At 70.8% G+C, this 224,919-nt stretch carries 214 protein-coding genes, 1 tRNA gene, 5 pseudogenes and 1 riboswitch (2 of these 221 cut by a window edge); of the genes and pseudogenes, 92 read left to right on the forward strand and 128 right to left on the reverse strand.

Annotation, left to right across the window (positions count from 1 at the left end; translation table 11 throughout):
- From grpE to D1369_RS18975, 3 genes are all read right to left on the reverse strand, one after another.
- Positions 1–111: the 5' end (the start) of a nucleotide exchange factor GrpE gene (grpE, locus tag D1369_RS18965; RefSeq protein WP_007383536.1), read on the reverse strand. It extends 531 nt beyond the left edge of the window; the window shows 111 of its 642 coding nt (coding positions 1–111); it begins with the start codon at positions 109–111; its stop codon lies off the left edge, out of view.
- On the reverse strand, positions 108–1,952 hold the full coding sequence (gene dnaK / locus D1369_RS18970) for a molecular chaperone DnaK (RefSeq protein WP_037900881.1): 1,845 nt from the start codon (positions 1,950–1,952) through the stop codon (positions 108–110). Before dnaK ends, grpE begins: the two co-directional genes overlap by 4 nt.
- Before the next feature lie 94 nt (positions 1,953–2,046).
- A complete protein-coding gene (locus D1369_RS18975; protein ID WP_007383534.1) occupies positions 2,047–3,066 on the reverse strand; it encodes an MraY family glycosyltransferase in 1,020 nt (339 codons plus the stop codon).
- Positions 3,067–3,281: 215 nt separating this feature from the next.
- Between D1369_RS18975 and D1369_RS18980 the strand changes: the two genes are divergently transcribed.
- Positions 3,282–5,564 (forward strand): (Fe-S)-binding protein, encoded by a 2,283-nt coding sequence (locus D1369_RS18980; protein ID WP_037900876.1) that lies wholly within the window; start codon positions 3,282–3,284, stop codon positions 5,562–5,564.
- Positions 5,565–5,810: 246 nt separating this feature from the next.
- Here D1369_RS18980 and D1369_RS18985 read toward each other — a convergent pair whose 3' ends face one another.
- Positions 5,811–6,815, reverse strand: coding sequence for a helix-turn-helix transcriptional regulator (locus D1369_RS18985; protein ID WP_007383532.1), 1,005 nt, complete (start codon positions 6,813–6,815; stop codon positions 5,811–5,813).
- Positions 6,816–6,962: 147 nt separating this feature from the next.
- Between D1369_RS18985 and D1369_RS18990 the strand changes: the two genes are divergently transcribed.
- The 3 genes from D1369_RS18990 to D1369_RS19000 all read left to right on the forward strand — a co-directional run bounded on the left by D1369_RS18990 (position 6,963) and on the right by D1369_RS19000 (position 9,058).
- Positions 6,963–7,493: a peptidoglycan-binding protein gene (locus D1369_RS18990; RefSeq protein ID WP_007383531.1), complete on the forward strand. Its 531-nt coding sequence runs from the start codon at positions 6,963–6,965 to the stop codon at positions 7,491–7,493.
- 157 nt (positions 7,494–7,650) lie between these two features.
- Positions 7,651–8,601, forward strand: a complete 951-nt coding sequence (locus D1369_RS18995; protein WP_007383530.1) for a Yip1 family protein — start codon at positions 7,651–7,653, stop codon at positions 8,599–8,601.
- 49 nt (positions 8,602–8,650) lie between these two features.
- On the forward strand, positions 8,651–9,058 hold the full coding sequence (locus tag D1369_RS19000; protein WP_007383529.1) for an NUDIX domain-containing protein: 408 nt from the start codon (positions 8,651–8,653) through the stop codon (positions 9,056–9,058).
- Between the two features lie 33 nt (positions 9,059–9,091).
- On the opposite strand, the gene D1369_RS19005 is transcribed toward D1369_RS19000, so the two are convergent.
- Both D1369_RS19005 and dcd read right to left on the reverse strand, forming a co-directional pair.
- Positions 9,092–9,607 carry a phosphoribosyltransferase gene (locus D1369_RS19005; protein WP_007383528.1) on the reverse strand — a complete coding sequence of 172 codons (516 nt, stop codon included), beginning with the start codon at positions 9,605–9,607 and terminating at the stop codon, positions 9,092–9,094.
- Positions 9,604–10,179, reverse strand: a complete 576-nt coding sequence (gene dcd, locus D1369_RS19010; RefSeq protein ID WP_007383527.1) for a dCTP deaminase — start codon at positions 10,177–10,179, stop codon at positions 9,604–9,606. Before dcd ends, D1369_RS19005 begins: the two co-directional genes overlap by 4 nt.
- A 499-nt stretch (positions 10,180–10,678) precedes the next feature.
- Between dcd and D1369_RS19015 the strand changes: the two genes are divergently transcribed.
- A tRNA-Gly gene (locus D1369_RS19015) sits at positions 10,679–10,752 on the forward strand.
- 345 nt (positions 10,753–11,097) lie between these two features.
- Here D1369_RS19015 and D1369_RS19020 read toward each other — a convergent pair.
- The 5 genes from D1369_RS19020 to D1369_RS19050 all read right to left on the reverse strand — a co-directional run bounded on the left by D1369_RS19020 (position 11,098) and on the right by D1369_RS19050 (position 19,927).
- On the reverse strand, positions 11,098–12,732 hold the full coding sequence (locus D1369_RS19020) for a serine hydrolase (RefSeq protein WP_007383526.1): 1,635 nt from the start codon (positions 12,730–12,732) through the stop codon (positions 11,098–11,100).
- A gap of 347 nt (positions 12,733–13,079) precedes the next feature.
- Positions 13,080–14,672, reverse strand: a complete 1,593-nt coding sequence (locus tag D1369_RS19025; protein ID WP_007383525.1) for a peptide-N4-asparagine amidase — start codon at positions 14,670–14,672, stop codon at positions 13,080–13,082.
- A 543-nt stretch (positions 14,673–15,215) separates the two neighbouring features.
- Positions 15,216–18,272 (reverse strand): RICIN domain-containing protein, encoded by a 3,057-nt coding sequence (locus D1369_RS19035; protein WP_007383524.1) that lies wholly within the window; start codon positions 18,270–18,272, stop codon positions 15,216–15,218.
- A 901-nt stretch (positions 18,273–19,173) separates the two neighbouring features.
- On the reverse strand, positions 19,174–19,566 hold the full coding sequence (locus tag D1369_RS19045; protein ID WP_037900871.1) for an ANTAR domain-containing protein: 393 nt from the start codon (positions 19,564–19,566) through the stop codon (positions 19,174–19,176).
- Positions 19,567–19,648: 82 nt separating this feature from the next.
- Positions 19,649–19,927, reverse strand: coding sequence for a hypothetical protein (locus D1369_RS19050; RefSeq protein ID WP_007383522.1), 279 nt, complete (start codon positions 19,925–19,927; stop codon positions 19,649–19,651).
- Positions 19,928–20,734: 807 nt separating this feature from the next.
- Between D1369_RS19050 and D1369_RS19065 the strand changes: the two genes are divergently transcribed.
- Positions 20,735–21,631 (forward strand): DUF1206 domain-containing protein, encoded by an 897-nt coding sequence (locus D1369_RS19065; protein WP_007383519.1) that lies wholly within the window; start codon positions 20,735–20,737, stop codon positions 21,629–21,631.
- Here D1369_RS19065 and D1369_RS19070 read toward each other — a convergent pair.
- From D1369_RS19070 to D1369_RS19085, 4 genes are all read right to left on the reverse strand, one after another.
- Positions 21,544–22,260 (reverse strand): GAF and ANTAR domain-containing protein, encoded by a 717-nt coding sequence (locus D1369_RS19070; RefSeq protein WP_007383518.1) that lies wholly within the window; start codon positions 22,258–22,260, stop codon positions 21,544–21,546. The genes D1369_RS19065 and D1369_RS19070 overlap by 88 nt on opposite strands.
- Before the next feature lie 78 nt (positions 22,261–22,338).
- A complete protein-coding gene (locus D1369_RS19075; RefSeq protein WP_037900869.1) occupies positions 22,339–23,100 on the reverse strand; it encodes an ANTAR domain-containing protein in 762 nt (253 codons plus the stop codon).
- The gene (locus D1369_RS19080) at positions 23,097–23,792 is read right to left on the reverse strand and encodes a hypothetical protein (RefSeq protein ID WP_007383516.1); all 696 of its coding nucleotides are present in this window, start codon (positions 23,790–23,792) and stop codon (positions 23,097–23,099) included. The genes D1369_RS19075 and D1369_RS19080 overlap by 4 nt, the downstream gene beginning before the upstream one ends.
- Positions 23,782–24,207 (reverse strand): STAS domain-containing protein, encoded by a 426-nt coding sequence (locus D1369_RS19085; protein ID WP_007383515.1) that lies wholly within the window; start codon positions 24,205–24,207, stop codon positions 23,782–23,784. The genes D1369_RS19080 and D1369_RS19085 overlap by 11 nt, the downstream gene beginning before the upstream one ends.
- A 772-nt stretch (positions 24,208–24,979) precedes the next feature.
- Between D1369_RS19085 and D1369_RS43905 the strand changes: the two genes are divergently transcribed.
- Both D1369_RS43905 and D1369_RS19090 read left to right on the forward strand, forming a co-directional pair.
- Positions 24,980–25,591 (forward strand): hypothetical protein, encoded by a 612-nt coding sequence (locus D1369_RS43905; protein WP_037900866.1) that lies wholly within the window; start codon positions 24,980–24,982, stop codon positions 25,589–25,591.
- A complete protein-coding gene (locus D1369_RS19090; protein WP_050789735.1) occupies positions 25,540–27,294 on the forward strand; it encodes an FG-GAP-like repeat-containing protein in 1,755 nt (584 codons plus the stop codon). Before D1369_RS43905 ends, D1369_RS19090 begins: the two co-directional genes overlap by 52 nt.
- A gap of 126 nt (positions 27,295–27,420) precedes the next feature.
- Here D1369_RS19090 and D1369_RS19095 read toward each other — a convergent pair whose 3' ends face one another.
- The 4 genes from D1369_RS19095 to D1369_RS19110 all read right to left on the reverse strand — a co-directional run bounded on the left by D1369_RS19095 (position 27,421) and on the right by D1369_RS19110 (position 31,641).
- Positions 27,421–28,680: a hypothetical protein gene (locus tag D1369_RS19095; protein ID WP_240436084.1), complete on the reverse strand. Its 1,260-nt coding sequence runs from the start codon at positions 28,678–28,680 to the stop codon at positions 27,421–27,423.
- Positions 28,681–28,950: 270 nt separating this feature from the next.
- Positions 28,951–29,964: an FAD-dependent monooxygenase gene (locus D1369_RS19100; protein ID WP_007383511.1), complete on the reverse strand. Its 1,014-nt coding sequence runs from the start codon at positions 29,962–29,964 to the stop codon at positions 28,951–28,953.
- A complete protein-coding gene (locus tag D1369_RS19105; RefSeq protein ID WP_037900863.1) occupies positions 29,961–30,509 on the reverse strand; it encodes an isoprenylcysteine carboxyl methyltransferase family protein in 549 nt (182 codons plus the stop codon). Before D1369_RS19105 ends, D1369_RS19100 begins: the two co-directional genes overlap by 4 nt.
- Before the next feature lie 64 nt (positions 30,510–30,573).
- A complete protein-coding gene (locus D1369_RS19110; RefSeq protein WP_007383509.1) occupies positions 30,574–31,641 on the reverse strand; it encodes a 3-oxoacyl-[acyl-carrier-protein] synthase III C-terminal domain-containing protein in 1,068 nt (355 codons plus the stop codon).
- A gap of 149 nt (positions 31,642–31,790) precedes the next feature.
- Between D1369_RS19110 and D1369_RS19115 the strand changes: the two genes are divergently transcribed.
- A complete protein-coding gene (locus D1369_RS19115) occupies positions 31,791–32,660 on the forward strand; it encodes a UbiA family prenyltransferase (protein WP_118082531.1) in 870 nt (289 codons plus the stop codon).
- A gap of 189 nt (positions 32,661–32,849) precedes the next feature.
- Here the strand turns inward: D1369_RS19115 and D1369_RS43000 are convergent, their stop codons facing one another.
- The 6 genes from D1369_RS43000 to D1369_RS19140 all read right to left on the reverse strand — a co-directional run bounded on the left by D1369_RS43000 (position 32,850) and on the right by D1369_RS19140 (position 35,548).
- Positions 32,850–33,020 (reverse strand): hypothetical protein, encoded by a 171-nt coding sequence (locus tag D1369_RS43000; RefSeq protein ID WP_162951022.1) that lies wholly within the window; start codon positions 33,018–33,020, stop codon positions 32,850–32,852.
- 89 nt (positions 33,021–33,109) lie between these two features.
- The gene (gene amaP / locus D1369_RS19120) at positions 33,110–33,703 is read right to left on the reverse strand and encodes an alkaline shock response membrane anchor protein AmaP (protein WP_007383506.1); all 594 of its coding nucleotides are present in this window, start codon (positions 33,701–33,703) and stop codon (positions 33,110–33,112) included.
- Positions 33,704–33,713: 10 nt separating this feature from the next.
- Positions 33,714–34,409 (reverse strand): DUF6286 domain-containing protein, encoded by a 696-nt coding sequence (locus D1369_RS19125; RefSeq protein WP_007383505.1) that lies wholly within the window; start codon positions 34,407–34,409, stop codon positions 33,714–33,716.
- Positions 34,406–34,852, reverse strand: coding sequence for a hypothetical protein (locus D1369_RS19130; RefSeq protein ID WP_007383504.1), 447 nt, complete (start codon positions 34,850–34,852; stop codon positions 34,406–34,408). Before D1369_RS19130 ends, D1369_RS19125 begins: the two co-directional genes overlap by 4 nt.
- Positions 34,849–35,076, reverse strand: coding sequence for a hypothetical protein (locus D1369_RS19135; RefSeq protein WP_037900861.1), 228 nt, complete (start codon positions 35,074–35,076; stop codon positions 34,849–34,851). The genes D1369_RS19130 and D1369_RS19135 overlap by 4 nt, the downstream gene beginning before the upstream one ends.
- A gap of 37 nt (positions 35,077–35,113) precedes the next feature.
- The gene (locus D1369_RS19140) at positions 35,114–35,548 is read right to left on the reverse strand and encodes an Asp23/Gls24 family envelope stress response protein (RefSeq protein WP_037900858.1); all 435 of its coding nucleotides are present in this window, start codon (positions 35,546–35,548) and stop codon (positions 35,114–35,116) included.
- 122 nt (positions 35,549–35,670) lie between these two features.
- Here D1369_RS19140 and D1369_RS19145 point away from each other — a divergent pair, with 122 nt between their 5' ends.
- Both D1369_RS19145 and D1369_RS19150 read left to right on the forward strand, forming a co-directional pair.
- A complete protein-coding gene (locus tag D1369_RS19145) occupies positions 35,671–36,495 on the forward strand; it encodes a hypothetical protein (protein ID WP_050789734.1) in 825 nt (274 codons plus the stop codon).
- 8 nt (positions 36,496–36,503) lie between these two features.
- Positions 36,504–37,111: pseudogene (locus D1369_RS19150) on the forward strand (fatty acid desaturase); the annotation flags it as partial.
- A gap of 159 nt (positions 37,112–37,270) precedes the next feature.
- Here the strand turns inward: D1369_RS19150 and D1369_RS19155 are convergent.
- The 4 genes from D1369_RS19155 to D1369_RS19170 form a co-directional block, all read right to left on the reverse strand.
- Positions 37,271–38,317 (reverse strand): HTTM domain-containing protein, encoded by a 1,047-nt coding sequence (locus tag D1369_RS19155; protein WP_037903519.1) that lies wholly within the window; start codon positions 38,315–38,317, stop codon positions 37,271–37,273.
- Between the two features lie 73 nt (positions 38,318–38,390).
- Positions 38,391–38,930 (reverse strand): DUF5819 family protein, encoded by a 540-nt coding sequence (locus D1369_RS19160; RefSeq protein WP_342364922.1) that lies wholly within the window; start codon positions 38,928–38,930, stop codon positions 38,391–38,393.
- Between the two features lie 311 nt (positions 38,931–39,241).
- Positions 39,242–40,573, reverse strand: a complete 1,332-nt coding sequence (locus D1369_RS19165) for an ice-binding family protein (RefSeq protein ID WP_007383497.1) — start codon at positions 40,571–40,573, stop codon at positions 39,242–39,244.
- Positions 40,574–40,976: 403 nt separating this feature from the next.
- Entirely contained in the window at positions 40,977–42,011 is a 1,035-nt protein-coding gene (locus D1369_RS19170) for a saccharopine dehydrogenase NADP-binding domain-containing protein (protein ID WP_007383496.1), read from the reverse strand.
- Between the two features lie 110 nt (positions 42,012–42,121).
- Here D1369_RS19170 and D1369_RS19175 point away from each other — a divergent pair, with 110 nt between their 5' ends.
- Positions 42,122–43,108 carry a helix-turn-helix domain-containing protein gene (locus tag D1369_RS19175; protein ID WP_007383495.1) on the forward strand — a complete coding sequence of 329 codons (987 nt, stop codon included), beginning with the start codon at positions 42,122–42,124 and terminating at the stop codon, positions 43,106–43,108.
- Here D1369_RS19175 and D1369_RS19180 read toward each other — a convergent pair.
- From D1369_RS19180 to D1369_RS19215, 7 genes and pseudogenes are all read right to left on the reverse strand, one after another.
- Positions 43,083–43,712, reverse strand: coding sequence for a hypothetical protein (locus D1369_RS19180; RefSeq protein WP_007383494.1), 630 nt, complete (start codon positions 43,710–43,712; stop codon positions 43,083–43,085). The two genes, D1369_RS19175 and D1369_RS19180, sit on opposite strands and share 26 nt — an antisense overlap.
- A complete protein-coding gene (locus tag D1369_RS19185; RefSeq protein WP_007383493.1) occupies positions 43,709–44,413 on the reverse strand; it encodes a hypothetical protein in 705 nt (234 codons plus the stop codon). The genes D1369_RS19180 and D1369_RS19185 overlap by 4 nt, the downstream gene beginning before the upstream one ends.
- Positions 44,410–45,696 carry a putative T7SS-secreted protein gene (locus tag D1369_RS19190; RefSeq protein ID WP_007383492.1) on the reverse strand — a complete coding sequence of 429 codons (1,287 nt, stop codon included), beginning with the start codon at positions 45,694–45,696 and terminating at the stop codon, positions 44,410–44,412. The genes D1369_RS19185 and D1369_RS19190 overlap by 4 nt, the downstream gene beginning before the upstream one ends.
- 3 nt (positions 45,697–45,699) lie before the next feature.
- The gene (locus D1369_RS19195) at positions 45,700–46,023 is read right to left on the reverse strand and encodes a hypothetical protein (protein ID WP_007383491.1); all 324 of its coding nucleotides are present in this window, start codon (positions 46,021–46,023) and stop codon (positions 45,700–45,702) included.
- Positions 46,024–46,294: 271 nt separating this feature from the next.
- A pseudogene (locus tag D1369_RS43910) lies at positions 46,295–46,514 on the reverse strand (hypothetical protein); the annotation flags it as partial.
- 156 nt (positions 46,515–46,670) lie between these two features.
- Positions 46,671–47,963, reverse strand: a complete 1,293-nt coding sequence (locus D1369_RS19205) for an alpha/beta hydrolase-fold protein (protein ID WP_007383490.1) — start codon at positions 47,961–47,963, stop codon at positions 46,671–46,673.
- Between the two features lie 519 nt (positions 47,964–48,482).
- Complete coding sequence (locus D1369_RS19215; protein ID WP_007383487.1) at positions 48,483–48,863, reverse strand: hypothetical protein; 381 nt, start codon at positions 48,861–48,863, stop codon at positions 48,483–48,485.
- 609 nt (positions 48,864–49,472) lie between these two features.
- On the opposite strand from D1369_RS19215, the gene D1369_RS19220 reads away from it, so the two are divergent.
- Positions 49,473–49,823, forward strand: coding sequence for a helix-turn-helix domain-containing protein (locus D1369_RS19220; RefSeq protein ID WP_118082532.1), 351 nt, complete (start codon positions 49,473–49,475; stop codon positions 49,821–49,823).
- 21 nt (positions 49,824–49,844) lie between these two features.
- On the opposite strand, the gene D1369_RS19225 is transcribed toward D1369_RS19220, so the two are convergent.
- Together D1369_RS19225 and D1369_RS19230 are read right to left on the reverse strand one after the other, a co-directional pair.
- Positions 49,845–50,489, reverse strand: coding sequence for a response regulator transcription factor (locus D1369_RS19225; protein ID WP_118082533.1), 645 nt, complete (start codon positions 50,487–50,489; stop codon positions 49,845–49,847).
- The gene (locus D1369_RS19230; RefSeq protein WP_118082534.1) at positions 50,477–51,727 is read right to left on the reverse strand and encodes a sensor histidine kinase; all 1,251 of its coding nucleotides are present in this window, start codon (positions 51,725–51,727) and stop codon (positions 50,477–50,479) included. The genes D1369_RS19225 and D1369_RS19230 overlap by 13 nt, the downstream gene beginning before the upstream one ends.
- Before the next feature lie 133 nt (positions 51,728–51,860).
- Between D1369_RS19230 and D1369_RS19235 the strand changes: the two genes are divergently transcribed.
- The 11 genes from D1369_RS19235 (at position 51,861) to D1369_RS19285 (ending at position 61,002) form a co-directional block, all read left to right on the forward strand.
- A complete protein-coding gene (locus D1369_RS19235) occupies positions 51,861–52,418 on the forward strand; it encodes a hypothetical protein (RefSeq protein ID WP_205574478.1) in 558 nt (185 codons plus the stop codon).
- Between the two features lie 99 nt (positions 52,419–52,517).
- Entirely contained in the window at positions 52,518–54,173 is a 1,656-nt protein-coding gene (locus tag D1369_RS19240; RefSeq protein ID WP_118082535.1) for an FAD-dependent monooxygenase, read from the forward strand.
- A gap of 146 nt (positions 54,174–54,319) precedes the next feature.
- Complete coding sequence (locus D1369_RS19245) at positions 54,320–54,691, forward strand: hypothetical protein (RefSeq protein WP_118082536.1); 372 nt, start codon at positions 54,320–54,322, stop codon at positions 54,689–54,691.
- A gap of 202 nt (positions 54,692–54,893) precedes the next feature.
- Positions 54,894–55,511 carry a class F sortase gene (locus tag D1369_RS19250; protein ID WP_118082537.1) on the forward strand — a complete coding sequence of 206 codons (618 nt, stop codon included), beginning with the start codon at positions 54,894–54,896 and terminating at the stop codon, positions 55,509–55,511.
- 153 nt (positions 55,512–55,664) lie between these two features.
- Entirely contained in the window at positions 55,665–56,822 is a 1,158-nt protein-coding gene (locus tag D1369_RS19255; protein WP_118082538.1) for a SchA/CurD-like domain-containing protein, read from the forward strand.
- Between the two features lie 66 nt (positions 56,823–56,888).
- The gene (locus D1369_RS19260; RefSeq protein ID WP_118082539.1) at positions 56,889–57,341 is read left to right on the forward strand and encodes a cupin domain-containing protein; all 453 of its coding nucleotides are present in this window, start codon (positions 56,889–56,891) and stop codon (positions 57,339–57,341) included.
- Positions 57,338–58,606: a beta-ketoacyl-[acyl-carrier-protein] synthase family protein gene (locus tag D1369_RS19265; RefSeq protein WP_118082540.1), complete on the forward strand. Its 1,269-nt coding sequence runs from the start codon at positions 57,338–57,340 to the stop codon at positions 58,604–58,606. Before D1369_RS19260 ends, D1369_RS19265 begins: the two co-directional genes overlap by 4 nt.
- Positions 58,603–59,853 carry a ketosynthase chain-length factor gene (locus D1369_RS19270; RefSeq protein ID WP_118082541.1) on the forward strand — a complete coding sequence of 417 codons (1,251 nt, stop codon included), beginning with the start codon at positions 58,603–58,605 and terminating at the stop codon, positions 59,851–59,853. Before D1369_RS19265 ends, D1369_RS19270 begins: the two co-directional genes overlap by 4 nt.
- 57 nt (positions 59,854–59,910) lie before the next feature.
- A complete protein-coding gene (locus D1369_RS19275) occupies positions 59,911–60,168 on the forward strand; it encodes an acyl carrier protein (RefSeq protein ID WP_118082542.1) in 258 nt (85 codons plus the stop codon).
- Position 60,169: 1 nt separating this feature from the next.
- Complete coding sequence (locus D1369_RS19280) at positions 60,170–60,649, forward strand: SRPBCC family protein (RefSeq protein WP_118082543.1); 480 nt, start codon at positions 60,170–60,172, stop codon at positions 60,647–60,649.
- Between the two features lie 20 nt (positions 60,650–60,669).
- Complete coding sequence (locus D1369_RS19285) at positions 60,670–61,002, forward strand: TcmI family type II polyketide cyclase (protein WP_118083144.1); 333 nt, start codon at positions 60,670–60,672, stop codon at positions 61,000–61,002.
- Between the two features lie 48 nt (positions 61,003–61,050).
- On the opposite strand, the gene D1369_RS19290 is transcribed toward D1369_RS19285, so the two are convergent.
- The 4 genes from D1369_RS19290 to D1369_RS19305 all read right to left on the reverse strand — a co-directional run bounded on the left by D1369_RS19290 (position 61,051) and on the right by D1369_RS19305 (position 64,983).
- A complete protein-coding gene (locus tag D1369_RS19290) occupies positions 61,051–62,079 on the reverse strand; it encodes a methyltransferase (protein WP_118082544.1) in 1,029 nt (342 codons plus the stop codon).
- Between the two features lie 42 nt (positions 62,080–62,121).
- Positions 62,122–63,183: a right-handed parallel beta-helix repeat-containing protein gene (locus D1369_RS19295; RefSeq protein WP_162951023.1), complete on the reverse strand. Its 1,062-nt coding sequence runs from the start codon at positions 63,181–63,183 to the stop codon at positions 62,122–62,124.
- 98 nt (positions 63,184–63,281) lie between these two features.
- A complete protein-coding gene (locus D1369_RS19300) occupies positions 63,282–63,902 on the reverse strand; it encodes an SRPBCC family protein (protein WP_118082545.1) in 621 nt (206 codons plus the stop codon).
- Between the two features lie 46 nt (positions 63,903–63,948).
- Positions 63,949–64,983 (reverse strand): medium chain dehydrogenase/reductase family protein, encoded by a 1,035-nt coding sequence (locus tag D1369_RS19305; RefSeq protein ID WP_118082546.1) that lies wholly within the window; start codon positions 64,981–64,983, stop codon positions 63,949–63,951.
- 104 nt (positions 64,984–65,087) lie between these two features.
- Here D1369_RS19305 and D1369_RS19310 point away from each other — a divergent pair, with 104 nt between their 5' ends.
- From D1369_RS19310 to D1369_RS19330, 5 genes are all read left to right on the forward strand, one after another.
- Positions 65,088–65,756 carry a TetR/AcrR family transcriptional regulator gene (locus D1369_RS19310; RefSeq protein WP_118082547.1) on the forward strand — a complete coding sequence of 223 codons (669 nt, stop codon included), beginning with the start codon at positions 65,088–65,090 and terminating at the stop codon, positions 65,754–65,756.
- Between the two features lie 371 nt (positions 65,757–66,127).
- Positions 66,128–66,331 (forward strand): cold-shock protein, encoded by a 204-nt coding sequence (locus tag D1369_RS19315; protein ID WP_004986771.1) that lies wholly within the window; start codon positions 66,128–66,130, stop codon positions 66,329–66,331.
- A gap of 177 nt (positions 66,332–66,508) precedes the next feature.
- Positions 66,509–67,975, forward strand: coding sequence for a DEAD/DEAH box helicase (locus D1369_RS19320; protein ID WP_118082548.1), 1,467 nt, complete (start codon positions 66,509–66,511; stop codon positions 67,973–67,975).
- A 49-nt stretch (positions 67,976–68,024) separates the two neighbouring features.
- Positions 68,025–68,273 carry a CBS domain-containing protein gene (locus tag D1369_RS19325; RefSeq protein WP_118082549.1) on the forward strand — a complete coding sequence of 83 codons (249 nt, stop codon included), beginning with the start codon at positions 68,025–68,027 and terminating at the stop codon, positions 68,271–68,273.
- 408 nt (positions 68,274–68,681) lie between these two features.
- Positions 68,682–69,017, forward strand: coding sequence for a helix-turn-helix domain-containing protein (locus D1369_RS19330; protein WP_118082550.1), 336 nt, complete (start codon positions 68,682–68,684; stop codon positions 69,015–69,017).
- Positions 69,018–69,089: 72 nt separating this feature from the next.
- Here the strand turns inward: D1369_RS19330 and D1369_RS19335 are convergent, their stop codons facing one another.
- Complete coding sequence (locus D1369_RS19335; protein WP_007383485.1) at positions 69,090–69,824, reverse strand: DUF4232 domain-containing protein; 735 nt, start codon at positions 69,822–69,824, stop codon at positions 69,090–69,092.
- Positions 69,825–70,011: 187 nt separating this feature from the next.
- Between D1369_RS19335 and D1369_RS19340 the strand changes: the two genes are divergently transcribed.
- A complete protein-coding gene (locus D1369_RS19340; protein WP_007383484.1) occupies positions 70,012–71,352 on the forward strand; it encodes a helix-turn-helix transcriptional regulator in 1,341 nt (446 codons plus the stop codon).
- A gap of 19 nt (positions 71,353–71,371) precedes the next feature.
- On the opposite strand, the gene D1369_RS19345 is transcribed toward D1369_RS19340, so the two are convergent.
- Both D1369_RS19345 and D1369_RS19350 read right to left on the reverse strand, forming a co-directional pair.
- On the reverse strand, positions 71,372–72,691 hold the full coding sequence (locus tag D1369_RS19345) for a phosphatase PAP2 family protein (RefSeq protein WP_007383483.1): 1,320 nt from the start codon (positions 72,689–72,691) through the stop codon (positions 71,372–71,374).
- A 209-nt stretch (positions 72,692–72,900) separates the two neighbouring features.
- Entirely contained in the window at positions 72,901–73,737 is an 837-nt protein-coding gene (locus D1369_RS19350; protein ID WP_007383482.1) for a helix-turn-helix transcriptional regulator, read from the reverse strand.
- A gap of 112 nt (positions 73,738–73,849) precedes the next feature.
- Here D1369_RS19350 and D1369_RS19355 point away from each other — a divergent pair, with 112 nt between their 5' ends.
- The 6 genes from D1369_RS19355 (at position 73,850) to D1369_RS19380 (ending at position 80,952) form a co-directional block, all read left to right on the forward strand.
- Complete coding sequence (locus tag D1369_RS19355) at positions 73,850–74,446, forward strand: NAD(P)H-dependent oxidoreductase (RefSeq protein WP_037900854.1); 597 nt, start codon at positions 73,850–73,852, stop codon at positions 74,444–74,446.
- 495 nt (positions 74,447–74,941) lie between these two features.
- Complete coding sequence (locus tag D1369_RS19360) at positions 74,942–75,145, forward strand: cold-shock protein (RefSeq protein WP_007383480.1); 204 nt, start codon at positions 74,942–74,944, stop codon at positions 75,143–75,145.
- A 203-nt stretch (positions 75,146–75,348) separates the two neighbouring features.
- Complete coding sequence (locus tag D1369_RS19365; RefSeq protein ID WP_037900852.1) at positions 75,349–76,779, forward strand: DEAD/DEAH box helicase; 1,431 nt, start codon at positions 75,349–75,351, stop codon at positions 76,777–76,779.
- Between the two features lie 91 nt (positions 76,780–76,870).
- Entirely contained in the window at positions 76,871–77,173 is a 303-nt protein-coding gene (locus D1369_RS19370; protein WP_007383478.1) for an SCO5918 family protein, read from the forward strand.
- Between the two features lie 176 nt (positions 77,174–77,349).
- On the forward strand, positions 77,350–79,785 hold the full coding sequence (locus D1369_RS19375; RefSeq protein WP_050789731.1) for a SpoIIE family protein phosphatase: 2,436 nt from the start codon (positions 77,350–77,352) through the stop codon (positions 79,783–79,785).
- Positions 79,786–79,848: 63 nt separating this feature from the next.
- On the forward strand, positions 79,849–80,952 hold the full coding sequence (locus D1369_RS19380; protein ID WP_007383476.1) for a DUF3533 domain-containing protein: 1,104 nt from the start codon (positions 79,849–79,851) through the stop codon (positions 80,950–80,952).
- Between the two features lie 88 nt (positions 80,953–81,040).
- On the opposite strand, the gene D1369_RS19385 is transcribed toward D1369_RS19380, so the two are convergent.
- The 6 genes from D1369_RS19385 to D1369_RS19415 form a co-directional block, all read right to left on the reverse strand.
- The gene (locus tag D1369_RS19385; protein WP_037900850.1) at positions 81,041–82,270 is read right to left on the reverse strand and encodes an acyltransferase; all 1,230 of its coding nucleotides are present in this window, start codon (positions 82,268–82,270) and stop codon (positions 81,041–81,043) included.
- Positions 82,271–82,835: 565 nt separating this feature from the next.
- Positions 82,836–83,057: a hypothetical protein gene (locus tag D1369_RS19395; protein ID WP_007383474.1), complete on the reverse strand. Its 222-nt coding sequence runs from the start codon at positions 83,055–83,057 to the stop codon at positions 82,836–82,838.
- Positions 83,058–83,257: 200 nt separating this feature from the next.
- Positions 83,258–83,788, reverse strand: a complete 531-nt coding sequence (locus D1369_RS19400; protein ID WP_037900848.1) for a TerD family protein — start codon at positions 83,786–83,788, stop codon at positions 83,258–83,260.
- A 118-nt stretch (positions 83,789–83,906) separates the two neighbouring features.
- Positions 83,907–84,701 (reverse strand): inositol monophosphatase family protein, encoded by a 795-nt coding sequence (locus tag D1369_RS19405; RefSeq protein WP_162951024.1) that lies wholly within the window; start codon positions 84,699–84,701, stop codon positions 83,907–83,909.
- Between the two features lie 102 nt (positions 84,702–84,803).
- Positions 84,804–86,030, reverse strand: a complete 1,227-nt coding sequence (locus D1369_RS19410; RefSeq protein ID WP_118083146.1) for a sensor histidine kinase — start codon at positions 86,028–86,030, stop codon at positions 84,804–84,806.
- A gap of 524 nt (positions 86,031–86,554) precedes the next feature.
- Positions 86,555–88,759, reverse strand: a complete 2,205-nt coding sequence (locus D1369_RS19415; protein ID WP_037903513.1) for an MMPL family transporter — start codon at positions 88,757–88,759, stop codon at positions 86,555–86,557.
- Between the two features lie 238 nt (positions 88,760–88,997).
- Here D1369_RS19415 and D1369_RS19420 point away from each other — a divergent pair, with 238 nt between their 5' ends.
- Positions 88,998–90,614: an alpha/beta hydrolase gene (locus D1369_RS19420; RefSeq protein ID WP_050789730.1), complete on the forward strand. Its 1,617-nt coding sequence runs from the start codon at positions 88,998–89,000 to the stop codon at positions 90,612–90,614.
- Between the two features lie 52 nt (positions 90,615–90,666).
- Here the strand turns inward: D1369_RS19420 and D1369_RS19425 are convergent, their stop codons facing one another.
- Positions 90,667–91,161: a hypothetical protein gene (locus D1369_RS19425; protein ID WP_007383467.1), complete on the reverse strand. Its 495-nt coding sequence runs from the start codon at positions 91,159–91,161 to the stop codon at positions 90,667–90,669.
- Between the two features lie 278 nt (positions 91,162–91,439).
- Between D1369_RS19425 and D1369_RS19430 the strand changes: the two genes are divergently transcribed.
- Positions 91,440–94,274, forward strand: a complete 2,835-nt coding sequence (locus D1369_RS19430) for a transglycosylase SLT domain-containing protein (protein ID WP_037900842.1) — start codon at positions 91,440–91,442, stop codon at positions 94,272–94,274.
- Positions 94,275–94,668: 394 nt separating this feature from the next.
- Here the strand turns inward: D1369_RS19430 and D1369_RS19435 are convergent, their stop codons facing one another.
- Entirely contained in the window at positions 94,669–95,286 is a 618-nt protein-coding gene (locus D1369_RS19435) for a phosphoribosylanthranilate isomerase (RefSeq protein WP_007383465.1), read from the reverse strand.
- Positions 95,287–95,413: 127 nt separating this feature from the next.
- Here D1369_RS19435 and D1369_RS19440 point away from each other — a divergent pair, with 127 nt between their 5' ends.
- Positions 95,414–96,982 carry a CBM35 domain-containing protein gene (locus D1369_RS19440; protein ID WP_202477045.1) on the forward strand — a complete coding sequence of 523 codons (1,569 nt, stop codon included), beginning with the start codon at positions 95,414–95,416 and terminating at the stop codon, positions 96,980–96,982.
- A 54-nt stretch (positions 96,983–97,036) separates the two neighbouring features.
- On the opposite strand, the gene D1369_RS19445 is transcribed toward D1369_RS19440, so the two are convergent.
- From D1369_RS19445 to D1369_RS19455, 3 genes are read right to left on the reverse strand one after another with little or no spacing between them, the layout of a single operon-like run.
- Complete coding sequence (locus D1369_RS19445; RefSeq protein WP_037903511.1) at positions 97,037–97,357, reverse strand: antibiotic biosynthesis monooxygenase; 321 nt, start codon at positions 97,355–97,357, stop codon at positions 97,037–97,039.
- Between the two features lie 36 nt (positions 97,358–97,393).
- Positions 97,394–98,404, reverse strand: a complete 1,011-nt coding sequence (locus D1369_RS19450; RefSeq protein WP_007383462.1) for a CU044_5270 family protein — start codon at positions 98,402–98,404, stop codon at positions 97,394–97,396.
- Positions 98,401–99,030: an RNA polymerase sigma factor gene (locus tag D1369_RS19455; protein WP_037900839.1), complete on the reverse strand. Its 630-nt coding sequence runs from the start codon at positions 99,028–99,030 to the stop codon at positions 98,401–98,403. The genes D1369_RS19450 and D1369_RS19455 overlap by 4 nt, the downstream gene beginning before the upstream one ends.
- 71 nt (positions 99,031–99,101) lie before the next feature.
- Here D1369_RS19455 and D1369_RS19460 point away from each other — a divergent pair, with 71 nt between their 5' ends.
- A complete protein-coding gene (locus tag D1369_RS19460; protein WP_037900836.1) occupies positions 99,102–99,449 on the forward strand; it encodes a hypothetical protein in 348 nt (115 codons plus the stop codon).
- Positions 99,450–99,509: 60 nt separating this feature from the next.
- Here the strand turns inward: D1369_RS19460 and D1369_RS19465 are convergent, their stop codons facing one another.
- The 3 genes from D1369_RS19465 to D1369_RS19475 all read right to left on the reverse strand — a co-directional run bounded on the left by D1369_RS19465 (position 99,510) and on the right by D1369_RS19475 (position 102,471).
- Positions 99,510–100,412 (reverse strand): type II CAAX endopeptidase family protein, encoded by a 903-nt coding sequence (locus D1369_RS19465; protein WP_082319432.1) that lies wholly within the window; start codon positions 100,410–100,412, stop codon positions 99,510–99,512.
- A gap of 103 nt (positions 100,413–100,515) precedes the next feature.
- On the reverse strand, positions 100,516–101,175 hold the full coding sequence (locus tag D1369_RS19470) for a response regulator transcription factor (RefSeq protein ID WP_007383458.1): 660 nt from the start codon (positions 101,173–101,175) through the stop codon (positions 100,516–100,518).
- Between the two features lie 90 nt (positions 101,176–101,265).
- A complete protein-coding gene (locus D1369_RS19475; protein ID WP_037900833.1) occupies positions 101,266–102,471 on the reverse strand; it encodes a sensor histidine kinase in 1,206 nt (401 codons plus the stop codon).
- Between the two features lie 184 nt (positions 102,472–102,655).
- On the opposite strand from D1369_RS19475, the gene D1369_RS43005 reads away from it, so the two are divergent.
- Complete coding sequence (locus tag D1369_RS43005; RefSeq protein WP_162951025.1) at positions 102,656–102,814, forward strand: hypothetical protein; 159 nt, start codon at positions 102,656–102,658, stop codon at positions 102,812–102,814.
- A gap of 28 nt (positions 102,815–102,842) precedes the next feature.
- On the opposite strand, the gene D1369_RS19480 is transcribed toward D1369_RS43005, so the two are convergent.
- Entirely contained in the window at positions 102,843–103,916 is a 1,074-nt protein-coding gene (locus D1369_RS19480; RefSeq protein WP_106433511.1) for a substrate-binding domain-containing protein, read from the reverse strand.
- Positions 103,917–103,987: 71 nt separating this feature from the next.
- Entirely contained in the window at positions 103,988–104,698 is a 711-nt protein-coding gene (locus D1369_RS19485; protein ID WP_007383455.1) for a DUF4328 domain-containing protein, read from the reverse strand.
- Between the two features lie 331 nt (positions 104,699–105,029).
- Between D1369_RS19485 and D1369_RS19490 the strand changes: the two genes are divergently transcribed.
- On the forward strand, positions 105,030–105,401 hold the full coding sequence (locus tag D1369_RS19490) for a DUF6479 family protein (RefSeq protein WP_037900830.1): 372 nt from the start codon (positions 105,030–105,032) through the stop codon (positions 105,399–105,401).
- A gap of 29 nt (positions 105,402–105,430) precedes the next feature.
- Here the strand turns inward: D1369_RS19490 and D1369_RS19495 are convergent, their stop codons facing one another.
- Positions 105,431–105,898, reverse strand: coding sequence for a hypothetical protein (locus tag D1369_RS19495; RefSeq protein WP_007383453.1), 468 nt, complete (start codon positions 105,896–105,898; stop codon positions 105,431–105,433).
- A gap of 149 nt (positions 105,899–106,047) precedes the next feature.
- Here D1369_RS19495 and D1369_RS19500 point away from each other — a divergent pair, with 149 nt between their 5' ends.
- Positions 106,048–106,506: a hypothetical protein gene (locus D1369_RS19500; RefSeq protein WP_007383452.1), complete on the forward strand. Its 459-nt coding sequence runs from the start codon at positions 106,048–106,050 to the stop codon at positions 106,504–106,506.
- Between the two features lie 24 nt (positions 106,507–106,530).
- Here D1369_RS19500 and D1369_RS19505 read toward each other — a convergent pair whose 3' ends face one another.
- Positions 106,531–107,220 carry a DUF6445 family protein gene (locus D1369_RS19505; RefSeq protein WP_007383451.1) on the reverse strand — a complete coding sequence of 230 codons (690 nt, stop codon included), beginning with the start codon at positions 107,218–107,220 and terminating at the stop codon, positions 106,531–106,533.
- A gap of 251 nt (positions 107,221–107,471) precedes the next feature.
- Between D1369_RS19505 and D1369_RS19510 the strand changes: the two genes are divergently transcribed.
- A complete protein-coding gene (locus D1369_RS19510; protein ID WP_202477794.1) occupies positions 107,472–108,239 on the forward strand; it encodes a DUF4142 domain-containing protein in 768 nt (255 codons plus the stop codon).
- An 8-nt stretch (positions 108,240–108,247) separates the two neighbouring features.
- On the opposite strand, the gene D1369_RS19515 is transcribed toward D1369_RS19510, so the two are convergent.
- The gene (locus tag D1369_RS19515) at positions 108,248–109,921 is read right to left on the reverse strand and encodes an alpha-amylase family glycosyl hydrolase (protein ID WP_007383449.1); all 1,674 of its coding nucleotides are present in this window, start codon (positions 109,919–109,921) and stop codon (positions 108,248–108,250) included.
- Between the two features lie 281 nt (positions 109,922–110,202).
- Between D1369_RS19515 and D1369_RS19520 the strand changes: the two genes are divergently transcribed.
- Positions 110,203–111,138, forward strand: coding sequence for an LAETG motif-containing sortase-dependent surface protein (locus D1369_RS19520; protein ID WP_037900827.1), 936 nt, complete (start codon positions 110,203–110,205; stop codon positions 111,136–111,138).
- 64 nt (positions 111,139–111,202) lie between these two features.
- On the opposite strand, the gene D1369_RS19525 is transcribed toward D1369_RS19520, so the two are convergent.
- A complete protein-coding gene (locus D1369_RS19525; RefSeq protein ID WP_007383447.1) occupies positions 111,203–111,778 on the reverse strand; it encodes a dihydrofolate reductase family protein in 576 nt (191 codons plus the stop codon).
- A 117-nt stretch (positions 111,779–111,895) separates the two neighbouring features.
- Between D1369_RS19525 and D1369_RS19530 the strand changes: the two genes are divergently transcribed.
- Together D1369_RS19530 and D1369_RS19535 are read left to right on the forward strand one after the other, a co-directional pair.
- Positions 111,896–112,129 carry a hypothetical protein gene (locus D1369_RS19530; protein ID WP_037900825.1) on the forward strand — a complete coding sequence of 78 codons (234 nt, stop codon included), beginning with the start codon at positions 111,896–111,898 and terminating at the stop codon, positions 112,127–112,129.
- Positions 112,130–112,173: 44 nt separating this feature from the next.
- Positions 112,174–112,392: a hypothetical protein gene (locus tag D1369_RS19535; RefSeq protein ID WP_007383445.1), complete on the forward strand. Its 219-nt coding sequence runs from the start codon at positions 112,174–112,176 to the stop codon at positions 112,390–112,392.
- Positions 112,393–112,740: 348 nt separating this feature from the next.
- On the opposite strand, the gene D1369_RS19545 is transcribed toward D1369_RS19535, so the two are convergent.
- A complete protein-coding gene (locus D1369_RS19545; protein ID WP_037900822.1) occupies positions 112,741–113,088 on the reverse strand; it encodes a metalloregulator ArsR/SmtB family transcription factor in 348 nt (115 codons plus the stop codon).
- Positions 113,089–113,169: 81 nt separating this feature from the next.
- A riboswitch (cobalamin riboswitch) is annotated at positions 113,170–113,376 on the forward strand.
- Between the two features lie 28 nt (positions 113,377–113,404).
- Here D1369_RS19545 and D1369_RS19550 point away from each other — a divergent pair.
- Complete coding sequence (locus tag D1369_RS19550) at positions 113,405–114,499, forward strand: HoxN/HupN/NixA family nickel/cobalt transporter (protein ID WP_007383443.1); 1,095 nt, start codon at positions 113,405–113,407, stop codon at positions 114,497–114,499.
- 22 nt (positions 114,500–114,521) lie between these two features.
- Here the strand turns inward: D1369_RS19550 and D1369_RS19555 are convergent, their stop codons facing one another.
- From D1369_RS19555 to D1369_RS19570, 4 genes are all read right to left on the reverse strand, one after another.
- Positions 114,522–115,484, reverse strand: coding sequence for a nucleoside hydrolase (locus D1369_RS19555; protein WP_007383442.1), 963 nt, complete (start codon positions 115,482–115,484; stop codon positions 114,522–114,524).
- Between the two features lie 90 nt (positions 115,485–115,574).
- Complete coding sequence (thrS, locus tag D1369_RS19560; protein ID WP_037903503.1) at positions 115,575–116,807, reverse strand: threonine--tRNA ligase; 1,233 nt, start codon at positions 116,805–116,807, stop codon at positions 115,575–115,577.
- A 300-nt stretch (positions 116,808–117,107) separates the two neighbouring features.
- Entirely contained in the window at positions 117,108–117,299 is a 192-nt protein-coding gene (locus tag D1369_RS19565; RefSeq protein WP_007383440.1) for a DUF397 domain-containing protein, read from the reverse strand.
- A gap of 5 nt (positions 117,300–117,304) precedes the next feature.
- Positions 117,305–118,186 carry a helix-turn-helix transcriptional regulator gene (locus D1369_RS19570; protein WP_007383439.1) on the reverse strand — a complete coding sequence of 294 codons (882 nt, stop codon included), beginning with the start codon at positions 118,184–118,186 and terminating at the stop codon, positions 117,305–117,307.
- A 176-nt stretch (positions 118,187–118,362) separates the two neighbouring features.
- Here D1369_RS19570 and D1369_RS19575 point away from each other — a divergent pair, with 176 nt between their 5' ends.
- The 3 genes from D1369_RS19575 to D1369_RS19590 all read left to right on the forward strand — a co-directional run bounded on the left by D1369_RS19575 (position 118,363) and on the right by D1369_RS19590 (position 122,023).
- A complete protein-coding gene (locus tag D1369_RS19575; protein ID WP_037900820.1) occupies positions 118,363–118,800 on the forward strand; it encodes an ATP-binding protein in 438 nt (145 codons plus the stop codon).
- A 668-nt stretch (positions 118,801–119,468) separates the two neighbouring features.
- Positions 119,469–120,404, forward strand: a complete 936-nt coding sequence (locus tag D1369_RS19585) for an alpha/beta fold hydrolase (protein ID WP_237557649.1) — start codon at positions 119,469–119,471, stop codon at positions 120,402–120,404.
- A 158-nt stretch (positions 120,405–120,562) separates the two neighbouring features.
- Entirely contained in the window at positions 120,563–122,023 is a 1,461-nt protein-coding gene (locus D1369_RS19590) for an NF041680 family putative transposase (protein WP_007383435.1), read from the forward strand.
- Positions 122,024–122,070: 47 nt separating this feature from the next.
- On the opposite strand, the gene D1369_RS19595 is transcribed toward D1369_RS19590, so the two are convergent.
- Together D1369_RS19595 and D1369_RS19600 are read right to left on the reverse strand one after the other, a co-directional pair.
- Positions 122,071–122,475: a hypothetical protein gene (locus tag D1369_RS19595; RefSeq protein ID WP_007383434.1), complete on the reverse strand. Its 405-nt coding sequence runs from the start codon at positions 122,473–122,475 to the stop codon at positions 122,071–122,073.
- A gap of 51 nt (positions 122,476–122,526) precedes the next feature.
- Positions 122,527–122,847 (reverse strand): annotated as a pseudogene (locus D1369_RS19600) (transposase); the annotation flags it as partial.
- A 211-nt stretch (positions 122,848–123,058) separates the two neighbouring features.
- Between D1369_RS19600 and D1369_RS19605 the strand changes: the two are divergent.
- The gene (locus tag D1369_RS19605; protein ID WP_007383432.1) at positions 123,059–123,358 is read left to right on the forward strand and encodes a hypothetical protein; all 300 of its coding nucleotides are present in this window, start codon (positions 123,059–123,061) and stop codon (positions 123,356–123,358) included.
- A 227-nt stretch (positions 123,359–123,585) separates the two neighbouring features.
- On the opposite strand, the gene D1369_RS19610 is transcribed toward D1369_RS19605, so the two are convergent.
- The gene (locus D1369_RS19610) at positions 123,586–124,488 is read right to left on the reverse strand and encodes a DMT family transporter (RefSeq protein ID WP_050789901.1); all 903 of its coding nucleotides are present in this window, start codon (positions 124,486–124,488) and stop codon (positions 123,586–123,588) included.
- Positions 124,489–124,605: 117 nt separating this feature from the next.
- Here D1369_RS19610 and D1369_RS19615 point away from each other — a divergent pair, with 117 nt between their 5' ends.
- Together D1369_RS19615 and D1369_RS19620 are read left to right on the forward strand one after the other, a co-directional pair.
- A complete protein-coding gene (locus tag D1369_RS19615) occupies positions 124,606–125,145 on the forward strand; it encodes a TetR/AcrR family transcriptional regulator (RefSeq protein WP_037900818.1) in 540 nt (179 codons plus the stop codon).
- Between the two features lie 91 nt (positions 125,146–125,236).
- Complete coding sequence (locus D1369_RS19620) at positions 125,237–126,013, forward strand: hypothetical protein (RefSeq protein ID WP_037900817.1); 777 nt, start codon at positions 125,237–125,239, stop codon at positions 126,011–126,013.
- A 201-nt stretch (positions 126,014–126,214) separates the two neighbouring features.
- Here the strand turns inward: D1369_RS19620 and D1369_RS19625 are convergent, their stop codons facing one another.
- Positions 126,215–127,189, reverse strand: coding sequence for a GAF and ANTAR domain-containing protein (locus tag D1369_RS19625; protein ID WP_007383428.1), 975 nt, complete (start codon positions 127,187–127,189; stop codon positions 126,215–126,217).
- Positions 127,190–127,423: 234 nt separating this feature from the next.
- Entirely contained in the window at positions 127,424–128,770 is a 1,347-nt protein-coding gene (locus tag D1369_RS19630; RefSeq protein ID WP_007383427.1) for a helix-turn-helix transcriptional regulator, read from the reverse strand.
- A gap of 123 nt (positions 128,771–128,893) precedes the next feature.
- On the opposite strand from D1369_RS19630, the gene D1369_RS43010 reads away from it, so the two are divergent.
- The gene (locus D1369_RS43010; protein ID WP_007383426.1) at positions 128,894–129,067 is read left to right on the forward strand and encodes a hypothetical protein; all 174 of its coding nucleotides are present in this window, start codon (positions 128,894–128,896) and stop codon (positions 129,065–129,067) included.
- Positions 129,068–129,089: 22 nt separating this feature from the next.
- Here the strand turns inward: D1369_RS43010 and D1369_RS19635 are convergent, their stop codons facing one another.
- On the reverse strand, positions 129,090–129,653 hold the full coding sequence (locus D1369_RS19635; protein WP_037900814.1) for a TerB family tellurite resistance protein: 564 nt from the start codon (positions 129,651–129,653) through the stop codon (positions 129,090–129,092).
- Positions 129,654–129,811: 158 nt separating this feature from the next.
- Between D1369_RS19635 and D1369_RS19640 the strand changes: the two genes are divergently transcribed.
- Positions 129,812–131,050 (forward strand): amidohydrolase, encoded by a 1,239-nt coding sequence (locus tag D1369_RS19640; protein WP_007383424.1) that lies wholly within the window; start codon positions 129,812–129,814, stop codon positions 131,048–131,050.
- Here D1369_RS19640 and D1369_RS19645 read toward each other — a convergent pair.
- Positions 131,047–132,387 carry a hypothetical protein gene (locus D1369_RS19645; protein ID WP_007383423.1) on the reverse strand — a complete coding sequence of 447 codons (1,341 nt, stop codon included), beginning with the start codon at positions 132,385–132,387 and terminating at the stop codon, positions 131,047–131,049. The two genes, D1369_RS19640 and D1369_RS19645, sit on opposite strands and share 4 nt — an antisense overlap.
- Before the next feature lie 314 nt (positions 132,388–132,701).
- Here D1369_RS19645 and D1369_RS19650 point away from each other — a divergent pair, with 314 nt between their 5' ends.
- A complete protein-coding gene (locus D1369_RS19650; protein WP_007383422.1) occupies positions 132,702–133,130 on the forward strand; it encodes a hypothetical protein in 429 nt (142 codons plus the stop codon).
- A gap of 52 nt (positions 133,131–133,182) precedes the next feature.
- On the opposite strand, the gene D1369_RS19655 is transcribed toward D1369_RS19650, so the two are convergent.
- Positions 133,183–133,617, reverse strand: coding sequence for an SH3 domain-containing protein (locus tag D1369_RS19655; RefSeq protein WP_050789729.1), 435 nt, complete (start codon positions 133,615–133,617; stop codon positions 133,183–133,185).
- Positions 133,618–133,735: 118 nt separating this feature from the next.
- Here D1369_RS19655 and D1369_RS19660 point away from each other — a divergent pair, with 118 nt between their 5' ends.
- On the forward strand, positions 133,736–134,566 hold the full coding sequence (locus D1369_RS19660) for a hypothetical protein (protein ID WP_007383420.1): 831 nt from the start codon (positions 133,736–133,738) through the stop codon (positions 134,564–134,566).
- On the opposite strand, the gene D1369_RS19665 is transcribed toward D1369_RS19660, so the two are convergent.
- A complete protein-coding gene (locus D1369_RS19665; protein ID WP_007383419.1) occupies positions 134,475–135,803 on the reverse strand; it encodes a PLP-dependent aminotransferase family protein in 1,329 nt (442 codons plus the stop codon). The genes D1369_RS19660 and D1369_RS19665 overlap by 92 nt on opposite strands.
- A gap of 92 nt (positions 135,804–135,895) precedes the next feature.
- On the opposite strand from D1369_RS19665, the gene D1369_RS19670 reads away from it, so the two are divergent.
- From D1369_RS19670 to D1369_RS19690, 5 genes are all read left to right on the forward strand, one after another.
- Positions 135,896–136,642 (forward strand): alpha/beta hydrolase, encoded by a 747-nt coding sequence (locus tag D1369_RS19670; RefSeq protein WP_007383418.1) that lies wholly within the window; start codon positions 135,896–135,898, stop codon positions 136,640–136,642.
- A 10-nt stretch (positions 136,643–136,652) separates the two neighbouring features.
- Positions 136,653–137,600: an endonuclease/exonuclease/phosphatase family protein gene (locus D1369_RS19675; RefSeq protein ID WP_007383417.1), complete on the forward strand. Its 948-nt coding sequence runs from the start codon at positions 136,653–136,655 to the stop codon at positions 137,598–137,600.
- 443 nt (positions 137,601–138,043) lie between these two features.
- The gene (locus tag D1369_RS19680) at positions 138,044–139,576 is read left to right on the forward strand and encodes a VWA domain-containing protein (protein ID WP_037900810.1); all 1,533 of its coding nucleotides are present in this window, start codon (positions 138,044–138,046) and stop codon (positions 139,574–139,576) included.
- Between the two features lie 142 nt (positions 139,577–139,718).
- A complete protein-coding gene (gene metG / locus D1369_RS19685; RefSeq protein WP_007383415.1) occupies positions 139,719–141,434 on the forward strand; it encodes a methionine--tRNA ligase in 1,716 nt (571 codons plus the stop codon).
- Positions 141,435–141,511: 77 nt separating this feature from the next.
- Positions 141,512–141,988, forward strand: coding sequence for a hypothetical protein (locus D1369_RS19690; RefSeq protein WP_037900807.1), 477 nt, complete (start codon positions 141,512–141,514; stop codon positions 141,986–141,988).
- Between the two features lie 10 nt (positions 141,989–141,998).
- On the opposite strand, the gene D1369_RS19695 is transcribed toward D1369_RS19690, so the two are convergent.
- The 4 genes from D1369_RS19695 to aspS all read right to left on the reverse strand — a co-directional run bounded on the left by D1369_RS19695 (position 141,999) and on the right by aspS (position 146,975).
- Entirely contained in the window at positions 141,999–143,342 is a 1,344-nt protein-coding gene (locus D1369_RS19695) for a polysaccharide lyase family 1 protein (protein ID WP_037900805.1), read from the reverse strand.
- A gap of 85 nt (positions 143,343–143,427) precedes the next feature.
- Positions 143,428–143,991 carry a hypothetical protein gene (locus D1369_RS19700; protein WP_237557648.1) on the reverse strand — a complete coding sequence of 188 codons (564 nt, stop codon included), beginning with the start codon at positions 143,989–143,991 and terminating at the stop codon, positions 143,428–143,430.
- A gap of 199 nt (positions 143,992–144,190) precedes the next feature.
- A complete protein-coding gene (locus D1369_RS19705; RefSeq protein ID WP_037900803.1) occupies positions 144,191–145,093 on the reverse strand; it encodes an intradiol ring-cleavage dioxygenase in 903 nt (300 codons plus the stop codon).
- Positions 145,094–145,211: 118 nt separating this feature from the next.
- Positions 145,212–146,975, reverse strand: coding sequence for an aspartate--tRNA ligase (gene aspS / locus D1369_RS19710; protein ID WP_007383410.1), 1,764 nt, complete (start codon positions 146,973–146,975; stop codon positions 145,212–145,214).
- 144 nt (positions 146,976–147,119) lie between these two features.
- On the opposite strand from aspS, the gene D1369_RS19715 reads away from it, so the two are divergent.
- Both D1369_RS19715 and D1369_RS19720 read left to right on the forward strand, forming a co-directional pair.
- Entirely contained in the window at positions 147,120–149,264 is a 2,145-nt protein-coding gene (locus tag D1369_RS19715) for a SpoIIE family protein phosphatase (protein ID WP_007383409.1), read from the forward strand.
- A 145-nt stretch (positions 149,265–149,409) separates the two neighbouring features.
- On the forward strand, positions 149,410–150,141 hold the full coding sequence (locus tag D1369_RS19720) for a hypothetical protein (protein ID WP_007383408.1): 732 nt from the start codon (positions 149,410–149,412) through the stop codon (positions 150,139–150,141).
- A gap of 36 nt (positions 150,142–150,177) precedes the next feature.
- Here D1369_RS19720 and D1369_RS19725 read toward each other — a convergent pair whose 3' ends face one another.
- The gene (locus D1369_RS19725) at positions 150,178–151,149 is read right to left on the reverse strand and encodes a pirin family protein (RefSeq protein WP_007383407.1); all 972 of its coding nucleotides are present in this window, start codon (positions 151,147–151,149) and stop codon (positions 150,178–150,180) included.
- A gap of 120 nt (positions 151,150–151,269) precedes the next feature.
- Positions 151,270–152,760, reverse strand: a complete 1,491-nt coding sequence (locus D1369_RS19730) for an MFS transporter (protein WP_037900802.1) — start codon at positions 152,758–152,760, stop codon at positions 151,270–151,272.
- A 143-nt stretch (positions 152,761–152,903) separates the two neighbouring features.
- Here D1369_RS19730 and D1369_RS19735 point away from each other — a divergent pair, with 143 nt between their 5' ends.
- Positions 152,904–153,641 carry a TetR/AcrR family transcriptional regulator C-terminal domain-containing protein gene (locus tag D1369_RS19735; protein ID WP_007383405.1) on the forward strand — a complete coding sequence of 246 codons (738 nt, stop codon included), beginning with the start codon at positions 152,904–152,906 and terminating at the stop codon, positions 153,639–153,641.
- Between the two features lie 10 nt (positions 153,642–153,651).
- Here the strand turns inward: D1369_RS19735 and D1369_RS19740 are convergent, their stop codons facing one another.
- On the reverse strand, positions 153,652–154,128 hold the full coding sequence (locus D1369_RS19740; RefSeq protein ID WP_007383404.1) for an SseB family protein: 477 nt from the start codon (positions 154,126–154,128) through the stop codon (positions 153,652–153,654).
- 120 nt (positions 154,129–154,248) lie between these two features.
- Here D1369_RS19740 and D1369_RS19745 point away from each other — a divergent pair, with 120 nt between their 5' ends.
- The 5 genes and pseudogenes from D1369_RS19745 to D1369_RS19770 form a co-directional block, all read left to right on the forward strand.
- Complete coding sequence (locus D1369_RS19745) at positions 154,249–155,100, forward strand: intradiol ring-cleavage dioxygenase (protein WP_007383403.1); 852 nt, start codon at positions 154,249–154,251, stop codon at positions 155,098–155,100.
- A 129-nt stretch (positions 155,101–155,229) separates the two neighbouring features.
- On the forward strand, positions 155,230–157,056 hold the full coding sequence (locus D1369_RS19750; protein WP_007383402.1) for an acyl-CoA dehydrogenase: 1,827 nt from the start codon (positions 155,230–155,232) through the stop codon (positions 157,054–157,056).
- 281 nt (positions 157,057–157,337) lie between these two features.
- Entirely contained in the window at positions 157,338–158,633 is a 1,296-nt protein-coding gene (locus D1369_RS19755) for a M18 family aminopeptidase (RefSeq protein WP_007383401.1), read from the forward strand.
- A gap of 68 nt (positions 158,634–158,701) precedes the next feature.
- Positions 158,702–158,929 (forward strand): DUF6458 family protein, encoded by a 228-nt coding sequence (locus tag D1369_RS19760; RefSeq protein ID WP_007383400.1) that lies wholly within the window; start codon positions 158,702–158,704, stop codon positions 158,927–158,929.
- A 298-nt stretch (positions 158,930–159,227) separates the two neighbouring features.
- A pseudogene (locus D1369_RS19770) lies at positions 159,228–159,338 on the forward strand (glycosyltransferase family 2 protein); the annotation flags it as partial.
- A 161-nt stretch (positions 159,339–159,499) separates the two neighbouring features.
- On the opposite strand, the gene D1369_RS19775 reads toward D1369_RS19770, so the two are convergent.
- Positions 159,500–159,895: a cupin domain-containing protein gene (locus D1369_RS19775; protein WP_007383398.1), complete on the reverse strand. Its 396-nt coding sequence runs from the start codon at positions 159,893–159,895 to the stop codon at positions 159,500–159,502.
- A gap of 51 nt (positions 159,896–159,946) precedes the next feature.
- Here D1369_RS19775 and D1369_RS19780 point away from each other — a divergent pair, with 51 nt between their 5' ends.
- Positions 159,947–160,930 carry a helix-turn-helix domain-containing protein gene (locus D1369_RS19780; protein WP_007383397.1) on the forward strand — a complete coding sequence of 328 codons (984 nt, stop codon included), beginning with the start codon at positions 159,947–159,949 and terminating at the stop codon, positions 160,928–160,930.
- Complete coding sequence (locus tag D1369_RS19785) at positions 160,927–161,424, forward strand: LURP-one-related family protein (protein WP_007383396.1); 498 nt, start codon at positions 160,927–160,929, stop codon at positions 161,422–161,424. The genes D1369_RS19780 and D1369_RS19785 overlap by 4 nt, the downstream gene beginning before the upstream one ends.
- 15 nt (positions 161,425–161,439) lie before the next feature.
- Here the strand turns inward: D1369_RS19785 and D1369_RS19790 are convergent, their stop codons facing one another.
- Positions 161,440–162,213, reverse strand: a complete 774-nt coding sequence (locus tag D1369_RS19790; protein ID WP_007383395.1) for a carbon-nitrogen family hydrolase — start codon at positions 162,211–162,213, stop codon at positions 161,440–161,442.
- Between the two features lie 182 nt (positions 162,214–162,395).
- On the opposite strand from D1369_RS19790, the gene D1369_RS19795 reads away from it, so the two are divergent.
- Entirely contained in the window at positions 162,396–163,220 is an 825-nt protein-coding gene (locus tag D1369_RS19795; protein ID WP_007383394.1) for a maleylpyruvate isomerase family mycothiol-dependent enzyme, read from the forward strand.
- Between the two features lie 26 nt (positions 163,221–163,246).
- Here D1369_RS19795 and D1369_RS19800 read toward each other — a convergent pair whose 3' ends face one another.
- Together D1369_RS19800 and D1369_RS19805 are read right to left on the reverse strand one after the other, a co-directional pair.
- The gene (locus D1369_RS19800) at positions 163,247–164,494 is read right to left on the reverse strand and encodes an MFS transporter (protein WP_037900799.1); all 1,248 of its coding nucleotides are present in this window, start codon (positions 164,492–164,494) and stop codon (positions 163,247–163,249) included.
- A 62-nt stretch (positions 164,495–164,556) separates the two neighbouring features.
- Positions 164,557–165,207, reverse strand: coding sequence for a GntR family transcriptional regulator (locus D1369_RS19805; protein ID WP_007383392.1), 651 nt, complete (start codon positions 165,205–165,207; stop codon positions 164,557–164,559).
- A 251-nt stretch (positions 165,208–165,458) separates the two neighbouring features.
- Here D1369_RS19805 and D1369_RS19810 point away from each other — a divergent pair, with 251 nt between their 5' ends.
- Positions 165,459–166,325, forward strand: a complete 867-nt coding sequence (locus tag D1369_RS19810) for a D-alanyl-D-alanine carboxypeptidase (RefSeq protein WP_037903497.1) — start codon at positions 165,459–165,461, stop codon at positions 166,323–166,325.
- Between the two features lie 207 nt (positions 166,326–166,532).
- On the opposite strand, the gene D1369_RS19815 is transcribed toward D1369_RS19810, so the two are convergent.
- From D1369_RS19815 to pdhA (D1369_RS19825), 3 genes are read right to left on the reverse strand one after another with little or no spacing between them, the layout of a single operon-like run.
- Positions 166,533–167,945, reverse strand: coding sequence for a dihydrolipoamide acetyltransferase family protein (locus D1369_RS19815; RefSeq protein WP_037900797.1), 1,413 nt, complete (start codon positions 167,943–167,945; stop codon positions 166,533–166,535).
- 10 nt (positions 167,946–167,955) lie between these two features.
- Positions 167,956–168,933 carry an alpha-ketoacid dehydrogenase subunit beta gene (locus tag D1369_RS19820; RefSeq protein WP_007383389.1) on the reverse strand — a complete coding sequence of 326 codons (978 nt, stop codon included), beginning with the start codon at positions 168,931–168,933 and terminating at the stop codon, positions 167,956–167,958.
- A 2-nt stretch (positions 168,934–168,935) separates the two neighbouring features.
- Positions 168,936–170,084, reverse strand: a complete 1,149-nt coding sequence (gene pdhA / locus D1369_RS19825; RefSeq protein ID WP_037900795.1) for a pyruvate dehydrogenase (acetyl-transferring) E1 component subunit alpha — start codon at positions 170,082–170,084, stop codon at positions 168,936–168,938.
- 499 nt (positions 170,085–170,583) lie between these two features.
- Here pdhA (D1369_RS19825) and D1369_RS19830 point away from each other — a divergent pair, with 499 nt between their 5' ends.
- A complete protein-coding gene (locus D1369_RS19830) occupies positions 170,584–171,786 on the forward strand; it encodes a phosphotransferase (RefSeq protein WP_205574480.1) in 1,203 nt (400 codons plus the stop codon).
- A gap of 75 nt (positions 171,787–171,861) precedes the next feature.
- Here D1369_RS19830 and D1369_RS19835 read toward each other — a convergent pair whose 3' ends face one another.
- Positions 171,862–173,427 (reverse strand): protein kinase, encoded by a 1,566-nt coding sequence (locus tag D1369_RS19835; RefSeq protein WP_007383386.1) that lies wholly within the window; start codon positions 173,425–173,427, stop codon positions 171,862–171,864.
- Positions 173,428–173,802: 375 nt separating this feature from the next.
- Positions 173,803–174,345, reverse strand: a complete 543-nt coding sequence (locus D1369_RS19840; protein ID WP_007383385.1) for a bacterial proteasome activator family protein — start codon at positions 174,343–174,345, stop codon at positions 173,803–173,805.
- Between the two features lie 136 nt (positions 174,346–174,481).
- Here D1369_RS19840 and D1369_RS19845 point away from each other — a divergent pair, with 136 nt between their 5' ends.
- Positions 174,482–175,219 carry a hypothetical protein gene (locus D1369_RS19845; protein WP_007383384.1) on the forward strand — a complete coding sequence of 246 codons (738 nt, stop codon included), beginning with the start codon at positions 174,482–174,484 and terminating at the stop codon, positions 175,217–175,219.
- 41 nt (positions 175,220–175,260) lie between these two features.
- Here the strand turns inward: D1369_RS19845 and D1369_RS19850 are convergent, their stop codons facing one another.
- On the reverse strand, positions 175,261–176,241 hold the full coding sequence (locus tag D1369_RS19850; RefSeq protein ID WP_007383383.1) for an NAD(P)H-quinone oxidoreductase: 981 nt from the start codon (positions 176,239–176,241) through the stop codon (positions 175,261–175,263).
- A gap of 160 nt (positions 176,242–176,401) precedes the next feature.
- Here D1369_RS19850 and D1369_RS19855 point away from each other — a divergent pair, with 160 nt between their 5' ends.
- A complete protein-coding gene (locus D1369_RS19855; protein WP_007383382.1) occupies positions 176,402–177,400 on the forward strand; it encodes an ATP-binding cassette domain-containing protein in 999 nt (332 codons plus the stop codon).
- Complete coding sequence (locus D1369_RS19860) at positions 177,397–178,245, forward strand: ABC transporter permease (RefSeq protein ID WP_007383381.1); 849 nt, start codon at positions 177,397–177,399, stop codon at positions 178,243–178,245. The genes D1369_RS19855 and D1369_RS19860 overlap by 4 nt, the downstream gene beginning before the upstream one ends.
- A 24-nt stretch (positions 178,246–178,269) precedes the next feature.
- Here D1369_RS19860 and D1369_RS19865 read toward each other — a convergent pair whose 3' ends face one another.
- The 6 genes from D1369_RS19865 to pdhA (D1369_RS19890) form a co-directional block, all read right to left on the reverse strand.
- Complete coding sequence (locus D1369_RS19865; RefSeq protein ID WP_118083148.1) at positions 178,270–179,367, reverse strand: potassium channel family protein; 1,098 nt, start codon at positions 179,365–179,367, stop codon at positions 178,270–178,272.
- A complete protein-coding gene (locus tag D1369_RS19870) occupies positions 179,364–180,758 on the reverse strand; it encodes a molybdopterin molybdotransferase MoeA (RefSeq protein WP_118082552.1) in 1,395 nt (464 codons plus the stop codon). The genes D1369_RS19865 and D1369_RS19870 overlap by 4 nt, the downstream gene beginning before the upstream one ends.
- Complete coding sequence (locus D1369_RS19875) at positions 180,755–181,675, reverse strand: NTP transferase domain-containing protein (protein ID WP_118082553.1); 921 nt, start codon at positions 181,673–181,675, stop codon at positions 180,755–180,757. Before D1369_RS19875 ends, D1369_RS19870 begins: the two co-directional genes overlap by 4 nt.
- 160 nt (positions 181,676–181,835) lie before the next feature.
- Entirely contained in the window at positions 181,836–183,161 is a 1,326-nt protein-coding gene (locus tag D1369_RS19880) for a dihydrolipoamide acetyltransferase family protein (protein WP_007383377.1), read from the reverse strand.
- On the reverse strand, positions 183,161–184,165 hold the full coding sequence (locus D1369_RS19885) for an alpha-ketoacid dehydrogenase subunit beta (protein ID WP_007383376.1): 1,005 nt from the start codon (positions 184,163–184,165) through the stop codon (positions 183,161–183,163). Before D1369_RS19885 ends, D1369_RS19880 begins: the two co-directional genes overlap by 1 nt.
- Positions 184,162–185,307, reverse strand: a complete 1,146-nt coding sequence (gene pdhA, locus D1369_RS19890; protein ID WP_007383375.1) for a pyruvate dehydrogenase (acetyl-transferring) E1 component subunit alpha — start codon at positions 185,305–185,307, stop codon at positions 184,162–184,164. Before pdhA (D1369_RS19890) ends, D1369_RS19885 begins: the two co-directional genes overlap by 4 nt.
- Positions 185,308–185,496: 189 nt before the next feature.
- Between pdhA (D1369_RS19890) and D1369_RS19895 the strand changes: the two genes are divergently transcribed.
- Complete coding sequence (locus tag D1369_RS19895; RefSeq protein WP_037900793.1) at positions 185,497–185,982, forward strand: Lrp/AsnC family transcriptional regulator; 486 nt, start codon at positions 185,497–185,499, stop codon at positions 185,980–185,982.
- Positions 185,983–185,984: 2 nt separating this feature from the next.
- Here the strand turns inward: D1369_RS19895 and D1369_RS19900 are convergent, their stop codons facing one another.
- Together D1369_RS19900 and D1369_RS19905 are read right to left on the reverse strand one after the other, a co-directional pair.
- Positions 185,985–186,575 carry a TetR/AcrR family transcriptional regulator gene (locus tag D1369_RS19900; RefSeq protein ID WP_007383373.1) on the reverse strand — a complete coding sequence of 197 codons (591 nt, stop codon included), beginning with the start codon at positions 186,573–186,575 and terminating at the stop codon, positions 185,985–185,987.
- Complete coding sequence (locus D1369_RS19905) at positions 186,572–188,089, reverse strand: 3-hydroxyacyl-CoA dehydrogenase (RefSeq protein ID WP_007383372.1); 1,518 nt, start codon at positions 188,087–188,089, stop codon at positions 186,572–186,574. The genes D1369_RS19900 and D1369_RS19905 overlap by 4 nt, the downstream gene beginning before the upstream one ends.
- Before the next feature lie 160 nt (positions 188,090–188,249).
- On the opposite strand from D1369_RS19905, the gene paaN reads away from it, so the two are divergent.
- The gene (paaN, locus tag D1369_RS19910) at positions 188,250–189,941 is read left to right on the forward strand and encodes a phenylacetic acid degradation protein PaaN (protein WP_007383371.1); all 1,692 of its coding nucleotides are present in this window, start codon (positions 188,250–188,252) and stop codon (positions 189,939–189,941) included.
- Here the strand turns inward: paaN and D1369_RS19915 are convergent.
- The 3 genes from D1369_RS19915 to D1369_RS19925 are packed head-to-tail and all read right to left on the reverse strand — an operon-like array spanning position 189,938 to position 193,085.
- A complete protein-coding gene (locus D1369_RS19915) occupies positions 189,938–190,684 on the reverse strand; it encodes a TrmH family RNA methyltransferase (RefSeq protein ID WP_007383370.1) in 747 nt (248 codons plus the stop codon). The two genes, paaN and D1369_RS19915, sit on opposite strands and share 4 nt — an antisense overlap.
- The gene (locus D1369_RS19920) at positions 190,681–192,027 is read right to left on the reverse strand and encodes an HTTM domain-containing protein (protein ID WP_007383369.1); all 1,347 of its coding nucleotides are present in this window, start codon (positions 192,025–192,027) and stop codon (positions 190,681–190,683) included. The genes D1369_RS19915 and D1369_RS19920 overlap by 4 nt, the downstream gene beginning before the upstream one ends.
- Positions 192,024–193,085, reverse strand: coding sequence for a DUF5819 family protein (locus tag D1369_RS19925; protein WP_007383368.1), 1,062 nt, complete (start codon positions 193,083–193,085; stop codon positions 192,024–192,026). Before D1369_RS19925 ends, D1369_RS19920 begins: the two co-directional genes overlap by 4 nt.
- Positions 193,086–193,394: 309 nt before the next feature.
- Between D1369_RS19925 and paaA the strand changes: the two genes are divergently transcribed.
- The 6 genes from paaA to D1369_RS19955 all read left to right on the forward strand — a co-directional run bounded on the left by paaA (position 193,395) and on the right by D1369_RS19955 (position 198,277).
- Positions 193,395–194,420: a 1,2-phenylacetyl-CoA epoxidase subunit PaaA gene (paaA, locus tag D1369_RS19930; protein ID WP_007383367.1), complete on the forward strand. Its 1,026-nt coding sequence runs from the start codon at positions 193,395–193,397 to the stop codon at positions 194,418–194,420.
- A complete protein-coding gene (paaB, locus tag D1369_RS19935) occupies positions 194,417–194,704 on the forward strand; it encodes a 1,2-phenylacetyl-CoA epoxidase subunit PaaB (protein WP_020119451.1) in 288 nt (95 codons plus the stop codon). The genes paaA and paaB overlap by 4 nt, the downstream gene beginning before the upstream one ends.
- Positions 194,701–195,450, forward strand: a complete 750-nt coding sequence (paaC, locus tag D1369_RS19940; protein WP_050789728.1) for a 1,2-phenylacetyl-CoA epoxidase subunit PaaC — start codon at positions 194,701–194,703, stop codon at positions 195,448–195,450. Before paaB ends, paaC begins: the two co-directional genes overlap by 4 nt.
- A complete protein-coding gene (paaD, locus tag D1369_RS19945) occupies positions 195,444–195,971 on the forward strand; it encodes a 1,2-phenylacetyl-CoA epoxidase subunit PaaD (protein WP_007383365.1) in 528 nt (175 codons plus the stop codon). The genes paaC and paaD overlap by 7 nt, the downstream gene beginning before the upstream one ends.
- Positions 195,971–197,029 (forward strand): 2Fe-2S iron-sulfur cluster-binding protein, encoded by a 1,059-nt coding sequence (locus D1369_RS19950; RefSeq protein ID WP_037900790.1) that lies wholly within the window; start codon positions 195,971–195,973, stop codon positions 197,027–197,029. Before paaD ends, D1369_RS19950 begins: the two co-directional genes overlap by 1 nt.
- A gap of 99 nt (positions 197,030–197,128) precedes the next feature.
- Complete coding sequence (locus D1369_RS19955; RefSeq protein WP_007383363.1) at positions 197,129–198,277, forward strand: acyl-CoA dehydrogenase family protein; 1,149 nt, start codon at positions 197,129–197,131, stop codon at positions 198,275–198,277.
- A 157-nt stretch (positions 198,278–198,434) separates the two neighbouring features.
- On the opposite strand, the gene D1369_RS19960 is transcribed toward D1369_RS19955, so the two are convergent.
- The 6 genes and pseudogenes from D1369_RS19960 to D1369_RS19980 form a co-directional block, all read right to left on the reverse strand.
- On the reverse strand, positions 198,435–198,764 hold the full coding sequence (locus D1369_RS19960; RefSeq protein WP_007383362.1) for a rhodanese-like domain-containing protein: 330 nt from the start codon (positions 198,762–198,764) through the stop codon (positions 198,435–198,437).
- 56 nt (positions 198,765–198,820) lie between these two features.
- A complete protein-coding gene (locus D1369_RS19965; RefSeq protein ID WP_007383361.1) occupies positions 198,821–199,636 on the reverse strand; it encodes a J domain-containing protein in 816 nt (271 codons plus the stop codon).
- Positions 199,637–199,731: 95 nt separating this feature from the next.
- Positions 199,732–201,222, reverse strand: coding sequence for a DUF2252 domain-containing protein (locus D1369_RS19970; protein WP_007383360.1), 1,491 nt, complete (start codon positions 201,220–201,222; stop codon positions 199,732–199,734).
- 89 nt (positions 201,223–201,311) lie between these two features.
- A pseudogene (locus D1369_RS43915) lies at positions 201,312–201,478 on the reverse strand (phospholipase A2); the annotation flags it as partial.
- A gap of 267 nt (positions 201,479–201,745) precedes the next feature.
- Positions 201,746–202,408 (reverse strand): response regulator transcription factor, encoded by a 663-nt coding sequence (locus tag D1369_RS19975; RefSeq protein WP_007383359.1) that lies wholly within the window; start codon positions 202,406–202,408, stop codon positions 201,746–201,748.
- Positions 202,378–203,667 (reverse strand): sensor histidine kinase, encoded by a 1,290-nt coding sequence (locus D1369_RS19980; RefSeq protein ID WP_118082554.1) that lies wholly within the window; start codon positions 203,665–203,667, stop codon positions 202,378–202,380. The genes D1369_RS19975 and D1369_RS19980 overlap by 31 nt, the downstream gene beginning before the upstream one ends.
- Positions 203,668–203,827: 160 nt before the next feature.
- Between D1369_RS19980 and D1369_RS19985 the strand changes: the two genes are divergently transcribed.
- The 3 genes from D1369_RS19985 (at position 203,828) to D1369_RS19995 (ending at position 207,785) form a co-directional block, all read left to right on the forward strand.
- Positions 203,828–204,046 (forward strand): hypothetical protein, encoded by a 219-nt coding sequence (locus tag D1369_RS19985; protein WP_118082555.1) that lies wholly within the window; start codon positions 203,828–203,830, stop codon positions 204,044–204,046.
- 551 nt (positions 204,047–204,597) lie between these two features.
- Positions 204,598–205,335, forward strand: coding sequence for an ABC transporter ATP-binding protein (locus tag D1369_RS19990; RefSeq protein ID WP_007383357.1), 738 nt, complete (start codon positions 204,598–204,600; stop codon positions 205,333–205,335).
- A complete protein-coding gene (locus D1369_RS19995; RefSeq protein WP_007383356.1) occupies positions 205,329–207,785 on the forward strand; it encodes an ABC transporter permease in 2,457 nt (818 codons plus the stop codon). The genes D1369_RS19990 and D1369_RS19995 overlap by 7 nt, the downstream gene beginning before the upstream one ends.
- 341 nt (positions 207,786–208,126) lie before the next feature.
- Here the strand turns inward: D1369_RS19995 and D1369_RS20000 are convergent, their stop codons facing one another.
- The 10 genes from D1369_RS20000 to D1369_RS20045 form a co-directional block, all read right to left on the reverse strand.
- Complete coding sequence (locus tag D1369_RS20000) at positions 208,127–208,879, reverse strand: transposase (protein ID WP_237557925.1); 753 nt, start codon at positions 208,877–208,879, stop codon at positions 208,127–208,129.
- A gap of 225 nt (positions 208,880–209,104) precedes the next feature.
- Positions 209,105–210,364, reverse strand: a complete 1,260-nt coding sequence (locus D1369_RS20005; protein ID WP_037903491.1) for a GTP-binding protein — start codon at positions 210,362–210,364, stop codon at positions 209,105–209,107.
- Complete coding sequence (gene cysD / locus D1369_RS20010) at positions 210,364–211,299, reverse strand: sulfate adenylyltransferase subunit CysD (protein WP_007383353.1); 936 nt, start codon at positions 211,297–211,299, stop codon at positions 210,364–210,366. The genes D1369_RS20005 and cysD overlap by 1 nt, the downstream gene beginning before the upstream one ends.
- Positions 211,296–211,856, reverse strand: a complete 561-nt coding sequence (gene cysC / locus D1369_RS20015; protein WP_037900787.1) for an adenylyl-sulfate kinase — start codon at positions 211,854–211,856, stop codon at positions 211,296–211,298. Before cysC ends, cysD begins: the two co-directional genes overlap by 4 nt.
- Before the next feature lie 24 nt (positions 211,857–211,880).
- Positions 211,881–212,765 carry a [LysW]-aminoadipate kinase gene (locus D1369_RS20020; protein WP_007383351.1) on the reverse strand — a complete coding sequence of 295 codons (885 nt, stop codon included), beginning with the start codon at positions 212,763–212,765 and terminating at the stop codon, positions 211,881–211,883.
- 22 nt (positions 212,766–212,787) lie between these two features.
- Positions 212,788–213,819: an N-acetyl-gamma-glutamyl-phosphate reductase gene (gene argC / locus D1369_RS20025; RefSeq protein ID WP_037900784.1), complete on the reverse strand. Its 1,032-nt coding sequence runs from the start codon at positions 213,817–213,819 to the stop codon at positions 212,788–212,790.
- A 77-nt stretch (positions 213,820–213,896) separates the two neighbouring features.
- Positions 213,897–215,192, reverse strand: a complete 1,296-nt coding sequence (locus D1369_RS20030) for an ATP-grasp domain-containing protein (RefSeq protein ID WP_063649626.1) — start codon at positions 215,190–215,192, stop codon at positions 213,897–213,899.
- 87 nt (positions 215,193–215,279) lie between these two features.
- Positions 215,280–216,038, reverse strand: a complete 759-nt coding sequence (locus D1369_RS20035) for an SDR family oxidoreductase (RefSeq protein WP_007383348.1) — start codon at positions 216,036–216,038, stop codon at positions 215,280–215,282.
- Between the two features lie 66 nt (positions 216,039–216,104).
- On the reverse strand, positions 216,105–217,307 hold the full coding sequence (gene rocD / locus D1369_RS20040) for an ornithine--oxo-acid transaminase (RefSeq protein ID WP_007383347.1): 1,203 nt from the start codon (positions 217,305–217,307) through the stop codon (positions 216,105–216,107).
- A gap of 99 nt (positions 217,308–217,406) precedes the next feature.
- Positions 217,407–218,228, reverse strand: coding sequence for an SAM-dependent methyltransferase (locus tag D1369_RS20045; protein ID WP_162951026.1), 822 nt, complete (start codon positions 218,226–218,228; stop codon positions 217,407–217,409).
- A 242-nt stretch (positions 218,229–218,470) separates the two neighbouring features.
- On the opposite strand from D1369_RS20045, the gene D1369_RS20050 reads away from it, so the two are divergent.
- On the forward strand, positions 218,471–219,424 hold the full coding sequence (locus tag D1369_RS20050) for an alpha/beta hydrolase (protein ID WP_237557646.1): 954 nt from the start codon (positions 218,471–218,473) through the stop codon (positions 219,422–219,424).
- Between the two features lie 42 nt (positions 219,425–219,466).
- Complete coding sequence (locus tag D1369_RS20055; protein ID WP_007383344.1) at positions 219,467–220,717, forward strand: MFS transporter; 1,251 nt, start codon at positions 219,467–219,469, stop codon at positions 220,715–220,717.
- Positions 220,718–220,852: 135 nt separating this feature from the next.
- On the opposite strand, the gene D1369_RS20060 is transcribed toward D1369_RS20055, so the two are convergent.
- From D1369_RS20060 to D1369_RS20080, 5 genes are all read right to left on the reverse strand, one after another.
- The gene (locus tag D1369_RS20060) at positions 220,853–221,608 is read right to left on the reverse strand and encodes a 4'-phosphopantetheinyl transferase superfamily protein (protein ID WP_158680139.1); all 756 of its coding nucleotides are present in this window, start codon (positions 221,606–221,608) and stop codon (positions 220,853–220,855) included.
- 133 nt (positions 221,609–221,741) lie between these two features.
- The gene (locus D1369_RS20065; RefSeq protein WP_007383342.1) at positions 221,742–221,972 is read right to left on the reverse strand and encodes a hypothetical protein; all 231 of its coding nucleotides are present in this window, start codon (positions 221,970–221,972) and stop codon (positions 221,742–221,744) included.
- An 11-nt stretch (positions 221,973–221,983) separates the two neighbouring features.
- Complete coding sequence (locus D1369_RS20070; protein ID WP_007383341.1) at positions 221,984–222,808, reverse strand: aminoacyl--tRNA ligase-related protein; 825 nt, start codon at positions 222,806–222,808, stop codon at positions 221,984–221,986.
- A 12-nt stretch (positions 222,809–222,820) separates the two neighbouring features.
- The gene (locus D1369_RS20075; RefSeq protein ID WP_007383340.1) at positions 222,821–223,696 is read right to left on the reverse strand and encodes a diiron oxygenase; all 876 of its coding nucleotides are present in this window, start codon (positions 223,694–223,696) and stop codon (positions 222,821–222,823) included.
- 175 nt (positions 223,697–223,871) lie between these two features.
- On the reverse strand, positions 223,872–224,919 hold the 3' portion of the coding sequence (locus tag D1369_RS20080) for a hypothetical protein (RefSeq protein WP_037900781.1). It continues 308 nt past the right edge of the window; the window shows 1,048 of its 1,356 coding nt (coding positions 309–1,356); its start codon lies beyond the right edge, outside the window — the gene reads right to left on this strand; its stop codon occupies positions 223,872–223,874.

Below are 224,919 nucleotides of genomic sequence, written 5' to 3' on the forward strand. Positions count from 1 at the left end.
CCCGGCCGGGGCCGCCCCTTCTTCGGGGGCGGCCTTCGGCTCGGCGTCGTCGGGGGTGGCGCCGGAGGGGACGTCGGGCTTCTCGTCGAAGCCCGGGGTCTCCTCCGTCACGCGGCACCGTCCTTGCGCTCGTCGTCCACGATCTCGGCGTCCACGACGTCGTCGTCCGCCTTGGCCTGGGAGGCATCGGCGTCCTCGCCGCCGGCGGCCGCTCCGGCCTGGGCGTCGGCGTACATGGCCTGGCCGACCTTCTGGGAGACCGCGGCGACCTTCTCGGTCGCGGTGCGGATCTCCGCGGTGTCCTCGCCCTTGAGCGCGGCCTTCAGCTCCTCGACGGCGGACTCGACCTCGGTCTTGACCTCACCGGGGACCTTGTCCTCGTTGTCCTTGAGGAACTTCTCCGTCTGGTAGACGAGCTGCTCGCCCTGGTTGCGGGTCTCGGCGGCCTCGCGGCGGCGGTGGTCCTCCTCCGCGTACTGCTCGGCCTCCTGGCGCATCCGGTCGACCTCGTCCTTCGGCAGCGAGGAGCCGCCGGTGACGGTCATCTTCTGCTCCTTGCCCGTGCCCAGGTCCTTCGCGGTCACGTGCATGATGCCGTTGGCGTCGATGTCGAAGGCGACCTCGATCTGCGGGACACCGCGCGGGGCCGGCGGCAGACCGGTCAGCTCGAACATCCCGAGCTTCTTGTTGTACGCCGCGATCTCGCGCTCGCCCTGGTAGACCTGGATCTGCACGGACGGCTGGTTGTCCTCGGCCGTCGTGAAGATCTCGGACCGCTTGGTCGGGATCGTGGTGTTGCGCTCGATGAGCTTGGTCATGATGCCGCCCTTGGTCTCGATGCCGAGGGACAGCGGGGTCACGTCGAGGAGCAGGACGTCCTTGACCTCACCCTTGAGGACACCGGCCTGCAGGGCGGCGCCGATGGCGACGACCTCGTCCGGGTTGACGCCCTTGTTGGCGTCCTTGCCGCCGGTGAGCTCCTTGACGAGCTCGGCCACGGCGGGCATACGGGTGGAGCCACCGACGAGGACGACGTGGTCGATCTCGTTGATGGAGACGCCGGCGTCCTTCATGACGTTGAAGAACGGGGTCTTGCAGCGCTCCAGCAGGTCCGCGGTCAGCTGCTGGAACTGAGCCCGGGTGAGCTTCTCGTCCAGGTGCAGCGGGCCCTCGGCGGAGGCCGTGATGTAGGGCAGGTTGATCGAGGTCTCCGTCGAGGAGGACAGCTCGATCTTCGCCTTCTCGGCGGCCTCGCGCAGACGCTGCAGCGCCATCTTGTCCTTGGCGAGGTCCACGCCGTGACCGGACTTGAACTGCTGCACCAGGTAGTCGACGACGCGCTGGTCCCAGTCGTCACCACCGAGGTGGTTGTCACCGTTGGTGGCCTTCACCTCGACGACGCCGTCGCCGATCTCCAGCAGGGACACGTCGAAGGTGCCGCCACCGAGGTCGAAGACGAGGATCGTCTGGTCGTCCTTGTCGAGGCCGTACGCGAGCGCGGCCGCGGTGGGCTCGTTGACGATGCGCAGGACGTTCAGACCCGCGATCTCGCCGGCCTCCTTGGTCGCCTGACGCTCGGAGTCGTTGAAGTACGCCGGGACGGTGATGACCGCGTCGGTCACCTTCTCGCCCAGGTAGGACTCGGCGTCCCGCTTCAGCTTCTGGAGGATGAAGGCGGAGATCTGCTGCGGGTTGAAGGGCTTCCCGTCCAGCTCCATCTTCCAGTCGGTGCCCATGTGACGCTTCACCGAACGGATGGTCCGGTCCACGTTGGTGACCGCCTGGCGCTTGGCCACCTCGCCGACCAGCACTTCGCCGTTCTTCGCGAAGGCGACGACGGACGGCGTGGTCCTGGCACCCTCGGCGTTGGTGATGACGGTGGGCTCGCCGCCTTCGAGAACGCTGACGACGGAGTTAGTCGTGCCCAGGTCGATGCCGACCGCACGTGCCATGGTTGATTCCTCCAGCTGACTTGAGTGGAACAGACTCAAGTGTGCACGACAGCCCCGACTCGGTCAACAGACCTGAGTCGTACGGACTCAACTCTTATCCGTTCCTTACACGCAACTGGCCTCTGACCTGCGTCGATACCGGACGAGGAGCACTGTGGCCTTTGACACGAAGGAGTGCGAGTACGACGACCAGGGCGCCCCCGGCGACCCAGAGGGCGCCGGTCGCGGCGATCCACCCGAGGTGCACCAGGACGCCGACGAGTACCCCGCCGAAGGCCGCGACACCCAGCACGACGGACGCGCCCTGCGGAGTGAGCCCGAGCCGCCGCAGCCGGTGGGCGAGATGGTCGGGGGCGGCCCGCAACAGCGGCCGTCCGGACAGTGCCCGAGCCAGGACGACGAGCACGACGTCGGCGCTCACCACAGCCGTCAGCGCGAACAACACCCCCGCGCCGGAACCGAGTTCCTGCCCCGCGCGGGTCGACACGGCCGCGGCCGCGAGCACGAACCCGGTGAACAGCGACCCGCACGCGCCGAGTCCCGCGCGCGCGGGATGCCAGTTGTGCATCAGGAACCCGGTCAGCGCGGCGGCCAGCACGCTCAGCAGCACCGCGAGCCCGTCCATCACCTCGGCCGCCGCACAGGCCCCCGCCCCGAAGGCGGTGACGACCCCCACGGTCCCGGCGAGCCCGTCGGCATGGTCCAGCGCCTTGAACCCGAGGGCGACGAAGACGATCCAGCCGACCGCGAGGAGCCCGGCGGCCACCCCCGTCTCCTCGTACGGCACGACACACGCCGCCGCCACGGCCGTACCGCCCACGAGGAACCGCGCCTTGACCCGCCGTACGTCGGCGACGAGCCCGAGGAGGGCCACGCCGGCCCCGGCGACGAGCAGCCGTCCGACATCGGGCCCGAGCGGGGTGACGCCCCGCCAGTCCCCGACGAACGCCACGCCACAGGTGGCCGCCACCATCGCCACACCTCCGGACAGCGGCATCGGCCGTCGCCATCGCCGGTCGACGATGCCGAGGCGCAGGGCGGCCACCCGCAGCACGGCGGTGAGCACGGCGGCGAGGAGCAGGGCGGAGGTGGCGGCAAGGATCCCGTAGAGCACGACCCTAAATTAGCGCCGTATGTACCAATTCATCACGAATAACACGATCGGGTTTTAAGGTAACCCTCAGCGATTCAGATCACCCCGCGCCCGGCTACAGTGCGGCGGAGGATGGGGGTAGTCTCAGACGGACTGCATAAGTTACCGCTTAGTAATGACGAGATCCCTTCTCACGGACCTCTCGTAGACCCCTCGCAGGCCCGAGGAGCCCCGAAATGCAACTCGCCGCGATCATCGTGTCGCTGGTTCTGATCGTGGTCGGCGTGGCCCTGTTCGCCCGCGCCCTCCTCCAGATCTACACCTTCATGCGGCTCGGTCAGGACGTGCCCGCGGGCACCCGCACCGACGAACCCGGCAAGCGCACCGTCACCGTGGCCAAGGAGTTCCTCGGCCATACCCGGATGAACCGCTGGGGCGTCGTCGGTGTCGCGCACTGGTTCGTGGCGGTGGGCTTCTTCACCCTGCTGCTGACGATCGTCAACGCCATCGGCCAGCTGTTCCAGGCCGACTGGATCCTGCCGGTCATCGGCGACTGGGCGCCGTACAACGTCTTCGTCGAGTTCATCGGCACGATGACCGTGCTCGGCATCCTGGCCCTGATCGTGATCCGCCAGCTGAGCCACCCGCGCAACCCGGGCCGCAAGTCCCGCTTCGCCGGCTCCAACTTCGGCCAGGCGTACTTCGTCGAGACCGTCATCCTCGTCGTCGGCGTCTGCATCTTCATGCTGCACGCCCTGGAGGGCGCCCAGCACCACGTGGACGGCTACGAGGCCTCGTTCTTCATCTCGTACCCGGTGGTCCACTGGCTCGCGGGCATGGACGTCTCCACGCTGCAGAACCTCACGTACTTCTTCGCCGGCCTGAAGATCGCCACCTCGTTCATCTGGATGATCGTGGTCGCCCTGAAGACCGACATGGGTGTGGCCTGGCACCGCTTCCTCGCGTTCCCGAACATCTGGTTCAAGCGGAACGCGACGGGTGAGACCTCGCTCGGCGCGCTGCTCCCGATGACCTCCGGCGGCAAGCCGATCGACTTCACCGACCCCGGTGACGACGACGTCTTCGGTGTCTCCCAGGTCGAGCAGTTCTCCTGGAAGGGCCTGCTGGACTTCTCCACCTGCACCGAGTGCGGCCGCTGCCAGTCGCAGTGCCCCGCCTGGAACACCGGCAAGCCGCTCTCCCCCAAGCTCCTGATCATGTCGCTGCGCGACCACGCGCACGCCAAGGCCCCGTACCTGCTGGCCGGCGGCGGCAAGACGATGGAGGGCGAGGAGAAGGCGTCCGAGGAGCAGCTGGCCGGCGTGCCCGCCGCCGCTCTCGCCGAGGCCGAGCGCCCGCTGATCGGCACGCTCGAAGAGAACGGCGTCATCGACCCGGACGTCCTGTGGTCCTGCACCACCTGCGGTGCCTGCGTGGAGCAGTGCCCGGTGGACATCGAGCACGTGGACCACATCGTCGACATGCGCCGCTACCAGGTGATGATCGAGAGCGCGTTCCCGTCCGAGGCGGGCACCATGCTCAAGAACCTGGAGAAGAAGGGCAACCCCTGGGGCCTGGCCAAGAAGCAGCGCCTGGAGTGGCTCAAGGAGGTCGAGTTCGAGGTCCCGGTCGTCGGCCAGGACATCGAGGACCTCACCGAGGTCGAGTACCTGTACTGGGTCGGCTGTGCCGGTGCCCTGGAGGACCGCGCCAAGAAGACCACCAAGGCCTTCGCCGAGCTGCTGCACATCGCGGGCGTCAAGTTCGCGATCATGGGCGGCGACGAGAAGTGCACGGGCGACTCGGCGCGGAGGTTGGGTAACGAGCCCCTGTTCCAGGAGCTCGGCATGGAGAACGTCATGGCGCTGAACATGGCGTTCGGCGAGGAGCTGGACGACGACGGCAAGGTCGTGGCCGAGTCCGCGAAGCCGAAGTCGGCCAAGAAGATCGTCGCCACCTGCCCGCACTGCCTCAACACGATCGGCAACGAGTACCCGCAGCTCGGCGGCGACTACGAGGTCATCCACCACACCCAGCTGCTCCAGCACCTCGTCGACGAGGGCAAGCTGGTCCCGGTGACCCCGGTCGAGGGCATCATCACCTACCACGACCCGTGCTACCTGGGCCGCCACAACAAGATCTACACGCCGCCGCGCGAGATCATCGCGAACGTGCCCGGCCTCCGGAACGAGGAGATGCACCGCCACAAGGAGCGCGGCTTCTGCTGCGGTGCCGGTGGCGCGCGGATGTGGATGGAGGAGCGGATCGGCAAGCGCATCAACAACGAGCGCGTCGACGAGGCGCTTTCGGTGAACCCGGACATCGTCTCCACGGCCTGCCCGTTCTGCCTGGTCATGCTGACCGACTCGGTCAACGGCAAGAAGAACGACGGCAAGGCCAAGGAGTCGATCCAGGTCGTCGACGTCGCCCAGCTGCTGCTGGAGTCCGTCAAGACCCCGGGCGACCCGCAGGACTCGGCGGAGCCGGAGAGCGCTCCGGAGCCGGAGCCCGTGAAGTAGTCCCCACGGCCTGAACGGCACCCCCGGTCCCCTCTGGGCCCGGGGGTGCCGCCGTTTCCGGGACCCGCCGCGGCAGCGCGGCCCCGAGCGGGGGCGGCGGCGTACGTGAGCCCGGGGTCCAGCCTCTCGGGGGCAGCGCGTGTGGGCAGCGCGCGTGGGCAGGCGCAACCCGCGCGCGGGGGCAGCGCGCGTGGACGTGGGATTCAACCACTCCCCGAGCACGGTCAGCGAGTCCGGACGCCGCGTTCAGCCACTGCCGAAGCCCTGCGGAACCGTCCGTCGCAGCAGCGCCGCCCCGAGCGGGGTCAGTGTGTGCACGACCATCGGACCGACCTGCTGGCTGGTCGTCAGACCGGCGTCCCGCAGCACCGTGGTGTGCCGGCTGGCGGCGGACAGCGAGACCCCCACGACCTGCGCGAGCTCCCCCGTGGTCAGACCGTCCGCGACACACCGCAGAACCCGCGCCCGCGTGCCACCGAGCAGGGCCCGCAGGGGCACCGCGTCACCGGGGAGCGCCTCTTCCGGCACCGTCGGCCGGCTCAGGGGAAGCGGATACGAAAGGGTGGGCGGGAGATCGGGGTTGGCCAGCGCGACCGGCGTCCCCCACGAGAAGTACGTCGGCACGAGCCGGAGCCCCCGCCCCTGGAGGTGCAGGTCGCGGTCCGTCCGGTACTCCACCTCGAGCACCGGCCTGCGCCAGCGCACACGCGGTCCGAGGTTCGACAGCAGCCCCTCCACCCCGTCGGCCAGCAGCACCCGGGCGAGCAGACCCCTGTGCGCGACGATCCCGCTGTCCATGCGCTCCGCGAAGGGGGCTACGGCGACCCCGTGGAAGCGGTTGATCAGCTCGGTGAGTTCCCGGCGCTCGTCCTGCTGCGCCAGCCGCGGAGCCCAGGCGGGCAGGGTGTGGAACCGGCGGAGAAGCTGGAGCTCGGTGAGGATCTGCCGGCCGGGGAGGCGCAGGACGCCGTCGAGGCCCGCGCCCAGCCCGTCCTCGGACTCCGCCGGCGTCAGGAAGTCGGGCAGGTAGGGCCCGAGCGGATACAGGGCCAACAGCACCTCCCGCACGGGCCGGGCTAGTCCGGCCGTGTGCAGGTCGGCCCGCACCGCGCGGTACCACGCGGCGAACTGTCCCCGGCCGCCGCGCGACTGGAGCCGATGGAGACACGAGAGCACTTCCCACATCGGATCCGGCTCCCCGGCGACACGGACCCGGGCGAGATCGACTTCGGTGAAGTGAATACGGAGCACGTGATTCCCCCCACGGATCTCCACATTTGCGCTGTGGCGCAAGAGTGTGTCGCCGCTGACGAGTCCCTGCCAAGGTGCCCCCAGGCCAACTGGTCACAGTGGCCCGAATCCGACGGTCCGCCGTCGCCCGAACCAGGAGGAACTGCCGTGACTTCGAAGAGATCCAGGCTGGCCGCCTGCACGATCGGTGCCCTGACGGCCGGTGTCCTCACACTGAGCGCCACGCCGGCTTCGGCGAGCGGGTCGTACAGCGGGCTGGCCTATGTCTACGGCGGTGGCGTCTTCGCCGACGACTGGGACAACGAGGGCATCGTGGACACCAGCCACAACAAGCAGTCCAACGCCACCTGCCTGTGGCAGAAGATCCTGTGGGCCGACGGCGAACTCGCCGCATCCGGCATCGACGGCGACTTCGGGAGCAACACCGCGGCCGCGACCGCGAGGTGGCAGACCAAGTTCCAGGTGCCCAGCGACGGTTCGGCCGGACAGCAGACCTGGACCGCGGCCGGCAACTGGCTGCGCAACTCCAGCTGGCTTCCGGACGGCAGCACGGTGGCCCACTACATCGGCACCAGCCATTCCCTCGATCTCACACGCGACAGCGACGGCTACTACCACTTCACCGACGGCGACGGTAACGGCCGCATCGCGGGCTACAACTACCGCACCTGCAGCTAGCCGCCGACCTGGCCTGTTGCGTGGGGCCGGCTGAGGTGGCGTAACGCGGGGAGCCGTCCGGCCAGAGGGGAGCCGTACGGCCCCGCACATCCGCGTACGCCCCGTACGGCACTACCCTGAGCGGCCCCCCGGCTCCTCTCTGACTGCCCCTTAGGGGATGTCACAGCTCGGCAGCAAAGCCGTCCCCGGAACGCCCGGCCGCACCCGTCACTCTCCAGGACCAGGTACGTTCGAAGACGTGGCTGGATTCAGGATCGGACGCGGCCGGGACAACGGCGCTCCTCACACGCGACCGCAGCAACCTCCGTACGGGCAGCAGGCGCCCCAGGGACAGCCGTACGGCTATCCCCCCGCGCCGCAGCCCCACCCGGGTCAGTGGACCCAGGGCGGCGGGGGCTACGACGAGCCGGAGTACTTCGGCGGCGACGGCGCCCCGCCCCCGCAGGGCGGCCATGACCCGTACGCGGCGAACAACCCCGGGCACACCCAGGCCTTCTCGGTCGGCGAGGACCCGTACACCCAGGGCGGCACGTATCGCGCGGGTTCCGCCCCGGCGGGTCCCGTGGGCCCCCGACTGCCCTGGAAGGAGCTCTTGAAGGGGATCCTCACGTCCCCCAACCAGACCTTCCTCCGGATGCGGGACTACACGATGTGGGGCCCGGCCCTCATCGTGACCTTCCTCTACGGCCTGCTCGCGGTCTTCGGCTTCGAGGGCGCCCGTGAGGACGCGATCAACGCCACCCTCTCGAACGCGGTTCCGATCGTCCTCACGACCGCGGTCGCGATGGTCCTTTCCGCCTTCGTCCTCGGCGTGGTCACCCACGCCCTGGCCCGCCAGCTCGGTGGCGACGGCGCGTGGCAGCCCACGGTCGGCCTCTCCATGCTGATCATGTCCCTCACCGACGCCCCCCGCCTGGTCGTGGCCATGTTCCTCGGCGGCGACGCGCCCTTCGTCCAGATCCTGGGCTGGGCAACCTGGGTGGCGGCCGGCGCCCTGCTCACCCTGATGGTCTCCAAGTCCCACGACCTCCCGTGGCCGAAAGCCCTGGGCGCGTCGGCCATCCAGCTGATCGCACTGCTGTCGATCGTGAAGCTGGGCACGTTCTAGCCCCTGCACGAGAAGGGGCTGCGGATGCTCTCCGGTACGGTCCCGGGCCATGACGAGTGGCAACAGCGTGCCGGAGAAGGTGGCTTGGGTCCTGGTGCGGGACGAACGGGTGTTGGTGACACGCAGTCACGGCAGAGACCGCTTCTACCTCCCGGGCGGTCATCGCGAACCGGGCGAGTCCGACAGCGAGACCCTGGTACGGGAGATCGACGAGGAACTGCGGACGGCGATCGACCCCGCTTCCATGGTGCGCTTCGGCACGTTCGAGATCGCCGAGGGCCATCCGGAGCACGACCCCTTCCGGATGATCTGCTACACCGCCGATCACCGCGGCGAGCTGACCCCGTCGCGGGAGATCGCCGAGAAGGCATGGTTCCGCCACACCGACCGGGCCCGCGTCTCGGCCGTCGACCAGATGGTCTTCGACGCGCTGCGCGAGGCGGGGTGGCTCACCTGAGCCCACGACAGGACCGGTGGGAGAACTCCCGGCTCAGACCGCTTCCCGGTTCTCCTTGGGCGCCTGGCCCGACCTGTGGACCGGAGGCAGGACACTCCACGGGAAGTTGATCCAGTCGTCGGTGCGCTTCCAGACGTACTCGCACTTCACCAGGGACTGCGACTTCTCGTAGATGACCGCGGAGCGGACCTCGGCGACGGCGTCGAGGCAGAAGTCGCGGACCAGTTTGAGCGTCTTGCCGGTGTCGGCGACGTCGTCGGTGATGAGGACCTTCTTGTCGGAGAAGTCGATGGCGTTGGGGACGGGGGCCAGCATGACCGGCATCTCCAGGGTGGTCCCCACGCCGGTGTAGAACTCGACGTTCACCAGGTGGATGTTCTTGCAGTCGAGCGCGTACGCGAGACCGCCGGCGACGAAGACTCCGCCGCGGGCGATCGAGAGCACCACGTCGGGCTCGTAGCCGTCGTCGGCGATGGTCTGCGCGAGCTCGCGCACGGCGGTGCCGAACGCCTCGTAGGTGAGGTTCTCCCGCGGCTCTGCGTTGCTCATACCTGGGTCCGGTGGAAGTTGAGGAAGGACCGGGAGGCGGTGGGTCCGCGCTGGCCCTGGTAGCGGGAGCCGTAGCGCTCACTGCCGTAGGGGAAGTCGGCCGGCGAGGAGAGCCGGAACATGCACAGCTGGCCGATCTTCATGCCCGGCCAGAGCTTGATGGGAAGCGTGGCCAGGTTGGAGAGTTCGAGGGTCACGTGGCCGCTGAAGCCGGGGTCGATGAACCCGGCGGTGGAGTGGGTCACGAGCCCGAGCCGGCCGAGGGAGGACTTGCCCTCGAGCCGCGAGGCGAGGTCGTCGGGGAGCGTGATGACCTCGTACGTGGAGGCGAGGACGAACTCCCCGGGGTGCAGGATGAACGGCTCGTCGCCCTCCGGCTCCACGAGCCGCGTGAGGTCGGTCTGCTCGACCGCGGGGTCGATGTGGGGGTAGCGGTGGTTCTCGAACACCCGGAAGAAGCGGTCGAGGCGCACGTCGATGCTGGACGGCTGCACCATGGATTCGTCGTAGGGATCGATCCGTACCCGCCCGGCGTCGATCTCGGCCCGGATGTCCTTGTCTGAGAGAAGCACGCCCCGAGGATACGCAAGGCGCGCGGACCGGCCACCATCGGACGGACCCGCGCGCCTGGTACCGATCTCTCAGTGCTTCTCCAAGGTCACCGGAACGACGCTGCGAAGCCGGGCACAGCGAGGACACCGGACGAGCCGTCCGGGACCGAGGCGCTCGGCCTGCTGCATCGGGAACGAAGCGGTGCTGAACACGTGCCCATCGGCACAACGGACGACGGTGCGCTCCATCAAGTCCTAGAGTCCCTTCCCCAAGAGCCGCGTCAGACTGCTGCTTGCCTGACGACAAAAGCCACATTACGGGATGGACGGGACGACCCTCCAGGCGGCACTCCGGTCCCGCTCGGCCCCTGCGCCACCCCTCCACCGTACGCCCCAACTCCCGCGCCCCGCAGCCCCGTCCCACCCCGCGAACGCGCTCAGGCCCCACGGCTTCAGCGCCGGGAGCCTGGGATGGGGTAGGGTAACGTTGCGTTCGGACGGGTTCCGTCCGGCGTCTTACGCGGGTGTAGTTTAATGGTAGAACATCAGCTTCCCAAGCTGAGAGCGCGAGTTCGATTCTCGTCACCCGCTCCATGTGAAACCCCAGGCCAGTGGCCTGGGGTTTGTTTCTGTCCGGTCAGCCTGCTCTTCGCCCGTACGTACCCCCCTGCGGGGTCGAAACGGCGTGCGTGGACGAGGGGGTCGAGCAGCCGGTTCGGGAAGTGGCGGGTATGCCGGTCGAGTGCACTTTGTCCGGCGACGGGCGGCGGACCGGCCGCAAGAAACGTCACGGCTCTCATGTCTTCGCGGGACGTGCCCCTCCGAGGGGCTCTGTCGCTGTTCCCTGAGGCCATGCTTGGAGCCGAGGGCGAGCACCGCGACCTCGCGCTCGGCGACGCGACCTCCTGCGCCGTGTCCGGCCGGCCCTGCCCGCGGGCCCTAGTCGTTCCTCGTGAAGGTGCCGAGACCGGACGTGTCGAGGTGCTCGACCCGGACCTTGTCGGCGCGTCCGCCGGGTCCGACGGTGAAGGTCACGCCGGACAGGCCGACGGCCATTTCGCCGGTGGTGCGGTAGCTGAAGGTGTCACCGTCGTAGTGGCTCAAGGAGAACCGTTGCTTCTTGGGCCCAAGTTGCATGGTGAGTTCGTTCCCCTGGACGCTGACGGTCATCGGGCCGTAGTAATCATTGGAGTACGTTCCGGTGTAGGCGCTGTTCGCCTTGGCGGGTGCGGGCGAGGCCGGAGGCTTGCTGTAGTCGACAGGCGACTGTTCCCCGTGCAGGGACTGCTTGAAGATCGGCCCGAGGAACGTCAGCCAGTCGACGGTCGGCCCGCCCGTCGACGCGGTGTCGAGGAACGTGGAGGCGATCGCCTCGGGCACGCCGATGGGCTCGCCGTTGGTCAGGACGACGATGCCGAGCTTCTCCGAGGGCAACAACGCGACGTTGGTGGCCGCCCCCAGCGCGAAGCCCCCGGAGTGGCCGAGCTTCAGCCTGCCCTGGTCGTCGTAGCTCACGTTCCAGCCGAGCCCGTAGAACCCGGACCTGCCCGCGGGCGCGTGCGGCGGCTCGGAGACCATGCGCGGCAGGTGGGTCTGCTCCAGCGCCTCGGCGTCGACGACTTGCCGCCCCTCAAATTTGCCGTTGCCCAGTTGCAGGCGCAGCCACTTCGTCATGTCCCGGACCGTGGAGCTGGCCCCGCCCGCCGGGCTCTGGGCGTCCGGGTCGCGCACATGCTCGGCACGCCAGGTGTCCCCGGTCTTCACATGCAAGGCGGCCTTGTTGCCCGCTTTCTCGTAGTCGGCGAAGGAAGAGCTGGTGGAGCCCATGCCGAGCGGCCGGTACAGCTTCTCGTCGGACAGCTTCTCCCAGCTGGTCCCCGCTGCGCGCGCGGTGGCGACGCTGGCTTCGGTCAGCCCGAAGTTGGTGTACGCGTAGTGGGCACGGAAGGGGGCCGACGGTTCGTAACGAAGGTGGTCCAGGACATACGAGCGGTCGTAACCGAGGTCCTCCAGGACGTCCCCGGCGTGGTCGGGCAGTCCGCTGCGATGCGAGAACAGGTCGGCCAGCGTGACATGGCGGGTGACCCATGGGTCCTTCAGCTTGAAGCCGGGGTTGTGGTCGACCACCGGGTCGTCCCAGCCGACGGTCTTCTCGCCCACGACCGCGGCGACCACGGTGGACGCAACGGGCTTGGAGACCGAGGCGAGCTGGAAGACGGTGTCCGCTCCGACCCGGTCCTTCGTACCTGCCTTCCGCAGGCCGAACCCCTTCAGATACAGCACCTTGTCGTTGTGCACCACGCCCACGGCGACTCCGGGCACACCGGTGCGGCGCATGGCATCCCGTACGACGTCGTCCAGCTGGCTCACCGCGCTCTCGACCTCGGCCCGGGTGAGCTGTGGCGGTGGCTGGGCGGGTGGGACGGTGGGCAGCGGCGAGGTCGCGACGGCCGCACGCCCGGCGACGGCGGTGTCGGCATCGGCCCCGGTACAGCCGACGGCCAGTACCGCTACCAGGCCGAGTGCAGCGGCGGAGCGAACGGGGCGGGGGCATGCATGGTCGAGTCGGGACATGTCCTCAATGGAAGTCCCGCCCCCGGCACCTGTCGCGCCTTGGCGGGCCGTTCGGGGGGCTGAGTCCCTGTGCACGGTGTCGTGCCCATAGCGTGCCCAAGAGAGCGGACGACTACGGTCAACAGCGGTGCGCAGGTCAGAGCTGTAGAGACCACCCAAGCGCCGTCGCCACCAGGCGAACACGATGGTCTCCCGTCATGAGTCCATCGGCCGACTCACCGTCTCGTCGGCCGCCCCCTTGGAGGGGGCGGCCGTCCGATCGCGGCGACAAGGCTCCGCCGCGATGCCGTGGTGCGGAGCTTCGCGGCAGTGGTGGAGCGACTGCGCGCCAAGGGCTGAGTCGGGGGTCAGCAGCCGCGCACGTCCTTCGTCAGCACCCCTTGCTCCGTCGCGAGCGTGTGGTCGTAGCACGCGCCGGGAGCCCGGAGCCGGTAGCGCTCGCTGGTCGTGGCCACCGCGTGCCGGTCCTCGCGGGCGACGCCGAGGGTGAAGGTGGCGTCTCCCTGATAGGTGTCGTCGATGCGGGTGGCGCCGAGGTGCGCCCGGTCGGCGACGGACATGATCACGCGCAGTCGGTTGGCGCTGTCGATGGTGGCGCGGCCGTCGAGCGTGTAGGTGCGGTCGGTGCGGGAGACGTGCCCGTTGGTCGTCACGGTCTGGTCGTCGGTCCACGTGCCGGTCTGGTCGTCGGTGTTCTCGTCCGGCGTCCACTGGTGGTCGATCGCGCTCGTGACTGCTCGCTCGACCGTCGTCGTGACCCGGCCGTGGGAGGTGTCCAGGTAGCCGGTGACCTTCAACCGGTCCTTGCCGTCGGTCACCAGGTGGCGCAGCGAACCGTCGGTGTAGGTGTTGCTCACCGCCGGATCCGCCTTCTTGTACGACGTCACGGCGCCCGTCACCACCGACTTGTGTGCGTCCTGCCACACCAGGATGTTCGTCGGCGCGCTCCACCCCGTCTGGCCGCTCGGCACCCCGACCACCGACACGTCGACCTTGTGTGCTCTGCCGTCGTTGAGCAGGCCGGCGAACGGAGTCAGGTCGAACTTCAACGGCCGTACGTCGAAGGCGTGTGGGGCGGGGATCACCGACCACAGATAGGGCGACCAGCCGCCGGTCCACACGTTCGGATACGGCGAGGCGATTCCGGCGACCTTCCCGTCGATGCTCACCCGCACCTCGCGGTACGGACCGTCGTCCCCGCCCTCGCAGGAGTACGACGCGGACGGCGTGACCACCGAGTACCAGAACTCCTCACAGCCGCCGCCCGAGCCGGTGGCGTACACCTCGGCGAGAATCCGCGTGGAGTTGCGTGGAGTGGTCAGCGAGGCGCCGGTCGTCACGCTGTCGCCGTCGCTGAGGGGGATGACCCGGTCGGGGGCGGAGGGTGTGCGGCCGGGCTTGGGGGCGTAGAAGGTGAGGGTCACCTTGACGTCGAGCACGCCGGTGTAGGTGTCGTTGACAACGTTGCCTATGAGCATGTCGACCGACTGTGCGCTGCTCAGCGTCTTCTCGTACTCGGTCACGTCCTTCTCGACGGACCATTTGATCCCGTCCTGCGAGGGCTCGGGCGTCGATGTACGGAAGACCTGTACGCCTCCGATGTCCAGATAACCGAGCCGGTCGAATTGCCGTCCCTTCACGCTCCCGTCCATCCGCAGGACGACCTTGGACCAGCGGCCGGGGGTGCCGCAGCCGGTGGGCGGCGTGTAGGTGCCGGTGTAGGGGGTGAAGTCCTTGAACTGCGCCTGGGCGATCGTGACCGAACACGACCTGGTGTGCGGCGTCGAGATGGCCGGGGCGGCGGTCACCGGGTCGTGGTAGTCGGTCCCGAACTCCGCCGGCACCGTGTCCGCGGCGGCTGTTCCCAGGGACAGGCCGAGTGCGGCAAGCGCGCCGGTCAGCACGGTGGCCGTCCGTCTCGGACGGATCAGGACTCTCATGGGTTTCCTGTGTCGCATACGGCGCAGTGAACAGGCATGTGTCAGCCCCGGCCAAGAGGAGATGGAAAGGTGTTGACCAATTCCTGTCCGTTCACCGACCAAGCAGCCACACACCCGTAACTCAGTCACCGGGGAAGCCCGGCTCCCGAGGGTCACCTCGCGGGTCCCCTCCCGACGGAGTTCGCAGAGTCGGCGACGCCGGAGTCATCCCCGCCTACGGCAACCAGCGCACCGCCTGGGACGCCAGCTGCCTCCACGACTACGAGAACCCGGAACACCACGGATCTTCGACCCGATCATCTCGTCCTGTTCCCGAACCTGCGCCAAACAGCCGATGGCCGTCCGGACGCACGGCACCACACCGAAGCGCTCGCGGTCTGTGCAAAGCCCCCCGTCACCGATTGCGCCGGCTGTGCGTACCAGCCCGCATCGCGGTCCGAGACGTCGGCGACCAGGAAGTCGGCGTTCTGTGCCCCGAGCGCGCCCGAGGCCGCTGATCAGTCGTCAGCGGCCTCGGGGGTCATCAGCTGTAACGGGAACGGATCACGCCGGTACCAGCTGCCATTGCTGGTTGGCGCCGCCGCCGGGTGTGTACTGCACGACCTTCGCGCCGTCGGTGGTGTCCCAGTTGTAGTCGTCCGCCGCCAGCCCGCTGTCGTGGCTGACGACGGTGAAGTACCCGTCGGCGTTGGGGCGCAGGTACCACTGCTGGTTGGTGCCGCCGCCTGCCGTCCACTGCTGGAGCTGGAGCCCGACGGTCGAGGAGTAGCCGTCGACATCGAGCGCCTTGCCGCTGCTGACGTAGTTCAGCGTGTACGCGCCCCCGGGGGCGGTGTTGATGGTCCAGGCACCGCCGTCCGCCTTCTGGACGACCTTCGCACCGTTCTGGGTCACGTCACCGGTGACGGCGAGCGCCTTGCCGCTGTTGCGGTTGACGATGCGGTAGTTCGTGCCCGCCACCGGTTGGTTGGCGATCTCGAAGCGGTCGACGGTGGCCCAGTCGTGCGTCGCCGCGGCCCGCTGGGTGCCGGTGACGCGCACCCGGATCGTGTGCTTGCCGGAGGAGAGCCGGGGGCTGGTCCACACCGAGACGTCGCCGGTGCGCGCCGTCGAGTACAGGTCGACCAGCGCCTCGGCCCCGCCGTCGACGGTGACGCCCACCATGCCGTGGCTCGGCGCGGTCACGGCGTGCAGCGTGACGCCGGTACCGACGAAGTCCAGCGTCGCCGTGTCGCCCGTCGTGTCGCTGTAGGAGTTCGTCCCGGCGTACGGGCCGCTCTCGCCGCTCGCGTGGCTCCAACCGCCGTTGTACGTCACCGCGGTGGCGGCGTCGTCCACGCTGGTCGTGGCGCTGCTGCCCAGGTTGAGGTACTCGACCGAGTCGGTGAACGTGGTGCTGCCCGACTTCGTGGTCGACAGCACCAGGTACACGCGGGAGCCACTGGCCGGCGCGGTGAACGAGATCGGCCGGGTGACCCGGGAGCCGAGCGGGATGGTGAGGGACTCGTTTCCGGACGCGATGACCGCGCCGTCGGGCCGGTCGAGTCGTGCCGTCCAGTTCAGGCCGACGGACGTGTTGCTGAAGTCGTCGTTGAAGACGGTGATGTTCCGGGTGACGGTGCTGTTGTAGGAGTAGGTGTCCACCTTGTCCGGGAGCGGGAAGGTGCCGTTCTGGTCCGACTGGCCGGAGGCCGACCAGTAGGGCAGGTCGATCGCGGCGACCGGGTTGAACGCGGCCTGGATCCGCTGGATCTGCGGGTTGCTCCACGGGGCGGACAGGTTGTCCTCGCCGTAGACGGGGTGACCGCCCTCCTCGGGGACGAAGTCGGTGCTCTTCACGCCGGGCACGAAGCTCGCCCAGCCGGACAGCAGGGTGTAGGGGCGCAGGTCGCTGGCGTCCTTGGCGCGCTTGGCGACCGTCGTGGTGGCGAACCACTCGAAGCCCTGCTTGGTGTTGGACTTGTCCCAGACGTACTCGCCCTCACCGTCGGGCCGGCCGGCCAGGTCGGCCCGCGCCTCGCCGTACTTGCCGATGCCGTCGATGTAGTGCGAGAAGACGGCGAAGTTGCCGTTCAGCATGGTGGGCCACGGGTTGGTGTTCCAGGCGGTGTCGGCGCTGACCGGCCGGGTGCCGTCGTTGCCGTTCATCGCCGCGTACAGGTCCTTCTCGAACGACTCGGAGTCGAAGCGGCTGATGTCGTTCTCGTTGCTCTGGCTCCAGCGGATGATCGCGGGGTGGTTGCGGTCGCGCAGGGTCAGCGCCTTGGCGTGGTTGACCATGTTGTCATGCCCGACGACGAAGTCCTGGCAGCTGCAGGTGCCGCGGATCGCGGTCTCGTCGATGACCATCAGGCCCATCTCGTCGGCCACGTCGAGCATGTACGGGCTGCCCGGCTCCTGGTGGATGCGGACCACGTTGTAGTTGAGCCGCTGGTAGTTGCCGACCGCCTGCGGCCAGCCGCCGTTGCCGCTGGACGGCGGGAGGAAGCCAGGGAGCGTGTCGTAGGCGTCGCCCTTGCCGCCGTTGTCGATCCGGTCGTAGTCCGCGCCCTGCAGGCTGTCACCGCGCAGGTTCACCCGTACGCCGTTGAGGTAGTAGTACTCGCCGTTCTGGGTCGTCTCGCGGAATCCGAACCGGTAGGTGGCGTCGCTGGTGCGGCCGTCGTCCGTGGACGCGTGCACCGACAGCTTGTGCAGCTGGGCGCGGTACCCGGAGCGGTAGGGCACGTTCGGCCACCAGTACGAGGACGAGCCGAGGTTCCACGCCACCGGGCCGACCGTCACCTTGGCGGTCGAGTGGGCGGCCAAGGTGACCGTACGGCTGGGCAGCGACGGGTAGGTGAAGGATCCGCCGCTGTCCGAGGCCAGCGAGCCGGTCAGCGTCACCGACCGCGAGTTGCCGGAGGTGTTCGTCACGGACACGTCGTAGGTGAGGGTCTTGTCGGTCACGGAGGTGCGGACGAAGGTGTCGCTGACGTACACCGCCGGGTACACGCGCAGGAACGCCGAGCGGTAGATGCCCTGCGGGATCGCCTCGGACCAGTTGGCGGCGTCGGGAACCAGGACCTGATCCCCGCTCGCGTTCTTCAGGGCGTAGCGGCCCTTGACGTTCACGCTGATCGTGTGGGTGCTGCCGGGGGCGGCGAAGGGGGAGATGTCGAATCTCGACGACGTGAAGGAGGTGGTCTGGGTGGCGACCACCTGCCCGTCCACCGACAGCGTCGCCTCGTGGTTCACCGCGCCGAACTCGATCCACACCGACTGCGGTTGCCCCGTGTCCGGCACGGTCACGGTGCGCGAGTACGTCGCCTCGTTCACGTCGGTGAAGCCCTGCTTGTACCAACCGCCGCCGGGCACCGTGATCGACGTCGCCGCACGGCCCTTCGGCGTGAAGCTCCACGTTCCGGCCAGGTCGACCGACCTGATCGCGGCGTTGCCCGCAGTGAACCCGTTGATGTCCGACACCGTCGTGGCGGACGCCGATACCGGCGCGGCCGACGCCGGTGGCGGCGCCGCCAGGACCCCGGCTAGCAGCGCCGCGGCGGCCACGAACAACTGGGCGAAACGTCTCCGGTGGGGTGGCGGACTGTGCTGGCGCACGGCTACTCCTCGGTGTGCGGATCCGAAGCAAGGTGAACGCGATCGACGACCGGCTCTCGCTCAAGCCCGTCGCGGTATGCCGTCAAGCAGCGTTCGTGCCTGAGGACTGGTGACAGCGGCCTCGTGAGGCTGCGGGTACGAGGACAGCCGTCGCCGTCATGACGGGATGTGACTCGGCATCAGTACGCGGGCTGGGCCGTGGTCCACCTTGACGGCGACGGCTGCACGTTTCGCGGTCATCAACTCGGTCATCGCGCCCGGTGCCCTCGGCTTGTGAGGCCGTGTTCATCACTGAAGGACATGCGAGCCCCTGTCTCGACGCGTCAAGGAGATGTCCGGCGCCCAGCGACAGCGCCTGGGACATCGGATGTATGTATAAGGGCCCCGGGAAGGGTTGTCCATACTCCACACAAAAAAGATGATCTCGAAGAGCCTTCACCTGCTGCTATGTAGAAATCAACGTGAACCTGTAACCAGGCAGTCACCCCCCGTCTTCCCGCTTCATGGGATGTATTGCTAGGCTGCCGCCGCCCGGTTGTGGCCGTCATGGGGTGGATGGCGCGTGAGAGTACTGGTCCCGAGCCCACGCGGCCCTCGTCGCCGTGCTCGCCGAGGTGGCTCACCGGCTTGCGCGACCGAGGCGAGAACCCGGTTCATACCCGGCGCCGGCCCTCCGCACCGAGGAACCCCCGCTGACGGCCGCCTGCCGGGCGAACGCGGTAGTCGTCGCGTCCGTAGGTGGTCAGCGGCGCGCCAGTTGCCGCTCGCCGGCGGAACCGGCCCGGTGGGGCGGGCCGTAGTGCTTCGACACCGCTTCCCCTGCTCGGCGGGAAGCACGCCGTCGGTGCCGATCGAAGGGCCTGCTTCACCAGTGTCCTGCTGCGGGAATCTTGGCCTCTCCCTACCTGGACCGCTCATCGGCCGGGGGCGAGTCGCACTGTCGCTCTTCCGCGTAAAGCCGCCCCAGCGCATGCCGCAGCGCCCGCTGCATCCGCTCCGGGAGCGGCTTGCCCTCCCACGCGGCGACCATGGCCGCGGCCACCTCTGCGAGTTTGGTGTGGCACTGCCGCGAGATGTCGACCAGGAGGTCCCTGGCCGTCGCGCGACTGCAAGGGGTCAGGGCCATCATCATGCCGCGGGCCTGGTCGATGACGGCGCGGCCGGCCAGCGCCCGCCGCAGCTGATCGTTCTCGGCGCGCAGTGCGACGAGATCGTCTCCAGCGGCTGCGTTCCCCCACGTGGCCTCGGCCCGCAGCTTCCAGTAGTCCTCCTGTAGCAGGGTCGTGCGATGCATGACATGCACCTCTCAATGAGTTCGAACTGCCCGGCCCGGCTGAAGCCGTCCGGCACAGATGACGGCCAGGTCGCTCCACGAGTCACCTGTGGTGTTGGTGGTCCCGGCGGTCCTCGCGCTGCCAGCGCGCCCGGTTCCGGCGGCTGTAGCGGCGATCCCAGCGGTCCTGACGATCCCGGCGCTCCTGGTAGTCGCGGTAGTCCCCGAAATCGGAACCGCCGTCGCGGTCCCGGACTCCGCCACGACCGCGGGCCTGCCGGGTCGCGCCGTAGACCAGCACCGCTGCGGCCACCCACCAGATCGGGTGAAGGAAGCCGAGGCCGAACAGGGCGGCGATGAGGATGAGGAGCAGGACGAACACGGTAGGCCTCCCCGGGAGTTGGACGCTGCGTCGATACCGGGGACTGGGGCCTCACACCAGAGCGTAGTCCTGCCCGACGGTTGTGGATACCGTGCGAGGTCAGCGCTTCTGCCCGGGCGCGGATGGCTGCTTGACGCCTGTCGGAAAGCCGCTGCGAGGGCTAGCGTGTTTCATGCCGCCCCTGCCCCCGGCAGCGTCGATCGCCTCTCGCGCTCCTTCCGGGGGCGCACCCTGCGCATCGGTGCGTCACGCGATCCCGGCGCGCCGGATGTGCCTCAAGCGGGCAACGATCTGCTGCCCGCCGCGTCGCACGCATCCCGAACCAGGCGGCACGCATGTACGCCCTGATCGTTCCGGCTTCGACCCCCTTTGTCCTGCTCGCCGTCGTGATGGCCCTGTCCTGGTGGGAGGACCACATCCTGCCGACGTCGCCGACCGAGCCGGCCGAACCACCCGCCGAGGCTCCGTTCCCCCCGGCGGCCCCTGCTCAACTCCCCCGAGTCCTCAGTGTCGACCCCACGTTGACGGGCGCGGCATTCCACCTTCCCGCTTCGCCCGGACCCCGCGGACATACAGGAAATCCCCGCGATCCGGAGGCCCGGCAATGATCTGGATCCTTCTCCTTCTGCTGATCCTGATGGTCTTCGGGTCCGGCTTCGCCATGCGGGGCGCAGTGGTGGCCGCCGCCGGTACAGCCGCAGGTAGTCCGTTCCGGAACTCGATCCTGCGGGAGGCTGCCGTGAGCATCGGACGGACCATCAGGCACACGGAACAGGTATCGCGCGCCCACACCATGGGGAGGACCTCGTGACGTCGTCCACCGCACAAGGGCGCGGCCGGGGCGCGAAGTCCGCGGAGCGCGAGACGCTGACCGCCGCAGGACGGGCGGGCTTTGTCGCGCGCGGCATCGTGTACGTACTGATCGGACTGCTGTCCATCCGGATCGCCGTGGGGAGCGGCGGCGGCCAGGCGGACCGGCAGGGGGCGCTGCACGAGATCGCGAGGCAACCCTTCGGGAAAGCGATGCTCTGGGCGCTGGTGGTCGGTTTCGCGGCCATGGCGCTCCGGCGGGGAGCCCGCGCCGTGCTCGCCACCGGGCCCCGGCGCAAGGCGGGTTCGCGCGTGCTGGACGGCGGGCGGGCGGTCTTCTACGCCTTCGTCTGCTGGACCACGGCGGTGTACGCCGCCGTGGGCGGGCAGGGCTCCAGCGGCAACGCGCAGTCGCAGGACTGGACGGCCTCGGCGCTCAAACTGTCGTACGGGCAGGTGCTGGTGGGAGCCGGGGGTTGCCTCGTGATCGGCATCGGCGGGGTACTCGCCGTCCGAGCGGCCCTGCGAAGCTTCCTGAAGCAGCTCGAGACCAGCGGCATGAGCCACCGTACGAAGCAGGTCGTCACCGCTCTGGGCATGGGTGGAGGCGTGGCGCGTGGCGTGGTGTTCGCCGCGGCCGGGGTCTTCGTCCTGGTGGCAGCCGTCCGCTTCGATCCGGCCGAGGCCAAGGGCGTGGACGCGACGCTCCGGAGCTTCGCGCAGACACCGGTGGGACCGTGGCTCCTGGTCGCCGTGGCGATCGGGCTGATCCTCTTCGGTGTCTGCGACAGCCCGCGCCAGGGTGGTCAGGCCACCAGCCCGGGGAGGGGTTCGGAGTCGTCGATGAAGGCGCGGGCCACGTCGGACAGTCGCCGGTTGTGGGCGCGGGCGTAGCCGCGCAGCGCGGTGAAGGCGCGTTCCATGTCGATGTTCTGTCGTTCGGCGAGCTTCCCCTTGGCCTGTTCGATCAGCACCCGGCTGTTCAGCGCGGTCTGCAACTGCTCGTTGAGGGCCGTACTGCGCTCGGCGGTGCGTTGCTGCAGGAGGCTGATGGTGGCTACGTCGGCCAGGGCCTGGGCGACGAGTGTGTCGGGCGCGTCGAAGGGGCCGGGCGCGGCGCGGAAGAGGTTCAGGGCGCCCACGGTCTCCGCACGCAAGCGCATCGGCAGGGCCTGGACGGCACCGAAGCCGCTGCGGTGGGCCGCCGTGACGAAGCGCGGCCAGCGGTCGGCCTCCCGCGTCAGGTCGGGGACGATCACCGGTGCACCGGTACTGAAGCACTCCAGACAGGGCCCCTCGTCGTTCTGGAGCTGGAAGAGTTCCAGCAGGCGCACCTCCTCGTCGGAGGCGGCCATCACCCGCAGTTTGCCGTCCCGGTCGGCGAGCAGCAGGCCGGCGGCGCTCGCGTCGAGCATGCTCACGCAGCGGTCGGTCAGCAGGCGCAGGAAATCGATCAGGTCGAAGTCGGCGACCAGGTTGTCGGCCAGCTCGACGAAGGTCTTGGCCAAAAGCTGCTGATTCATCGTGACACCCTCGATTGAGACTAGTCCCGCCGGGAGGGGGCGGGAAGCGCAGCACGTTCGTCGGCTTGAGCCGATGGGTCAGTCGCCGTTGTCGGTCCGTTTCGGTTCGCTGTCCGGGGAGAAGCGGAGTCGGTGGGCCACCACGTCGGCGGCCACGTCGGCGAGCCGGCGCCCTTGCGTACAGGCGTAGGCGCGGAGCCGGACGAAGGCTTCGTCGATGCCGACTTCGAGCTGGACGGTGAGGATGCCGGTGGCCTGGTCGATCTCCGCCCGGCATCCGCCGAGGTCCTCGAAGCCGTGGTCCCGTGACGGTGCGCCGGCCTGCCCGCCCGTCTCGTCGATCCGCGCGTCGAGCAGGAGCAGCGTCGCGAGATCGGCGAACGCCAGCGCGTCGGCCAGCTCTTCCGCGTCCAGCACGGTCTGCACATCGGCGTACAGGTCGAGGACTCCCGGGCTGATCGCCCCGATCTGCAGGGGGAGTGCGAAGACGGCGCGTGCCCCGGCTGCCAAGGCCGCGTCCACGAACACGGGCCAGCGGTCCTGCAGGCCGCCGGTCAGCAGATCGGGGGACAGGACGGCCGAGCCGTGGGCGAAGGCGTCCACGCAGGGGCCCTCGCCCAGGGTGAGCTGGAGCTCCTCCAACTGCTCGCTGATGTCGTCGGTGCTGCACAGCGGATGGCTCGCGGTGGTCCTGGACATCGCCGACACCCCGGCTCCGCCGACCGGCAACGCGGCCACGGCGGCGGCGCACACGTCCACCACACCGACCGGGGCGCCGCGTCGGGCCGCCTGCTCGGCGACCAGCACCTGGATGCGGGCCGACCGGCTGTCGGCCCTCATCCGGGCCGCCGCGTCCAGGCGTCGTGGGCCAGGCTCTCCAGCCGCGCCGTGGTGCGTTCCCCGAGAGGGAACACCAGCGCACGGAACATGGTTGGGCCCGTCGGCCGCCACACCTCTCCCAGGTCCAGCCATCCCCAGGAGCGGAGCGACGCGAGGGTCAGGTGATCGCCCGGATCCACCAAGGTGGCGCCGAGGGACGCCTGGTGGCCGCTCAGCAGCCGCTCCTGCACATGGCGGGCGACGTCCTGGTCCCGCGGGTGTGGCCGGACCAGGATGCCGGTGATCGCGAAGACGCCGCCGGACGCGGTGAGCTGCTCGATGCCCTGCGGCAGCGCTCCGTCGAACCCGAGCCACCAGCTGCCGTCACTGGCCACCGGGAACCCGAAGGCGCATCCCGCCAGGTGGTCCGTCTCCGCGATCACCATGGCGAACCCCGACCGCCGGATGTCGCCGGTGAGACGGTTCAGGAAGTCCTGGCGGCTGCGACTGCGGTACGCCTCAGCGGCGGACGTCTCTCGGGAGTCGACGTACAGATCCGCCAGCTGTTCGCACAGGTCCTGCGCCAGCCAGCGGTTCACGCGGCGCAACCGCACCGCGTCCAGGGCGTTCAGGGTGTCCAGGGCGGACGACTCGCCCGCATGCGGCTCGTGCGGCTGCTCCTGTCCGGGCCGGGCCGGGCCTTCACCGCACATCGCCCGAGAGGGCAGTCACCAGCGGAACACTCCGGTCCGGCAGGGCTGGAGCGAGCGGGTCGGGGACGTCCCCGAGAGACGGTGGCAGATGCCCGAGCGGAAGGCCGAGGAGCAGGAACCCGCAGCCGGTGAGGTCGAGGATCCGTCCCAGTGACTGTGGCGGGTTGTGCAGTTGCAGGACCCCGCCGGCCTCCTTGGTCCGATGCGCGGCGCAGAGGAAGGCGTTGAGGCCGCTGCAGTCGCAGAAGGTCACAGCAGTGAGGTCGACATCGACGACGCGGATGCCGTCGCTCAGGCATCGCGCCAGCGCCGCGCACACCAGCGGTGCCGATTCCAGGTCGATCTCACCAGCCAGGGTGATCAGTGCCCGTTTCCGTCGGTCATGACGATGGATGGTGAGCCGTGGGAGGGGCATGACGCCTCGGTTCCAAAGACCATCCGGCAGCGAGATGGGGGCGCCTGGAGTCCCGGCTCCTCTTGGCGCGCTGCCGGCAGGGGCGTACGTACGGCGGAGGCGGAACGACGGCCGGTCCGAAGGCCTGCGCAACAGGACATGGGGCCCGCCCGGTTCTCTCCAGGGATGCGTCGGGAGACGGACGAAAGGTCCGCTCCGCGCAGCCATCTGTGTCGTGAAACGACAAGTCGCCGGGGTCTGGGACGCTTGTGGAGCAGCATAGTCCTGGCCCAGTGCGGCAGAGGCCCGAAGCCGCCTAATCTCAGGATGTGGACGATGTCGAAGTGTCACGGCGCTGTCATATCCGGTGTCCTGCAAGGTACTTGGCCCCATAACGGGAAGGCGGCCACCTGACAGGCGGGTTGGAGACGGCGAACGGGACGGCCAGTCGCTCGTGCCTCCTGCCTTCGGGTTCCCGCCGTCGAGGTCGGTGACGAGAATGCCGGAGCCGCCGGGAGCCCGGCGGGCCGAATGACGTTACGTGTGCCTCGAAGGCGGCAGCCTGCCAAGTCGCCGTCGGTGGACTGAACTTGGGCACCGGGGAGCTCGCGGCACCGTCCAGGTGAGCAGCGTTCCCGCGGACGGCAGGTCACGACGGGCGGTCACGGCGGGCGGTCATGGACATGCTGTTTGGCTCCCGTCACGCGCGTGGGAGCGGCCGGGGGGCCGGGGGAAGTGCCAAGGCGTTGCCGTACGTCCCGTCATGCCTTCTTCTTGCCTTTCAGGAGGAACGGTGGCACGACTCGGCCAACGCCGACACAGACAGACTCATGGTTCACGCTCAGCACGCCTCGGCACATCGGCGACACGTACCGCCGCCGTCCTGGCGACGGCACTGAGTCTCGGCCTTCCGCTCGCCGCTGTACCGTCCTCGGCGGCAGCCGCTCCGCCGTCGGCAGCCGCGGCCGACGAGGTCGTCCTGCCTGCCGCCGCGCGCGCCGTCCCCAGGGCCACCCAAATCCTCAACGCGGGGACCAGCGGATTCCTTTGGGCCCAGGAAGGCGACGACCGGCTCCTGTGGACGGACTACGCCACCGGCACCACAACCGCACTGGAGAAGCGGCTGGACGTCCCGGTGCGGTACGACATCGACAGCGGCTACTTCCATGAGGCCGCGTCCTTCCAGCCCGGCTACTACGGGGACGGGTCCGACACCGTCGCCCTCTACTCGGAGGAGGACTCCCACGTCACCCTCCTCCAGGGCGCGGGCACCTCGGGCAGCACCGCTGTGTGGGACGGCGACTGCTCCGGCGGCGCCACCCGCGCTCGGCAGCGGCATCCTCACCACGGCCGATGCCCGGCTGGGGGCCCACCCTCGACACGGGGGACGACAGCCCGCGGCTGAAGGACCTCTCCGGACGGTACGCGGTCGTCGACGGCGCCTCCTCCGGCACCCAGTACATCAGCGAGTTCCCCGACGGCTCGGCGGGCAAGGTCGTGCAGAAGCGCGACCGGGTCGCCGCGGCCGTCTGGGGCAACACCCTGTGGAGCGGCGCGGCCACGGGAGGCAAGGTCACGGCCACCCGGCTCCCGTCCGGCACCGCCGTGGAGTCCTTCACCACCCGCAACGGCTGCACCCCGTCGGACCTCCAGGCCGTGGGCCGCTGGGTGTACTGGACCTGCGAGGACGCCTGGGGCGACGACCAGGGCTCGGGTGTCTACGACCGTACGACCAAGCTCACCGCCACCGCCCCGTCGGGCAGGGTCCTCCTCGGTGACGGCTATCTCGTCGAGCGCGTCGGCGGCATCCAGTCGGGCAGCGGTCTGAAGCTCATCGATCTGCACAACGGGCTTCCGGCCAGCGGTAGTTACACGGACCTGGCGAGCCGCAAGCTCGCCGACTGGACCGACCTCGGCAAGGACAACGACGGGGTGGGCACGACCTGGACCGGGGACCGCTTCGGCGGCGGTGTCGCCTATGCCGACGACGAGCAGCGCGTCCACCTCGTGAAGACCGGCGTTCCGGCGTCCGCACTGTCGGCCATCGACTCCACGGTCACCCCCGGGGCCGCGAGCTGGTCCGGCACCTGGTGGCTGTCGAAGCCCGCCGCCTCCTGGAAGGTGACCGTCCGCCACAAGGCGTCCGGCGCCACCGTGCGTACCGTGACCGGCTCCGCCGCCCGTGGTCTGCTGACGGCCGCCTGGGACGGCAAGGACTCCGCGGGCCGCCTCGTCCTCAACGGCACCTACACCTGGACGCTCACCGCCCAACCCGCCGACGGCCAGGGCGCCCCCCTCAGCCTCTCCGGCAACCTCGCGGTGACGGCCGGAGCGGCGGCACCGCGCGACTACGCGGGCAACGACGGCGTCGGCGACGTCCTCACCCTCAGCTCCTCCGGCACCCTCACCATCCAGCGCGGCACCGGCACGGGCACGCTGGGCAGCCAGGTCTCCGGTACCGGCTGGCCGACCACCGCGAAGTTCGTGCCGTTCGGCGACCTCGGCGGCGACCGGTGCAACGACGTCCTGGTCCGGCTGAGCAGCGGTGCTCTCCGCGCCTACCGCCCCTCCTGCGGCAAGGCGGCGACGCCCTCGACGCCGTACACCTCACTCGGCACCTCCGGCTGGAACCAGTACGACGTGCTGACCGCGCCCGGCGACGTGACCAAGGACGGCCGCCCGGACCTGATCGCCCGCAACGCCTCGACCGGCACGGTCTACCTGTACAAGGGCACCAGTACGGGCACGCTGTCGGCGCGCGTGAAGCTGTACGACAACTGGAAGACGTACAAGAAGGTCGTCGGGGCCGGTGACCTGAACGGCGACGGCATCGGCGACCTCCTCGCCCAGGACACGTCGAACAACCTGTACCGGTACGACGGCACCGGCAGCGGCACTTTCCGGGCCCGCGTGAAGGTGTTCTCGAACTGGGGCGCTTCCTGCAATGCGGTCGTCGGAGTCGGGGACATCACCGGCGACGGTCGGACGGACCTCGTCTCGCGTGACACCAGCGGCAACCTGTACCGCAACAGTGGTGACGGCAAGGGGTCGTTCGGCGGCCGTACGAAGATCGCGACGGGCTGGCAGGGGTACAAGGCCGTCGGATGAGGAACACCGACGTGGTGTCGCTCGCTGCCCGGGCCCGGGTCCCCGGGGCCCGGGCCCGGCAGTTCGCCCGCTCTGCGAACCGCCGGGCCGGGCTGAAGCGCCCTGCGTGTGGGAGCGGCATCGGCCCTAGGCGGACGCCGGCACGAAGACCGTCTGCGAGGTGGCCGACTGGAAGTTGTCATCCGCGTCGAAGACGGCCCGGTAGTAGCCGGCGCCACTCTGGTCGAGGTCCGCGGCGAAGTCGTTGCCGTCGCCGCCCCAGGAAGCCTCGACCGTGGTGAGCGTCGACCAGTTGACGCCGTCGGGCGAGTACTGGATGTGGACGTTGATCGAGGCGGGCGTCCACCCGTCGGGGAAGTCGATGAGGCCCTCGGTGTGGACCTGTCCCGTGTCGGAGCGGGCGGCCGTGAAGGCGGTGAACTTCGACCCCCGGTGCACGTGGACGACGTCGCTCGTGCCGGTGCCGGCCTGGAGGAACGGGTCGTCCGAGGTGTCCAGGGCGAGCTGGAAGTAGCCGCCCTGCCAGGGCGTGTAGTCCATCGTGAAGGTGCCGTCGTCAGCGGTGGTGAAACGGCCCACGAGGTCGGTCTGCGCGTCGTCGGGGCCGAACAGGACGCCCCCGGAGCGCCCGGCCAGCGGCACCCAGCCGTCCGCGGTCTTCTGCTCGACCTTGACGCTCAGCGTGACCGGCTGACCGAAGTCGATGTCGGCCGAACTGACCGTGGACGTGAAACGGGTGGGAATCTGGTCGACACCGATCTGAACCGGTTCCGACTCCCCGTAAAGCACCGTCGGCGTGCCACCGTCCATGCGGAACACGGCCTGGATGGGTGCGGCCGCGTCGAGCCGCACCGAGGCGGTGAAGTGACCCTGGGCGTCGGTGGTCACAGTGGTCTGCGTCCAGTAGTCGACATCGACCTCGACCTGACGTGCCACGAGAGGCTTCACCTGACGGGTCGGCCATCGCCCGTACAGCGTCCCCTCCACCTGCACGTCACGGTGTTCCCGGTCGATGGCGGTACGGTCGACGGTGAGCGCGCCGAACTGCGCCACGACGAAGTAGGCGAAGTCTCCCGCGGACTGACGCAGCACATGGCCGCCGTCGGCGTCCGTCACCTCCACGTCGATGCGGTAGGAACCGAACTCCGGGAGCTTCAAAGGCTTCTTGGTACGCCAGTTGCCGTCCTGCCGGGTGCCGGAGAAGAGCCGGAAGTCCTTGGTCCCGATCTCGGCGACCTCGGTCTGCGACGCGTACGAGACCAGGTGTGCCGTGATGCCCGTGATGTCGGCCCCGGACCGGGCATTGATCTGCAGGATCCCGAGATCGCCCGACACGCTCCCCGCGTAGGTGACCTCCGGCTGATCCGCGGCGTGCGCGGCTGTCACACCTCCGATGGCGAGCGCAGCGGCCGCGGCGGTCACCGTGACCCATCTGCGTATTTTCCACAACAACATCGCGATCCCACCTCTGACGCGTTCGACGACGGGGCCCTCTTCGGAACGCCCGCCCGGCCGTCCGTCTTTATATCCGCCGCTCAGCACGGAACGCACGGCAATGGGGAGCGGCCGCACGAACGTCCCGAGTCTCAGCCAACAACGGAGGCCCGGCCCCGCGCTCTGCCGACCGAGGCGGAATCCGGTCCCTCCTTCCTGCTGTTACTGCAGTGCGTGGACCGCTGCCGAGAACACCGGGGGCATCCGGGAGGCTGCGGGGACGATGAGGCGGGCGGTGCCGGGACGGCGGCTCGCGGCCAGCAGGGCTCCGGTCAGCAGTCGGTGACGGCGGGTCAGCCGGGACCAGGTGTGCTCGTACGCGTCCGCTCGTCCGGCGGCAAGGCAGCGGACGGCGGCCCCGGCCGTCGCCAGCGCGAGGGCGATGCCCTCGCCGGTGAGGGCGTCCAGGTAGCCGGCGGCGTCGCCGACGAGCAGGACACGGCCGGCGACTCTGCGCCGTACCCGCTGTCGCAGTGGTCCGGCGCCGCGTACCTCCGTCGTGGCCGGGCCGCGCAGCGAGGCGGTGAGGGCGGGGAAGTCGGCCAGGTGCTCGTCGTACCCGCGACGGTTGCGGCTGAGGACCGCGACGCCCACCAGGTCGTCGCCGACCGGGGTCACATAGGCCTCGCCGTGCCGGGACCAGTGGACCTCCACGAAGTCCGTCCACGGTTCGACGCGGTAGTGCCTGCGCAGCCCGTAGCGGCCGTGGGGGCGGCCCGGCAGTTCCAGTCCCAGGCCGCGGCGCACCGGGGAGTGCAGGCCGTCGGCGGCGATCAGCCAACGGGCTGTGGTTCCGGCGGCGGTGACCGTGTCCGCGTTCTGGCGCACCTCGCCGACCTTGCCCGGCAGCATCCGCACGCCGAGGCCGAGAGCGCGCTGGTGCAGGGCGGCGTGCAGCGTCGTACGGCGGATCCCCAGCCCGCCGCGACCGCGGAAGGACGCTTCGGCGCGGACTGCACCGTCCACGTAACGGATGCCGCGCAGTTCGCGGCCACCGGCCTCGACGCCCAGTGCTCTCAGCGCGGCGACTCCGCCGGGCATGACGCCTTCTCCGCAGGCTTTGTCCACGGGCGAGGTCCGGGGTTCGACGACGACGGCCTCCAGGCCGGCGAGCGCGGCGTGGATCGCGGCGGCCAGACCGGCCGGCCCACCGCCGGCCACCAGTACGTCGATCACGCCGGAGCGTTCGTGGTCGGCGTGGTCGGCGTGGCCGCGGCGGCCAGCGCCCGGTTCTCACAACGGATGCGCACGGTGAGCAGGGCGGCGTTGAGCACCGTGAACACGGTCGCGGTGATCCAGGCGGTGTGCACCAGGGGCAGGGCCAGGCCCTCGGCGACGACGGCCACGTAGTTCGGGTGCCGCAGCCACCGCCACCGGTAGGGGCCGCGGGCCACCAGCGGCAGGCCGGGTACGACGATCACCCGGGTGTTCCACCGGGGCCCCAGGGTGTGGATGCACCACCACCGCAGCGCCTGGGCGCCCGCGAGCACAGCCAGCATCGGCCAGGCCAGGACGGGCACGAAGGGCCGGTCGCCCAGCCAGACCTCGGCCGGGCAGGCGGCCAGCAGGCCGGTGTGGAGGGCGACCATGGCCGGGTAGTGGCCCTGCCCGGTCTCGGTCGCGCCGCGGGCGGTGCTCCACCGTTCGTTGCGGCGGGCGACGACGAGTTCGGCGACGCGCTCGGCGGCGACGCCGGCCACCAGCAGTCCGTACCAGATCATGTGTCCCTGTGTCCCTCGTGCTTCTTCGTGGCTTCGTGGCTTCGTGGTTCTTCGTCGGGGCGAACTACCAGTGCAGCAGGACGAGTTCGCAGGCGAAGCCGGGTCCCATGGCCAGCAGTACCCCCGGTGTGCCCGGCGGTGGGCGTCGTCGGGCCAGGGTGTCGCGCAGTACGTGGAGCACCGAGGACGAGGACAGGTTGCCGACGTCGGCCAGGTGACGCCAGGTCACATCGAGTGCGTCGTCGGGCAGGTCGAGGGCCTCGGTGACGGCCTGAAGGACCTTGGGACCCCCGGGGTGGCACACCCAGGCGGTCACGTCCTTCGGCTTGATCCCGTGGTCGCCGAGGAACCCCTCGACGTCGTCGGCGAGGTAACGGCGTACGACATCGGGGACCCGCGGGTCGAGGACGACCTGGAAGCCCGAGTCCTTGATGTCCCAGCCCATGACGCGGCCGGTGTCCGGGTACAGGTGGCTGCGGGTGTCCACGATCGTCGGGCCGGCGGTCTCGTCCGGGCGGCCCGGGCGGTTCGCGCCGCAGGCGACGACCGCGGCGGCACCGTCGCCGAACAGCCCGGTGGCGACCAGGTTGGCCATGGAGGCGTCGTCGCGCTGGAAGGTGAGCGAGCACAGTTCGACGGACAGCAGTACCGCCACCTGGTCGGGCCGGCCCAGCAGGTAGTCGTGCATACGGGCCAGGCCGGCCGCGCCGCCGGCACAGCCCAGGCCGAACAGGGGCAGCCGTTTGACATCCGGCCGCAGTCCGAGGCGGCCGACCAGCCGTGCGTCGATCGAGGGGGTGGCGATGCCGGTAACGGAGGTGAAGATCAGCAGGTCCACGTCGGCTGCGGTCAGGCCCGCCATGTCCAGTGCGCCTTGGACGGCCTCGGCGCCCAGGTCGGTGGCAGCGGCGATGAAGACGTCGTTGGCGGCGCCGAATCCGTCCAGTTCCCCGTACCGTTCGAGCGGCAGCGTCATGTGGCGCGCGCCGACCTTCGTGCTGTGGTGCAGCCGGTCCAGGACCCGTCGGTCGGTGCCCTCCGGCAGGCAGGTGCGGGCGACCATGTCGGTGATCTCGGACTGGGTGCGACGATGCGGTGCGAGGGCACCGTGAACGGCGGCGATCCGCGTCATATGGTTCCCGTCCGGTTACCGACTCGGGTGAGTTGCTTCCCACATGTTCCCCGGACCGGGACGTCGACACCATGAATGGCCCGTCCGGCCGTGCCTCCCGAGGGGCGTGTGCTCCGGCCGGGTGGGGCTCGGGCGCCTAGGATCGGCGGGTGGGCACTCCTGAGCAGTCGACGGCCGACGGCCCGACGGCGAGTTGGGCCGACCGGGTGGCCGGTCTGGCCGGGTCGTGCCACCCCGGGCCTGTCGTGGCGGTCACCGCCCTGACGGCGGCCCTGGCCGTCACCGCCGGCCAGAGCGCCGCGCGTTGCCTCCTGACCGCCGCCGCCGTGCTGACCGGGCAGTTGTCCGTCGGCTGGTGCAACGACGCGTTCGACGCGCGCCGGGACCTCGCGGCCGGCCGCCGCGGCAAACCCGTCGTCGACGGCACGGTCGGCGTGACGGACGTGTGGGTGGCCGCGTATGCCGCGCTGGCGTTGTGCGTGCCGCTCTCGCTCGCCTGTGGCCTGCGGGCGGGCGCCGTTCACCTGACCGGGGTGGCGGCGGCGTGGGCCTATGACCTGCGGCTCAAGGCGACGGTGTGGTCCTGGGCACCGTACGCGGTGGGCTTCGCCGCGCTCCCGGCGTTCGTCGCGCTCGCCTTGCCGGGGCAGCCATGGCCGGCGTGGTGGGTGGTCACCGCCGGGGCGCTGTTGGGGGTCGGCGCCCATCTGGGTGACGTACTGCCGGACATGCGCGGGGATGCGGCGACGGGGGTGCGGGGGTGGCCGCATCGGCTGGGCCCGGACGGCACCCGGCTGCTGCTGCCGGTGCCGCTGGTGGCCGCGTCCGCGGTTCTGGTGCTGGGGCCTGCCGGGCCGCCCGGCAGGTGGGGACCGGCGGCGCTCGCGGTGGCCGGCCTGGTCGCGGTGGCGGGGACGGTGCTGGGGCACCGCTGGGAGCGGGCGGCGTTCGCGGCGGCGGTCGCCGTGGCGGTGGTCGACGTGGCGCTGCTGCTGGTGCGCGACACCGGGATCGCCTGATCCGCGGCCTCTGCGTCGGTGACGGTGACGGTGCCATGGACCCGCAGAAGCTGATCCGCCCGGGGTTTTTGAAGGATCCGCCGCAACGGCTCGGGCACACAAGCAGGATGAGGGGGAAGGCTGGGCAGCATGCCTGTCCGCTCGTTGACGGCCGCGAGTCCCGCTTCCACTGACCGGCTGGCACCGAGGTCAGCGGGCCGGGCGATGGGTGGAGCGCCAGATGGAGCGGGTCGCCAGGTAGAGCAGATCGACGATCAGAAGCAGTACACCGATGGACATCAGGTAGCGCATGCCGTCGACGGCCGCACCTGTGGCGATCAGAGCGATTCCGGCGATGAGCAGGGTCAGGGAGAGAAGCATGACGGGATGCCTCCTGGCAAGGAACCGTTGAGGCCCCGGCGCACAAGGCCGCAAAGGGCCGGTGCCAACAACGCTCGTGATCACTCCACCTAGACGGTGCGTTCGGCGCGATGGCGGGCTGCCCGGAATCGCACCTTCGAGGGAAGGCGGTCCAGGCCGGTCGAGTCTCGTGCGTGGGCGAGTGTTTCGCGGCTCAGCCGCCCAAGTGCCCCTGTCGGATCGGCGTGAGGCTCCAGCAGCAGCCGCACGCGTGCGGTCGGAGCGGTACGTCGGCCCGTCAGCCGGACATGGGCCCGCGAGACCCCGTCCAGGGCTTGCGCCTCTTCCTCGATGACGTTCTCCAGTGTGCCGCCGTTGAGTCGGGCCGGCGCGCCGTCTTCGCTGTCGACGAGGACCTGGTCCAGGCGGTGTCTGCGTTGCGCGAGGAGCCACCACAGCAGCAGGGCCAGCAGTACGGCGAGCACCGCGATGACGGTCGGCCACCACCAGTCCTCTTCCCGCCACCGGGTGCGTCCCCAGGTGCCCAGCACCACGTCGTCCGGCCCGCGGAAGGGCCACCAGCCCGGCACGTCGAAATCCCAGTGGCGCTGCAGGTCCAGGGCTCCCAGCAGCACGCCGCCGCCCAGGGCGAACAGTCCGAGGCCGAGAAGCCCGAGCAGCACCCGGTTCACCGTCCTGAGCATGAGGATCACCTCAGCCCTTCTTGGGGCGATGGACGCGCACGGCCAGTGTGGGTTGCCGGGCCAGGCCCAAGGACGCCATGGCCTCGCCCAGCTCGGCGTCCAGGTCCGCGCGCACTTCCTCGAGATCGCGGAAATGTGCCCGTGCCCGGGCCCTGACCTTCCGGCGGCCGACATCGACCTGTGCCGACTGGACACCGGACACCCGCATGGCCCGGTCGCGCAGCACCAGGGCGGCCGCGCGCCGGTCGAGCCCGGCGCGGACGTCCTCCGTCCCGGAGATGCCCGTGGGCTGCCGCATGGGCAGCAGCCTGCGCAGTCCCGGCGTCACCGCCAGCAGGAAAAGCCACAGGCCGAGGACCATCGCCACCGCGGCCCCGACGATCATCCAGACGTCGTCCAGGGGCCGGGTGGCCAGTTCCTCGGCGAGCCGTCGCCGCCAGCGCATCGCGTCCCGGCCTGCCCGCACCGCGATGACGTCGTACAGGAGAAATCCGACGGCCACGGCGGACAACAGGGCTGCCAAGGCCGCGGGAATCCGCCGCGACGACCAGAAACGGTGCGCCGACCGGCCTGATCCGTCGATCACCTTCCTGTCCGTGGCGCCTCCGGCCGTCCCCGGGGTGCCGTCGGCGGGCGGAGCCGTCTGGCCGGGACCGGAGGAGAGGTCGCTGTCACCGGTCGGCTGCCGCGAGGCGTGCGCGCTCATCTCACCCTCTCCCGGTCCGTGTGCCGCGTATGCGCCGAGTGCAGTTGCCCGACCGATACCGCGAGGTCGTACACCTCCATGCCGGCCCATGCCCTGATCCGTTCGGTGACCTCCCGGCGCACCGCGGCGCACTGCGCCCCGATGTCGGAGGGGTAGCCGAGCTCGACGGTGATGTGCAGCCGTGCCTCGCCGAGAACCGCCTGCCGTCCGGCGGCGGACTCGGCGTCCCGTGCCGCGCTGGTCCGTTCCGGCGCCCGCCGTACGGATGTGCTCACGTGTGGCGTCCGACGGCCGGGAGGTACGTGGCCGGCCGACTCGGCGAACCGGCTCAGCGCCTCGCGCGCCACCCGGGCCGCGATCTTCGCGACGACCCGGTCGGTGACGGCGGTCGCCCCGCGCTCCCCGCGGGGGACGTCCGGACGCTCGTCGGCTTCCCCGCTCACCGCCGCCAGTCTCCCCGGTCCTGTCGCCGGTCGTCGCGGATGCGATCCTGCCGGTCCCGGCGGCGGACGAAGTCGCCCGGTTCGAGATCACCTTCAGAGAACCGTCCGACGACGAGACCGACGATGCCCAGCACCAGCACCAGCAGGAAAGCCCAGAAGTCACCGAAATACGCGGCGAAACCCAGCGCCATTCCGGCCATCAAGCCCACCACGGCCCTGCTCATGTCGCGCTCCTTCACTCAAGTGCGCTGCTCCGCCCCGCTACTGGATCCGCTGCCGCTCCTCCCCTTCGTCCTCCTCGTCCTCCGGCAGCTTCACGTCGCTGACCGTGATGTTGACCTCCACGACTTCCCGGTCCGCCATCCGCTCCACCGCGGAGATCACGTTCTCCCGCACCGCTGCCGCCACGTCCGTGATCGAGACGCCGTAGTCGACGACGAGCTCCAGATCGATGGCCGCCTGCAGCTCCCCGACCTCGACACTGATCCCGCGCGTGACGGACTTGCCGCTGCCGGCACCGGGCATCCGCTCTCGCACGGATCCCATCGAGCGGGCGAATCCGCTGCCCAGGGCGTAGACGCCGGGTACGTCCCGTGCCGCCATCCCGGCGATCTTCTCCACCACCACATCGGCGATGGTCGTCCGGCCGCGAGAACCGGGCGCGGCGCCGAGCTTGACGCGGGTGTTCTCAGTCATTGGGGTATTCCTCCCTGACGAGTCCACAAAGCACCCATTAATCGGATTATAGTCTTTTCAGTACCTTTTGCCGGTCTGTAGACCGTCGGACGAGGTGGTCCGACGAGAAGGGCGAGAGGCCAGTGAGCGAGGTGTGGACGCTGGAAGTACGACGTCGGCTCGGCCTGGGCCGACTGCTCCCGCTCGGCGGCCCCCACGACGGGACGTGGATCACCGAGCAAGCGGCCGTCCAGGCCCTCGGGCGCACTGCCGCCGAGGTCCCGGGTGTCCGGCTGGAGTCCCTGCGCATCGGCTCGGCGCCGCTCCAACCCGTGTCCGAGCCGGCCGTCCGTCCGCCGGCCAGCGCGCTACCGCCCGGCCCGCTCACCATCGAGGCCGCCTTCACCGCATCCTTTGTGCGGCCGCTGCCGGAGAGCGCCGAGGAATTGAGGAGCGCGCTGCTGGGCGCGGCCGCTGAGCAGCTCGGGCTGGCCACGGTGACGGCTGACCTGCGGATAACGGATCTCCTTGAGGGCCCGGAGGCAGGCATGGCAGGCATGGCAGGCATGGCCTCTCCGACCGCGGCGACGGCCACGACGCCCACGCCAGAAGCCGCGGCCACGCGGAACTCGCCCCCCGTGACCGGAACAGGGTCCATGCGGGGACTCGTCGGGGAGCTGGCGGACGTCGCGACGGGGGTGCCGGGCGTCGCCCGCCTCACCACCGTGCTGGGCAGCCGCCCGGTCAGGGTGGAGGACCACGATGATCCACCCGGCCGGCACATCGAGGTGCACCTCGCGGTCGGCCCAGGACACCGTCCACTGAGCGTCGCCCGTGCCGTCCGGGACGCGGTGGCCGGGGCAGCGACCACTGACACCCCGGGCCCGGTCACCGTCGCCGTCCTCATCACGGAAACCGCGGCCTGGCGAGCGACCCCGCCGGTCACCGCGATGAGTGCCCCTCGGTGATGCCCTGCGTAGGGATGAGCTACGGGTGGTGGCAGGACAAGCACACCCGCCACCACGCCAACCACGCCAACCACGCCAACCACGCCAACCACGAGGAACTCGACCCCGACCTCGACCCCGACCTGCTGGTCTGGTCCCAGGACCAGGCCCGGGCCGCCAAGGGGCTCCCCCGCCTGATCGGCCGCTGGCAGGCGTTCCTGTTTTTCCCCTCCTCACCCTGGAGGGCTTCAACCTGCACGTGTCGAGCGTGAAGGCGCCGGCCAACCGCTCACTCAAGCGCCGACCGCTCGACGGCGCCCTGCTGTGCGCGCACTTCGCGCTCTACCCGACCGTCCTGCTCTGGCTGCTGCCGCCCGGCATGGCGATCGCGTTCATCGCCGTGCACCAGGGCCTGTTCGGCGTCTACCTCGGCTCCCTCTTCGCGCCGAACCACAAGGGCATGCCGATCCTGACGGGCGATGACCGCCCGGACTTCCTCCGCCGCCAGGTGCTCACCTCACGCAACGTGCGCGGCGGCTGGTTCACGGACATCGCCCTGGGCGGCCTGAACCACCAGATCGAGCATCACCTGTTCCCCAGCATGCCCAGCCCCAACCTGCGCAAGGCCCGGGCCATCCGGCCCTCGCCAGTCTCCATCAGGCTGGAGCACCGCTCAGGCACCCCGGCGTCCCCGCCTAGAGAGGCACGGCCGTAGCCATCCGTGCCGGTGATGTGGTGACGGCGACCCTCCGGCGAAGATCGGGCCGTTTGAAGCCCCAGGTCGGCGGCCGGGTCCTCAGTGGCTCGACGGTGCGGACTGCGACGGCACGCGTGCTCGTTCCCCGCTCGGCGGAGCCACCGTCTTCCCGGCGTCCGGCCGCCTGCTCGTGCGCGGCCACAGGCGTCCCAGTGACCGGTAGAAGCGGTCCGGCAGGAACACCGCGTCCGCGATGATCATCGCGCCGGAGAAGAGCGGCAGCCCCATGAGGACGGCGATGCCCAGGTGCATTCCCAGCAGCATGGTCAGGACCGGGTACTTGAGCCGTCCGAACAGGACGAACGGGAAGGCGACCTGCAGCAGCACTGTCAGGTAGCTCGCGACGGCGATCAGCACGTCGTGCTCGTCCGCCACGACGGAGAGCTCGGGCCAGGGGCGGAACAGATCGAGGTTCAGGACGTAGTGCAGGGCGGTCCCGTTGCCCCAGGAGCCGCCCTGCGCCTTGTAGAGGCCCGCGGACCCGTAGAGGAAGCAGACCTGGGCCGCGATGACGAACATGCCGCAGTTGTGCAGCACGGCCGTCAGAGTCCGCTGGGAGGAGCCGAGTCGGTGCCGGAGACCGTCGGCATCCGGGGCCGCCGAGCTCCTCGCCGTCTTCCCCGTGGAGGCCTGGAGACGGGTTCTGCGCGCATCCAGGGACCAGCGTCGGCCGCACGCGGTGAGGACGAGGTACAGGGCCATGAGGAGGATGAGGTTGTCTCCTCCGTCCGTCATGAAGATCGCCCTGGCGTGGAACGACGCGACCACGACAGCGAACAGCACGGACACCGCTCGGGTACGCCAGCCCAGCATGAAGAGCGCGGACGTGACGAGGGCCAGCGCGTAGCAGCTCTCGAAGTACGGCCGGCTGTCGGACAGGGTGAGGATGCTGGCCCACCCCGTCTGGTCGAACAGCTGTCTGGCCAGCTCGGGCGTCCACGGTGATCCGGGTCCCCAGATCTCGTCGCGGTGCGGAAACTCGCGCAGGAGGAAGACGAGGTAGAGGAGTCCGTAGCCGATGCGCAGAACGGCCGCGGCGTAGAGGGAGACCGGCCGCTCGGTCAGGACGGTGAGAAACGCGCCGATCCGCTCCGGGGCACGGCACGGCGGGTCGGTTTCCGCCCCGCCGGGGATACGGCGGTGCGGAGCGAGTGCCTGCTCAGTTTCCACGGGGGGTCACCTTCCACCAGGGCAGATACCGCGTTTCGACGGACCTCGGCGCGGCAGCCGACGAGCCGGGGCCGGGCCCCTGGGCCGAGGCGGCGATGGGCACGGTGATCACCCGCAGCTGGACGGACTCGAAAGTGCCGCCGCGCCGCTCGGCGATGCGGTCCGCCGCGATGTCGGTCAGGTACTTCTGCATCATCAGCGCCCGCTCCGAGCGGGGCCGGTCGTCACCACCATGGGTCTCGAGGTACGAACTCCAGGCCCGCCGCAGCATGTTCTGCGCGGTGTGACTCGGGAAGGCGTCATGCCTCACCGCCGAGTTGTCGACGCCGCTCAGATCGAACCAGCCGCTCACCCGCACCCTGCCGTCCGCGGTGGTGTGCAGGGTCCTTGCCGAGATCTGCCGGTTGACCGACTCCGGATCCGGGGCGAAGAGCCGCCAGTTCTGTTCGAACAGGGGGAAGACCCAGGCGTTGATCTGCCGGCTGTACTGCCGGGAGAGCGGATTCGGGGGTGCCACGTGCAGAAACACCAGGAGAACGTGGACCAGGGCTGTCGCCAGGCACAGGGCCACAGCTGCGCCCGTTCCCGCCTTGAGGAGCACGGGCGGAGGCTTCGAAAGCCCATGGCGCGGAAGGGTGGTCCCGCTCCGACCCCGGCTCCGGTCCGATTCGTCGACGTCCGCCGTTTCGATGCCGCCCGGTACGGCCTCGCCCGGTACGGCCCCGCCCGGGCTTTCCATCCTGGCTTCTCTCACTGTTTCTCCTGAGATCGCGCCAACGGCGCGCGACGGAACCGACCACAATCCGTCGCGCGCCGCTCGTCCTGCTCGCTCAAGGGGAGCTAGGCAGCTTCCTTGTCGTGGCCTTCGTGATCGGTGCCGTAGCCCTCGGGCTTGTCGGGGTTGCCCTGATGCCCGCCATAACCGCCGTGGTCATCGGGCTTCCCGCCGTGATCGTGGTCGCTGGGCTTCTCGTCGTGATCGTGGCCGCCGGGCTTCTCGCCATGGTCGTGGTCGCCGGGCTTCTCGCCATGGTCATGGTCGCCGGGCTTCTCGCCATGGTCGTGGTCGCCGGGCTGGTGGCCGTGATCGTGATCGCCGTTTCCGCCGATCGAGCCGCCTGTCACACCGCCGTTCGTCCCGCCGATCGAGCCGCCGTTCGTACCGCCCGTGGTGCCGCTGGTGGTAACGCCCGCGACCAGACCACCCAGCACGCCTCCGGTGGTTCCGCCCGTCGTCAGGACACCGCCGAGAAGACCGCCGCCGGTTCCGCCGCCCGTCGGCACACCGCCGATGACGCCGACCGTGGTGCTGCCCGTCGTGCCCGTGGTGGTGCTGCCCGTCGTGCCCGTGGTGGTGCCGCCCGACGTGGCACCGGCGACAACGCCACCCGTGATCAGACCACCGGTGGTTCCGCCGGCGGCACACGTACCGCGGTTGATCGTGTTGCTGTCCAGCGTCACGGCGCCGGTACGGGCCAGCGCCCGGCCGGCGATGGTCGCTCCCGTGGTGACGGTGATCGACGCCTGGGCCATGATCGTGCCCACGAAGGTGGAGTTGGTGCCGAGGGTGGCCGAACTGCCGATCTGCCAGTACACGTTGCACGGCGAGGCGCCGTTGACGAGAGACACGGCGCTGCCGGATGCCGTCGTCAGGGTCGAACCGATCTGGAACACCCAGACCGCGCTGGGGTCGCCGTGTGCGTCGAGAGTGAGCGTGCCGGTGATGCCCGCGGAGATGGGGGCCTTGTAGACGCCCGGATCCAGCGTCCTGCCACCGAGCTCCACGGGGTCGGGAGCGGTGGGGTACGTGACGTCCGGCGCCTGTCCGGCAGCGTTGTTGTACGCCGTGACCAGATCGCTCTTGGCCTGGAGTGCCACCGCGTCCGCGGAGTGCACGGCTCCGTTCACGACACCGGGCGGGAATCCGGTGATGGCCGTTCCCGGCGACACCCCGAGATCACCGGTGATCAACGAGGGTCCGGTGTTGGTGACCTGGGAACCGGCCAGTACGGCAAAGCTGCTCGCCGTACCCAGAGGCACCGGGGTGGCAATGGCGCTCGCGGTTGTCGGCGTCATCGCGAGCACGACAGCGGCGATCACCACGGCCGTCACCGCCGCGATCCACATCGACATGGTGCGCCGTAGCGGCGCTTCAGGGATGTTCAGCGTCATCGAGGGGCCAACTCCTTCGAGCAGATGTTCTTGGCGGTACCCGGTCGCACAGAGGCGCCTGTTTCTGGCGCTGGAATATTACTGAGGAGTGTGCCGCCCGACGCTTTCCCCAAGGGGCACCGAAAATTACATAGAAATGCTTAATGGGCCGGGTGGTTGCAAACCCTGAATTCTCGCCGGGTGCGACCGTCCGGCACGGCCAAGGTGCCGCGTCACGGTATTCAGCGCCTGGCAGGCCGACGGAAAGTGCGCGGTCGGCGCATCGCTCGCGCTGTGAATGCGCCCGAGCTGCGTCATCCGCAGTATTATTGAATGCGGGTTGGTTCACTCTCACGTGCAACCGCCCGGAAGGGTGGCTCCGGCGTGTTCGCGCCGGAGCCATTGCCGTCCTCGCCGACAAAAGTCAGGGGTGTCTCAGTTCGAAGGTGATGTGCGGGGACAGGGCGCGGAGGAAGTCCGGCGCGTCGAAGGCTTCGCCGGCCGAGGTGACGCCGGGCGTGTGGGTGCGGCCGGTGAGGATGCGGTGGACCGCCTCCACCGCGAGGGGTGCGGTGACCGCGTAGATGTCCCGGCCGCGTGCCACAGCGCGCCGTTCGGTGTCGCCGGAACGTACGACGGCTTCGACGAGGAATGTCTGGTCGGACCGCCCGCTCCCGTCGGCCGCGGTCGGCGCCGGGGTGTCCGGGGCGGAGAGGTCCCTGGCCGCTTCGCTCGCCATGTGGGTGCGTACCTCGGGGATGGAGAGGTGGCTGGGAAGAGTGACCACGTCGGCCATCGTGAACTCCGCGACGACCTCCCTGGTGCCCAGCGGGTCGGGGAAGGACCACTTCAGGAGCGTCGGCGCGTCGTCGTGGTACTCCAGCCGTCCCTCCGTGTAGCGGACCCGCCGGCCGCCTCGGCGCTCGCCGGAGACCGCACCCGCGGAGCGCGTCCCGGGCGTGGGGTGCCAACTGCTCAGTCCGTACGCGATGTTCGCCTCGTCGGCCGCCGTCCAGTCCCCCATCGCGGCGGTGGCCAGCAGGTCGCCGAGGCCGCCGTAGAAGGCCATCGCGGGAACGATCACCACGCCTGCGGAGCGGGCGCGGTCCGCGAAGTGCGTGAACGTGTCGAGGTTGGCCTCGATCTCGGCTGCCACGTCGACGTACGGGATCCCGGCGCGCAGTGCCGCCTCGATCACCGGGGCGGCGGTCACCGCGAAGGGCCCGGCGCAGTTGATCACGGCGTCGACGCCGTCCAGGGCGCGGTCGAGTGCGGCAGGGTCGTCGACCGACGCCGGCCGGACCTCGAGTCCTGGCTCGGATGCCGCCAGCGCCCGCAGTTTGCCGGCGTCGCGGCCGGAGAGCACCGGGACGAACCCGCGCTCCCGCAGCTGTGCCACCACGAAGCGTCCGGTGTGTCCGTACGCGCCGAACACCGTCACCGTCTGGCCCGGTCCCATGGGTTCTCCCCCGTGCTCGAGTGATCTGCTTGATCTGCCGAGATCATCGTGTCGAGGTGGGTCGCTTCAGCGTGAGTGTCCGGAACGACGTGCCCCGTACACTTTCGGACATGGGTACCGTCGTCGGGCTGGCCGTCACCGAGGGGATGCTGCCCTTCGAACTGTCCATGGCGTACGAGGTGTTCGGCGCCGCTCCGGTCGGCGTGACCGTGCCCTGGTACGACGTGGAGCTCTGCGGGTCGGACGCCGTGCGGCTCGGCCGGTTCCGGCTGGAGCCCGACCAGGGGCTCGACCGGCTCCGGCATGCCGACACCGTGATCGTCCCCGGCTGGGCGGACACCGACGTGGAGCCGCCCGCCGAGCTCGTCGGCGCGGTGCGTGCGGCCCACGAGGCCGGTGCGCGCGTGGCCTCCCTGTGCACGGGCGCCTTCGTGCTGGCGGCCGCCGGCCTGCTGGACGGCAGGCGGGCGACCACGCACTGGGTGCACACGGACGCCCTGGCCGCCCGCTACCCGCGGGTGGAGGTCGATCCGGACGTGCTCTACGTGGACGACGGCAGCGTGCTCACCTCAGCAGGCAAGGCCGCCGCGCTGGACCTGTGCCTGCACCTCGTCCGTCTCGACCACGGTTCGTCCGTCGCCAACGCCGTCGCCCGCCGCCTGGTGGTACCGCCCCATCGGGCGGGCGGCCAGGCGCAGTTCGTGGCCGCTCCGGTGCCCGCCCGTGACGACCATCCGCTCTCCGCGCTGCTCCCCTGGGCGATCGAACGCCTCGACCGCCCACTCACCGTGGAGGACCTGGCCCGCCAGGCCGGGATGAGCTCGCGTCATCTGGGACGCCAGTTCAGGGCGGTGACCGGCACCACCGCGCTCCAATGGCTGCTGACACAACGGATCCGCCGCGCACAGGAGTTGCTGGAGACCACCGACGACGTCGTCGACGCCATCGCGGCGGCCACCGGCATGGGCACCGCCACGACACTGCGCCGGCACTTCCACCGCACGGTCGGTGTGCCTCCGGACACCTACCGCCGGACCTTCCGCTCACAGTCTTCGGGCATGCAGCCGGGGGCTACTTCAACCGGGCGGGGCGCTTGATGCCCGCGCGGTTGGCCTTCTCGACGCGCTCCGGGCCGGCGTCCTTCCGGTACTTCTCCGTTTCGGCCCAGTCCCTGGGCTGCAGGAAGAGCATTTCACCGCCCCCCGGCACGATGAACGCGCCCCCGAAGGGCTCGTCACCCGCGAACCAGACACCGTCCGTGATGCCGACGGGCCACCGACCCCGCCCCAAGGCGTCCTTGGCACGCAGGGTGAAGGGCGTGCCGGTCTGATCTCCGAAGCGCACGTAGAGCGTGTGGGTGGACTCCATGCCGTATTTCTCGACCGGTGTGCGGAATTCGAGCGGGTAGGTCCGGAACACCTTCGAGCACTTCCGGGCCAGACTCAGGCGGCCGGCGAGAAGGAACAGTGTCCACACCATGCCGAACATTCCGACAATGCCCACCGGCAGCAAATAGTCGAGGTGGAGCACGAACAGCTGGACCCACAACAGCAGGAACACCGGGAAGAACTTGAGGAATCTCTTCAGCGCGACGCGGTGGTGGTAGCGCACCGCACCCTGGAAGTCCGTTCCGTCGGTCGGGTACGGCGCGGGCGGGGTGTCCGACTCCAGACCGTCCTTCCACCGTTCTGGCACCGTCATCCGAACGGGCTCCTTTCGTCAGTCCCTGAGCCGGAGCCCGGGAACGGGCCGGACGCGTTCTCCGCTTCGGCCGGGTCCGGCACCGCAGGGTCGTCCAACGTCACCGTACGCGCGACACCGAGCAGCACGGCCCGGTAGTCGTCGGCGAGCTCCACGGACGCGGTGACCAGCTGCACGGTGATGATCGACGAGGTGCGGGGAACCGGGATCGCCACGGTGCCCTGCCAGACGGTGCCCTCCGCGGGGCCTTCCTGACCGTCGGGGGGAGCGGTCGGCGCGACCGTGGTGCGTTCCGTCTCCCACAGGTATCCGGTGCCGACGGGCAGCTCCACAGGCACGAGGCCGTCGGCCGTGCCGGTGCCGAGCATGTGAAGGAGCACGGCATTAGGGTTGGCACCCGAGGTGGGGACGGTGGAGACCGTGAGGACGGACAGCGTGGCCCCGTCCTGCTCGTCCGGATGCATACCGAGCGCGCACCCCATGACCTGCTGACTCCGCAACATCGTCAGGACGACGGCGTACAGGCGGAACACCTGGTCGGCGCGGTCCCGCACGTCTTCGGGAAGGGCGCTGAGCTGCCGGGCCACCTCCTGGATGCCCTCGGGTGACGGCTGAAGGTCCAGCTGGAGGTACCCATGGGGCAGCCCGTACCAGAACTCCGGCTTCGGTTCGGTCGCGACCGTGTCAATGAATCCGTTCACAGCCTGACCCCCGCCATCAGTTGTCCGACATCCAGCGCGATGCCTTTGACACCGTCGACCAGACCGGTCGAGGCGGCCGCACCCTTCGTGACCTCGGACGCGTCGTGTCCGGGACCGTTCTTCGGCAACACGCCCATGTTCTCCAGGGACGACGCCATGTTCGCCGCCACGTTGACGCCGTTGATGCCGTACTGGAGCGCGCCGGTGGCGGGGGAGGTCGCCGCATCGAGAGCCTTGTAACTGAAGGCGGGAACGATTTCCTTGCCGAACGCACCGAGCTTCGAGCCCAGCGACAAGGCCTCGCCTCCTTCCCGGGCGACCGCCGCCGCGAGACCCGCCTCGCTGCCGGCCCTCGCGAGGGCACCGACACCGGGCACCATGCCGAGGCCGTCACCGACCATGGAGGCCCAGGCGAACGCGCCTTCCTTGAGGCCGTACTCACCCATCAGCGAGTCTCTGAAGTCCTCACTCGCGAGGTTCTTGGCCATGGAGACCGCGCTCGCCGCGACCGCGATACCGAGGAAGACCGGCGCCAACGGGGTGGGGAGCAGGGCCAGCAGACCCGCGATGGCGCCGATGGTCCCGGCGTGCTCCACGAGGAACTCGCCGACCGCCTTCAGGCCCTCGCCGATGGCGCTGAGGGCCTTGTCGAACCACCCCGGCTCCTTGGGGGCGAGCTTGTCGTCGGCCTCGTCGAGGCTGCGGGCGACGGTCTCGGCCGCGTCGGTGTGGGTGCCCTCCAGTTCCTTGGCCTTCGCGATGACGTCGTTGTAGGCGGTGTTGGCGTTGTTGAGGTGAGTGGTGGCCTCGTTCAGTTCGCGCTCGGCGGTACGCAGGCGCTCCGTCGCGGCATCCGCCTCCGCCTGGCTGGGGTATTCCCTGCCGGCGAGCTTGAGGTCCGGGTTCCCCGCGGCCTGGTCGTAGCGGGTCCTGGCCTTGTCGGCGTCAGCCTTGTTCTCGCGGGCGGCGTCGTCGTACTTCTTGGCCAGTTCGCGGTGGGAGGTCAGGTCGCCTTCCCATTTGCCGAGCGCCACGGCGGCTTTGTCGAGCGAATGCCCCGCGTTCATCATGGCGGTCTTGAGGTCGCCGTCCAGCGTGTCCCGGAACGCGCTCGCGGCGTCTCCGTGCCAACTGGAGCTCGCCCCGAGCAGATACTCGATCTGACGGTGGCAGTTGTTGAGTGTGTCGGCCGCGGACTTCACCTTGCGGTAGAGGGAGGTGACCTGCTCGGGTATCCCGGGTACCGGATTCCAGCCGAGGCTCGGGAACGGGTTGTCAGCCACCGGTCACTTACCCCCGGTGTTCGCGGCGTTGGTCTCTTCCATCTTCTTGAGGGCCTTCGAGAGGTTCTCCTCGAACTGCCGGTAGCTCAGCGCGGTCTTTTCCACGCCTTCGTCCACCGCTTTGATCATGTCCTTCAGCTGGCCTGTTCCGTACTTCCATCTGTTCTGGAAGGTCTCGCACGCCTCGTCCAGCCGCGGAGTTCCGATCTGGTCGGCACTGACCGCGGAGAGCGCTGAGCGCGCCTCCTCCAGGTCAGTCACGGACTGCTTCAACACCCGGCCAAAAGAGTTCAATTGACCCAGATCGACCTTAAATTCATCCGCCATGAGGCGACCCCCTTCTTCGACTGTTCCCGCCAGGCTGCCGGCGCGGCACCAGACTAAAGTACGAGCAAAGGCGCGTTGTCGCCGTTCCCCCTGCGAATCGGCAACTCTCATGCGGTGAAGCCGAGTCGAGCGGAAAACCGGCCCGCTTTCCGCCCACCGTCTCCTTGATCTCCACAGGTTCGCCAACTCCGGCGCCCGTGTTGTGCGGCCACCCTTGAGGCGTTCTCTGTGTGCTCCTGCAATCAATCCCTGGCAGAAGGACCGGCGCCAGTCCCAGGGCGAGGCCGCCGCGGGAGTGGTTCACCGGCATCCAGTCGGCGAGTGAGGCGCCGAGGGGGCGGGTGACGACGTAGGCGGCCCAGAAGGCGGTCACCGCGTTCAGACCGCTGAGGCAGTGGGCTGCCGCGGGCACGCGGATCGCCGGCAGCTGTGCCGAGGGCGAACGCGGCGAGGACGGCCGCCCAGTAGAACGTCTCCCGGCGGCGGGTCCGGTCCGACAGGATCGGCAGGCACGGCGGACCCGCCGGACCCGCCGTGAGGCTCCCGGCTCGCTCGTGAGGGCTGTCCGAGGAACCCGCCAGGTCGAGCCGCTCGGCGAACTGCCCACGCGGGACCGGCAGTTCACAGAGCGGCAGCCGGCGTCAGCCTTACCTGCGTGTCCTGGTCGTAGGCGTAGGCTCCGGGCCGTCGGCGCGCAGGGGGTCGTGACCGGGCTTCTGGGGGTCGGCGACCACGACACCCTTCTTCTTGTGGTGGCGGGGCACGACGTCCTGGGGGAACGTCAGCTGCTGGTTCATCCACTTGAGGGCGGGGGGCATCTCCTGCACCCAGGTCGGGAAGTTGTGACTGCCGTGCTCGGGCTGGATCGACACGACCCGCATGGGTGCCCTGACGGCCTTGATGAAGGCCTGCGTCTGCGGATAACCGCGCTCACCGTGCTTGCTCTCGGCCACCAGGACGGAGACGTCGGGGACCGGCAGGTGCTTGAGCCGCCACATGAGGTCGTGGCTGTTGATCCGCTCGATGCGTTCCGGGCCGTTGCCGAAGAGGTTGCCGGTCGTCGCGTCGTCCTTGACCTTGTAGTCGGGCGACAGGGCGGCGGCCGTCGTGAACACGTGCGGATCGCGCATCGTCAGCTGGAGGGCGCAGCTGCCGCCGGACGAGTAGCCCATGACCCCCCAGGCACTGGCGTCATGGCCGACCCGGTAGGCGGACTTCAGGGCGTCGGGGAGATCCTTGGCGAGGAAGGTCTCGGTCTGCGGCCCGCCCGGTACGTCCACGCACTCGGTGTCGCGCGGCGGAGCGATCGTGGGCCGGATCATCACCATGATGGTCGGCTGCATCTGACCGCTCTTCTGCAGCGTCCCGGCCGTCTGTGACACCCGCAGATACTGCGCGAGGTTGAAGATGCTGCCCGGGTAACCGCTGAGCGCGACGATCACCGGGAAGCGCTGCCGCTGGTACGCCTTCTGGAAGTACTGCGGCGGCAGGTAGACGAAGGCCGGGTCGACCACGCCCGTGCGGCGGCCGATGACCTTCACGGACTCGACGCGCCCGTTGACCGCGGCGGGGCCGGTGGGCAGCCCGCTGACCCGGCTCAGCTGCTCGTCGGTGGCGGGCTGGACCAGCGCCCCCTTCACGGCGACGCCGTTCACCGTGCCGGTGCCGCCGTAGTCCCCCGCCTGGGTGACGCCGACGGGGGCCGTCTCCACGTGGCCGAAGAGTTCGCCCCACGATCCGAAGAACTGGTACGACGAGTTCAGCCAGCACGCGAACGCCGCGATGATCACGACCTGGGTCGTCCCGAGGGCCACCAGGCGTCCGAGCACCTGCAGCAGGCCCTGCCGGGCGAACCGTGGCCACCACCAGACCAGCAGTGCCACGGACACGGCGGCGAGTGCCGCCATCACATACACGGTCGTCTCGCTGGTCAGACCCATACCGGATGATCCCCGATTTCCCTACCTGTGCGGTTTCCTTCATACAGAAGGAGGGCTGCGGGATCCTCCGCGTTCCCCAATTAGTGCAAAAGGGGTGCGCTTCTTAGTGCAAAAGGGTTAGGTGGCGTCGCGACCGGCACCAAAGCCGGTGCGGGGCCCGCCCGCGGGCGCCCAGGGCCACCAGGTCGCTGTAGCAGAAGACCGCGTCGGGCGGCTCCGCCAGGTCGAGCAGGTGGGCCATGGCGTCTCCGCGGCCGCCGGTATGACACCCGACGATGTCGTCGCGCAGGCCGCCGGTTCCACCTCCACCGGCCGCTTCTCCCAGCCTGGGGAAGTCGCCGAACTGGTCCTGTTCCCACCTGGTGACGAGGCGTACGGACGCGTCCCGTTCACCCCTGACCCGGCCCGCCGGTGGCCAGGGGCCGGTGCGCGCCGTTCCGGTTCAGCGAGGTGCGTTCGGCACGCCGGTGGGACCGGCGTGGTCGGGGTCCCGCCCGACCACCCCGGCGGGCAGCCGTCTCACCGGTCGATGTAGCTGAGATCACCCACGGTCCACGCGCTGACGTCCTTGATCGCGACGCGGTACATGCCCCCCGTCTCCGGGATGCCGAGGCTCCCCTGCAAGATCCGCGCGAGATGGAAGTGCAGATGGGTGGGCGCCTCGTCACGGCCGGGCTCGGCCTGGCCCCCGCGCGGTTCGCGGGCGAAGACGTCGGAGAACGGGCCCAAGCGGTCCGAGTCCTTCAGGACCTCCGCCACGCGCTCCCTCCACACGGCCTCAGGAGCCAGCCGGCCGGTGATGACGGCTCCGCCGACGACCACGGTCAACGACATCTGATTGCTTCGCTCGGACTCCACCGCGGCGGAGAGGGCGACGAGCAGCTCGTCAGGGTTCGACATGAGAGCAGATCCTATTCAGTCCCGGGACCGCCCCGCGGTCCGGGCAGCAGTTTCACCGGCGAGGGAGGGCGGCTCCCGGCCAATCGAGCGGCTCGCAAAGATTCTCCTCCGCCACCGGAGTGAAATCTACTCTTGCCAGAGTAGACATCCTCTTCCGGCATGGTTACGCTTCATATCGTAGACACGGTCGAACGAGACCCGGCAGACACGAACTGGCGGGTGATGTACGCAAATTCGCAGGTCAGTGCGGCTCTCGAGCCTCGAAGCCAAGGCGTTCCCAGATGGCGACGGGACTGAGAGCCGCACTGGGCGGCTCGCAGGTCGAGGAGCCGCCACGCAGTACCGCACAGAGAGAAGCAAGAGAGAAACGGAGGAGACGCCATCAGGATCGCCCGGACCGACACTCTCGGCCCGGGTACCGCAAGACCCCGGAATGGATGGTGGTCCCCGGTCAAGCAGTTGCGATCCCCCCGCACCCCGCTCTGCCGGGCCGGGTAGCGGTAACAGAAGGTCGGCACAGCAGTAGAGCCGACAGATGGTGTTCGATTTCCTCGGGGCCCTGGTGCGTACGGCACCAGGGCCCCTCGACGCGTTGCACAACGAGGTGACATGACCCCGGAAAAGCCTCTGAGCGATCGCCTGGAGGACGACGACTACCCGGCCTACACGATGGGCCGGGCAGCAGAGATGCTCGGCACGACACCCGGCTTCCTCCGAGCCCTCGGCGAAGCCCGACTGATCACACCCCTGCGCTCCGAAGGCGGACACCGCCGCTACTCCCGCTACCAACTACGCGTCGCCGCCCGCGCCCGCGAACTCGTCGACCGCGGCACCCCCATCGAAGCCGCCTGCCGCATCGTCATCCTCGAAGACCAACTCGAAGAAGCCCAACGCATCAACGCCGAATACCGCCGCGCCGCCAACGCCACACCCGGCACCCCCGGCCCCCGCCCCAGCTGACCAGCCGGACTTCCACCGTCCTCAGGCCACGCCGAGAAAACGCAGAACGGCCAGCACCCGGCGGTGGTCCGCATCCGCCTTCGGCAGGTCGAGTTTGGCGAGGATGCTGTTGATGTGCTTGGCCACCGCGCTCTCGCTGACGACGAGCTGCGCTGCTATACCGGCGTTGGACCGACCGCCCGCCATCAGCTCCAACACCTCGCGTTCTCGTGGGGTGAGCCGGTCCAGCGGGTCGCTGTGGCGGCGTACCAGCAGCTGGGAGACCACCTGTGGGTCCAGTGCGGTGCCGCCCTCGGCCACCCGGCGCAGGGTGTCGGCGAACTCCTCGACATCCGCGACCCGTTGCTTGAGCAGGTAGCCGATGCCCGAGGTGTGGGCGGAGAGCAGATCGGCCGCGTACCGCTCCTCCACGTACTGGGACAGCAGCAGTACGGCGGTCCCGGGCCACTGCTGTCTGATGACCAGCGCGGCCCGCACTCCCTCGTCCCCGAAGCCGGGCGGCATCCGGACGTCCACCACCGCGATGTCCGGCCGGTGTTCCTCCACCGCCGCCAACAGCGCCTCGGCGTCACCGACCTCGGCGACCACCTCGAACCCGGCCATCTCCAGGACCTTGACCACGCCGATCCGGAGCAGCACGGAATCCTCGGCGATCACGGCACGCACGGCAGCTCCACGGTCATGACGGTCGGTCCCCCGACGGGACTGTCGACCGACAGCGTGCCATCGACCGACGCGACCCGTTTGGCCAGCCCCGCCAGCCCGGTGCCGCCGGCGGGGTCGGCGCCGCCCACGCCGTCGTCGCTGACCACGACGAGCAGGGTCGGCCCGAAGCGCTCCACCGTGACCTCGGCCCGGGACGCCTCCGCGTGCTTCACCACGTTCGCCAGTGCCTCGGAGACGACGAAGTACGCGACGGCCTCGACCGTGGCCGACGGCCGGGACGGCAGGACCACCTTCACCCCCACCGGAAGGGGCACCCGGGCCGCGATCCCGGAGATCGCGGCGTCGAGACCGCGATCCTCCAGAACGGCCGGATGCAGCCCGCGCACCAGACCGTTCAGCTCCTCGATCGCCTCCTTCGCCTCCCGGTGCGCCTCGTCGAGCACGCGACGGACGTCCTCGCTCAGGTCACCGAGCGTCGCCCTGGCCAGTCCGAGGTTGACCGCCAGGGAGACCAGCCGCTGCTGGGCACCGTCGTGCAGGTCCCGTTCGATGCGCCGCCGTTCGGCGTCGACCGCGTCCACCAGGCCCGCCCGGCTCTCCGCCAGGTCCTCGACCCGGCGCGCCAGCTGCTCCTCACGGCTGGGCCCGAGCCGGGCCGTGGCGGTGCGGGTGTCGAGCCGGGTGAGGGCATCGGTCAGCCGGGATGCCGCACGGAGCAGCACGGCCCCGGCCACGGTGACGTACGCCGCCGCGGGGGTGTAGCCGAGGTCGCCGAGGGCCCCGTCCGGCGGAAACAGCCAGATCCACGCGTAGACCGAGGCGGCCACGACGGCCACGGCCCACATCAGGAGGACGAAGGCCGCCGCGACGGCCAGGAGCGGGCCGTACAGCAGGTGGTACGTGAGCTGCCGGCGGCCCGCCGGGGACCGCAGCCACTCGGGCAGCGGGGGACGCGGGCCCTCCTGGAGCGCGGGGATGCCCACCCCGAGACGGGTGCGGAAGCGGCCGCGCTGCACCTCGGTCAGCAGCGGGCCGGCCAGGACGACGGCGGCGAACGGCACGAGAACCGCCGGGAGGATCGCCGCCATCGCCTCCGGGACGAAGAGCATCCACGGCAGAGCCATGACGAACACGACGCCGAACTGGATCAGGACTCCCGTGGCGAGGAACGCCGCCGGTCGTCCGGCTCCCCGGAACGGCCACAGGATCACGCGCCGCAGGCGGGCGGTTATGGGCATGGGGGAACGGTAGGCGCCGAGGTCAGGGGCGGTCCATGGCGCAGGCATCCGTCCCGGGGGTGCAAGTGGTGCCACCCCGGGACGGACCTCTGCGTTACTGACGGTGACCGCCGCGCCGGTGAGGCTGGAGGCCATGAAGGAGAGCCGGGAACACGAGGAGTCCGACCCCATGAGCGTGCTGACCGACCGTCAACCACAGGGTGCCGAGGGTGTGCCGACGGTGCGGCGGGGGCGTCGTCGGCACCGGATGGGACACGTCCTGGTCGCCTGCGGGCTGGTCCTGCTGCCCTGGCTGTTCGTGTTGGCGGGCGGCCTGCCCGCAACGGCCGTCGCCTCCAACTGGCGCACCGTCTGGGTGGGCCTGGACGCCTCGGAGGCCGCGGGCTTGATCGCGACGGGACTGCTGGCCCTGCGGCGCCACCACCTGTACCCGCTCACCGCCACCGCCACCGCCACGCTGCTCGTGGTCGACGCCTGGTTCGACACGATGACGGCGGCACCGGGCGCAGACCAGGTCTCGGCGGCGGCGATGGCGCTCGGGGCGGAACTGCCGCTGGCGGTGGTGTGCGTCGTACTGGCAGCGAGGGGGCAACGCCCGCCCCACGGGCTGACCGCCCCGCGGCGCTCCGGGCCGGCATCACCCCCGCCGACACGCGCGGAGGCCGCCGACTCGGGGAACTCGGCGTGTTGAGCGGGTGAAGCTTGGGCCCGCGTTCGTGTCCCGGGGCATGCATGAAGCTCCCCGCCGTATCCGGACGAGTCGGCGGACACGACGCGCTGGAGGCGAGTGATGAACCAGAAAGCTGCCCACGCCGACCCCACCACCCACCGGGTCCCGGTCCTCATCGTCGGCGGTTCCCTGGTCGGCCTGTCGACCTCGGTGTTCCTGGGCCGGCTGGGCGTACCGCACACGCTGGTGGAGCGGCACGCCGGCACCTCCATCCACCCCCGCGGGCGCGGCAACAACGTCCGCACGATGGAGCTGTTCCGCACGGCCGGTGTCGAACCGATGATCCGTCAGGCCGCCGCCACCCTGGCCGACAACCACGGCATCCTGCAGACCCCCACCCTGGTCGGCGACGCGGGCGAGTGGCTGTTCAAGGAGATCGACGCGGGCGGCGGACTGGCCCGTTTCAGCTCCAGCTCATGGTGCCTGTGCAGCCAGAACGACCTGGAGCCGGTGCTGCTCGACCACGCCACGCGGCTCGGCGGCGATCTGCGGTACGCCACCGAACTGCTGTCCTTCGACAGCGGGCCCTCCGGCGTCACCGCGATCCTCAAGAGCCGGGAGACCGGCGAGCACACCACCGTCCTCGCCGACTACCTGGTCGCCGCCGACGGTCCCCGCAGCCCCATCCGCGAGCAGCTCGGCATCGGGCAGAGCGGTCCGGGCGACCTGTTCAGCAACGTCAGCATCACCTTCCGCTCCCGCCGCCTCGCCGAGGTCGTCGGCGAGCGCCGTTTCATCGTCTGCTATCTGACCGACCCGGCGGCCGACGGCGCCCTGCTGCCCGTGGACAACCGTGAGAACTGGGTCTTCCACGCCCCCTGGCACCCCGAACGCGGCGAAACGCTGGAGGAGTTCACCGACGAGCGGTGCGTCGCCCACATCCGCCGCGCGGTCGGCGTCGCCGATCTCGACGTGGAGATCACCGGCCGGGCCCCCTGGCACGCCGCCCAGCGCGTCGCCACCAGCTACCGGTCGGGACGGGTCTTCCTGGCCGGCGACTCGGCCCACGAGATGTCCCCCACCGGGGCGTTCGGCTCCAACACCGGTATCCAGGACGCGCACAACCTCGCCTGGAAGCTCGCCGCGGTCCTCGGCGGCTGGGCCCGGGACGGGCTGCTCGACTCGTACGACGCCGAGCGCCGCCCGGTGGCGGAGGCCACCAGCGCCCGCGCCGCCGCCCGCTCGGCCGAGCACAGCCACCCCGGCTACGCCCCGGCCGCCGGCACCGGTGGCGGCCCGCAGCGCGGCATCCTCAACGTGGCCCTCGGCTACCGCTATCCGCAGGGCGCCGTGGTGGGCGCCGACCCCGCGACCCCGGTCGTCCCGGACCGCCTCGACCTGTCCGGTGAACCCGGCAGCAGGGCGCCCCACATGGTCGTACGGCACCGCGGTGAACGCGTCTCCACCCTGGACCTCTACGAGCGCTCGCTCGTCCTGCTCAGCGACGCACGGGCGGCCAGCGGCTGGCACGAGGCCGCCGTCCGCCTCGCCGAGGAGACGTCCGTCCCGCTGACGTCGTACCGGCTGGGCGAGGGACCGGACGCCGAGTTGACGCCCGAGGGCGACACGGACTGGTCGGCCTCGCACGGTACGACGCCCGAAGGAGCCCTGCTCGTGCGGCCCGACGGGTTCGTGGCCTGGCGGTCGGCGGGGCCGGTCCCGGACGCCGAGTCGGCGCTGCGTCAGGTTCTGAGCACCGTGCTGGGGTCCCTCTGACGGCCGCTGGATCCGGGCGGGTTCACCCGGCTGACCGCCTTGAGTGGTGGCGAACGCCCGGCTGACTGACGGTGGATCACGTCGGGGGCGGGTCACCTCAGCTGACGAAGCACCAGCTGCCCTGCCACCGGCGGAAGGAACGTCACATGCGCTCTGCTCGCATCCTCCTGACCACGGCGGCGGCCTCGGCCGTCCTCCTTCTCGGCGCACCCGGCGCGCACGCGGCCGGGGACGACTGGGACTCCTCGGACTCCTCCTACAGCAAGGAGCACACCAACCCGAAGTACGACCCGGAGACCTACAAGGACAAGGACAGCGAGCAGGGACGGGAGTCCGGCGGCGGCAAGCACGACGGCGGCTGGAGCGGCAGCCACGAGAAGCCCAGCGGTGGAATGCACACCGGGGGCGGCGGGTTGGCCTCCCCGGCGGTGACGACGGGCGGGCTCGCCATGCTGATGGTCGCCGGCACCGGCCTGTACGCGGCACGCCGTAAGAGGGTCGCCGGAAGCCTGGCCTGACCCATGCCGGACGCGATAGCCGCCGTGGCCGCCGCGCGCGTGGCGCGTGGCGGCCCGGCCGGCCCGGTCCCTGCCCCGTCCGTCCTCTTCGCTGCCGTGCCCTGTGAGGTGGTGCCCGATGGCAGTTGGTCCTACGCCCCCCGCAGACAGTCCCGGCCCCGATGATCCCGCCCCGGCCGGGGAGGGGTCCCACACCAAGGTGATGCTGGGGGCCGCGGCGCTCCTGGTGCTGGCCGTGAGCCTGTTCGGCCAGCACGGCGGGTCCTCGTCCGAGGCCTCCCGGCCGCCCCTGGCCGTACCCGCCTCCGTGCCGGTCGCGTCGGCTCCGCCGCCCGGACAGGCGGCCGGGCAGCCGGCGGGCAGGCAACTTCCGCGCTCACGGCCGGTACGTCTGCTCATTCCGAAGATCTCGGTCGACGCGCCCTTCACGGATCTCGCCATCGGCCCCACGGGCCGTCTCGAACCTCCTCCCGCCCACGACACCAACCTCGTCGGCTGGCACGCCAAGGGCGTGTCCCCCGGGGAACCGGGCACCGCGATCATCGCCGGGCACGTGGACACCACGACGTCGGCGGCCGTGTTCGTGAACCTCGGCGAGCTGCAGGAGGGGGACGTCTTCCACGTCGACCGGGCCGACGGGCGCAGAGCGTCCTTCGTGGTCGACAGCGTGGAGACGTTCGAGAAGGACAACTTCCCCAGCCGGCGGGTGTACGACGACACGGCCCGGCCCGAGGTCCGACTCATCACCTGTGCGGGTGACTACGACCACACGGCCAGGGACTACAAGGACAACCTCGTGGTCTTCGCCCACCTGCTCTGAACCCACCCGCCCCGCCCGCCGGACCGCCGGTCACCCCCACGGTGCATCCGAGTCGCGCGCTTCCCGGGGCGGGCTGACGATCGAGGAACGCCGACGTCACGCCCCGTGGCCGACGTTCGCCCGCCCCTGCCCCCCGAAGGAGATGTGCGCAGGATGACCACCACGTCCGACCGTGTTTCGAAAGCGCCTACGCAACAGGCGTCGCAGCGGGTCTCCCAGTCCGTGTTCGACGGCTCCCGGCTCCGTGTCGTCCTGCTGGTGGACGTCTACGACGGGGCCCAGCAGCAGTTCCTGGAAGCGTACGAGAGCCTGTGCAGCCAGGTCGCCTCCGTACCCGGGCATGTCAGCGACCAGCTGTGCCAGTCCATCGAGAACCCCTCCCAATGGCTCATCACCAGTGAGTGGGAGAGCGCCCCGCCGTTCCTCACCTGGGTCAACAGCGAGGAACACGTGCGGATGGTGCAGCCGCTGCACAGCTGCGTCCGGGACACCAGGTCGCTGCGCTTCCACATCGTCCGCGAGACCGGCGGCCCGGCGGTGCCGACCGGACCCGAGAAGCGCCGGCTCCAGGCGGCGCCCAGGATCGGTGACGGAGTCATCCGCCACGCGCTCACCTTCACCGTCAAGCCGGGCAGCGAGGCCACCGTCGCCGAGATCCTCGCCGGCTACACCTCGCCGGAACCGCGGGTCGACGACACCACCCGGCTGATCCGCACCTCCCTCTTCATGCACGGCAACCGGGTCGTCCGGGCCATCGAGGTGCGGGGCGACCTGCTCGCCGCCCTGCGCCACGTCGCCCGGCAGCCCGAGGTGCGGGCCGTCGAGGAAGCCATCAACCCCTATCTGGAGCAGGACCGGGACCTGGACGACCCCGAGTCCGCCCGGCTCTTCTTCACCCGCGCCGCGCTGCCCGCCGTCCACCATGTGACGGCCGGGCAGGAGAGCCCGGAGGCGGTACGGCACGCGCTGTACTACCCCGCCCGCGAGGGGTGCGGCCTGCGCCTTGCCGAGCTGCTCGCCCGGCAGGACGAGGCGGCGGCGGACGACCCGCGCGGACCGGTGCTGCGCAGCACGATCTTCCAGCGCGACGACGTCGTGATGCGGCTGGTCGACGTGCGCGGCCCCCTCGACAGCGACCCCGGCCCCGTCCTCGGTCTCACGGATCGCGGCCAGGCGGCCGAGCTGACGGCCCTCCTCGACGCCGAAGCCCTCGGAGTGGACGGTCCGGCGCTGCGGGACAGCACCCCCGCCCACCTCCTCGCGGTCTCCCGCATGGACCTCGTCACCGACCGCCGCGCGCCCGACGCCTGATTCACCGGCCCGGGCCGTGACCGGCCACGCCCTCATGTCGATGCAGCACCTGTTCGGAGGAACGTCGTGATCAAACGTCATCCCGGAGTTGTGGATCTCAGCGAGGTCGAGCCCAACACCCGGCGCGGGGGCGACCTGCGCGCCATGCTCACCCCTGCCACAGTCGGCTCCACCAGCGGTTTCATGGGCGTGGCCATCGTGCAGCCCGGCGACCGCATCGCCGAGCACTACCACCCGTACTCCGAGGAGTTCATCTACGTGGTGTGCGGGCAGCTCGAGGTGGACCTGGACGGCGAGCCCCATGAACTGCGGCCCGAGCAGGGGCTCCTGATCCCGTCCCACATGCGGCACCGCTTCCGCAACGTGGGCAACGTGGAGGCCCGGATGGTCTTCCACCTCGGCCCGCTGGCCCCGAGCCCGCCGCTCGGACACGTCGACACCGAGGACGCCGACGGTGTGCCGATCCCGGAGGCGGTCCACGCCGGCGGGGCGGCCGAGCGATCCGGGTTGCGCTCATGAGGAGGCGCGTCGCGGTCACCGGCATAGGGATCGTCGCCCCGGGCGGCATCGGTGTCCCGGCGTTCTGGGATCTGCTGACCAGCGGTCGTACGGCGACCCGCGGCATCACGTTCTTCGACCCGTCCGGGCTGCGTTCGCAGATCGCCGCCGAGTGCGACTTCGACCCGGCGGCCCACGGGCTGGACGCGGAGCAGATCGCCCGGAGCGACCGCTACCTCCAGTTCGCCCTGGTCGCCGGCGCGGAGGCGGTGCGGGACTCCGGCCTCGACCTGGCCGCGGAGAACCCGTGGCGGGTCGGGGTCTCCCTGGGCACCGCGGTCGGCGGAACCACCCGGCTGGAACACGACTACGTCCTGGTCAGCCACGGCGGACAGCGCTGGGACGTGGACCACCGGGAGGCCGGTCCGCATCTGCACCGGGCGTTCTCGCCGAGCACCCTCGCCTCGGCGGTGGCGGAGCGGTTCGAGGCCCGCGGACCGGTGCAGACCGTCTCCACCGGCTGCACCTCGGGCCTCGACGCCGTCGGGTACGCCTTCCACACGATCGAGGAGGGCAGGGCCGACGTGTGCATCACCGGCGCCTCCGACTCGCCGATCTCCCCGATCACCATGGCCTGCTTCGACGCCATCAAGGCCACCTCCCCCAGCAACGACGACCCCGCCCACGCCTCACGCCCCTTCGACGCCCGGCGCAACGGGTTCGTCATGGGCGAGGGCGGCGCGGTGCTCGTCCTGGAGGAACTGGAACACGCACGGGCCCGCGGCGCGCACGTGTACTGCGAGATCGGCGGCTACGCCACGTTCGGCAACGCCTACCACATGACCGGTCTGACCGGTGAGGGCCTGGAGATGGCCCGGGCCATCGAGGACGCCCTCGGCCAGGCCCGGCTCGACGCGACGGCGATCGACTACGTCAACGCGCACGGCTCGGGCACCCTGCAGAACGACCGGCACGAGACGGCCGCGGTCAAGCGCGCTCTGGGCGCGCACGCCTACGACACGCCCATGAGCTCCATCAAGTCCATGGTGGGCCACTCCCTGGGCGCGATCGGGGCGATCGAGGTGGTCGCCTGCGCGCTGGCCCTGGCCCACCAGGTGGTCCCGCCCACCGCGAACTACGAGACCCCGGACCCCGAGTGCGACCTGGACTACGTGCCGCGCGTCGCCCGTGAGCGCAGGCTGCGCAGCGTGCTCTCGGTGGGCAGCGGGTTCGGCGGCTTCCAGTCCGCGGTGATCATGACCCTGCCGAGGGAGAAGACCGAATGAGCGCACCGCACCCCCGGCGCGCGGCCGTCACCGGAATCGGCGTGGTCGCGCCCAACGGAATCAACACCGAGGCCTTCTGGAAGGCCACCATGGAAGGTGTCGCCGTCCTGGACCGGATCACCCGTGACGGGTGCGAGCACCTGCCGCTGCGGGTGGCCGGCCAGATCCGGGACTTCGATCCGCCGTCGGCGATCGAGGAGCGCTACCTCGTCCAGACCGACCGGTTCACCCACTTCGCGATGGCCGCGGCCGACCTGGCGCTGGACGACGCCGGGCTCGGCCGGTCCGACACCGACGCCGCGCCGTTCTCCGTGGGCGTGGTCACCGCCGCCGGTTCCGGCGGCGGCGAGTTCGGGCAGCGCGAGCTGCAGCAACTGTGGGGCAAGGGAAGCCGGTTCGTCGGGCCGTACCAGTCCATCGCCTGGTTCTACGCGGCGAGCACCGGCCAGATCTCCATCCGGCGTGGCCTCAAGGGCCCCTGCGGGGTGGTCGCCTCCGACGAGGCGGGCGGTCTGGACGCCCTGGCGCACGCGGCGCGGGCCGTGCGGCGCGGCACGGACGTGATGGTGGCCGGGGCGACCGAGGCGCCGCTGGCCCCCTACTCGATGGTCTGCCAGCTCGGTTACGAGGAGCTGAGCAGCGTCGACGAACCGGACCGCGCCTACCGCCCGTTCACCGCCGCGGCCTGCGGATTCGTGCCCGCCGAGGGCGGGGCGATGCTCGTCGTGGAGGCGGAGGGCTCGGCCCGGGAACGGGGCGTGCCCGTGCGGGCCACGCTGGCGGGACACGCGGCCACGTTCACCGGCGCCTCCCGCTGGGAGGAGTCCCGGGAGGGTCTGGCCCAGGCGATCCGGGGCGCCCTGGACGAGGCCGGGTGCGCACCGGAGGAGATCGACGTGGTCTTCGCCGACGCCCTCGGGGTCCCGGAGGCCGACCGCGCCGAGGCGCTCGCGATCGCGGACGCCCTCGGTCCGCACGGCACCCGCGTGCCCGTCACGGCGCCGAAGACCGCCGTCGGCCGGGCCTACGGCGCGGCTCCCGTGCTGGACGTCGCCACCGCGGTGCTCGCGATGGAGCACGGGCTGATCCCGCCCACCCCGAACGTCTTCGACGTCTGCCACGACCTCGACCTCGTCACCGTCCGCGCGCGGGCCGCCGAGGTGCGCACCGCGCTGGTCCTCAGCCGAGGACTCATGGGGTCCAACGCGGCGCTCGTGCTACGGCGCGGTGCCTCGGACGCCTCGTAGCGAGGCCTCGCGACCACCCATCACCACAGAACATCACGACCCAAGGAGAGGAACCCCATGAGTGACCGCATCACCGTGGAAGAGCTGGCCGAGCTCATGAAGAAGGCCGCCGGAGTCACCGTCGCCCCCGACGAGCTCCAGCAGCGCAGCGACTCCGGCTTCGACACCTTCGGCCTCGACTCGCTCGGTCTGCTCGGCATCGTGGGCGAGCTGGAGAACCGGTACGGCACTCCGATGCCTCCCGACGCCGAGAAGAGCAAGAGCCCCCGGCAGTTCCTCGAACTCGTCAACAGCGCGCTTCTCGCGGGAGCCTGAGATGACCGGACACACGCAGAACGAGATCACCATCGCGGCCCCGCTGGATCTGGTCTGGGACATGACCAACGACGTGGAGAGCTGGCCGCAGCTGTTCAGCGAGTACGCCTCCGCCGAGATCCTGTCCCGGGAGGGGAACAGGACCACGTTCCGGCTGACCATGCACCCCGACCAGGACGGCAAGGTGTGGAGCTGGGTCTCCGAGCGGGAGCCGGACCCCGACACGCTCACCGTGCGGGCCCGCCGTGTCGAGACCGGGCCCTTCGCCTACATGAACATCGTGTGGCAGTACGAGAAGGTCGCCGAGGGCACCCGGATGGTGTGGACGCAGGACTTCGCGATGCGTCCGGACGCGCCGGTCGACGATGCCTGGATGACCGACAACATCAACCGGAACTCCAAGGTCCAGATGGCGCTGATCCGGGACCGCATCGAGAAGGCCGCCGAAGAGCGCCGGCCCGTGCAGATGCTGTCCGACTGAGCGGGACGGAGGACATGACGATGCACCAGTCCCTGATCGTCGCCCGGATGGCCCCGGAGTCGGCCCTGGACATCGCCAAGGTGTTCGAGGAGTCGGACCGTGGCGAACTGCCGCACCTCGTCGGGGTCGCCCGGCGCAGTCTCTTCCAGTTCGACGACGTGTACCTGCACCTCATCGAGTCCGAGCGGGACCCCGGGCCGGCCATCGCGAAGGTGGCCGGACACCCGGAGTTCCGGGACATCAGCGAGCGCCTCGCGGCGTACGTCAGCGCGTACGACCCGGCGACCTGGCGGTCACCGAAGGACGCGATGGCGCGGTGCTTCTACCGCTGGGAGCGCGACGCCGGCTCCTGAACCGCCGTTCGCCGGGCACGCACGGTTCGCGTGCCCGGCGAGGGTCGGTCAGCGGGGAACCGTGCAGTCGAACGCGTGCAGGTAGGGATTGACCGGGCGGATGTCGTCGATGACCAGGCCCGCCTCCGTCAGCCTGCCGGTCAGGCTCTCGGTGGTGTGCTTGGCCCCTCCGACGTTGAGGAGCAGCAGCAGGTCCATGGCGGTGCTGAACCGCATCGACGGTGAGTCGTCGACGAGGTTCTCGATGGCCACGACCCGCGCTCCCGGTCCGCCCGCCTCGATGACGTTGCGCAGGGTGCGGGTGGTGCTGTCGTCGTCCCACTCCAGGATGTTCTTGATGACGTATACGTCGGCCTTGACCGGGACGGCCGCGCGGCAGTCGCCGGGCACCAGGCGCATCCGGTCCGCGAGCGCGCCTCCCGGACGCAGCCGGGGGTCGGCGTTCTCCACCACGCGCGGCAGATCGAGCAGGGTGCCCTGGAGGGTCGGGTACTTCTCCAGCAGGCTCGCCACCACATGTCCCTGACCGCCGCCGATGTCGGCGACCGACGCGCATCCCGACAGGTCGAGGAAGTCCGCGACGTCCCGCGCGGACTGCACGCTGGAGGTCGTCATGGCGCGGTTGAAGACGTCGGCCGATTCCGGGGCGTCCTCGTTGAGGTACTGGAAGAACTCCTTGCCGTAGAGGTCCTCCACGACGTTGCGGCCGGAGCGCACCGCCTCGTCCAGCATCGGCCACGCGGCCCAGGTCCACGGCTCGGTGCACCACAGCGCGATGGAGCGCAGGCTGTTCGGGTCGTCCTCGCGCAGCAGCCGGGACATGTCGGTGTGCGCGAACGTCCCGTCCGGCTGCTCGGCGAAGATGCCGTAGCAGGACAGGGCACGCATGAGCCGGCGCAGTGTCCTGGGCTCGGTCTTCACCGCGGCCGCGAGGTCGTCCACGGCCAGCGGACTGTCGTCGAGGGCGTCGGCGACACCCAGCCGGGCGGCCGCGCGCAGGGCGGCCGCGCAGGCCGCGCCGAACACCAGTTCCCTGAGCCGCATGGACGGCGGCGGGGCGGTCTGAGCGGTCGTCATGGGCCGCCTTTCTTCTTCGAGTTCCTGGGTGACCATGGCCGGTCAGCACATTCCGGCGGGCTGGGAGGCCCGGCACGAGTTGTGGGTGAAGGTGTTGTCCTTGCCGGTGTCCGTGTTGACGAGGTCCGCCGGGGCGTTGCCCTCCAGCGTGTTGTCGGTGATCCGGTTCCGTTCGCTGGTGGTGCCCACGAAGCTCTTGAACAGGACGATGCCGCCCGACAGCGGGGAGGCGCCGACGTTGCCGATGACCTGGTTGTGTGTCACCAGGGTGTCCTCGGCGCCGGTCAGCACGATGCCGGAGCCCTGCAGCGCGTCCAGCCGCGCGGTCTTGGGGCAGGACTTGTTGTTCTTGACGAGGGTGTTGTCGCGCACGGTCAGCGCACCGGCCTTCGGCTTGTTCTCGTCGCCCACGACGAAGACGCCCGCGCAGTTGCCGGTGAGGTGGTTGCCCGCGACGGTGAGGTTCCTCAGGCGCCGGACGGTGATGCCGATCCGGTTGCCCTCCAGGCGGTTGCGTTCGACCAGGGTTCCCCCGGTGTCCGCGGCGCCCGCCTCCTCCTTGATCGTGTTCGCGAGGAACAGACCGGCGTCGCCGTTGTCCCGGGCGGTGTTCTTCCGGAACACCCCGTGCACCGAACGCTCCTGGGCGATTCCCCACACCCCGTTCTGCACGGCGGTCACGTTGCGCACGGTCAGCCCGTCGGTCGCCATGGCGAACACCCCGGCCTTGGTGAAGCCGGTCACGGTGAGGGAGGCGACGGTGACGCCCTCGACGTCGTGGGCCTTCGTCCCGATCACGCAGATGCCGTTGCCGTTCTGGGCACAGCTGTTGGCGGCTTTGTCCGTGCCCGGCTCGATGACGGTCTCGCGGCCCATGCCGCTCAGGGTGATCCCGGGCGTGCTCACCGTGACGCTCTCGCGGTAGGTGCCGGGGGTCACCAGGACGGTGTCGCCCGGCTCGGCGGCGTCCACCGCCTGCTGGATCGACTGACCGGGAAAGACCACGTGGGTCATCTGGTCGGCGGCGACGGGCGGGGCGGCCCCGAACACCGCCCCGATGATCGCCGCGGTACATGCCAGGCGGGAGATATGAAATCTCATCATATTCAGCACGTTATGTCCTGAAAGGTCGCAAACGGCGGGATAGACCGTCCGGGGGCGTGTCACGAGTGGCGCGTGTCGCGGGTGCGGCCCGGCGGGCGCTACGGCTGTGGCGTGTGCCGGCCTTCCGCGGCGGACCTGAGGTCGCGCAGCCATGCTTCGAGGCCCGCGCCGAGGGCCGCCGTGGCGGTGGGGACGTCCGCCTCGACCTGGGCGCCGGTCCAGGTCTCCTCGGTGTGGACGTGCACGCCGCCCCTGACCCTCCTGAAGGTCCACAGGTGCACGCCCTCGTCGATGCGCAGCCCCTCACCGACGGCGGGTCCGCTCCACAGGACGCAGTCGTGGCGCCGCAGTTCCTGGACCGTGGAGGTGATGCCGAGGGTGGTGGCGGGGGTCGTGGGGGTGGCGGGCACGGGGGTCGTCCACCGGAACCGCGACCCCTTGGCGAGGCGGCCGGAATCGAGGCGTTCGGCCGTGAGGACCGGGGGCTGCCAGCTCGGCCAGCGTTCGACGTCGGTCTGGAGCTTCCATACGGTGCTCAGCGGCGCCTTGATCACGACGTCGGACGCGTAGTGGATGCGGGCGTTCGCGTCGACGCCCTGTCCGCCGCATCGGGGCGGTTCACCGTGGTGGGCCGCTTGGGCGACCGGGGCGGTGCCGGCGAAAACGCCGGCGACGGCGAGCGAGACCGCGAGCACGCGGGGCCGGGAGAGGGGGGACATGGGGTTCCTTTCGTGGTGACGGCCGGTTCGGGTCTGCGGTTGCTCGCTACGGGTTGAGGACGACCTTTCCGGCGACGGTGCCGGACTCGGCCAGCCGCAGGGCGTCGGCCGCGCGGGCGAGCGGCAGCTGGGCGGCGATCTGGGCGGTGACCTCGCCGCGCTGGAGGGCGGTGAAGACCTGGGTGAGGTCGGCGCGCAACCGGGACCGGAACCGGTTCTTGGCCAGGGCGCGGCCGGCCCACACGTTGAAGAAGTAGGCGCGGCGGCGGTTGGGCAGCGTGTTCCACAGCCACACCCGGCCGAGGAGCTTCAGCACGGGCCACTGCTTGGAGCCCTCGGCGTCACGGGTGGCGGCGCTGCCGTACGAGACGAGGGTGCCGCCCGGGGCGAGGAGGCGCCAGGAGTCGACGATGCCGTGGCCGCCGACGTGGTCGAAGACGGCGTGGACGCCCTCGCGCGGGGCGAGCGCCCGGATCCGTGCGGCCAGGTCGTCGGCGCGGTAGTCGACGGGGACGACTCCCCGCTCCCGCAGGGCTTCGTGGTGGCGCGGGGACGCCGTACCGATCACGTGGGCGCCCGCGGCCCGGGCGAGCTGGACCAGGACCGAGCCGACGCCACCGTTGGCACCGTGCACGACGACGGTCTGCCCGGCGCGGACGCGGGCCTTGCGGTGGAGCATCTGCCAGGCGGTGATGCCGTTGACGACCAGAGTCTCGGCCTCCGCCGCTCCGATGCCGTCGGGCACCGGCACCACGTCCGCGGCGTCGACGCGCACGTGGCTGGCCCAGCCGCCGGTCTTGACCAGGGCGGCGACGCGAGTGCCGGCCAGGTGCGGATCGACGCCCGCGCCGGTCGCCTGCAGGGTGCCGACGAGGTCGTAGCCGGGGACGAAGGGGAAGGGCGGCTGGTCGTAGTAGCGACCGCGCCGCATCTGCTGCTCGGCGAAGGAGACTCCGGTCGCCTCCATCCGGATCACGACCTGGCCGGGACCCGCGGCGGGGACGGCTCCGTGGCGGATCTCCAGCCCTTCGGGCTCGACCTTGCCCGGCAGGACGACCTCGACGAGCGCTTCGGTGTTCATGACGACCTCTCACACAGACGGTTGGTTACGCGGCTTCGTGTTCGTTAGAAGTTATAACCGCCCGGGGGCGGGAGTGTCAATAACTTCAGTGATAACCTCTAACCATGGTGAACCCGGAAGCGAAGACCCCCCGCGAGCGCTATCGCGCCCAGGTGCGCACGGAGATCAAGGAACGCGCGTGGGAGCAGATCGCCACGGCGGGCGCGTCCGCGCTCTCCCTCAACGCGATCGCCAAGCAGCTGGGGATGAGCGGACCCGCGCTGTACCGGTACTACGCCGGCCGCGACGAGCTGATCACCGAGCTGGTCAGGGACGCGTACCGCAGCCTCGCCGACACCTTCCGCGCCGCCTCCGCCCGGCCCGGCGCCGACGTGACCGCGCTGGCGAGCGCCCTGCGTACCTGGGCACTGGAGGATCCCCAGCGCTACTTCCTCCTCTACGGCACGCCCGTCCCCGGCTATCACGCGCCCGACGACATCACCGCGATCGCGTCCGAGATCATGGCCGCGCTCCTGGACGCCTTCGCCGAGCTCCCGTCGAGCGGCACCGCGACAGCGTTCGACGCGCACCTCGAAGAGCACCGGGACTGGGCGGACGGCCACCCCGCCCCGGCCGCGACCCTGCACCGGGCCCTGACCTTCTGGACCCGGCTGCACGGCGCCCTGTCCTTGGAGCTCGCCGGTCACTTCACCGGGATGGGTTTCGACCCCGCGCGTTTCTACGCCGCCGAACTGCACGAGCTGACCGGCCCGGAGGGTGACGACGGGATGTGATGTTCATCGTGATCACGGAGTTTCGGGCCCCGGACCGCGGTGCCGCGCACCGACTCCGGTTTTCGCGGCGCAACTCCCGTCACCGGAGGTCACAGGGGGTGCGGCGGGTCCGCGCGGGAGGTAGGCCACGCCCAGGGGATCGCAATATCTGTGCCCACTAAATGAGAAATAGCGCCGGGGCACGGCACGTATTCCCTGAACGCCGACCGGGTCGAAAATCATCGTCCGCGCAGGGCCGATCGCACCGTGCTACTGTCGATCTCAGTTGCAGGTGTGGTTGCCAGAAGGTTTATTTCCGACGGGTTAATCAGCACGGCGACACGGAATTCACGAAGGGTGGATTCCGAAACCGCCTCCGAAGGAGATATGACATGGCTACTGGCACCGTGAAGTGGTTCAACGCGGAAAAGGGCTTCGGCTTCATCGAGCAGGACGGCGGCGGCGCCGACGTCTTCGCCCACTACTCCAACATCGCCGCTCAGGGCTTCCGTGAGCTGCTCGAAGGCCAGAAGGTGTCCTTCGACATCGCGCAGGGCCAGAAGGGCCCGACGGCCGAGAACATCGTTCCCGCCTGATCACTGGCTTCGCCGCGCATATTTTTCGCAGCTGGGGCCCGCACCTAGGGGTGCGGGCCCCAGCTCGCGCATTTCAGGGCGCATCACCCATCGCCTTCGGTTCGTTCTCGCGATTCTCTGCGCCGCTCATCGGCTGCGTGAATTCCTTGATACGCGCCGCATCAAGGAAGGTTTCGCATGAATCGCACACGCTCAAACCCCACCCGTGGCCGCTCCGGCGGTCCGAACCGTGGTTCCAGGACGCACGGAAACCGGCAGACCGTACAGGGCGAGTTCGCACCGCCCAGGACGATCACTCCCGCGTTGCCCGCGGTCGAGTCCTTCGCCGATCTCGCCATGCCCGCACAGCTGTTGGCCACGCTGGGCCATGAAGGCGTGACCGTGCCGTTCCCGATCCAGGCGGCCACGCTGCCGAACTCGCTGGCCGGCCGCGACGTCCTCGGCCGCGGTCGCACCGGCTCGGGCAAGACCCTGGCCTTCGGCCTCGCCGCACTGGCCCGTACGGCGGGGCGCCGTGCCGAGCCGCGGCAGCCGCTCGCCCTCGTCCTGGTCCCCACCCGTGAGCTCGCCCAGCAGGTCACCGACGCGCTCACCCCGTACGCCCGCTCCGTGAACCTGCGGCTGGCCACCGTCGTCGGCGGTATGTCCATCGGCAGGCAGGCCGGTGCGCTGCGCGCCGGGGTCGAGTTGGTCGTCGCGACGCCCGGGCGGCTCAAGGACCTCATCGACCGGGGCGACTGCCGGCTGAACGAGGTCGCCATCACCGTCCTCGACGAGGCCGACCAGATGGCCGACATGGGCTTCATGCCGCAGGTCACCGCCCTGCTCGACCAGGTGCGTCCGGGCGGGCAGCGGATGCTCTTCTCGGCCACCCTGGACCGCAACGTCGACCGGCTGGTGCGGAGCTACCTGCACGACCCCGTCGTCCACTCGGTCGACCCCTCCGCGGGCGCGGTCACCACGATGGAGCACCACGTCCTCCACGTGCACGACACGGACAAGAACCGGACGACCACCGAGATCGCCGCCCGCGACGGCCGGGTCATCATGTTCCTGGACACCAAGCACGCGGTGGACCGGCTGACCAAGCACCTGCTGAGCAGCGGCGTCCGCGCCGCGGCCCTGCACGGCGGCAAGTCCCAGCCGCAGCGCACGCGCACCCTCGCCCAGTTCAAGACCGGGCACGTGACCGTGCTGGTGGCGACCAACGTCGCGGCCCGCGGCATCCACGTCGACAACCTCGACCTGGTCGTCAACGTGGACCCGCCCACCGACCACAAGGACTACCTGCACCGCGGCGGTCGTACGGCCCGCGCCGGCGAGTCCGGCAGCGTCGTCACCCTGGTGACCCCCGGCCAGCGTCGTGGCATGAACCGGCTGATGATCTCGGCGGGCATCACCCCCCAGGTCGCCCAGGTGCGTTCGGGCGAGGCGGAGCTGAGCCGCATCACCGGGGCCCAGGCGCCTTCCGGCATCCCGGTCGTCATCACCTCGCCGCCGGCGGAACGGCCCCGCGGCGCGTCCTCCTCGTCCTCGTCCCGAGGCCGTCGTGGGCGCCGGGGCCAGGCGGGGCAGGGGCGCCCCGCAGGCGCCGCGGCCCGTCGCGGTGCGCCGCGGCGGACCGGCTTCGGCTCCGCCGCCTAGGGCGGCCGTACCGATCGACCGACCCACCCCTTTCCCGTAGGAGGCACCCATGACGCCGAGCCGGACGCCACACGTGGTCTTCGACAAGCAGGGGACCGGACCCCAGGTCAGTGACGACATGACGGTCGAGGTGGCGCTGTCCCTCATGGCCGGTGCCCGTGTCGATCACCTCGTCCTCTGCGACGACGACGAGCAGCGCACGGGCGTGGTCACCCTCGCCGGGCTCGCCGCTCTCCGGGACAGCACCTCCTACACGGACCGGCTCCGACTGCGGGACGTCCTCAGCCTCGCCGGCTGACCGTCCCGCCCCGGATCCACCCGCACAGGCCCGATGGGGCCCTGCCGACGCGCGTCGGCAGGGCCCCATCGTCGTATGCCCCGAACGTCAAAATCTCCTCTTGTCAGAGTAGACATTGACTCCTGACGCGATTACTGTTTCTCCCGTAGACATGATTCAGAGCAAGGACGGAGGAGCAGACGCCATCAGGATCGCCCGGGTTTTCGGCCCGGGTACCGCAAGACCCCGGAATGGATGGTGGTCCCCGGTCACGCAGTCGCGATCCCCGCACCCCTCCCGTCACCGGGCCGGGTAGCGGACACAGAAGGTCGGCGCAGCATGAGGGCCGACAGATGGTGTTGAATTCCCTTCGGGGCCCTGGTGCCGTACGGCATCGGGGCCCCTCGACGCGTTGCACAACGAGGTGACATGGCAGCAGATATTCCACTCGGCGATCGCCTGGACGACGACGACTACCCCGCGTACACGATGGGCCGGGCAGCAGAGATGCTCGGCACGACACCCGGCTTCCTCCGAGCCCTCGGCGAAGCCCGACTGATCACACCCCTGCGCTCCGAAGGCGGACACCGCCGCTACTCCCGCTACCAACTACGCGTCGCCGCCCGCGCCCGCGAACTCGTCGACCGCGGCACCCCCATCGAAGCCGCCTGCCGCATCGTCATCCTCGAAGACCAACTCGAAGAAGCCCAACGCATCAACGCCGAATACCGCCGCGCCGCCAACGCCACACCCGGCCCCGCCTGACCAGGCGAAGGCCGGGGGGCGGCCTGGCCCTCGTGCCCCTGAGCCTGCCCGGCACCGGCGGGCGGCAGGGTGTCACCAGGTGACGGCGTCGTCCATCGACTGCTGCCAGTACGTGACCTTGAGGGCGTCGTCGACGTAGGTGCCCTGCGTGGGCAGCGAGGGGTGGGCGCCCTTGCCGACGCTCCCGTTGCCGGAGCGGCCCTGGAAGTACACGGTCAGGGTCTTCGCGGTGTAGCCGTTCGCGCCGCTGCCGTCGGTGGCGGCGAGGTTCACGGAGGCGTAGCCGGACTCGCCCGGCGCGAGCGTGACGACCGCCTGCGGCTGCGAGGCCTCGATGACCGGGGGCACGGCCTGCGCCTCGCCGAAGCGGACGACCGGATAGCCGTACAGGTAGCAGCTCTTGCTGCCGGTGTTGGTCACCGTGAGCAGCATGTGGTTCACGGGACGGGTCAGCGGGGCCGCGACCGTCCTGACGGTGGAGCCCTCGCAGGTGACCGGCCCTCCGGAGGAGGAGGGCGCCTTCGACACCGGGGTGCGCCGGGCGGAGGTCGCCGTGCCGCCCGTGGACCCGGCGCCGGCGCCGTAGGAACCCGTGCCGGCCGAGGAGCCCGTGGAGTCCGTGGAGGGCGACTGGTCCGTGGCGGCCGAGGGGGCCGGGGAGTGGGAGGCCGCGGCGGAACGGCTCGTATCGGCCACGCGGCCCTCGTCCTGGGTGCCTGTCCCGTCGTTGCACGCGGTCAGCGAGAGCGCGGCGACGACGGTGGTCGCGGCGGCGGCGAGGAGACGGGTGCGGGAGATGCTGGACATGGTGCTGTGCCCCTTCGGAGTTCGGGTGGCGGTGGTGATTGGATGACCGAAGCTTGTGAGGTGATCCGTCCCGACCGCCACGCTCAGCGGGCAGTTGGGGACACTGGAACGCCGAAATGGGCTCTGACCAGGGGGAACGCACTGACCCTGGAATGCGGGACCGGGACGCGGGGGTTGAGGGGAACGGGTGTCAGGGGCAACGGGGACCGAGCGGACCGAGGCGTTCGCACAGCTGCTGCGGGAGCTCAAGGACCGGTCGGGGCTGAGCTACGGGACGCTCGCCAAGCGTCTGCACATGAGTACGTCGACGCTGCACCGCTACTGCAACGGCACGGCGGTGCCGGTCGAGTACGCCCCGGTGGAGCGTCTCGCGCGGGTCTGCCGGGCCACACCGCAGGAGCTGGTGGAGATGCACCGGCGCTGGATCCTGGCGGATGCGGAACGGGGGCGCAGGCCGGACCAGGGCGCGGCGAAGGGACCTGCCCAGGAGGCGGCTCCGGACGGCCCGGCCGGTCCGGAGGGGGTCGAGTCGGCCGGGGAGAACGACGAGGACCGCGAGCCGGTGATCACCGACAGGGCGGCCGAGGCGACGCCGTCCCGTCACCGCTTCTGGCTCCGTCATCGCCGTACCGCGCTGATCGCCTCCGTCGTGGTGGTCGCCGCGCTGGGAGCCGGCACGTACGCCCTGCACCCGACGACCGTCCGCGCCGGGGACACCTCGGTGCCGGCATCCACCGTCCCCCTGGACGCGGGCGCCTCTCGGCAGCCCTCCGCCGTCCCGTCCGCCGACGGGAGCGGACACGAGCCGTCCGCGTCGGCCACCGGCTCGCCGACCGGGACCGCCGGGTCCGGGGGCGGACGGTCCGGCACCTCGAAAGGTGACGGCAAGCAGGAAGCGGGCCGGTCCACCGGCGACCGCGCCACCGACGCCGTACCGCTCACCGTCGGTGTCCGCCCCTACGTCTACGACAGTCCGTGCAGCCAGCACTTCCTCGTCGACAGCGATCCCGAGCAGGTCGGCCCGCCGGCGTCCGAGCAGGACGCGCCGCGCTGGGCCGCCGCGTACGGGGCGGTCTCCTCGGGCGAGCAGCGGATCGCGCTCACCGTTCAGGGCACCGGCGCGGAGACCGTCGTCCTGAACGCCCTGCACGTCCGCTTCCTCACCAAGAGCGCGCCGCTCGCCTGGAACGACTACTCGATGGGCGTCGGCTGCGGAGGCGGTGTCGGCACCAAGACGTTCGACATCGACCTGGACAACGGCAACCCCAGGGTCACCGTGAAGAACGGCCAGCGCGACTTCCCGTACAAGGTCAGCGAGTCCGACCCGGAGGTCTTCTACGTCACCGCCCGCGCCAGGGCGCACGACGTGCGCTGGGACCTCAGCCTGGACTGGTCCAGCGGCGGCCGCAGCGGCACCGTCCACATCGACGACGACGGCAGGCCGTTCCGCACCAGCGCCGACGTGGCCCGCCCGGGCTACGACTATCCGCTGGGCTCCAGCGAGTGGATCGCGCGGACGGGCGGCTGAGCAGGGCGTACGCCGTGGTTCAGAGCAGTTCGGGCTGCGGCTGCGGTGCTCGCGTCGGCGCGGTTGCCGGCTCCCACCGGGCGACGGCCCGTGTGTAGCCGTAGATCACCGAGGCCATCGCCAGCAGGACAAGCGGTCCGGCCAGCCAGGGGTACTCGGCCATCCGCACCGGCAGGAAGCGGTACGACACCAGGAGCGCGACGAAGACCGCCGTACCGTAGGCGGTCAGCCGGAGCCCGGCGCGGTCCCAGCCGCGGTCGAACGAGCGCACGCCCGCCTCGATGGTGAGGGTGAACACCACACCGGCGACGAGGTCCACGCCGTAGTGGTAGCCGAAGCCCAGCGTGGCGCAGAGGGTGGCGATCAGCCAGAAGGTCCCCGCGTACCGCAGGAACCGGGGCCCCTTGCGGGAATGGATGAAGATCGCGGTGGCCCACGCCGTGTGCAGGCTGGGCATGCAGTTGCGGGGCGTGACCCCGTCGAACGGTATGGAGTGCGGGGCGGATATCGGTGGCGGTGTCTGCGGCCACAGGTTCGCCACCGCCCAGTGCCCGTCGCTCGGTATCTGCGGCGACCACAGGGCGATCGACGCCCAGTGGTCGGTACCGGTGCCGTACGCGAAGACCGGACCGACCACCGGGAAGATCATGTAGATCGCCGGTCCGAGCAGGCCGATCAGCAGGAAGGTGCGCACCAGGTGGTGGCGCGGGAAGCGGCGCTCCGCCGCCACGTGGCGCAGTTGGTACAGCGCGACGACCACCGCGGCCACCGCGAGCTGGCCGTAGATGGTGTCGAGGAAGTTGAAGCCGACCGCTCCGGTGGCCGTGACGAGCCGGCCCATCAGCCACGACGGGTTGCCCAGGGCGTGGTCGGCGTTCGCCAGGTACGGGTCGAGCACCAGCGGCCGGCTCTTCGCGGTGATGAGCAGCCAGGTGTCACCGGTCTTGCGGCCGGCCACCAGCAGCAGGCCCAGCCCGACGCCCTTCAGCAGCAGGACGCGTTCGGGGCCGGTGCGGCGGGTGAGGGCGATGACCGCGCAGCCCACGATCACCCACAGCGCGCCGTTGCCGAAGGGGTGGCCGTGGGTCACCTTGATGTCGCAGGCCCACCGGACCACCGCGATGACAAGGTCGATGCCGACCGCGGCACCGATCGCGAGGAACCGCTGCCGCCAGCTGAGCACCACCATCATCAGGGCCAGGCCGGCGTACAGCAGGGGTCCCGACTTGGGCGGGTACACGAACTCGCGTATCTGAGTGCCGAGCGGTCCCGGCAGGCCGTAGCGATGCGCGGTGAGCTCCATCGCGACGAAGAACCCGAGGGCCACGACGGGCGCCACGGCCCAGAGTCTGGCCCGCGAACGAATCTGCGGTGGCATTTCTATCACTTTCGGCCAATTTCACTAGATGCTCGTCAGAGAACCGCCCGTCCGACTGAGGAAGAGGGAGGGATCGCGGCCCGGGTTCCTGTGTCCCCCTGAGGAGCCCGGCTCACCGAAAATGCAGGGTATGACATGCGGCGGTAATCGAACACCGCGCGGTGTCCGCGTCAGGAGATGGCGCGCAGCCCGCCGTGGGCCGGGCGGCGGAGTTCCTCGACGGCCTGGTCCGTCGCCTCGTCGGCGGGGAGCAGGACGACCAGCTGCTGTGCGTCCGCGGAGAGGTCGAGCGTCTCGCGGACCAGCCGGAGTTCGCGTCCGGAGGGGTGCCGGAGCCGGAGGTCCCCGCGCTGCGGAACGACGTGCCGGTGCAGGCGGCGGGTGAGATCGGGGCCGGCGACGGGGGCGAGTTCCGCGGTGAACCACTCATAGGAGTCGAGGGACGGGCCCAGCCACAGATCGAAGGCCCGCTCGTCCGCGACGTCGTCCCAGTCGGCGAAGAACGACCGGGCGCGGGGGTCGGTGAAGACGTACCGGGTGAGGTTCGGGGTGTCGGAGTCGAGCAGTCCGGTCCCGCTCGTCACCGCGTCGAACGCGCTGGTGCGGGCGAGGACGTCGCCCATCCGGTTGGTCACCAGGGCGATGCCCGGCTCCAGCAGACGCAGCGTCCGCAGCACGGACGGCCGTACCTCGCGCGAGGGCGGAGCGGGCCGGGTGTGGCCGACGCACTCACCGCCGCTGATCTTCGCGAGGTAGCGCAGGTGGTCGCGCTCCGCGAGGTCGAGGCCGAGCCCGTCGGCCAGGGCGTTGACCACCGCGACCGAGGGATGGCGGTCGCGGCCCTGCTCGATGCGGGTCAGGTACTCGACGCTGATGCCCGCCCGGCCGGCGAGATCCGATCGCCGTAGCCCCGGTGACCTGCGGCGGCCGTGGTCCGGCAGGCCCAGCGACTCCGGCTGGACACTGTCCCGCCTGGCCCGGACGAAATCCCCCAGTGGTGTCCCCATGGCCCGAGCATAGGTCGCCGCCCGCTGTCCGAGGAGAGCTCAGGGTGGCCCTGCGGGGGCCAGCATCAGCCCGGTCTGGCTGCGGCCGCGGCGGGGTTCGATCGTGGTGGGCATGGACAACGACACGTACAAACTGGTGGTCATCGTCGGCAGCGTCCGGGAAGGGCGGTTCGGTCCGGTCGTGGCCTCGTGGGTCGCCGAACAGGCCGCGGCGCACGGGGGTTTCGAGGTGGAGGTCGTCGATCTGGCCGGGATCGACGTCCCGTTGTCGCTGCCCGCGGTGTCGCCCAAGTACGCCGGGGACGACTACCCGCGGCCGGCCGGGATGGCGCCGCTGACGTCGGCCCTGGAGAGCGCCGACGCGTTCATCGTGATCACGCCGGAGTACAACCACAGCTACCCGGCGTCCCTGAAGGCCGCGATCGACTGGCACTTCACCCAGTGGACGGCCAAGCCGGTCGCCTTCGTCAGCTACGGCGGCGCTGCGGGCGGGCGGCACGCCGTGCTGCACCTGGAGAACGTGCTGACCGAACTGCACGCGGTCACCGTCCGCGACGGACTCGCCTTCCCCAACTACTTCACCGCGTGGCAGGACGGCCGCCCCCTCGACCCCGAGGCCGCCGGATACGCCAAGACCCTGCTGGAGCAGCTGTTCTGGTGGGCGGGCGCCCTGCACTCGGCACGCGGGACGACGCCGTACCCGGTGTGAGCGGGCGGGGGTTCGCGGAACGGAGGATGCGTGTGATGGATCACGGTGGCGACCGGGGTGGGTTTTCGGACGGCTCGGGCGGGTGCGAAAATCTGGTGTGACGGCGTCATATATACGTGAGCACCGACATCAGGGTTGAGAGCGCCTCGATGTCGCAACCCTGCTCGCCCCACCATCGGAGGCGCCGGGCCCGCCGAATCCTCTCGGCGGTGAAGACCACCCCGCGTCGTCGGCCCGACGAATAACTGTCGCCGCCGCGACAGAATCGCGTGCGGGGCGCGGCGAAGTTTTCGGAGCGGCCGCCACCCGGACCCAGGGCGACGTAGATCCGTCCGCCGACCATGTGTTACCGTGATAAAAGTTGCAGTTTTGGTTTCCGGCGAATTTCTATGAGGTTCACCGGCGTCTTTCCGGGTCTTCCGGAGGGGAGTCCATCGCGGCGACTCGGGGTCCGTACAGTGCGGGTCCCGGCACTGCCCCCTAGGGAGATTCAATATGGCATCTGGCACCGTGAAGTGGTTCAACGCGGAAAAGGGCTTCGGCTTCATCGAGCAGGACGGCGGCGGCGCCGACGTGTTCGCGCACTACTCGAACATCGCCACCTCCGGCTTCCGCGAGCTTCAGGAAGGCCAGAAGGTTACCTTCGACGTCACGCAGGGCCAGAAGGGCCCGCAGGCCGAGAACATCGTTCCCGCCTGACGCTGACGCGTATCTTCACGGCTGGGGCCCGCACTCTTGGGGTGCGGGCCCTGTCCCATTGCCCTGAATAATCAGATGGTCCTGAAGAATCTGATTTTCTTCTTTTCCCCGGCTCTTTCTTGCGAATTCTCGCGTGGTTCCGCCGCGCCTTCGGAGGAATTCCTCGACACGTGCCGCACGCATCGAGGAAGGGTTCCCCTCCCATGAACCGCACCCGCCGTACCGGGAACAACGGGAACAACGCGTCCCACCTCCGCTCCCGGGGCGCGAGCCACCAGCGCTCCCGCCCGGCCGCCGCTCCGCGCGGCGAGTTCACCCTCCCCACCACCGTCACCGAGGCGCTGCCGGCGGTGGAGGCGTTCGCCGACCTCGACCTGCCCGAGCGTCTGCAGGCCGCGCTCCTGGCCGAGGGTGTGACCACCCCCTTCCCCATCCAGGCGGCCACCCTGCCGAACTCCCTGGCCGGCCGTGACGTCCTCGGCCGGGGCCGCACCGGCTCGGGCAAGACGCTCGCCTTCGGTCTGCCGCTGCTGGCCCGCCTCGACGGACAGCGCGCCGAGCCCCGGCACCCGCTCGCCCTGGTCCTCGTGCCGACCCGCGAACTGGCCCAGCAGGTCACCGACGCGCTCACCCCCTACGCACGGGCGCTGCGCCTGCGCGCGGCCACCGTCGTCGGCGGCATGTCGATCGGCCGCCAGGCGTCCGCGCTGCGGGCCGGCGCCGAGGTCCTCGTGGCGACGCCCGGCCGGCTCAAGGACCTCATCGAGCGCGGCGACTGCAGCCTGAGCCAGGTCACGATGACCGTCCTGGACGAGGCCGACCAGATGACCGACATGGGCTTCATGCCCCAGGTCACGGCCCTGCTCGACCAGGTACGTCCCGACGGCCAGCGGATGCTGTTCTCCGCCACGCTCGACCGCAACATCGACCGGCTGGTGCGCAACTACCTGCACGACCCGGTGGTGCACTCGGTCGACCCGTCCGCGGGCACCGTCACCACCATGGACCACCACCTCCTGCACGTGCGGGACGACGACAAGCACGCCACCGCCACCGAGATCGCCGCCCGCGACGGGCGCGTGATCATGTTCCTGGACACCAAGCACGCCGCGGAGCGCCTGGCCAAGCACCTGCTGTCGGTGGGCGTGCGGGCCTCGGCGCTGCACGGCGGCAAGTCCCAGCCACAGCGCACCCGGACCCTCGGCCAGTTCAAGGACGGCCAGGTGACCGTCCTGGTGGCCACCAACGTCGCGGCCCGCGGCATCCACGTGGACGACGTCGACCTCGTCGTCAACTTCGACCCGCCGGCCGACCACAAGGACTACCTGCACCGCGGTGGCCGTACCGCCCGGGCCGGCGAGTCCGGCACCGTCGTCACCCTGGTCCTGCCGCACCAGCGCCGCTCGGTGGACCGTCTGATGTCCGACGCCGGCGTCACCGCCCGGATCACCCGGGTCCGCCCCGGCGAGGCGGAGCTGAACCGCATCACCGGCGCCCGCACCCCCTCCGGCGTGCCGGTCACCCTCCCCGCCCCGGCGCCCGCCGAGGCCCCGAGGCGCTCCGGGTCCGCCGGACGCAGCCGCAGCAGCCGCTCCGCGCGGGGCCGCCGCCGCTCCACCCCCAGCAGCCGATAGCCGTACGACGTCCCCGTCGAGAAGGAGACGAACAGGGCCGCACCCTGGCCGTTCTCACCGTCACGTCCCGACCGCTCCCCGTGGAGGCACCATGCGCATCGTCATCGCACGTTTTCCCTTCGACCTGACCATGAGCGAGGTCGAGAGGTCGATGACCGGCATCCAGCCCGAACCCGCCACCGGCCTGTGTGTGACCGTCGGCCCCCACGTCTATCCAGTCAAGCAGGTCGGCCAGGTCATCACCCGGCAGGACCGCCGCGACTTCACCGCCCACGAGGTGGGCCGGGCCCTGACCCGGCTCGGCTTCACCTGCCACGAGGTCCAGCCGCCCCGCCAGGAAGCCTTCAACGACCCGGCGGCCTCCCTGCCCTGGGCCGACACCCCGCTGGGCTGACGCGTCCGGGCGCCCGGCACGGCGGTCACGCACCCGCTTCCTCCCGCCGTGCGGCGCCCTTCTCGATCACCCCGTTCCGTTCCGTTCCCCCTCCCCACCACCTCGTGCAAGACTGCGGCTCCTCACGGCAGAGCACATCGCTTGAGCGGGGAGCTGTGCGGCGGGACGCTGGGAGCATGGACAGCAGGGGTGGCACACCCGGAGGCACCGTGGCGGGACGCGTACCCGAGGACCTGGCGGTCGTCGTCGACGACGCCGGGACCATCACGGAGTGGAGCGCCGGGGCGCGTCAGCTGCTCGGATACGAGGCCGAAGAGGTCGTAGGACATCCGGCCGCCGAACTGCTCGCCGCCGAACTGCCCGAGACCGCGCGCCGCCATGTCGCCGAGGGCCGGCGCTGGGCCACCGAGGTCGCGCTGCGGCACCGGAGCGGCGGCCGGATCGTCGTACGGCTGAAGGCGATACCGCTCGTGGACGGCGAGGACGCGCGGCCGTGGCTGGTGACCGCCGCCCCGGAGCACATGGCCGGGCCCGTCGAACCTGACGCGCAGGCCCTGTGGGACCTCACGCTCGCGCAGCTGCCCGTCCCGGTGGCGGTCTACGACACCGAGGCCCGGCTGGTGGCGGCCAACGAGGTCATGACCCGGGTGATGGGCCGCAGCGTGGCCGAGATGCGCGGGCTGACCCTGCGGGAGATCGAACCGACCCCGCCCTTCGACGAGTACGACCGCCTCCAGCGGCAGGTGCTGCGCACGGGTGAGCCGCTCTTCCACGAGAACTTCGGACAGGCCCCCGGCGAGGTGCGGGGCCACGCCTGGTCGATGTTCCTCTCCCCGCTGAAGGACGGGAGCGGCGCGGTGCGGGGCCTGTCCGCGGCCGTCTTCGACACCACCGAGCAGTACTGGGCCCGCCGCCACCTCTCCATCCTCAACGACGCCAGCCTCCGCATCGGCAGCACCCTGGACGTGGCCCGGACCGCCGAGGAACTGGCCGAGGTGGCCGTGACCGGCTTCGCGGACTTCGTCACCGTGGACCTGCTGGAGTCGGTGGCGCTCGGCGAGGAACCGGAACCGGTGCCCCCGGACCGTCCGGTCACAGTGCGCCGTACGGCACAGCGGTCGGTCCTCGACGGCTGCCCGGAGTCCGTGGTCCCCACCGGCGAGCGGACGTTCTACCCGGTGGACACGCCCCCGATGCGGGCCCTGATCGCCGGTCGCGGCACCCGGCCGGGGCCCTTGGACCCCGGGATGCGGGAGTGGGTCGAGTCCTCCCCCGCCCGTGCCGAGACCGTGGCCAAGTACATGATCCACTCGGTGCTGATGGTGCCGCTGCGCGCCCGCGGGGTCACCCTCGGCCTGGTGCACTTCCTGCGGCACCGTACGGCGGAGTCCTTCAGCCAGGACGACCTGCTGCTCGCGGAGGAGATCGTCGCGAGGGCCGCGGTGAGCGTGGACAACGCCCGCCGCTACACCCACGAACGCCGTACCGCGCTCACCCTCCAGCGCAGCCTGCTGCCCGAGCGCCCGCCGGACCTCGCGGCCATGGAGGTGGCGTACCGCTATCTCCCGGCAGGCTCCGGCGCGGACGTGGGCGGGGACTGGTTCGACGTCATCCCGCTGTCCGGCGCCCGGGTCGCCCTGGTCGTGGGCGACGTGGTGGGCCACGGCATTCACGCCTCGGCGACGATGGGCCGCCTGCGCACGGCCGTACGCACCCTCGCGGACGTCGATCTCGCCCCCGACGAACTCCTCACCCAGCTCGACGACCTGGTCGTCCGGCTGGACCGGGAGGAGGGGCCGGACACCCGCGACCGGGGTGCGGAGGCCCCGACACCGGGCGAGGTGGGGGCCACCTGCCTCTACGCCGTCTACGACCCGGTCTCCCGCCGCTGCACGATGGCCCGCGCCGGCCACCCGCCGCCGGCCGTGGTCACCCCGGCCGGCGAGGTCCGCTTCCTGAAGCTCCCGACCGGCCCGCCCCTCGGCCTCGGCGGCCTGCCGTTCGAGTCCGTGGAGGTGGAGTTGGAGGAGGGCAGCCTGCTCGCCCTCTACACCGACGGCCTGGTCGAGGCGGCCGACCGCGACATCGAGGTCGGCCTGAACCTGCTGCGCGGGGCCCTCGCCGACCGGGCGGGCCCGCTGGAGGAGACCTGCGACGACGTCCTGCGGGCGGTGCTTCCGGCCCGCCCCGCCGACGACATCGTCCTGATGCTGGCCCGCACCTCGGCCCTGGACGCCGCGAAGGTCCGCACCTGGCACCTCCGGCGCGACCCGGCGGCGGTCGCCCGGGCCCGCAAGTCGGCGAGCGAGCAGGTGACGGCGTGGGGCCTGGATGAAGCGTCCTTCGCCACGGAACTGATCGTCAGCGAGCTGGTCACGAACGCCGTCCGCTACGGCGACGACCCCGTCGTCCTGCGACTGATCCGTGACCACGCGCTGATCTGCGAGGTCTCCGACGGCAGCAGTACGGCTCCGCACCTGCGGCGGGCCAGGGTGTTCGACGAGGGCGGGCGGGGGCTGCTGCTGGTCGCGCAGATGGCGGAGCGGTGGGGGAGCCGGCAGACGGCGACGGGGAAGACGATCTGGGCGGAGCTGGGGTTACCGGACGACTAGGCGCGGTGGGCGCGGGACGGCAAACGGAACGGTGAATTCACCAGGCTGTGCGACGATGCGCCCGTGAACGCACCCTCCAGCCCTTCCGCCGGCTCGTCCCCCACCGAGCCGGCCCCCAAATCCCCTGGTTTCGCGGCGGAGTTCAAGGACGCCGTGACGTTCCGGGCCTTCGGCCTGGTCCTCGGCGGCCTGCTGGTCCAACTGGCCTTCGTCCTCTCGTACGTGGGCGCCTTCCACTCCCCCACTCCCGAGCGCATCCCCGTGGCCGTGGTGGCCCCCCAACAGGCGTCCGCGAAGATCGTGGCCCAGCTGAACTCGCTGGACGGCGAGCCGGTGAAGGCAACGGCGGCCCCCAGTACGGCCGTTGCCCGCGAGTGGGTCATGACGCGCCGCACGGACGCGGCCTTCCTCTTCAACCCGAAGGGCACCGAGGACACCCTGCTCGTCGCCTCGGCGGGCGGGCCGTCGGTCTCCCAGACGGCCACCCAGATCGCCCAGAAGATCGAGGCGTCCGAGAAGCGCCGGATCACGGTGACGGACATCCGCTCCCCCAACTCCGGTGACGGCCGCGGCATGACGTCCTTCTACCTGGTCCTGGGCTGGGTGATCGGCGGCTACCTCACCGCCACGATCATGGGTATGGCGTCCGGCTCCCGCCCGGCGAACCGCCCCCGCACCCTGATCCGCCTGGCGGCCCTGATCCCGTACGCGGTGGTGTCGGGCGTAGCAGGAGCGGTGATCGTCGGCCCGGTGTTCGACGCCCTGGGCGGACACTTCTGGGCCCTGAGCGCGATCGGCACCCTGACCGTCCTGGCCTCGGCGACCACGGCACTGGCCCTGCAGACCCTGCTGGGTCTGCTCGGCACCGGCCTGGTCATCCTCCTCTTCGTGGTCCTCGGCAACCCGAGCTCGGGCGGCGTCTACCCGGCCCCTCTCCTGCCGCCCTTCTGGAGCGCGATCGGCCAGGCGCTGCCGCCGGGCGCCGGTACCACACTGGTCCGCAACACGGTGTACTTCTCGGGACACGCGACGAGTTCGGCGCTGTGGGTGCTGGGGGCGTACGCGGTGGGCGGAGCCGTGCTGGCCTGGGGGGCGTCCTGGTGGCGGGAGGGGCGGAGGTCCGCCACGGAGGTGGGTTCCGGGGCGGAGGCCTCGGCGACTGTGTGACGGGGGTACGGCATCCCGCACGGGGCACGGGCGTTCCGGTCCCCGTGCGGTCCTCGCCGTCCCCTTCGGCTGAACCGGCTCCGCGGCCCTACGCCGCCGCCAGTGCCGGCACCGGTGTCCTCGCCTTGTGTGCCCGGCGCAGGAACGGCTTCTCGATGGCGTAGTACGACAGCAGGGCCATCAACAGGGTCAGCACCACCGTCGCGGCCAGTCGGCCCTCCTGGACGCCGAGGGAGGCGAGGAGCCGCACGACCGGGTAGTGCCAGAGATAGATGCCGTAGCTGAGGTTGCGGCCCACCCAGGCCAGGGGGGTCAGGGCCAGCAGGCGGGACAGGCGGTTCTCGGGGCGTAGTTCCAGGGCGGTGACCAGGGTGGCGGAGAGGGCGGCCACGGCGAGGAAGCCGAGGGTGTACCACGCGGCCGTCCAGGCGCCGAGATCCTCGGTGACCGGTACCTGCCAGGCGATGAGGGCCAGCAGGGCGAGGGAGGGCCAGGCCAGGCGGGCGGACCAGGTGCGCAGGACGGCCAGGCGCGGGTCGTCGGAGCGCAGGCGGGCCAGGGCCACGGCCACCAGGGCGCCGGCCAGCAGCTGGTCGGCACGGGTGTCGGTGCCGTTGTAGATGCGGTGGGCGGCCTCCGGGGTCCACAGGACGCAGCGCCAGAGCAGGGGGAGCACGCACAGGGCGGCCGTGCACAGGAGGACCGTACGGGCCCGGAACCGTCGTAGGAGAAGGAGCAGGGCGAGCGGCCACAGCAGGTAGAACTGCTCCTCCACGCCCAGGGACCAGGTGTGCGCGAGCGGGCTGGTGAGGTCGGAGTAGGGGCCGGGCTCCATGGCCCGTACGACGTTGGTGAGGAAGGCGGCCGACAGGCCCGCGGCCTGGAGCGAACCGTCGAAGCCCCACAGGGACGTCGTCGACGCGAGCAGCACGCAGACCGCGCACAGCGCCAGCAGCGCGGGGACGAGCCGCAGCCAGCGGCGGCGGTAGAACGACATGAGGGAGATGCCGCCCCGGCGGACGTACTCGGCGATCAGCAGGCGCGTGATGACGAAGCCGCTGATGGTGAAGAAGACGTCCACGGCGACCGCGCCGCCCGGCAGCGCCTCGGGCTCCACGTGGTGGACGATGACCAGCGCGACCGCGAGGGTGCGCAGTCCGTCCAGGCCGCTCACCCGGCCGGTGCGGGACACCGCGGACGGAAAACCCCGGCTCACCCGGGGTGCGACCGGGGCCGGGGGTCTGCGGACACCGACCGCCGTGTCCGCTCCTTCCTGCTCGGTGTCCGCCACGGCTGTCGAGTCCGGTGCCTTCGCCATGAAAGAGATCTCTGCTCACCTGCCCGCTGAATCGAGTAATCCCGGTGCGCCTAACCGGAAATCACGCTCGCATGCGTTCCTGAGCGTCGACTGTGCGGAATCACCGCCTGACCACAGCACGCGCACAGGGCGTCCTCAGAAGGGGTCAAGGCGTACGAGGGACGGCGCGCCGACGTGTTGACGGGCGCGCGGAAGCGGACGCGGCAAAGGTACGGCCGGCGGAGGTCCGCTCACCTCGCGGGCAGGGCGAGGTCGACTGCCAGGGTCCGGGCCCCCTGGCTGGCCGGCGCGAGCCAGGGAGACGGCCCGGCTCAGAAGCACGTCCACTGGGTGATCCGCACTCCGGACGGCAACGGCTACGGAGGCGGGGTCTCGCGTCAGGTACAGAGGGGAACTAGGCCGCTTCCGCTTCCGGCCGCGGGAAGGTCTCGTCCTCGTCGTCCCCGAAATCCGGGGCCTGGAAGGGGTTGGTCGTGGGGGGCGGCAGGGCCGCGGGGGTGCGCTGGGGCTGCCCTTCAGGGGCCGAGAACAGCGAGGTCAGATCGATGAGAGAGGGTCCTTTCTCCTACAGCTTGGTCATCTTCGAGTACGGACTCAGGATCCGCATCTGCGACGAGCCGAAATCGACGAGTACCGCGATTCCGTCCTCGACGCCGATCACGCGGCCGAGACCGTACATGTCGTGTGTGACCTGGTCGCCCACGGCGAAGTGCTTGGGAGCGGGTGCGACCGGTGCCTTGAAGGGGCTGGTGGGCAAGTGACGCTTCTGTGCAGCAGGCTTTGTCATCCTCCTCAGTATGCGCCTACGGCCGCCCGGCCCGCGCCGTCTGTCCAGGACCGATACGAACACGCAACGGGCCACGGCCCGCGGAGCCCGTCGCGAAGATCGCCGAGAAGGGCCCGGCAAGGGGCGCGGCGACGGGATTCTGGTGCTTGGCGGCCTCGCGGACGCCGCCCTGGACCAGGCCGCCCGGTGAGCCGGACCCCTCACCCCCGTACGCCGCCCATCTCCGCCATGAAGCCCGCGGGGTTGCTGTCGAAGCCCCGGATCAGCTCCCCGAGGTGCCACGCCCCGGACGAGTCCCGGGTGAACTCCGCGATCGTCGCGGCCGTGGCATCCGCGACGCCCGCGAAGTCGTCGGCCAGCAGCTGCCGGTAGCCCTCGACGACGAGCACCCCCGCGTGGGTGAGATCGCCGAAGGTGCGGGGGCCGCCGGTCTGGTGGATGGCGACGCCGACCACCACCCGCCCGTAGGCGGACGACAGGCGCTCGAACTCCAGCTCCATCACCTCGACGAAGCCGAGGCCGCGGCCTGTCTCGCTGTGCCGGGTCATGGTGATGGTGCCGTCCGGCGAGCGGCTCTCGGTGTGCACGACGTACTCCGGCGGCCCGTACGGGTCGCCCGCCGCGTAGGTCGCGGCGACGATGTCGAGGTGCCGGGCCGGTTCCCCGTAGGGGCTCGGGTCCCACCTGAGCCGCACCTGGACCTTGCCAAGACCCGCACCATCGGCATGCATCAAGCCGCTCCCCGTCAAAGTTCCCCGGGACTCCCCCGCTGGTTGAAGTATGTGCTCCAGCCGGCCTCTTGATACCCCACTGACGGTTGTCTCCTGGTCAGATCTCGTCCAGGAACCGTCAGCCGGCCGCCGCCCCCGAGCTGCGCCAGAGGCGGGCCGTCTCCTCGGCGGCGCCGGGCGCGACCAGCAGCAACGGCTGGTTGTGGGACGGGAGTTCGGGCAGGGCCACCGCGCCCGCCTCCCGCGCGATCAGCAGCGCCGGGAGCCCGTCGACGGCATGGAAGGAGCCGATCGCCGCCGCCGTCGCCCGGCCCGCCGCGACCTGTGCGAGGGAGAGGGCCGTCGAACCCATCACCCGCACCGTGCAGTGCCGGTCGGCGAGTTCGGCGAGGAGGGCGTCCATGCCGGGCCAATGGGCGTGCGCGGCCCACTCGGTGAGGAAGACATGGCCCGTGAGGGTGGTGTGGGCGGCCGCGTGCACCCGGGTGCCGTTCAGATACGCCCCGCGGCCCCGGACCGCGGTGAACGTCTCGCCGCGCCACGGGTCCGCCACCACGCCGAGCAGCGGGGCGCCGTCGGCGGCGGCCAGACCCAGCGAGAAGGAGCACCAGCCGAGTCCGTGCGCGTAGTTGGTGGTGCCGTCGACCGGGTCGATCACCCAGTGCGGGGCGCCGGCGGAGCCCTCCGTCGTGCCGTACTCCTCGCCGACGATCCCGTGGTCGGGGAAGGCCCGCCCGAGCACCTCGCGGGTGTGCGCCTCCACCGCCTCGTCGGTGGCGGTCACGATGTCCGCGGGCCCGTCCTTCTCCCGCACCTCGGCACCCGGGTCGCGCGGGCGCCGGATCGCCTCCGACGCCCAGGCCGCGAGTTCCGTGGCGACCTCCAGGGCCCTGTCGAGATCCACGTCAGCCATGCCGGCCACCCTACGGGGGCGGGGCCCGGCGGCCGGCGACCTTCCGGTGAACCCCGGATGGCCCCTGCCCCACGGCGCTGCTCCACCGCGCTGTCCCGCCCCTCACCCCACCTCGTCGCCGCTCACCGACGGCTGCAGGGGCAGGGCCGTGCTCACCTCGAAGCCGCCCTCCGGGCGCGGCCCCGCCCGCAGCTCGCCCCCGATGGAGTGGGCACGTTCGCGCATGCCCATCACGCCGAAGCCCTTCACGGGCTCGGGAGCGGCCGCGGTGGGCGGGCCCTCGTCGGTGACCGTGATGAGGAGGCGGGGGCCGTCGTAGACGAAACGGACGTGCGCGGCCTGGGTGGCCGCGTGCTTGGTGACGTTGGTGAGCGCCTCCTGCACGATCCGGAAGGCGGTCAGGTCCACGCCCGGGGAGAGGGGCTGCGGCTCGCCCTCGGTGGCGACGGTGACGGTGATCCCGGCGGAGGCGCACGAGGAGACCAGTTCCGGCAGCCGGGCGAGGCCGGGGGCGGGCTCCAGCGGGGCGCCCTCGTCGTCGGTCTGGCGCAGCAGACCGAGCGTGGCCTTCAGTTCGCGCAGTGCGGAGGAGGTCGTGCCGGTGAGGTCGTGCAGGATCTGCTGGGTCTGGCGCGGGTTGGCGAGCGCGAGGTGCTCCGCGGTACCGGCCTGGGCGTTGGCGAGGGCCAGGTGGTGGGCGACGACGTCGTGCAGCTCCCGGGCGATCCGCATGCGTTCCTCGGTGACCCGGAGCCGCGCCTCCTCCTCCCGGGTGCGTTCGGCGTGCTCGGCGCGGGCCTGCGTGGCCTCGAGGTAGGCCCGGCGCAGCCGGGTCATGGTGCCGGCCGCCAGCGGCAGCAGCAGCCAGAAGAACGGGCCGATCGTGCGGAGCAGCAGCGACAGGTGGTCCATGGAGTCGGACACGGCTGCCGCGACCGTCAGCGCCGCCATGGTGGCGAAGCCGTACAGGCGGATCGTCTGCCGTTCGGTGCAGGTGGCCAGCCAGTACAGGGACGCCATGACCGGGGCGAGGAGAAGGGGGGTGAGCAGATAGCCCTGTGCGATCACGACGGTGGCGCAGACCGCGTTCACCACGACGGTGACGCGGGGGTGGGTGCGGTGCAGGAACAGGGCGAGGCAGGAGGCCCCCAGGAGGAGGACGGCGGCCCTGTCATCGCCCGGCGGGTCGGCATTGGGCAGGGTGAGTGAGGCTCCGAGGGCCGCGGAGCCCATCAGTGCCGCGATCAGCGCCAGGTCGACGAGGAAGGGACGGCGGTCCGCGAACTCCTCCAGGCGATCCGTGTAGCGCCGCTCCGGGGTGGTGGTCATCGGGTCTCCGGTGGTGGGCTCAGGCACCCATGGTGAGGCAACGGGGCGGCCCGCGTCGTACGACGACACCGGCCACGTGCAGGGCAGCAGGACGTCCTCGAGCACGGCAGCAGGCGTCCTCGGGCGCGGCGTGCGGGGCGTGCGGGGCAGATCCGGGTCGAAGTCGGCGGGATGCCCCAGCACCGCCCGCCCCGCCGTGACGTCCCGAGCGACCAGCGCGCCCAGGCCCGCCAGATCCTCAAGAACGGCCGCGCCGCCCGCCAGTGCGGGGCAGATCCGGGTCGAGGTCGGCGGGATGCCCCAGCACCGCCCGCCCCGCCGTGACGTCCCGAGCGACCAGCGCGCCCGGGCCCGCCGGATCCTCAAGGACAGCCGCGCCGCCCGCCGCGGCCGGAGCGGGCGGGCCCGCCGAGGTACTGACCGCCCGGACCCACGCCGCCCCACTGCGCGTCGCCGCCGTACACCGCGAGGCCGGCCGCCTGCAAGAGGCGCAACGCCGGGCGGCCCCTGGTGGGGGGTGGCGGTCAGACGCGTGCGGCCTCCTGGTCGGCGGGGGCGGGCTCGCGGGTGTCGGCCGCCCTGGTGAGCCCCTCGCCCTCGACGTCCACGCGGGGCAGGGCCCGGTCCAGCCACCTCGGCAGCCACCATGCCTTGTCGCCGAGCAGGGTGAGCACGGCCGGCACGATGGCCATCCGGACCACGAAGGCGTCGAGCAGGACGGCGGTGGCCAGGCCGAACCCGATCATCTTGATCATGGAGTCGCTCTCGCCGATGAACCCGGCGAAGACCGCGATCATGATCAGGGCGGCGGCCACGACCACCCGGGCGCTGTGCCGGAACCCGGAGGTGACGGCCTGGTGGGCGCTCTCGCCGTGGACGTACGCCTCGCGCATCCGGGAGACCAGGAAGACCTCGTAGTCCATGGCGAGGCCGAAGACGATGCCCACCAGGAAGATCGGCATCAGGCTCATGATCGGGCCGGTGGTCTCCACGCCCAGCAGTCCGGCGCCGTGTCCCTCCTGGAAGACCACGACGACCGCGCCGAGGGAGGCCAGGACGGAGAGCAGGAAGCCGAGGGCCGCCTTCAGCGGGACGAGCAGGGACCGGAAGACCACCATCAGCAGCACGATCGCGAGACCCACCACGACGATCAGGTACGGCACCAGCGCGGACTGCACCTTCTCGGAGATGTCGATGTTGAGCGCGGTGGTGCCGGTGACCTCGAAGGTGGCGCCGGTCGCGGACTCGACGCCGGGGCGCTCGCCGCGGATGGTGGTGACCAGGTCCTTGGTCCTCTCGTCGGTCGGCGCGGTGGACGGCACGACCGAGAAGACGGCGGTGTCACCGGCCTCGTTGAAGCGGGCCGGGGAGACGGACACGACCCCCTTGGTCGCGCCTATCTCCCGCGCGATCGTCGAGGCCGCCCCCTTGGCGTCGTCGTCGCCCTCGGCGTCCACGACGACGGTCAGCGGGCCGTTGAAGCCGGGACCGAAGCCCTCGGCGAGCGCGTCGTAGGCCCGGCGCTCGGTGGTGGAGGTGGGCTTGGCCTCGTCGCCGGGCATGCCCAGCTGGAGGGAGGTCATGGGCAGCGCGAGGGCGCCGAGGCCCACCACACCGAGCAGCAGCACGGGCAGCGGGCGGCGCAGCACGAACCGCGCCCAGCGGGTGCCGCCGTTGTCCTTGGCCTCCGCCTCGCCGGGGCCGCTCCTGCGGGCCTTGCGCGTGAGGACCGCGTTCGGCCAGAAACCGAGGAGTGCCGGGACCAGGGTCAGCGCGATCACCACGGCGACGACGACCGCGCCCGCCGCGGCCAGGCCCATCTTGGTGAGCATCGGGATACCGACCACCGAGAGCCCGGCGAGGGCGATCACGACGGTCAGGCCCGCGAAGACGACCGCGGAGCCGGCCGTACCGACGGCGAGGGACGTCGCCTCCTGCGCTGCCCGCCCCTTGGCGCGTTCCTCGCGGTAGCGGGAGACGATGAACAGGGCGTAGTCGATGCCGACGGCGAGGCCCAGCATCATCGCCAGGGTGCCGGTCGTGGTGGACAGGCCGAGGGCGTCGGCCAGGGCGAGGATCGTGGCCATGCTGACGCCGACGCCGATGAGCGCGGTGAGCAGCGGGAGTCCGGCCGCGGCCAGTGAGCCGAAGGTGACGAGGAGGACGACCGCGGCGATCGCGACACCGATCACCTCGGCCGCGCCGCCCGCGCCGCCGCGGTCGGCCACGGCGGTGCCGCCCGCGTCGACGGTCAGCCCGGCGTCCCGGGCCTCGTCGAGGGTCTTCTCCAGCTGTGTCCTGCCGGCGTCGGTGAGGTCGTCGGCGGCGACCTTGTAGGTGACGGTGGCGTACGCCGTCGTGCCGTCCTTGCTCACCGTCTTCGCCTGGAAGGGGTTCACGGCGGACGCGACCTGCGAGCCGTCGGCCAGGTCGGCGACGGCGTCCTCGACGGCCTTCCTGTTGCCGGCCGCGGTGACCTTCTCCCCGTGCGGCGCCACGAAGACGACCCGGGCGGTCGCACCGTCGGCGGTGGTCCCCGGGAAGCGCTGTTCCATGAGGTCGAACGCCTTCTGGGACTCGATGCCCGGCATCGAGAACCCCTCGTCGGCCGCGCCGGGCGCCTTCAGGGCTCCCAGCCCGACGGCGGCCAGGACGGCCGCCCAGACCAGGGCGACGTACCAGCGTCGCCGGAAGGCCAGGCGGCCCACGCGGTAAAGGAAAGTAGCCACGGCGGGGGTCTCCACATCTGATGCCGAACGGTCCACCCAGGCTGTCGGGACGAGGACCCCGGTGTCGTCGTGCGCCTGCCGACAATCCCCCGTACTGAGAACGCAGTACGCGGCCGTTCCCGGGTAGGTCCGCGGGACTACGGCGGGGCGTGGGAACCGGCACGCATGTTTTTCTGTGTTCTCTCTGTGAGACCACCAGTTCTTTGAGGCTTGACCAGCCCAAGGGGGAACAAGAGCAGTGAAGTTCAGACGACTCAGACTCGCCGGAGCCGCGGTGAGCGCGCTCGCCGTGGCCTGGACCGCGTCCCCGGTGTCGGCGGCCGCGCAGACCACCCCGGCACCACCGGCCGCCCCGACCGTGCCGACCCTGACCTGGACGGACTGTCAGGACGGCTTCCAGTGCGCGAACGCCCAAGTGCCCCTGGACTACCGGGATCCGCAGGGCAGGACCCTCACCCTGCCCGTCATACGCAAGCCGGCGGCCGACCCCTCCCGGCGCAAGGGAACGCTGTTCCTGCAGCCCGGCGGCCCCGGCAACTCCGGTGTGGACTTCGTGCGCAACAACTACGCCGACCTGCCGGCCGAACTGCGCGACGACTTCGACGTGTTCGGCTACGACGTGCGGGGTGTCGGCCGGAGCTCCCAGGTCGTGTGCTGGGACGACCCGACCTACACCAGGGCCGTGACGGCCGCCAAGGGCGTCCCGGGACCCGACGCCTACGAGCCCGCGGTCCAGCAGGCCGCCGACTTCGACCAGGCCTGCCAGACCAACGCGGGCGACCTGCTGCCGTACGTCGGCACCCAGTACGTGGCCCGGGACATCGACCTGCTGCGCCAGGCCCTGGGCGAGCAGCAACTGACCTACTACGGGCGGTCGTTCGGCTCCTACATCGGTACGGTCTACGCCGCGATGTTCCCGAAGCGGGTCCGCGCGCTCGCGCTCGACGGGGCGTACGACCCGGAGCACTACACGAACCGGCCCTACGCCTACGACCGGCCGCAGTACCTCGCCCTGGACGGCGCCATGAGCCGCTTCCTGGACTGGTGCAAGGCCGACCAGGCGACCTGCGGCTTCGGTGACGGCGACCCGCGGGGGGCGTTCGAGAAGCTGAAGGCCGACCTGGACGCCAACCCGGTGCCCACCGCCAACGGGGGCCAGGCCAACGGCTACACGCTGGTCTACCGGCTGATGTTCAACATCAACGAGGGCAAGGTCATCTGGCCGTCCTTCGGCGAGGCCCTGCGCAAGGCGCAGCTGCGCGACAACACGTCGTTCCTGCTGCGGCCGCCGTCCCCGGCCAGCTTCAAGTTCCTCAACCCCAACGTCGTGGTCGAGTGCGTCGACAAGAAGTACCCGACCGACCCGGCCCTGCTGAAGCGCGAGGTCACGACCAACGCCAGGCTGGCCCCGCTGCTGGGCCCGGCCATGGCGTACGGCCCGCCCACCTACGACCACCAGCACGCCACGGCGTGTGTGCAGTGGAAGGGCGAGCACACCAGCCGCTACGCGGGCAACTTCCACGCGAAGGGCTCCGCGCCGATCCTCGTCATCGGCAACACCGGTGACCCGGACACCCCGTACCAGGACGCGGTGGCGCTCTCCCGTGAGCTCGACAACGGCCGGCTGCTCACCTTCAAGGCCGAGGGGCACACCGCCTTCGGCCGCAGCGCGTGCGCGTCGGACGCGATCACGGACTACCTGGTGGACCTGAAGGTCCCCGCCCGCGGCGCGAGTTGCGCGGACGAGACCCAGCCCCCGTCGTCCACCCCGACGGTGGCCCCGCCCGGCACGACGCTCTCGGAACTCCGCAACGGTGTCAACGAGCGGGTCGACCGCATCGGCACACTTCGCTGACCCAGCGGACGAGGGCCCGGGTCTCCCATGAGACCCGGGCCCTCGCACGTCCCTAGTTGTAGAGCGCGATCCTCGGGAGCACGGTCCCCTGGGCCGCGGGGTTCGTCACCGTGATCCGGTAGACCTGGGTGAGGGTCCGGCCCGCGTGCAGAGTGCGCTGAGCGCCCGTCAGGTCGGTGAAGAGCGTGCCGGTCTGGCTCGCGGTCTCCACCGGCCGCCAGCAGCCGTGCGCGGTGCGCTGCTCGACCACGACGTCCGACGGGTCGAGGAACGGGCCCGCGTCCGGCGACTCCACCAGGAGCTGCGGGGCGACGGTCCGGTCCGCCGAAGTGTCGTTGCGGTAGGTGACGGTGACCTGGTGCTGCTCGCCGTCGGCCACGAGGGCACTGGTGGGCAGGTCCACGAAGCCGACGGGTACGGCGGGCTGTTGGGTCTGTACGGCGGCTGCCCGCGGAGCGGTGGCCGCGGCCGCCGGACCGGCCGACGCCAGACCCGCGACGGTGAGGGCAGCGGCGACGAAGGCCACCTTGAGACGAGTGCTGTTCATGTCCCAAGGAGACGGCAACAAAAGGAAAGTCGTTGACCGATTCTCGTGGATATTTCGTGGATACCACCCGGTAGATCACCCGGGACACCCATTACGGCCATAGCGGACTGATAACTTCCGCGTCACCGGCCTGGGGGAGCGTCGAAGCCGGTACCCCCCACTCCTTTCTCTGAATGACCGGACGGAATTCCTTGCGTACTTTCCGTGAAAGCCCCGGCGGAAGACACCGCTGGCGCGTACCGAGAAGTCGTCGCGGCCGTATAGCGGCGGCCGGCGCGATGTCCCTGGTCTCGCTGGCCCTCATCGCCCCGCTGGCCTCGGCGGCCCTGACCGACCCCGCCGACCCGACGCCCGCCCCGACGGCGGACCACATCACCGACACCTCCCGACTCCCTTCCGGCTGGCAGAAGTCCGGCGACCGGATCGTCACCTACGACGGCGACGGCACCGGACTGCACGTCCTGGTCGCCGACGCGGCCGACGCCTACAAGTGGCACACCGCGGCCACCCTGTCCGAGCCCGGCGTCGACACCGACCAGTGGATCGGCCAGACCTGTGTGACCGGGTCCGGCGACCGCGCCGTCGTGGTCTACGCGCCCCGGCAGGCCGTCAACGACCAACAGGGCTTCCAGCAGGGCGCGTTCGCTGCCGTGGTCGACCTGGCGGACGGCAAGGTGACCAAGCTGCCCGAGCTGGTCTCCCTCGCCTACTTCAACCCGGGCTGCGGCAGCGGCGAACAGGCCGTCCTGACCCGGCCGCAGGGCGCCGGCACGCAACTGCTCACCGTCGACGCCGCGAAGGGAGAGCTGGTCCGGCAGCAGACCGTCGCCGGTCAGCTGACCTCCGCCGTGCCCTTCGGGAACGAGATCGCGGCCGCTCTGGGCGACTCCGTGGTCTCGGTCGACGCCAAGGGCGCGACCAGCACCCTGGCCAGGACCGGCGGCACCCCCTTCCGGCTGGTGCCGGACGCGCACAGCGGGCTCGCCTACCAGGTCCCGGCCGGGAAGAAGGTGCAGGTCCGCCGGGTCACCTCGGCGGGCTCCGACCGGCTCCTCGGCTCCGGTGCGCTCGGCGCCCTCGCGGTGCACGGCAGCGGCGGCCGGGTCTTCGTGACCGGCCAGGACGCCGAGGACGCCGTGCGGACGCTGCCGAAGAGCTGGCGGGCGCTGGACGTGCCGGCCTCCGCCGAGGTCTCCACCACCGGCGGTCTCGCACTGACCTCCGTCGGCAACGGCACCGAGGCGGCCGGCGGCAGGAAGGCGGCGGCGGACATCGCCCCGTCCGTCGGGATCGGCGCGGTGCTGCCCGGCAGCGACAGCACCGTCGACTTCACGGTGAAGCCGAAGATCTCCCGGAAGTCCCAGGGCGCGGAGCAGTCCCCGGCGCTCTCCGACGGGGTGCACACCGACAGCGTCACCCCGGGCGACGACGACCCGTCGACCTCCACCACCGACCCCGACCGCGCCTGCGCCGTCACCCGCAACGACCCGAAGCTCCAGTCGCTCCAGCCCTCGACCGCGCAGGCCGAGTGGGCGACGGACCTCGCCGTGCAGGGCAAGCTGGACGTGCGCCGGCGCAGCGGCTGGAACGGCAGCGAGCTCCCGTCGTACACCCCGCAGGGCCTGTTCCCGTCCACCCCACTCAAGGGCGGCGGCCGGGTGCCCGCGCAGATCATGCTCGGGGTGCTCTCCCAGGAGTCCAACCTCCTCCAGGCGAGCTCCCGGGCGGCGGCGGGCGAGAGCGGCAACTTCATCCAGGGCGGCTACTACGGCAACGCCGGCAGCGTCCACACCGTCAACTGGGCGGCCGCCGACTGCGGTTACGGCATCGCCCAGGTGACCAGCGGCATGGCGAAGGCCGACACCACCTACACCGCCGAACAGCAGCAGGCGATCACCGTGGACTACGCCGCCAACATCGCCGCGGGGCTCCAGATCCTCCAGGACAAGTGGAACCAGCTCTACGACAAGGGTCTGCTCGTCAACGGTGGCGACCCGAAGTACCTGGAGAACTGGTGGCTCGCGCTGTGGGCCTACAACAGCGGCTTCAACCTGCCCAGTTCCACCGACGCCACCGCCCCCTGGGGCCTGGGCTGGTTCAACAACCCGGCCAACGGCCTCTACCCGGCCGACCGCAAGATGTTCCTGTCCTCCGGCTACGACGACGCCCGCAACCCCAACCTGTGGACGTACCCGGAGCGGGTGCTCGGCTGGGCGGCCTACTCCCAGCAGAAGACCGACCCGGCGACCGGGGCGACGGTGAGGGCGTTCACCGTCGGCGACTGGCCCGCGGGCGCCCCCGCGGCCGAGCCCGCGCACGACACGTTCTGCAAGCCCGCCGTCAACGACTGCGACATCACCAAGCCGCACAAGGTCGAGGGGTCGACCCAGCCCGTGGGCCCGTGCCAGCGGGACGACTTCAAGTGCTGGTGGCACCAGCCGGTGAGCTGGACCGACTGCACGGCCACCTGCGGCACCGAGGTGCTGAAGTACCAGGCCGGTGACCCCGAGCCGAAGGTCGCGGCCCCGCACCCGGCCGCCTGCGCGTCCACCCTTCCGGCGAACGCCCTGGTCGTGGACGACGTGCCGAACACGGTGAAGTTCCGGGTCGGTTCCGCCAACCCCTGCGCGGGTGAGCGCAATTGGATCAGCCGGGGCACGCTGACGTTCACCTTCGGGTCGGCCCAGCAGAACGGCGCGACCGTCTACCCCTCGAAGATCGACTTCCATCAGCTGGGGGCCGGCTTCGGTGGGCACTTCTGGCTCACCCACACCCGGGTGCCGTCGTACACCGACTCGGTGGTCACGGGTACCTGGACGCCGGACCGGAAGCTCGGCGGCCGGGCGGAGGTGATGGTGCACCTGCCCGACCACGAGGCCAACACCCCGTCGGCGAAGTACCACATCGACCTCGGTGACGGCACGGTCGTGGAGAAGACGATCTCCCAGGACACCGGCGGCAAGAACACCTGGGTCTCCCTGGGCTCCTACGAGTTCAAGGGCACGCCGAGTGTGTCGCTGAGCTCGGCGACGGCGGACGGCACGGGGGACGCGTCGATCGCTTGGGACGCGGTGGCGTTCGTACCGGTGAAGGGGGTACCGGCGGGGTCGTGAGCGCGGCGACCGTCGTCTTCCGTCTGCCGCGTCGTCGTGGCTGGTCGCGCAGTTCCCCGCGCCCCTACAGGGCGTTGCAGCACCCGAGTCGTCCCTGAACGCCCGCCGTCGGTCCACCGGAGCGACGGCGGGCGTTCCCGTACGTGCGCCCCCGGACGCGTCGGCCCACCCAGGGGCGCGGGGAACTGCGCAACAACTCACGACGAACCCGCACCCGTCAACGACGACCGCCCCGACACGCCGACACCCGGAACGCTCAACGGAAAGCCGACGAACACGGCACCCACCCCAGGGGCGCGGGGAACTGCGCGACAAGCCACAACGAACCCGCACCCGGCAACGACGACCGGCCCCCACAACGCTGCCCCGGCCGAGCACCGGCGCCTCCTGGGAATCACCCCGAGGTGACGGCCCCCGCCCGCGCCGCCTCGACGAACGCCGTGATCAGGGCCGGGTTCTTGACGCCCCGGCTCGCCTCCACGCCGCTGGAGACGTCGACGCCCCAGGGGCGGGTGACGTCCACGGCCTCCCGTACGTTCTCCGGCGTGAGACCCCCGGCCAGGAGCCACTTCTCCCCCGCCCCGGCGACCTGCTTCCTCGACCAGTCCCACGCGATGCCGGAGCCCGGCACCGGGGCGTCGAGGAGCAGCATGTCCTCGCCCAGCTCCCCGCAGCGCGGTACGCGGTCACCGAAGGCCGCCGCGCGGATCAGGGTCCAGCCGCCGCCGGAGAGTTCGTCGTAGTAGGCGCGGTCCTCGGGTCCGTGCAGCTGGACCGCCCCGATCCCTGACTCGGCGGCCACCGAGCGGACGTACTCCAGGGGTTCGCGGCGGAACACACCCACCGTCAGGACGCTCTCGGGGATCCTGGCGGCCAGCCGAGCCGCCGCGGCGGGGTCGATGCGGCGGGGGCTGTCGGAGAAGACGAACCCGATGGCGTCGGCGCCGGCCTCGACGGCGGTGTCGACGTCCTGCTCGGTCCTCAGGCCGCAGATCTTCACGAAGAGCGTCATGCCGCTCACCGTATCTAATTCGTATGTGTGAACAGCGATCACATACACAACCGTTGACGCGCCCATGGCAAGCGCTTACCGTCCGAAGGATACGTGCCCCCGTCGCCGCACACCATGGAGACGAACGATGCACTTGAGACCCCTCATCACCTCCGCCGGCCTCCTCGCCGGCACGCTCGTCGCACTCTCCGGCACCACCGCCCAGGCCGCCACCACCCGCTACGAGGCCGAGACATCCCCCGCCATCTGCACCGGAGCCGTCGAGACCGAGTACGCCGGCTACTCCGGCAGCGGATTCTGCAACGGCACCAACGCCACCGGCGCGTACGCCCAGTTCACCGTGACCGCACCCGCATCGGGCACGGCGACCCTGAGCGTCCGCTTCGCCAACGGCACCACCACCGCCCGCCCCGCGGACATCATCGTGAACGGCTCGACGGCCTCGTCGGCGTCCTTCGAGTCCACCTCCACCTGGACCGGCTGGACCACCAAGACGCTCACCGTCCCGGTGAACGCGGGCAGCAACACGATCCGGCTCAACCCGACCAGCGCGAACGGTCTGCCCAACGTCGACTACCTGGAAGCCGAGACCTCCGGCACGACGACCCCGCCGTCGAGCAGCGCCCTGTACGTGTCACCGAGCGGCACCGACAGCGCGGCCGGCACGGTGACCTCGCCCACCACCCTCACCTCGGCCATCAGCCGTATCTCCGCCGGCGGCACGATCTACCTGCGCGGGGGGACGTACGCCTACTCCTCGACGGTGACCATCCCGGCCGGCAACAACGGCACCTCGGCCGCCCGCACCACGCTCTCCGCCTACCCGGGCGAGACGCCGGTGCTCAACTTCGCGGCCCAGACCGAGAGTTCCACCAACCGCGGGATCCAGCTCAACGCCAACTACTGGAAGATCTACGGCCTGGTCGTCGAGCGGGCCGGTGACAACGGCATCTACGTCGGCGGCAGCAACAACGTCGTCGAGCGCACGGTGACCCGCTTCAACCGGGACACCGGGCTCCAGCTCGGCCGGATCGCCTCCTCCACCCCGGCGAGCCAGTGGCCGGCCAACAACCTGATCCTGAGCGCCGAGTCCCACGACAACGCCGACTCCGACGGCGAGGACGCCGACGGCTTCGCCGCGAAGCTCACCACCGGCACCGGGAACGTGTTCCGGTACGCCGTCTCGCACAACAACATCGACGACGGCTGGGACCTCTACACCAAGACCGACACCGGCGCGATCGGCCCGGTGACCATCGAGTACTCGCTGTCCTACGGCAACGGCACGCTCAGCGACGGCTCACAGGCCGGCAACGGCGACCGCAACGGGTTCAAGCTCGGCGGCGACGACATCGCGGTCAACCACGTGGTGCAGCACTCCCTCGCCTACCACAACGGCCACCACGGGTTCACGTACAACAGCAACCCCGGATCGATGACCATCACCAGCAACGTCTCCATCGGCAACACCGAGCGCAACTTCAACTTCGAGACCGGCACCTCGGTCTTCCGCGGCAACACCTCGTGCGACAGCGGCGGCAACGACCGGTACGCCGGTGACGCCGACAGCTCCAACCAGTTCTGGTCCGGCACCAACGGCTCCCGCTGCGCCACCTACGCGGGCGCCCTGGGCTGGTCCTACGCCTCCAACGGCAGCCTGGTCGTCACCTTCGGCGGCAAGCAGGTCACGCTGTAGGACACGGCGGGACCCCGGGCCCGGTGATCCGGGCCCGGGGTCCCCTTCCTTCTCCTACTGCTTGGGCGCGCCCTGCTGGACGACCTCGAAGGTCCACAGCGTCGAGCCGGAGGCGGCGGGCTTGGGGCGGCCCTGTTCGCCGCCGCCCCCGTGCGAGGCCTGCGACATCCCGGTCATCCACTTCTGGAAGTCCTCCTCGCTGCGCCAGCGCGTGTACACGAGGTAGGTGTCGGTGCCCTCGACGGGACGCAGGAGCTCGAACCACTCGAAGCCGTCCGAGTTCTCGACGGTCCCCGCCCGGGAGGCGAACCGCTTCTCCAGCGTCTCGCGCTGCTCCTCGGGGACCGTGAGTACGTTGATCTTGACAATGCTCATGGCCGCCATTGTGCGCCCCCGGGCATCAGAAGGACGTCAGCGGGCCGCGGCCCGGGCGGGCACCTCACCCTGCTTGTCGACGACGGCGGTCTCCATCACGGCAGTGGTGCCGGCGAGGGCCTCGGTGGTGATGCCCCGGTCCGGGTCGGTGATGTAGAACCGGGAGCCGAGCAGGGCGAGCGTCTGCTTGTCGAAGATCCACTCGTCGCGGGTCGCGAAACCGGTGTCGTCGAGGGTGATGGCGATGCCGTGCCGGCCGGCCGCGTCCACGGCGTCCGGGATGTCCCGCACTCCGGGCAGTTTCGCGGCCGCCCGGTAGAAGGCGGCGGCGTTGGCGGGCGGCATGACCGCGCCGCCGATCAGGTCGCCGATCAGGGAGAACACCGCCTGGTCCCGCGACTCGCCCTCGACCGGCCTGGCCTCCTTGTAGAGCCGGGCGAGCAGGGCGTCGGGGTCCGTGGGCAACGAGGCCAGCCACCGGTAGGTCGGGTGGAGGACGCCCTCGGGGACAGGATCCGTGCTCTCGATCGGACCCAGTCGGCCGGGCATGATCGCGTCCTTGCCGCTGGAACGGAGCCATCCGGTGACCCGCACGGGTTCGGGGTCCTGGGAGGTCCACCTCTCCTCGGTGTGCAGGGCGCCGAGCCGCACGGGGCCGGAGAAGCTGCCCGTGTTCGACCGCTCCAGCGTCCTGACGTACACGAACTGGTCGTCCCGCACCCGGATCGCGTCGCTCGCCATGGCGGCCGTGGCGATCCGGTTCAGGGTGCCGGAGGCGCCGGCGGCGGTCGCCGACGGGGTCGTCCCGGTCACCGGGGCACGGCCGTCCACGGAGAGGGTCACGAGCAGGGCGCCCGCCAGGGCCGCGGAGGCGAGGGGCACCAGGACGGCGGGCCGCAGGAACCGGCTCCGCCGGGGCGTGGCCGCTGTGCCGTGATCTGTGTCGTGATCGATCTGCTGCATCAGTACGTCCTTGAAGTGACGGTGGCGCTCCGGCGGGAGGTCCCATTCCGCCGGGGTCGTCAGCAGGTCCTCGGTCTCGCTCATCGGGTCTCCTCCCGCAGGAACAGGGCCGCGAGTGCGGCCTCACTCTCCATCTCTCCGTGGGCCGGGGGCGGTTCCGCCTTCGAGCTCAGCCGGGCGAGCCGGGCGCGGGCCCGCGACAGCCGGGACCGCACGGTCCCGACGGGCACGCCCAGGGCCTCGGCCGCCTGCTGGTAGTCGAGGCCGGCCGACACGCACAGCGCGAACACCTCACGGTCCTGCCTCCCCAGCCGGCCCAGGGCGCGGTGCACCAGCGCGAGCCGCCGTGCGTCGTCGATCCGCCCTGCGGTCTCCTCGGCGAAGTCCTCGACCGGGCGCGGCTCCGGGCTGCGCGCCAGGAACGCGAGCCTGCGCCGCAGGCCCCGGTTGGCGTTGTACGCCTTGTGCGTGGCGATGCCGAGCAGCCAGGGCTTGAGTGAGCCGCCCTCCGGCTCCACGGTCTGTCTGGTACGCCAGGCGGCGAGAAAGGTCTCGGACATCGCCTCCTCGGCCTCCGCCCAGTTGCCGGTCAGCCGCAGGGCATGGTTGTAGACCGCCCGCGCGTGCCGGTCGTACAGCTCGCCGAAGGCCGCCCGGTCCCCGGCCCGTATCCGTGCCCGCTCCGGTTCCGCCGCTTCTGTTTCCCTCACACCCGTAACGCTCCGCACCCCGGTCCCGGGTTCCTGTGTCCCGCACCACACGCAGCACTTACTCTGCGGCCATGGAACAGCGCGAGGTCATGCAGAACGTCGTCGGTATCCTCACCGAGGCTCTGGAGATGCGGCGGCAGGTCCGCGAGCACCCCGACCAGCGGGTCTCCCTGACCGGGGCCGTCTCCGCGCTGCTCGTGGAGACCCTCCCACAGATCCACCTCCCCGCCGACGCCAGCGGTCACGCGGCGGCGGACGCCGTGGTCGAGGAGCTGGGGCCCGCCATCGCGAGCATCGCCCACTGCTTCGCGTTCGCCTTCGTGCAGCTGGCCGAGGCCCATGACGCGGGCCGCACGGACAGCTCCGCGGAGGTGCTGCGGCGCATCTCGCTCCAGTTCGCGAACGGCGCCGGGAAGTAGACCGGCGAACCGGTCCCGGGGCCGGTTCGCCGGTGCGGTGGGTGCGGGTGGGTGGCCGGGTCACCGCCGGGGCAGGCCCAGCCGGCCCCGGGTCGCGGCCAGCAGGATCAGGGCCGCCGCCGTCGTGCTCAGGACCAGGGCGTGCGTGAGGTCGCCGTCGGACAGCGAGGGGAACATGTCCGACGAGGCGAGGGAGAAGAAGTTGTTGACGCCGGTGTGCAGCAGCATGACCAGCGGCATGCTCTCGCCGGACCGGTTGAACACCCAGGTCATCACGCAGCTGAACGTGATCGTCATCGCGAGGAACTCCACCGGCACGGTCCACGCCACGTGCGGCCCGCCGCCCCACTCCGTGAGGAACAGCGGCAGGTGCCAGCAGCCCCACAGCGCGCCGACGACGAGGGTCGCGGTCAGGGGGCCGTAGCGGCGCTGCATCCGCGGCATCGCGAACTCCCGCCAGCCGGGCTCCTCCGCGAGACCGGTGGTGATCATCTGGATGAGCAGTCCGGGGAGATACGCGGCGAGGATCGTCGCGGACGGCAGTGCGGGTCCGCGGCCGGCCAGCGCGACCGAGGCGAGGGTCAGCGTGGCCGGCACCGCGAGCAGCACGACCAGGTACCAGCGCCCGGCCACCCTGAACTTGGTCATCCGGGTCCGCCAGGTCCGCAGGCCCGCGCGTCCCTCCGTGATCCCGGTGACGAGCAGGGCCGAGGCGATCGGGCCGAGGTAGGCGCCGGGCAGGACGCCGGAGAGCTGGCTGCCCGCGCGGCCGCCGGGGAAGGTGAAGTGCCAGACGCCGAGGCCGTTCGCGGACAGGACGTACGGCGTCCAGGCGGCCCAGCTCAACGCGAAGGCCAGGGTGAAGAACCAGGTCAGGGGGTTGCGACGGATGCTGCCGCGCAGGCCGCGGGCCTCGTGCGCGACCGGTCGGGTCTCGATGCTGACGGGGGCTTGGACGCTCACCGCGGGTCCCTTCGGAGGGGGCTGATGTGATGCGTCCAGCACACCAGCGCCGGCTCCGCGGATCATTGCCGCCAAGGGCCCGACTGCGGTGCAGCAGGCTGTACTACGACCGTCGCCGCGCGTCCTCCAGATAGTGGAGTACGGCCGCCACGCGCCGGTCGACCTGGTCCGTCGGCGCCAGATCGAGCTTCGCGAAGATGCTCCGGATGTGCTTGTGCACGGCCCCGTCGGTCACGAACAGCTTCTCCGCGATGGCGCTGTTGCCGAGCCCCTCGGCCATCAGGGCCAGTACGTCCTTCTCGCGCGGGCTGAGCCGCTCAAGGCGCACGTCCTGGTGGGACCGCGTGAACAGCTGGGCGACGACCTCGGGGTCGATGGCGGTGCCGCCGGAGGCCACCCGGCGCAGCGCGTCGAGGAACTCCTCGACCCGGCCGACCCGTTCCTTGAGCAGATAGCCGAGCCCTCCGACCCCGCCGGTCAGCAGCTCGGTCGCGAAGCTCTGCTCGACGTAGGCGGACAGCACGAGGACGGCGAGGTCCGGGCTGCGCCGCCGGGCCTCGACGGCCGCGCGGACCCCCTCGTCGGTGTGGGTGGGCGGCATCCGTACGTCGAGGATGGCCACGTCGGGCTTGTGCGTGTCGATGGCGTCGAGCGCCCCCTCGGCGGTGTCGGCCGTGCCGACCACGTCCAGTCCCTCGGCGCGCAGCAGCAACGCGAGCCCCTCCCGCAGCAGGGGGTCGTCCTCGGCGATCACGATCCGCATGGCAGGTCACTCTCCAGGGTCACAGGGCCGCCCGATGGTCTCGCCGGGCAGAGAACGTCCTCGCCTCGCGGCCGGCAGGTCCGACGCCCGTCACACACCGCACGGCAGGTCCACCTCCACCACCGTCGGGCCGCCCGGCGGGCTCGTCAGGCGGAAGGTGCCGTCGTGGGCGGCCACCCGGCGGCGGATGCCGGTCAGGCCGGAGCCGGTGTGCTCGTCGGCGCCGCCCCGGCCGTCGTCCGTGATCCGCAGCAGGAGCCGTGGCCCGGGGGCGCGGACGGTGATGGTGGCCCGGGAGGCCCCGCTGTGCTTGGCGATGTTGGTGAGCGCCTCGGCGACGACGAAGTACGCGGTCGCCTCGACGGACGCGGCGCAGCGCCGCGGCATCTCCACGTCGACCGCGCACGGCACCGCGCTCTCAGCCGCGAGCCCGGTCAGCGCCCCCGCGAGACCCCGGTCCGCGAGCACCGGCGGCAGGATGCTGCGGGAGACCGTCCGCAGCTCCGCCAGCGCCTGTTCGGCCGCGGACTGGGCCCGCTCCAGGAGTTCGTCGGCGCCCGCCGGGTCGCGGGCGACCATCCGGCGGGCGGCCCCGAGCAGCACGGTCACCGTGACGATCCGGTTCTGGGTGCCGTCGTGCAACGAGCGCTCGATGCGCCGCAGTTCGGTGGCGTGGGCGTCCAGCGCGGCGGCCCGGGTCGCGGTCAGCTCGGCGACGCGCAGGGAGAGATCGGCGTCGGGGCCGGCCGACAGGAGGCGGCGCCCCGGGTTCGCCTGGAGCCGTGCCAGGCCGGGCGTGAGCCCCAGGATGATGGCGATCCAGCCCACGCCGAGCAGGCACACCGCGAGGGCGTCCGGCCAGGAGTGCGCGACGCCGATCCCGATGGACGTGGCGGTCGCGTCCTTCGGGGCGAGCCGCCAGTACAGCGGAAACGCGGTGTCCCGCAGGGCGAGCACCGGCAGGACGAAGCCGAGCAGGCCCAGCGGCAGGCCGACGGCCAGATGCCGGAGCAGCCACAGCAGTTCGCGCCGGGTCGTGGGGTCGCCGAGGGCGGCCCGCAGCCGCACCGGCGGCGGCGCGGGCGCGATGACCTCGGGACCCCAGCGGGCGAGCCGGACCCGTTCCATGCCGGCCAGGGCGTGCAGCACGCGCACCCCGCCGGGCGCCAGCACCAGCCACAGCAGCACGAACGGCGTCAGGATCGCCGTACCGAGTCCGGAGACCAGCTGGCCGACTGCGGCGGCCGCGGTCGTCGCGGTCCCCACGGCGAGGTCCTTGACGTCGGCGGTGGCCATGCGAACCCCCCTCGGGCCGGAGGACACCGACCCTAGGCGCAGGGCGGGTCCACCGACAGGCCGGGAGGCGGAAAGTACAGCCTGCTGTACCCCGGAGCGGGCGGAGTGCTGGATCGCCGCACGAGGGCCGCGGCTCGTAGCGTCGTCCTCGTCGAAGACATCCCACAGCCCCTTGGAGGACCCCGTGAACCGTCTGCTCTGGCCCCTGCTCGTCCTGAGTGTGCTCGGCAACGCGGTGGCGTCCTTCACCCCGGCCGACACCGCCGTCCACCTGGCCTTCGGCACGGTCACCGCGCTGACGGCCACCGCCCTTGCCGTACGACGGCTGCGCACCGGCGCCTGAGGAAGCGCTGGACGCCTGGGGGGAACGCCTACTTGAGGCCGATCGCCGCACAGTCCGCCGCGTACTGGGCGGTGCAGATCTGCTTCACGGTGTAGACGTCGTCCTTGATCACCGTCTGCTTGATGTTGTCCCTGGTCAGGGCGACCACCGGCACCAGCAGCGACGGGATGTCCTTCTGGGTGGGGCTGTCGAACTTGTCGCGGATCAGCGCGTCGAACTGGAGGTCGCGGCCCTGGATCTTGTAGACCGCGATCTGCGCCGCGTTGGTCGCCTCCAGCAGGAACGACTTGTACACGGTCATGTACTGCTCGCCCGACACGACCCGCTGCACCGCGGCGAGGCTCGCGTCCTGCCCGGTCACCGGCGGGATCTTGGTGGCCCCCGCCTCCTTGAGTTCGTCGATGACCGCGCCCGCCATGTCGTCGTTGGCCGAGTACACGGCGGCGATGTTGTTCAGCCCGACGGCGGCGATCGCCGCCTTCATGTTGGCCTTGGCGACCGCCGGCAGCCACTCCCGGGTGTCGTACTGCTTGGCGATGACGACCTTGCCGTTGAGCTCGTTCATCGCGCCCTTCTTGAAGAGCGCGGTGTTGGGGTCGGCGAGCGAGCCGTTCATCATCACGATCTTGCTGGTCTCGGCCTTGTCGCCGAGCGCCTCGACGATGGCCCGGCCCTGCACCTCGCCGACGAGCTCGTTGTCGTGCGAGACGTAGGCGTCGATCGGGCCCTCGGCGAGCCGGTCGTAGGCGATGACGGGGATGCCCGCGTCCTTCGCCTTCTGGACGTCCGGCCCGATCGCCTTGGCGTCGACCGCGTCCACCAGGATCACATCCACCTTGTCGGCGACCATCTGCTGGAACTGCCGGCTCTGCCGCTTCGCGCTGGCCTCGGCGTTGGCGTAACTGACCTTGCCCTTGCCGTGGGTGAGGGTCGCCACCTCCTTCTTGATGAGGGGGTAGTCGAACCGGTCGAAGCGGCTGGTGCCCCGGTCGGGCAGCAGCAGACCCAGCGTGATGTCGTCGCCCTTCTTCGGGGTCACCGCGGTGGTGCTGCCGCCCACCCCGCAGGAGGTGAGCAGAAGGGCCGACACGCAGACGGCCATGGCAGGGAGGATGGGACGCATGGCGATCCTGGGGGTGGGGGGCTGTCACGTAGGCGCAACAGTAAGTGCCCTCAATCCCGATCAAACGCCCTGACCGTTTCCTTCAAGGGATCACCACCCGGCGTCCGCAACCGGGCGCCGATGTGCACAAGTTGTACGGCGGTCAGGGCACGGACCATGAGGATCGCGGCCACGGCGGCACCGATCACGGCGAGGTCGGCGACCAGCAGCGTGGTCACCCCGTGGTAGGCGCGGGCGATGACGTCGTCGGTGTCGCCGTCGTACATCAGCCCCAGCCCGGTGACCATGCCGGCCAGCCACAGCGCCCACCACACGTTCACGACGACGGGCAGTCTCCGGCCCGGGGCGCTCTTGTGGTGGATGTCGGCGACGATGCCGCGCGGGATCCAGAGGTTGGCGAGGGGCACGAACCAGGAGACGTAGACCCAGATGCCGGCGTAGCGCGGGGGCTCGCCGGACAGGGCCCGCGCGTTGTCCCGCATCCGCCCCAGCCAGCCGATGAACAGGGCCGCGCACAGCAGGGTGAGGATGCTTCCGGCGGTACTGACCAGGTGGTACGAGTCCTCCAGGGAATTCAGCGGCCGGTGCCGGCCCGCGCCCTGGTCCGGTGGCCCCGAGGCGGGCTCCCCCGCCAGGGCCAGCCGGATGTGCCACACGGCCCGCAACGCCCAGGCGCTCCCGGCGAGTCCGAGTCCGGTGACGGCGAGCCGGGCGGAGCCGCGCACGCTGCACAGCGCGTCCCGGCCTGCGTTCTCACTCATGGGGTCCCCCTTCGACGCATCGGTTCACCCCGTCATCGTCGCGAACCCCGCGATCGGTTCACGCGGACCCGGCGGTACCCGCAAGTCCGCGCGGCGACCGGTCACTTGCGGCCCACGCGACACCTCACGCCCCGGTTGCGTTTCGCTCAACCCCTGGTTGCGGGGCGATGGGCGCATGACTCCGGCCGAGGCGCTCCGTCCACAACGAGATCGTGCACTTCGACCCGGGGGCGGGACGTGGATCTGCGTCTCACCGAAGCGGCCGGGTCACGGTGGTGCCCCGGAACCTCTCTTTATCGCCGATCCGGCCATAATCGGCGATAATCGGACCATGAGTACGGCGACGTTTGTCCTGGCGGCCTCGTCGAGCGAAGTACTCAACGTGATCGCCGCCTTCGCCGGCGGGCTGTTCATCGCCGGCGCGTTGGTATGGGCCGTGCAGTTCGGCATGCGGGTCCAGGACCGGGAGCTTCCACGGCCGCTCAGCGACGAGCAGCCGCACCTCCCGGAGACCGGACCGATCCGCGAGATCCGGGAGATGCGGGAGCCGGACGAACTTCCGGCCCTCGCGGAGGGGCAGGAACGGCTCATGCCGTACCAGCTCCATCACTCGGGAACCAGACGAGGAAAGGACCAGCACCGCAGGCGCTGGCTGCCCGGCTCCAGCGGCGGCTTCGGCAGCGGCGGCCTCGGGCACGTGTGACCGGGCCCCGCGAGGTCAGGCCCGCGGGGTCAGGCCCGCGCCTGCGGCCGGTACACCGCGAGGGCCCAGATCACGAAGAAGTCGATGCCGATCATGATGACCGACCACACCGGCGCGTAGGGCAGGAAGAGGAACTGCGCGAGCATGCTCAGCGAGGCCAGGAAGATGCCGGTCATCCGGGCCCAGGCGGCACCCCTGAGGATGAACGCGCCGGTGACGGCCGCGAGGGCGCCCAGGCAGAGCAGGATCACACCCCAGCCGGTGTGGTTGATCTTGTAGACGTAGTCGCCGACACGGGCCCAGACGTCGTCGTCCGCGAGCAGGGATATGCCCTGCAGGATCGCCAGGATGCCGTTCATCAGCATCAGCACACCGGCGAAGACGACCCCGCCGGCGGCCCACGCGGCCTCGGTCGGCGTGGGGCCGGGCCCCGGGGCGGGCGTCGGGGTCGCCGTCATGCCGGTGGACGACTGTGGGGCCTGCGGTTGCTGTGTCATGGCTGTGACCCGCCTTTCGTGGTCGATGTGCTTCGACCATCCGGCGCGGCGGGCCCGGCCACCACGGGAGTGGGCCGTACGGGTGACGCGGGGCGTGCGGCCGCGGCGCGGCGGGCCTTCACTGGAGGGACCTGCATCCGGGAGGCGAGATGACCCGCTGGACGACGGCCGCGCTGCTGACGGCCCTGGCCCTCACCGGCCTGACCGCCTGCTCCGACGACGACAGCCCCTCGTCGGTGGCGAGCAAGGTCGCGTCGGCCGCCTCCCGCGCCGGGGACGCGGTGGCCTCGGCGACGGCGGAGGCGGGCCGGCGGTTCGACGACATCAAGAACGGCGTCGACGCCAAGGACGACGTGCGGATCGGCGCGCCCACGACCGCCTCCGACGGCCGTACGGCGGTCGCGGTCACCGCCGCCAACAGGGCGGCCTCGGCGAAGTCCTTCGCCGTCCAGGTCGACTTCACCGACACGACGGGCAAGCTGCTGGACACGGTGGTGGTGACGGTGCCGGACGTCCCGGCGGGCGGCTCCGGTAAGGGCACCGCCCGCAGTACGCACCACCTGTCGGGGGACGTGCGGGCGAAGGTGTCCCGGGCGGTGCGCTACTGACGCGCCGACCGGCCCGTGGCGGGGTCAGGCCATCCAGAAGAAGACGGCCGTCATCCGCTTCTCCTCCAGCGTGCTGCCGGTGTAACCGGTCGCGCTGTGCACGAGGTTGGCGTTGTAGAGGAGCAGCCGGTTGTACTTGTGCGGTACCCGTACGTCCTCCTCGAAGGCGTCGGGCGCGACGAACCGGGTGCCGAGGGCCTCGACGAGGTTGTTGTGCGGGGCCTGCACGACGTTGCCACCGAGCCGGCCGCCGGGCAGGGACTGCCGGTAGAAGCTGGTGCCGCAGTCCTTGGGCACGCCGGGGTTGAGATACAGCACGGCGGCGTACCGGCACAGCGCCCGGGAGTCGGTGTGCGGCCGAGGCTCGCTCTCGCCCTTCCCGACGACCTGTACGCAGTTGTGGTTGAGGGTGCCCCCGCCGGGCGCCTGCTGCACCCACAGCTTCCCGGCCCCGGTCGCCTTGCGCACCAGCCGTTCCACGGTCGCGAGTTCGCCGGGTTCGAGTCCGGGCATGGCCCGCAGCCCCGGCCAGGTCTCCGAGGTGTACGGATGCCCCCGTACCCAGTCGTCCTTGGCGAGGCAGCGTTCCCGTACGGCGTCGGCGTCCGGGAGCACGTCGTCGAGCACCCAGTAGTCGCGGCCCTTGGTGGGCTTGCGGTACGGGAGGACGGGGAGGGGCCGTGGGGACCGCTGCGACCGCTGTGGCATGGACATGCGGCGAATCTAGGTCCGGGGCCCGTCAGGTCTCTCCCGCGATTTCCCCCGGAGTTCCCCGAGAACCGGTCAACGGACGGTCAACCGGCGGCCGGGCATCTGTCCTGACGGGGCGTCTGTGAGCCCGGTCATCCTCCGGAAGAGGTGATGAACAACTCCGGCCCCGCGTGCGTACTCCTGTGCGTCCGACCCGCCTCCCGGCGGGAAACCCCTACCGGGCAGGAGGCACGGTGCCACTCTCGCGCAACGCGATGGGAACGCTGTTCGTGGGCGGAGCCCTCACACTGACGCTGGGCGCGCTCGCGTACCCGTCCATGCTGGGTGTCAGTCAGGCTGCGACCGCTCAGGACAGAATCATCGCCCAGACGCAGTGGGGCCCGCTGACCGAGCAGGACCGCGACTTCGTCGTCAAGGTGCGGGCGGCCGGTCTGTGGGAGTACCCGCTGGGGCAGGTCGCCCAGCAGAAGGGGACGACCCCGGAGGTGAAGGAGGCCGGAAAGCATCTCATCGACGGACACGCGGCCCTGGACGCCGCCTGCCGCAAGATCGCCCCGATGCTCAACATCACCATCCCGAACGTGGCGAGCCCGCAGCAGGTCGGCTTCGTGAACACGATCGAGTCGAGCAGCGGCCAGCAGTTCGACACGAACTTCGCCAACATCCTGCGGGTGACGCACGGTTCGATCTTCAACGCGATCTCGAAGATCCGCTCCACCACCAAGAACTCGCTGGTGCGGTCGCTGGCCGACATGGCCAACGACACGGTGCTCGACCACATGACGGTCATGGAGAAGACCGGCTTCGTCAACTTCGACCAGGCCCTCTTCATGCAGACCACTCCGCCGAAGCTGCCGAGCAGCGACCTCACTCCGCCGGCCCCGCAACCGGGCGCACCGATGGTCGTGCTCACCCCGCCGCCGAACCCGACGTCCACGCCGCTCGCGGTCCCGGGCGAGAACGCGAACGGCGCCACCCCGGCCACGGGCGCGGGTGCGACCCCGACGCCGACCGTCGGATAGCCCTGGCCCTAGCCCAGCCAGGCCGTGGTGTCCGGTCCCAGCAGCCCGTCCTCCAACGGGCTGCTGGTCAGCAGCACCTCCCCGGCGGGCAGCGACACCGCGGTCCCCGACAGGTTGGCGACACACCGCCAGCCCTCGTGGCGGACGAAGTCCAGCACCCCGGCGGGCCCTGCGTCCGCCCAGGTGAGCTCCTCCCCCTGGAGGAGCTTGCGGCGCAGGCGCAGGGCGGTGCGGTACAGCTCCAGCGTGGAGCCCTCGACACCGTCCTGGGCCTCGACGGCGTACTCGGCGAACCACTGCGGCTGCGGCAGCCAGGCACCGCCCGCTCCGAAGCCGTACGACGGACCGCTCCTCGTCCACGGCAGCGGCACCCGGCACCCGTCGCGCCCCTTGCGGACCCGGCCCGTCTGCTCCCAGATCGGGTCCTGGAGCACCTCGACGGGCAGGTCGGCGACCTCGGGCAGCCCGAGTTCCTCGCCCTGGTAGACGTACGACGATCCCGGCAGGGCGAGCATGAGCAGCGTGGCCGCGCGAGCGCGCCGCAGGCCCTGGGAGAGGTCGATCCCGGGCGCGTGGCCGCCGGACAGCAGCCAGGCGTTCTCGTCGGTGCCCGGCGGGAGCACCAGGCGCGAGGCGTGCCGTACGACGTCGTGGTTGGAGAGCACCCAGGTGGCCGAGGCGTGGGCCGCGCGGGCGGTGGCGAGGGAGTCGGCGATGACCTGGCGCAGCTCGTCGGCGTCCCAGGGCGTCTGGAGGTACTCGAAGTTGAAGGCCTGGCCGAGTTCGTCCGCGCGGGCGTACAGCGCGCGGCGGACGTCCGGGACCCAGGCCTCGGCGACGGCCGTGCGGGGCGGGGTGTAGGAGTCGAGGATCGTGCGCCAGTCGCGGTAGATCTCGTGGACCTCGTCGCGGTCCCAGTAGGGGTGGCCGCCGGGCGGCAGGAGGTGCAGGGCCTCCTCCGCGACGCCGGGCAGTTCGCCGAGGTCGCGCAGCGGCTCGGTCAGGTCCTTGGCCAGGGCGTGTGCCACGTCCACGCGGAAGCCGTCGACCCCGCGGTCGGACCAGAAGCGCAGGGTGGTGCGGAAGTCCTCGCGGACCTCGTCGTGGGACCAGTTGAGGTCGGGCTGCTCGGGGGCGAACAGATGCAGGTACCACTGCCCGTCGGCGACCCGCCGCCAGGCGCTGCCGCCGAAGACGGACTGCCAGTCGGTGGGCGGGAGTTCGCCGTGCGCGCCCCGGCCGTCCCGGAAGACGTACCGCTCGCGCGCCGCGGACCCGGGTCCTGCGGCAAGGGCCTCCTGGAACCACACGTGCTGGTGGGAGGTGTGGTTGGGGACGAGGTCGACGATGACCTTCAGGCCGAGCCGGTGAGCCTCGGCGACCATGGCGTCGAAGTCGTCGAGCGTTCCGAGGCGCGGGTCGACGTTCCGGTAGTCGGCCACGTCGTAGCCGCCGTCGGCGAGTTCGGAGGGGTAGAAGGGGCTCAGCCACAGGGCGTCGGCGCCGAGGGCGGCCAGGTGCGTGAGGCGCTCGGTGACGCCCCTGAGGTCCCCGAGGCCGTCACCGTCGGCGTCGGCGAAGCTGCGGGGGTAGACCTGGTAGACGACGGCCTGCCGCCACCAGTTCGGGTCGTTGCTGGAGAGATCGGGCGAGGGGTCGGGCGTGGTGGTGCGGGCGGTCACGCGGGCTCCTCTGCAGGGCGGGTGCGACAGGTACGGCCCATCAGGGCGACAAAGGGGATATCTGTCCACGTCGACGGAAAAGAGAACCTGGATTTTGCGGAGTGAAGCGTTCCTTGTGTGTCGAATTTGTGATGGCCGCTGAACCGCTCCCGTATCACCGCAGGTTGACAGCATTCCGCAAGGAGATCCACGATGTGCAAACACCGTGGCCCATGGGACCAATGGGCCCAGTGTTTCTAATGTTTGCTGTTACCACTCACTCTCATCCTGACGGGATACGTATGTCCATAGCGAGACGTGTCACCATGCGGCGCCTGTTGGGGACGGGCGCCGCGACGCTCGCCTTCTCCGCCGCCCTCGCCTCCGTCGCCTCGGCCACCGACTGCCCCGGCGGCAAGGGCTGGCAGGACGGCGGAAGCTACAAGCCGGGTACGGGCGCCGGCTCGAAGACCGAGACCGACCGCTGCGAGTTCTCCCTCGACGGCAAGAACTTCTTCGCCTCGGTCAAGGTCGACGACCTGAACCTGAAGCCGACCGACGACGGCAAGGTGCACGTCAAGGTCCGCGCGGCGGGCGACGCGTCCACCTGCACCGCCTCTCTCGCGTCCTACCGCGCGCACGGCCCGACGTTCGCCACCTCCGGCGAGCAGGTCTTCCACGACTTCGACACCGTGACCGTCAAGGCCGGCTCCGTCGACTCCCTCGACATCTCGATCCCGGACGCCGGCTGCTACGCGCAGATCGACCTCTACCGGGGCAACACGAAGTTCGACGGCAACCTCGACGCCAAGGACGGGCTTCCGCACGGCGACCTCCCCAAGGGCCCGGACCACCCGGTCATCAAGGACAAGCTGATCGCGGCCTGGAACGGCGGCACGAAGGACTGCACGACCACGCAGACCACGCCTCCGGCGACCCCGCCGGCCTCGGAGACCACTCCGCCGGCCTCGGAGTCGACCCCGCCGGCCTCCGAGTCCACGCCGCCGGCGTCCGAGAGCACGCCCCCGGCCTCCGAGACCCCGGGCACCCCGACCCCGTCCGCCTCGGAGTCCACCACGGCTCCGGCCGTCCCCACCCCGAACGGCGGCGGTGACAACCTCGCCGAGACCGGCGCCAGCAGCAACACCCCGCTGATCGCGGGCGGTGCGGCGGTGCTGCTCGCGGGTGGCGCGGGCATCGTGCTCGCCACGCGTCGCCGCAAGGCTTCGCGCGCCTGACCTTGCACCTGACCCTTTCCGAGGGGCCGTCCCACCGTTCGCGGTGCGGGCGGCCCTTCTCGGTTCAGTGCAGGATGGGCCGGTAGACGAGCTCCTGGATGTTCCTGTCGAGCGTCCGGCTCTCCAGCAGCTCCAGGTCGAAGTCCTCCGCGCCCCGGAAGACGGGGTCCAGCCCGGTCCGGCCGGTGATGACGGGAAAGACCGTCACCTGCACACGGTCGACCAGGCCTGCGGCCATCAGGGCCCGGTTCATCGCCAGGCTGCCGTGCGAGCGCAACGGCACGTCGGACTCCTTCTTGAGCCGCGCGACGACGTCGAGGGCGTCCCCGCTCACCACGCTCGCGTCCGGCCAGCCGAGAGAGTCCTCCAGCGTGGACGACACCACCGTGGTCGGCAGGTTCCTCATCCGGGTGACCCAGGGGTCCCGCACGTCGTCCCCCTCACTGCTCTCGGCCAGCATCCGCGCGAAGGCCCGGAAGGTGGTGGCCCCGAAGACCATCCGCTGCTCCGCGCCGTACAGGGCGAGGCGGTGGTCGAGCAGCTCGGGGCCCTGCTTGCCCCAGTAGCCGCTCCAGTCGCCGCCGGCGGCGCCGTAGCCGTCGAGGCTGGAAAAGACGTCGAAGGTGTAGGTGGCGGTCATGTCGTTCTCCGGTCCTCTCGAGGGGCTTCCGTCGTTCCGGTAGACCCGGCACCTCTCCGGAACTCATCGCCGTGCCCGTGATGGCCCAATAAATCGAACACATGATTGAATCCCGGCATGCGATCGTTCCCCGACGACCTGGCCCGGGCACAGCGTGAGTGGAGTGCCACCTACCGGCAGCTCGCCGAGCGCCCCGGCCGTACCGAGCTGCGCCGCCGCCTGCACCGGCTCTCGGTCCAGCTGTTCTTCCACCCCTACTGGCAGCAGCGGCGCCCCCGCCCTGCGGAGTGGTGGGAGCTTCGTGACCTGGGGCGCCGCGGCAACGACGTGCGCGAGCGGTCGCACTCATGACGGACCGAAGTGCGGGACCCTACGTCCCGGACGATCCTGAGGACATGTCCGGACCGATCCGCGTGATCGTGCACCCCCCGTCCCCCACCGGCGGCCGCCGCGTCCGCGTGGACGGCGAGATCCTCGGCCTGGCCCACAACCTGACCGACGTGGCGGAGTTCCTCCGGCGGGCGGGCCTGGAGATCGACGCGGCGGAGGTGGCGCAGTCGCCGTGGATCGAGTGGAAGGGGGGTGGGCCGGAGCGGTGGGGGGTGGAGGGGTGACGCGGGTGGCTGGTCGGGAGCGCGCGCCGAGCCACGACGAGTTCACCGCAGGCCCCAGCGGACGCAGCGGCTGCTGAGCCGCCCCGGACGGTACGAGGCGGCGCACCTGCCCCAGGTGCGCGCGCGGCGGGGGCGCGAGTGCGGCGTCGACGACGCCGAGCGCCTGCACCAGGCGGAGAAGCACAGCCGGTGATCCACCTGCTCCACACGTCCGGCCGGGTCCGGCTGCTGCGGGATCCAAAGCTGCAAGCGGCCTGGTACGCGGAGAGGTTCACCGGCCTCCACCGATGTGTCGGTGCCGAAGAACGCGGGCGCTGGACCGGCTCGTCCGAGGACTGCCCCTCGGCCTCAGGACACCTGCTCCAACAACCCCCGCACCGCCTCGTCCACCACCCGGTACCGCACCACCCGCCCCTCCTTCTCCCCCGCGACCACCCCCGCCGCCCGCAGCAGCCGTAGCGCCTGCGAGACGGCGGGGTCGTTCATGCCGGTCGCGATCGCGAGGTCGGAGACGGCCAGGGGGCCGGTGCGGTGCAGGGCGAGCAGCAAGGACAGGCGGTTCGGGTCGGCGAGGAGGGCGAAGCGGTCGGACCAGGTGCGGACGTGTCCCGGGTCGCCGATCGCGGCGATGGCGTCGCACACCCGGTGTCCGTCGATCGTGCGGCGGTCGGCTCGGTCGGCCGGGACGAGGTGCATGGCGCTCATCCTCGCAGGCGGCCCCGTGTGATCTTCCATACCTGCGCAGGTGTGCAGCTATGCAGGAGCCCCCGCTCCCGCCTACGGTGGGCGGGCCGTGGTGCTCGGGAAACCGGTGACGACCCCTCAAAGGTCCATGCCGGTGCGGCCCTCGCCACTGTGATCGGGGAGTTTCCCTCCCACGTCCCTCGCGGGACAGTCACTGGCCGTCACCATCAGGCCGGGAAGGCGGGCAGGGAAACGCACGACCCGTAAGCCAGGAGACCGGCCACGGCAGCTCACGCGTTCATCCACGAGGTGCTGGAGTGACCACCGTATGACCGATCCTGCGCTGCCCGAGACCACCGCCTCCTCCCTCCGCTGGCGGCGCGAGGACACCGTCAAGACGGCCGGTCTGATGGCCGCGATAGCCGCCCTGCACGTCGTCGCCTTCGGCATCCTCTTCCTGCTCGTCGTCCCGGAGCACTACGAGGTGGGCGACAGGGCCTTCGGCATCGGACTCGGCATCACCGCCTACACCCTCGGTATGCGGCACGCCTTCGACGCCGACCACATCGCCGCGATCGACAACACCACGCGCAAGCTGATGGCGGACGGCAAGCGGCCGGTGTCCGGCGGGTTCTGGTTCGCGCTCGGGCACTCCAGTGTCGTGGTCGTGCTCGCCGCGCTGATCGCCGGCGGCACCCAACTCGCGGGCAAGGTCATGAACGAGGACTCACGTACCCACCAGGTCCTCGGATTTCTCGGTACGACGGTCTCCGGGTCGTTCCTCTACCTCATCGCCGCCCTCAACCTGGTCGCCCTCATGGGCATCCTGAAGGTCTTCCGGGCGATGCGGGAGGGGACGTACGACGAGAAGGAACTGGAGCAGCATCTCGACTCGCGCGGGTTCATGAACCGGATCCTCGGGCGGCTCACCAAGTCCATCACCCGGCCGGGGCAGATGTTTCCGCTGGGCTTCCTGTTCGGGCTCGGCTTCGACACGGCCACGGAAGTGACCCTGATGGTGATGGCCGGGTCGGGTGCGGCCGCGGGTCTTCCCTGGTACGCCATCCTCTGCCTCCCCCTCCTCTTCGCCGCCGGCATGAGCCTGTTCGACACCCTCGACGGCACGTTCATGAACTTCGCCTACCAGTGGGCCTTCTCCAACCCCGTCCGCAAGGTCTTCTACAACCTCGCCATCACCGGGCTGTCCATCGCGGTCGCCTTCTTCATCGGCACGATCGAGCTCGTCGGCGTCCTGCACGACAAGTTCGACCTCACCGACGCCCTCACCACCTGGATCGCCGACATCGACCTCGACAACGTCGGCTACGTCATCGTCGGCCTGTTCGTGGCGGTGTGGGCGGCGGCGATCGCCTACTGGCGGCTCGCGAAGGTGGAGCAGCGGTGGGGCGTCAGCAGTTCCTGAGGGACCGGACGGGGCTCGGTGACTAGACCCCCTCCACCGCCGTCAGCCACAGCTTCACGTACCGCTCCACATCCACGTCCAACCCCACGTCCACGAGGGTCACTTCACGCTCGCCCTCGTGGATCTCGGACTCCCCGGGACGGCGGCGGCGGTCGACCACGGTCTGGCCGCGGGTCGGGCCCGGGGCCAGGCTCACCTCCACCGGCAGGAGTTCGGTGGTCAGCCCGTCCGGGTCGACGACCGCACAGACCGCGCCCGCGTCGCCGAGGCCGCCCGTGGGGGTGGGATCACCGGAGGTGGCCGGGTCGCGGTGGGCGAGGAGTTCCCCGGCCATCCGCAGGCTGGGCTCCGAACTCGCCCGCAGCCGCTGGACGTCGGCGGCGGGGACGACGACCCGCTCGAAGACGTCCAGGCCGTACATCGTGATCGGCACCCCGGCGGTGAGCAGCACGGCGGCCGCCTCCGGATCGTGCCAGACGTTGAACTCCGCGACGGGCGTGGCGTTCCCGGTCGCCACCGCACCGCCCATGAACACGATCCGCTCGATGTTCCGCACCACGTCGGGATGGGTGCGGAGCAGCAGGGCGATGTTCGTCAGCGGCGCGGTGGGGATGAGGGTGACCGGCGTCGGGGAGGCAAGGATCTCCCGCCTGAGCAGGGTCACCGCGTCCACGTCGACCGCGACCCGGGTCGGCGCGGGCAGCCCAAGGTCGCCCATGCCGTCGAGGCCGTGCACGTGGTGCGCGGCGCGCACGGGCTCGATCAGCGGCCGCGCGGCACCCCGGGCGACGGGGATGTCCCCGGCCCCGGCCTGTTCCAGAACGGTCAGCGTGTTGCGGACGACGCCGTCGACGTCGGTGTTCCCGGCGACACAGGTGACCGCGCGCAGGTCGATGCCTGGATGCCGTACGGCGAACAGCAGGGCCAGGGCGTCGTCGACACCGGTGTCGCAGTCGATGATCACCGGGATGGGCTGACCGGTCACGGCGGGGATCCTTTCCTCACTGGCGTACGTCACTGAAGTACGTCACCGAAGTACGGGTCCGACGTACGGGTCCGACGTACGGGTCCGACCTTACGCAGCCGCCCAGAGTTCGGCCCCGCGATCACCGGCCCGGGCACCGATCCGTTCCAGCAGCTCGTCGACCGGCACGGCTCCCGGCCTACGGCCGTCCCGCAGCCGTACGGCCGCACAGCCGGCGTCGGCCTCCCGCTGCCCGATCACCGCCTGGTACGGCACGAGGCGCGCGGCGCGGACGCGGGCGCCGAGGGTGCCGTGGCCGGGGCCCGAGAGTTCGGCCCGGATGCCGCGCGCTTCGGCCCGCCGTACGAGGTCATGGGCCCGTTCCTCCTGTTCCTCCGCCACCGGCAGGATTACCAGCTGCACGGGGGCGAGCCACACAGGGAAGGCGCCGCCGTGCGCCTCGATGAGATGGGCGACCGCCCGCTCCACGCTCCCGATGATGCTGCGGTGGACCATCACCGGCCGGTGCTTGCGGCCGTCGCGGCCGATGTAGTGGAGGTCGAAGCGTTCGGGCTGGTGGAAGTCGATCTGGACGGTGGAGAGAGTGGATTCCCGTCCTGCCGGGTCGCTGATCTGTACATCGATCTTGGGCCCGTAGAAGGCGGCCTCGCCCTCGACGGACTCGTACTCGATGCCGTCCAGGACCTCTTCGAGGAGGGCGGTGGCGCGGCGCCACAGTTCCGGGTCGGGGACGAACTTTCCATCGCCGTCGCCGGGGAGGGACAGCCGGTACCTGGCCGCCCGGATGCCGAGGTCGTCGTAGGCGCGCCGGATGAGTGCGAGGGCGGCGCGGGCCTCGGCCACGGCCTGCTCCGGGGTACAGAAGATGTGGGCGTCGTTGAGCTGGATGGAACGGACGCGGGTCAGACCGCCGAGGACGCCCGACAGCTCCGAGCGGTACATGCCGCCCAACTCGGCGAACCTGAGCGGCAGTTCACGGTAACTGTGGGACCGTGACCGATAGATGAGGGCGTGGTGCGGACAGAGGCTGGGCCGCAGCACGACCTCCTCGCCCTCGCCCTCGCCGCCGCCCAGCCGCATCGGCGGGAACATGTCGTCGCTGTAGTGGTCCCAGTGCCCGGAGATCTCGTACAGCTCCCGCTTCCCGAGCACGGGCGAGTACACGTGCCGGTACCCGGCGGCCCGCTCGGTCTCCCTGACGTACTCCTCCAGCACATGCCGTACGACGGCCCCGTCGGGCAGCCAGTACGGCAGCCCCGCGCCCATCAGCGGATCGGTGTCGAACAGATCGAGCTCACGGCCGAGTCGGCGGTGGTCGTGCATCGGCTTCATGGGGGGTCTCCCTCGCTCATCGTGGGGCGAGGAACCGACGGGAACAACAAAACCCCGGGGCACTCGCCCCGGGGCTTCGGACTGCGTCAGCTGTCAGCGCGCCGGGACCTGCTCCGGCGTCGTCGTGATCGACGGGATGGCGATGGCTTGGGCACGCTGCATGGGGTGAGGGTAGGGGGAGGGGTGGGGGTGGGGCGAAGGGTTTTTCGGTGCGGTGGGGTGGGGTGGGGTGGGGCGACCTGTTGGGGCGTACCCGCGGCTGCTGCCGTCGTGCGAAGCGGGTCAGGTCAGTCAGGGGTGGGCCTCGTGCAGGGACCGTATGAAGGTGGTCCAGGTGTCTGGGACGACCTGGAGTATCGGTCCGTCGGGGGTCTTGGAGTCGCGGACGGCGATGGTGCCGGGGCGATTGCGGGCGACTTCGACGCACTCGCCGTGCGCGTCGCCGCTGCTGTGGGTGGACTTCCTGAACTCGTAGTCGGACACGGGCCCTACATCTCCTTGCGGATGCTGTCGATGAGTCTTACGGAGTTGCTGTGCGCGAGTCCGAGCCGCGTGATCCGATCGAAGGTCGCGTTGTGATGTGCGGCGTCAGTCTCGCTCTCCAACCAGACCTTCGTCGACGAAGTATCCACCTGTACGACGTCCAGAGCACCGGGCTCAGCGAAGGAGACGACGGTGAAGGCACAGGTCATCCCGGGGTGGGCACCAGCGATGAACGGGACCAACTGGACCCGCACGTTGGGCAGGTGCGCCGCCTCCAGCAGATGCTCCAGCTGAGCCCGCATGACATCCCGGCCACCGACCAGTTGACGCACGGCCCCCTCGTGAAGCAACGCCCAAAGCTGTAGCGGGCGTTCGCCGCCCAGCCTCGCCTGCCGGGCCATCCTCGCCTCGACGAAGGTCTCGATCTCGTCGAGGTCGTCCCAGGATCCGTTCCCGACCGCGAGAGCACGGGCATAGTCGGCGGTCTGCAAAAGGCCGGGCACAAAGGTGAGTTGCCAGGTTCGGAGTTCCGTGGCGATGTCCTCCAGGGCCACGTACTCGATCTGGGCCGTCAGCTGCGGGTACCGGTTCCACCAGCCCTTTGCCTTACGCCGTTCCCGATCCGCCTTGGCGAGCGCGAGCAGCTTGCCGATAACTGTCTCGTCGGTCTCGCCGTACAGATGAGACAAGGCCCTGATGTCGGGATCGCGCAACGGCACCTGCCCGCGCTCGATCTTCGCCACCTTGGTGACGGACGCGGTCAGAGCTTCGGCGGCATGTGTCTGCCGGAGATCACACGCCTCTCGCATCCGCAGCAGCTCACCACCGAGCCGTCGCCCCAGAACGGTAGTAATGGTCTTCCCACGGTCGGGGTTCCTGCCTGCCACGCGTACTCCCCTTCACCAGGGCCAGCAATATTTCTGTCCTGTTCGATTGCTGGCCAATTCCCCTAGAGGCTACCGTCAGTACTCGATCAGCCACTCAGGGAAACCAGTTGGCGGAAGTGCACCGTGCTGCCCGCACGGCGGAGCCACCTCAACTCCCCCACACCCCGGAGGATCCCGTGACCGACTCCTGCCCTCCCGGCCCACCCAAGTCCTACGCCCGTTACGACGAGGCCAGCTACATCCCGTACCCACGCAGCATCCCCCTCGCCAGGAGACGCGTCGCCGAACTCACCGTCGACTGGGGACACCCGGCCCTCGCCGGCGACGCGGCGCTGCTGGCAAGCGAGTTGTGCACGAACGCCCTGCTGCACGGCTGCCTACGAGACCGCCTCTTCCGCGTCGAGACGACCCTCACCGACACCGCACTCCGGATCGCGGTGACCGACCCGAGAGGAGAACGCCTCCCCGGCTCCCGACCGTCCCACCCCGACGACCAGTTCGGCCGAGGCCTGCTCATCGTCCGCGTGCTGGCCGGTCGTTGGGCGGTGGAAAGACTCACGGTCGGCAAGACGGTATGGGCGGAACTGGACCTCCCGAAGACGCGCGGTGCGTAGCCACACAGAGGCGACGAGAGCCACGGCCTGGCGTTGGCCTTCTGTCCACAGGTCGTCGCGTTGTCGGTAGCGGACAACGACGGCACGGGAACGGCACCCAAGATCCTGGGCATGGTCGATACGACACCCGGGCGATGGAAGCCCCTTCGTGTGAGGGGCGTGTGGATCAGAGAAACTTACGCCCCTTGCGTGGCCTCTTCCCAGGTCGAAATCATTAGCAGGGTCTCCGTGAGCATGCTTTCCGGAGCCGTTGCAGTACAGCAATCATCATGGCCTCAGCTGACTGCCGACAACCGGAGACAGCCGCCTGACCAGTCCACCAGAGCTCAATAGCCACCCAGCAGAGAGTTCGGGACAAAGAGGTTGCGCCGCTAAGGTGCGCGGCATGACCGACGACGCCCTGGCTTGTCCTGAGTGCAGCCGGCCCCTGGCTGCGGGCGGTCTCGTGCTGTCCAGGCGAGACGACGGCCAGAGGGTGTGCCGCTCTCTGTGGCGATGTGCTGCCTGGCACACCTGGTGGCGGTGGACGGATCGGCCAGAGGAACCGTTGGAAGTCTGCGCAGCTCCGGAGCTGTTCCGTTGACAACCAACTACCGCTGGACCAGTCGACGAAGGCAGCTACTGGCGAGCGTAGATTGAACTCCTAAGCTTGTTCATTATCTTCGGACTTGAACGAGGCCAGGGTGCGGGTCGGCCAGCGGTATCAGGGCTGGCCGTCTCTCTACGATGTCGCCATGCCGATCTCTGGGCGGGAACAGCCGCTGATACGCGTTCTGTATGACGAGTCCCGCCATGACCTGCGGGATCCGGCTCATCCGCGTCCCGTCCGTCTCTACCTATGGGAGCCGGAGCATCCGCTGGCCGTACCCGCCCCGCTGGTCGTTGTCTCGCATGGCACCGGGGGCTCGGGCGGCGACATGGAGTGGCTGGTGCGTCCGCTGCGCGAGGCGGGATTCCGGGTGATGGCCCTTGACCACCACGGCAACAACTTTGTCGACGGTTACGAGCCTGAGGGGTTTCTCCACGTGTGGGAACGGCCCCGGGACGTCTCCTTCGCCCTCGACGCGCTCGCTCGGGAACAGCCCCTCGGTCCGGTCGGCGCAGCAGGTTTCTCCCTCGGCGGCTATACGGCGGCGGCGCTTGCCGGGGCCCGCGTCGATCCGCAGATCGCGTGGGCCGTGCTGTCGGGGGCGGTGCCCTTGCCTGGCATACCCGAATTCCCCGGCGTGCTGGAGGCGCTGCGGAAGAAATATCCGGAAGACGAGTCGTCGCGGCTTGTGCTGGATGGCGCTGGAGCAGACCTCTTGGATTCCCGGATGCGAGCGGTCTTCCAGGTGGCCCCAGGCGTCGGCGGTTTCGTGACCCCGGAAAGTCTGGCAACCGTGCAGGTGCCGGTGGAGATCCGCTGGGGAGGGGCGGACACGGTCAACCCGTATGAAGTCGATACCAGGCCGTACCTGGAGCACATTCCCACGGCGAATGGCCGATCGGCAGGCCCCGACGTTCGCCACGACGACTTCTTCGCGCCGGAACCTGCTGACCCGACCGTCCGGGTCCGGGTTGGCAGGGAGGCGACCACCTTCTTCCTGCAGCACCTTGGCTGACCCCGCGCGGTGCACAGTTCGGGACCCCGGTTCTGTCCCTACCTCGAACAGCGTCCCGAACTGTGTCGCTCACCTGGGAGTTCGCGGGACGTGGGGGCGTCCTTCGCCTGATCGTGTGTTCCGACCAAGGAATGCACGTGACCGAGACGAAGGCCGTGATGGTGAGTGTGCTGGCTGAAGGGCTCCGACAGGAGGCGTTCGCGGAAACGTCACGCTTCCGAGGCGAGTTCTACGAGTGTCTGACCGCCCGGCGGGATGAGTTGTTCGAGTTGGTGGACGCGGTGCTGTGTGCGGATGGCCCGGTGAAATCGCCGGTGGATCTGACGCTGGTGCCCGAGCATCGTCGTGGGCACGGCGCGTTGTACGGAGCCCTCAACCGCGGCCGGATCAACGTCGACCGGTTGCGGGCCCTGCTGGCCGACATGTCCCTGCCGCGCTTCGACGGCGGGCGCCTCGTGCTCGCGGTCGACGTGTCACCGTGGCTGCGCTCGGACGCGGCGTGCTCGGCGGACCGGTTGTTCTGCCATGTCTACGGGCGGGCGAAGTCCGCCTCCCAATTCATCCCGGGCTGGCCCTACTCCTTCGTCGCTGTTCTGGAGCCCGGGGCCACCTCATGGACCGGGATCTTGGACGTGGTCCGGCTCGGGCCCGAGGACGATGCGACCGCGGTCACCGCCGTCCAGCTCCGCGCCGTGGTGGAGCGGCTCATCGCAGCCGGCCAGTGGACGCCTGGAGACCCGGACATCACGATCGTCATGGACGCCGGCTACGACGTCACCCGCCTGGCCTGGGTCCTGCGCGCTCTGCCCGTCGAGCTGGTCGGGCGGATCCGCTCGGACCGTGTGATGCGCTGTCCGGCGCCCTCGCGTGAGGAGTTCCATCGCGCCCATCCCCGCGCTGGCCACCCGCCCAAGCACGGGCCGGAGTTCCGCTTCGCCAAACCGGAGACCTGGCCCGAGGCGGCGATCACCACGGCCACCGGCACCGTGAACTACGGCAAGACCGAAACCCAGGCGTGGGACCGGGTCCACCCGCGACTGACCCACCGCTCGGCCTGGCTGGAGCACGACGGTGAACTCCCCATCGTCGAGGGCACCTTGGTCCGCCTCAAGGTCGAGCACCTCTCCAAGGACCGGGAAGCCCCGCCGGTCTGGCTATGGTCCTCGAAGACCGGAGCCGCCCCGGCGGACGTGGACCGCTGGTGGCAGGGGTTTCTGAGGCGCTTCGACCTGGAGCACACCTTCAGGTTCAAAAAACAGACTCTCGGCTGGACCACCCCGAAACTGCGTACACCCGAGGCCGCGGACCGCTGGACCTGGCTCCTGGTCGTTGCGCACACCCAGCTCCGCCTCGCCCGGCCACTGGCCGCCGACCTCCGTCGGCCCTGGGAGAAGCCAGCCAAGCCCGAACGCCTCACCCCGGCCCGGGTCCGCCGCGGGTTCAGGAACATCCGAGCCCACCTCCTCTGCCCCGCCCGTGTTCCCCAACCTCGTGGTACCGGTCCCGGACGGCCACCTGGCACCAAGAACCGCCGTCCCGCACCCCGCTACGACGTGGGCAAGACCGTCAAACGCCCTGAGACGCTCAAGGCCATCGGCAGACCCGGTAGATCCTGGTAGATAAAGAACAAGCTAAGAAGATGTCTCAGTTGGCGTTGGAGCCCTGCCTACAACTCGTACCAATCATTCAATTCACCAGGCGTCCCTGTCTGGATGAAGTCGTGAACGATGTCCCAGGCATGATCCATGGACAGTGCGACGTCTGCGGTGAACACGTGTAGTTCGTCCATGATCACCACTTCGACCTCAGCGCTCGGTGCCACGCAATCATCGCCTCCACGAAGAGACACTCCGCCAGAGTCGTCGAAGAGGTGAAGGACAGCGTGATCTCCTTTGAAGCCCAGAGCCAAGTAGGGGAGATCGCCGTCTGGCCGCCGGATCTCAAGGTAGCCCTGGCCGAGGCCGGTTCCGAGGGCCTTGATGTGAGCCTCAAGGTCCTGGACATTCGAGTGCCGTTCGAGCCCTGAGAAGAAGCCGGTCTCCAGTGCCGTCGCCGCCCACACCACGTTCATTCCTGCTCCTCCCGTCCTCGTCACGCTACCTGGCCCTCTTCCCTGCCGCTTTCAGGAATGTCCGCCCTGTGCACATCGGCGGTAGCAGATGAGGGCACTGGCCAATCCAACGAAGGCGAGGAAGTGTTCAGCCTTCCGTTCACAGCGACGATGCAGTCGGCGGCAGCCGTTCAGCCATGACATCGTGCGCTCAACCACCCAGCGATGCCGCCCCAAACGAGCCGACGACTCGACACCGCGGCGGGCAATCCGAGGCACTATCTGCCGTCGCCGTAGCCAGTTACGCAAGTGGTCGAAGTCATAGCCCTTGTCTGCGTGCAGTTTGGCGGGCCGCCGACGGCGGGGACCGTATCGCGAACGGATCGGCGGGATGCCGCGCATGAGCGGGATCGTAGGCCCGACGGCCAGATGTGGGACTGGGACCCCAACCCGTGCTGCATCCGCACCGCGTGCGGGCCGACTCCGGATGCCACAACCCGTGAGGCCGAAGGCTTTCGGCAGGTGGCCGGTGAGTCCAACTCGGTTGACATGGTGGTGCCGCTGTGAGGTGATCCATGCTCCGTGATCCTGTGGGGGAGTTGCCTTGTCGTACGTAGCCGTGACGCTTGCTGGTGCCGATACGCCGGGAGAACATCTGCGACTGGGGGCCTTCACGGCCATGGCCGCGGTCTTCTTCATATGGCTCGGGCGACGGCAGCTCAGCACGGGGCGGCACGCGCTGGCGCACAACGAGACGATGAGAAGCGCCGATCGGCTGATCCCGCCGCCGCCCCCGAGTCACGGATACCGCACAGGCGGGCGCGTGTACATCGTCGTTGGCTGCGTCTTCCTCCTTCCGGCCGTGTTCAACCTCGTGTCCGCGATCCTTGGCATCGTCGGATGAGCGGTCGGGGGCGGCGGGGAATCATGGCCACCTGTCGAAGGCCGGCAATCGTCTGGACGCCGTCACGGATCTGATGGGACCCGCGATCGGTGTCATGCCGCTGGCCGTAGGCCCATCGCGGGAGCGGCACTGCTCGTGATCAATCTGTGGGTGGCCTGGCGTCGTCGGAGCTGCTGGAGAGCCGGACGCGGTGGTGACATCCAGGAGCTCATCCATCAGCCCACCCTTCACTGGCGAGGCCCGGCGCCCTCGGCCTGCCCGGTGCGGGCGCTCGCCCCGCGCACCACAACCACCGCCGCCAAGGCGACCGCCAAGCCCGCTGCGGTCTGGACGGTGAAGGGCTCGCCGAACATCACGGCGCCCCAGACCGCGGTGACCGGGGCCATCAGGAACATGAGGGTGTTGACCTCCGTGACTCCGGAGCGCTGGAGGACGAGCCAGTAGAGGCCGTAGCCGCCGAGGGTGGAGAGGGTCACCAGCCAGAGCGTCGCCAGCCAGAAGGAGCCGGTGGTGGGCGGGGTCGCGGTGCCGGTCGCGAGGGCGGCGGTCGTGAAGACGACGGCGCTGGTGGCGCAGTGGACGGTCATCGACACGGCCGGGGTCACCGGGGTGCGGGAGCGGCGGTCGAGGAAGGTGGCCGCGACCAGCGAGAGCATCCCGGCGAACGGGACGAGGTAGGTCCACCAGGCCACGCCCGTGGTCGCCGCCGCGTCGGCCGTGGTGACCAGGGCGACCCCGGCGAGGCCCACGCACAGTCCGAGCCACTGCCGGGCCGAGACGTACTCGCGCAGCAACGGGCCGGCGAGGGCTCCGGCGACCAGCGGCTGGGTGCCGTCGATCAGGGCCGTCGTACCGCTGGAGACGCCGAGCTGGATGGCGTAGTAGACGGTGAGCAGGTAGCCGCTCTGGGAGAGCAGTCCGATCAGGGCCTGGCGGGCGAGGTCGCGGGGTGCCAGGGCACGCCAGGGGGCGCGGCCCCGCCGGACGGCCACCACGGTGAGGACGGCCGCCAGCGGGAGGAAGCGCCACATCAGGAGCGTCATCGCACCGGCGTCCTGCGTGCCGAGCTTGGCGCCGACGAATCCCGAGCTCCAGCACACCACGAAGGCGGCGGAGAGCAGGACGTTCATGAGAGTCACCACCCGTGACTAGACAGATCTGTATACCTCCTTGCGTCGGCCACTATACAGATCGGTATAGTCGGCAGGGTGGGAGACAACGGTGCACGGCAGGTACGGCGGATCAGCATGACCCCGGGTGCGCGGCGCGCCCTCGCGGCGGCGTCCCGGCTGTTCTACGAGCGGGGCATCCACGCGGTCGGCGTGGACCTGATCGCCGCCGAGGCCGGGGTGACGAAGAAGACGCTGTACGACCGGTTCGGCTCCAAGGAGCAGATCGTCGTGGAGTACCTCGCCGAACGGGACGAACGCTGGCGGGCGTACGTCATGGAGCGGCTGGAGGCGGCGGGGCCGGGGGCCGTCGACCGGGTCCGCGCGGTCTTCGACGCCTCCCGGGAGTGGATGGACGACAACAGCCCCAAGGGGTGCGCCATGGTCAACGCCCACGCCGAGATCAGCGACCCCGCCCATCCGGCGTACGCGATCATCGCCGGCCAGAAGGCGTGGATGCTCCGCCTCTTCACCGACCTGGCCCCCGACCGGGCCCGCGCCCTCATGCTTCTCCACGAGGGCGCACTGGTCGCCCACGGACTGCGCGTCTTCGCCGACCCGATCGCGGTCGCCCGCGAGGAGGCGACCGCGCTGGTCGGGGGCGCGCAGGGATCGTAGACGCGGCTCGGCTCCGGGTACCGATCCCAGCACGTAACCCATACGGCCCGGACCACTGGTGGCCTCCGCGAACCCGGTGATCACTGGAGGCATGACCCCGCCCCGCGCCGCCGCCCGTGCTCTCGCCCTCTGTGGGCTCCTCGCCGCCACCGCCTGTTCCGCTCTGTCCACCCCGCCCACCGCTCCCAGGCCGCCGATCACACGGCCCACCAGCGCGCCGCCGCCGTCCCCGAAGACGTCTGCCGCCCCCTCCTCCGCCCTCACCGAGGCCATGGCGCAGGCCGCGCTCGTCACGGACGCGGACCTCGGTGAGCCCTGGACGCCGACCCAGGGGGTGGCCACCTGGCACGACGGCGTGCTGAAGGCGAAGGCCGACAAGCGGGAGTGTCAGCGGCTGCTGGACGCGCTGTACGCGGACGAGTTGTTCGGGGCCGATGCCCAGCCCCGTGCGGTCGTCGGCATGGACGACGAGTGGAACAAGGCGCAGATGCGGTATCAGGTGCTCGCGCGTCCGCCGGCGGAGATCGACAAGACCTTGGCCTGGCTGAAGGAACTGCCGCGGACGTGCGCGCAGTTCGGGGCCACCACGACCACGGGGGCCGTCTTCGGGGTGCAGGTCACCGAGGCGCCGTTGCCGGAGGTGGGGAACGGCCGGCAGGGGCTGCGGGTGTGGCTGACCGGACAGTCCCCGGACGGTGAGCCGACGACACTCACGCTGGACGTCGCCGCCGTCCGTGTGGGGGAGGACGCGATCAGTGTGACGAACGGCGGCTTCGGTGACGTACAGACGCAGGCCACGCAGGCCGCCGTACAGCTGGGGGCCGAACGGCTGACGGAGATCAGGAAGCAGGGGCGGGTGGAGATCTGAGCGGTCCGTCCCGGGGCGGTCCCCGGGGCGGGGCCGGGTCCGTCCGGGGCGGGGCCGGGTCAGTCCCCGGGTCGGGGTCGGGGCGGGGCCGGTCCCCGGGGCGAGCCGGGTCGGTGTGCCGGGTCCGTTTCGGGATCGGTGCCGGGTCGGTCCCCGGGGCGGGGCCGGATCGGCGCCAGGTCCGTCACGGGCGGGGCCGGGTCAGTCCCGGTCGAACCGCTTCAGGTGCCAGACGACGTCGTGCGCCACCTCGGGCGCGGTGCGGCTGTCCGCGAAGGCGTCCGCGCGCAGCCGGGCCAGCGCCTCGTCCGAGTCGACACCCAGCTGCACCATGATCATGCCGACCGCCTGGTACACCTCGTCGTGAGCCTTGCCCAGGCCACTGAGCCAGAGGTCGTCGGCGGGGCCGTTCTCCTGTCCCCGGGCCAGGGCCGTCAGGGCCACGGTCATGACACTGGCCACGAGCTCGGCGATGCGCACCTCCCGCCGGGTGAGTCCACCGGGGACGTCCCGGTAGAGGTCGAGGGTGCCCACGCACACGGTGTCGTTGCCGAGCGGCATCGCGTACACCGCCCGTACCCCGGCGGCGGTGGCCTGCTGGGCGAACACGGGCCAGCGGTCGGCGTCCGGGCCGGACGTCAGATCGGTGGCGAGCACGGCGGCGCGGGTCTTCGCGGCGGACGTGCAGGGTCCGTCCCCGAGGGTCGCCTGGAGGTCCGCCAGATGCGCGGCCCGGGCGCTGCTGGAGCTCAGCTGCACGGGCATGCCGTTGCTGCGCAGCGACACGCTCGCGTCGGCCACGGGCAGCAGCCTGACGGCGGCCACGCACAGCTTGCCCGGAATCTCGGCGGGGTCGGCACCCCGCGCCCCTTCCGCGAGGACATCGGAGACCCGCACCTGATCCGGCTCTCCCGCGTGGCCGGCTTCGTGGGCGGGGTGGGCCTCGCGGGGGTGGCGGGTCTCGCGGCCGCGTCCGACTCCCCGGTCCCGTTCGTCCCGGCGTACCCGACCGCCGCCGCCTTCGCGTTCCGTCGTCCGTCGCGATTCGTCGCCCGGTGTCCCGAACGAGCCGGAAACGTTGTCCGGTCCGGCGAACGCTCCGGCTTCGCCGCCCGATCCGGGGGACGGACCCGGCTCGTCGCCGTGGATGTCGCCGCGGTCGTCCGTGGGCGGCACGACCACCGCCTCCTTCGGTCGGTGCGGGTCCTGTCCGTCATCGGCCCCCAAGCGGGCTCACCGGGGCGGGGGGGTGCCGCTCGTGGCGTACCCACCCAGGGGCACCGCCCGGCTACCCCTGGTCCACCGGGCGAAACGCCCAGGACGGGCACGGCGGATCGGCCCTCCCCGCTGTCCTGACGGCGTACAGAACCCCCCGGACAGGCACCCCGTCGGCGGGCAGGCCCGGAACCGTCACAGAGGCGGCTGTGCGGGTGCCGGTCCGAGCGTGGTGGTGCCGGGGGCCGTACGGTGTCCGAGGCCGGTCCGGTACGCGTCCAGCGCCGCCTCGACCCTTCCCGTACGGCGGAGCAGATCGCCCAGCAGGCGGCACAGGTCGGCCAGGTCACCGGCGGCGCCGGCCCGCTCCAGCAGGCTCAGGGCCCGGACGTAGTGCTCCTCGGCGGCCTCGGTGTCCCGGGCGTCCTCGGCGATGATCCCGAGGAGGCGGTGGGCGGCGGCGGAGTGCAGGGCGCCGCGCTCGGAGCTGAGGTCGCTGAGCACGTCGTGGAGCAGGGCCGCGGCCTCCTCGGACTTGCCGCGCCGGTGCAGCACGTCGGCGAGCTCGACGGCGGCCTGGCTGGAGTAGAGGGCGGCCCGCTTGGCGGAGAGCATGGCGAGGGCCTGCCGCAACTCGGCCTCGGCGCGCTCCAGTTCGCCGTTCTGGGCGTAGACGTATCCGCGCATCCAGTGGCAGTTGGCGAGTTCGGTGCGCAGCTGGAGCTGCCGGTACAGTTCGGCGGCCTTGGCGAGGGAGGCGTCGGCCTCGGCGAGGCGGCCCTCGGCGAGCAGGGTGCGGGCGACGGAACGGTGCATCCGGGCGACGAGGGCGGGGTCGTCGGAGCGCGGGGCGAGGGCGAGGGCGAGTTCGGCGGCCTGGGCGGCGCGCGCGTGGGCGCCCATGTCCATGTAGGGGCCGATGACGCTCGCGTAGAGGAGGAGCAGGGCGTCGGGGTCGTGGAGGCCACCGCGGTTGAGCTCGTCGATGGTGGATTCCAGCAGGTAGACGGAGTAGCGCAGTTCACCGGTGAGGTAGTGGGCGAGGGCGCGTCCGCGCAGGGCGGGAACGCGGGCGGGCAGGGGTACGTCGTCGCCGAGCGCCTTCTCCGCGCGCTCGAAGTACTCGCGTGCGGCGCCGAGTTCGCCGGTCTCCACGGCGCACTCCCCGAGCCCGAGCAGGGCGGCGGCCCGCACCTCGGCGAGGTCGAGCCCGTCGGCCTCGGTGAGCAGCCGGGCGTACTGCGTGGCGGACTCCTCGGCCTCCCCGGTGGCGAGGGTGCGCTGGGCCTCGGTGAGGCGCAGCCGCAGATCGGTGACGAGACGGGCGGGGCGGCCGGTGGCCAGTTCCTCGAAGCCGACGCCGAGGCGGTCGGCGAGGTGCCGGAGCGCGTCGTCGGAGGGCCGCACCCGCCCGGACTCCAGGGTGGAGATGTAGGCCGGCGTGTAGGCCGGTTCGGCCAGCTGTTTCTGGGTCAGCCCGCGTTCGACCCGCAGCTGCTGCACCCGTCGCCCGATGATGCCCGGGTCGTCCCGCTCCGACATGGCCAACTCCCCAAGCGCCTCTTGCCGTTCGGCTCGCGCAGCCCCTAGGTTAAACGGCGTATTAACCCTGCTTAATACACCGTCACCGTCCTGGGTACTCACCGCCACCGCTGCGAGGTCGCCGTGCCCGAACGCACCAGCACCACCGCACGCTACGCCAGGGGATTCGCCGCCGCGGTCGTGGCCGTGGCCACGCTGGTCCTGGCGGCGAACGCGGGCCCCGCGAAGGCGTCCGAGCCGCGCCCCGCCCAACAGGCCCCGCAGGCCTGGCAGCCGGTCGGACCCGCCTCGGACTGACCGCCCGGCCGGGGAGCGGCTCTCAGAGCTGGAACTCCGCGGGCGCGAGACCAAGGGCCCCGCAGGCCTCTCTCAGCACCGCCTGCTCCGCCTGGGAGAAGTGGCCGTCGGCACCGGCGATGACGATGCCGGTCTGGATCACCGCACGCGCCTCGGTGGGCTTCTTGGCGGCCTTGGCGATCTCCTGGAGCGCCTCCGCCTTGCCCTGCGGGAAGTTGCGGGTGAGCTGGTCCACATGCTTGTGGAAGCGGGTGCGCAGCTGCTCCGGCGGGAAGTTCTGCAGCACCTCGTTACCGAGGATCAGCGACTCCATCTGCTGCATCTCGGACGCGTCCACCTGGCCGTCCGCCGCCGCGACCAGGGCGCACATCGCCATGCTGGCGTCCCGGTACGCGCCGCTCTTCAACTCGGTCTTCAGGGAGCCGAGCTGGGTCTTCAGCACACCGACGAGCTGGGCGCGCGAACCGCCGCGCGAGCCCCCGTGCGACCCGCCGTGTCCGGCCCCACCGGTCGTCGTGCCGCGCCCGCCCTGCGCCTGCTGCTGCAGGTTCTTGGCCTGGTCCTTGAGCCGGTCGAACAGTGCCATTGACGTCACCTCGGTACTCGTCTGAGTGATCTCACCCGGTCAACGGACAGGTCCAGGTAAAGGTTCCACCAAGTGCCGTCAGCAGATCTCAGGAACTCCGCGCCGCTGCAGGGTCGAGACCCTCCGGTACCGGCGCCCCCGGCGCCTACGCTGCCCGCATGACGTCTTCCGCCGCCGCCCGCACCGCCCTGGAGCTCACCGCGGACCTCCCGGTCCCCGACCTGGAGGACTTCTACCGGGACCTGCACCGCCACCCCGAGCTGTCGTTCCAGGAGCACCGCACGGCGGCCCGGCTCGTCGAGCGGCTGGAGGCGGCCGGGTTCGAGACCGCCGAGGGCATCGGCCGCACCGGCGTCGCGGGCCTCCTGCGCAACGGCGACGGGCCGACCGTCCTGCTGCGCGCCGACATGGACGCGCTGCCCGTCGAGGAGCGGACCGGGCTGCCGTACGCCTCGAAGACGCCCGGGGTGATGCACGCCTGCGGGCACGACCTGCATGTGACCTGGCTGGCGGGGGCGGCGAAGGCGCTCGCGGACGGGCGGGACGCCTGGTCGGGGACGCTGCTCCTGGTGGGCCAGCCCGCCGAGGAGGCGGGCGGTGGGGCGGCCGCGATGGTCGGCGACGGGCTGTACGACCGTTTTCCGCGCCCCGACGTCCTGCTCGGCCAGCACGCGGTACCGGGGCCCGCCGGGCTGTACCCGCACGTGCCCGGCCTGATCATGTCGGCGACGACGGACGTGGAGATCGTGGTGCACGGCCGGGGCGGGCACGGCTCGCGCCCCGAGACGACGGTCGACCCGGTCGTCACGGCCGCCTACATCGTCACGCGGCTCCAGACGGTCGTCAGCCGGGAGATCAGGCCGCGCGAGTCGGCCGTGCTGACCGTCGGCCGGATCGAGGCGGGCACGGCCCCGAACATCATCCCGTCCACCGCCCGCATCTCCCTCAACCTGCGCACCCAGTCCGAGGCGGTACGGGAGCGGATGATCGCCGCGATCCGCCGCATCGCGCAGGGCGAGTGCCATGCGGCGGGCTGCCCGCGCGAGCCCGAGGTGACCCTGGGCGGCTCGTTCCCGGCCACGGTCAACGACCCGGAGACCGACCACCGGATCGCCGCCGTGCACCGCGAGGTCTTCGGCACCGACACCGTCTTCGACTCGGGCCCGGCGATGGCCAGCGAGGACTTCTCGAAGCTCGCGCTCGGCGAACTCCCGTACTCCTACTGGTTCGTGACCTGCACGCCGGCCACCACCTGGGACGCGGCGCCGGGCGCCGACCTGCTGGAGAAGTTCGACGCCGTCCCCAGCAACCACAGCCCGCACTTCGCCCCGGACCTGTCGACGGTGGCGCCGGGCGTGCGGACGCTGGTGTCGGGAGCGCTCGCGATGCTCGGCTAGAACGGCGTGGCCTGCAGCTCCCGCAGCTGCTTGCGCACGTTCTCCAGGGCGCCGGGGCGGCGGCCCGGGACGCGGGTGCGCAACTGGGCGAGCAGGGTGCCGAGTTCCTGGGCCCGGGACTTGTCGCGCACCTGGCCCCACTGGTGGTGGGCCCGGTCGACGGCCTTCTCCACGCCCGGCGAGTCCGGGGCCTGTCCGGCGGCCAGCCGGGTCTCGGCCACCGTCAGCCAGATCCGGCAGCTGCGCGCCGAGTCCCTGGCGAACATCGCGAGATCCGCCCGGACCTCGGACCAGTGCAGGGCCTGCTCGGAGGCGGGACCGTGGGCTCGGGCGGCGGCCTGTTCGTGCGCCGCGGCGAGCGCGTCGGCCTCCTGGTGGCGACCGGCCTGGACGGCAGTGGTCACCTGGACATGAGGGTCCTGCGACTGCGGAGGAGCGGCGGCCGCCGCCTGCGGGGCCCCGTCCACATCCACCGCCCCGCCCGCCGCCTGGGCACGCGGCCCCCCGGCCCGGTACGCAATAGGCGCGGCCACCGGCACCGGCGGCACGGTCAGCACCGTGTCGCCGTACGCCTCGGGACGGCGGGGGCCGTCGGGCTGAGGAGGAGCCACGGCCGCCGCCTGCGGGACCCGGCCCGCACCCACCACCCCGCCCGCCGCCTGGGCACGCGGCCCCCCGGCCCGGTACGCAACAGGCGCGGCCACCGGCACCGGCGGCACGGTCAGCACCAGGTCCCCGTACGCCTCGGGGCCCAGCCTGGTGAACGCCTGCTGATGCAACTGCTCCACCGGCGGACGCCAGCCGCTGCGCAGAATCGTCGCGATCGTCTTCATGTACGCCGGAGAAGCCACCGTACGCCGGGACGGCGGGGGCGCAATCCGCCCGAGCACCGCGTTGTTGCGGCCGGAGTCGAGGGTGTGCGTCCGCAGCCACCCCCACGCGTCGGCGTCTGCGTGCAGGTCGACGAAGAGGGTCGTGGAGCCCGGGGAACGCAGCCGGAACTCCTCACGGATCCACTGCCAGGGCAGCGCGGTGTAGCGCACGGTGGCCGGTGTGGTGCGGGCCAGCGCGAGGTGGGGCAGGTGCTGGCGGCGGTCCAGGGCGAGCTGGCCGGTGACGAACACGGTGAGCGGGCCCGGCGTGGCCGCCACGGCACGCAGCCGGGTCAGGACGGCCTGCGGTTCCAGGGGGTCGGCGAGTTCGACGACGTTGGCGGTGTCGGTGCCGGAGAGCACGGCCGGCGGCACGGCCGCGAGGACGGGAAGCACGGACGCCGCGTCCACCAGGCGGCTCTTGCCCACCGGTGAGGCGGCGAGCAGCAGCACGGTTCCGGGCATCGGTCCCTCCCCATCCCCCTCGATCACTTACGGCAGCACGGTATCCGCTGCGGCTGCGAAGGGGAGTTCTCAGGACGGCAGAGGTCCCTTTTCTGCCCGCTCGTCGGCTCTGCGCACCGCGCAGACCGTGGTGTCGTCGAACAGTCGTCCGCCCCAGCGCCCGAGGGTGCCGTCGCGGACGAGGGCCGCCGACACCGCTCATGGAGTCAGCGAAACACGGGCGCCTGGTGCCGCCATCCGACTTGCCAGCGCCGTTGCACAGGTGTGCTCTGGTAGTCGGGGGCGTATCGGGGTGGAGAGAGAGGAGTGCTCTCATGGCTCATGCGGCACCCGCGGGCGGCTTCGCCCGGACACCCGATGTCTTCAGCGCCAAGGTGCACATGGCCGCCAGGTACGGCGTCCCTGTCGTGCTCGGCCTGGTCTACGGCTACTGGGCGGCCGCGAACCGCCGTGACGGCGGGCCGATCACCGGCTGGAACGTGCTGTTCGGCTGTGTCACGGCGATCGCGTTCATCGTGCTCTGCCTCGCCGTGGCGACGTTCGCCCCGCTGCTGAAGCGGGAACTCCACTCGGCCGTGAAGTCCGGCTTCGCCGGGGCGGCCGTCGGGTTCCTGTACAGCCAGACGGGCGAGAGCGTGCTGCGCTCGACGGCCCTGGGCCTCGCGGTCGCGGCGGCCATCTTCCTGGTGTTCTTCTACCGCTACTACACGCGCGAGGACGGCGAGGGGAACCGGATCCGCTAGCGGACGCGCGTGGACCCCGGCCAGTGAAAATGACCGGGGTCCACGGCTTCCCTCATCCCACGCTCCGGCTCGGGTCGTTCCAGGCGGCGTTGTCCCAACCGCCGTTCCGCCACTGCGGGCAGGGGTCCGCACAGGTCGGCACGGACCGCCGGCCGGTGTCGACGAACTCGGCGCTGACCCAGCCCCGGGCACCGGTGAACCAGTACCAGTACGGGTTGCCGTTGACGCTCTGTCCGCGGACCTTGCACTCGATCCGGTCCCGGCTGCCCGGCGCGAGCCGGTCGACGACGGCGGAGTGCGTGGTGGGCGCCGCCCGCACGTTGAGCGCGGTGCGCGAGACGATGGTGCCCCGGACCGGACTGTCGCCACGGCCTTCGGCGTACGTGGGCGGGGCCGCCGCCGCGAAGGTGCCGCCCGCCGTGACGGCGAGGGTCGCGCCGGTGAACAGGGCCACCGCCAGGGTCCGCAGGGCCGGAGTGGTGCGCATGATCGGCCTCCTTCTCCCCACCACCATGAGACACCCGTTCGGGTGAACCCTCCACCGGAGGGCGCAATCCCCGGCTCCACCGCTCGCGCGGCAGCCCGCGAGCGTTTTGCCTGGAAGGGTGAGCTCCGGTGTCCGCGACGCCCTGTCGGCCGTCCTGATCGCCCTGGCCTGTCTGCTCGTGCCCTTCGGCGCGTTGGCGGCCTGGGCGGCGTACGGCCTCGCCGACACGGACCGGTACGTCACGGCGATGGCACCGCTCGCCGCCGACCCCGCCGTGCGGGACGGCGTCGCGGACGCGGTGGCGGACGAAGTCGGCGAACCGGTACGGCCCTTCGTCCGCTCCCTCACCCGCACCCGCGACTTCGGCACCGCGTGGGACGCGGGCAACAGAGCGGTCCACCAGGCCGTGTTGCGGGCGCTCCGGGAAGGCGGCCACCACGAGGTGACCGTCGACATCGCCCCGATCGCCGCCCGGGTGGAGCACCGGGTCCCGCTGCCCCGCACCGAGGTCGCCGTGCTCCCGGCCTCCGGACTCGACCGTCTCCGGAAGGGGTACGACGTGCTCGAAGTCGCCGGTTTCTGGCTGCCCGTCACGGCCGCCGTCCTCGCCGCCGCCGGCATCGCGGTCGCCGCCTGCCGCCGCCGTGCCGTCACCGCGACCGCCCTCGGCACGGCGCTCGGCGGCGCTCTGCTGGGTCTCGCCGTCGCCGTCGGCCGCCGTCTCACCCTGACCGACCTGCCCGACCCGGTGCGCCGCCCGGCCGCGGGCGCCGTCTACGACGCCCTGACGGGCACCTTGCGCACGGTCTCCTGGCTGCTGGTGGCCGTCGGCCTGGCAGTGGCCCTGACCTGCTGGCTCACCGGTCGGTACGGCTTGCTGCGAGGCCGGCGAGCGTCCGCAGGGCCCGTTCCAGATCCGGCAGGGCAGCCGACGCGAGCCCGAGCCTGACCGCGTCCGGGGTGCGATGCGGGTCGACGGCGAAGGAGGGCCCGGGCGTCAGCGCGATGCCGAGCGCCGCGGCGGCGGCCGTGAAGGTGTCCGCCCGCCAGGGGACCGGGAGTTCCCACCAGGCGTAGTACGCGCGCGGATCGGACCGTACGGCGAACCCGTCCAGGCACTCGGCCAGCACCCGCTGCCTGCGCGCCGCGTCGGCCCGCTTCGCCTCGACCAGCCGCGCCACGGTCCCGTCCGCCGTCCACCGCACCCCCGCCTCCAGCGCGAACCGCCCCACACTCCACCCACCGGAACGGACCGCGTCCGCCACCGCGTCCACCCGCTTCTCCGGTACGACGAGAAAGCCGACGGTGAGCCCGGGCGCGACCCGCTTGGACAGACCGTCGACGACATGGGTGAGGTCGGGGGCGTGCACCGCGAACGGGTCGTCGGCCTCCGCGAGGAACGACCAGATCCGGTCCTCCACGACAGGGATGTCCAAGTCGCTCACGGCGGCGGCGAGTTGGCGCCTGCGCCCGGCGCTCGTGGTGACGGACGTCGGATTGTGCAGGGTCGGCTGCACATAGAGGGCCGCCAGGGGAGCCGTGCGGTGGGCGGCGGCCACCGCCTCGGGACGCAGGCCGTCCTCGTCCGTGGCCAGCGGCACCAGCGTGATGCCGAGCCGGGCCGCGATCTCCTTGACCACGGGATACGTCAGCTCCTCGACGCCGACCCGGCCGCCCGGCCGCACCAGGGAGGCGAGGGCGGCGGCGACGGACTGGCGGGCGTTGCCCGTGAAGAGGATGTGGGACGCCTCGGGGCGCCAGCCGGGGGTGGTGAGGAGGGCGGCGGCGGCCTCGCGGGCGGCCGGGGTGCCGGTGGCGGCGGCCGGGCGGAGCGCCTCGGTCAGCACGTCGGGGCGCAGCAGGGGTGCGAGGGCCTCGGCGAGCAGCTCGGACTGCCCTTGCACGGAGGGGTAGTTGAGCTCCAGGTTGACGGGTGTCCCCACGTCCTCGATGAGTCCCCGAGCGGGCCGCCCGGGCGGGGTGGCCTTCACGAAGGTGCCGCGTCCGACCTCGCCGACGACCAGTCCCCGCCGTACGAGTTCGCCGTAGGCCCGCTCCGCCGTCGACGCGGCGATTCCGTGCCGGCGCGCGAACGTCCGCTGCGGGGGCAGGCGTTCGCCCGGGCGGAGCCGGCCGGTGGTGATGTCGGCGGCTATGCGGTCGGCGATGCGCCGGTAGTCGTGCACGAAGACCCCCTGGGATGGCGGCTGCCCTGCGATTGCACTGAGGGCAAAGATTTTATTGCACCGAGAAGTTCGGCCGACCTAGGGTCGACGGCATGACGGCGATCCCCCTGGTCCTGGTCCACGGCCATCCCTTCGACCACACGATGTGGCGCCCGCAGATCGAGGCGTTCTCCGCCTCCCGCCGTGTGGTCGCCCCGGACCTGCGCGGCTACGGCACCTCGGGACCGGCCTCCGAGGTCAACCGCTTCGAGCGGTTCGCGCAGGACATCGAGGCACTGCTGGTCGAACTCGACGTACGGGCCTGCGTGGTGGCGGGCCTGTCCATGGGCGGCCAGATCGCCATGGACTGCTACCGGCGCTTCCCCGAGCGGATCCGGGGCCTGGTCCTCGCCGACACCTTCCCGGCGGCGGAGACCCCCGAGGGCGTGAAGGTACGGCACGCCATGGCGGACCGGCTGGAGCGCGAGGGCATGCGCGGGTACGCCGACGAGGTGCTGGAGAAGATGGTCGCGCCGTACGCCTCCCCCGAGGTCAAGTCACACGTCCACGGCATGATGACGGCCACCCGCCCGGCGTCCGCGGCGGCCGCCCTGCGCGCCCGCGCCGCCCGCCCCGACTACCGCGACCTGCTCACCCGGGTCACGGTCCCGGCGCTGGTGCTGGTGGGTGCCGACGACACCTACACACCGGTCGCCGACGCCGAGGCCATGCACGCGGCGCTCCCGGAGTCGGAGCTGCACGTCTTCGAGAGGGCGGCGCACCTACCGAACCTGGAACGGGCGGGGGAGTTCAACGCCGTGCTCGGGGAGTTCCTGGCGAAGGCCGACGCCCGCTCGTAGGCTCGGGACGGTGACCCGCCGAAGACTCGGTACCTGGACCGCCGCCCTGCTCTTCGCCGCCGTGAGCGCGGTCCTGGGATGCCGTCTCGCCGACACGGACGGCGTCACCCCGGTCCCCCAGCTCCTCGCCTTCCTCCCGTGGCTGCTCGCGCCCGCGGGAGCGGGCCTGGCCCTCGCCCTGCTGACCCGCTGGTGGCCCGGGACGATCTGGGCGGCCGTGGTCCTCGGTCTCCTGGCGTGGTGCATCGCCCCCTACGGGCAGGGCGGCGAGCCGGACGGGCGGGCGCTCGCCTCCTTCCGCGTCATCACCTCGAACGTCGAGTTCGGGCGGGCCACCGACGCCCTCGTGGCCGCCGTCCGCGAGGAGAAGCCGGACCTCGTGTTCGTGGAGGAGTGCGAGTACGGCTGCTCGGCCACCCTGCGACGGTCCCTGTCCGAGGGCTATCCGTACCGGCGGTCCGTGGAGGGCGCCGGTTCGACGGGGTCCGTCCTCCTCAGCCGCTTCCCCCTGCAGCCCGCCGCCGCGATCCGGGGCAGCACCATGGGCATGCCCGGGGCCGTCGCCGACGTGCGCGGCCACGCCGTACGGTTGCAGCTCGCGCATCCGATGCCTCCGCTGCCCGGCCAACTGGACGGGTGGCGCCGGGAGTTGGGCAAGCTGAGGGACTTCGCCGCCACCACCCGCTCCCCGACCGTCCTGGCCGGCGACTTCAACGCCTCCCAGGACCACGCGGCCTTCCGCGCGATCCTCGACACCGGACTGCGCGACGCGGCCCGCCTCGCCGGCTCCGGCCGCACACCCACCTGGCCGGCCCGCACCGCCCCGGCGATCGGCGCGCAGATCGACCACGTGCTGGTGTCCGCAGACTTCTCGGCGAGGGACGCCCGCTTCCTGGACCTGGCGGACACCGACCACCGTGCCCTGCTGGTGGACATCACGCTGCACGGGCCCACGTGACCCGGCTCGCCCAACCTGATGTCGCCCCCGTCCCCACGCCACACGACCACGACGGCAGGCCGCACGATCTTGATCTCCCGGGGGTGCTGCACGTCGACCAGCACGCGCCGGTCCTGCCCGAGCGGACCGTCCATGGACGGTGTTGATCAACGGCAGCCGTGTGCGCACTTTTGCCGTCCCCTTACTTCCCCTTGAAGCTTGCTTGACGGACGGTAGGTGCGCGTCTGTGCGAGAGCGGGGCGGCGGGGGCGGTGAACGGTGGATGAAGGCGGGGTGGACGTAGCGGAGTTGACGTCCCACGGGGCGACGTCCGGAAGCAGCTCTTGACGCCCGGGCCCCCGGCCACCCGCCCCTGCCCAAGATCGCAATCCGGGGCCGCTAACCTTACGTGTCCGTCCTGGCCAGGGATTGACGGGCTACAACTCATGCGAAGGGTTGCGCACATGGGCATTCTCACTCTCCTGCGGAACGCGTTCGGCGGCCGATCACGCAAGGGCGCTGCCACCGAGGCAGAGGGTGCGGAGACGACTCCTTCGCAGGAGACGGAACCGAAGCTCCCCTCTCCGACGGCGACGGTCCCCGAGCCCCGCACGTCCACCCACCCCACCGATTCCGAACACGAACTGGTCGCGGCCGCCTTCGACAAGGTGGCGGTGGTCCCGAAGCAGACACCTCCGGCGGAAGAGCCGAACCCCACGGCACCGGGGAAGAAGACGACACCCGAGACAGCGGTGGCGGAGGAGCCGGCTGCGGCTCCGGAGACGCCGGTCGCCGAAGAGCCGGTGGCTGAAACACCGGCGGCCGAGGAGCCCACGGCGGTCGCGGAGACACCAGTCACCGAAGAACCGGCTGCCGAAACACCGGCGGCCGAGGAGCCCACGGCGGTCGCGGAGACACCAGTCACCGAAGAACCGGCTGCCGAGACGTCGGTGTCGGAGGAGCCCACGGTCGCCGAAGAGCCGGTGGCGGAGGAGGCGGCCGTAGTGGCGCCGACTCCCGCGGTGGCGGAGGAAGAGAAGCCGTCGGCGGCGACGGAGGTCGCAGCGGAGCCGGGTCCGGAGCCCGAACCGGCCCCGGACCCGGTTGCCGAGGCTGTGGAACCCGAGCCCGAGGCGGAACCGAAGGCCGAACCCGAGGCCGAGAGCGCCCCGGAGCCAAAGCCCGAACCGCAGCCCGAACCCGTGGCCGCCGAGGTCACCCCGGAGCCGGAGCCGGAGCCGACCATCGCGCCCGAGCCCGCGCCCGAGCCCGAGTCAGTCGCCGTGAAGGCCGCTGCTCCCGAGCCCGTCGCCGCGGTCGACGACGAAAGTGGGAACGACGACCCGGCCGAAGGCCGGTCGGTGACCGTGCCCCCCACCCTCCGCACCGCCTACGACGCCGCCGCCACCACCCTCGACACCCACGGCCTCACCGGCACCACCGCCAGGACCTACCTCGTCCTGGACCGCTCCGCGAGCATGCGCCCGTACTACAAGGACGGCTCCGCGCAGGCCCTCGGCGAGCAGACCCTCGCCCTCGCCGCCCACCTGGACCCCGAGTCCAAGGTCCACGTCGTCTTCTTCTCCACCGAACTCGACGGCACCGGCGAGCTCGGTCTCACCGACCACGAGAACAAGATCGACGAACTCCACGCCGGCCTCGGCCGCATGGGCCGTACCAGCTACCACGCGGCCGTCGAGGAAGTCCTCGCGCACCACGGCAAGAACGCCCCCGACACCCCCGCCCTGGTCGTTTTCCAGACCGACGGCGCCCCGGACGCGAAGACCCCCGCCACCCAGGCCCTCACGGAGGCCGCGAAGACCCACCCCAACGTCTTCTTCTCCTTCGTCGCCTTCGGTGACCCGGAGAACAAGGCCTTCGACTACCTCCGCAAGCTGAAGCTCGCCAACACGTCCCACTTCCTCGCGGGCGAGACCCCGAAGGAACTCACGGACGCGGAGATCTACGAGGGCATCCTGGCGAACTGGCGCCCGTAACCCCCGAAGGTCAGCACCGCGCACCACCGGGCCGCCCCTTCCCACGCCGTAAAACGGGAAGCGGGCGGCCCACCCATGTCGGATACGATTTCAAGACTCGCGAAGCGACTCACCCGCACGACCAACCTGGGAGCAGCCCCCGATGGCTCGACACCTCATCACCAGCGCCCTTCCGTACATCAACGGGATCAAGCACCTGGGCAACATGGTGGGGTCCATGCTCCCGGCGGACGTCTACTCCCGTTACCTGCGCCAGCGCGGCCACGAGGTCCTCTACATCTGCGCGACGGACGAGCACGGCACCCCGGCGGAGCTGGCCGCGAAGGAGCAGGGGCTTCCGGTCGCCGAGTTCTGCGCGCAGGCGCACGACGCGCAGAAGGCGGTCTACGACGGCTTCGCGCTGGCCTTCGACTACTTCGGCCGCAGCTCCAGCGAGCAGAACGTCGAGATCACCCAGCACTTCGCCCGCCGCCTCAACGAGAACGGGTTCATCGAGGAGCGGGCGATCCGCCAGGTCTACTCGCCCGCCGACGGCCGTTTCCTCCCGGACCGCTATGTCGAGGGCACCTGCCCGCACTGCGGCTACGACAAGGCCCGCGGCGACCAGTGCGAGAACTGCACCCGCGTCCTGGACCCCACCGACCTGATCAACCCGCGCTCGGCGATCTCCGGCTCCACGGACCTGGAGGTCCGCGAGACCAAGCACCTCTTCCTCCTCCAGTCCAAGCTCCAGCACGAGGTCGAGGAGTGGGTGGCCGCGCACGAGGAGGAGTGGCCGCAGCTCGCCGCCTCCATCGCCCGCAAGTGGCTGACCGAGGGCCTGCACGACCGCGCGATCACCCGTGACCTGGACTGGGGCGTGCCGGTCCCGGCCGACACCTGGCCGGAGCTGGCGGCCGAGGGCAAGGTCTTCTACGTCTGGTTCGACGCCCCGATCGAGTACATCGGCGCGACGAAGGAGTGGGCGGACCTGGACCCGGAGAACCGCGACTGGAAGTCCTGGTGGTACGACGTGGACACCACCGTCCGCTACACCGAGTTCATGGCGAAGGACAACGTCCCGTTCCACACGGTGATGTTCCCGGCCACCGAGCTCGGTGTGCGCGAGCCGTGGAAGAAGGTCGACTACGTCAAGGCCTTCAACTGGCTGACGTACTATGGCGGGAAGTTCTCCACGTCCCAGAAGCGGGGCGTCTTCACCGACCAGGCCCTGGACATCCTCCCGGCCGACTACTGGCGCTACTTCCTGATCGCCAACGCCCCGGAGTCGGACGACTCGTCCTTCACCTGGGAGCACTTCACGGCGACGGTGAACAAGGACCTGGCCGACACCCTCGGCAACTTCGTCAACCGCGTCCTGTCCTTCTCGAAGAAGCGCTTCGGCGAGGAGGTCCCGGCGGGCGGTGAGCCGGGCGAGGCGGAGGCGAAGCTGGGTGAGGAGATCGCACGCCTCCTCGCCGAGTACGAGTCCCAGATGGAGGCGCTCCAGTTCCGCAAGGCGGCGGCCGCGCTGCGCGCCCTGTGGTCGGCGGGCAACTCCTACCTGGAGGAGAAGGCCCCCTGGCTGGAGATCAAGACCGACAAGGACGGCGCGGCGCTGACCCTGCGCACCGCGATGAACCTGATCCACCTGTACGCGGTGGTCTCCGAGCCCTTCATCCCGGCGACGGCGAAGACCATGCGCGAGGCGTTCGCACTGGCCGACGACACGGCGACCTGGGTCACCGCCGACGAGGCCCGCGCCCTCACCGCCCTCACCCCCGGCATCGCCTTCACCGTCCCCCCGGTCCTCTTCGCCAAGCTGACGGACGAGGACCTGGAGAACTACAAGGAGCACTTCGGCGGCTCCCCGGAGTAGTCCGGAAGTCGTCGCCGGGCCGTCCGGATACCGACCCGGGCATCGCCGTGTCCGCGCCAAGCCGTATGGTTTGCGCCATGGCAGTGCCCGGGGTCATTCCTGTCGCGTACGAGCCGAAGCACCGCACCGAGACGATCGGGCGGTATGCGGAGGGTCAGTTCCTGGCGTCGATCACATATGCCTTCCCTGAGGGATTCCGCCTCGAGGAGGGCTGGGAAGATCAGAAACGCCTGTACGCGGTCCTGCACACCTTCGACACCGAGGGCAATTACCGCGACTCGGACATCTGGTGTGCCGGGACCTGGGCGGAGCAGCAGCGCGACCCGGTCGGCGCCGCCTCGCCCCTCACCCGGGCCCAGGTCCACCGCGCGACCCTGCTCCGCAGCCTCCCCCGCCGCTCGTACACGGACATCGCGATCCGTCCCTTCAGCGTCACCCACGAGGGCGTCCGCTTCGGCCTGGTGATCCGCGAGGACGAGGGCGAGCAGTGGGCGGAGCTCTACCCGGACCGCCTCGCCTTCGCGGAACCCTGGGACGGGACCTACGACACGTGAGACCTGTCGGCTAGGAGAGGACTCCGGCGCCCGTGGTCGTCGCCAGCGACGCCGGCAGGTTCTTCCCGGAGGTCTCCAGGCCCGCTGTCAGGGTCGGGGTCCAGTTCACGCTCGTCTTCAGGTCCTTCGAGGAGGCGGCGTTGTAAGCGGCCACCAGGTCGGTCGTCGTGCCGTTGACGAGGTTGCCGGAGCCCGCGATCGCGCCCGTGCCGTCGCCGGACAGCAGCTTGGAGACCTTCACGCTCGACGGGACCGTCCAGTAGTTGTTCGCGGCGACGACCTGGGCCTTGGCGCGGGAGTTGATGCTGTACTGCACCGCGTAGCCGTTCAGGGTCGTCACGTCGTAGTAGTTGTTGTAGATGTGGATCTGGCCGACGCGGGACAGCGGCGCCCGCTGGACGATGCCCTTCCACACGTTGTGGTGGATCGAGACCCGCAGCTTGCCGCTCGGCTCGCTGTCGCTGCTGCCGATCAGCATCGTCTTGTCGTGGTTGGTGAACCGGTTGCGCGAGACGGTCACCAGGTCCGAGCTCTTGGTGATGTCCAGCGCCCCGTCGTGGATCTGGTACTCACGGCCGTAGTACTTCGGGTTGGCGGAGTCCAGGTGCGGCGCGTCCGTGAAGGTGTTGTGGTCCGCCCAGACGTGGGTGGCGCCGCGCAGGGTCACCGAGTCGTAGTTCGAGTTCCAGTTGCCGTCGTCGCCGTCCGTGGGGTCCCACTGCGGGAAGCAGTCCTCGGTGCCGGCGAAGGTGAGGTTGCGGACGATGACGTTGTCCACGTTCTGGATCTGGAGCATGCCCCCGGAGATCCCGGCCTTCGTGCCCGGCTCTCCCACGATCGTGGTGTTCGCGGGCACCTTGAAGACGATGTTCGCGGCCTGCTTCTTCTGCGCGGCGGCGCGCGCGGTCTCCTGAGTCCCCGACGGCAGCTTCGAGCGGCCGTAGGTCGCCGGGTCGTACGCCTTCAGGTAGGAGGAGAGCGAGTAGCCCGTGCCGGACGCGTAGCCGGCGCAGGTCAGCTTCTTGCCCGCGCTGTCGGTGTTGACGTCGATCGTGCCCTTGACCTTGATGATCCGCGGGGCGGTGTCGGACGCGGACCCGAGCGCCTTCACGAGCTGTGCCCGGGTGGAGACGGTGAAGGTGTGCGCGGAGTCGGCCTTCGTGCCTCCGGTCGTGCCCGTGCCGGCGGACGCCCAACCGTCCTTCGCGGCGAGCGTCTGGTGGTACAGGTCCACGGCCTGGGCGTTCGCGTTCATCACGACGACACCGGCACCGACGCCCGCGGCGACCACGGCAGCGGAGACGACCATGGTGCGGCGGGTGCGGAGGGACCGGCGGTGGGAGGCAGAGGCCACGGGGATTCCTTACGAGCGGTGGTGGGACATGTGCGTTTCATGGAGCGCCGGTGAAGGCGCTTCCGCCCTCAAGTAGCCGCCGGAATCAGGGAGGTTGCCGGGTGCGCCAATTTCTTTCCGCACCCGTCCCGCTGCCCGCCCAGGTGAACTGACCGCGCCGGAACGTCTGTTCAGAAGACCCCGTCGAATCCGCCCGTCCGCCGAACGGTCCGCCGTCCGGCCCGTGCTGGTGGAACCCCTCGGGCAGACCGTCGGACAACGCGTCGGCGAGCAGCATGCCGCCCGCGCCCGCCGCACCGGCCACCAGCCCTGTCTTCCACCACGGCCCGCTGTACCAGCCGCCCAGCACGAGCCGGCCGCCGGCGACACCGCCCGGGTAGTAGTAAGTACGGCGTCGCCCTGCCGGGACGGTCGGAGACGGCGTACGTCCGGCCGCCCACCACCATCCGGCCGCACCGGGCCGTGACGGCAGACGTGCCGAGGTCCGGCAGGGCGGGGCCGGGGTCGAGGCCGAGCGCGGCCCGGTACCGCTCGTCCGCGTCGGCCAGCGCCTGGCCCGCGGCCTGTCACCGCCCGCGTCCAGCGTGGACAGGCTCCCGCCGAGCACCCCGGTGACGTCCTGCTCGGCGACGGCTTCACGGTCCGCCATGACCACGAGGCCGACCGGCTGGGCCCGCCGGCGTCGTGGTCCTCACCGGCACGACGACCGGCGCCGCCCGCCTGGTCGCCTCCGGTCTGCCCGACTCGGGGCTCGCCGTGGACCGCCGCTTCCCGGCAGGGAGGGAGCTCCAGGGCAACGGGCCTCATCGCGGCCGCCGGCGGCACGCCCCTCGTGCGTGTTCACGGCGTCACATCGACGTACCGTCGTTCGTCGCGTCCGGGGCGACGCCCATCGTGATCGAGCCGATGACGCCCTTGGCGATGTTCTTCTTGTTGTACTTCAGCTTGAGCAGGCCGCCGGTGGTGCCGCTCTGGTCGTAGATCGTGTCCTCGGTGAGCGTGGTGCGCTCGGTGGTGCTGGTGGAGTACGGCTCGACCTCGGCGGAGGCCAGGACGGACTCCTCGTCGAAGAAGAACTGGCCGGTGTGGCAGGTGTGCCCGCCCTCGTAACCGGCGTCGGTCCACTCGCCGTCCACGTGCACCTTCGTGTGGATGTGCACAGTGCGGCCCCGGTACCAGCCGGGGAAGATCGTCCTGAAGGTGACCCGGCCCTGCCGGTCGGTCCTCCAGGTGCCGCGCAGATACCGCTCGTCGTCGGTGGGCTCCTCGTGGACGCCACCGCCGGTGCCCCCGGTCGGCGCCCCCGTCGGGGGCTCACCCGTCGGGGGCGCACCCGTCGGGGCGGTGCCGCCGCCACCGGTCGACAGGCTCTCGTAGCCCGAGTAGATGCCGAGCGCGTCGCAGTGCCAGATGTCCACGGCCGCGTCACGGATCGGCTTGCAGGTCTCGGAGTCGATCACCTTGAGGCTGAGGGTGAGCGGGATGCCCTCCTTGTCCTCGGTGATGTCCCGGCGGATCTTGTCCGCGTCGATGTAATACGGCCCCTCGGTGGTCTCCGAGGTGAGCTTGTAGCAGGCCTCCGAAGCGGTTGAGCTGCTGCTCGCGGAGGCGGCCGTGCTCGTCTCGCCCGCGAAGGCGCCCGACGCGGCAAGGGTGCCCGCCGCACCGACCGCCACGGCCGCGCCCGCTCCGGCCACGACGACCTTGCGCCGCGTCAGGTCCTTCTTGTGTTTCGCCTGGTTTCCCGTCATGGACAGGGAAGTTAGGTAAGAAGGCTGTCATCCACGTGGGAGCGGACTGTGGTTTCCACACGACAGCAGAGTGGCCCGGAACCGACGTCGGTTCCGGGCCACCTCTTCAGCTCATCGGCTACTTCGGCTGCGGCTTGCGCACCGACAGGTGCAGCTCCCTCAGCCGGGCCTCCTCCAGCTCCGTCGGCGCGCCCATCATCAGGTCCTGGGCGTTGCCGTTGAGCGGGAAGGAGATGGTCTCGCGGATGTTGGGCTCGTCCGCGAGGAGCATGACGATGCGGTCGACACCGGGGGCGATGCCGCCGTGCGGCGGGGCGCCGAAGCGGAACGCGCGCAGCATGCCCGCGAACTTCTCCTCGACGGTCTCCCGGTCGTAGCCCGCGATCTCGAAGGCCTTCAGCATGATGTCGGGCTCGTGGTTCCGGATCGCGCCGGAGGACAGCTCGACGCCGTTGCAGACGATGTCGTACTGCCAGCCCAGGATGTCCAGCGGGTCCTGGGTCTCCAGGGCCTCCAGACCGCCCTGCGGCATGGAGAACGGGTTGTGCGAGAAGTCGATCGCCCCGGTCTCCTCGTCCTTCTCGTACATCGGGAAGTCGACGATCCAGCAGAACCGGAAGACGTTCTCCTCGAAGTGCCCGGCACGCTTGGCGGCCTCGACCCGCACCGCGCCCATGATCTTCGAGACCTCGTCGAACTCGCCCGCGCCGAAGAAGACGGCGTGACCGGCGGCCAGCAACAGGCGCTTGGTCAGCTCGGCGACGTTCTCCTCGGTGAGGAACTTCGCGATCGGGCCGGACAGCGACCCGTCCTCGGCCACACGGACCCAGGCCAGGCCCTTGGCGCCCTGGGAGACCGCGAAGTCACCGAGCTGGTCGAAGAACTTCCGGGGCTGCGCGGAGACGTCCGGCACCGCCAGCGCCCGCACGTGCTTACCGGCGAACGCCTTGAACTCCGAGCCCTCGAAGACATCGGTGATGTCGACGAGCTCCAGCTGAGCCCGCAGGTCCGGCTTGTCGGAGCCGTACTTCAGCATCGCCTCACGGAACGGGATCCGCGGGAACGGCGAGGTGACGTGGCGGCCGTTGCCGAACTCCTCGAACAGCTCGGTCATGAGCTTCTCGATCGGCTGGAAGACGTCCTCCTGCTCGACGAAGCTCATCTCGACGTCGAGCTGGTAGAACTCGCCCGGCGAACGGTCCGCGCGCGCGTCCTCGTCACGGAAACAGGGCGCGATCTGGAAGTAGCGGTCGAAGCCGGAGATCATCAGCAGCTGCTTGAACTGCTGCGGCGCCTGCGGGAGGGCGTAGAACTTGCCCGGGTTCAGACGGGAGGGGACCACGAAGTCACGGGCGCCCTCGGGAGAGGTCGCGGACAGGATCGGCGTGGCCATCTCGTTGAAACCGAGGGCGACCATCTTCGAGCGGATCGAGGCGATCACCGACGACCGCAGCATGATGTTCTTGTGCATGCGCTCGCGGCGCAGGTCGAGGAAGCGGTACTCCAGACGCCGCTCCTCGTTGACCCCGTCCTCGGTGTTGATCGTGAACGGCAGCGGGGCGGCCGCACCGAGCAGCTCGACCTCGCCTACCTCGACCTCGACCTCACCGGTGGGCAGGTCCGGGTTGACGTTCTCGGTGCCACGGGAGACGACCTTGCCGTCGACGCGGACCGTGGACTCCTTGGTCAGCTTGTCGAGGGCCTCGTACGCGGGCGTACCGGGACGGGCGACCAACTGCGTGATGCCGTAGTGGTCACGCAGATCGATGAAGAGGATGCCGCCCAGGTCGCGCCGATTGTGCAGCCAGCCACTCAGCCGGACGTCGGTGCCGACGTCAGAGGAGCGGAGCTCGCCGCAGGTGTGGGACCTGTACCGATGCATCGTCGTTCATCCAGCCTTCGCGGATCGGGGAGGTGTTTCACGTGAAACAGCTCCCAGCCTACCGGGGACCCCGAGATCGCCTCCCCACCATTACGACTCGGCCAACAGTGGCACTCCCGGATCTCCTGTTCTTAAAGTGGGGCAATGCGCACTGGTGAGCCCTTGCCCGCCGTGGGGGAGGTTCTCACCGCCCTCGCGACCGGCCTGTGGCACTGGGACACCGCCACCGAACTGGTCACCGTCGACGCGGAGGCGGCTCGGCTGCTCGGGCTGCCCGCCGAGCGGACCACCCTCACGGAAGCCCAGGCCCGGGCTCGTCTGCACCCGGTCGACTGGAACGAGATCATCAGCGTCGTCGGACTCGCCGTCGCCGAGGACACGCTCGCCGAGGTCCGCATCAGGATCATGGACGAGCGGGGCCATGTGACCCGTACCGTGCGCAGCCGCTCCAAGCCGTCGTACGACGCGGACAAGAAGTCGTTCCGGCTCATCGGCACCCTCCAGGAGGTCACCGAGCCGACCCCCGGCACCCCCGCCGGACGCACCGCCGTCACCGGTGACTGGCGCCGCTCCCGCGAGGCCTTCCTGCTGGACGCGGGCCGCGCCCTGGCCGAGGCCCGCTCCACCGCCGAGGTGCTTCGGGTGGCCGCGGGCCTGTCCATGCCCGGCTTCAGCCCCGACGGCCTGGCCGTCTTCGGCGTCGAGGGCGACCGCCTGACGATCATCGGCCATCACGGGCAGCAGCCCGGTGACGAGAGCCCCTTCTCCCACATGTCCCTGGAGACGGACTACCCGGCCGCCGAGGTCGTGCGCACCGGCCGCGCCGTCTATCTCTCCAGCCCCGAGGCCTACCGCTCCCGCTACCCGGTCACCTGGCCGCTCGCCCAGCGCTTCGACCGCCAGTCCTGGGCATTCCTGCCCCTGACGGTGGCCGGCCGCACGATGGGCGCGTGGATGGCGGGCTTCGCCTACCCGGTCGCGTTCACACCCGACGAACGCTCGGTCCTCACCACGGTGGCACGCATGCTGGCCCAGGCCCTGTCCCGCGCGGGCCTGGCCGAGTCGGAGCGCGAGCTGACCGACGGCCTCCAGCGCTCGATGCTCCCCACCCTGGGCCCGGAGATACCGGGCATGACCGTCGCCGCCCGCTACGTCCCCACCGGCGGCGGCCTCCAGGTCGGCGGCGACTGGTACGACATGATCCCGCTGCCCGGGGGCACCTCCCGGACGAAGCCGGGCCAAGGGCGCTTCGCCCTGGTCATCGGGGACGTCCAGGGCCACGACGTGCGAGCGGCGGGCCTGATGGGCCAGCTCCGCATCGCCCTGCGCGCCTACGCCGCCGAGGGCCACCGCCCCGACGCGGTCCTCTCCCGCGCCTCACGCTTCCTCAACGGCATGGCGTACGGCGTCGACGACGCCTCCGACACGCGCTTCGCGACCTGCCTGTACGTCGAGGCCGACCCGGTGACCGGCGTCCTGGAGGTGGCGCGGGCCGGACATCCCGACCCGGCGATCCGCATGACCGACGGCACGGTCCTGGCCCGCCGCACGCAGGGCGGTCTCCCGCTCGGCATCGACCCGGACGCCGACTACCCCACCACCCGGATCACCCTGGAGCCCGGCGAGACGCTGATGCTGTGCACCGACGGGCTGATCGAGACCGGCGGCCACGACTTCGAGACCGGCTGGAAGCGCATCCGCGCCATCCTGGAGACCCACGAGGGCGACCTGGAGGAACTCGCCGACGCGCTGATCCAGGCCGTCCACGGCCCCTCCTCCCACCACACCACCGGGCCCCTCGCCGACCGCCGCGAGGACGACATAGCGGTCCTGCTCCTGCACCGGCAGGGAGAGGGCGTCGACCCGGCCGCCGCAGCGCCCACGGTCCGCCGCACGATGCTCTCGGTGGCCCAGGCGGAACCCGAACGGGTCGCGGTCGCCCGCCAGCAGCTCCGCGAACTGCTGCACGACTGGCCCTCCGCCGACCAGGTCGACTCCGCGGTCCTCCTGCTCTCCGAGACACTCACCAACGTCCTCGTCCACACCGACGCGGACGCTCTGCTCCTCGCGGAGGTACGCGGCGAGCCGGGCGAACGCCGGATGCGCATCGAGGTCACCGACACCAGCGACGACCTCCCCCACAAACGCCGCCCCGGCGAACTGGCCTCCTCGGGCCGCGGCCTGATGCTGATCGAACTACTGGCGGACGCGTGGGGGGTCGACCCCCAGGGCGAGGGCAAGAGCATCTGGTTCGAGCTGTACGAGTCCTCGGGCGAGCCCTCCGCCTAGGACAGGACAGGACAGGGCGCAGGCGTCAACACCCGGCACACCATCACCCTTTCAGGTGCGCACGGGGTGACTGGCGGCGACGGCTGGTGCACCGGCTGCACGATGTGTGCCCTGGCCGTGATCCGACCGCACGCAAGGAAGTCGCATGGGCAAGCCCGCATCCCAGAAGGACCGTGGCAAGGGGTCCTCGTTCTCGCTGTCGTACGAAGGCGCCCAACGCGATCCCGCCAACCACATCACGGTGGGGACCGGTGGATTCTCGTTCAAGGGCTCGACCAAAGCCCTGATCGCCCTCGCTGTGCTGGCCGTGGCCGGCTCGGCGGCCTATCTGGCGCTGTCCGGTCAGGGCCAGGGCGACCCGAGCGGTGCGAGCGTGGCCCCGAGCACGAGCACGAGCGCGGCCTCGGGCGGGGCTGCCGCCGCCGATGCGATGAAGTCCGACCCGCCGACGTCCCCGACGCCGGGTGTCACCCAGGCCGCCGGCGCGGAGCCGACGGCGGTACGGACGCGCCGCAAGGTCGTCCTGCGATCCGGATCCAACGTGGACCTGGACTTCACCAACGGCCAGTCCGACATCATCTTCTCCCTGCCGGCGAACGCCGACGACGGCTACACCATCGTCGGCGAGAACGGCGACCTCGCCACCGTCAACGGCCCCGCGACCGCCGAGAGTTGCGCCGCGGCCACCGACTTCGGATTCGCCATCGACCAGAAGAACATCAGCCGGGGACTCACGGCGTGCGTGCTCACCGACGAGAACCGGGTCGCGGCCATCACCGTCCTCGGCTGGCAGGCGGACGACGCGAACTACGCCGGCGGCCTGTCGTCCGTCACCATGGACGTCACCACCTGGGAGAAGCCCGAAGGCGCGGCCTGACGCCAAGGGGGAGAGGTCCTGTCCGTACCGGAGGACCTACAGCCCGCCCTCAGTCATTCCGTGCACCGCCGGGACCGTCCCCAGACGTCCCTTCTGGAAGTCGTCGAACGCCTGCTGAAGTTCCTCACGGGTGTTCATGACGAACGGGCCGTAGTGGGCCATGGGCTCACGGATCGGCTGTCCGCCCAGCAGGACGACCTCCATGTCCGGCGTGTGGGAGTCCTGCTTCTCGTCCGCGCGGACGGTCAGGGAGCCACCGGCGCCGAACACCGCGGTCTGGCCCAGGTGGATCGGCCGGCGCTCCGCCCCCACCGAACCGCGACCCGCCAGCACGTACGCCAGACCGTTGAAGTCCTCACGCCACGGCAGCGTGATCTCCGCACCCGGCGCCAGCGTCGCGTGGATCATCGTGATCGGCGTGTGCGTGATGCCCGGACCCTGGTGACCGTCCAGCTCACCGGCGATGACCCGGAGCAGCGAACCGCCGTCCGGCGTCGACAGCAGCTGTACGTTGCCGCCCCGGATGTCCTGGTACCGCGGCGCCATCATCTTGTCCTTGGCGGGCAGGTTCACCCACAACTGGAGCCCGTGGAAAAGACCGCCGGACATGACGAGGGCCTCCGGCGGCGCCTCGATGTGGAGAAGACCCGAACCGGCCGTCATCCACTGGGTGTCGCCGTTGGTGATGGTGCCACCACCGCCCTGCGAGTCCTGATGATCGAAGATCCCGTCAATGATGTACGTGACGGTCTCGAAGCCGCGGTGCGGATGCCAGGGGGTCCCTTTCGGCTCACCCGGCGCGTACTCCACCTCACCCATCTGATCCATCATGATGAACGGATCCAGGTGGCGGTAATGGATTCCGGCGAACGCCCTGCGCACCGGGAATCCCTCGCCCTCGAAGCCACTCGGCGCGGTCGTCACGCCGAGGACGGGACGGGCCACCGCGTCCGCCGTCGCGGCCACGCGCGGCAGGGTCAGCGGGTTGTCGACAGTCACTGCAGGCATGTCGGTACCTCCTTGTGGAACGAGTTTAGTTGAGCGTTGAACTTTCTGCCACCTCTAACGGCAGAAGCCCGGAGGACATTCCCTCCAGGCTTCTCCAAGACCTCGCACCCCCTGAAGAGGTCAGGCGACGAGTTCCGGTTCCCGATCGGCGATCTCCTCCGATGCGGGCCGGTCCTCGCGCATCACCAGCGTCGCCAGCAGCGCCGCCGCCAGGACGCCGATCGCGCTGATCGTGAAGGTCGTCGACATGGAGGCCGTGAAGGCTTCGCGGGCCGCCGCCACCAGCGCCGGGTCCTTCAGGGCGACCGCTCCGGCTATCGAGTGCCGTGCCTGCTCGGGCGTCCCCTCGGGCATCCGGTCCGCGAAGCCGCTCGACAGGAGCGAACCCAGGATCGCGATGCCCAGTGCGGTGCCGGCCTGCTGAACCGTGTCGTTCAGGGCCGAGCCGACACCCGCCTTGTCCTCGGGGATGGTGGCCATCAGCGCCGCCACCGCGGCGGGCATCGCCAGGCCGGCGCCGAGCCCGAGCAGGCCGAGCGCGACCGCGGGGACGGTGATGCCGGAGTCCGCCGAGACCGTGGTCAGCAGGGCGAAGCAGGCCACCATCACCAGCATGCCCACGAGGATCACCCAGCGGTTGCCGTACTTGGCGGCGAGCTTGACCCCCACGCCGTTGCCCAGCAGGGCCGTGACCGCCAGCGGCAGGAAGGCCAGGCCCGCCTTGACCGGCGAGTAGCCGAGCACGAACTGGAGGTACTGGGTGAGAACGAGCAGCAGTCCGCCGTTGCCCGTCTGGACCAGGGCCAGGGAGAGCGAACCGCCGCTGAAGTTGCGGTGCTTGAAGAGGACCAGCGGGACCATGGGGGACTTCGTGACGTTCTCCCAGATGACGAAGCCGCTCAGGGACACGAGGGCGACGGGCAGGGCGGCCGTCCACACGCCGTGCTGCGGGAGCTCGATGATCCACCAGACCAGGGCGGTCATCCCGGCCGCCGACAGCACCGCGCCCAGCGGGTCGGCCTTCTGCCAGGGCGCCTTCGACTCCGGCATCAGGGTCAGCCCGGCGATGAGCGCGAGGGCGACGACCGGCACATTGAGGAGGAAGATCGACTGCCAGGAGAAGTGGTCGATCAGGACACCGCCGAGCACCGGGCTGCCGACCAGGCCGAGCATCGCGACCGAGCTCCAGGCCGCCATCGCCCTGCCGCGCTCGTCCTCGTCGAAGACGGTGATGAGGATCGAGAGCGTGGACGGCATGATCAGCGCGCCGCCGACGCCCATCGCGACGCGGACGGCTATCACCTCGCCGGGGGTGGTGCACCAGACCGCGGCCAGCGAGGCGGCCCCGAAGAGCAGGAGCCCGATCAGCATCACCTTGCGGCGGCCGAAGCGGTCACCGAGGCTGCCCGAGGTGAGCAGCAGGCCGGCGAAGACCAGGATGTAGGAGTCCAGGATCCACTGGGTGTCCTGGGCGCTCGCTCCGATCTCCTCGGTCATCACCGGCACCGCGACGGTCAGCGCCATGCTGTCGACGACGATCACCAGGCTGCTCAGGCAGAGCACGACCAGGATCCACCAGCGGCGTGGATTGCGGACTTCCAAGGCGTCCATGACGGTTCCCCTCCGATTGCGTGACACCGTTGCCTCGATGCGAACACTGTACGCATCGCGGAACGCCGTACGCAAGGCTGATTCTTGTACGCTGGGCGCGAACGACGTACGCAGCAGGTCGGGCCGCAGGAGCAGGAGTACCGATGACGACGAAGCCGACCCCCGTCCCCTCCGTCTGGGCCCGTCCCCAGCGGGAGCCCGACCAGCCGGCGCTCAGCCGTGCCGCGATCGTGCGCGAGGCGATCGTCATGCTGGACGCGGAGGGCGTCGAAGCGCTGAGCATGCGCAAGCTCGCCACCCGGCTCAACGCCGGCGCGGCCTCCCTCTACCGGCACGTGGCCACGAAGGACGAGCTGATGGAGCTGGCGGTGGACGAGGTCGCCGCGGAGATCCACGTCCCGTCGGCGGACGGCCCCGACTGGCGGGCGGCCGTCACGGAGGCGTCACGCTCCTTCCGTGCGACGGCCCTGCGGCACCCGTGGCTGCCCCCGGTCCTCGGCCAGGCGGGCCTCGCCTATCTGGGGCCCAACCTCATGTCCTACTCGGAGCGGCTGGCGGCTCTGTTCACGGCCGCCGGATTCCCGGATCCCGGCACGGCGATCGACGCGGTGCTGTCGTACGTGATCGGTATGAGCACCACGGAGGCCGCCTGGCTGACCACGGTCGCCCGCTCCGGCGACTCGGAGTCGGGCCTCATCGCGCGCCTTCTTCCCGCGGTGCAGCAGGCCACGGCCCCGCACAGCCATCTGGCCCAGGGCTATGCCGACACGGAGGAGGCGGCCACGGCGGATCCGGCGGCCCTGCGGGAGGCGAAGTTCGAGGCCGCCCTGGAGATCGTCCTGGACGGCCTGTCACTGCGCCTCGGAGCGCCGGGTTCCTGAGGGCGAGGCGCTACCCGTACATCCTGCGCATCGCGAACTCGACCATCTGCTCCACGGCCTTCGCGTCGAAGACGATCCGGTGCTCCCCCTCCATGTCGAGGACGAAGCCGTAGCCCGTCGGCAGCAGGTCGAGGACCTCCGCGCCGGTGATGACGAAGTACTTGGACTCCTTGCCCGCGTACCGCCGCAGTTCCTTGAGCGTGGTGAACATGGGGATCACCGGCTGCTGGGTGTTGTGCAGGGCGAGGAAGCCGGGGTTGTCGCCGCGCGGGCAGTAGACCTTGGACGTGGCGAAGACCTGCTGGAAGTCCTCCGCCGACAGCTGTCCGGTGGTGAAGGCACGCACCGCGTCCGCGAGGGAGGGCGGGGACGGCTCGGGGTACAGCGGCGGCTGCTGGCCGTACCCGCCCACACCGCCGGCCATGGGCTGCTGTGGCGGGACGCCGTACTGCTGCTGGGCACCAGCGTTCTGGTCGTAGCCGTACATGGGCGTAAGCGTACCGAGGGGGCGGGCGCGGCGGGCGGCCACCGGCACCCGGGAAACCGACAGCGACCTGACAGCCGTCAGCCCTGGGTTTCCGGCGTCCGCCGCTCGTAGCGTCGGTTCATGCGCAGACACGGCGACGACGAGGTCCACGAGCACGACCGAGGGCTCTCCTACGACCTTCCCATGCTCGCCCGCCGACGGATGATCCGGCTGCTGGCGGGAGCCGGGGCGGGGGCAGGTCTGGCGGCCCTGGTGGGCTGCACCGCCGAGGACACCGCTTCCGAGAGCACCTCTCCCTCCGCGGGCACCTCTACCCCCGCCAGCACTTCCTCCGCGGCGGGCTGCGCCGTCGTTCCCGAGGAGACCGCGGGCCCCTACCCGGGGGACGGCTCGAACGGCGTGAACGTGCTGAAGGAGAGCGGGGTCGTCCGCAGCGACCTCACCAGGAGCTTCGGCGACTCGGCGGGCGGCACCGCCGAGGGTGTCCCCCTGACCTTCACACTCACGGTCGTGGACGCTGCCTCCGGCTGCGGGACCCCGAAGCGGGGCGCGGCCGTCTATGTGTGGCACTGCGACCGCGAGGGCGGCTATTCGCTGTACACCGAGGGCGTCGCCGACGAGAACTACCTGCGTGGTGTCCAGGAGACCGACGACCGGGGACAGGTCACCTTCACCAGCGTCTTCCCCGGCTGCTACACCGGCCGTTGGCCGCACATCCACTTCGAGGTCTACGGCAGCCTCGCGGACGCCACCACGGCCACCGCGATCACCAGCACCTCGCAGCTCGCGCTCCCGAAGGACGTCTGCGACACGGTGTACGCCACCGAGGGCTACGAGAGCAGCGTGGACAACCTCGGCCGGCTCTCGCTGGAGTCGGACAGCGTCTTCAGGGACGGCCACGACCAGCAGCTCGCGGCGGTGAAGGGGGACGTGGCGGAGGGGTACACCGCCACGCTGACCATCGCGGTGTGAACCGTCACAGATGGCCGGATCGGGGTTGCGACTTATTACCGACGGGTAGCATCATCGTAGCTACTTGTTGGTACGTGAACTAGCGCGAGGAACCAAGTGCCTCGCCGAACTCTTAACGGAGCCGTCGCCATGGGGCACTACAAGTCGAATCTGCGCGACATCGAGTTCAACCTCTTCGAAGTACTCGGACGCGACAAGCTGTACGGCACCGGGCCCTTCGCGGAGATGGACGTCGACACCGCGAAGAGCATCCTGGAGGAACTGACCCGCCTCTCGGAGAACGAGCTGGCGGAGTCCTTCGCCGACGCCGACCGCAACCCGCCGGTCTTCGACCCCGAGACGAACACCGCGCCGGTCCCGGCGTCCTTCAAGAAGAGCTACAAGGCCTTCATGGACTCCGAGTACTGGCGGCTCGGCCTGCCCGAGGAGATCGGCGGCACCACCTCGCCCCGCTCCCTCATCTGGGCCTACGCGGAGCTGATCCTCGGCGCCAACCCGGCCGTGTGGATGTACTCCTCCGGCCCGGCCTTCGCGGGCATCCTCTTCGACGAGGGCAACGACGTGCAGAAGCACATCGCGAAGATCGCCGTGGAGAAGCAGTGGGGCTCCACCATGGTGCTCACCGAGCCGGACGCCGGCTCGGACGTGGGCGCCGGCCGCACCAAGGCGGTCCAGCAGGAGGACGGCTCCTGGCACATCGAGGGCGTCAAGCGCTTCATCACGTCCGGTGAGCACGACATGGAGGAGAACATCCTCCACTACGTGCTCGCGCGGCCCGAGGGCGCCGGGCCCGGCACAAAGGGACTGTCCCTCTTCCTCGTACCCAAGTACCTCTTCGACTTCGAGACCGGCGAGCTGGGCGAGCGCAACGGCGTCTACGCCACCAACGTCGAGCACAAGATGGGCCTGAAGGCCTCCAACACCTGCGAGATGACCTTCGGCGACCGCCACCCCGCCAAGGGCTGGCTCATCGGCGACAAGCACGACGGCATCCGCCAGATGTTCCGCATCATCGAGTTCGCCCGCATGATGGTCGGCACGAAGGCGATCTCCACCCTCTCCACCGGCTACCTCAACGCGCTGGAGTACGCCAAGGAGCGCGTCCAGGGTCCGGACCTGGCCAACTTCATGGACAAGACCGCGCCCAAGGTCACCATCACCCACCACCCCGACGTACGCCGCTCGCTGATGACGCAGAAGGCGTACGCGGAGGGCATGCGCGCGCTGGTGATGTACACCGCGGCCGTCCAGGACGAGATCCAGGTCAAGGAGGCGGCCGGCGAGGACGTCACCACCGAGAACGCCCTCAACGACCTGCTCCTGCCGATCGTGAAGGGCTACGGCTCCGAGAAGGCCTACGAGCTGCTCGCCCAGTCCCTGCAGACCTTCGGCGGCTCAGGCTTCCTGCAGGAGTACCCGATCGAGCAGTACATCCGGGACTCCAAGATCGACACGCTGTACGAGGGCACCACCGCGATCCAGGGCCAGGACTTCTTCTTCCGGAAGATCGTCCGCAACCAGGGCACCGCGCTGAACTCGCTCGCCGAGGACATCAAGAAGTTCCTGGCGCTCGGCACCGGCGGCGAGGAACTGGCCGGCGCCCGTGAGCACCTGGCCAAGGCGGCCGTCGAGCTGGAGGCCATCGTCGGTCTGATGCTGACCGACCTCGCGGCCACCGAGCAGGACGTCAAGAACATCTACAAGGTGGGCCTCAACACCACCCGCCTGCTGATGGCCTCCGGTGACGTCGTCGTCGGCTACCTGCTCCTCAAGGGCGCCGCGATCGCCGCCGAGAAGCTGGAGACCGCCTCCGCGAAGGACAAGGCGTTCTACACCGGCAAGATCGCGGCGGCGAAGTTCTTCGCGGCCAACGTCCTGCCCGGCGTGACCCTGGCCCGCAAGATCGCCGAGGGCGTCGAGCTGGACCTGATGGAACTGGACGAGGCCGCGTTCTAGTCCCTACGGCTGCGCTACCGCCCGGGCGGGGCTGGGTACTCGTCCGGGTGAGGGTGCGCCGCAGTCCGGGGGGCCGTGCTCCCGTCCTGGCGGGGCCGCGTTTCCGTCCCGGGGAGGCCCCGTTCCTGCTCGGGTGGGGCCGCGTTGCAGTCCGGTGGGGCCCCGTGCCTGCCCGGGCGAAGCCGCGTTCTAGGACACATCTGTACAGCTGCACGCAGTCCTCACGAGGGCCCGCTTCCATCGCCGGGAGCGGGCTCTCGTACGTCGTTAAGGTGAACCCCATGAGCGCACCCCACCGCTTCGACCGCGGCCACACCGACGACCTCATGACCTTCCTGGCGGCGAGCCCCACGCCGTACCACGCGGTGGCGAACGCCGCCGAGCGGCTGGAGAAGGCAGGCTTCCGCCAGGTCTCGGAGACGGACGCCTGGGAGGGGTCGAGCGGCGGCAAGTACGTGCTGCGCGGCGGCGCGATCATCGCCTGGTACGTCCCCGAGGGCACGGCGCCCCACACGCCGTACCGCATCGTCGGCGCGCACACCGACTCCCCGAACCTGCGGGTCAAGCCGCAGCCGGACAGCGGTGCGCACGGCTGGCGCCAGGTCGCCGTGGAGATCTACGGCGGTCCCCTGATGAACTCCTGGCTCGACCGTGACCTGGGGCTGGCCGGCCGGCTGACCCTGCGGGACGGTTCGACGCGGCTGGTGAACGTGGACCGGCCGCTGCTGCGAGTGCCCCAGCTCGCGATCCACCTGGACCGCGCGGTGTCCTCGGACGGGCTCAAGCTCGACAAGCAGCGCCACCTGCAGCCCGTCTGGGGCCTCGGCCACGACGTGCGCGACGGCGACCTGATCGCCTTCCTGTCCGAGGAACTGGGGCTCGGCGAGGGCGAGGTGACCGGCTGGGACCTGATGACGCACTCCGTGGAGGCGCCCGCCTACCTGGGCCGGGACAAGGAGCTGGTGGCCGGACCGCGGATGGACAACCTGCTGTCCGTGCACTCGGGGGTGGCCGCCCTGGCCGCGGTGTCGAGCGGCTCGGAGCCGTCTTCCATCCCCGTGCTCGCCGCCTTCGACCACGAGGAGAACGGTTCGCAGTCGGACACCGGCGCGGACGGTCCGCTGCTCGGCGGGGTCCTGGAGCGGTCGGTGTTCGCGCGCGGCGGGTCGTACGAGGACCGGGCCCGGGCCTTCGCGGGGACGGTCTGTCTGTCCTCCGACACCGGGCACGCCGTGCACCCCAACTACGCGGAGCGGCACGATCCGACGCACCACCCGCGCGTCAACGGCGGCCCGATCCTGAAGGTCAACGTCAACAACCGCTACGCCACGGACGGTTCGGGCCGTGCCGTGTGGGCCGCCGCCTGTGAGCGGGCCAACGTGCCCTTCCAGTCCTTCGTGTCCAACAACTCCATGCCCTGCGGCACGACCATCGGCCCGATCACCGCGGCCCGGCACGGCATCAAGACCGTCGACATCGGCGTGGCGATCCTGTCGATGCACAGCGTGCGGGAGTTGTGCGGCGCGGACGACCCGCATCTGCTGGCGAACGCTCTGGTGGCGTTCCTGGAGGGGTAGTTCGCGAAAAGTGGGGGTACCCGGATGTCCGGGCCGGAACTACCGGACCGGACAGGGAGGCGACACTCATGGGCCTCGGCGGGTGCATCATCCTCATCGCCGTGGGAGCAATCCTCACGTTCGCCACCGACTGGCACATGCAGGGGGTCAACCTCGACCTGGTCGGTGTGATCCTGATGATCGTGGGACTGATCGGCGTGACGACGTTCAGCAGCATCGCCCGGCGTCGGCGTGTGGTGGTACCGCCCACCACGTCGACGGTCGTGGAGGAGCGCCGGGACGGATACGGCGTGTAAGGGACATCGAGCGGAACGAAGGACGCATAGGGCGAACACGGACAACCGTGAGTAATCCGTAATCACGGATGCCTTGTCCGCTTGTGTGGGAACAGTGAAAACTCGGGATCCTTGAGAGCCCGGGGGGTCTGCAGTGCCGGGCGTGAACCACCAGCACACCCGGGGGCTCCCCGTGCTCCACCCCACGACCTCCATCGTGGCGCCCGATCCGAGATCACCGCGCCCCCACCGGCACGCCGCTCCCGACGAACTCGACCTTCCGCCGCGCCTGGTGGCGCGTCGGCGGTGGCGTCGGTGCAAGCTCTGGCACCAACGGCTGCGCCGGCAGCGCGGCGCCCCGGAGAACCTGCGCGACTACGGCTGGACACGGGTCACCGCCCGCTACTTCGTGCGGCAGTTCCTCATGGGCTTCGGCGCGCTGTCCTTCCCAGCACGCCGTCTACTTCACCTCGCTGTGCGACCGGACTGTGGCTGAACAGCATGGCGATGCCGGTGACCGCCACGACGCTGGTGGCGGCGGGGGCCGCCCTGTTCAAGCTGGTCCCGCGGAGGCGGTAGCCGTCGGACGGGTCACCGGTGCAGCGCGTGACCCGTCGTCGCGTCCACATGGTCCGGGACCTCGTCGTGGCGGTCGCCGACCGTGGAGGTACCGGTCGGTTCGAGGAGGAGGATGTCGGTCGGGACGGGGGCGTACGGCTTGTGTTCGACGCCCCGGGGGACCGTGAAGACAGACAGCCTCGGCAGCACGACCGTGCGCTCGCCGGCCGGTTCCCGCAGCGAGATGTGCAGCTCGCCCTCCAGGACCAGGAAGAACTCGTCGGTGTCGTCGTGGACGTGCCACAGGTGCTCGCCCTCGACGTGCGTGACGCGGACGTCGTAGTCGTTGACGGCGGTGACGATGCGGGGACTCCACTGCTCGGTGAAGGAGGCCAGCGCGGCGGGCAGGGAGACGGGTTCGGTTGTCATGACGTCATCGTGCGGGCGCCACGACCGCCGTACGAGTGCTAGAAATCGCACATGGCGCAAGATTCCTCTCACCGTGTCGTCCTGCTGGTGGACGAGAACTCCAACCCCTTCGAAATGAGCTGCGCCATCGAGGTCTTCGGGCTGCGGCGGCCGGAACTGGGGCGGGAGCTGTACGACTTCACCCTGTGCGCCGCCGGTCCGAGCACCCGTATGCGGGACGGCTTCTTCACCCTGACCGGGGTCGCCGGTCTGGAGGCGGCGGACGAGGCGGACACGCTGATCGTGCCGAACCGGCCCGACACCGACACCCCGCGCTCACCCCGCGTACTGGACGCCGTACGGCGGGCACACGCGCGTGGCGCCCGGCTCGTCGGTTTCTGCTCGGGCGCCTTCACCCTGGCGGAGGCCGGGCTGCTGGACGGGCGGCGGGCCTCCTGTCACTGGATGTGGGCCGACTCCTTCCGGGCCCGCTTCCCGCGCGTGCGGCTCGAACCCGACGTCCTCTTCGTCGACGACGGCGACATCCTCACCGCGTCCGGCAGCGCCTCGGCGCTCGACCTGGGGCTGCACGTCGTACGACGGGATCACGGCGCCGAGATCGCCAACCACGTCTCCCGCAGGCTCGTCTTCGCCGCCCACCGCGACGGTGGGCAGCGGCAGTTCGTGGAGCGGCCCGTGCCGGACGTACGGGACGAGTCGCTGGGCCCGCTGCTCGCGTGGGCGCAGGAACGGCTGGGGGAGCCGCTGACCGTCGCCGGCCTGGCGGCCCGCGCGGCCGTCTCCCCCGCGACCCTGCACCGCCGTTTCCAGGCGCAGCTCGGGACGACTCCGCTGGCCTGGCTGACGGGGGAGAGGGTGGCACTCGCGTGCCGGCTCATCGAGCGCGGGGAGGAGCGGCTGGACGTGGTGGCCGCGCGGAGCGGCCTGGGGACGGCCGCGAACCTCCGCGCGCGCGTGCGGCGCGAGACGGGACTCAGCCCGTCGGCCTATCGACGGCGTTTCGGGACCGGCGCCGGGGAAGCGGTAACGGCATGAGATTCCTCGTACGCGACCGGCTGCTCGGCATCGGTGACGACTACTGGATCGAGGACGACCGGGGCAACAAGGTCTTCCTCGTCGACGGCAAGGCCATGCGGGTCCGGGACACCTTCGAGCTGAAGGACACCCACGGGCGGGTCCTGATCGACATCCACCAGAAGATGTTCGCCCTGCGCGACACCATGGTGATCGAGCGGGACGGCGAGCCCCTGGCGAAGATCAAGCGGAAACGCCTGTCGCTGCTGCGCAACCACTACCGGGTGGCCCTCGCCGACGGCGGCACCGAACTCGACGTCAGCGGCAAGATCCTCGACCGGGAGTTCGCCGTCGAGTACGACGGTGAGCTGCTCGCGGTGGTCTCGCGGCGCTGGCTGCACGTCCGGGAGACCTACGGCGTCGACATCGTCCGGGACGACGCGGATCCGGCGCTGCTCATCGCGGTGGCGGTGTGCGTGATCCACCTCGCCGAGAAGGAGCGGGAGGACGACTGACCCGGTGTCGGGGGATCAGAGCACCCGGTCCTTCAGGGCCGGGAACTGCTCCCTGGTGACGGCCACCTTCCGCGGGTCGAGCTCCACCGTGAGCACCTCCTCGCCGGCGCCCGCCTCGGCGAGGACCTGGCCCCAGGGATCCACCACGATCGAGTGACCGGCCTGCGGAACTCGCGCGTGCGTCCCGGCCGTTCCACAAGCGAGCACGAACGCCTGGTTCTCGACCGCCCGCGCCCGGGCCAGCAGCGTCCAGTGGTCCCGGCGGCGCTCCGGCCAGCCCGCCGGGATCAGCAGGGTCTCGGCGCCCGCGTCGACGAGGCCGCGGAAGAGTTCGGGGAAGCGGAGGTCGTAGCAGGTGGCGAGGCCGACGGTCGTCTCCGGCAGACGGACCGTCACCAGGTCCTCGCCCCGGCCCATCAGCACGGCCTCGCCCTTGTCGAAGCCGAAGCGGTGGATCTTGCGGTAGGAGGCGGCGCGCTCACCGGAGGGCGAGAAGAGGAGGGAGGTGTTGTAGAGGGTGCCGTCAGGGGCCCGTTCGGGGATCGAGCCCGCGTGCAGCCATACGCCCGCGTCGCTCGCGGCCTTCGCCATGGCCTCGTGGGTGGGCCCTTCCAGCGGCTCGGCCTCACTCCCGAACTCCTCGAAGGCGAAGGCCCCGGTGGTCCACAGTTCCGGCAGGACGACGAGGTCGGCTCCGGCCTGGTCCCGTACCAGTGACGCCACGCGACGCCGACGCGATTCGACTGATTCGCCCTCGTCCACGGCGATCTGGATCACAGAGGCGCGCACACTACCACCGTCCTGGCATTCGGGCCGTCCATTACGGGCCTACGATCGTCACACGAAAGCACTGCCGGGGTGCCTCACAGCAGCGTAACTTAGCGTTCCAAGACACCCGCCGACAGCCACCACCTCCACTGGCAACGCCGCCATCACCAGCCCGTGCTCCGACCGCCGAGGGGTCCCGTTCCGTGAGTCTGCATCCCACCCTCCAGCCCTACGCCGACGCCTGGACCCATTCCATCGAAGCGATATCCGAGCTGGTGAACCCCCTCGTGGAGGGCGAGTGGAACCGACGCACCCCCTGCCCCGGCTGGTCGGTGAGGGATGTGGTGTCCCATGTCATCGGCCTGGACTGCGAGATGCTGGGCGACCCGCGCCCCATCCACACCCTGCCGCGCGACCTCTTCCACGTCACCAACGACCACCAGCGGTACATGGAGATGCAGGTCGACGTCCGCCGTCACCACACGGCGCCGGAGATGACCTCCGAGCTGGAGTACGTCATCATCCGCCGCAACCGCCAGCTGCGGAACGACTCCCGCGATCCCGGCACCAAGGTGCGCGGCCCGCTGGGAACCGAACTGACCCTCGCGGACTCCATGCGCCAGCACGCCTTCGACGTCTGGGTGCACGAGCAGGACCTGCGGGCCGCCCTGGGCCGGCCCGGCAACCTCGACTCCCCCGGCGCGCACGTCGCCCGTGACGTCCTGCTCGACGCGCTCCCCGACATAGTGGCCGTCAAGGCCGACGCGCCCCGCAGTTCGGCGATCGTCTTCGACGTGCACGGCCCCGTCGAGTTCCTGCGCACCATCCGCGTGGACATCCAGGGGCGCGGCACCCTGGAGACGGCCCCCGCCCTCGGCCCGGCCGCCTCCCTCAGCCTCGACTGGGAGACGTACGTCCGTCTGGCCTGCGGCCGGGTGACCCCGGAGGCGGTAGCGGACCGCGTGAAGGCGGAGGGCGACCCGGAACTGACGTCGGCGATCCTGCGCAACTTCACGGTGACGCGGTAGGAATCGGGTGCGCGTGACCCGCGTGGCTACGCAGGGACGTGCACCGTCTCCACCCGGCTCGCCACCAGCCGCTCCCGCTCCCGGCGGGCCGCGCGTCCGCGCAGCCGCAGGATCTGGCTGACGCCGAGCGCCTGGAGCACGAAGACGGAGGAGAAGGCGACGGTGTAGTTGTCGCCGGTCGCGTCCAGGAGCACACCGACGGCGAACAGGGTGGTCATCGACGCGACGAACCCGCCCATGTTGGTGATGCCGGAGGCGGTGCCCTGCCGCTCCGGCGGGTTCGCCGGCCGCGCGAAGTCGAAGCCGAGCATCGACGCAGGACCGCACGAACCGAGGACCACGCACAGCACGATCAGCAGCCACATCGGCGCCCGCTCGCCGGGGTAGGCCAGCGTGGCCGCCCACAGCAGCGCCGTCGCGCCCACGGTCCCGAGGGCGAGCGGCAGCCGTGCGCCGTGGTGCCGGGCGACGACCTGGCCGTAGACCAGTCCGACGACCATGTTGGACAGCACGACGAGGGTGAGCAGTTCACCCGCCACCGCCCGGGACAGCCCTTGGGCCTCGACGAGGAACGGCAGGCCCCACAGCAGCAGGAACACCATCGCCGGGAACTGGGTCGTGAAGTGCACCCACAGCCCGAGGCGGGTGCCGGGTTCCCGCCAGGACGCGGCGATCTGGCGCCGCACGTAGGCCGCTCCCTGGTGCGGGAAGGGCTCCGGCTCGTGCCCCTCGGGGTGGTCCTTGAGGAAGAGGAGCAGCAGGACCAGCACCACCACGCCCGCGAGCGAGCTGCCCGCGAACGCGGGCGTCCACCCGACTCCGTGCAGCAACCGGGCCAGGACCAGCGTGGAGACCAGGTTGCCCGCCATGCCGGCGAGCCCGGCGAACTGGGCGACCAGCGGTCCGCGCCGGGCCGGGAACCAGCGGGTACCGAGGCGCAGCACGCTGATGAAGGTCATGGCGTCGCCGCAGCCGAGCAGGGCGCGCGAGGCGAGGGCGGTGCCGTACGACGGTGAGAACGCGAAACCGAGCTGCCCGGCCGTGAAGAGCACCACGCCGATCGTCAGCACCTTCTTGGTGCCGAGCCGGTCGACGAGCAGGCCCACGGGTATCTGCATGCCGGCGTAGACGAGGAGCTGGAGGATCGAGAAGGTCGACAGGGCCGAGGCGTTCACGTGGAAGCGGTCGGCCGCGTCGAGGCCCGCGACCCCGAGGGACGTACGGAAGATGACCGCGACGAAGTAGACGGAGACGCCGATGCCCCACACGGCCATCGCGCGCCGGCCGCCCGGGGGTGCCCCCTGGGGGCGAGGGTCACCCGGAAGAGTGGACCTGCTCACCGGACCTCACCCCGGGCGAGGTGGGAGAACCACTCGACGTGGCCGTGGATCAGTCTCACGACCGCCTCCGCGTCGCCGGAGCGCAGGGCCTGGAGGATCTGCTCGTGCTCGACGAGGGTCTTGGTGATGCGGTCCGGGTGGGCGTGCATGACGGCGACGCCCATCCGGAGCTGGCGGTCGCGGAGCTGGTCGTAGAGCCGGTTGAGGATCTCGTTGCCGCCGCTGCGGACGATCTCGGCGTGGAAGCAGCGGTCGGTGACGGCGGCGCCGGCCAGATCCCCGGCGGCGGCCTGCTCCTTCTGCCGCGCGAGCAGTTCCTCGAGGCGCGCGATGAGTTGGGGAGAGGCGGGTACGGCCTTGCGGGCGGCGTGCTCCTCGACGAGCTGCCTGGTCTCGACGACGTCGGCGATCTCCTGTGCGGAGACGGGCAGGACCAGCGCTCCCTTTTTCGGATAGAGCTTGATGAGCCCTTCGACCTGGAGACGCAGCAGTGCCTCCCGCACGGGTGTCCGGGAGACCCCGACGGCCTCGGCGAGCTCACCTTCGGTGAGCAGGGTCCCGCCCTCGTAACGGCGGTCCAGGACGCCTTGTTTGACGTGGGTGTAGACGCGATCGGCGGCGGGAGGCTGTTTCACGGCCAGACTCATGCCCACAGCATAGATACAACACGTACGCATGATGAGCCCCCGTCCATCATGCGGACCCCTCTGTATCGACGGTGTCACAGAATCCAGACCCGCCCCATCCGACGCACAACCATTCGTGCTAGATACGTGTCACAGACATGCGGCCCGCTTTCTTTTCCCATCAACTCGGCCGTATCTCAGGGGCATTCGACGCAATCGGGGTATTTCAGTTGATTACCGCCATCACCGGCACCAAGGGCAGTCGCTTCCGCATGGCCGCCGCGGTCAGTGTCACCGCAGGCGCCGTGCTCACGGCCGGAGCCTTCACCGCGGCACCCGCGCAGGCTGTCACCGCGCCCTCGATCGTGGCCAAGGGCGGCTACGTGATGAACAACGCGAACGGCAAGACGCTGTACACCAAGGCGGCGGACACCAAGCGTTCCACAGGCTCCACCACGAAGATCATGACTGCGAAGGTCGTGCTGGCGCAGTCGAACCTGAACCTGGACAAGAAGGTCACGATCCAGAAGGCGTACAGCGACTACATCGTCGCCAACAACGCCTCGCAGGCCCACCTGATCGTCGGCGACAAGGTCACCGTCCGTCAGCTGCTGTACGGGCTGATGCTGCCGTCGGGCTGCGACGCCGCGTACGCGCTGGCCGACACGTACGGCACCGGCTCGACGCGGGCCGCGCGCGTGAAGTCGTTCATCAGCAAGATGAACCAGGCCGCCACGTCGCTGGGTCTGAGGAACACGCACTTCGATTCGTTCGACGGCATCGGCAACGGCAACAACTACTCGACGCCGCGTGACCTGACGAAGATCGCCAGCAGCGCGATGAAGAACGCCACGTTCCGCACCGTCGTGAAGACGAAGAAGTACACGGCGAAGACCATCACCAAGACGGGCTCCACCCGCACGATGGCGCCGTGGACCAACACGAACGGGCTGCTCAGCAGCTACAGCGGCACCATCGGCGTGAAGACCGGGTCCGGCCCCGAGGCCAAGTACTGCCTCGTCGTCGCCGCCACCCGCAACGGCAAGACCGTCATCGGCACGGTCCTCGCCTCCACCTCGATCACCCAGCGCGAGGCGGACGCGAAGAAGCTGCTGAACTACGGCTTCGCGACCATCTGACGTCGCCTGCCACGAAGGGGTCCGTTGCCGGTGGGCGACGGACCCCTTCGTCATTGCTCCGGCGGCCGCTGGAATCGATCGCGGAGGACGGGGTCCCGGTGTACGTGCCGCACCAGCCCTGACCCACCCGTGAATGACTGAAGGGGCGGCCGCAAACCCAACTTGCGGCCGTCCCTTCAGTGTTGGACAACGTACCCGCTGCGCGGGTCACGCCCAGGTGATGAGTTTCTTCGGCTGTTCCAGGATCGCGGCCACGTCCGCGAGGAGTTTGGATCCCAGTTCGCCGTCGATCAGGCGGTGGTCGAAGCTGAGAGCCAGGGTGGTGACCTGGCGGGGCTTGACCTTGCCCTTGTGCACCCAGGGCTGGAGCTTGATCGCGCCGACGGCGAGGATCGCGGACTCGCCGGGCGGCAGGATCGGGGTGCCGGTGTCGACGCCGAAGACGCCGACGTTGGTGATGGTCACCGTGCCGCCCTGCATCGCGGCCGGCGAGGTGCGGCCCTCCTTCGCCGTCGCCACCAACTCGCCCAGCGCCTCGGCCAGCTGAGGAAGCGTCTTCGCGTCGGCGTCCTTGATGTTCGGGACGATCAGCCCGCGCGGGGTGGCCGCCGCGATGCCCAGGTTGACGTAGTGCTTGAGGACGATCTCCTGGTTCGCCTCGTCCCAGGAGGCGTTGACGTCCGGGTTGCGCTTGATGGCGACCAGGAGGGCCTTGGCGATCAGCAGGAGCGGGTTGACCCGCAGGCCGGTGAAGTCCTTGTCCTGCTTGAGGTCCTCGACGAGCTTCAAGGTACGGGTCACGTCCACCGTCACGAACTCGGTGACGTGCGGGGCCGTGAAGGCGGAGCCGACCATCGCCTGGGCGGTGGCCTTGCGGACGCCCTTGACGGGGACACGGGTCTCGCGGGCCGTGTCGTACGAGGCAGCCGGCACCGCGGGGGCCTGGGTCACCGGGGCCTGCGTGACCGGCACCGGCGCCTCGGTCGCGGTGACCGCCGCGTGGACGTCCTCGCGGGTGATGATGCCGTCCGGGCCGGACGGGATCACCGTGGCGAGGTCGACACCCAGGTCCTTGGCCAGTTTACGGACCGGGGGCTTGGCCAGCGGGCGGGACTCAGGCGCGGGAGGTGCCCCGTGGCCGTTCAGCTCGGTCTGGACCGCCGCCGACGCCTGCTGGACCGGCACCTCGGGCCCCTTGCGGGGGCGCCGCTTGGTGGAGGAGGCGGCCACGCCGTAGCCGACCAGGACCGGCTGGCGGCCCTGCGGCTTCTTCTCCTCAGCGGTGTCTGCCACCGGAGCGGCGGCCACCGGGGCTTCCGCAGCCTCGGCCGGCACCTCCGCGGGCGCGGGTCCCGTCCCGCCGCTCACGTCGATCGCGATGATCGCGGTGCCGACGTCGACCATGGTGCCCTCAGGGAAGCGCAGGTCGCGCACCACTCCGTCGTAGGGGATGGGCAGTTCGACGGCCGCCTTGGCCGTCTCCACCTCGCACACCACCTGCCCGTCGGTGACGGTGTCGCCGACCTGGACGTACCACTTGAGGATCTCGGCCTCGGTCAGGCCCTCGCCCACGTCGGGCATCTTGAACTCGCGTACGGACGTATCCGTCATCGTCGTCACGGCCCTCTCCTCAGTACGCCAGCGAGCGGTCGACGGCATCCAGTACCCGGTCCAGACTCGGCAGGTACTCCTCCTCCAGGCGCGCCGGCGGGTAGGGGGCGTGGTAGCCGCCGACCCGCAGCACGGGCGCCTCCAGGTGGTAGAAGCACCGCTCGGTGATCCGGGCCGCGATCTCCGCGCCGGAGCCGAAGAACACCGGCGCCTCGTGCACCACCACCAGCCGCCGGGTCTTCTCCACCGAGGCCTGGATGGCGTCGAAGTCCAGCGGCGAGACCGAGCGCAGGTCCAGCACCTCCAGGTTCTTGCCCTCCTCGGCGGCCGCGTTCGCGACCTCCTGGCACAGCTTGACCATCGGGCCGTAGGCGACCAGCGTCAGATCGGTGCCCTCACGGACCGTCCGCGCCTTGTGCAGCGGGCCGGGGATCGCCTCGGTGTTGACCTCGCCCTTGTCCCAGTAGCGCCGCTTGGGCTCGAAGAAGATCACCGGGTCGTCGCTCTGGATGGCCTGCTGCATCATCCAGTACGCGTCCGACGCGTTGGACGGCGAGACCACCTTCAGGCCCGCCACATGCGCGAACAGCGCCTCGGGCGACTCCGAGTGGTGCTCGACCGCGCCGATGCCGCCGCCGTAGGGGATCCGCACGACCACCGGCATCTTGACCTTGCCCAGCGACCGCGCGTGCATCTTCGCCAGCTGCGTGACGATCTGGTCGTAGGCCGGGAACACGAACCCGTCGAACTGGATCTCCACCACCGGCCGGTAGCCGCGCAGCGCCAGCCCGATCGCGGTGCCCACGATGCCCGACTCGGCGAGGGGGGTGTCGATGACCCGGTCCTCGCCGAAGTCCTTCTGCAGACCGTCGGTGACCCGGAAGACACCGCCGAGCTTGCCGACGTCCTCACCCATGACCAGGACCTTGGGATCGGTGTCCAGGGCCCGCCTGAGCGACTCGTTGATCGCCTTGGCCAGTGCCATCTTCTCCGCCATGATCAGGCCCCTTCCCCATCCGCGAACGACGCCTGGTAGGCGGCGAAACCGGCCCGCTCCTCGTCGACCAGCGCATGCCCGTCCGCATACGCGTGCTCGAAGATGGCGAAACGGTCCGGGTCCGGCATCGCACGGACCGCCTCACGCACTCGCCTGCCCAACGCCTCGGACTCGGTCTCCAGTTCCGCGAAGAATCCCTCGTCCGCGTGGTTTGCGGCCTCCAGGTGCCGACGAAGGCGCAGGATCGGGTCCTTCGCCTCCCACGCCTCGCGCTCCTCGTCGGCCCGGTACTTGCTCGGGTCGTCGGAGGTGGTGTGGGCACCCATCCGGTAGGTGTACGCCTCGACGAGCGTCGGCCCCTCACCCGCGCGGGCCCGCTCCAGCGCCCACTTGGTGACGGCCAGCGACGCGAGCACGTCGTTGCCGTCGACCCGTACGCCGGGGAAGCCGAAGCCCTGCGCGCGCTGGTAGAGCGGGACGCGGGTCTGCTTCTCGGTCGGCTCGGAGATGGCCCACTGGTTGTTCTGGCAGAAGAACACGACCGGGGCGTTGTAGACCGCGGAGAAGGTGAACGATTCGGCGACGTCGCCCTGGCTGGAGGCGCCGTCGCCGAAGTACGCGATGACCGCGGAGTCGGCGCCGTCCTTGGCGACGCCCATCGCGTAGCCCGTGGCGTGCAGCGTCTGGGAGCCGATGACGATGGTGTAGAGGTGGAAGTTGTTGCCGTTCGGGTCCCAGCCGCCGTTGTTCACCCCGCGGAACATGCCGAGCAGGTTCGTCGGGTCGACCCCGCGGCACCAGGCCACGCCGTGCTCGCGGTAGGTCGGGAAGACGTAGTCGTCGTCGCGCAGCGCCCGTCCCGATCCGATCTGGGCGGCCTCCTGGCCGAGCAGCGAGGCCCACAGGCCCAGTTCGCCCTGGCGCTGGAGAGAGGTGGCCTCGGCGTCGAAGCGGCGGGTGAGCACCATGTCGCGGTAGAGACCGCGAAGCTCTTCGGGGGTGATGTCGGCGACGTACTTGTCGTACTCGACGTTCTTGACGCGCTTGCCCTCGGGCGTCAGCAGCTGAACCAGTTCGGGCTGGGTGCTCGGGGACTTCCTCGTCCCGGCGCTGCGTCGCGGCTTGCGCGCGGCAGTGCTCTCCACGGTCACGTGTGCTCCTCCGTCGGTCCGGCCCCCGGGGTTGCCGGGTGTACCAGTGCGGCTCACCTGTTCCCGACCCCCGTGCACGGGGTGGGTGCCACTCGGCCGGAACAGGCGTGACAGGTGCCCCGGCGAGCGCCCTGCAAGAATCACGTTACCCAGTGCTCCACATTTCTGTGAAACCCCCTTTGACCTGCGATTTTGCTTGGATTTCCAAGTAAATCGGAAAAGGGCCGAAGGGGTGCTGGTCACAGCCTTGCAGGAGGCCGGAGCAACGGCACGTTATCCCGTCTACCCAGGCCACCGGAAGACTTTCTGGGTTTGACTTCCCGGCCGCGCCCAAAGGGGAAATCAGGGTATTTCCCCTCGACGACCCTTCCCCGTGACCGAAGCAGACCGAGCGCGACCCACTGTGTCGGTCTGTGACGTCCTGTGACAACGCCCAGCTCACAGCCGTGTCTCGTGCCCTAGCATCTGGCGCGTGCCGCGCTCTCCTGTACCACCCCTCATGCCTCACGCGCCCCCGCTGGGCCCCCTCCTCCGCCAGTACGCCGCGGGCTCCGCCCTCACCTGCGATCCCGTCGAGCAAGGTCTCCTCAACCGCGGCTACCGGCTCCGCACGACCCGTGGGCGCTACTTCCTCAAGCACCACTTCGACCCCGAGACGGCCGCCCCCGAGGCGATCGCCCGCCAGCATCGCGCCACCCAGCGCCTGGCCGCCCTCGGTGTCCCGGTCGCCCCGCCCTTCCCCGCCCGGGACGGCCGCACGGTCGCGGTCGTCGGGGGCCACGCCTATGCCCTCCACCCCTGGATCGACGGCCGCCACCGCCACGGCTCCCAGCTCACGGCCGCCCAGTGCGGCCGCCTCGGGGCACTGCTGGGCGTGGTGCACGCGAGTCTGGAGCGGGTGATGCCGCTCCAGGGACCTCCGGGGACGGAGAAGAGTGCGCGGGCAGACGGGGGCGTACGAGGCGACGCAAGCGCCCCGAAGCCCGCGCCGCACCCGCTGGGCGGACGCACCGCACCGCCGCCGTGCCACGCCCCCGCGCGTGCCGGCGGCGCCCGCGCGGAAGAGCCGCCCGCCGGTCACCGGTCCGCCGAGGCCGCGGACCCCGACGCGGGTCCCGACGCGGGTCCCGACGACGCCGGTGCCGACCCGACCGCCACCTTCGCCCTCATCGACGACCTCCTGGCGCGCGTGCGCCGGCACCGGCCCGCCGACTCCTTCGACGAGCTGGCCCGGCACCGGCTGCTGGAGCGGCGGGCCCTGCTCGAACAGCACGTGGGGCGGCGGCCTCCCCACGGCGGACCGGTGGGCTGGGTGCACGGGGACTTCCACCCCTTCAACCTGCTCTACCGGGGCGACGCCCCCGCCGCGATCGTCGACTGGGACCGGCTCGGCGTGAAGCCCCGCGCCGAGGAGGCCGTACGCGCCGCCGCGATCTTCTTCGTACGGCCCGCGGGGACCCTCGACCTGCCGAAGGTGCGGGCCTACGCGCGCGCGTACCGGCGTACGGCGGGCGCCACGCCCTCGGAACTCGCGGCGGCCGTGCACCGCGTGTGGTGGGAACGCCTCAACGACTTCTGGATGCTGCGCTGGCACTACGAGCGCGGCGACACCCGCGCGGACCCCCAGTTCCCGGCGGCCTCGGCGCTGGTGGTGTGGTGGACACGGGAGTACGACGCGGTGTGCGACGCCTTCGCGGGCTGACGCGGGGCCCCGGAAACGGCACGCGCGCGTGGCGCCCGTTTCCGGGGCCACGCGCGCGTGAGGCGTCGCGGTCGGTCAGGAATCGCCTCCGCCGCCGCCCGCGCCTCCTACGAGGCTGTCGCCGGTCGGCTCCGCCGTGTCCGTGGGCTCGGCCGTGTCGGTGGGCTCCGGCGTGTCGGACGGCTCCGGCGCCGTCTCGGACGGCTGCGTCGCCGAGGGCGAAGGCGTGTAGGAGGGCGTGTACGACGGCGTGTAGGACGGCGTGTAGCCGGAGCCGCCCGAGCTGCCGCTGTCGTCCGTGGACGTGTCGGTCTCCTCGCTCGTCGCCTCGTCGCTCGGCGTCTCGCTGGGCGTCTGGTCGTCGGTGGTCTTCGAGGTGGTCGGCGACACGGAGCTGCCGGTGCCGCCACCGCCCCCGCCTCCGCCGCCGTTGTTGAGCGCCAGGGCGACGCCCGCCGCGACGGCGATCACCGCGAGGACGGCGAGGATCCACAGCTTGCCGCGGCCGCTGCCCCGGTTGCCGTGTCCCTCGAAGCCGCCCTCGTCCCCGCCGCCGTAACCGGAGGGCAGGATCTGCTGCGGGATCTGGGTGGTGCCGGAGGCGGCGCCGGGGTGCGCCAGCACGCTGGTGCTCGCGAACCCGGCGGCGGCGACGCCGCGGCCGTCGTGCGCGGTCACCGGGCCGGTGTTCCAGGTGCCGGTGTGGCCGCCCTGGTCGTACAGCATCTGCAGGCCGTACTGGACGAGCCCGCGCATCTCCTCGGCCGTCTGGAAGCGGTCGTCGGGGTCCTTGGCGAGCGAGCGCATGACGAGGCCGTCGAGCTCCGGCGGTACGGCCTCGGAGGCCTGCGACGGAGGTGTGGGGATGTCCTGGACGTGCTGGTAGACCACCGACAGCGGGGTCTCGCCGGTGAACGGCGGCCTCAGCGCGAGGAGTTCGTAGAGCAGACAGCCCGTCGCGTACAGGTCGGAGCGGTGGTCGACGGCCTTGCCGAGGGCCTGCTCCGGGGAGAGGTACTGCGGGGTGCCCATGACCATGCCGGTCTGCGTCATCGTCGTGGACGCGCCGTGCAGGGCGCGGGCGATGCCGAAGTCCATCACCTTGACGGCGCCGTTGTGGGTGATGATCACGTTGGCGGGCTTGATGTCGCGGTGCACGATGCCGTGCTGGTGCGAGTAGGCGAGCGCCTCCAGGACCCCGGAGACGATGATCAGGGCCTGCTCGGGCCCGGGCGCCTCGGCGTTGAGCAGCAGGTCCCGGATCGTCCGTCCCTCGACGATCTCCATGACGATGTACGGCACCGACTGGCCGCCCACGAAGTCCTCGCCGGAGTCGTACACGGCGACGATCGCGTGGTGGTTGAGGCCGGCCACGGACTGGGCCTCACGCGTGAAGCGGGCCTTGGAGGTCGGGTCCTCGGCGAGGTCTGCGCGCAGCAGTTTGACCGCCACGGTGCGCCCGAGCCGTACGTCCTCGGCCGCGAACACCTCGGCCATACCGCCCCGGCCGAGTCTGCGGGTCAGCCGGTACCGGCCGTCCCCCACCAGTCCGCCGTTACCCCACAGCTCCGGCGCATCTGACATTCCGCCGCCAGTCGCCTCGGGGTCGGACGGGCCCTGAGCGCGCTGCTGCTGTGCCATCGGTCCTCGCCGTCGTTTCTGCCCGCGGTGCGCGCGGTGTTGTTACGGTCTCCGTCGGCCACGCTACAGCCTTCGCGCAAGCCGCCGGTCCGGGATGAGCCCGGGGACCGGCCCGAGACGGACCGGCCATCAAACCTGTACTACGTCTCGGCGTGCAAATTCTGTGTACCGGCCGTAGGGCAGCTGTAACGCCCGCACGACCTTTCTTTCTCTTACGGTCACGGAACGGGCACCGCTCCGACGGGTCGGCGGTACAGGACTCCGTGGCCAAACTCACGAAGAAGAACCCGATCGAGCGTTTCCCACCGGCGACCTCCCCCCGGCGGCACAAAGGGCCCGGCAGCGTCGGCTGCCGGGCCCTTCCTGGTCGAGGAGTTACAGGTACGGCCCGCCCGAGCGGCCGCCCGCACGCGGGTCGATGCCGTCCTCCTGCCCGCCGACACCCGGCGGGAGGGCGCGGCGCATCTGCTCCAGCTGGGCCCGCGCGGCCATCTGCTGGGCGAACAGGGTGGTCTGGATCCCGTGGAAGAGGCCCTCGAGCCAGCCCACCAACTGGGCCTGGGCGATACGCAGTTCCGCGTCGCTCGGGGTGGACTCCTCGTTGAAGGGCAGGGACAGCCGCTCCAGCTCCTCCACCAGCTCGGGGGCCAGGCCGTCCTCCAGCTCCTTCACCGAGCTGGCGTGGATCTCCTTGAGCCGGGCCCGGCTGGCCTCGTCGAGAGGAGCCGCGCGCACCTCTTCGAGCAGCTGCTTGATCATGCTGCCGATCCGCATCACCTTCGCGGGCTGCTCGACCATCTCCGTGACCGGGACCTCGCGGGAGTCGTCGTCACCCCCGCCGCCCAGTGCCATCCCGTCCTGACCCACGACCAGGATCTGGGGGCTTTCCGGCGAACCTTCGTTCCTCGGCATCTCCATGCCGCCATTCTCTCGCACCCGTACACCTCACCACTGGGGTGCCCCCACTGTGTGCTGATCCACCGCTCCCGGCACGGATCGCCCCCATGGCGTCACCCGAAATGCCGGTATTAATCAGCAATGCCAGTCTTGTCCCGTGACTCCCTGGCTGCGCGCGACGGTACTGGCGATCCTGGTGGGCACGAGCGTGACCGCCGTGCCGCAGGCCGACCGCGCGTACGGCGCCGACCCGACGTCTCTCGTCTCGGCCGGCGCGCCCGGACTGCGGGCAGACTCGGTGCCCCTTCAGGGACCCCCGCGCGGCACGCGGAGCACGTCGGCCGCCGCCTCCGCCACGCGGTCGCCGGACTCGGCACCGGCGCACCGGACCCCGCTGAAGACCGCACGGCCGTACGCCACCGTGCTCCCGGCACACACCGCGCCGGGCGCCTCGGGCTCCCCCTCCGGCATCCCGCGGACCCCGACGCCGGCGCACGGTCCGCGGCACTCCGCGTCGCCGTCCGCCGGTCCCTCGCGCGGCCACGGTCCGGAGCGCACCTCGCCCTCGGCCTCCCTCGCGCCCTCCCCCTCCACCGCCACTCCCTCCCGTGCCGGGAGCCGCGCGGGTGAGGGGCGGGAGCGGCCGGGGCGGCGGGAGGATCCGGTGGCGGAGGACGCGGACGGGACGGCCTCCGCGGGGACCGATTCCGGGGACGACGACCTCACCGCCGTGTCGGAGCCGCCCCCGCAGACCGCCCTGGCACGACCGTCACGCCCCGCGCAGCGGCCCGTGGCCGGGCCCAAGGTGTTCATCCTGCCGCTCGGCACCGGGCTGGTGCTGGTCGGACTGGGGCTCGGGCTCGGCCTCTACGCGCTGCGGGTGCGGCGCGGATAGGGGTGCTGCGGGTGGGGCGCGGACAGGGCCCTCCCGCACGCCTACTGCGTGACCAGCAGGACCTTGCCGATGTGGCCGCTCTCCTCGACGACCCGGTGCGCGGCCGCCGCGTCGCTCATCGGGAGTTCGCGGTCGACGACGGGACGGATGTGCCCGGCGTCCAGCAGGGGCCACACATGCTCGCGTACGGCCGCCACGATCGCCGTCTTCTCGGCCGGGGGCCGTGCCCGCAGCGAGGTGGCGCTGATCGCGGCGCGCTTGCCCAGCAGCGTGGCGATGTTCAGCTCGCCCTTGACACCGCCCTGCATGCCGATGATCGCGAGCCGTCCGTTGACGGCGAGGGCATTGACGTTGCGGTCGAGGTACTTCGCGCCCATGTTGTCGAGGATGACGTCGGCGCCCGCCCCGTCGGTGGCCTTCCTGACCTCCTCGACGAAGTCCTGTTCCCGGTAGTTGATCAGGATGTCCGCGCCGAGTTCGGCGCAGCGCTCCAGTTTCTGAGGCGTGCCCGCGGTCACCGCGACCTTGGCGCCCACGGCCTTCGCGAGCTGGATCGCCATCGTGCCGATGCCGCTGGAACCGCCGTGCACCAGCAGGGTCTCGCCGGGGCGCAGGTGGGCGACCATGAAGACGTTCGACCAGACCGTGCAGACCACCTCGGGCAGCGCGGCCGCCCGCTTCACGTCGAGGTCCTTGGGCACGGGCAGCAGCTGTCCGGCCGGTACGGCGACCTTCTCGGCGTATCCGCCGCCCGCGAGCAGCGCGCACACCTCGTCGCCGACGGCCCAGCCGGAGACACCGGGGCCGATCTCCACGATGCGCCCGGAGCACTCCAGGCCGGGGTAGGGGGAGGCGCCGGGCGGGGGGTTGTAGAAGCCCTGGCGTTGCAGGATGTCGGCGCGGTTGACGGCCCCGGCCAGCACCTCGACCAGCACCTCGCCCTCGCCGGCCACGGCATCCGGCACCTCGCTCCAGACCAGCGCCTCGGGTCCACCGGGTTCGGGAATCGTGATCGCATGCATGGGCCCGACGCTACTCCTCGTGTTGTGCCGTTCCCCGGTCCCCGGTCCCCTGCCGTCGCCGGACCGGTTCCCCCGAAAAATCCCTGTGCGCCACCGATGAGTTTGCGCGACGGTAAAGGTCTCCCCATGCGTAGCCCAAGTACGCGGAAGGAACCCGCCCATGAGCCAGCACACGTCACCCCTGGCGATCGAGACCGCGGGCCTCGTGAAGACGTTCGGCGAGACCAGGGCCGTCGACGGAGTCGACCTCGCGGTGCCGGCCGGCACGGTCTACGGCGTCCTCGGCCCGAACGGCGCCGGCAAGACCACCACCGTGAAGATGCTCGCCACCCTCCTGCGGCCCGACGGCGGCGAGGCCCACGTCTTCGGCCACGACGTCGTCCGCGAGGCCGACGAGGTCCGCGGCCGGGTCAGCCTCACCGGCCAGTACGCCTCCGTCGACGAGGACCTCACCGGCGCCGAGAACCTGGTCCTGCTGGGCCGTCTCCTCGGCCACCACAAGAAGGCCGCACGCGAGCGTGCCGGACAGCTCCTGGCGGCGTTCGGCCTCTCGGAGGCGGCCGGAAAGCAGGTCAAGCACTACTCCGGCGGCATGCGGCGCCGGATCGACATCGCCGCGTCCATCCTCAACACCCCCGATCTGCTCTTCCTCGACGAGCCCACCACCGGCCTCGATCCGCGCAGCCGCAACCAGGTCTGGGACATCGTGCGCGCGGTCGTCGCCCAGGGCACCACCGTGCTGCTGACCACGCAGTACCTGGACGAGGCCGACCAGTTGGCCTCCCGGATCGCCGTCATCGACCACGGCCGGGTGATCGCCGAGGGCACCAAGGGCGAGCTGAAGGCCTCCGTGGGCGCCGGGACCGTACATCTGCGCCTGCGGGACGGCGGGCGGCGGCCCGAGGCGGCGGAGATCCTGCGCAGCGCCCTGGACGCCCAGGTCCAGCTGGAACCCGACCCGGTGGCGCTGACGGCCCGGCTCGCCACGGCAGCCGGTGACACGGCGGCCGAACAGGCCTCCCGCGCCCTCGCCGAGTTGGCCCGCGCCGGCATCACCGTCGACAACTTCTCGCTCGGCCAGCCCAGCCTGGACGAGGTGTTCCTCGCCCTCACCGGACACCCCACCGACGACACCGACTCCGAGGAGATGGCGGCATGAGCACCGTGACCCAGGCCGAGACCCAGGACCTCGCCCCCGTCAGCGCCGAGTCGCTGGCCGCGCTGCTGGTCACCGGGGAGCGGCCGCCGCGCCCGAGCGCGCTGTCGGCGTCGCTGACCTTCGGCTGGCGGGCCATCCTCAAGATCAAGCACGTGCCGGAGCAGCTCTTCGACGTCACCGCGTTCCCGATCATGATGGTGCTGATGTACACGTACCTGTTCGGAGGCGCCCTGGCCGGGTCCCCGACGGAGTACATCCAGTTCCTGCTGCCGGGCATCCTGGTGATGTCGGTCGTGATGATCACGATGTACACCGGCGTCTCGGTCAACACCGACATCGAGAAGGGCGTCTTCGACCGCTTCCGCTCGCTGCCCATCTGGCGGCCGTCGGTGATGGTCGGTTACCTGCTCGGCGACGCCCTGCGCTACACGATCGCGTCCGTCGTGATGCTCGTCGTCGGCCTGGTCATCGGCTACCGCCCGGACGGCGGGGTCGGCGGTGTGGTCGCCGGGATCGCGCTCCTTGTCGTCTTCTCGTTCGCGTTCTCGTGGATCTGGACGATGTTCGGGCTGCTGCTGCGGACCGAGAAGTCGGTGATGGGCGTCAGCATGATGGTGATCTTCCCGCTGACCTTCCTGTCCAACGTCTTCGTCGACCCGAGGACCATGCCGGGCTGGCTCCAGGCCTTCGTCAACAACAGTCCGATCACCCATCTGTCCTCTGCCGTGCGCGAACTGATGGCGGGCGACTGGCCCGCCGACGAGATCGCCTGGTCGCTGGGGTGGGCGGGGCTGTTCGTCGCGGTCTTCGGGCCGGTCACCATGCGGCTGTACAACCGCAAGTGACCGGCCCGGCGTGCAGTCCGACGCTCAGTCCTGCCGAAACGGGCGGGCGTCGGGTGCCACCTGGATGCCCGGCGTCGCCCGCACGATCGTGATCAGCCGGTCCGTCAGCTCCAGCGTCCCGACGGCCGGATCGTCGTAGCCGAGCACCCGGTGCCCGCGCAGCACGCTCACCACCAGGTCGTCCGTCTCCCGTGGCTTCCTGCCCACCTCGGCCTTTATGACCGGCCGTTCGATGATGTCGAGCCCACTGCCCTGCTGGATGAGGTCCTCCATCACCATGCCGGCCGCCGGGCTGAGCACCGACAGCCCGAGCAGCCGGCCGGCCGCGCTGGCGCTGGTGATGACCGCGTCGGCCCCGGACTGCTTGAGCAGCGGGGCGTTCTCCTCCTCGCGCACCGCGGCCACGATCTTCGCGGCCTTGTTGAGCTGCCGGGCCGTCAGCGTCACCAGGACGGCGGTGTCGTCGCGCTGGGTCGCGATGATGATCTTCCGGGCCCTGTGCACCTCGGCCCGCTTCAGCACCTCGCTGCGCGTCGCGTCCCCTATGACCCCCGCATAGCCCTCGGCCGTCGCGGCCTCGACCGCCTTGCCGCTGGGGTCGACCACCACGACCTGCTCCTTCTTCAGACCCGTCGCGCACACGGTCTGGATCGCCGAACGGCCCTTGGTTCCGAAGCCGACGACGACGGTGTGGTCGCGCAAGGTGGACCTCCAGCGGTTGAGTCGCCACTCCTCACGGGTGCGCTCGGCGAGGACCTCGAGCGTGGTGCCGACCAGGATGATGAGGAACAGCACGCGCAGGGGCGTGATGAGGAAGATGTTGGTGAGCCGGGCGACATCGCTGACCGGGGTGATGTCGCCGTACCCGGTGGTGGAGAGGGTGACGGTCGCGTAGTACCAGGCGTCGAGGAAGTCGACGGACCGGTCCGAGTTGTCGTGGTAGCCCTCGCGGTCGGCGTAGACGATCAGGGCCGTCGCCGCGAGGACCAGCAGGGCCATCAGCACCCGCTTGGCGACCTGACGGAACGGGTGCTCCACCACTTTGCGCGGCAGCTTCACCTTGTGGGTCACGAGGTGTTCGTCCGCCTGGCGGGCGATCGCATCATGGCCCGGAAGTTTCACGTGAAACACACCCCGATCCCGGCGGACGCCCACGGCAGATCGAGCAGTTCGGCCTCCTGCCCCGGCCGGGCACCCCCGGGCGGTACGACGGCGAGGGCGTCGGCGGCCGCGATGCCCCGCAGCATGGCCGGGCCGTTGTAGTGCAGGGGGACCGCGCTGTCACCGCGCAGGACGACCGGGACGAGCCGGGTGTCGTACGGGTGACCGTGGGCCTCGTCCCTCAGGGGCAGGGTGTACGCCTCGGGGGCCGGGCGGGCGGCCAGGGTGCGCAGCAGGGGTTCGGCGAGCGTGAGCAGGCCGGAGACGGCGGCGAGGGGATTGCCCGGCAGTCCGACGAGGTGCTGGTTCTCCTTGGTACGGGCCAGCAGCATGGGGTGGCCGGGGCGCACCTTGACCCCGTCGACCAGGAGTTCGGCGCCGATACGGTGAAGGATGGGGTGGACGTGGTCGACGGGTCCGGCCGCGGTGCCGCCGGTCGTGACGATCACGTCGGCCTGCGACTTGGTGACCGCCTTGTGCAGGGCGTCGGCGGAGTCGCCGAGCCGGCGTACGGCGGTGACCTCGGCGCCGAGCGCGCGCAGCCAGGGCGGCAGCATCGGACCGAGCGCGTCCCGGATCAGGCCGTCCCGAGGAGTCCCCTCGGTCAGCAACTCGTCGCCGAGGACGAGGACGTCGACCCGGGGGCGGGGGACGGCGGTGAGGGTGTCGTATCCGGCGGCCGCGGCAAGACCGAGGACGGCCGGGGTGACCAGGGTGCCGGGCGGCAGGAGCTGGTCGCCGCTGCGGCACTCCTGGCCGCGGGGGCGGATGTCCTGGCCGGGCACGACGGCCCGGGTGGCGTGCAGCCGGCCCTTCTCGTCGGTCTGCCCGTGCTCGCTGCGCAGGACGGCGGTGGTGTCCGGGGGGACGCGCGCGCCGGTGGCGATCCGGGCCGCCTCGCCGTCGGTCAGTGCCGCGGGCTCGGCGTGCCCGGCCAGCACCCCCTCGTCCCGTACAGCCCAGGGGCCGGGTCCGGCGACCACCCAGCCGTCCATGGCCGAGGTGTCGAAGGAGGGGAGATCGGTGAGGGCGTCGAGGGGGGCGGCCAGGGTGAGACCGAGGGCGTCGTCGAGCCGGACGGAGACGGGGGCGCGACGAGCGCCGCGGGTGACCGCCCGGGCGGCCCGGGCGGCGGTGGCGCGGGCCTCGGGCCAGGGGGTCGCCCGGTGGTGGGCGTCCGGCCGGGCCGCCGGGCCGGAGCCCTGGGGCGGCGGCGCGGGAGGGCGATGACCTCCGGGGTGCGCGGTGCCGTTGTCTTCTCTCACCAGGGCCAGCGCCTCCTCGACGTCGAGATCGTCGGCGTCTGCGGCGGGGCCGACGGCGTCGCCGGTGCGCACGGACCGGGCGGTCATCCGGCGTCCGGGCGGGTGTCCGAGGTCCCGCCGGGCCCGGCGGCGGTCTCCCCGTCGTCCTCCTCCGCCCAGCGCAGGGCCAGGGCCGTGGCCTTGCGGGAGGCCTCGGCCACGGCCTCGGGACCGCCGCCCGCCTGTGCGGCGGCATAGCCGACGAGGAAGGTGGTCAGCGGTGCCGCGGGCCTGGCCACGCCGTGCGCGGCGTCACGGGCGAGGTCGAGCAGCACGCCGGTGTCGACGTCGAGGTCGATGCCCAGCTCGTCCTTGACTGCGGAAATCCATTCATCCAACACGTGCCCATGCTCCCTGATACGTGCCCTGGCGGTGGCGATGTCGTCCCAGGTGTCGCAGTCGAAGGACGCGACGGGGTCGGGGACGCGGGTGAGGTCGAGCGCGGCGGTAAGCCGGCGCAGCGGAAGGCCGGTGAGGGCGCCGTGCTCCTTCGTGAGTGCGGCGAGTTCGTTGCGCAGCGAGGGCGTCCGGTACGCGGCCACCAGCGGCTGGTCGCGGCCGTCGGCGTCGGTGAGCAGCACGCCGTCGGCGCCGCCCGTGCGCAGGACGGTCAGCAGCAGGCGTGTGGTGTCCTGCCGGAGGAAGGGCAGGTCGGCGGAGAGCACCAGGACGTACCGCGCCGTGGTGTGCCGCAGGCCGGCGTCCAGGGCGGCCAGCGGACCGCCGCCGGGCGGGTCCTCGCGGGCCCAGGTCACCGGCCGGGCGGTGGGGCGGGGGTCGGCGACGACGACGGTGGTGGCCGCGTCGTCGCAGGCCGCGAGGACACGGTCGAGCAAAGCCCGTCCGCCCACCCGCACGCCGGGCTTGTCCGCGCCGTCGAGCCGCCGGGCGGCACCCCCGGCGAGCACGACCACGTCGTACACAGGACCGGCGTCCCGGTCGCGCGAGGGCTGGTACGAGGTCACCCCCCGAGTATGCGTGCCGCCGCGATCACAGGGAACGTGCGGCGGCACCGGGATCGCGCGCCGCCCGGGTGGCGGCGCGCGATCGTGGTGTGCGGGTGGCTGGTCGGCGATCGCGGTGGGCGGGTGCCTGCTCCGCGATCGTGGTGGACGGGTGCCCGGGTCACAGGGTGCGCAGCAGGACCGCCGGCTGTTCCACGCAGTCCGCCACATACCGCAGGAAGCCACCGGCGGTGCCGCCGTCGCACACCCGGTGGTCGAAGGTGAGCGAGAGCTGGACGACCTGACGTACCGCCAGCTCACCCTCGTGCACCCATGGCTTGGGGATGATGCGGCCGACGCCGAGCATGGCCGCCTCGGGGTGGTTGATGATCGGCGTGGAGCCGTCGACACCGAACACGCCGTAGTTGTTCAACGTGAAGGTGCCGCCCGTGAGTTCCGCGGGGGTGAGGGTGCCGGTGCGGGCCGCCTCGGTCAGCCGGGCGAAATCCGCGGACAGTGACTCGGCGTCCCGCGCGTGCGCGTCCTTGACGACCGGCACGACCAGTCCGCGCTCGGTCTGCGCGGCGAACCCCAGATGCACCGCGTCCAGGCGCACGATCTCCCTGGCCGCCGTGTCCACGGTGGAGTTGAGCTCGGGGAAGCGGGCGAGGGCGGCGGTGCAGATCCGGGCGAGCAGCGCGAGCAGGGAGATCTTCGGACCGCCGGTCGCGTTCATCGCCGCACGCGCGCGCATGAGTTCCGTCGCGTCGGCGTCCACCCAGCAGGTGGCGTCGGGGATCTCGCTCCGGCTGCGGGACAACTTGTCGGCGACCGCGCCCCGGACACCCTTGAGGGGGACACGGGTTTCTGCGGGGGTGGAGGCCGGGGATGCCGCCGGGGTCCGGGGGGCCCCGGCCGGTGCCTGTACCGGTGCCGGTGCGGGTGCCGGTGCGGGGAGCCCCTGTGAGGCGGCGGCTCGCAGGGCGTACTCGACGTCGGCCCTGAGGATCAGTCCCTCGGGGCCGGAGCCGGTGAGCTCCCTGAGGTCGAGGCCGTTCTCACGGGCGAGGCGGCGGACCAGCGGGGAGATCACGGGGACGGGCCCCTCGACCACCTCGGGAGGTGCCGACCGGCCGTTCACCGGCACGGGAACCTGCTGCTCGCGCCGCACCCTGCGCCTGCGCGCGGGGGCCTGTGAGGTGCCGTACCCCACGAGCACGTTCCCCGAGCCCTCGCTCTGCGCGTCGGGGTCGGACGCGGGCGCCCCCACCGCCACGGTGATGAGCGGTGAGCCCACCGGGAGTTCACTGCCCTCCTCGCCGAAGCGGGCCGTGACGACACCGGCGTAGGGGCAGGGGACGTCGACCATCGCCTTGGCCGTCTCGACCTCGACGACCGGCTGGTCGACCGCGACGACGTCGCCGACCTCCACCAGCCAGCGGACGATCTCCGCCTCGGTCAGGCCCTCGCCGAGATCCGGCAGCCTGAACTCCAGCACCTGCGCCATCAGCTCTCCGCCTCCCACTGCAGACGCCCGACGGCGTCCAGGATCCGGTCCACGCCGGGCAGGTGGTGACGCTCCAGCATCGGCGGCGGATAGGGGATGTCGAACCCGGCCACGCGCAGCACCGGCGCCTCCAGATGGTGGAAACAGCGCTCCGTGACCCGGGCCGCGATCTCCCCGCCCGGTCCGCCGAACCCGCCCGACTCGTGCACGACGACCGCTCGTCCGGTCCGCCTTACCGAGGCCGCGACCGTGTCGTCGTCGAACGGCACCAGGGAGCGCAGGTCGACGACTTCGAGGTCCCAGCCCTCGTCCCGCGCGGCCTCGGCGGCTTCGAGGCACACGGGCAGGGACGGCCCGTACGTGATGAGTGTGGCGCTCCGGCCGGGGCGCCGCACCACCGCGCGGCCTATCGGTTCAACGGTCTGGGGGTCGTCCGGGTTCCAGGAGTCCTTCGACCAGTACAGCCGCTTGGGTTCCAGGACGACGACCGGGTCGTCGGAGGCGATGGCGGCGCGCAGCAGTCCGTAGGCGTCGGCGACGGTCGCGGGCGTGACGACGTGCAGCCCGGGAGTCGCCATGTAGTAGGCCTCGGAGGCGTCGCTGTGGTGCTCGACCCCGCCGATGCCGCCGCCGTAGGGGACCCGGATGGTGATGGGGAGCGGCAGTGCCCCGCGTGTGCGGTTGCGCATCTTCGCCACATGGCTGATCAGCTGCTCGAACGCCGGGTAGGCGAAGGCGTCGAACTGCATCTCCACGACCGGCCGCAGTCCGTACATCGCCATGCCGACGGCCGTGCCGAGGATGCCCGCCTCGGCGAGCGGGGTGTCCGTGCAGCGGTCCTCGCCGAACTCCTTGGCCAGCCCGTCGGTGACCCGGAAGACACCGCCGAGAGTGCCGACGTCCTCGCCCATGACGTGCACGGTGGGGTCGGCCGCCATCGCGTCGCGCAGCGCGCGCGTGAGGGCCTGCGCCATGGTGGCCGGCTTGAGGGCGACGGTGGTCATCGGTGCGCACCCCCGTGGGAGTCGTGCTCGGCGTCGAGTTCGGCACGCAACTGGGCCTGCTGCTCGCGCAGTTGCGGGGTGGGCTCGGCGTAGACATGGGCGAACAGGTCCATGGGGTCGAGGACCGGGTCCTGGTTCATGCGCTCGCGCAGCCCGGCGGCGAACTCCTCGGCGTCCTGGCGCACGGCCTCGATGCCGGCCTCGTCGATCAGTCCGCGCTCGGTCAGTTCGTGTTCCAGGAGGGCGATCGGGTCGTGCCCGCGCCAGGTCTCGACCTCGGCGTCGCCGCGGTAGCGGGTCGCGTCGTCGGCGTTGGTGTGGGCGTCCACGCGGTAGGTGATCGCCTCCACCAGGGTGGGGCCGCCGCCGGCGCGCGCGTGGCGTACGGCGGCGGTGAGGATCTCGTGCACGGCGGCCGCGTCGTTGCCGTCGACCAGACGCCCGGGCATGCCGTAGCCCACGGCCTTGTGGGCCAGTGAGGGGGCCGCGGTCTGCTTGGCGAGCGGGACGGAGATCGCGAAGCCGTTGTTCTGGACCAGGAAGACGACCGGGGCCTGCCAGACGGCGGCGAAGTTCAGCGCCTCGTGGAAGTCGCCCTCGCTGGTGCCGCCGTCGCCGACCATGGCGAGCGCGACCACGTCGTCGCCCTTGAGGCGGGCGGCGTGCGCGAGGCCGACGGCATGCGGGAGCTGGGTGGCGAGGGGGGTGCACAGGGGGGCGACGCGGTGCTCGCGCGGGTCGTAGCCGGTGTGCCAGTCGCCGCGCAGGAGGGTCAGAGCCTGGACGGGGTCCACGCCCCGGGCGACGGCGGCGAGGGTGTCGCGGTAGCTCGGGAAGAGCCAGTCGCGGTCCTGGAGGGCCAGTGCGGCGGCGATCTCGCAGGCCTCCTGGCCGGTGCTGGAGGGGTAGACGGCCAGGCGGCCCTGCTTGGTGAGGGCGGTGGCCTGCGTGTTGTAGCGGCGGCCGCGCACCAGCTCGGCGTAGAGCCGGCGCAGCAGGGCGGGGTCGGCCTGCGCGGCCGCCTCGGTGCCGAGGACGCGATGGGGCTGCGCGTCGGGCAGCAGGGGCGCGGGGTCCGTGCGGGGCTGCCAGGCGGGCGGCGGCGATGGCCGATACGCGCCACGCTGCTCCATGACCGTCATGACGGCACCTCCTCGTGGGAGCGGCTGGTGGCGCACCACGGGTGTGAGGCGCCTCACCTACCGATTGTTCGGTCGTCGGCACATTTTGGCTACAGGCCCCCTCAGGCTGTGGACAAACGGTTCTCCACAGCCTGAGATGGACGCAGTACGTCCATGGTAGGGAGGCGGGGGGACATGGCACCTGAACAAATGGCCGAAGGCGCGGAGGGCGGCGTCCCCCTTCCGCCCCCGCGTCCGCTCGACGCCATCGATCAGGACATCCTCCAGATGCTCCAGGCGGACGGGCGCGCGTCGATAAGGTCGGTCGCCGAACGGGTGCACGTCTCGCGCGCCAACGCCTATGCGCGGATCAACCGCCTCGTCGAGGACGGCGTCATCCGCGGCTTCGGCGCCCGCGTCAACCACGAGCGCGCGGGCCAGGGCACCTCGGCGTACATCACCCTGAAGATCGTCCAGAACTCCTGGCGCACGGTCCGCGAACAGCTCAGACAGCTGCCGGGGGCTTCCCACATCGCGCTGGTCGGGGGTGACTTCGATGTGCTGCTGCTCGTCCACACCCCGGACAACAGGTCCCTGCGCGAACTGGTCCTCACCCGCCTCCAGGCGATCCCGGAGGTCCTCAGCACCCGCACCCTGCTGGTCTTCGAGGAGGAGGACCTGGAGCCGCAGGGCTGAGTTCAGGACGCCCTGCGCAGTCCCCCGAAGATCAACTGCGCCACCGCGTCCGCCACTTCGCGTTCGTTCATGCCTCGGCCGTCCGGGCGGTACCACTCCACGATGGAGTTGATCATGCCGAAGACCAGCCGGGTCGCGAGGCGCACCTCCACGTCACCGCGTACGTCACCGTCCGCCGCGGCCGCCTTCAGGAGTTCGGCGACCCGGTGGTCGAAGTCGCGGCGGCGCTCCAGGGCCCACCGCTCGGTGTCCGTGTTGCCGCGCACCCGCAGCAGCAGGGTGACGTAGGGGAGTTCGGCGATCAGCACCTCGACCATGCGTCGCACGACGTACTCCAGGCGGTCGGAAGCGCGGCCCACGCGCGCGTGCTCCTCATCGAGGATCCCGAAGAGGCCGTCCAGGGCCCGGCTGACGGCCCGGCGCAGCAGTTCCTCCTTGCCGGCCACATGGTGGTAGATCGACGACTTGGAGATACCCGCCGCCTTGGAGAGGTGCTCCATGGACGTGCCGTCGTAGCCGCGTTCGTTGAAGATTTGGACGGCGACGGACAGCAGCGTCTCCGGCGTGTACGTGTCGCGCTTGGCGGTCGTCATGAGGTGCTGCCCTCCCGCTTGTCGGAGGCGTACGCGTGCCGGTACAGCGCGAGCGAGGGCGCGTACCGACCGGACGGGTCGCGCAGGTGCAGGTCGTCGAGGAGGGCGTAGGCCCAGTTGCGGCCGAGCCTGCGGCTCCACTCGAAGGGACCGAGCGGGTAGTTCACTCCGAGCCGCATGGCGGTGTCGATGTCCTCCCGGGTGGCCACGCCCTTGGCGACGGCGTCGTGGGCCAGGTCGACGATCCGGGCGACCGTGCGGGCGACGATCATTCCGGGCACGTCCCCGATGACGCTGACGTCCTTGCCGAGCGCCTGGAAGAGCCCGGTGGCCTCGGCGAGGGTCTGCTGCGAGGTGTCCTGGGAGGCAGACAGCGCGATGCGCGTGGCCTTGCGGTAGTCGAGCGCGAGGTCGAAGTAGACGACGTCCCGGAACTCCACCGAGGTCTGCCCGTCGGCGAGCGCGAGCTGGCCGCCGCTCGGCAGGAGCAGGCGGGTGCCGTGGTCCTCCTCGTCCTCGCGGACCTGGATGCCCGCCTCGCGGATCAGCGCGAGCAGTTCGGACGCGGGGCCCAGATCGCCCTCGGCGACGACGTACGCGGGCGCCTGGGCCGGCTCCGCGGTGTGCGGCTCGTCGCGCTCGGCGCCGTCCGTGTAGTCGTACCAGCCCCGCCCGCTCTTGCGGCCGAGCCGGCCCGACTCGACCAGGCGCTGCTGGGCCAGCGAGGGCGTGAAGCGCACGTCCTGGAAGAAGGCGCGCCACACGGAATGCGTCACGGACTCGTTGACGTCCTGCCCGATCAGGTCGGTCAGTTCGAACGCGCCCATCTTGAAGCCGCCGCACTCACGCAGGACCGCGTCGATGGTGGCGGGCTCGGCGCCCTGGGCCTCGTGGACCGCGAACGCCTCGGCGTAGAAGGGCCGCGCGATCCGGTTGACGATGAAGCCGGGGGTGTCGGCGCAGGCGACCGGCGTCTTGCCCCACGCACGGGCCGTCTCGTACGCGCGCGTGGCCGACGAGACGTCGGTGGCGAACCCGGAGACGACCTCTACCAGCGGCAGCAGCGGCGCGGGGTTGAAGAAGTGCAGGCCCACGAAGCGGCCTGGATGGCGCAGCGCGCCGGCGATGGCCGTCACCGACAGGGAGGAGGTGTTGGTGGCGAGCAGACAGTCCTCGCCCACGACGTCCTCCAGCTCTCGGAAGAGCTGCTGCTTGACGTCCAGCCGCTCCAGGACGGCCTCGACGACCAGGGTGCAGTCCGCGAGGTCGGTGAGGTGCCCGGCGGCCACCAGACGGGCCCGCGCGGCGTCCCGGTCGGCGGCGGTGAGCCGGTCCTTCTCGACGAGCCGGTCGAGGCGGGCCCCGATCGCGTCGGCCGCCTCCAGGGCACGGCCGGGGGCGGCGTCGTAGAGCCGCACGGAATGCCCGGCGACCAGCGCGACCTGGGCGATGCCCTGGCCCATGGTGCCGGTGCCGACGACGGCCACGGGGCTGCTGAGGTCGAGTCCTGTCATGTGCGCGATCCTCCCGCACGGGGTTTTCCACAGATGCGGCGGACCCCCTTGTCCCGACCGATCGTTCGGTTACTCTAACCCTGACCGGCTGTTCCTGCCCATATTTCTGCCCAGGTCATGAACTCGACGAAGAGTTCGAAAGACGAGGAGTTGGTCCCGCATGGCCGCCGAACTGACCGCCCACCAGCTGATCGCCGCGCACCGGCCCACCCTCGACCAGGCGCTCGAAGCGATCCGCACGCGCGCGTACTGGTCCCCGCACCCGGAGCACCCCAAGGCCTACGGCCAGGACGGCAGCCTCGACATGGCGGCGGGCAAGGCCGCCTTCGACGCCCTGCTGGGCACCCGCCTCGACCTCGGCCAGCCCGGCACCGACGGCTTCGTGGGCGGCGAGGTCTCGCCGTACGGCATCGAACTGGGCGTCGAGTACCCGCACGCGGACCTGGACGTGCTGCTGCCCGCAATGAAGGCGGGCCAGAAGGCCTGGCGGGACGCGGGCGCCGAGATCCGCGCGGTGGTGTGCCTGGAGATCCTCAAGCGGATCAGCGACCGGACCCACGAGTTCGCGCACGCGGTCATGCACACCAGCGGCCAGGCCTTCATGATGGCGTTCCAGGCGGGCGGCCCGCACGCGCAGGACCGCGGCCTGGAAGCCGTGGCGTACGCGTACGTGGAGCAGGTCCGCACCCCCGACACCGCGGAGTGGACCAAGCCGCAGGGCAAGCGCGACCCGCTCGCGCTCACCAAGCAGTTCACACCGGTTCCGCGCGGGATCGGCCTGGTCATCGGCTGCAACACCTTCCCGACGTGGAACGGCTATCCGGGCCTGTTCGCCTCCCTGGCCACCGGTAACGCGGTCCTGGTGAAGCCGCACCCGCGCGCGGTGCTGCCGCTCGCGCTCACCGTCCAGGTGGCGCGGGACGTCCTGGGCGAGGCCGGCTTCGACCCGAACCTGGTGGCGCTCGCCGCCGAGCGCCCCGGCGAGGGCATCGCGAAGACCCTGGCCACGCGCCCCGAGATCCGGATCATCGACTACACCGGTTCGACGGAGTTCGGCGACTGGCTGGAGGCCAACGCCCGCCAGGCACAGGTCTACACGGAGAAGGCCGGCGTCAACACCGTGCTCGTGGAGTCGGCCGGCGACTACAAGGGGATGCTCTCCAACCTGGCCTTCTCCCTCTCCCTGTACAGCGGCCAGATGTGCACCACCCCGCAGAACCTGCTGATCCCCCGGGACGGCATCCGCACCGACGAGGGTCCCAAGACCTTCGACGAGGTGGTCTCCGACCTCGCCCGCTCGGTCGACGGCCTCCTCGGCGACGACGCGCGCGCGAACGCGCTGCTGGGCGCGATCGTCAACCCCGACGTGAAGGCGCGCCTGGAGGCCGCGGCGGGTCTCGGCGAAGTCGCCCTGGCCTCGCGGGAGATCGCCAACGCGGAGTTCCCGGGCGCGGTCGTGCGCACTCCGGTCGTCGTCAAGCTGGACGGCGCCAAGCCGGACGCCGAGGCCGCTTACATGAGTGAGTGCTTCGGGCCCGTCTCCTTCGCCGTCGCGGTCGACTCGGCGGCCGACGCCGTGGAGCTGCTGCGGCGCACGATCCGCGAGAAGGGCGCCATGACGGTCGGCGCGTACACCACCGACGAAGAGGTCGAGCAGGCCGTCCAGGAGGTCTGCCTGGAGGAGGCGGCGCAGCTGTCGCTGAACCTCGTCGGCGGGGTCTACGTCAACCAGACGGCCGCGTTCTCCGACTTCCACGGATCGGGCGGCAACCCGGCGGCCAACTCCGCGCTGTGCGACGGGGCGTTCGTCGCCAACCGGTTCCGGGTGGTCGAGGTGCGCCGGGAGGCCTAGGCCCCGCCGAGACTCCAGTGGTAGAGGGTCATCGCCACACTCGTGGCCAGGTTGTAGCTGGAGACCTGAGGGCGCATCGGCAGCGCCACCAGATGACCCGCTCGCGCGCGCAGTTCAGGTGACAGCCCGCTGCGCTCCGAGCCGAAGGCGAGGACGGCGTCGTCCGGGAGCTTCACACCCCGGATGTCGTCGCCCTCCGGGTCCAGGGCGAACACCGGCCCGGGCGGCAGCTCGGCGACCGTCAGGCGCTCCACCGCGGTCGCGAAGTGCAGGCCCGCCCCACCGCGGACGACGGTCGGGTGCCAGGGGTCGAGCGTGCCCGTGGTGACCACGCCGGTCGCCCCGAAGCCCGCGGCCAGCCGGATCACCGCCCCCGCGTTGCCGAGGTTGCGCGGATTGTCGAGGACCACCACGGGGGTGGTACGCGGTGTGTGCGCCAGCTTCTCGAGATGGGCCGCCCGGGACGGCCGTACGGCCAGTGCCGCGACCCCCGTGGGATGCGGGCGGGGCACGAGGGACGCGTACGCCGACTCCGGGACCTGCGTCAACAGCGCGTCCAGGGTGTCCCGTACGTCCGGCGCCAGCTCCTCGGCCAGGGCGAGCGCCGCGCCCCGGTCGACGGCGACCGCCACCGGGACCTCGGCCCCGAACCGCACGGCGTGCTTGAGGGCGTGGAAGCCGTCGAGCAGCACACAGGTGTCGACGAGCCGGTGCCACAGGCTCACGGGATCGGGACCGGTCATGCGGGGAAGCCTACGTGCCGGTGACCGGGGTTCTCGGGGTCGCCGGGGTTGTCGCCGGGGCGGTCGGCGGGCCGCGGGGTCTTCGTGGATCCCGGATCCGTCGCTGGGCCCGGCCGGCCGGGAGTCCGGTGTCCCTCAGGAGTGGGTCGCCCCTTCGGGCCGCCGCGTCCGAGCAGCCCCGCTCCCCGGCCGCCCCCGCCCGCCCAGCGCGTCCACAGCCGGCCACGCACGCGTGCCGCCCCGTCGCCCAGCCGGCGAAGGAACGACGTCGGCAGGAAGACCGAGTCCGCGGCGATCATCGCCAGCGAGAAGAACGGCAGTCCGAGGACGACCGCGATCACCGCGTGCTCGGTGATCATCGCCGCCAGCAGGACGTTCTTGACCCGCCGGTTGAACAGCGTGAACGGGAAGGCGACCTGCACGGCGACCGTGCCGTACGTCACCAGCATCACCATGACGCCGTTCGACGACAGCAGGTCGGCGAGGGCGGGCCACGGCGAGAAGGACTGCAGATGCAGCGGGTAGTAGACGGCGGTGCCGTCCTGCCAGCGGGAACCCTGGATCTTGTACCAGCCCGCCGTCGCGTAGATGAGACAGGCCTCGGCCATGATCACGAGCAGGGCGCCGTTGTGGACGATGTTGGCGACGACGTCGAGCATGATCCGCGACTGGCCGGACCGGGCGAACCGTCCGACCGCCCACCACAGGGCCTGCGCCAGCCACAGAGCCCACAGGAGCGCCGGGACGACCCAGTCGCCGCTCAGCCTGTCCAGGAAGGCCGCCGACGCCAGCACGAGCCCGAGGACGCCCCACAGGGCCGGCCCGACACGGTCCACGACATGCTCTCCACGCGCGTGTGCCTCCCGCGAGCGCCGGGCCCGGCGCTCGTCCAGCGACCAGACCTGGCCGCAGCGCGTGAAGACCAGGTACATGCACATCAGATGCAGGACGTTGTCGCCGCCGTCGCCCATGAAGATGCTGCGGTTCTGCAGCGAGAGCACGCCGACCATGAAGAGAACGGACATCGCGCGGGTGCGCCAGCCGAGCAGCAGCAGGACGCTCGAGACGACGGCGAGCACATAGACCGTCTCGAACCAGAACTGCCCGTCCGACCACATCAGGGCCGTGAACGCGCCGTTGAGCGAGACCAGCTGTTCGGCGAGGTTCCAGCTCCACGGACCGTCCGGGCCGTACAGCTCCTGGCGGTGCGGGAACTCGCGCAGCAGGAACAGCAGCCAGGTCGCGCTGAAACCGATACGGATCATCGCGGTCTGGTAGGGGCCGAGGGCGGCCTCGGTGACACGGGCGATGCCGGTGGACACCGCCAGGGCGAATCGGTTCACCGGACGCTCCCCTCGGTGTCGTCCGCCGTCACGGCCCACCAGGGCAGCTCGCGGTAGACCGGCTGCACCGGCACCTTCTCCTCGCTCCACTTCGGCGGGGGCACGTTGGTGGTCCTGGAGCGGACCTGGACGCTCACGAGGACGTCGCCCCGCGCGGTCGCGTGGTCCCGCTCCAGACGCAGCACCACGATGCGGCGGAGATACGTCCCGGACAGCGTGCCGCGCAGGCCGACCGGCCGGTTGTCGGCGTCGTGCGTGGCGACGAAGAGGTCCCAGGAGCGGCGCAACTCGTTCTGCTGGGTGTGGCTGGGCAGCAGATTGCCGTCGACGGCACGGCCGTCCTCGGCGGACAGGTCGTACCAGCCGGTCGTACGGCTGCCGCCGTCGGCGCTCCTTACCCGGGCCCGGACCTGCACCGCGATGTTCAGCTGGAGGGGGTTCGGCGCGAAGAGCTTCCAGTTCTGCTCGAACTCCGGATAGACCCAGTCTTCGACCGCCCCGCCGTGCTGCTTGGTCACCGTGTTCGACGGCGCGACGTGCAGGAACACCATCCCGATGTGCACACAGACCGCGACGGCCACGACGGCGAGCGCCAGGGCCACCCCGATCTGATAGCGGAGGGAGAGGGCGCCCACACCGGTACGGGGCTCGGGGTCGGAGGCCCGGTAGGGGGCGAGGTCCGGGGCCGGGGCCGGGGCGGCCGGGCGTATCGCGGAGGGGCGGGTGTCGGCGGGCTGGGAGGGGCCGGGGTGGGCGGGCTCGGCGGAGCCTGCGTGGGCGGGCTCGGAGAGGCCAGAGTGGCCGGTCTCGGCGGGCAGATCGCTTGTGGCCGACCCCACCCCGGCGGACTCACGATCCTGCGCGGGGACCCTCGTCCGCGACTCGACGGCCACGTCCGGCAGCTCACCCGGCGCCTCCGGACCGTTCGCCCCGTGCGACCCGTACGCCTCCGCTGGCACCTCCGGCTCGGGGGCATCGCCCGGCCCGGGGGCATCGCCCGACCCGCTCGTGGCGCCCGGTCCTCGCCGGGCGTTCGAGCCTCCGTCGTACGCGTCCATTCCGCCCCGTTCCCGATTCCGGTCCGCCCACCGCCCCCGGCCTCAGGCGGCGGCGCCCGGTGGCCGGCGCCCGCACCCGCCTCGCCGCGGTGGTTCGCACGGCACGGTACTCAGGCCCGGCCGCCCCGCACAGCCCCTGTGGACCGGCCCCGGCGTGGCCGTTCTCACTCCCGCCCAGGTTTTCCACAGGCTGCCTCGTGGGTTTTCCACAGCGGTTGACACCTTACGGCGCCCGGCACACCATGGAATCGCACGAACCGAACGATCGGTCGGGAGCAGGTTCCGGCGGAGCCCAGGCGAGGGGGCCTCATGGCGACAGCAGCCGCGCAGCAGACGGCGAGCACACAGGCGTACGGCGCTCGGGGCGCCGTCGGCGACACCACCGCGTACCAGAGCGTCTTCGACGCCGCCGTGGCCGCCGACGAGCGCATCGAGCCGCGCGACTGGATGCCGGACGCCTATCGCGCGACCCTGGTCCGCCAGATCGCGCAGCACGCCCACTCAGAGATCATCGGCATGCAGCCGGAGGCGAACTGGATCACGCGCGCTCCCTCCCTGCGCCGCAAGGCCATCCTGATGGCCAAGGTCCAGGACGAGGCGGGGCACGGCCTCTACCTCTACAGCGCGGCGGAAACCCTCGGCACCGGCCGCGACGAGCTCCTCGACAAGCTCCACTCGGGCCGCCAGAAGTACTCCTCGATCTTCAACTACCCGACCCTCACCTGGGCGGACGTCGGCGCGATCGGCTGGCTCGTGGACGGCGCCGCGATCACCAACCAGGTCCCCCTGTGCCGCTGCTCCTACGGCCCGTACGCACGCGCGATGGTCCGTATCTGCAAGGAGGAGTCCTTCCACCAGCGCCAGGGCTACGAGCTGCTGCTGGCCCTGAGCAAGGGCACGCCCGAGCAGCACGCGATGGCCCAGGACGCGGTGGACCGCTGGTGGTGGCCGTCCCTGATGATGTTCGGCCCGCCCGACGACGAGTCCGCGCACTCCGCGCAGTCGATGGCCTGGAAGATCAAGCGCCATTCCAACGACGAGCTGCGTCAGCGTTTCGTCGACATCTGCGTCCCCCAGGCCGAGTCCCTGGGCCTCACCCTCCCCGACCCGGAGCTGCGGTGGAACGAGGAGCGGGGACACCACGACTTCGGCCCGATCGACTGGACGGAGTTCAAAGAGGTCCTCAAGGGCAACGGCCCGTGCAACGAACAGCGGATCACCCAGCGCCGGCGGGCGCACGACGAGGGCGCCTGGGTGCGGGAGGCGGCCGCGGCCCACGCGGCGAAGCACACAGCGGTGAAGCACACCGGCAAGACAGGAGCGACGCGCGCATGACGAACACCGACTGGCCCCTGTGGGAGGTCTTCGTGCGCTCGCGCCGCGGCCTCTCCCACACCCACGCCGGCAGCCTGCACGCCCCGGACGCGGAGCTCGCCCTGCGCAACGCCCGCGACCTGTACACCCGGCGCGGCGAGGGCGTCTCGATCTGGGTGGTGCCCTCGTCCGCCATCACGGCCTCCTCGCCCGACGAGAAGGACCCGTTCTTCGAGCCGTCCGCCGACAAGCCGTACCGGCACCCGACGTTCTACGAGATCCCGGAGGGGGTGAAGCACCTGTGAGCACACCTGAGACGACGGCTGCTCCCGCGGCCTCCCCGATTTCCCGGGCCGCCGCGATCGCCCTCGGCGACGACGCGCTGGTGCTCTCGCACCGCCTCGGCGAGTGGGCGGGCCACGCCCCCGTCCTGGAGGAGGAGGTCGCCCTCGCCAACATCGCCCTCGACCTGCTCGGCCAGGCCCGGGTGCTGCTGTCCCTGGTGGGCGACGAGGACGAACTGGCGTATCTGCGCGAGGAGCGCGCCTTCCGCAACCTCCAGCTGGTGGAGCAGCCGAACGGCGACTTCGCCCACACCATCGTCCGCCAGCTGTACTTCTCCACCTACCAGCACCTGCTGTACGCCGAACTGGCCGCGGGCGGCGGCCCCTTCGCCCCGCTCGCCGCGAAGGCCGTCAAGGAGGTCGCCTACCACCGCGACCACGCCGAGCAGTGGACCCTGCGGCTCGGTGACGGCACCGAGGAGAGCCACGCGCGGATGCTGCGGGCGTGCGAGGCGCTGTGGCGGTTCACGGGCGAGATGTTCCAGCCGGTGGAGGGTGTGGAGGTCGACGGGGAGCGCATGGAGGCCGCCTGGCTGGCGTCCGTGGGGGAGATCCTGCGCCGGGCCACCCTGGGCGTGCCCGAGGGGCCGCGCTCGGGTGCGTGGGCCGCCGGGGCGGGACGACAGGGCCTGCACACCGAGCCCTTCGGGCGGATGCTCGCCGAGATGCAGCACCTGCACCGCAGTCACCCGGGGGCGTCATGGTGACGCTCACCCCGCTGGAGACCGAACTGTTCGCGCTCGCCGGTTCGGTGCCCGACCCCGAGCTGCCGGTGCTCACCCTGCGCGAGCTGGGCGTGCTGCGTGCGGTGCATGTCCGGGACGCGGACTCGGTCGAGGTCGAGCTGACCCCGACGTACACCGGCTGCCCGGCGATCGAGGCGATGTCCCTGGACATCGAGCGGGTGCTGCGCGACCACGGCGTGCGGGAGGTCACCGTGCGCACGGTGCTCGCGCCCGCCTGGTCGACCGACGACATCACCGCCGAAGGACGCCGCAAGCTGCGGGAGTTCGGCATAGCGCCACCCCGCGTCGTGGCGGCGGCCGGGCCGGTCGCGGTGGGACTGGGGCCGACGCGGACACGCGACGCGGAGGCCGAAGCGCTCCTCTGCCCGCACTGCGGTTCCGCCGACACCGAACTGCTCAGCCGGTTCTCCTCCACCGCGTGCAAGGCGCTGCGGCGGTGCTTGGACTGCCGTGAACCGTTCGACCACTTCAAGGAGTTGTGATGGCCCGCTTCCACCCGCTCCCGGTGGCCGCGGTCGACCGGCTCACCGACGACTCCGTGGCCCTAACCCTCACCGTGCCGCCCGAACTGCGCGAGGAGTTCCGGTACGCCGCCGGCCAGCATCTCGCCCTGCGCCGCACGGCCGACGGCACGGAGATACGCCGGACCTACTCCATCTGCTCCCCGGCGCCGGACGCAGAGGGACCACGCGAACTGCGGGTCGGCGTGCGGCTGGTGGAGGGCGGCGCCTTCTCGACGTACGCGCTCAAGGAAATCAACGTCGGCGACGAGCTGGAGGTGATGACACCGGCGGGCCGGTTCACCCTCGACCCGGCGCCCGGTCTGTACGCGGCGGTCGTCGGCGGCAGCGGCATCACCCCGGTGCTGTCGATCGCGGCGACGCTGCTGGCACGCGAGCCCGAGGCCCGGTTCTGTCTGATCCGCAGCGACCGCACTTCCGCGTCGACGATGTTCCTGGAGGAGGTCGCCGACCTGAAGGACCGCTACCCCGAGCGGTTCCAGCTGGTCACGGTGCTCTCCCGGGAAGAGCAGCAGGCCGGGTTGCCCTCCGGGCGGCTCGACCGACAGCGACTGACCGGGCTGCTGCCGGCCCTGCTGCCGGTGGAGCGGGTGGCGGGCTGGTTCCTGTGCGGGCCGTTCGGACTCGTGCAGGGTGCGGAGAGGGCGTTGCAGGAGCTCGGGGTCGCGCGGACCCGGATCCACGAGGAGATCTTCCATGTGGACGCGGGGGCTGCTCCGGCACAACCGGTTCCGGCGCCCGCGCACAGCACGGTGACCGCCCGGCTCGACGGACGCGGCGGCAGCTGGCCCGTCCAGGACGGTGAGTCGTTGCTGGAGACGGTGTTGCGCAACCGGTCCGACGCGCCCTACGCCTGCAAGGGCGGGGTGTGCGGGACCTGCCGGGCCTTCCTGGTCTCCGGTGAGGTGCGCATGGACCGCAACTTCGCGCTGGAGCCGGAGGAGACGCAGGCGGGCTATGTGCTGGCATGCCAGTCGCATCCGGTGACGGAGAAGGTGGAGCTGGACTTCGACAGGTAGGCCGGGGAAGCCCGTTCCCTTCTTCTAGAACCTGTTCTATCTTGACGGACCGCCAGATCAGCTGACCCGATCTGCCGACCCGTCGGAAGGACAGGGACCGTGGACTTCACCTTCAGCGAGGAGCAGCAGGCGGCGGCCGAGGCGGCGCGGGGGGTGTTCGCCGACGTGGCGCCGGACGCGGTGCCGTCTCCGGCGCTGACCACGGGTGCCGTGGCCGACGAGTTCGACCGCGCGCTGTGGTCCAGGCTCGCCGACGCGGACCTGCTGAGCCTGCTGGTGGCGGAGGAGTACGGCGGGGCGGGCCTGGACGCCGTCGCGCTGTGCCTGGTGCTGCGTGAGTCGGCGAAGGTGCTGGCGCGGGTGCCCCTGCTGGAGAACAGCGCGGCCATGGCGGCCGTACAGGCTTACGGCGGGCCGGAGTTGAGGGCGCAGCTGCTGGAGCGGGCCGGGCGCGGGGAGCTCGTGCTGACCGTCGCCGCAAGCGGCCGCACGGGGCACGATCCCGCCGAACTCGCCGTCACCGCACGGCAGGAGGAGGGGGAGGGCGAGGGCGCCGACTGGATCCTGGACGGGGTGCAGACGGCGGTGCCGTGGGCGTACGACGCGGACTTCGTCGTCGTCCCGGCGCATACGTCCGCGGGCCGGACCGTTCTCGCACTGGTGCCGCGGGTCCACGACGGGGTGGCGCTCGGCGAGCAGTTCTCCACCAGCGGGGAGCGGCTGGGCGAGCTGCGCCTTGAGTCGGTGAGGATCACCGCGCGGGACGTGATCGACGTCGAGGGCGCGTGGGAGTGGTTGCGGGATCTGCTGACCACGGGGACCTGTGCGCTGGCGCTCGGGCTGGGCGAGCGGGTGCTGCGGATGAGCAGTGAATACACCAGCAAGCGGGAGCAGTTCGGGTTCCCGGTCGCCACGTTCCAGGCCGTGGCCGTGCAGGCCGCCGACCGTTACATCGACCTGCGCGCGATGGAGGTCACGCTGTGGCAGGCGGCGTGGCGGATCGACTCGGGAGCTCAGGGGGCGCTGCCGGTCGCGGGGGATGTCGCCGTGGCGAAGATCTGGGCGTCGGAGGGGGTACGGAGGGTGGTGCAGACGGCACAGCATCTGCACGGCGGATTCGGCGCGGACGTCGACTACCCCCTGCACCGGTACCACGCGTGGGCCAAGCAGCTGGAACTCGCGCTCGGTCCGGCGGCGGCGCACGAGGAGGCGTTGGGGGATCTGCTGGCGGCACATCCCCTGGGCTGACACCGAACCGCCACCGGTCTTGATCACCGAGCCGGCCCGCCGCCGCGAACCGCGGGCCGGGACCTGAGCGACGGGGAGGGCATGGGTGGTCCCGAGCAGGCACCCCCCACACCAAGCGCCCCCGATCAGAGCTGCCCCCGATCAGAGCTGCCGACGGTCAGAGCACGAAACCCGGGCGGCCGTCGTCGGTCACCACGGGGCGGCCGACCTCGGCCCACAGCTGCATGCCGCCGTCCACGTTCACGGCGTCGATGCCCTGCTGGGCCAGGTACATCGTGACCTGGGCCGAGCGGCCGCCGGACCGGCAGATCACGTGGACGCGGCCGTCCTGGGGGGCGGCCTCGGTCAGCTCGCCGTAGCGGGCCACGAAGTCACTGATGGGGATGTGCAGCGCCCCTTCGGCGTGACCCGCCTGCCATTCGTCGTCCTCTCGGACGTCCAGCAGAAAATCGTCGTCCTTGAGGTCCGTGACCTGGACCGTGGGCACACCAGCACCGAAATTCATGAGACCGACGCTACCCGACGCCCCGGGGACGCGACCGGTCACTCCTGCGCGAGCAGTTCCCCGAGCTCCGCCTCGCGCGTGGAGACGTCGGCCAGGAGCTTCTCGGCGATCTCCTCCAGGAGGCGGTCCGGGTCGTCCGGTGCCATCCGGAGCATCGAGCCGATCGCGCTCTCCTCCAGTTCCCGCGCGACCACGGAGAGGAGTTCCTTGCGCCGGGAGAGCCATTCGAGGCGGGCGTAGAGCTCCTCGCTGGGGGTGGGGCCCTGCTCCGGCGGCTTGGGACCGGCGGCCCACTCCTCGGCCAGTTCCCGCAGGAGAGGCTCGTCGCCTCGGGAGTAGGCCGCGTTGACCCGGGTGATGAACTCCTCGCGCCGGGCGCGCTCGGTGTCGTCCTGGGCGAGGTCCGGGTGAGCCTTGCGGGCGAGCTCGCGGTAGAGCTTGCGGGCCTCGTCGCTGGGGCGCACCCGCTGCGGGGGCCGCACCGGCTGCTCGGTGAGCATCGCGGCGGCCTCGGGGAAGAGGCCCTCCCCGTCCATCCAGCCGTGGAACAGTTCCTCGACGCCGGGCATCGGCATCACCCGGGCGCGGGCCTCCTGCGCCTGGCGCAGATCCTCGGGGTCGCCGCTGCGGGCGGCCCGGATCTCCGCGATCTGGGCGTCCAGCTCGTCGAGGCGGGTGTACATCGGGCCGAGCTTCTGGTGATGCAGGCGGGAGAAGTTCTCCACCTCGATGCGGAAGGTCTCCACCGCGATCTCGTACTCGATGAGCGCCTGCTCGGCGGCCCGCACGGCCCGCTCCAACCGCTCCGTACCTGCGGCGGCTGTGCCGTGGGGGTCAGCTTCCGGGGACGTCATCCGAACAGCGTAACCGCGCCGACCGGAGCCGGACGCCAACCGGGGTGACGGCCAAGGTGACGGCCGGGGCGACGGCCGGGGTACCGGGCCGCTCCTCACACCCCCGTCTCCGCCGCCACCCTCCCCGTTCGGACCGCCGCCACCAGTTCCGCGTGGTCCGCCTCCGTGCGGTCGGCGTAGGTCACGGCGAAGGTGGCGACGGCCTCGTCGAGCTCCTCGTTCTTGCCGCAGTAGCCGGAGACCAGGCGTGGGTCGACGCTGTGCGAATGGGCACGGGCCAGGAGGGCGCCGGTCATACGGCCGTAGTCGTCTATCTGGTCGGCGGACAGGGCGGCCGGGTCGACGCTGCCCTTGCGGTTGCGGAACTGGCGCACCTGGAAGGGGAGGCCCTCGATGGTCGTCCAGCCCAGCAGGATGTCGCTGACCACCTGCATCCGCTTCTGGCCGACGACCACCCGGCGACCCTCGTGGTCGACCGGCGGCACGTCGAAGCCCGCGGTGACCAGGTGCGGCAGGAGGGCCGAGGGTCGCGCCTCCTTGACCTGGAGGACCAGCGGTTCGCCGCGGTGGTCCAGCAGCAGGACGACGTAGGAGCGGGTGCCGACGCTGCCGGTGCCGACGACGCGGAACGCCACGTCGTGCACCGCGTGCCGGGCCAGCAGCGGGAGCCGGTCCTCGGAGAGCGTGGTCAGGTAGTGCTCCAGGGACGCGGCCACCGCAGCCGCCTCCTCGTCGGGCACCCGGCGCAGCACCGGCGCGGCGTCCACGAAGCGCCGGCCACCGTCCTCGGTGAGCTCGGTCGACCTCGCCGCGAACCGCCCGCTGGTGTTGGCCCGCGCCTTCTCCGAGACCCGCTCCAGCGTGCCGACCAGGTCATGGGCGTCGGTGTGGGAGACGAGCTCCTCGTCCGCGATCGCGTTCCACGCATCCAGCACCGGGAGCTTGGCCATCAGCCGCATGGTGCGCCGGTACGCGCCCACCGCACCGTGCGCCGCCGCGCGGCAGGTGTCCTCGTCGGCGCCGGTCTCCCGGCCCGCGAGGACCAGGGAGGCGGCGAGCCGCTTGAGGTCCCACTCCCAGGGGCCGTGCACCGTCTCGTCGAAGTCGTTCAGGTCGATGACCAGGCCGCCGCGGGCGTCGCCGTACAGGCCGAAGTTCGCCGCGTGGGCGTCGCCGCAGATCTGGGCGCGGATCCTGGTCATGGGGGTGCGGGCCAGGTCGTACGCCATGAGTCCCGCCGAGCCGCGCAGGAAGGCGAACGGCGTGGCCGCCATCCGCCCCACCCGGATCGGCGTGAGCTCGGGGATACGGCCCCGGCTCGACTCCTCGACCGCCTCGACCGCGCCGGGACGGGAGATGTCGAGGTCGAGCGCGGCGTGGGCGCTGCGCGGGACGCTCTCCCGCAGGGCCTTGCCCTCCCTCTTGGGCGAGCCCTCGACGGGCCACTGGGCGAAGCCTCGCACCCGGGGGCGGCGGGCTGCCGCCCCCTCCCGCGTCGCGGACGCCTCGTCGGGCTCCGTCACTGCCGTCGCCTCCGCACCGGCCTCGGTCACAGCGACCGCCTCCCCCGTGTCCAGCAAGAACATCAACTCGTGCCGAACCGTACAACCACTGGCCGAAACACGTCAGACCCTGTGGACAACTCCCCGGTTGTGCACAACGGCTGTCCCGGCGCTCAGCCCGGCTTGTCCACCGCCTGGCAGTACGTCCACGCCGTCGTGTCGCACGATGTCTTCTGTTGGCGTCGAAGGCGCCGGCCGCCCCGTAGTTGCCATAGCCGACGTCGTTCCGGGCACAGGCGTTCGCGAACGGAAATCTGAATGAGTCGTCCGGGGAGGTGCTCTCGCCGCGACCGCCGTCCTGCTGCCGCCGCCCCGCTGCCGCCGTCCTGCTACCGGCCTCCGCCCCGTCACGGCGTCCCCATGGCCGGAGGAAGAGCCCATGCGCCGTCGTCTCACCGCGCCTCTGTTCACCGCTCATGACCCAGAAGAAGGCGGACGCTCTACGCCATGTGCATGAGGGAGCCAGACTCGCCGACTCACCCTTGACCGGGGCTCAGCTGCACCTGCCGACCCGCCCGCAGCCGTCTCCGCCCGCGGCCAGTCTCGGTCACGACCGCAAATACGCAAGCACCGCCAGCACCCGCCGGTGGGTCTCGTCCGCCGGTGGCAGGTCCAGCTTCGTGAGGATGCCGCCGATGTGCTTGCCCACCGCCGCCTCGGAGACGACGAGTTCACGCGCGATGGCACCGTTGGACTTGCCCTCCGCTATCAGCGCGAGGACCTCCCGCTCGCGCGGGGTGAGCCGCTCCAGCGGATCGCGGCGCCGGCGCAGCAACTGCCGGACGACCTCGGGGTCCACGACCGTGCCGCCGTCCGCGACCTCGGCGAGCGCGTCGACGAACTCCTCGACCTGGCCGACACGGTCCTTGAGCAGGTAGCCGACGCCCGTGCCGTCCCCGGAGTCGAGGAGTTCGGAGGCGTACGTCCGCTGCACGTACTGGCTGAGCACCAGCACCGGCAGGGCGGGGCGGCTCTCCCGCAGGCGGACCGCGGCGTGCAGGCCCTCGTCCTGGAAGCCGGGCGGCATACGGACGTCGGTGACCACGATGTCCGGGCCGTGCTCCTCGACCGCCGCGATCAGCGCCTGCGCGTCACCGACCGCCGCGACGACCTCGTGGCCGCAGCGGCCGAGCAGACCTATGAGGCCCTCCCGCAGCAGCACGCTGTCCTCGGCCAGGACTACGCGAAGCGACCGGCCGCCTCGCTCCACTCGGTCGCCTCGGTCACCTCGCAAGGGAACTCCACACGCAGCAGGGTCGGTCCGCCCGGCGGGCTGGACAGGGAGAGTCTGCCATCCAGGACCGACACCCGGTCCGCGAGTCCGGTCAGTCCGCTGCCCGCCGAGGCGTCGGCGCCGCCGCGGCCGTCGTCGCGCACCTCCAGGACCAGCCGCCCGCCCGAGTGGCCCCCGGACACCTGGGCGCGGCCCGCCCCGCTGTGCTTGGCGACGTTGGCTAGGGCCTCGCAGACCACGAAGTACGCGGCCGCCTCCACCGCCTGCTCGAACCGTCCCGGCAGCGGGAGGTCCACGTCGACCGGGACCACGGAACGGTCGGCCGCGTCGGCCACGGCGGCCCCGAGGCCGTAGTCCGCGAGGACCTTCGGGTGGATGCCGTGGATGAGTTCACGCAGTTCCGCGAGGGCCTTGCCCGCCTCGTCGTGGGCCTTGGCGAGCTGGTCGGCGAGGGGCCCCGGCGGGGCGTCGAGACGGGCCAGGCCCAAGGTCATCGTCAGGGCGACCAGGCGCTGTTGGGCGCCGTCGTGCAGATCGCGTTCGATGCGCCGGCGCTCCGCCTCGAAGGCGTCCACCAACCGCACGCGCGAGCGGCTCAGTTCGACCACCTTGGCACCCAGGTCGCCGTCCGGGTCGGCGATCAGCAGCCGGGTCAGTTCGGCGCGGGCGCCGGCCGCGACGCCCAGGACGTAGGCGCCGAGGGCCAGCAGCAGCAGTCCGAGCACGGCGACCCCGAAGGCCGTGGGCCAGGTGGTGACCGTCCACTGCTTGAGCACCTTCGTCTCGCGGCCCCCGCCGACGGTGGCCAAGAGCAACGGGGTGGCGGCCATGGAGAGCGGGAAGAGCAGCGCGACCGTGAACACCAGCGCGTCCAGCGGCCACAGCAGGCCCGCGAACAGCACGGTGTACGCGAGCTCGCGCCAGGTGGCCTGTTCCTTCAGCCGGGTCGTCAGCCAGGACATCAGTCCCTCGGCGGGCGGCGGCTGGTGCGGGTCCGGTGCCGGGTCGAGGTCGACCAGGCCGAGCCTGCGCCGTTCCACCCAGGCCACCGGCAGACCGGAGACCGCCAGCACGACCAGCAGCGGCAGCCCGACCAGCACGACGGCGAGCGCCCCGCCGACGGCCGCCAGCGTCACCAGCCCGACCAGGGCGAGGACACCGGTGACCGCACCGGTCAGCAGGTAACAGACCGAGCGCCAGGGCCACGCCGACAGCAGGAAGCCCGGCCGGGACATGGCCTGCCACACATTCCGAGGGTGCATGGGAATCACCGTAGAAGGGCGGCCCGGCGCCCGGCCATGGGTCCAGGGGGCGGGCCGGAGGTAGGGCCGGCCATACCCCCGGCGGCGGGAGCGAAGGGATCCGGCCAGGTCGGCGCGGGGGCGCGGATCCGCCGTGCGACCACCCAGGCGGCCGTACGGCGGTCCCGGCCGCCCCAGGACGGGGCACGGCCGTCCGCTCGCAGGCATATCCCGGCTGCGAAGGCTGCTCGGCCCCGAGGCCGACCTGATCCGGCGCCGGCCCGGCTACCAGCTGACGGCGGCCGGCGCCCACCTCGACGTCCTGGAGGCGGCCGGCAAGGCCACCGACAGGCGGCCCACGGCGGCGGGTTGAACGCTGCTCCTACGACCGTCGGGGCGCACCAGGCGGGTTGATCCGATCCCCCGCGGCGAGCCCCCGGTGAGCGGGCCCGAGCCCGGTGGGTATGCCCAGCCCTACCCCAAGTCTCGTCCCTGCCGCACTGCGCCCGAGTGTCCCCACGCGGTTTCGTGGAGTCACCGTGAGGACGAGAGAGGCGGCACCGGGGTGACGGCTTGTCCGACGGAGCACACGGCGGCGCACATCGCGGCGCACGGCGGTGTCGGCATCCTCGCAGCGGTGCTGCTGCTGCCCGCGCTGGAAGCGACCGGCGGCGGCTCACGCAGCCTCTTGCCACGGCAGCCACCTACCACCTGCCCACCTGCCACCTGCCACCTGCCACCTGCCACCTGCCACACGCCACCTGCCACACGCCGCCTGCCACACGCCACACCGGACCCGGCACCCAGCCCCCGCTGGCGCCCAGCCCCCGCCCACGATGGCCGTGCCGGCTCCGGCTTCCGAGCTCCGAACCCTCCCTCCCGCCCAGCTGTGCGGGAGGACCGACACCGAACGAGTAGGGACAGATGAACTACGACGCCATCGAGTTGCGCTCCGTCAGCAGGAGCCACGGGTCGGGCGACAGCGCCGTGACGGCCCTCGACCAGGTCTCCCTTTCCTTCCCGCGCGCCACCTTCACCGCCGTCATGGGGCCCTCCGGCTCCGGCAAGTCGACCCTGCTGCAGTGCGCCGCGGGTCTGGACCGCCCCACCTCGGGTTCGGTCTCGGTGGGCGGCACCGAGCTGACCAGGCTCAGTGAGACCAGGCTGACGCTGCTGCGCCGCGAGCGCATCGGGTTCGTCTTCCAGGCGTTCAACCTCCTGCCCGCCCTGACCGCGGAGCAGAACGTCGCCCTGCCGCTGCGCCTGGCCGGCAAGCGGGTCGCGAAGTCCCGGGTCCGCGAGGTGCTCGAACAGGTCGGTCTCGGCGAGCGCGCCAGGCACCGGCCCACGGAGATGTCCGGCGGCCAGCAGCAGCGCGTCGCCCTGGCCCGCGCGCTGATCACCCGCCCCGAGGTCCTCTTCGCCGACGAGCCGACCGGCGCCCTGGACTCGCAGACCAGCCGTGAGGTGCTGGCCCTGCTGCGGTCCATGGTCGACCGCGAGGGGCAGACGATCGTCATGGTCACCCACGACCCGGTGGCCGCCTCCTACGCCGACCGCGTGATCTTCCTCGTCGACGGCCGCGTCAACGGCGAGCTGATCGGTCCGAGCGCGGACGACATCGCCGCCCGCATGACCAAGCTGGAGGCCGTGCCGTGCTGAGCGTCGCCCTGCGCACCCTGCGCACCCGCTGGGTCACCTTCGTCGGCAGTTTCGTCGCCCTTTCGCTGGGTGTCGCCCTGCTCGCCGTGATGGGTCTGGCCCTCGCCTCCTCCCTGGACGCACCCGACCGGCAGCCGGAACGGTTCGCCGCGGCACCGGTCGTCGTCCGGGGCCAGGACACACTGTCCGTGCCGACCCCGATCGGCGCCCGCACCCAGAAGCTCGCGCACCCGCGCGCGGTGCCCGAGGAGACCGTGGCCGGGCTGCGGCGCCTCGGCATGGTCGTCGCGGACCGCTCCTTCACCGTGCGGGCCACCACCGTGCGGGCCACGAAGGGCCCCGGCGACCTGGTCGGGCACCCCTGGTCCACGGCCGCCTTCGCGCCGTACGAGATCGACGGCGGCCGTGCTCCCCGCGCCGCCGGCGAGGTCGTCGTCACCGGCGGCTGGGCGCGGCCCGGAGAGCGGGTCGAGACCGACCGCGGCACCGTGACGGTCGTCGGCACCGTGGCCTCGCGCGGCTTCGAGGACGCCGTCTTCTACACCGACGCCCGGGCCGCCGAACTGTCGCCCAAGAGCACCCAACTGGTGGTGAAGGCGGACGCGGCAAAGGTCCGCGCGGCCGTCGCGGGCCGGGATGTACAGGTCCTCACCGGCATCGACCGCCGTCTCGCCGACGCCGATCCGGACCGTGACAGCGAGGCGCTCACCGCGATGAACGCCATGTTCGGCACCGCCGGCGCAGTCACCGCGTTCGTGTCGGTGTTCGTGGTGGCGTCCACGTTCGCCTTCGCGGTCGCCCAGCGGCGCCGGGAGTTCGGCCTGTTGCGCACCGCGGGGGCCACCCCCGGCCAGGTCCGGCGGATGGTGTTCGCTGAGGCCCTGGTGGTCGGCGTGGCGGCGTCGGCGGCGGGCTGTGTGCTGGGCGCGTACGGCGCCCCGAAGCTCGCCGCCTGGGTGGTCGACGGCGGGCTCGCGCCCAGCTGGTTCACCATCGGCGACCACACCTGGCCGTACCACATGGCCTTCTGGACCGGTCTGCTCGTCGCCCTGCTCGGGGTGATTGCCGCCTCCTGGCGGGCCGGCCGCACCGGGCCCACCCAGGCACTGCGCGAGGCGTCCGTGGACACCGAGGCGATGACCCGGGGCCGCTGGCTGTTCGGGGCGGGGCTGCTGCTGACCGCGGCCGTGACGCTGGGGCTCGCCCTGGTCTCCGACCCGGGAGAGCTGCTGCACCGCAAGACCTACGTCAGCCGCCCCATGCTGCTGATCACCGCGATCGCGCTGCTCGCGCCCATCCTGATGCGTCCGCTCACCCGGCTGATCGCCTGGCTGCCGGCCCAACTGCCCGGCGCGGGCGGGATGCTGGTGCGGGAGAACGCCGCCGCCGGAATCCGCCGTACGGCTGCCATCGCGGCGCCGGTCCTGGTCACCGTCGCCCTCGCGGGCTCACTCCTCGGTGCCACCGCCACCCTGAACGAAGCGAAGGCCACCGAGACGCGTGAGCAGACGGCGGCCTCGTTCGTCGTCACCCCGGCCGGGGACGCCGGGTTCGACGCGGCGACCGTGCACAAGCTCAAGGCGGTCAAGGGCGCCGTGGTCTCGGCCACCTCGTCGAGTGCCGTGTACGTCCTGGAGGACGGTGTCGCCCTCATCAGGTCCGAGGCCCGCGCGGCGGAGACGGGGCCGCTCGCCGCGACCGTGCACCTGCCGCTGGCCTCCGGGAAGGTGAGCGATCTCGACGACGACTCGATCATCGTCAACGAGGAGTGGGAGAAGCACACCGTCGGGCAGAGCGTGGACGTGTGGCTCGGGGACGGCACGAAGAAGTCGCTGCGAGTCGCCGCGGTGATGACGACCGGCACCGGCAACAACGGCGCCTACGTCACCCCCGCCAACGCCCCCGGCGCGAGCGTCGACCGGGTGGACGTGGCCCTCTCCGAGGGTGCCGACCCGGCCGCCGTGGCCGCCGCGCTCACCAAGGCCGGCGGGCACGTCTTCACCAAGGACCAGTGGGTGCAGGCGAGTTACCCGGAGACCAACCGGACCACCCGGTACGGCTTCATCCTGGTCCTCGGCATCGCCCTCCTCTACACCGGCATCTCCCTGGCCAACACGATGGTCATGGCGACCTCCGACCGGGTGCGCGACCTGGCCGTCCTGCGGCTGGCCGGGGCCACCCAGTGGCAGGTGCTGCGGCTGGTCGCCGGCGAGGCGCTGATGGTGGTCGTGGCCGGCGGAGTGCTCGGCCTCCTGGTCGCCAGTCTCAACCTGGCGGGCATGTGGAGCGCGCTCGGTCTGCTGTCGGTGTGGAGTCCGGTGGAGATGCCGTGGGCGGAGCTCGGGGCGACCGTGGGCGGGTGTGCCGTGCTCGCGGTGGTGTTCTCCGTCGCCCCGGCCGGGCTGGCCATGCGGCGCCGGGCGGTGGAACTGGCCGGCGTGCGGGAGTGACGTCCGGACCGGCGCCGATCGGCACCTCCGCCGTCCCGGTCGGCGCCACCCCGCCCCGAAGCCCGGCCCTGGGGTGCCACTTGATGCGAGTGGGCTCCACGAGGCCCCTCAGGTCCAGGACCTGAGGGGCTTCCAGTGGTGGGGCACCGACGAAAACGGCTGATCAGCGGCTATCCGAGGGCGGATGAAGATCGTTTCCCGCGCTCACGGAGATCATTTCCCGCCGCCCTGGTCGGCGCCGTATCGGGCTCAGGAGTCGGTGATGCCATACCCCGCGAGCTCGCCGAAGCTCGCCACGGCGAGGCGTCTTGTGACGCTTCGTTCAAGTGGCAGCGTGCTTGTCAACACCTCAGCTCTTTGCGCAGCGCTCCGGTGCCCGCTGTGTCCTGTCCATACGCCGCGGCAAGCAGTGCAGGCAGCTGTCGGGGGCCTCGTAGGTCTGGGTGCCTACTGCCGACATCGCGATGGATGCCATGGCCGAGCCCGACTGCGCACAGCGCACCACGTCCATGTTCGGAGCCATGGCGGCCAGATAACCGGCGTGGCCAGCTGCGGTTTCGTACGGAAGGCCGCAGCGGGGCCCCTCGGCCCCTGGGCGAAGTGATGGGCAGGGGTGTAGGAGTCGTGTGCAGCGGGTGGTAGACGCGGCCGTCGGTCCACACGGTGGTCACCGTGACGATGCCGTGGTCCGTCTTGCCGTTCCGGCCCAGCCACTGCCGGCCAACATGCGCGGTAGCAGTGCCGTCCTTGGGGTCCCCGGAATCGTCGATCCCGATGACCCCGCTGTCGTGCGGAGCCGTAGCCGACTCCTCGCTTAGCAGCTCAAGCCGCCGGTCGTTGATCTGCTCGGCCTCCCAGGGCGACTCGGACAGGAAGAACTGCAGCCACTGCGCCCCCAGCATCTCCGCACTGGTCACCGGTTCCGCCCCTGCCAGGCAAGTCATCGTTTTCTTCCGCTCCCGCGATGCCAACAGCCTGGTCAGGCAGTCGCGAAACCCTCGCCGCTGCGCCAGCCTGAAGAAGAGGTCGTCGAACCGGCCCTCGTACTCCTCCAGCGGCCCCGGCGGGGGCGGACACGGACGGCGAGCGGCCATCTTCAACCTCGGCAAGGAAGTTGGCTCCTAAACAGCGGCCTACGACCAACTGGAGCGGCACCGTCAACCCACGTCACCATCGGACTTGACGAACTGCCGGTGATCGCTTCCCTGCCGGAGAAGTGCCTTGGACATAGCCGAGAGCCTGCGGGCGACAGGCCGCGGCCCCGTGACCGCCGTTTCGGACCTGTCCATGAGGACGTGTGGCATCCCGTCGGACGTGGCTCACCCAACGCCGTCTGCCATGCCGGCCGCCAGCGTCGTACCGTCCGCCGGGTCGATGAGCAGGAAGGAGCCGGTACGCCGTGACTGTGCGTACGAATCCAGCGCCAACAGCTCGGCCGTACGCACCCGCACCCGGCCGATGTCGTTGGCGAGCAGCTCGCCGGGCGCCGGCTGCTGCGAAAGATCGTCCAGGGCGAGCCGCGACGGAATCTCCTCGATGATCGCCTTGACCGTGCGGGTGGTGTGCTTCAGCAGCACCCGCCGGCCGGCCGTCAGCGGCCGGTCGGCGAGATGGCAGACGGTCGCCTCGACATCGCGCGTGAGAGTGGGCGCGACGGCCGTCGGCACGATGAGATCGCCACGCGAGACGTCGATGCCGTCGCGCAGCCGCACGGTCACCGACTGGGGAGCCCACGCGCAGTCCACGGCCCGGCCGAGCAGGTCGATGGCCTCAACGGTGCTGGTGCGGCCGGACGGAAGCACGGTGACCGGCTCGCCGACGCACAGCGCGCCCGAAGCGACCTGGCCCGCGTAGCCGCGGTAGTCGGGGTACTCGGCGGTCTGCGGGCGGATGACGTACTGCACGGGCAGGCGCGTCGGCTCCTCGTCCGGGCGGTGGCCGACCGGCACGGATTCCAGGTGCTCCAGCACCGTCGGGCCCCCGTACCAGTCCATGCTCCTCGACGGCTCGACCACGTTGTCCCCGGCGAGCGCCGAGACCGGGATCGCGGTGACCTCCAAGACGCCCAGCTCACGCGCGTACGCGCCGAACTCATCGGCGATGGCGGCGAAGACGGATTCCTCGTATGCCACGAGATCCATCTTGTTGACGGCCAGGACCACATGGGGAACGCGGAGCAGGGCCGCCACGGCGACATGGCGCCGGGTCTGCTCGACCACCCCGTTGCGGGCGTCGACCAGGACCACGGCCAGGTCGGCTGTGGAAGCTCCGGTGACCATGTTCCGCGTGTACTCAACGTGCCCCGGCGTGTCGGCGAGGATGAATCGCCGCCGCGGCGTCGCGAAGTACCGGTAGGCGACGTCGATGGTGATGCCCTGCTCCCGCTCGGCGCGCAGGCCGTCGGTGAGCAGCGCCAGGTCCGGCGCCTCCTGACCGCGTGAGCGGGAGACGCGTTCCACTGCCTGGAGCTGATCGGCGAGGACCGACTTGGAGTCGTGCAGCAGCCGGCCGACCAAGGTGGACTTCCCGTCGTCCACCGATCCGGCGGTGGCGAAGCGCAGCGTGTCAATGGCCGTCATCAGAAGTACCCCTCGCGCTTGCGGTCTTCCATGGCGGCTTCGGAAAGCCTGTCGTCGGCGCGGGTCGCGCCCCGCTCGGTGAGCCGGGAGGCGGCGATCTCGGCGATCACGGCGTCCAGCGTGGTGGCGCCGGAGTCGACGGCGCCGGTGCAGGACATGTCACCGACCGTGCGGTACCGGACCAGTCGGGTCTCGACGGTCTCACCGTCCTTCGGCCCGCCCCAGTCGCCGGCGGCCAGCCACATGCCGTCGCGCGCGAACACCTCGCGCTCGTGTGCGAAGTAAATCTCGGGGAGCTCGATGTGCTCTCGGGCGATGTACTGCCACACGTCCAGCTCGGTCCAGTTGGACAGCGGGAAGACGCGGACGTGCTCGCCTGGCGCGTGCCGGCCGTTGTACAGGTTCCACAGCTCGGGGCGCTGACGGCGCGGGTCCCACTGCGAGAACTCGTCGCGCAGCGAGAACACCCGCTCCTTGGCCCGGGCCTTCTCCTCGTCCCGGCGCCCGCCGCCGAAGACCGCGTCGAACCTCTCCGCCTGGATCTTCTCCGTCAGCGGCACCGTCTGAAGGGGGTTGCGCGTTCCGTCGGGGCGCTCGCGCAGCTTGCCGGCGTCGATGTACTCCTGGACCGAGGCGACGTGCAGCCGCAGCCCGTACTTGGCCACCGTCCGGTCGCGGTACTCCAGGACCTCGGGGAAGTTGTGCCCGGTGTCCACATGCAGCAGCGAGAAGGGAATCGGCGCAGGGGCGAATGCCTTCAGCGCCAGGTGCAGCATGACGATGGAGTCCTTGCCGCCCGAAAAGAGGATCACTGGGCGTTCGAACTCGCCCGCCACCTCCCGGAGGATGTGGACGGCCTCGGACTCCAGCGTGTCCAGGTGGGAGAGCGCGTACGGGTTGTCGGTGTGCGGGCGGTCCGCCGCGACCGTGGTCATGCCAGTCCTCTCTCTTTGAGCACTGCGTGCAGCGCCGTCGCGGATTGCGCGGCGGTCTGCTGGTGCGCCTCGATCCGCAGATCCGGGTTCTCCGGGATCTGGTACGGGTCGTCCACGCCGGTCAGGCCGGAGATCTCACCGGCCGCCTGCCGGGCGTACAACCCCTTCACATCACGCGTGCGGCACACGTCGACGGGGGTTGCGACATGGACTTCGACGTAGGGGATCGCGCTGCTCGCGTGGCGTTCGCGTACGGCCGCGCGGCTGTCCGCGTACGGGGCGATCACCGGCACCAGAGCCATCACGCCGTTCCGGGCCAGTACCTCGGCGACCAGGCCGATGCGCTTGACATGGATGTCCCGCTCCACCCGGCTGAAGCCGAGCCCGGCGGACAGGGAGGAGCGGATTTCGTCGCCGTCCAGCACTTCGACCCGGCGTCCCTCGGCACACAGCCGCCCGGCGAGTTCATGGGCGATCGTGGTCTTGCCCGCGCTCGGCAGCCCGGTCAGCCAGACCGTCGCACCGGGCCGACACGTGCAGAACTTCTGTGGGGTCATCAACCCCTCCTTTTCGCAGTCGTGTCAGGCGGAGGCCCGGGGGACGTCCGCGGCCTGCGCAGGGGACGGCACGCCGGGCCTCGCGCCGGAGATGTGCACCGTGGTGCCGGCCCCGTCGAGCGCCCGGCTGACGGGTTTGGACGTGCGTCCGTCCGCGATGCGCACGGTGGTGACTCCGCCGGCCAGTGCTTCGCGCGCGGCGATCAGTTTGAGCGCCATGCCGCCCGTGGCGGACGGGGCCGGTGGTCCGGTGGGAGCCGTCCCGTAGGTGCTCCGCACGCTGGTGGGGTCGTGGGGGTCGGCGAGCACGCCGGGCGCGCCGGTGAGCAGGAGGAGCTGGTCGGCGCCGAGTGCCGCTGCCAGCGCTGCTGCGGCGCGATCGGCATCGACGTTGACGGGGCGACCCTGTTCGTCGATGGCGGGCGGTGAGACCACGGGTACGTACCCGGCGCGCAGGAGCGTCTCGGGAAGTTCGGTGCGTACCGTGGCGATGCGGCCGCTGTGGTTGTCGCGGATGAGGACGGTGCGGCCGTCGACGACGGCGCGGACGGCGGACTTGCGGCGGGCGCGGAGCATGTCGCCGTCCATGCCGGTGAGGCCGACCGAGGGCACCTTGTGGCGGGCGAGTTCCGCCACGAGCGCGGGCTTGACCGCACCGGCCAGGGCGAGGACGACCACTTCAAGGGTTTCCGGGTCGGTGTAGCGCGTGGTGACGTTGTCCGGGGCGACGAGGGTGCGCTGGGCGACGCCGAGTCTGCCCGCGAGGCGCCCGATCTCGCCGGAGCCTCCGTGCACCAGGAGGATGGAGTGTCCTTCGTGGACGAGACGGGCGACGTCGGCGCAGATGCCCGCGGCGTCCACGGCCGGATTGCCGCCGCATTTGACGACCGTCAGCGGTTTGGTGGTCACGCTCTCTCCGGTGGTCCGGGATTTACAGGGGGTGCAGGCCGGGGAAGGCCAGGCCGAGGGTCTCAGGCCAGCCCATGCGGATGTTGAGGCACTGCACGGCGTTGCCCGCGCCGCCTTTGACGAGGTTGTCCAGGGCGGCGATCGTGGTCAGGCGGCCGAGGTCCTCGTCGAGGGCGTAGCCGACGTCGCAGTAGTTGGATCCCAGGAGGATCTTCGGATCGGGGTAGCGGAAGGTGCCGCGCTGGTGTGCCACGACGCGGACGAACGGCTCCGCGGCGTACTGCTCGCGGTAGGCGCGGCGCACGGCCGCCTTGTCCACGCCGGGGCGCAGGGTGGCACGACCGATGGTCTGGACCCCGCGAACCGCTTCGACACCGGTGGCGGTCATCGCGGCCGGCAGGCCCAGATGCTGGGAGATCTCGGCCTCGTGCCGGTGGCCGGTGGGCGCGAACACCCGCATGGAGTTGCTGCGTTCGGCGTGCAGGTTGGCCTGGCCGGCGGTGGCACCCGAGCCGCTGGACCCGGTACGGGCGTCGAACTGCGCCCCTCGCTCGGGATCGATCAGATCCCGTGCCGCCAAGGGGTACAGAGCGAGCACGCCGGCCGCGGCCATGCAGCCGGGAACACTGATCAGGTCTGCGGTGCGCAGCTGTTCGCGGTGGAGTTCGGGAAGGCCGGGTACGAAATCGCCGAGCAGGTGGGGTGCTTGGTGCTCCTCACCGTAGTAGCGCCGGAAGACCTCGGCGTCGCTCAGCCGGAAGTCGCCCGTCAGATCGATGACGAGTTTCGCGCGCTGGGTCCACTGCTCGACCTGTGTCATCGCGACCCGGTGCGGCAGGGCCAGGAACACCGCGTCGCACTCGCCCACCTGGTCAGCCGAGCAGAACAGCAGATCCGTGGCGGACCGCAGATTCGGATGCACCCCGTCGACCCGCTTGCCCGGGAATCGCGAGGAGACCGCGCCCACCACCTCGATCTCGGGATGGCCTATCAGCAGCCGCAGCAATTCTCCGCCGATATAACCAGCCGCACCGACCACCGCCACCCGGGTCACGAACAGACCTCCTTCGTCGACATGTTCCGTTTTCCCACCATGGGCCTTTCTCCCAGGGACCTTCTTCAGTCACCGATTCAGGCCGGATCGGCCAGGGTCTGCTCCGAAACCGGGTGCCCGGTGTAGAGGTCACGTTCGATTTCGCGCAACTTCTCGTAGTCCGCGCGGAGCTGTGCCGGGTCGTCGGAGATGAGAATCACGTAACCCGGTTGCGAGGGGAAGTCGACCGTCCGAGTCAGCGGCTGACCTTCCGGGTGCATCAGAACGGTATGGGCCCAGGACGGCAGCGCGCGGATGACGCCCATGTCCTCATGGGCGGGTGCGACACCGTGGTCGTCGGGGTTGACGAGGTGCACGTAGAGGGTGTGCCCCAGCAACCGGTGCAGGCTGGCGGGCAGGCGGTTGAACTCGTCGGGTCTGGCGACCGAAAAGGCCAGGAGATCGATCTGGTTGGCGGCCATGCTGCGGCTGAGGATCTGCGGGGCCGCGCCGCCGCCGAGACGGCCGGCGCACTCGACCAGCACCGGACCGTCGGCGGTCATCATGATCTCGGCATGTGCGGCGCCGTTGTGGATCTCCAGCGCGTCGAGCACCTGGTGGCAGTAGGACTCCAGCGCCTGGGCGTCCGGATCGTCGGGCGACAGCGGCTCGACGTAGTCGTGGATGATGTGTCCGCCGGGAATGCGGCGTTTGCAGTACCGCCAGATCTCGGCCGTGTGATGCCGGCCGTCACGGCTGACCGTGTTGACGAAGTACTCGGTGCCGGCCAGGAACTCCTGGGCGAGCACCGCTGTGTTGATCTGCCCCTGGCGGTTGGTGCTGCTCCTGATCCTGTCGTGGGCGGCGCGGACCTCTTCCGCTGACGCACAGGCCATGACGTTGTCCTGCCCGGCGCTGGCAACCGGCTTCAGAACGACCGGGTAGCCCACGGTCGTCTCGGCCCACTCGATGATCTCGTCGGCGTCGGACGAGAGGATGGTGGCCGCGTGCCTGAGGCCGGCGTCGCGTACGGCCAGGACCATCTCGTACTTGTTGCGGCGGCAGGTCGGCCGGCTCATCCCGTTGCCCGGAGTACCGAGTTCCGCGTTGAGCCGATCGGCCAGTTCGACGCCCGACTCGCCACCGGCGATCACGCAGTCGATCTCCCACGCGCGAAGCGCGGCGACCGTGGCCGCGAGGTCGCCCTCGTGCCTGATGTCGTCGGCAAAGCCTTCGGGGAACTTCAGTTTCACCATGTTGACGTCGGGTTCGGGTGACCGGACGTGCACACACTCCACGCCCTCCCGGTTCAGCGCGGGGACCAGTAGGTTCCCTGCCGAGTAGGCGTCGACGAGAGCCACTCGTGTCGTGGGGGAGCGCAAATCGGTTGCCATCGTCAGCTACCTCCGAGCAGGGGGCTGTTGTCGTGGTCGGAATGGTGTGGGGTGGTGCACCGGCGCCGCGCGGTGCGGTCCGCTGGTCTACGCCTGGCCCCGGGGCCGCAGCCGTAGACCATGCATGCCGTTGTCCACGGCGAGCACCGTGCCCACCGAGGCGCTTGACAAGGGGCTGGCCAGGTAGGCGATCGCCCCCGCGACCTCGTCGGCCGTCACCAGGCGGCCCGTCGGCTGGAAGGCGTCGAGCGCGGCCCGGGCCGCCGCCGGGTCCGCTGCCTGCTGCAGCGACCTGCCGATCCAGGGGGTGTCGGCGGAGCCAGGGGCGACGCAGTTGACCCGGATGCCCTCGCGGACGTGATCGGCCGCCATGGCCAGCGTCAGCGCGTACACCGCCCCCTTGCTGGCCGAGTACAGCACCCTCTGCTCCACCCCGGCCCAAGCCACGATCGAGCAGGTGTTGACGATCGACGCGGCGGGTGAGCGGCGCAGATGCGGTATCGCGTGCCGTGCGACCCTGACCATTCCGACCACGTTGACGTCCAGTACGCGCGACCACTCGTCGTCGTCGTTCGCGGTGACGTCGCCGACAGCGCCGATCCCGGCGTTGTTCACGACGACGTCCAGCCTGCCGAACCGCTCCACCACGGCGTCGACGGCGGCTTTCACCTCGGCGTCGTCGGTGACGTCGGCCTGGACGCCCGTGATGCCGTCCGGCAGCCCTTCCGGTTTCAGATCGAGAGCGGCGACCGTGGCTCCCCTACTGCTCAGCAGCTTCGCCGTGGCCAGCCCGATTCCCGACGCACCGCCGGTGACGACGGCGACCAATCCCGCGAAGTCACTCATGAATCCTCTCCACTCCACTCGGTGGCAAAGCCGCTTCGTCCCGGCGGGTGCCTGACCGGGCCCGGTTCACCCCAGTACGTCGGCGATGATGTCGACGCCCAGGTCGATCTCCTCGCGCGTGACGACCAGCGGGGGCGCCACCCGCAGGTGGCCCTTGGCCTCCTTGCACAGCAGACCGCGTTCGGCCAGCTCCTCCGTCACCCGGCGTCCGGCCACACGCTCTTGCGCAAGCTGGACACCGGCCCACAGGCCGCGCCCCCGGACCTCCGTCACGCCGTCCAGCTCGGCGAGGCGGGCGTGCAGGTGCGCGCCCAGTTCGCGGGAGCGGGCCTGGAACTCCCCGGTGGCCAGGAGCCGCACCGCCGCGCGGCCGACCGCGCACGCCAGAGGGTTGCCGCCGAACGTCGAGCCGTGGTCGCCAGGTGTGATCACGCCCAGCACGTCGGCGCGGCCGACCACCGCCGACACCGGCAGGAGCCCGCCGCTGAGGCTCTTGCCAAGGGTGTACATGTCCGCCCGGACACCTTCGTGGTCCAGCGCCAGGGTCGAGCCGGCCCGGGCCATTCCGCACTGGACCTCATCGGCGACAAACAGCGTGTTGCTCTCGTCGCACAGCTCCCGGACCTCGCCAAGGTAACCCTTCGGCGGCACGATCACACCGGCCTCGCCCTGGATGGGTTCCAGCAGAACCGCCGCCGTGTTCCCGGTGATCGCCGAGCGCAGCGCGTCGATGTCGCCGAACGGCACGACCTTGAAGCCGGGCGTGAACGGGCCGAAGCCGGCACGATGGCTGGCCTGCGTGGAGAACGAAACGATGGTCGTGGTCCGGCCGTGGAAGTTGGCGCCTGCCACAATGATCTCGGCGGCTCCATCCGGCACGCCCTTGACCTGGTAGGCCCACTTCCTGGCGATCTTCACGGCCGTGTCGACGGCCTCGCCGCCGGAGTTGGACAGCAGCACCGTCTCGGTGCCCGTCAGCTCCGCCAGTTCACGACAGAACGGTCCGTACTGATCGTGGTGGAACGCCCGGGTGCTCAGCGTCATCCTGTCGAGCTGCGCCTTCGCCGCGGCCACGAGTTCGGGGTGCCCGTGGCCGAAGTTGCTCGCGGAATACCCACCGTGGAAGTCGAGATAGCGCCGGCCCTCCACATCGGTCATCCAGGCACCCTCCCCCTCGGAAAGCACCACCGGGAACGGCACGGAGTCATGAGCTCCCCAGCGCTCGGCGAGGCTGATGTGGTCCTGAGCGGAGAGGACGTCCACAGGCATGGCGAAACTCCTCGTGCAAGCTCCCTGCCGGAGCCGCTGTCGTAGGGATGGTCCTGCTGGATCTGCCGTGGCTTGCGCGCGTGCGTCATGGAGCCGCCGCTACGCCTTGCGGCCGACTCCGGCGTAGATGGCGAGGTCGGACTGTTCTCCGGACATCCCCTCAGCGGGCTGCCATCGGGCTGCGGGCACCACACCGGGCGCAACCAGCTCGAAATCCCCGAAGAATTCGGTGACCTGCGCTCGGGTGCGGGGATACATGTCCTCGAAGGCGCGTTCCAGCGTCTCCGCGTTGTTGCGGTCCGCCCAGGGGATGTCGCCCGCGATGTGGGAGACCACCAGATAGCTTCCGGAGGGCAGGGATTCACGCAGGACTGCGGTGATCCCTTCGGGATCGGCGTCCTCCGGCACGAAGTGCAGGACCGCGGCCAGCACACAGGCCACCGGGCGGCCGGACCGGATCAACTTCTGGATGGCCGGCTGGGCCAGCAGCTCCTCGGGGTTTTGAATGTCGGCCTGGACGAAGTCCGCCCCCTTCGTGCCGGCGATGAGGGCGCGCGTGCGCTGACCCACCGCATGATCGACGTCGCAGTAGACGACGGAACCCGAGGGTGATGCCGACAGGGCGATCTCGTGCGTGTTCGGCGAAACGGGGAAGCCGGAGCCGATGTCGATGAACTGGTCGACACCCTGTCGGCTCAGCCAGCGCACCGCCCGCGAAAGGAAGAACCGGTTCTCCTGCATGGCCGCAAGCAGGTCGGGCGCCTGCAGTCGAATCCAGGCACCGGCCGACCGGTCGGCCTCGAGACCGCTGTCACCACCTATGAAGTAGTCGTATACGCGTGCGGATTCACTGCCTCCGGCAGGTCGCTGAGTCACATTATCTATGGTCATGGCGCGACGTGCTTCCCCTCGACGATCCACTTCTGTCGACCCCTGGCAGGTCGCCCGGCAGGAAAAGAGTGGCACGCACCGCGGGTGCACCGGAGTAAGCAAGAGGCTTATCCACCGCGGAGAAATTTCAACGTACCGTGTCCTGGCGGACGAACCTGCCGCAGATGCGTGATCGGCCTCCGTATCGAAGCATCGAGGCGCACCGTTGACACCTAAATGCTGGGGGATTGATGCCGCTTCATCCCGTCGTCGAGGGAATCAGAAAGTTTCGCATGGCAACCGGGTTCACTCCGCTCTACACCATGTCGGTGGAGGAGGCCAGGAAAGCGGACAGTGAAACCGAGGCCGAAATCTGGGAGTGGATCAAGCAGCCCGAAGAGATATTCGACCTGGATATCGAAGGCCCGGTCGGCCCGCTGACCCTCAGGGTGTACCGCCCCCAGAAAGAGTGCGACGAGCCGCTTCCCGTTCTGGTGTACTTCTTCGGCGGCGGCTTCGTCGTCGGTTCGCTGGACACCTCGGAGGCGATCTGTCGCGCACTGGCCGCCATGGTTCCCTGCGTGGTCGTTTCCGTGGGCTACCGGCTGGCGCCCGAACACCCCTTCCCTGCCGCCACCGAGGACTGCTATGCCGCCGTGCAGTGGGTGGCGGAGAACGCGTCCCGGTTCGGTGCGGACGGCGAGCGGATCGCGGTCGCAGGGGACAGCAACGGCGGAACCCTGGCCGCGGCGATATCGCTGATGGCCAGAGACGCCGACGGGCCCCGGATCTCCGCCCAGGTGCTCATCTACCCGGCGATGCACCATGGATCGGCGACGGACTCCATGCGTGACAACAAGGACCCGATGTTCTTCAACGGCCACTCGGTCCCCTGGTTCTGGAACCTCTACCTGGCCGATCCCGCGGACGGCGCCTCGCCCTACGCTTCACCACTCAACGCGACCGACCACAGCGGACTTCCCGCGGCACTGATGATCACCGCCGAATTCTGTCCGCTGCGCGACGAGGGCGAGGCCTACGCGAATATTCTCTCGGCCGCGAACGTACCGGTGGAATACCGCCGGTACGAGGATCTTCCCCACGGCTTCATGTCCATGGCCGCAGTACTCGACAAAGCCAGGGAAGCACTGGACGAGATCGTCGCATTCCTGCGTCGGCGGCTGACCGTGGCCGACATGGAGGAAACCGTCTCGACTGCTGATCGGAGTAATGATAGCCATGCATGAACCGACCGCGAACCGAGGTGCAATGTGAGCATTTCGGAAACCCTGTCACAGACGGAAACAGAGCCGGCGCCTGCCGCCCCGCAGAAACCGGTCGGCGGCCGCAACACAGCGGTCCTGGTCGGCTTCACCGCCGTGACCAGTCTCGCCGACGGCGTCATGAAGACGGCCCTGCCGTTCCTCGCGGCGCAGCTCACCACTTCCCCCACCCGGATCACCGCGGTCTCGATGACGCTCACACTGCCCTGGTTGCTGATCGCACTGCACATCGGTGTGCTGGTCGATCACTTCGACCGGCGTCGGCTGCTGTGGGTGGCGAACGGGATGCGGATGGCGATAATGGGCTGGCTCACTCTCTCCGCCCTGGGTGACGGCGTCGGACTTGCCCAGCTCTTCATCGGCGGCGCGGTCCTCGGCGTCGCCGACGTACTCGCGTCGATCTCCGCGTCCGCCCTGGTCCCCGCGGCGATCCCGGAGGCGGGCCGGGAACGGGCCAACGCCTGGATGCTCGGGGCCGAGACCGTGGGATTCGAGTTCGCCGGACCGTCCATCGGTGGCCTGCTGCTGGCCGCGGGGACCGCGTTGGCGCTGGGGGCCATCGGCATCTCGTACACAGTGGCAGCGCTCGCGCTGCTTGTGCTGGTGGGCCGGTTCCAGGCGGCCGGGCGCGCCCCCGGAGCGGCTCCCGGCTCGGTCGGCAGCCGGATCGTCGAAGGGCTGCGCTTCATCTGGCAGAACCGGGTGCTGCGCACCCTGATGCTGGTCGTGGCCGTACTGAACGCCACGTGGGGCGCATGGCTGGCGCTGTTCCCGCTGTACGCCACGCAGACCCTGGCGCTGAGCCCGCAGCGGTACGGCTTCGCGCTCAGCGCGCTCGGCATCGGCGGACTGACCGGCACGCTGGTGGTGGCTCCGCTGAACCGGCTCCTGGGCCGGCGCTGGGCCATGTTCGCCGCTCCCTTCGGCACCACCAGCCTGGTCGCCCTGCCCGCCTTGACCACCAGTCTGTGGGCAGTGACGGTCGGGGCCTTCCTCGGTGGTATGGGAGGCACTCTCTGGACCGTCAACGCCCGCACCATCACCCAGCGGCTGGTTCCCGACGAGATGCTCGGCAGGTTCAGCGCCACGTTCCGCTTCGCCGCCTTCGGCGTCCTGCCGCTGGGCGCCGGCCTGGTGGGCGTGCTGGCCGAACTCATCGACGCACGACTGGCCTTCGGGGCGTTCGCGCTGGTGACGACGGCGACCTTGGTGCCCTTCTTCAGGAACATCACCCCCTCGGCGCTGGGATCGCGCTGAGTCGGACCGCCAGGCCCTGCGTGACGTCGACCGCCGACCAGGCGGCGGACGGCCCGGGGAAAAAGAGAGACCTTCCGGCCCGTCGGGCGAGATGTCCTCCATCTCGACTGGCGGGCCGGAAGGTCTGGTGCTGTGTCAGCCCCGTGCCGGCGAACGCAGGCCGGGAACCAACCGAACGACGTCGTCGACGAGTTCCGCGCCACTGCGCACGGACAGGGACGGCCGGGGTCCGCGTATCGCGAGCGATCCCACGTACGGGGCGGGCAGCACGAGGTCGCACAGAGCGAAGTCCTCCGGGCGGCCGAGCTCCTCGGGGAGCGCGACCGGCGTCGAGTCGAGGATTTCGACGCGCCTCGGGTGGATCTGCAGGCCTTTGCCCACGGCCTTCAGCAGGGCTTCCTTGCGCGTCCACAGGCGCGCGAAGTCAGCGTAGCCCCGGCAGGCCGCGCGCTCGCGCTCCGTCAGCGCCGACGTGGGCGGCCGCTCGCCCGCAGTGGCGTCCTCGATGTCGACGCCGACAGCCCGGTCCGATACGGCCACCACGGCGAGCCCCCCGACGTGCGAGAGCGAGAAGTCGGGTCCGGCGTCCGCGGTCTCCACGACCGGTTTCCCATGGGTGCGGTCACCGCAGTGGGCGCAGGTCCGGTCGAAGCCCAGCGCCGCCGGATCCACGCCCATTCTTTCGCCGAGGACCAGCCGCGTCAGAACCCACGCGGCGAGGAAACGCTGCCGGTCCGCCTCGCGCAGGATCCGCCGGCTGCGGACGCGGTCGCGGTCGTCCAGGAGTACGGCGAGCGACTCGGGCACCTGGTCCACGCCGACGTACCAGACGTCGGCCGCGGACACCGCGTTCCGGTCCGCGGCCGGCACTGTCTGCAGCGGTCCTGCCATTGTTCTCGGCCTCCGGCTCGGGTGGCTCTGTGGGCGGCCACGGCGAGATCGCGTGGCCAACGCCGCATGGAGCGCAGTGGACATGAGCACGGTGTCCACGACGCTCCTGCGTTCCCGGCATCGAGTCGTTCCGTCAGCCCACCGGCATGAGGAACTTCGCGCTGATCCGGTCGAGCGTACGGAAATCGCTGACGTCCAGCGAGCCGACATCGATCGGCTCTCCGGACAGCTCTTCCAGCAGAGCGATGAACTCCAGGAACGAGACCGAAGCGATGAGCCGGGATTCGATCAGATCGGTGTCCCCGGTGATCTCCGTCTGCAGATCCGGGTTCTTGGACCGGATCCAGTTGATGACTTCCTCCATACCATTTCCTCCTAAACTACGGGCTCGTTGAGCGCGGCGAGCGCCCGCTGAGGGTCGCCGTGCACCTGCAGTACGGCATGGACCCAGCGCTCCACACCGAAAGCCAGGCAGCCGCTGTAGGCGTCCTCGTCTCCGAAGGAGATGCCCAGACGCTCACCGAAGAAATTGCGGTGCCGATTGACCGATGCGATGGCCGTCCCGTCGTCCGACACGAACTCGAACTTCACGGGATCCATCTGGTTGAGCAGCGCCCGCGATCCGCTTCCGAGGTAGAACGGATCCGTCGCGGGCTCGTGACGGACCTTGATCCCCAGCCGGTCGGCCAGGCCCAGCACGAGCTCGGTGGCCCGGGTCAGGTGGTCCACCACGCCTTCCCTGCTGCCGACGTAGAGCGCTTCACGCATGTGGAAGGAACGCAGCCGGCGCAGGCCGTCGTAGTGGTCCTCGTTCCTGAAGCAGCGGCCGATCGAGGTGATGACCTCCGGCGTCTGCAGACGGCGCCCCGCGAGACTCAGGAGCAGGCCGTAACAGGTCGCCGTGGGAAGGCAGTTGCCGGTCGGAACGAGAGTGTTCTCGCCGGACGGAGCCGTGGCCTCCCCGCGCGCCAGGACACCGCGGGTCTCGTCCGTGAGCGTGGCCACGGGCAGCGCGAGGTGCGGGAAGTTGCGGAAGAAGTCGAGGCGCGCCAGGTCCTCCACGGGGAGCAGCGCCGGGCCGGCCACCGGCCGAGCCCCCAAGGTGACGGCGATCTCCCGGAAGCGGGCCTCCAGGGCATCGAAAAGGGCGACCTCCTCAGATTCAAGAACCGTGATTCCAGGGGCGACAAACGCCGGCATGAGGATCTCCCGTCAGCGGAACAGACCGATGCGTCGATAGAAGTGGTTGGTTCGTTTGGTGATGCGGGCCGTGATCGCCGCCCTCGCCGGGTCGGCGATGACAGCGGCTCGAAAACGTGCCGGATTGGGGATACCGGCATCCTGGTAGGCTTCGCGGCTGTAGAGCATCTGGATGATCAGATCGATATATCCGCGCAGGTACCGGGCGACCTCTTCGATTTCTTCGGCGGAGTGCTTCCGCCGCACCTCGTCGAAGAGCGCCGACACCAGCTTGCCGCCGAAAGCGATATGCCGGGACTCGTCCCGGTGGTGGATGCGGTTGACTTCGCGCACCGTTTCCGGGAGGTTCTCGTCGGCCGCCATCTTGGCGTTGAAGTAGTCACCGATCTGCTCGAAGATGAGTATCTGACTGAAGACGATGAAGTTGTTCATCTCCGGCGAGCGGTCATCTGTCGGAAACACCATGCGCCGGTCCGGATAGATACGGCCGGCATACCGCAGACAGAACTCGGCGAAGAACCACATGTGCTCGTTCTCTTCACCGATGAAGTGGTGGAAGTACGGCGTGGGGATCTCGTAGCCGGGGGTGTGGATACGGCGCATCACCTCGATGAGCAGCTCCCTGATGCCATGGGCAATCAGGCTGTAGAGGTTGACGCTTTCCCATCGCGAGAGCTCGATGAGCTGTTCCCGACTCAGTTCGTGTTCCGCGGGCGTGCCGTGAACGGACAGCAGCTCCCGGCTCATCCACAGGTCTTTGGGCTCGATCGATTCGGGCCACTGGAAGGTGCGGTACGGATTGTAGTAGTCATCGACGGAAACGTCGATCAGCCGGTGCACGGCTCGGGAGAACTCTTCCGTCCACTCGATTGTCGTCGGGGCTGACACGTGACCTCCGCATTAGGACCATTGGTTGACCGGCCGACACCACCGGTTGCCGCGCCTGGAAGAACGCTACGACCGGGTCGGCGTCAGGAGCGTCCGCAACGATTTCATTCGCGGAGACCCAGTGCGTTGACGTTTCTCCCCCGCCGCTAGGCGCCCGGCTTACCCCGAAGGGGACCTACTGCCGGCATGTAATCGGGCCGACCTGGAATCCGGACCCGACCAGTGCTCCCTGAAAGTGGTTGAGCACATCCTTGCCCGCCTCGGCGGGCGCGCAGCGGGTGAAGAACCCACCGTGCCCGCAGGCCATCATGACCGCTCCCCAGCTCACGATCCAGGGCCTGGACCCGCCGTCCGGCTCGGGGAAAGGCTCGGCGACCGGATGGATGCGCCGCTGCAGCACGTAAGGACCGTCCATGGCTTCGAGCAGCAGCTTGCGCCACTGGTCCGAGGTGACGTCGGACGACCAGCCCGGAACGACACCCTGACCGCCGTGCAGCAGGGTGGGCTTGAGGATGAGCTCGTGCTGCTCGGTCAGCGCGTGATCCAGCAGCGAGGTCTCCGTACCGTCCTCGAGGATGACGGACCCCGATGTCACCGGTGAGGTCCAGGGAAGCAACCGGTCGATGACATCCAGCTCCTGGGCCGAGAACAGATGCCGGTGTGCCCGGTTGGAGAGCATGGCCAAAGAGGCCTTGCTGCCGTACAGCTCCGACTCCAGCGAGGTGAACATGCGCACCTCGCCGTCTTCCAGCGCCCCGAGCAAGGGCTCCATCAGCGCGTCGGCGTCGTCCGAGAGGAGGTCCTCCATGAGGAACTGCCGGTAGACGATGTCGATGGGTCGGTCCTCAAGCCACAGCCTTCCGTCCCGCCTTTCGAGCTGCCCGACATGACACGGGCGGGCCTCCAGTCCGTAGTCGCCCCACCGCTTGCACATGGCGCTCATGTACGGCTTGTTCACCGCGAAGTGTCGGGGCCATTCCACGTGTGCGACGAACGGTCGGGCATCGGGCGCCAGCCCCATCTCCGCCCGGACCGTACGGACCTGCTCCGTCAGCGAATGGACGTGCTGAAGTCCTTCCTCCGCGGCGAACCGGCTGAACTCGCCGTCCTCGAGGAACCCGCGGCAGATGTCCAGCTCGAAACCGATCGTGCCGCCCATGTTGAATTCCATGAGGCGGAAACCCGTCCGGTCCTGGTAGAGATCCGCCCGCCCCATTCGCGTA

The sequence above is a fragment of the Streptomyces sp. CC0208 genome (assembly GCF_003443735.1).
Lineage (GTDB): Bacteria > Actinomycetota > Actinomycetes > Streptomycetales > Streptomycetaceae > Streptomyces > Streptomyces sviceus.

What these genes read in the sequence shown, in the direction of transcription:
- dnaK (WP_037900881.1), bottom strand. Translation starts at nt 1,952, where the DNA reads ATGGCACGTGCGGTCGGCATCGACCTGGGCACGACTAACTCCGTCGTC.
- D1369_RS18980 (WP_037900876.1), top strand. Translation starts at nt 3,282, where the DNA reads ATGCAACTCGCCGCGATCATCGTGTCGCTGGTTCTGATCGTGGTCGGC.
- D1369_RS18995 (WP_007383530.1), top strand. Translation starts at nt 7,651, where the DNA reads ATGTCACAGCTCGGCAGCAAAGCCGTCCCCGGAACGCCCGGCCGCACC.
- D1369_RS19000 (WP_007383529.1), top strand. Translation starts at nt 8,651, where the DNA reads ATGACGAGTGGCAACAGCGTGCCGGAGAAGGTGGCTTGGGTCCTGGTG.
- D1369_RS19005 (WP_007383528.1), bottom strand. Translation starts at nt 9,607, where the DNA reads ATGAGCAACGCAGAGCCGCGGGAGAACCTCACCTACGAGGCGTTCGGC.
- D1369_RS19020 (WP_007383526.1), bottom strand. Translation starts at nt 12,732, where the DNA reads ATGTCCCGACTCGACCATGCATGCCCCCGCCCCGTTCGCTCCGCCGCT.
- D1369_RS19025 (WP_007383525.1), bottom strand. Translation starts at nt 14,672, where the DNA reads ATGAGAGTCCTGATCCGTCCGAGACGGACGGCCACCGTGCTGACCGGC.
- D1369_RS19045 (WP_037900871.1), bottom strand. Translation starts at nt 19,566, where the DNA reads ATGCATCGCACGACCCTGCTACAGGAGGACTACTGGAAGCTGCGGGCC.
- D1369_RS19070 (WP_007383518.1), bottom strand. Translation starts at nt 22,260, where the DNA reads ATGAATCAGCAGCTTTTGGCCAAGACCTTCGTCGAGCTGGCCGACAAC.
- D1369_RS19075 (WP_037900869.1), bottom strand. Translation starts at nt 23,100, where the DNA reads ATGAGGGCCGACAGCCGGTCGGCCCGCATCCAGGTGCTGGTCGCCGAG.
- D1369_RS19080 (WP_007383516.1), bottom strand. Translation starts at nt 23,792, where the DNA reads ATGTGCGGTGAAGGCCCGGCCCGGCCCGGACAGGAGCAGCCGCACGAG.
- D1369_RS19085 (WP_007383515.1), bottom strand. Translation starts at nt 24,207, where the DNA reads ATGCCCCTCCCACGGCTCACCATCCATCGTCATGACCGACGGAAACGG.
- D1369_RS19090 (WP_050789735.1), top strand. Translation starts at nt 25,540, where the DNA reads ATGCCCGGCTGGGGGCCCACCCTCGACACGGGGGACGACAGCCCGCGG.
- D1369_RS19105 (WP_037900863.1), bottom strand. Translation starts at nt 30,509, where the DNA reads ATGATCTGGTACGGACTGCTGGTGGCCGGCGTCGCCGCCGAGCGCGTC.
- D1369_RS19110 (WP_007383509.1), bottom strand. Translation starts at nt 31,641, where the DNA reads ATGACGCGGATCGCCGCCGTTCACGGTGCCCTCGCACCGCATCGTCGC.
- D1369_RS43000 (WP_162951022.1), bottom strand. Translation starts at nt 33,020, where the DNA reads ATGCTTCTCTCCCTGACCCTGCTCATCGCCGGAATCGCTCTGATCGCC.
- amaP (WP_007383506.1), bottom strand. Translation starts at nt 33,703, where the DNA reads ATGCTCAGGACGGTGAACCGGGTGCTGCTCGGGCTTCTCGGCCTCGGA.
- D1369_RS19125 (WP_007383505.1), bottom strand. Translation starts at nt 34,409, where the DNA reads ATGAGCGCGCACGCCTCGCGGCAGCCGACCGGTGACAGCGACCTCTCC.
- D1369_RS19135 (WP_037900861.1), bottom strand. Translation starts at nt 35,076, where the DNA reads ATGAGCAGGGCCGTGGTGGGCTTGATGGCCGGAATGGCGCTGGGTTTC.
- D1369_RS19140 (WP_037900858.1), bottom strand. Translation starts at nt 35,548, where the DNA reads ATGACTGAGAACACCCGCGTCAAGCTCGGCGCCGCGCCCGGTTCTCGC.
- D1369_RS19165 (WP_007383497.1), bottom strand. Translation starts at nt 40,573, where the DNA reads ATGACGCTGAACATCCCTGAAGCGCCGCTACGGCGCACCATGTCGATG.
- D1369_RS19170 (WP_007383496.1), bottom strand. Translation starts at nt 42,011, where the DNA reads ATGGGACCGGGCCAGACGGTGACGGTGTTCGGCGCGTACGGACACACC.
- D1369_RS19175 (WP_007383495.1), top strand. Translation starts at nt 42,122, where the DNA reads ATGGGTACCGTCGTCGGGCTGGCCGTCACCGAGGGGATGCTGCCCTTC.
- D1369_RS19180 (WP_007383494.1), bottom strand. Translation starts at nt 43,712, where the DNA reads ATGACGGTGCCAGAACGGTGGAAGGACGGTCTGGAGTCGGACACCCCG.
- D1369_RS19195 (WP_007383491.1), bottom strand. Translation starts at nt 46,023, where the DNA reads ATGGCGGATGAATTTAAGGTCGATCTGGGTCAATTGAACTCTTTTGGC.
- D1369_RS19205 (WP_007383490.1), bottom strand. Translation starts at nt 47,963, where the DNA reads ATGGGTCTGACCAGCGAGACGACCGTGTATGTGATGGCGGCACTCGCC.
- D1369_RS19215 (WP_007383487.1), bottom strand. Translation starts at nt 48,863, where the DNA reads ATGTCGAACCCTGACGAGCTGCTCGTCGCCCTCTCCGCCGCGGTGGAG.
- D1369_RS19220 (WP_118082532.1), top strand. Translation starts at nt 49,473, where the DNA reads ATGACCCCGGAAAAGCCTCTGAGCGATCGCCTGGAGGACGACGACTAC.
- D1369_RS19230 (WP_118082534.1), bottom strand. Translation starts at nt 51,727, where the DNA reads ATGCCCATAACCGCCCGCCTGCGGCGCGTGATCCTGTGGCCGTTCCGG.
- D1369_RS19235 (WP_205574478.1), top strand. Translation starts at nt 51,861, where the DNA reads ATGAAGGAGAGCCGGGAACACGAGGAGTCCGACCCCATGAGCGTGCTG.
- D1369_RS19240 (WP_118082535.1), top strand. Translation starts at nt 52,518, where the DNA reads ATGAACCAGAAAGCTGCCCACGCCGACCCCACCACCCACCGGGTCCCG.
- D1369_RS19245 (WP_118082536.1), top strand. Translation starts at nt 54,320, where the DNA reads ATGCGCTCTGCTCGCATCCTCCTGACCACGGCGGCGGCCTCGGCCGTC.
- D1369_RS19250 (WP_118082537.1), top strand. Translation starts at nt 54,894, where the DNA reads ATGCTGGGGGCCGCGGCGCTCCTGGTGCTGGCCGTGAGCCTGTTCGGC.
- D1369_RS19255 (WP_118082538.1), top strand. Translation starts at nt 55,665, where the DNA reads ATGACCACCACGTCCGACCGTGTTTCGAAAGCGCCTACGCAACAGGCG.
- D1369_RS19265 (WP_118082540.1), top strand. Translation starts at nt 57,338, where the DNA reads ATGAGGAGGCGCGTCGCGGTCACCGGCATAGGGATCGTCGCCCCGGGC.
- D1369_RS19270 (WP_118082541.1), top strand. Translation starts at nt 58,603, where the DNA reads ATGAGCGCACCGCACCCCCGGCGCGCGGCCGTCACCGGAATCGGCGTG.
- D1369_RS19275 (WP_118082542.1), top strand. Translation starts at nt 59,911, where the DNA reads ATGAGTGACCGCATCACCGTGGAAGAGCTGGCCGAGCTCATGAAGAAG.
- D1369_RS19280 (WP_118082543.1), top strand. Translation starts at nt 60,170, where the DNA reads ATGACCGGACACACGCAGAACGAGATCACCATCGCGGCCCCGCTGGAT.
- D1369_RS19285 (WP_118083144.1), top strand. Translation starts at nt 60,670, where the DNA reads ATGCACCAGTCCCTGATCGTCGCCCGGATGGCCCCGGAGTCGGCCCTG.
- D1369_RS19290 (WP_118082544.1), bottom strand. Translation starts at nt 62,079, where the DNA reads ATGACGACCGCTCAGACCGCCCCGCCGCCGTCCATGCGGCTCAGGGAA.
- D1369_RS19295 (WP_162951023.1), bottom strand. Translation starts at nt 63,183, where the DNA reads ATGATGAGATTTCATATCTCCCGCCTGGCATGTACCGCGGCGATCATC.
- D1369_RS19300 (WP_118082545.1), bottom strand. Translation starts at nt 63,902, where the DNA reads ATGTCCCCCCTCTCCCGGCCCCGCGTGCTCGCGGTCTCGCTCGCCGTC.
- D1369_RS19305 (WP_118082546.1), bottom strand. Translation starts at nt 64,983, where the DNA reads ATGAACACCGAAGCGCTCGTCGAGGTCGTCCTGCCGGGCAAGGTCGAG.
- D1369_RS19310 (WP_118082547.1), top strand. Translation starts at nt 65,088, where the DNA reads ATGGTGAACCCGGAAGCGAAGACCCCCCGCGAGCGCTATCGCGCCCAG.
- D1369_RS19315 (WP_004986771.1), top strand. Translation starts at nt 66,128, where the DNA reads ATGGCTACTGGCACCGTGAAGTGGTTCAACGCGGAAAAGGGCTTCGGC.
- D1369_RS19320 (WP_118082548.1), top strand. Translation starts at nt 66,509, where the DNA reads ATGAATCGCACACGCTCAAACCCCACCCGTGGCCGCTCCGGCGGTCCG.
- D1369_RS19325 (WP_118082549.1), top strand. Translation starts at nt 68,025, where the DNA reads ATGACGCCGAGCCGGACGCCACACGTGGTCTTCGACAAGCAGGGGACC.
- D1369_RS19330 (WP_118082550.1), top strand. Translation starts at nt 68,682, where the DNA reads ATGGCAGCAGATATTCCACTCGGCGATCGCCTGGACGACGACGACTAC.
- D1369_RS19335 (WP_007383485.1), bottom strand. Translation starts at nt 69,824, where the DNA reads ATGTCCAGCATCTCCCGCACCCGTCTCCTCGCCGCCGCCGCGACCACC.
- D1369_RS19350 (WP_007383482.1), bottom strand. Translation starts at nt 73,737, where the DNA reads ATGGGGACACCACTGGGGGATTTCGTCCGGGCCAGGCGGGACAGTGTC.
- D1369_RS19355 (WP_037900854.1), top strand. Translation starts at nt 73,850, where the DNA reads ATGGACAACGACACGTACAAACTGGTGGTCATCGTCGGCAGCGTCCGG.
- D1369_RS19360 (WP_007383480.1), top strand. Translation starts at nt 74,942, where the DNA reads ATGGCATCTGGCACCGTGAAGTGGTTCAACGCGGAAAAGGGCTTCGGC.
- D1369_RS19365 (WP_037900852.1), top strand. Translation starts at nt 75,349, where the DNA reads ATGAACCGCACCCGCCGTACCGGGAACAACGGGAACAACGCGTCCCAC.
- D1369_RS19370 (WP_007383478.1), top strand. Translation starts at nt 76,871, where the DNA reads ATGCGCATCGTCATCGCACGTTTTCCCTTCGACCTGACCATGAGCGAG.
- D1369_RS19375 (WP_050789731.1), top strand. Translation starts at nt 77,350, where the DNA reads ATGGACAGCAGGGGTGGCACACCCGGAGGCACCGTGGCGGGACGCGTA.
- D1369_RS19385 (WP_037900850.1), bottom strand. Translation starts at nt 82,270, where the DNA reads ATGGCGAAGGCACCGGACTCGACAGCCGTGGCGGACACCGAGCAGGAA.
- D1369_RS19395 (WP_007383474.1), bottom strand. Translation starts at nt 83,057, where the DNA reads ATGACAAAGCCTGCTGCACAGAAGCGTCACTTGCCCACCAGCCCCTTC.
- D1369_RS19400 (WP_037900848.1), bottom strand. Translation starts at nt 83,788, where the DNA reads ATGCATGCCGATGGTGCGGGTCTTGGCAAGGTCCAGGTGCGGCTCAGG.
- D1369_RS19405 (WP_162951024.1), bottom strand. Translation starts at nt 84,701, where the DNA reads ATGGCTGACGTGGATCTCGACAGGGCCCTGGAGGTCGCCACGGAACTC.
- D1369_RS19410 (WP_118083146.1), bottom strand. Translation starts at nt 86,030, where the DNA reads ATGACCACCACCCCGGAGCGGCGCTACACGGATCGCCTGGAGGAGTTC.
- D1369_RS19425 (WP_007383467.1), bottom strand. Translation starts at nt 91,161, where the DNA reads ATGAACAGCACTCGTCTCAAGGTGGCCTTCGTCGCCGCTGCCCTCACC.
- D1369_RS19430 (WP_037900842.1), top strand. Translation starts at nt 91,440, where the DNA reads ATGTCCCTGGTCTCGCTGGCCCTCATCGCCCCGCTGGCCTCGGCGGCC.
- D1369_RS19435 (WP_007383465.1), bottom strand. Translation starts at nt 95,286, where the DNA reads ATGACGCTCTTCGTGAAGATCTGCGGCCTGAGGACCGAGCAGGACGTC.
- D1369_RS19440 (WP_202477045.1), top strand. Translation starts at nt 95,414, where the DNA reads ATGCACTTGAGACCCCTCATCACCTCCGCCGGCCTCCTCGCCGGCACG.
- D1369_RS19445 (WP_037903511.1), bottom strand. Translation starts at nt 97,357, where the DNA reads ATGAGCATTGTCAAGATCAACGTACTCACGGTCCCCGAGGAGCAGCGC.
- D1369_RS19450 (WP_007383462.1), bottom strand. Translation starts at nt 98,404, where the DNA reads ATGAGCGAGACCGAGGACCTGCTGACGACCCCGGCGGAATGGGACCTC.
- D1369_RS19460 (WP_037900836.1), top strand. Translation starts at nt 99,102, where the DNA reads ATGGAACAGCGCGAGGTCATGCAGAACGTCGTCGGTATCCTCACCGAG.
- D1369_RS19470 (WP_007383458.1), bottom strand. Translation starts at nt 101,175, where the DNA reads ATGCGGATCGTGATCGCCGAGGACGACCCCCTGCTGCGGGAGGGGCTC.
- D1369_RS19475 (WP_037900833.1), bottom strand. Translation starts at nt 102,471, where the DNA reads ATGGCCACCGCCGACGTCAAGGACCTCGCCGTGGGGACCGCGACGACC.
- D1369_RS19480 (WP_106433511.1), bottom strand. Translation starts at nt 103,916, where the DNA reads ATGGCCGTCTGCGTGTCGGCCCTTCTGCTCACCTCCTGCGGGGTGGGC.
- D1369_RS19485 (WP_007383455.1), bottom strand. Translation starts at nt 104,698, where the DNA reads ATGAGTGAGAACGCAGGCCGGGACGCGCTGTGCAGCGTGCGCGGCTCC.
- D1369_RS19490 (WP_037900830.1), top strand. Translation starts at nt 105,030, where the DNA reads ATGAGTACGGCGACGTTTGTCCTGGCGGCCTCGTCGAGCGAAGTACTC.
- D1369_RS19495 (WP_007383453.1), bottom strand. Translation starts at nt 105,898, where the DNA reads ATGACACAGCAACCGCAGGCCCCACAGTCGTCCACCGGCATGACGGCG.
- D1369_RS19500 (WP_007383452.1), top strand. Translation starts at nt 106,048, where the DNA reads ATGACCCGCTGGACGACGGCCGCGCTGCTGACGGCCCTGGCCCTCACC.
- D1369_RS19505 (WP_007383451.1), bottom strand. Translation starts at nt 107,220, where the DNA reads ATGTCCATGCCACAGCGGTCGCAGCGGTCCCCACGGCCCCTCCCCGTC.
- D1369_RS19510 (WP_202477794.1), top strand. Translation starts at nt 107,472, where the DNA reads ATGGGAACGCTGTTCGTGGGCGGAGCCCTCACACTGACGCTGGGCGCG.
- D1369_RS19520 (WP_037900827.1), top strand. Translation starts at nt 110,203, where the DNA reads ATGTCCATAGCGAGACGTGTCACCATGCGGCGCCTGTTGGGGACGGGC.
- D1369_RS19525 (WP_007383447.1), bottom strand. Translation starts at nt 111,778, where the DNA reads ATGACCGCCACCTACACCTTCGACGTCTTTTCCAGCCTCGACGGCTAC.
- D1369_RS19530 (WP_037900825.1), top strand. Translation starts at nt 111,896, where the DNA reads ATGCGATCGTTCCCCGACGACCTGGCCCGGGCACAGCGTGAGTGGAGT.
- D1369_RS19535 (WP_007383445.1), top strand. Translation starts at nt 112,174, where the DNA reads ATGTCCGGACCGATCCGCGTGATCGTGCACCCCCCGTCCCCCACCGGC.
- D1369_RS19545 (WP_037900822.1), bottom strand. Translation starts at nt 113,088, where the DNA reads ATGCACCTCGTCCCGGCCGACCGAGCCGACCGCCGCACGATCGACGGA.
- D1369_RS19550 (WP_007383443.1), top strand. Translation starts at nt 113,405, where the DNA reads ATGACCGATCCTGCGCTGCCCGAGACCACCGCCTCCTCCCTCCGCTGG.
- thrS (WP_037903503.1), bottom strand. Translation starts at nt 116,807, where the DNA reads ATGCACGACCACCGCCGACTCGGCCGTGAGCTCGATCTGTTCGACACC.
- D1369_RS19590 (WP_007383435.1), top strand. Translation starts at nt 120,563, where the DNA reads ATGGTGAGTGTGCTGGCTGAAGGGCTCCGACAGGAGGCGTTCGCGGAA.
- D1369_RS19595 (WP_007383434.1), bottom strand. Translation starts at nt 122,475, where the DNA reads ATGAACGTGGTGTGGGCGGCGACGGCACTGGAGACCGGCTTCTTCTCA.
- D1369_RS19610 (WP_050789901.1), bottom strand. Translation starts at nt 124,488, where the DNA reads ATGAACGTCCTGCTCTCCGCCGCCTTCGTGGTGTGCTGGAGCTCGGGA.
- D1369_RS19615 (WP_037900818.1), top strand. Translation starts at nt 124,606, where the DNA reads ATGACCCCGGGTGCGCGGCGCGCCCTCGCGGCGGCGTCCCGGCTGTTC.
- D1369_RS19620 (WP_037900817.1), top strand. Translation starts at nt 125,237, where the DNA reads ATGACCCCGCCCCGCGCCGCCGCCCGTGCTCTCGCCCTCTGTGGGCTC.
- D1369_RS19630 (WP_007383427.1), bottom strand. Translation starts at nt 128,770, where the DNA reads ATGTCGGAGCGGGACGACCCGGGCATCATCGGGCGACGGGTGCAGCAG.
- D1369_RS19635 (WP_037900814.1), bottom strand. Translation starts at nt 129,653, where the DNA reads ATGGCACTGTTCGACCGGCTCAAGGACCAGGCCAAGAACCTGCAGCAG.
- D1369_RS19640 (WP_007383424.1), top strand. Translation starts at nt 129,812, where the DNA reads ATGACGTCTTCCGCCGCCGCCCGCACCGCCCTGGAGCTCACCGCGGAC.
- D1369_RS19645 (WP_007383423.1), bottom strand. Translation starts at nt 132,387, where the DNA reads ATGCCCGGAACCGTGCTGCTGCTCGCCGCCTCACCGGTGGGCAAGAGC.
- D1369_RS19650 (WP_007383422.1), top strand. Translation starts at nt 132,702, where the DNA reads ATGGCTCATGCGGCACCCGCGGGCGGCTTCGCCCGGACACCCGATGTC.
- D1369_RS19655 (WP_050789729.1), bottom strand. Translation starts at nt 133,617, where the DNA reads ATGCGCACCACTCCGGCCCTGCGGACCCTGGCGGTGGCCCTGTTCACC.
- D1369_RS19670 (WP_007383418.1), top strand. Translation starts at nt 135,896, where the DNA reads ATGACGGCGATCCCCCTGGTCCTGGTCCACGGCCATCCCTTCGACCAC.
- D1369_RS19680 (WP_037900810.1), top strand. Translation starts at nt 138,044, where the DNA reads ATGGGCATTCTCACTCTCCTGCGGAACGCGTTCGGCGGCCGATCACGC.
- metG (WP_007383415.1), top strand. Translation starts at nt 139,719, where the DNA reads ATGGCTCGACACCTCATCACCAGCGCCCTTCCGTACATCAACGGGATC.
- D1369_RS19690 (WP_037900807.1), top strand. Translation starts at nt 141,512, where the DNA reads ATGGCAGTGCCCGGGGTCATTCCTGTCGCGTACGAGCCGAAGCACCGC.
- D1369_RS19700 (WP_237557648.1), bottom strand. Translation starts at nt 143,991, where the DNA reads ATGGCGGACCGTGAAGCCGTCGCCGAGCAGGACGTCACCGGGGTGCTC.
- D1369_RS19705 (WP_037900803.1), bottom strand. Translation starts at nt 145,093, where the DNA reads ATGACGGGAAACCAGGCGAAACACAAGAAGGACCTGACGCGGCGCAAG.
- aspS (WP_007383410.1), bottom strand. Translation starts at nt 146,975, where the DNA reads ATGCATCGGTACAGGTCCCACACCTGCGGCGAGCTCCGCTCCTCTGAC.
- D1369_RS19715 (WP_007383409.1), top strand. Translation starts at nt 147,120, where the DNA reads ATGCGCACTGGTGAGCCCTTGCCCGCCGTGGGGGAGGTTCTCACCGCC.
- D1369_RS19720 (WP_007383408.1), top strand. Translation starts at nt 149,410, where the DNA reads ATGGGCAAGCCCGCATCCCAGAAGGACCGTGGCAAGGGGTCCTCGTTC.
- D1369_RS19725 (WP_007383407.1), bottom strand. Translation starts at nt 151,149, where the DNA reads ATGCCTGCAGTGACTGTCGACAACCCGCTGACCCTGCCGCGCGTGGCC.
- D1369_RS19730 (WP_037900802.1), bottom strand. Translation starts at nt 152,760, where the DNA reads ATGGACGCCTTGGAAGTCCGCAATCCACGCCGCTGGTGGATCCTGGTC.
- D1369_RS19735 (WP_007383405.1), top strand. Translation starts at nt 152,904, where the DNA reads ATGACGACGAAGCCGACCCCCGTCCCCTCCGTCTGGGCCCGTCCCCAG.
- D1369_RS19740 (WP_007383404.1), bottom strand. Translation starts at nt 154,128, where the DNA reads ATGTACGGCTACGACCAGAACGCTGGTGCCCAGCAGCAGTACGGCGTC.
- D1369_RS19745 (WP_007383403.1), top strand. Translation starts at nt 154,249, where the DNA reads ATGCGCAGACACGGCGACGACGAGGTCCACGAGCACGACCGAGGGCTC.
- D1369_RS19750 (WP_007383402.1), top strand. Translation starts at nt 155,230, where the DNA reads ATGGGGCACTACAAGTCGAATCTGCGCGACATCGAGTTCAACCTCTTC.
- D1369_RS19755 (WP_007383401.1), top strand. Translation starts at nt 157,338, where the DNA reads ATGAGCGCACCCCACCGCTTCGACCGCGGCCACACCGACGACCTCATG.
- D1369_RS19760 (WP_007383400.1), top strand. Translation starts at nt 158,702, where the DNA reads ATGGGCCTCGGCGGGTGCATCATCCTCATCGCCGTGGGAGCAATCCTC.
- D1369_RS19775 (WP_007383398.1), bottom strand. Translation starts at nt 159,895, where the DNA reads ATGACAACCGAACCCGTCTCCCTGCCCGCCGCGCTGGCCTCCTTCACC.
- D1369_RS19780 (WP_007383397.1), top strand. Translation starts at nt 159,947, where the DNA reads ATGGCGCAAGATTCCTCTCACCGTGTCGTCCTGCTGGTGGACGAGAAC.
- D1369_RS19785 (WP_007383396.1), top strand. Translation starts at nt 160,927, where the DNA reads ATGAGATTCCTCGTACGCGACCGGCTGCTCGGCATCGGTGACGACTAC.
- D1369_RS19800 (WP_037900799.1), bottom strand. Translation starts at nt 164,494, where the DNA reads ATGGCCGTGTGGGGCATCGGCGTCTCCGTCTACTTCGTCGCGGTCATC.
- D1369_RS19805 (WP_007383392.1), bottom strand. Translation starts at nt 165,207, where the DNA reads ATGAGTCTGGCCGTGAAACAGCCTCCCGCCGCCGATCGCGTCTACACC.
- D1369_RS19810 (WP_037903497.1), top strand. Translation starts at nt 165,459, where the DNA reads ATGGCCGCCGCGGTCAGTGTCACCGCAGGCGCCGTGCTCACGGCCGGA.
- D1369_RS19820 (WP_007383389.1), bottom strand. Translation starts at nt 168,933, where the DNA reads ATGGCGGAGAAGATGGCACTGGCCAAGGCGATCAACGAGTCGCTCAGG.
- D1369_RS19830 (WP_205574480.1), top strand. Translation starts at nt 170,584, where the DNA reads ATGCCTCACGCGCCCCCGCTGGGCCCCCTCCTCCGCCAGTACGCCGCG.
- D1369_RS19835 (WP_007383386.1), bottom strand. Translation starts at nt 173,427, where the DNA reads ATGGCACAGCAGCAGCGCGCTCAGGGCCCGTCCGACCCCGAGGCGACT.
- D1369_RS19840 (WP_007383385.1), bottom strand. Translation starts at nt 174,345, where the DNA reads ATGGAGATGCCGAGGAACGAAGGTTCGCCGGAAAGCCCCCAGATCCTG.
- D1369_RS19850 (WP_007383383.1), bottom strand. Translation starts at nt 176,241, where the DNA reads ATGCATGCGATCACGATTCCCGAACCCGGTGGACCCGAGGCGCTGGTC.
- D1369_RS19855 (WP_007383382.1), top strand. Translation starts at nt 176,402, where the DNA reads ATGAGCCAGCACACGTCACCCCTGGCGATCGAGACCGCGGGCCTCGTG.
- D1369_RS19860 (WP_007383381.1), top strand. Translation starts at nt 177,397, where the DNA reads ATGAGCACCGTGACCCAGGCCGAGACCCAGGACCTCGCCCCCGTCAGC.
- D1369_RS19870 (WP_118082552.1), bottom strand. Translation starts at nt 180,758, where the DNA reads ATGACCGCCCGGTCCGTGCGCACCGGCGACGCCGTCGGCCCCGCCGCA.
- D1369_RS19880 (WP_007383377.1), bottom strand. Translation starts at nt 183,161, where the DNA reads ATGGCGCAGGTGCTGGAGTTCAGGCTGCCGGATCTCGGCGAGGGCCTG.
- D1369_RS19885 (WP_007383376.1), bottom strand. Translation starts at nt 184,165, where the DNA reads ATGACCACCGTCGCCCTCAAGCCGGCCACCATGGCGCAGGCCCTCACG.
- pdhA (WP_007383375.1), bottom strand. Translation starts at nt 185,307, where the DNA reads ATGACGGTCATGGAGCAGCGTGGCGCGTATCGGCCATCGCCGCCGCCC.
- D1369_RS19895 (WP_037900793.1), top strand. Translation starts at nt 185,497, where the DNA reads ATGGCCGAAGGCGCGGAGGGCGGCGTCCCCCTTCCGCCCCCGCGTCCG.
- D1369_RS19900 (WP_007383373.1), bottom strand. Translation starts at nt 186,575, where the DNA reads ATGACGACCGCCAAGCGCGACACGTACACGCCGGAGACGCTGCTGTCC.
- D1369_RS19905 (WP_007383372.1), bottom strand. Translation starts at nt 188,089, where the DNA reads ATGACAGGACTCGACCTCAGCAGCCCCGTGGCCGTCGTCGGCACCGGC.
- paaN (WP_007383371.1), top strand. Translation starts at nt 188,250, where the DNA reads ATGGCCGCCGAACTGACCGCCCACCAGCTGATCGCCGCGCACCGGCCC.
- D1369_RS19915 (WP_007383370.1), bottom strand. Translation starts at nt 190,684, where the DNA reads ATGACCGGTCCCGATCCCGTGAGCCTGTGGCACCGGCTCGTCGACACC.
- D1369_RS19925 (WP_007383368.1), bottom strand. Translation starts at nt 193,085, where the DNA reads ATGGACGCGTACGACGGAGGCTCGAACGCCCGGCGAGGACCGGGCGCC.
- paaA (WP_007383367.1), top strand. Translation starts at nt 193,395, where the DNA reads ATGGCGACAGCAGCCGCGCAGCAGACGGCGAGCACACAGGCGTACGGC.
- paaB (WP_020119451.1), top strand. Translation starts at nt 194,417, where the DNA reads ATGACGAACACCGACTGGCCCCTGTGGGAGGTCTTCGTGCGCTCGCGC.
- paaD (WP_007383365.1), top strand. Translation starts at nt 195,444, where the DNA reads ATGGTGACGCTCACCCCGCTGGAGACCGAACTGTTCGCGCTCGCCGGT.
- D1369_RS19950 (WP_037900790.1), top strand. Translation starts at nt 195,971, where the DNA reads ATGGCCCGCTTCCACCCGCTCCCGGTGGCCGCGGTCGACCGGCTCACC.
- D1369_RS19965 (WP_007383361.1), bottom strand. Translation starts at nt 199,636, where the DNA reads ATGACGTCCCCGGAAGCTGACCCCCACGGCACAGCCGCCGCAGGTACG.
- D1369_RS19970 (WP_007383360.1), bottom strand. Translation starts at nt 201,222, where the DNA reads ATGTTCTTGCTGGACACGGGGGAGGCGGTCGCTGTGACCGAGGCCGGT.
- D1369_RS19980 (WP_118082554.1), bottom strand. Translation starts at nt 203,667, where the DNA reads ATGTCCCGGCCGGGCTTCCTGCTGTCGGCGTGGCCCTGGCGCTCGGTC.
- D1369_RS19990 (WP_007383357.1), top strand. Translation starts at nt 204,598, where the DNA reads ATGAACTACGACGCCATCGAGTTGCGCTCCGTCAGCAGGAGCCACGGG.
- D1369_RS20000 (WP_237557925.1), bottom strand. Translation starts at nt 208,879, where the DNA reads ATGGCCGCTCGCCGTCCGTGTCCGCCCCCGCCGGGGCCGCTGGAGGAG.
- D1369_RS20005 (WP_037903491.1), bottom strand. Translation starts at nt 210,364, where the DNA reads ATGACGGCCATTGACACGCTGCGCTTCGCCACCGCCGGATCGGTGGAC.
- cysD (WP_007383353.1), bottom strand. Translation starts at nt 211,299, where the DNA reads ATGACCACGGTCGCGGCGGACCGCCCGCACACCGACAACCCGTACGCG.
- cysC (WP_037900787.1), bottom strand. Translation starts at nt 211,856, where the DNA reads ATGACCCCACAGAAGTTCTGCACGTGTCGGCCCGGTGCGACGGTCTGG.
- D1369_RS20030 (WP_063649626.1), bottom strand. Translation starts at nt 215,192, where the DNA reads ATGGCAACCGATTTGCGCTCCCCCACGACACGAGTGGCTCTCGTCGAC.
- D1369_RS20035 (WP_007383348.1), bottom strand. Translation starts at nt 216,038, where the DNA reads ATGAGTGACTTCGCGGGATTGGTCGCCGTCGTCACCGGCGGTGCGTCG.
- rocD (WP_007383347.1), bottom strand. Translation starts at nt 217,307, where the DNA reads ATGCCTGTGGACGTCCTCTCCGCTCAGGACCACATCAGCCTCGCCGAG.
- D1369_RS20050 (WP_237557646.1), top strand. Translation starts at nt 218,471, where the DNA reads ATGGCAACCGGGTTCACTCCGCTCTACACCATGTCGGTGGAGGAGGCC.
- D1369_RS20060 (WP_158680139.1), bottom strand. Translation starts at nt 221,608, where the DNA reads ATGGCAGGACCGCTGCAGACAGTGCCGGCCGCGGACCGGAACGCGGTG.
- D1369_RS20065 (WP_007383342.1), bottom strand. Translation starts at nt 221,972, where the DNA reads ATGGAGGAAGTCATCAACTGGATCCGGTCCAAGAACCCGGATCTGCAG.
- D1369_RS20070 (WP_007383341.1), bottom strand. Translation starts at nt 222,808, where the DNA reads ATGCCGGCGTTTGTCGCCCCTGGAATCACGGTTCTTGAATCTGAGGAG.